The sequence below is a fragment of the Alteromonas sp. BL110 genome (assembly GCF_003443615.1).
GTDB lineage: Bacteria > Pseudomonadota > Gammaproteobacteria > Enterobacterales > Alteromonadaceae > Alteromonas.
Genome location: NZ_CP031967.1, coordinates 2,133,574 through 2,364,259, shown reverse-complemented (window position 1 = coordinate 2,364,259; position 230,686 = coordinate 2,133,574). Strand labels below are relative to the sequence as shown.

Sequence of the window (230,686 nt, the reverse complement as noted above, 5' to 3'; positions counted from 1 at the left end):
CTTTTCTTTTGCCATTTCTATTATCCCAGCAAAGTTACATTAAAAAATTTAGAAATTTTACATGAGCTGGGGAGAAATAAACTGGTGCTGATAGGCAGATTTGAACTGCCGACCTCACCCTTACCAAGGGTGCGCTCTACCAACTGAGCTATATCAGCACTGATTTGGAGCGGGCAGCGGGAATCGAACCCGCATCATCAGCTTGGAAGGCTGAGGTAATAGCCATTATACGATGCCCGCAATCCTAATTCTCTGGCCACCTCATAGAGAAAGTGGTGGAGGGGGCAGGATTCGAACCTGCGAAGGCTGAGCCGGCAGATTTACAGTCTGCTCCCGTTGACCGCTTGGGTACCCCTCCAGATTGATGGTGCCGACTGCCGGAATCGAACTGGCGACCTACTGATTACAAGTCAGTTGCTCTACCAACTGAGCTAAGTCGGCACTACATCAAGTGGGTGCGCATTCTAGAGTATTGTTTAACTCTGTGCAAGTGTCTTTTTGAAAATTTTTCAATTTTCTTTTTTGACCAATTTTTCAACTAATCAAAAACTTACGTCGATGTTCACTTTAGAAGTTCACTTCGAGCGTAGCGGGCAAGACCCTGCATCACCAAATGAGCGAGGCGCATGTTATCAGCAGATTTTAAGAATGCAAACACTTTTTTGTCTCCACCCCCTAAAATTATATCAAAATCGGTTTGTTTGCTTGATATGTAATCAATCGCGCTCAAATAAACACCATATAGGGCAGCATGACACCCTGTTGCCACACAATCTTCTGTATCGGTCCCTACCCCAAAGGTGGTCGGAATTTCATCATTCGCGTACACTTTTTTAGTAGAAGCTACCAATGCATTACGCATAACTTGAAAACCAGGCACGATCCAACCGCCTAAATGTTGACCATCTACGACAAAATCGACCGTTATTGCCGTACCCACATCCATAACAAAAAATGCTTTTTTTGATTTTTCTGCGCCGCAGACCATAGCAAGCCATCTATCGACGCCCATTTTTTGAACATTGTCGTAGCTATTTTTTATGCCGAAGGCTTCTTTCTCTGTATTTTTTTCTACAAAAATAATATTTCGCTCGTTACACATGGCTGATATTTCATCAACCAGCTCCTGATTTCTCACCGAAGCAATGTATAAATGGGAAATTTTTTCCTGAGAATCGATAAAAGAGAAAAGAGAAATGGCATCTTCACATGCATTAGGCTCTTCTTCTGCATGACAAAGCAGTGAATATTTTATTCGGGTGTTACCGATATCCACTAAGATGACGTGTTTTTCTTCAATGTTGTGCATATTTTAGGTTTCAATTGCAAAGCAATGCATAAAAAGAATAGGTGAAATGTTTTAAAAAAGCATGACGGCAATTTACGAGTACTTTCACTACAAAAGTTTTTGAAATAAACGCCGCTTAGCTGTGAAATAAAACGTTAATTGCCTCTAAGGCTAACTTCACCACCATGGAAACGGGTAATGCCATCTTGCGTTTCAACAAGAAGTGCGCCGCTGGCGTCTACTCCTCTATCAATTCCGGAGAAACGCTTCTCTCCCATCTGCAAAACAATGCGTTTATCTGCGTATAAGTCGAGCGCTTCCCAGTAAGCCGTAAACGGTCCGAAGCCTTGTTGGGTAAATTTGGGCAAATAAAACCACAGAGATTTAATTATTTCTGCTGCTAGTGCATTTCTATCAGGGATAGTGCCTAAATAAGAAGCGAGATCGCTATGAGGCTGACCAACATCATATTGATTATCGGGCACACAAACATTTAAACCTATGCCGATAACGCTATGCGCCGTTGCACCTATCTGCCCTTCTACCTCAATAAGCACACCCGCCAGCTTTTTACCTTGCAGATAAATATCATTTGGCCATTTTAATTCAGCATCTTCTACGCCGAACTCCTTAAGTGCATCGCAAACAGCTAGGCCTACTAATAAAGAAAGCCCCGCCATGCTCTGATAACCATCAGGAAAGGACCAGTACATAGAAAAAGTTAAGCTTCCGCCAACCGGTGCTAACCAAGAACGGCCGTGTCTGCCGCGTCCATCGGTTTGAATTTCAGCAAAAACAACGTCGCCATTTTCAAGATCTTCTCTTTTACTCGCAATACGCTTCTTCATTTCTGTATTGGTGGAAGGTAAAACCGATTCCACATCAATAACCGCTCGTTTTGTATTGCCTAAGTGGCGTTTAATGCTGTCGGCGCTTAACAATGGAAAACCTCGTTCTAATCGGTAGCCTTTACCTTTTACTTTAAATACATCTAAACCCCAGTCGGCAAGTTGGGAGATATGACCCGCAACCGCGGTACGTGAAAGTCCTACCTGCTGAGCAATGATTTCACCTGAGTGGAACTGACCATCAGACAACAAAGCGAGTATATGTTTTCTTATAGCTTTTGATGCTTGTCTCATAGCGAAATAAGTCCTTTGTTTCCTAATAAGCGTACTTCGGGTTCCAGCTGTATGCCAAATTTATCCTGTACGCTTGCTATGATATTTTTCGCCATGGTAATCACATCGCTTCCGGTGGCACCACCTAAGTTAGTAAGTACCAATGGCTGGGTTGGGTGGCAACGTACTTTGTTCAACGTTTTGCCTTTAAAACCTGCCTGATCTATTAGCCAGGCAGCGGGAATTTTTACTTTTTCTTGTTCGTTTGCCGCATGCGATGAATCAGCATTTTGGCTTACAACAAAATGCGGTACCCGCTCATATTCTTGCGCTATTGATTGGTACACCGTTTTTAAAACAACGGGATTTTTAAAAAAGCTGCCTGCATTACCTAGCTCGCTAGGATCGGGCAATTTGCTTTTCCTAATTTCAATAACTTTACTATACACCTTTTCTGGTGTTGGATTGGTAAGTGCTGCTAGTTCGCCATAGCTAGTCTCAAGCTCGTATTGCTTAGGCAACTTAAAGTTAACGTGGGAGATAAGTACTTTGTTGGCTAACGCATGTTTAAACACACTATCTCTATAACCGAACTGACAGTCTTCATTGCTTAGCAATACCTGTTCGCCGGTTTCAAGAAAGACGCACTCCACCTTATCGATTAACGAATTCACCTCTACACCATAGGCACCGATATTCTGAATAGGACAGGCCCCCACTGAACCTGGGATTAACGCTAGGTTCTCAAACCCATACCACTTCTCTTTCATACAAAGAGTAACGAATTCATGCCAGTTTTCACCTGCTCCTACACGCAAATAGTGGTGGCTTTCGGTATCAAAATGGCTAATCCCTTTTATTTCGTTTACCAATATCGCACCGTCAAAGTCGGCGGTAAAAATCGAGTTGCTTCCACCACCTAATATATAAATGGCTTTGCTGGTTTCATTCTTATATGCGCTGAAGATAGACAGGAATGAAGAAACGTCAGTAAACGACTGGATAGAATCACACGACGCTGAAAGGCCAAATGTGCTGTAAGGTTGTAGAGAGGTCATAGAATTTTACGAACTGCGAACAATCCGCTAATGGTAGGGTAACGAAGCGGCAAATAAAAGCGCAAACATGCAAATAACTCAGCTGCTATGCTGTAAGTTTTTTACTCCTAAAGATCTTGGTATTGCTTACCATGTTAAAAATAGTATTCAAAGTAGTGGTTTTTTAGAAATAGTACTTAGTAGAACCCTAGTTCTGTTTTTCTCATAGGCATTTTATCAATAGTGCTATAAATTAGGTCGCTATCAAACGCGCTATATTTAGCCTTAACTGCACCATCAAGTCCTATTAGCGTAACTTTATCCTGTGGGACATTACCTAGTGTTGTATTACATTGAGGGTGACCAAAAACTATAGTAGGTTGCCTATCAACTATGCCTATAATCACAAGCTTCCTCTCAGATAGAGCCCCCCTATCATATTGAGCAAACGTGTTTAAGTCTTTAAGCTCTTTGCTACTGTTAGCGTTATAGATTAACACCCTCTTTTTCCACTTAAGCTCGCCCAAGGTAATTTCACACTGAGACTGCGCACTATTAGCCAATGAAAAGCTAGAGAAGGACGCCATAAACAACACAAAGATAGAAAAGTAGATAGTATTCATATTAAAAATATGGGGTCAGAGTACTTTATCGAGTGAACATTATAGTCATTAACAGAGAATATAAAGGCTTTAACGGACAATTTACCGCGCTCCCTAATACTGAGCTGTACATCGGCCCGGTGCTTTTAAACATGGTTTATTACTGCCCTTTATTCAGGTACTAGCTCACTCAGGTGCAGTACCATCCATCCGTTAATATATATGTTTCGAGGCCGTCTAGCATCGTAAATCGCACCAGTGACAACCAACTCATTTACTTTTGCTTTGCTAAGTATAAGGTTATCAACGCGATAATAATTACGCAGCAATAATGCTTTATCAAACTTCGCGTGCTGACTCGGTGAGACGGGTGTTGTGTGAGCGATGTTTCCTACTTTAAACGTAAAAGTGTCATTATCGACATTTAGAACTTTCAGCGTAACATAGCGAAACCGGGCATCTGAAGTGGGATCAATAGCCCTATAGTCTATATAGAAAAAGTCGTTTTTCTGGGGGTTAGCTAAGACCCTTTCCTTTTCACTTTTTTCTATAAATGCATTACCAACGAAGAAGAGTACTATTAGAAAAAGGCAAGTTCGGTGTGCTGCTTAATCACAGCAGTGACAGGTTCAAGTCGAAAATTACCAAGCAAATAAGCAGGGTTATTATTAAACGGTAACGTTGACATAAAAACATCCTAGCTGTTTTGTGTTTTTATACCATACCGATTATTTTCCAACCTGTCGCTTGTTCTACAGAACTATTTCAAAAACTACAGCATACATTTTTCGAATAATTTTCGAATAATGGGGTCAGTGTACGTTTTTCTGAATTGGCTACACTAGGGCATAAGGGAGTAACTATGTTCTGATGTTTAAAGTAATAAAATACTCTGACCCCATTTTGCTATTTGCTGGCGGAGGAATGGGATTAATGTACTCTGACCCCATTACTTTTTCTCTGGTGCACAAAGCAAAAAACCCGCCGTTAGGCGGGTTCTTCTTAATGGGACCTGGCAGTGTCCTACTCTCACATGGGGAAACCCCACACTACCATCGGCGCTAATACGTTTCACTTCTGAGTTCGGAATGGAATCAGGTGGTACCGTATCGCTATGGCTGCCAGGAAAAACTGGTAACAATCTAGAAAACTGGATATTAATTCAATCAGTGAGTAACTACTTTTCACTCTACTTGCTTTAGCTTGTCTACAACACTCAAAAGCCTAAAGCTTTTTGGGCGTTGTATGGTTAAGCCTCTCGGGCAATTAGTACAGGTTAGCTTAACGCCTTACAACGCTTCCACACCCTGCCTATCAACGTCATCGTCTATAACAACCCTTCCAGAACTTAAAGTTCAGGGATGACTCATCTTTGGGCCGGCTTCCCGCTTAGATGCTTTCAGCGGTTATCCGTTCCGAACATAGCTACCGGGCAATGCCATTGGCATGACAACCCGAACACCAGCGGTTCGTCCACTCCGGTCCTCTCGTACTAGGAGCAGCTCCCATCAATCATCCAACGCCCACACCAGATAGGGACCGAACTGTCTCACGACGTTCTAAACCCAGCTCGCGTACCACTTTAAATGGCGAACAGCCATACCCTTGGGACCGACTTCAGCCCCAGGATGTGATGAGCCGACATCGAGGTGCCAAACACCGCCGTCGATATGAACTCTTGGGCGGTATCAGCCTGTTATCCCCGGAGTACCTTTTATCCGTTGAGCGATGGCCCTTCCATACAGAACCACCGGATCACTATGACCTACTTTCGTACCTGCTCGACGTGTCTGTCTCGCAGTTAAGCTAGCTTATGCCATTGCACTAACCTCACGATGTCCGACCGTGATTAGCTAACCTTCGTGCTCCTCCGTTACTATTTGGGAGGAGACCGCCCCAGTCAAACTACCCACCAGACACTGTCCACAATCCCGATAAGGGACCAATGTTAGAACATCAAACATACAAGGGTGGTATTTCAAGGACGGCTCCACACAATCTAGCGACTGTGCTTCAAAGCCTCCCACCTATCCTACACATGTAGGTTCAATGTTCAGTGCCAAGCTGTAGTAAAGGTTCACGGGGTCTTTCCGTCTAGGTGCGGGTACACAGCATCTTCACTGCGATTTCAATTTCACTGAGTCTCGGGTGGAGACAGCGTGGCCATGGTTACACCATTCGTGCAGGTCGGAACTTACCCGACAAGGAATTTCGCTACCTTAGGACCGTTATAGTTACGGCCGCCGTTTACCGGGGCTTCGATCAAGAGCTTCGTCCGAGGACTAACCCCATCAATTAACCTTCCGGCACCGGGCAGGTGTCACACCCTATACGTCCTCTTACGAGTTTGCAGAGTGCTGTGTTTTTAATAAACAGTCCCAGCCACCTGGTCACTGCGGCCTCCATTTGCTTACCACGCGAAGTGTTCACAAACAGAGGCGTACCTTCTCCCGAAGTTACGGTACAATTTTGCCGAGTTCCTTCACCCGAGTTCTCTCAAGCGCCTTAGTATTCTCTACCTGACCACCTGTGTCGGTTTGGGGTACGGTTCATATAATCATAAGTTTAGAAGCTTTTCCTGGAAGCAGGGCATCAACAACTTCACTCCCTTGGGAGCTCGTCTCGCGTCTCAGCTTTAAGAATCCGGATTTACCTAAATTCTCGGCCTACTCGCTTTCACTTGGACAACCAACGCCAAGCTTGCCTAGCCTTCTCCGTCCCTCCATCACTGATTATATAAGTACGGAAATATTAATCCGTTTCCCATCGACTACGCATTTCTGCCTCGCCTTAGGGGCCGACTTACCCTGCCCTGATTAGCATGGGACAGGAAACCTTGGTCTTCCGGCGTGGGAGTTTTTCACTCCCATTATCGTTACTCATGTCAGCATTCGCACTTGTGATATGTCCAGCAAGCTTTACAACTCACCTTCATCCACTTACACAACGCTCCCCTACCCAGCATAGTAAACTATGCTGCCGCAGCTTCGGTATATTGCTTAGCCCCGTTACATCTTCCGCGCAGGCCGACTCGACTAGTGAGCTATTACGCTTTCTTTAAAGGGTGGCTGCTTCTAAGCCAACCTCCTAGCTGTCTATGCCTTCCCACATCGTTTCCCACTTAGCAATATTTTGGGACCTTAGCTGGCGGTCTGGGTTGTTTCCCTCTCCACGACGGACGTTAGCACCCGCCGTGTGTCTCCCGGATAGTTCTCATTGGTATTCGGAGTTTGCAAAGGGTTGGTAAGTCGGGATGACCCCCTAGCCTTAACAGTGCTCTACCCCCAATGGAATTCGTCCGAGGCTCTACCTAAATAGATTTCGGGGAGAACCAGCTATCTCCCGGTTTGATTGGCCTTTCACCCCCAGCCACAAGTCATCCCCTGACTTTTCAACGTCAGTGGGTTCGGTCCTCCAGTTGATGTTACTCAACCTTCAACCTGCTCATGGCTAGATCACCGGGTTTCGGGTCTATACCTAGCAACTAAACGCGCAGTTAACACTCGCTTTCGCTACGGCTCCGCTATTCGCTTAACCTTGCTACTAAATATAAGTCGCTGACCCATTATACAAAAGGTACGCAGTCACCCCGAAGGGCTCCCACTGCTTGTACGTATACGGTTTCAGGTTCTATTTCACTCCCCTCACAGGGGTTCTTTTCGCCTTTCCCTCACGGTACTGGTTCACTATCGGTCAGTTAGGAGTATTTAGCCTTGGAGGATGGTCCCCCCATATTCAGTCAAGATAACACGTGTCCCGACCTACTCGATTTCACTGTAAAGATTGCGTCGTGTACAGGGCTATCACCTTGTATCGCTCCTCTTCCCAAAGGATTCCACTACACTCAATACAGCTTAAGGGCTGTTCCCCGTTCGCTCGCCGCTACTAGGGGAATCTCAATTGATTTCTTTTCCTAAGGGTACTTAGATGTTTCAGTTCCCCTCGTTCGCCTCGTTACACTATGTATTCATGTAACGATACCTGTAAACAGGTGGGTTTCCCCATTCGGACATCTGTGGCTCAAATGCATTTTGTCGGCTCACCACAGCTTTTCGCAGACTTACACGTCCTTCATCGCCTCTAACTGCCAAGGCATCCACCGTATACGCTTCGTCACTTAACCATACAACCCCAAACAGCCTTTTGACTTCTGTCTAAGTTATGTTGCATGAATGACAAGCTAATCGGAAGAATTGCCTTGCTATCTTTTTGCTAATCGGCTTGCCGATTGGCACGCTTTTCAGCGCTTTTAGATAACAAGCAATTCAGTCAAGTAGAGTAAAAAGTACGTCTTTCGACTTCTCAGTTACTCAATTTTGATTGATTACTATTAATATCAGCTTTCCAAATTGTTAAAGAGCATAGTGCTTAATTCAAAACACTTAGGTTTGATCTTAAATCAAAGCTAAGGGCTTTTATTTAAGTCATCTTTAAATATAAACAAGACTATCTGTGTAGGCACTGCATCAAGTGCGTCTTACGACGTAATGGTAAGGAGGTGATCCAACCCCAGGTTCCCCTAGGGTTACCTTGTTACGACTTCACCCCAGTCATGAAACACAAAGTGGTAATCGTCCTCCCGAAGGTTAGACTAACTACTTCTTTTGCATCCCACTCCCATGGTGTGACGGGCGGTGTGTACAAGGCCCGGGAACGTATTCACCGCAGTATTCTGACCTGCGATTACTAGCGATTCCGACTTCATGGAGTCGAGTTGCAGACTCCAATCCGGACTACGACATTCTTTAAGGGGTCCGCTCCACATCACTGTCTCGCTTCCCTCTGTAAATGCCATTGTAGCACGTGTGTAGCCCTACACGTAAGGGCCATGATGACTTGACGTCGTCCCCACCTTCCTCCGGTTTGTCACCGGCAGTCTCCTTAGAGTGCCCAACTTAATGCTGGCAACTAAGGACAAGGGTTGCGCTCGTTGCGGGACTTAACCCAACATCTCACGACACGAGCTGACGACAGCCATGCAGCACCTGTGTCTGAGTTCCCGAAGGCACGAAACTATCTCTAGTAACTTCTCAGCATGTCAAGTGTAGGTAAGGTTCTTCGCGTTGCATCGAATTAAACCACATGCTCCACCGCTTGTGCGGGCCCCCGTCAATTCATTTGAGTTTTAACCTTGCGGCCGTACTCCCCAGGCGGTCTACTTATCGCGTTAGCTTCGCTACTCACGGCTTAAAGCCACAAACAGCTAGTAGACAGCGTTTACGGTGTGGACTACCAGGGTATCTAATCCTGTTCGCTACCCACACTTTCGCACATGAGCGTCAGTCTTTGGCCAGGGAGTCGCCTTCGCCACTGATGTTCCTCCAGATATCTACGCATTTCACCGCTACACCTGGAATTCCACTCCCCTCTCCAAGACTCTAGTCTGCCAGTTCTAAATGACCATCCCAGGTTGAGCCCGGGGCTTTCACATCTAGCTTAACAAACCGCCTGCGTGCGCTTTACGCCCAGTAATTCCGATTAACGCTCGCACCCTCCGTATTACCGCGGCTGCTGGCACGGAGTTAGCCGGTGCTTCTTCTGTTGTTAACGTCACGGCTAGCAGGTATTAACTACTAACTTTTCCTCACAACTGAAAGTGCTTTACAACCCGAAGGCCTTCTTCACACACGCGGCATGGCTGCATCAGGGTTTCCCCCATTGTGCAATATTCCCCACTGCTGCCTCCCGTAGGAGTCTGGACCGTGTCTCAGTTCCAGTGTGGCTGATCTTCCTCTCAGAACAGCTAGAGATCGTTGCCTTGGTAAGCCTTTACCTTACCAACTAGCTAATCTCACTTGGGCCTCTCTTTGCGCCGAAGCCTAAGCCCCGTTTGGTCCGTAGACATTATGCGGTATTAGCAGTCGTTTCCAACTGTTATCCCCCTCGCAAAGGCAAGTTCCCAAGCATTACTCACCCGTCCGCCACTCGTCAGCGAAGTGCAAGCACTTCCTGTTACCGTTCGACTTGCATGTGTTAGGCCTGCCGCCAGCGTTCAATCTGAGCCATGATCAAACTCTTCAATTAAATATATCGAAATATGAATCGTCGTTATGTTGACACTCTTAACGAGTGCCCACACAGATTGTCTTGTCTAAATTGTTAAAGAACGTTGCGACTTCTTCGCAATTCACTAGAAGCCATTGCTTCTTAGTGACTCACCCTGTTCGAGTGAGGTGCGCATTATACGCTGGAAGTTTTCGTTGTCAACACTTTTTGAAAATTTATTTTCTGAAGCGTTTCTTCTAAACTCCCGTCTTTACTGGCCTATGTAGGTAGTAGAGACTTACTTCAGGAGGCTTGCTGTTTTGCTTTTCCCCCGAAGCGGATGCGCATTTTAGGGAAATGAGCGCTCACGTCAACACTTATTTTAAAAAAGATGAAAAAACTGAACTAACCGTCTATTTTTCATTCAAATGTGATAATTAGTAGACAATATGGACTAATTACTAATAGGATGGGGTTTCAGATCCTATAAAGTAGTCGTTCTTAAAGTAGTAGTAGATACTGCCGTTATTATATTAGTGCTTGATATTAACTAATGATATTGAAGCCAGCGTAAAGGAATACGTATAAGAATGTATATAAGCGTTAGCAATGCACGCTTTGCATTCTCTATAAAGGTATTAACACTGGCGGTGTCTTAAATTGACTACGCAATAATTATAAAGGTGGGTTTATGTTACGAACTCTTACATTGCTATCAGCGGCAATACTAGCTTCTCAAGTTAGTTATGTGGCAATGGCGCAAGACGCTTCTTTCAACGAAGCAATTCAGCCATCCACTTCAGCGAGTGTAGAAAAATCCGTTGAAGAGTCGAATCGCTTTCAAACAGCCTTTCTAAAACGTCAAGTTGATCAAACCATGTCTGTAGGACGGGCTATTAGTTCTATCGCCGGTCACTATCCACAGGAAGTAGTGTCTATCGTAGACATTGCATTAGATACCTACCCAGACAAATATCGTGAAATTATCTTCGCAGCCATATCAGCACAGCCTTCTTCTACGGAAGAAATTGTACACTTAGCTATTGAGAAAGAAGTTAGTAGCTGCCCTAATATTGTACAGCTAGCTATAAAAGCGGAACCTACCTATGTAGACTTCGTAGTACAAGCAGCGGCCGTATCTACGCCCGACGAATTAGATGAAATTGTACGTGTGGCCGTATTAACACAGCCAGATGCAGCGGATAGTATTGTTCAGACACTATCGCAAGAACATCCAAACAAAATTGTCGATATCATGACAAGCGCGTTAAACGCTGTACCTTTTGTTGGTGAATACGTTGTTGATGCGCTTTTGGCAGTATTCCCTAACGAAGCGGAAACTGTGGTTGAGACAGCAGTACGAGAATCGTCACAACAGCGAGAGCAAGTTATACGTATCTTAAATACTGCCCAGAATGCCGGTGTGACTGAGGATAAGTTAATAGAATACGCTATGTCGGCGGGGCTAAGTGAAGAAGACGTTAATAGTGCGCTAAACAACTAGTGCACTAGTTTATAAACAATGCTTAATTGAAAACGGCGTATTGAGTAAATCAATACGCCGTTTTCGTTTATGGATTTATCGGTAACTTCAATTGCCATTATATTAATAGTATATAACAGCGGGGAATACTAATAGCCCCAGTACATACACTGGGCCACTACATCGCAGTCGTGTTGAGTATCTCCGGTAAATGCTATTTTTCGAAGGAATGCAGCATAGCCGCTTCTTTATACAGCATAAGTTCGGATTTTAATAAATCGACCTTAGCTTTAATCTCTTTGATCTTCGCTTTAATCTCGTTTTGCGCTCGGGCATTTAGTACGAACATATCGCTGTCGCCTGCATCGAATCGCGTTTTCTCTACCTTTGATAGAGTTTTTGCTAACGCAGCATTTTCGCTTTGAAGAGACACGATATCCTTTGCTTGCGCCCAGTAAATTAACGCTTGCTCAAAGCGCTGTACAATAGCTTGCTGTGTTGATGTAAGCTTGTGCGCAAGCTCTCTTTGCTTAGATTGCAATTGTGCACGCTCTGCTTTTGCCTTTCTGTTACCCAATGGATAAGAAAACGATAACCCCACTTTAGTTTCTGTGCCTTCTAATGATTCAGAGCCTGCTCCCACGTCTCTGGCGAGAGAGGCAGTAAGGTCAAGCTTTGGGAGTAGCGCGTTGTCAGCCAGTGCAACTTTGTTTTCTACCACCTGCTGTTCTAACTTCATTACGTCTAATTCTGGGTGACTTCGCAGCGCATTGCGAAGCGTAACCAACTGACTATTACCAATCCAAAAGGGCCAGCTTAACTCGGTGGGTGGCTGATCACTGTTAATTGCCAACATGTCACCCGCTGGCGAGCGCCAGTAAAAAGATAGCATTTGCGCGTGCATATCTCGCTTTTGCTTAAGTTCGGCCAGGGTTAAACGCTGTTGAAGTAAGTTAGCTTTAAACTCGGTAAGCACGATATTAGCTAAATCGCCCTCCTCTACGCGAGTAACCAAAGCTCTTTCACGTTCAGACGCGGTATTAAGCAACTCGGTAACGGCTTGAATTTGTAACGCACTCTCGTACCATGCAATGTATTCACTTACGCCTTTATATACAAAGTCGTTGATAAGACTTGTCGCGAGTGCCTGCCATTGCGAGGTTGCCAGCCTCGCATTGCGCAATTCCGTTCTGCGTTTATCTATTTCTCGATTTTGCAAAAGCGACATGGCAACACCTACACTGGCCTCCCCGGCTGAAAGCGTATCGTAATACCCTTCATAGCTAGGAAAGTCACCGGCAGCAATTCGATACTCACCAAATACTGCCCCGTTAAAATCTTCAATTGGATTTGTGAAACGCTGAGTAAGGTTGGTCCCATCATAATAACCTGACACTCGGCTTTTGGTTTTCTGTTCAATAAAGGGGTCGAAGCTGCTTCTTGCAATCTCTAGTTCAGCGGCAGCTTGATAGTTTCCTTCGTTAATTGCCTGCACATACGGGTGATAGTTCACCATACTATCAACTAACGCATCGATGGTTGGCGCCTGTCGAGCATTTTGCGTTTGCTCATAATGAGTATTATGCGTCTGCGCTAATAGACCAGGTACGCTCCCACCTATATATGTAGCTAATGCGATTGCAGTAAAAAACAATCTGCGCATTACCATATTGATGCTCCTGAACCTTTTGCTCCTGTTGAAGATGACTGCTGTGTGGGTAGTGGCGGGAAGTTATTTAACTGTCGCCACATTTCATAGCCTAACCGCACTTCTTCTAGCAACACCCACGCTTTTACTCGGCTACCTAAACGGGCCGAACTTTCTGCTGGCCATGGAACATCTGACTCGTCGGGCCTGATCCAAACATTAAAGTCGCCCGTTGGATTTGCTACAGGCTCTACATATACCACTTCACCGCCAAAGGTTCCTATTGCACTACCCGGCCACCCGCTGAATTGGAAAACCGGCCAACCTTCGAACTGTAGTCGCGCTTTGGCGCCGGGCTTTACTAATGGTGCATCGAGACCTCTTACGGTTACTCGTACACTACGCTTGGCATCGGCAGGTATGAACTGACCTAAGATATCACCAGATTTTACAAAGGTAGACACACCACCGGACAGCAAGCGCACTACTGTACCGTCTACCGGCGCAAATTTGGTTTGGGTAGATTGACGAGATAGCGTCATACTTACTTCATTTATTTCAGATACCGATGCTGCGGCTTTTGCCCTTAACTCCTGCACTTTGATTTCGGCTTGCTCAACTTCTTTACGAGACACTAATCCCTGCTCCTGCAGTGATTTTTGACGTGCCAAGTTGTTTTCGGCATTTCTCACTGCCGTTTCGTTAGCTTGGTTTTTCAAGTTTGCAGCCGAAAGCTGCGACTGAAGCTTTTCAAGGCGCTGGGCATCAATATCAATTAGCGTAACAATAGGCTCGCCCGCTTTTACTTGCTGACCTTCTCTAACGTGCCATTTTTTAACCTGCCCATCGACAAGAGCGTTAATAGGCTGGGTTCTGTCTTTCGGGTCGAGCGAGTCCACCATACCTGTACCATAGGCGGTTTGGATCCAAGGTGTGAAGTACAGTATTAAACCAGCGGCAAGCACTAAGAAAATGATTACGCCAGTGATAACACGATGCAGCTTAGGCACTTTCAAAGAAGGCAATGACGTAATGTTGTTTAAAAAGCGACGTTCTGCGTTATTCACTTACTCACCCTCCTTATCGTTGTTCACATCATTCGTGCGGGTATTCACCGTTTGTGGATTAGTACCTAATGTATCTGTAGCGTTAGAGCTTTCTTGTACGCCGACAATCGGCGATTCACCATTGGTATACTTGTTTAACATGGCCGTCGCATTATCGTGTAAATGCAAAACACCTTCAAAACAATCTGGTAGTGGCATATTAGTAAAGTACATTACGGTAAAGTCGTATTTGCTTAAGCGCCTTAGCAATCTTGCTCTTAAGTCGACCGGTATGGCATCAAAATGCTGGTTCAATACAAGAAGCTTTGGTTTGCCAATAATGGCGGCAGCCAGCTTAAGTAATAAGAATTCTAGAGGCTGTAAAGGCGCGCCTAATACCGACACTTTGGTCTGCAAACCTTCCGGTAAGCTATCGATAACCTTCGTCATCTCAACTTCTTCAAGAGCTGCGCGAATATCGGCAATGCTTGCTTCGGGGTGCGCTAGTTTCAAATAGCGCTCTATAGACACCTCAATAATTAAGGAGCGATCTAAAATAGTTACCGCCTGCCTTAACTCATGAGTGTCATAATCGTATAGGCTAAATTCGCCTAATAAAATATCGCCTGACTTCACGCGGTCGTATTGCTTTACTAGCCCCAACAGTTGCTTTTGAACCCAGCTTTTATCAGTAGTAACAAAGTACTTAGTTCCAGGCTCGAACACCACGTTTAAATGGCAGGTATCGTTACCATGTTTAAGCTCTACATTGTTAAACACCAATTTAGACGATGCGGGTATGTGCTTTGACGCATTCAACTCTTCTTGCGGCATAGATAAAGCACCACCCAGCTTTTCCGCCGCACCGTATAGTTCGTAATAAAGCTTTAGGTACTGAGTAAAACGAGAAAGACCAAAGAATACGGCAGACATCACCAGTTCAGCGGCCACTAGCTGACCAATAGACAGTTCGCCTTGTACAACAAGAACACCACCAATACCAAGTAAAGACGCACTTGCTACAGCGTACATTAATAGAAACATTACCACCTGTGCAAAGGTGTAATTAAAGTGGCTTTTGTGCTTTTTAACGTAGTTGCTAATGTAACCTTCGGTACTGCGACCGGCATATTCCACGTGATCCGCCGATTTGAAAAACTCGTGTGCAATAGCGATATCGTGCAGCCACTTCGCCGAATCATACTTAGCGTGAGAAAGTTCGATGGCCGTTCGTTTGGCGCCCCGCCCCCAAATTTTCCACACGGCATACATGGTTAGTAGCAGTACAACGTTAAATGCAAAAAGCGCCGGATGGTAAAACGAGACAAGAGTGAAGCCCACCAGCATTTGTAGTACCAGAGCGAAGCCGTCGATCATTAGCGAAGGCATATTCTTTTGGAAAGTCATAATATCGAAATAACGCTGCGTAATGCTCACGTTCTGGCGACCTTCAAAAAAGCTGTGCGGGGCTAAAATGGTTTTAAGCCCTAAATCTGCGGTAAGCCGTGCATAAACCTTGCGCTCGTAAAACTCCATTACGCGCATACGAAGTGCACTGAATACGCCAGATATAAACAAGGTAAGAAACAAAATAACGGCAAGAATGATAACCGCACGTGTGGAGCCAATATTAGCAATACTGTTTATTAACGTTTGGACCGCTATAGGTACTGCAAGTGTCATCAAACTAATTGCTACACCATAAGCGATAGCAACCCAAAAAAAGCCAGCCTCTGGTTTCAATAACGAAAACAGTGTTTTTCGCGTTTTACGTAAGTTTATTGTTTTAGCCATAGTTATGCCTTCAATATACCGCTAGCTTAGAAAAATTATTTATGTGTTGTTTTAGATAGCATTTGCAACATCGCTTATAGTGTATTGCAATGATTAATTAGAATATAACTGTTATATTCTTAATAGTTCATCGAAAATAATTGCGTTTAAGAATAATGGGGTCAGAGTCACAACACTGACCCCATTACTCTACAAGTAAAGTATGCACCACCTAAACTACCATCACTTATATTATTTTTATCTGGTTGCCCGCGAAGGTAGCATTGCCAAAGCCGCTAAGTTACTCCACGTTACCCCGCAAACGGTAAGCGGGCAACTGAGCACGTTTGAAAGCCAGCTTGGTTATTCACTATTCGACAGAATAAACAAACGGCTGTACCTAAACGCACGGGGTAAAGTAAGTTATCAGTATGCCAGCGAAATATTTCACAAGGGTAACCAACTGGCTGAAATACTTAACAATAGCGACGAAGTAAATACGAAGGAATTCGTAATAGGTATTACAAATGGTATTCCCAAAGTGCTTTTTTATGATTTTGTGCACGACACCATGCGCCAGTTCTCGCAAGTAAAGTACGTAGTTAAAGAAGATAGCTTTGATGGTTTACTAAAGGAACTCGCCATAAACGCCATCGACTTTATTGTTGCAGACAGAGGCATAGCGCCCGGTACGCAAATAAGTGCTAACAGCTACTTCTTAGGAGAAAGCTCGTTAAGCTTTTTTGCTAAAACGCCCCTAAGTGAAGGGCTACAGTTCCCAGACTGTTTGAACCAAATGCCGTTGCTTATACAAGGTAACACGTCGGGCATACGCCAAGCACTTACAAGCTGGCTTGAAACCGAACAGCTTTACCCCAAAATAGTGGCCGAATTTGATGATACAGCGCTGCTGAAGTTATTCGGAAGCGAAGACTTTGGCGTGTTCTGTGCCCCTTCAGCTATATCAAAACACGTAGAAGAACAATATGGCGTGCACTGTATAGGTAACGCGAATACGCTTAATGAAAGATACTACGCTATTACCGGTAAAAGCCGTGCCGACTATACGATTAGTGAAGCAATAGTGGAATCGGCACGTGGAATTTTAGTGTGAGACCGAGTTTTGGGGTCAGAGTCGGGGCTCTGACCCCAATGCTTCATATAGTCGCGTTTTAAACTGTTCTGAGCCAAGCGCCTTACCTATTTGACTGTATGTTCGAATAAGCTCTATGTCTTTATTTGAAAGTTCGTCATGAAAAAGTGCGCTGTAAGACTTTTGGCGTACTTCAGGATCTGCGCCTAATGATGTGTATATTGGGTGCTCAGTGCATAATGAGGTGTGAACCCCACGTGCATTGCGATGATAGCTTGACCACTTATAATTAGCTGGGTGTTTTGCCAGGCCAGCTCTTACTGGGTTGAGCTCTATGTAGCGTGACACCGTCATTAGGTATTTCTCTGAATCCACTATACAGGAACGAAAACGCCCTTCCCATAATGTTCCGGTACGCTCATATTTTGCATTAAATCTCCTTACATACATTCGACCGATTGACTGCATCATTGCACTCACCCCCCTATTGTCTTCTTGAGGTGTGCAAAGTAAATGAACGTGATTTGTCATCAATACCCAGGCATGTATATGTATATTAAACTTCTTCGCGTAGACATTGAGCCATTTTACGTAAGCAATAAAGTCCGTTTCACTTAGAAAGCAATTAGAACGATTATTGCCGCGTTGAATAACATGTACAGGGAAACCTGCTGGGGAAATCCTTCTCCTTCTTGCCATACTATCGCTCCGATTAGTCGTTATTATTCATCGATGATAAGTGGACTTTTGCGTAGTACAATCCTGTACCTTGAAAATCAGGCTTAAAGTTCAGCAACGAAGTTTTTGGAATCAGTGAAGCACTTGGGGGTCAGAGTCATGACTCTGACCCCCATGCTTACTGCATGTTACGCTGCAACGCCATCATCTATATTTTGTGAATAAAACATTAGCGTAAGTATTTTTTCTAATATGTAGTGGAGCGCATCGTTTATAGGCATAAGCTTATCGCCTAACTCGTAATCCAGTTGCGCTAGCTTTTGTCTACCTTCAGCTATCATTGGTGGTTTGCTACTCGATATAGACATGGTAGACATGGGGTCAGAGTCGTGACTCTGACCCCATGCAGGCTGTATAGCAATTAGCGCGGCCGCATATTTTTCAGGTACGGCTTGTTTAATTGGCTTACATACCGAAAGCGTGGCTTCGCCTGATTTAGTTTTATAGCCTGCAGCGCCGAACATACGGCAAATCCCGGGACGGTATTCGTAAATTCCGCAATAACCTTCTGTACCGTCTAAACTCAAGCGTTGATATTGCTTGCATGCAAAACCGCTATAGCTTTGAAGCTCATCGAATACTTGTTCGGCTTGACCACTATCAAACAGATGCAGTGCATATGGCAGCATTTCTAAAGGCGACACTTCAATGTCGGGTTTATTGCAACATGCGCCGCATTTCTCAACACAGTTTAATGACTGACTTGATTGATATGCGCTGAATTCTTGAGAAAGAGATTGGTAAACATCCATCACTTGGCTGGAAAGCTCACGCAGCCTATTCATAACGACTCCGCTAATAAAAGCAAACTAAACGAAACGAAGTTCACGCTGCAGTATATGGTAGGTAGCATGAACTCACTTTACCGCTTGTAAGCTTTGATAACTTATAAGCAGTTAGCAGTGGGGTCAGAGTCACGACTCTGACCCCACAATTTAAAGCATGCTTCTTCCCCGCCGAGTGTGATTAAGCTTAAGGCTTAATGGCAGGGGTTGAATTGGCGCGGATTTTATTTCGAATTTTGGGGTTTGGGAAGTTTTTTGTGAGTGACCTTTGGTGATAAAACATAAGCATTACCGACACGACAGATATTCTGTTTATTTCAGTATCAAATTTTTATGCCACGAGCGCTAACTGCAAATGAGCTAAAGCCATCGTTGCAACTGCTGCTTTTTTAAACTACCATATTAGCTAAGTTTAGCTAAGCTCATTAGAGGGTTTTGTATGCAAGCCAATATGCACGAGGCAAAAAGTAAGTTATCCCAACTTGTAGAACGGGCTGAGGCGGGTGAAGAAGTTGTTATCGCCAAATCGGGAAAGCCAGCAGTGAAGCTAGTGCCCTTTAAAACAGAAAAGAAACGCATGTTTGGGCAATTCAAAGGCCAAGTTCATGCAACCGAAGACTTCGACTCGAAAGAGGTTAACGAAGATATAGCAAATATGTTCGGTTTGTAATGAAAAGAATCTTACTAGATACCCACGTTTTAATTTGGTGGATGAATGGAGATGAGCAATTAGGTGTTAATGCTCAGAAGCATATCTCTAATACTGAAAATGACATTTATATCAGTGCCGCTTCTGTTTGGGAGATGTCGATTAAACAGCAGCTGGGAAAACTTACGGTACCAGATGATATTGAGTCGCTTATCGAAGAATTAGGTTTTAGCGCTTTACCTATCAGTTTATTCCACGGCCAGCAAGCAGGAAGACTGCCAATGCTCCACCGCGATCCATTTGACCGAATGCTGATCGCACAAGCTCAAGCTGAAGGGTTGCAAATATTAACGAAGGACGAACACTTTCCCGCTTATGGGGTTAGATTGATTAACGCTTTAAAGTAATTCCTGAGATTGTTGTGCTGCACCGTTTTTATATTCTTTCCTAACTCAGTATACTGACAGCAAAGATATTATTTTAATAATCAAGGAACGCTAATGAAGCCAGTCATTCTTGCTGGCGGAACGGGAAGCCGCTTATGGCCAAAGTCTCGCGCCGCTCTACCTAAACAGTTTTTGTCACTTACTTCTGACAAAACTATGATTCAAGATACTGTGCTGAGACTCGACGGAATCGAATCATTACCACCATCTATAATTTGTAACGAAGAGCACCGTTTTCTAGTAGCCGAGCAAATGCGACAGATCAGTGTCGATAACAGCGATATACTGTTAGAGCCTGTAGGAAGAAATACAGCCCCCGCTATCGCACTTGCCGCATTTCAGGCTATGGAAGACGGTAATGACCCAGTTCTACTCGTCTTAGCTGCTGATCACTTGATTCAAGATAGCGCTACATTTCAGTCGAAGATAAAGGAAGCTCAGGCTTTAGCTGAACAAGGTAAGTTAGTTACATTTGGTATTGTCCCTACTCAGCCTCATACAGGCTACGGCTATATTAAAGCTGGCAACAAATTAAATATTGGCTTCGATGTAAGTGAATTTGTTGAAAAGCCAAATATGTCTACCGCTACAGAATACGTTCGCTCAGGCGAATATTTCTGGAATAGCGGTATGTTTATGTTTAAAGCTAGCGCTTTCTTAAAAGCACTTGAGACCCACGCCCCCGAGATATACGCAACCTGTAAAAAAGCCATTGAGAAAACAGAAAAAGATCTCGACTTTGTGCGTATAGATGAAGAAATCTTTTCTTCGTGCCCCAGTGACTCTATTGACTACGCTGTAATGGAAAAAACATCAGAAGCCGCCATGGTAACACTAGATGCGGGATGGTCCGATGTAGGTAGTTGGTCATCACTGTGGGAAACAGGTGTCAAAGATGCAAACGGCAATGTAACTACTGGCGATACGCTATTAGAAGGAACCAAAAACAGCTACGTAAATGCAGAACATAGTTTGGTTGCTGTTATTGGCTTAGAAGATGTTGTGGTCGTTGAAACGAAAGATGCTGTTATGGTGGCAAATAAGAAAGATGCCGAACATATCAAAACAGTGGTAAACAAACTGAAAGCCGAAAAGCGCCCTGAATTTGAGTTTCATCGTGAAGTGTTTAGACCTTGGGGTAGTTACGATTCAATCGACAATGGCGGGCGATTTAAAGTTAAACGCATAACCGTGAAGCCAGGTGAAAAGTTATCAGTTCAAATGCATCATCATAGAGCGGAACACTGGGTGGTGGTGTCAGGTACAGCTAATGTAACAATAGGTGATGAAACGCAAATGCTAACAGAAAACGAGTCTGTTTATATCCCTATTGGGGCTGTTCATGCATTAGAAAACCCAGGAAAGATTCCACTAGAGCTAATCGAGGTTCAATCAGGTGCTTATTTAGGCGAGGACGACATTGTTCGTTTCTCTGATAGGTATGGGCGGTCAGATAAATGATCGTAGCCACATATTAGCTTGCTGAAACTAAAAGGCCAGGTTTGTAACCTGGCCTTTTTGGAATCGTGGGGTCAGAGTAATGACTCTGACCCCAAAACTTGATTTAGTCAGCGTTGAATAAGTCGCGGCTGTATACCTTATCTAGTACGTCTTCGATATCGCCTGTTACACGGTTGGCTACGATTACGTCAGAAATTTTCTTAAACTCTTCTAGGTCGTTTACTACTCGTGAGTTAAAGAAATCTTCTTCTTTAAGTACTGGTTCGTAAACTACAACTTCAATACCTTTCGCCTTAATACGCTTCATGATGCCTTGAATCGCACTTGCGCGGAAATTATCAGAACCTGTCTTCATAATAAGACGGTAGATGCCAACAATTTTGGGGCCACGGCTAACAATTGAATCGGCAATAAAATCTTTACGAGTACGGTTTGCATCTACAATGGCCTGAATCATGTTATTAGGCACTTCACTGTAGTTAGCTAGTAGCTGCTTGGTATCTTTTGGTAAGCAGTAACCGCCGTAACCAAAACTCGGGTTGTTGTAGTGATTACCAATGCGCGGGTCTAAGCCAACCCCTTCAATGATTTGCTTAGTGTCAAGACCATTACGCTCAGCATAGCTGTCTAGCTCGTTGAAGTAAGCAACGCGCATTGCCAAATAGGTATTAGCAAATAGCTTGATAGCTTCAGCTTCTGTACTGTCTGTGAACAATACATCAATCTCTTCTTTAATGGCGCCTTGCTGAAGTAACTTAGCGAACACTTCTGCACGCTCGCTACGCTCGCCCACGATGATACGGCTAGGATGAAGGTTATCGTAAAGTGCTTTACCTTCACGCAAAAACTCTGGCGAAAAGATGAGATTCTCAGTACCGAAACGGGCTTTTGCGTCTTTCGTGAAGCCTACTGGCACGGTCGATTTAACAACCATCACAGCATCAGGATTAATTTCCATTACCGTTTTGATAACCGCTTCTACACTACCTGTATTAAAGTAGTTAGTTTGCGGGTCGTAATCTGTTGGTGTCGCAATAACAACATAATCTGCATCTTTATAAGCAACTTGTGCGTCAAGCGTAGCTTCAAGATTAAGCTCTTTCGTCGCTAAATATTCAGAGATCTCTTTGTCTTCAATTGGAGACTTTTTATTGTTAAGCATCTCGACTTTTTCTGGTACTAGGTCGACCGCTTTCACTTCATTGTGTTGTGCAAGTAGCACTGCATTTGAAAGCCCTACATAGCCTGTGCCTGCTACAGCTATTTTAAGCTTCTGCATAGTACTATCCATTTAAATTCTCTCCAGTTTTGTACAAATAATTTACGAAAGCTTCATTACTATCATTGCATAGTAATTTTAAACAATGATGAATACTACGGCTAACTCGCCTAATTTTTTAAATAGTGTATCAAAGCTCTGTTTGATGCACTATGCATCAATTATGCCTTGTGCATCACTTTTTCAATTCTACTGCGCTTCTTATCGAAAAGTTCTCGCGTTTTAGCGTTAGATTTGGACTATAAGCGGGATCATTAGCTATGAAGTCGCTCCACGTAGTTTGAAGGTAATTTAATTCGCGATTAAAACGCGCCGCTTTTTCAGGTGATATATCTAAGCCTCTACTCACCGATTCATGATGGAAAAGCTCTGCTTCTGCGCAGTAAACATTATTGACGCCTAAGCCTTTAACCTTCAAACAAAAATCTACATCGTTAAAGGCAACAGAAAGGTCCTTTTCATTTAAACCGTTTACGGCGTCAAAATGCGCGCGTTTAACCAATAAACACGCTGCGGTTACGGCACTATAGTTGTTTGTAGCAACAATTCTCTTTAAGTAACCAGTATGAAAACGCGGAAAGTTCTTATGAGCATGGCCAGCGCCACCACCGTAGCCTAAAACAACACCCGCGTGTTGTATCCGTGTATCAGAATAAAGCAGCTTTGCACCAACACAGCCAACATCTTCGCGCTCTGCATGCCCCACCATATAAGTAAGCCAATCAGGCGATATAACTTCAATATCGTTATTAATTAGCCCAAGAATGGAGCCTTTCGCATGTTCAACCCCAAAGTTATTAATTGCTGAATAGTTAAATGGCGCTGGGTAACTAAGGACTCTTACTTTTTCCAATGTATCTAAGTAGGTAAAATATTTGATACTTTCCTGTTCATCAGAGCCGTTGTCTATAAGCAGTATTTCGTAATTTTGATAGGTGGTTTTCTCTAGGATTGACTCGATACATGCTTTAACCAAGGCTTTCCCATTTTTGGTGGGAATGATCAGGCTTACCAAGGGATTACTATTGGGCCAACATAACCGGTTGACGCTATATTGCTCGTCTATTTCCACTTTCGCTTTTGCGTGCTTTTCTATCACTGTTTTAACACGCTCCAGCGTATCTGACTCACCGTCTTTATTTGGCAATAGGTGCACTAAGGGCAGCGGCAGATGATCAATAGCCAAATTTTTGTTAGTAAGGGAAAGCTCTGTAACTATCTCTGCAATTGTTGTTTGGTTAGTAATGTGTAGCGACTTTAAAAGCACTGTTTTGATCATTACCCCAGTATTAATATAAGCGGTAGAAAATTGAAGCTCAGGGTTACAATCGGGTAGAAACCTTGGTGATGATTTGGCCCCATTATTATCCAGCTCATCAGTATCACAATAAACTAAGTCGCTTTCTTTCAAAGCTTCACATAAATGGCTTATAGCAGTTTTTTCTAACAAATCACCACCGTTTAGCAATAGCGTGGGTAACTGGTTATTGAGTTGTGAAATTTGCTTGTCTAAAACATCTAGATCCGATTCCCCTATTATTAAGCAAGTTTCAGCACCAAGGGACTTAACTTTTTCTTGAGTGAAACTCAGATTGTCGGTGCCAAATACTATAGCTTGCCATCCATCAATCTTGGCTGCTGGCTTTGAAAAAGCAGACTCATTTGCTTCAAGCCAATGATTGTACAACGCCTGCGTTTGTTTAGGCGTTGGAGCATCGAAAAATAGCCCAGACTTTCTTACCGACCTTACATACAAACCAGTTAAACGTTCGTTTTGTTTAAGCTTGTCTTTTAAATTTTTAGGAATAAGTTGAAGGGCGGCTCGCACTGACCGCATAGCAATTTTTTTCATGTAGACTATTTAGGGCCTTAAAAATAAAGAAAGCCGCTTTGTTTAAAGCGGCTTGGTAGTTTAACACTTGTAAATTTGTATGGGTATCAGCTTCCAGTACCTAAACGCTCGCCTTGATAGCTACCGTCAAGAACGGCCTTCCACCAGCCTTCGTTCGCTAAATACCACTCAACGGTTTTGCGAATACCGCTTTCAAACGTTTCTTCTGGCTTCCATCCAAGCTCACGCTCAATTTTGCTAGCATCAATAGCGTAGCGCATATCGTGCCCTGGACGGTCTTGAACGTAGGTAATTTGATCAGCGTATTTGCTATCTTTTGGCTTAACTTCATCCAGAATTGAACAGATAGTTTGCACTACTTCAATGTTCTGCTTTTCGTTGTGACCACCAATGTTATAGGTTTCACCAATTTCACCGTTTAGTGCAACCACAACCAATGCACGAGCATGGTCTTCAACATACAACCAATCACGAATTTGATTACCTTTACCATATACAGGTAACGGCTTTCCAGCTAGCGCATTTAGAATTACTAACGGAATAAGCTTTTCTGGGAAGTGATACGGACCGTAATTGTTCGAGCAATTAGTTACAAGCGTTGGCAGCTTGTAAGTGCGAAGCCACGAACGCACTAGCTGATCTGAACTTGCTTTACTTGCTGAGTATGGCGAGCTTGGTGCATACGGGGTAGTTTCCGTAAAGAGCGGAAGCTCTGTGCCTGGCTCTACTTCATCTGGGTGCGGAAGGTCTCCGTATACTTCGTCAGTAGAAATATGATGAAACTTAAACCCAGCTTTTTTATCGCCTTCCAGTGCTGACCAATACGCTCTTGCTTGTTCAAGCAAGGTATACGTACCAACTACATTGGTTTGAATAAACTCGCCAGGCCCGTCAATTGAACGGTCTACATGAGACTCTGCCGCAAGATGCATAATGATATCTGGCTGGTGCGTGTTTAACACGCGCTTTACTTCTTCAGCATCACAGATATCAACTTGTTCAAAGTTGTAGCGGTCGCTATCTGAAACAGGTGTTAGTGATTCTAAATTTCCCGCGTAAGTTAGCTTATCTAAGTTAACCACAGTGTGGTCTGTATCGTTTATAAGATGGCGAACTACTGCTGAGCCAATAAAGCCCGCGCCACCTGTTACTAAAATCGTTTTACTCATTTTCTTTTTACCAAAAGTATAATCTTGTTCTTGTCGCTTACGCTTTCAATTCGTCTAACATGCTGGCTAATTGCTTGCGCCAGTGAGTAGGCTTACACGCCGCAAACGCTTCGCGTGCGGTTTGCTTGTCTAATACACTGTAATGCGGACGTTTTGCAGGTGTTGGGTATTGGCTTGACGGTATAGGTAATACTGGAATCGATTTATCTAGCAAACCTTTCTCAACACCTAGTTCTTGAATAGCCAGCGCAAAGTCGTACCAACTAGCTACACCTTCATCAGTCCAGTGATACACGCCACTGGTTTTATTCAAAGCGGCAGAAACACAAGCTTCAGCCAAACCCTTAGCCCACGTGGGTGTGCCTATTTGGTCATCTATTACGCCTAACTGAGGTTTATCTGCCATCAAACGCAGCATGGTTTTCACAAAGTTATTACCATGCGAAGAGTAAACCCAAGCAGTGCGAATTAGACAGCTAGCATCAGGTAGTATTTCAAGCAGTGCTTTTTCGCCTTCTGCTTTCGACTTGCCGTAAGCACCTTGCGGCTCGATAGGGTCGTCCGTGAGATAAGGCGAACCTTTGTGACCGTTAAATACATAGTCGGTAGACACATGAACCATAAAAGCGCCGTTTGCTTTACAGAATTTTGCTAAATTCTGTACAGCTAACGCATTAATGGCATTACACGCTTCGGTATCTTCTTCCGCTTTATCAACAGCTGTATAGGCAGACGCGTTTATTAAAACATCGGCTGATAAAGGCGATAAGTTTTCTTCAATATTAGAGGCATTCGTAATATCAATATCGTCGCGCCCTAAAAACGTAACCTTATGCTCGCTATTTTCTAGCTCACGAGAAAGCTCAAACGCTAGCTGCCCAGACTTACCTATAATTACAATATTCATTAATCGCTAGTACTCTATAAAAAGTCAGTGAAAAACCGATAACAATTAAAACGTAGGTGCGTCTACAAATGCCAAGCCCGCCTCATCTTTACCTGATAGAGAAGGCTTCTCACCATTTACTAATGGCCAGTCGATATTTAATGTAGGGTCGTCGTACTTAACTGATATTTCAGATTCCGGGTGGTAATAGTCGGTACACTTGTACACGAACTCTGCTGATTCGCTGGTTACGTAGAATCCGTGCGCAAAGCCTGCAGGTACCCATAACTGACGTTTATTTTCGGCAGAAAGTATTACTCCAACCCACTTACCGTATGTAGGTGAGTCTTTACGCATATCTACGGCTACATCGTATACTTCACCGCTGACTACACGTACTAATTTGCCTTGGGTTTGCTCCATTTGATAATGGAGGCCACGAAGAATACCTTGGCTAGATTTAGAATGGTTATCCTGAACAAAATCTACATCTGCACATTCTTTCTTAAACCAGTCGGTGCGAAAGGTTTCTAGAAAAAAACCTCGCTCGTCACCAAATACTTTAGGCTCGATGATTTTTACAGCAGGGATGTCTGTTTTAATTACTTGCATTTACTTTCCGTACAAACTGGCAATTTGAAATAAGAAGAAAGGTGGCAATGCCACCTTTTAGAATTTGATATGAAGCTAGATCTTAACTCTATCATTGATCACTTTAAGCAGGTAATCGCCATACCCGCTTTTCTTAAGCGGTGCCGCCAACTTTTCAAGTTGCTCAGCGTTGATATAGCCCATTCTGTAAGCCACCTCTTCAGGGCAACATACTTTCAAGCCTTGGCGTTTTTCAATAGCTGCTACAAAGTTTGCCGCTTCGAGCAAAGAGTCAAGTGTACCTGTATCCAACCATGCTGAACCGCGCCCCATTAGCTCTACTTTCAAACTTCCATCTTGAAGGTATAAGTTGTTCAAGTCAGTAATTTCGAGTTCACCACGCGGCGATGGCTTAACTTCTTTAGCAAAATCCACTACGCGATTGTCGTAGTAATACAGACCTGTTACCGCATAGTTTGATTTGGGAACAGCAGGCTTTTCTTCTATAGAAAGTGCATTCCAGTTATCGTCAAAATCTACTACACCATAGCGTTCAGGGTCATTGACGTGATAACCAAACACCGTTGCACCGTGCTCTTGTTTAAACGCATTCTGCAGCGATAATTTTAAATCGTGGCCATAATAAATGTTGTCACCAAGAACCAATGAACAGCTATCATTTCCAATGAACTCTTTACCTATAAGAAAAGCTTGTGCCAAACCATCTGGCGAAGGCTGAACCGCGTACTGAATATTCATTCCTAATGCCGAGCCATCACCGATAAGGTCGATAAATCGCTGCTGTTCTTCAGGTGTGGTGATAATAAGTACATCACGAATACCCGACATCATTAACGTTGTTAATGGATAAAAAATCATCGGCTTGTCGTAAACAGGCATTAACTGCTTACTTACTACCTTAGTTAACGGATGTAAGCGTGTGCCAGATCCGCCCGCCAAAATAATTCCTTTTCTCAAAATAATACCTTTAGCCCATTCAAATTAAGTTTTTATAGATATCTAAATATTGGGATGCCATATGATGAGAGGATAAAGTCAATCCCTCTCCACTTTGCCATTTCAAGACGTTTAACACTTTATCTTCCCACTCAATATTAAATGAAGTATCAGATAATTTATTAGCTAAATCAATTGGCTTATTGCTTCGTAATATCCACCCAAAATTTCCTCTTCTGACTCTTTCTTCAATAGCACCCATTCCAAACGTAAATAAAGGAACGCCGCATGAAAGCAATTCGGTTACTGTATGACACCAGGTTTCCGGCCATATGGAAAAAACACCACCGAAAGATGGTTCGATTTTTGTGATGATATCCTTTAATTGCTCACGTTCATACTCACCATGAAGAATCAACTTTGAAGAAAGCTGCACTTCATTGGATACTTTTCCAACAATATGAATTTCCAATATATCTGAAGCTTCCTCTGCGAGCTCATTTATATATGCCAACCCCTTAGCAACATTTATATTTCCGGGGCAGACTAGCCTGAACTTCTTATTTTTGCTTGGATATTTGGCTAGTTGAGTAAACTCAACAAAGTCTCGCCCATGCGGAATAACATGAAAATTATCAGGGGAAATCGTCGGATACACATTAGAAATTACTTCTTTTGTCGATTCGCTTGTAGTAACGAAGTTTGAGATATAGCATAAGTACTTTCTAAATCTGCGCTGCCATATATACACTTCGAAATCATTCAAGTTAGAAAGCTGCTTTGCAGGCCATAGCTCTGGAAGGCAAGGTTTGCTCGCATCACTGCACGCACCACCACAATACTGCTTGTCACCATCTAAAAGCTTTACCGTAGGGCATACCGTATAAAAGTCGTGAAAGCTGAATACTATAGGTATTCCATAGTTATGTGAATATTCAATGAGACCGAAGCTATGCCAACCAATATGGCGAATGTGCACCAAACTAATATTTAACAAACCAATCCAGTTTGAAACCACAGCGTCATACTCTGCGCTTACATGAATAGAAGGGTGAATTTTTTCATGTAACTCATGTAGTTGGATCAACTTTAAGTTGCTCTCTTGCAGCACAAACAATTTCACAGTTTTAGAGTTAGAGACGAGCAAGTAACATTCATACTCCTCGGAAACTTGTTTCATTAAATCCAAATTCGTTTGGGGAGTCCCCCCTGTTTCCGTCGAAATAACGTAAAGTATTTTAGGCAATGGCTGAGACGTTGGTGCATTTATTTGAGTAACGAAGCTTAAATATGATATGAAAGATTTATATGCATTGGAATTAAAGGTTCGGTTTAGCAACTTACTATACTCGGGATGAAGTGAATCTACTTTTGCTCTCCCAATAGATATTAAATTAGCCTTCTGCTCTTTAAAGCTTGCATTTTGTTTGTGGTAAACAAAACTTCTAGCTGCAAACGTGTTTTTCCACCCTTTTTTAACCGCTCTCATACAGAAGTCATTTTCTTCACCATATCCTTTTGGAAATGATTGGCTGTCGAAAACCCCTATGTCCTCTATGAGTTCACCTTTGACATACATACAGAACCCATGTCCCGTTGGCAGAGGTGGACTAACCAAAGGAGCCTTCTCTCTCAAGGCGCCGGCAACATCGTTAATTTCGCTTAAAGAGGGCGTAGAAGAAAATGTATGTACACTAAAGGGACCTGCTGCATTGGATACAGCCGTAACAGTTCCAATCTCACTGCTACTCATCGCTACGAGTTTTAATTCTCTGAGCCACCAACGACTTACGATAGTATCAGAGTTTAATATAAGAATATCGCTATCAGGACGAAGTTTACGCGCGTAGTTGATACCTTTGTTTATTGTTCCACTGAAGCCAAGGTTTTGAGTATTTTCTAAAAAGTTGAATTCATCACTTGCATATTCGCTGGCCAGCGGTTCAAAGCCACCTTCTGGACTCGCATCGTTAATAACAATAACACTAGTGTGAGGTGTCTCAGCGCGTAAAATAGAATCTAAGCATTTACGTGTTTCTGAAAAGGCATTATAAACTGGAATAATTATCGATACATGAGCTTCGAGGTACCGTTTATTTATTGAACGTACGACGTCAACTTTCGGGAAGTCTAGTTGTTCATATATCGAAAAGTGAGAATTCTCGGTAAATGACACGTTCTCATATGAGGGAGGGAAAGCGCTAAGGTTTTCTCTCAATAAGCTTGATAATTCTGGACTAGAATCTTTTATCTGCTCAGTGACTTTCTTCGCATTAAAGCCTCGGTTTGGAAGCCTTCCCTCTAAAACCCCGAATCGTATAAAATGCAAATTTGGGCATAGATTAGCTTCTGCTACATCTGGATTTTCATTAAGGTACCATTTGCTGTCTAGTAACTTTTCTCGCTTGAGAGCACTCAAGAGTTTTGGTTCGGTAACTAACCTTCTATACGTGCTAGCAAGTCTTCTTTTATATGCTCTCAATACCATCATTAACCTTAACTTCATTATTTTGCCATGATGCCATAAAAGTACTCACTTTTCAGTAATCGTCATTTACTTTTAACTTATACTTCCAAGAAGTGAAAATAACTTAGGTTAAAAGTAAAGGAACTCAATGATGAAATGAAAACAATAGAAAAGCTAGTTGCGATTTTTAGTACGCTCAGTTTGTTAGATAAGCAGAAGGTGTTACTATTATTGTGAACGAATTAGTAAAAAAGCTTATACATAGCCACTCGATGCATAATGCAATACGGAAACGGCCACACGTAATTTCGCCAACTCGATTTTTGCAAGTTAAAAAAATAAGTATGATTGAGGAAAGGTATCCTTTCAAACATTAAGAGCGGTTAAGAAGCGTTCTTGGTAAGGACCTTTTGGCACTCTTTGGAAACTTTGCGTAAGACTTGCCCCCCACTGGTTCTACTCATGCTTTTAAACGACATACCCTCCCTCTTAATGATATTATTAACACTTAAATAGTTACTGAAAGATTGAACTCAGGTCTATAAGATAAAATTAGATTTTCTATAAGGTATCTATAGCATTTTTTATCAACCTTTATGAATTCGTAACAAACTACTTATAAGAAAACACTTTATGTCACAATACTCCTTATCTATTGAGCCCCTTTCACATAAACTTTCAGATCGTTTTCTGTGGTGCCTTGATCGTCCTATCGATAACTTAAGATTTGACTATAAAGATTTAGATAAATGTTGTTTAGAGTTTAGCGGTTGGTTAGTTAACCATAAAAATGTCAGCGGTGAACTAGTAGTCTTGCACGGTGACCGAGTAGATAAGCTGACAAGAAATGAGTCTAGGATTGATGTAGAAAATAAAATAGTTCAAAAAAATGAAAAGCTAGAGAAGCGACAACATTATGGTTTTAAGCATGCCATAAAGCTTATTTCTGATAAATTTACAATAGCATTAATTTCAGAAAGTATTCTTACGCCTCTTTACAACGGGCATATTAAAGGTGCTTTTGAAGTAATTAAAGGCGAAGACAATTGGCTTTTCTTAGACAACGATACAAATAAAAGCGTCGATCAATTTCAAGGAAAAGTGAAGCTTTCGAGACACATTAAGAAAGCATGGCTTGAGTATATGGAAAACTTTCAATCTATATCAAAAACTCATAACTTGACATCAGTTTTTTTAGTAGCACCTTCAAAAGAGTACGTGCTACGAGATAAGTACCCAATTAAAAACCTCAAAAATACGCCATTAGAACAAATTGAAAAAATAGCGCCCCCTGGATTCAATTTATTATCTCTGACAGACACTTTAAAACAGTCACCCCAAAATACGTTCAGAGTCTGCGATACACATTGGAATTCACACGGAGCAATGCTAGCTAGTATTGACCTTTGCGTAAGTTTAGGTATCAGCCGTAAAGAATTGCGAGAGATATTTTCAAAAGACACATACAAGGAGAAAGAAGTTGGAGGAGATTTAGGAAACAAGTTATTTCCACCACAGACGTATTTAGAACAGATTCTAACTAGCTTCAATTATAGAAATAATATCGTGTATGATAATGGCCTACCAAACTTTGGAAGGACAATGTTCATTTACAATAGCAACGCATTGATGAATGAGACACTGTTGCTCTTCGGTTCCTCATCGTCTTACTCAATGTTCAATTATCTTAATCGAGTCTTTCGCAAAGTAATATTTTTTCATACCGCCGGTAGTATAGACCTAAGCATTCTAGCAAAACTTGAGCCTAAATATCTGGTAGCTCAATCCAACGCTCGATTTTTAGTTAAAGCTCCATCAACATCGGTGTCTATCAAAGATATTGTTGCTGAAAAACTTGCAAATGGGATTCTTCCTGCCTCTACTAATAACTCTATTAACACGAATAGCATTGAAGATATCTTGCAGGTTGTTGAACAAGTTTTAATATACTGATGTTCTCCTCTTTCCCTTTAATGAGACAGTGCTGAACTAAAGTTTTCTAGTTCTACTCGGTAAGTTGCTGGCGGTAGACTTCCGCGATTCTCATAGATCAATTCGCCCCACTTTGACGTGTGGGGCAAGGCATGAACACAAAAAAATGGCACGTATATTTCAGTTGCCGAACGCTTTCGGTCTTAGAACGTAAATTTCTATTTCTTCGAATTGCTTACTATATTAAAGGAAGGTCTCACTAATTTTACTCAACGTTTACAAGCTCTTCAGAACGTTTATTATCAAGCTCTTTTGCTTGTTTTGTATTTTTTCTATATTCGCTTTTTCGGGCTGCCACTCCTTCGCTACTAAATCGCGAAAATTCGTACTTTCATCTATTGTATGCCTAGTTGCAAATTGAGTATTCCCTATCGATTGGTAGTAATCAGTATATTTAAAGTCGCCACCAGTAATTTTTTCAGTAACCTTAATCGAGCAAACAGGGATACCATATGCGTGACAAAATATTACTCCGTGCAGACTACTCGACACGACATATTTATATCTCGACAACTGCTCTAAGAACTCATGAGGGGCTTTATAATTATCAATGAGGTTGTTCTTTGCACTTGGAAACATCTCAAAAAAAGCTTTCCTATCAACGCTATGTATAATAAAGCCTACTTCTTCTGTTTGAGTATTATAAGGAAGTTTAAAAATTTTGGATATTAGTAATCCGGGATCAGAAATAACATCGGCGTCTTCTGGTAACAAGTTACTCGTCTTTGGGCCACGTACACCCAAGAAACGCAGGTTCTTATTATAAGGAATTTTATCTTCCTTTATTAATCCGCACCCCAACACGTTTATAGAACAGCCATCGCCTTGTTCTTTAACTTTTTTATGGCAAAGATGAATAATACTTCCTACAAAAGCATAGGTATCTTCAGGGATTTTTTCGTGAACACCAATACGATTTATGTTTACGGAGTATTGGGCACAATAGTGCTCTAACAAAAGATAACCAAACATGTCGCCAAGATTTCCGTGCTTCGCTGTCGGATCTTTTATACTAGCTAAAATATTTAATTGCTTCATTTTGAATTTTTCAATGTAAAAGTAAAACTCTGTATGCATAAAAAAATGGTGCAAGAGTTACTTTTTAGGCCTTCCAATATAAAAAGAAAATTAATTTCGAACAAAATGTTTATCGTTCCAAAAACTCTTCCCTAGCGACATTATCCCTTCTGAAATCACGATTAAATTTGTAATAATCGAGGAAGAACCTTTATATAACGTTTTATTAAAATCGCTAAATTCAGAAGTATCAAAAATTTTCTTAACTTGTTCTATATGTTTGTATTGAATACCCCAGCTTACCCGCTCACTATTGTAAGAGAAGGGCAACCTATTTAAGGACATGTGTATTCCATGCAAAGGCCTCTTAACGCCCAAAGCTTCATTTACATCCGATTCGATCAAAATACCTTTACGCTTTGCGATAGCATAAAGTATAGCCTCATCGTTTGATATTGTTGACACCAAATCGTTAACTTCAGGAAGTGGGTAGTATTCATCATTCTTTACAAAGTGAAGGCCAGTTAACCGTTGAGTGTTTTTTCTTATAATATTAGAATAAGGATGTCCTGCCTCGAAAACAGGTTTGTGAACGTCATATATATCCTCTAAAATCATGATATCAACGTCCCCAATGTAGGTATATTCAGCTTTAGTTTTAGGCTCCATAATAAACCTATAGCTATTTACCATTTTTGGTTTTGTCAGACATTCAGAAGTTTCTCTAAGAACGATTTCTACACCTAGGTTAAGCGATAACCATTCTATAGAATACTGATGTTTTTCTTTAAACTTAGAAATATCTTCTACAATGTATTCAAACTTTGCATTTTCGTTACTTTTTTTGGCAAAGTAAGTGTAGGGGATCAAAAAATTCTCATGAAACCCAACAGCGCAAGTAAAAAAAAGGATTTGCTTCTTTTGCATTTTAAACCTTAAAAATTTATCAAATAATTCAATCTTTAGATTGATGGTAACTTACTCGCAAAGCGAAAACATTTTTCACTTTTTTTAGCTTGTTCAGGCATCGCCCTTTTTCACTTTATATTCTTTTCGAAAGGATTCTATTCTATCCTTAGGAAAAAATTGTGTAAGTTGGTTATTAAACCTTTCTCTGAATCTTTCATCATCTTCTGGATTAGAACCTCCAGCGTCTTTACGGTAGTCCACCTCTATTAATGTACTGTTTGGCTCATAAACAAAGCGGCCATCTAACTTTGCCAACACAGTTATTTCATTGTCCGCTTTGTGCGCTTTATAGTAAGGGTTCAAAATAGCATTTTCATAAAACTTTTTAATCCAAGACTTACGGACCATTCCAAAAGAAGCAATACGACCAAACCACTTCCCATCATTAAACGCTAATAAGCCAGCTTCTTCATTTTCGATACTTTCTAAAGCGATTTTAAGCCAATCTCTTCCGGGGAAAGCATCTTGGGCTACAAAAACAATAAAGCGGGAATCACACTTAGCAGCGACAGAATTTAATGTAGACATAAATCCGCCCCTTATATCATCCATTGCGATGATAACCGAACACCCTGTACCTGCGCGTGAAGATAATATTTGTGCTGTTTTGTGTCCTAATTCTTCATCAATACATGGCATAACTATGGATATTGAAGGAGAAACACGAAGTTCTGTAGTATCTAGTTCGCTCATATTCAAGCTAACAATTTCTTCAAATAAAAAGTCTACGCAATCTTTGGAGACGTCTTGTGGAATAACGCTAGAGGAAAAATAAAGGATTCTTTTGGTTTTGAAATCAAACAAATCACCTAGGCTTGTAAACAAGGTAGCATTCGATAGGCTAAATTTTTCCGTCTTGCTGCATACAATTACGCTTAGTTCATTAGCCGAAATTTTAGGAAGGTAGCTAGAATATACTTCGTTAATTCCATTTTCTATAAAGTAAATTTGCTGGCAGCTCAATTGCTCACCGTAAACTGATAGGCATTTATTATACTTAGTTAATTGTGTTCGAATTTTTGTCGAAACTTTTAAACGCGCATCAATTTTTGGAGAGCTTACTTGAACTAGTGTCCAGGAGTTTTCGCTACTTTCTTCTTTATAGATAAGATCCAAGATAACGTTTTCTATCTCTGGGTCCCTTAAATCCCCCGCTATCACAGTATCGAATTTTGCAATTTCCTCGGAAACATAGCTCGGCAACATTGGACGAGGAACGGGGAAGCAACGCTTTTCGTTATTAATGTCATAAAATAAATGTTCAACGCAGTTCTTCATTTGATGCCAATATTCATAACTTTGCAGATACTCTAATCGCGCACCATACGGGAAGCCGTCATACCCGAAGAAAGAGCTGTTCGTTAGCGAGGATAACTCCACCCTTCCAATAGAGGTGACACCATCCAGTTCACAGACCCTGTTTTTTCCAAAAGCTTTAATTAACCTTTTATAAAACTCACCGTCTGCGGCAAAACGAACTTCATCCCATCCCCCTAATACATTCAAAACTTCTTCTCTTTTAAACATAAGCGAAGATATATTAAGGTGTTTGTAAAACGGCTGACCTCTTCTTATAAAGTTGAATCTTTCATCACAACGTACCCAACTAGCACAATTGGCGACGATGTCGGAGTTACGCTCAAAATGCCGAACTTGATATTCAATCTTTTCGGGGTGACACCAATCATCGGAATCGCAGACCGTTACTAAGTCACCAGTAGCAAGATTCAAGGCAGCATTTCGAGCTACATACGGGCCTGAATTACTGTCGGTCTGTATAACCTTTATGCGGTTATCTAATCTCGCGAACTTTTTGAGTACAACATGAGTATCGTCCGGACTGCAGTCGTCTACGAGAATAATCTCGAGATTTAACCAAGTCTGCATCATGAGAGAATACAAGGTTGTAGATATGCTATGCGAACATTTGTAGCAGGGGATAATAATTGTGACTTTATATCCGCCTTTTCTAAAGTCACCCCGCTTAATAGGGCTTTCTGGGTATAGGTTGTCAAGGTAACTATTGCTCTCGCCTAAAACCCTAACTCTTTGAAGCCCGTACTTTTCAAATATTACATTAAAAAGTTTTATTTTATTCGGAAGAGTGAGTTCAAATGATATTGCTTGTGATAAAAGGTCTACATCCTTTTCCAACTCGTCATCATGAACTATTGGAATCTGGCCTTTCCCAAGTTCATTAAGCATGAATTTTTTATAGATATCAAAACCAGGACATTCCGCATGCAAGTCAGATGTGGATAAATAAAATTCAGCGTCCGCTCTATCTTTAGTTCCTTCCAAGTCAGCTAATAACATCCCTAGAAGCCAACTGGCCCAATTTCTCTCTTTCTTATTACTGTTTTTTGTAAGATCTTTTAATTCTTTAATGCCTTCCTGATAAAAACCTAAATTTCTGGCATTAAGAAATGCTCTTTTTGGCTTATAAGGTGCTTTTGAAAGTGAATAATCCTTATTACTTATATTGTATTGAAAGCTATTTTTCAGACTATTGCTTTTAATATTGAATTTGTAACATGACTCTGGCTTATAGCTTTTAAGCTTTTTGCTCAAATTTTGGCTATGAGGGAATAAAGCATAGTACTTATTATTAGAATCTCTTATGTCAACATCTTCTGGAAATAGAGCTGGGTTGATATTTGCTTTTTTTAGCGCATATACACAAGATAGCTGATCTCTTCTAGACCATTTACTTAACTCATTCCACCAAACTTCATTGAAATACTTAACCTGATTATCTTGATTATCTCTGAAAATAACATTAGTCTCATATAGCCCGTTGTTTCTCGCAAAGCCTTCTGATTCATACTTAGCAAGTTGACGACTCATTAAACCAAAATCATCTTTCAGTAACTCACGACACTTCATAATTTCGTCATAAGTACAGTTTCGGTCGGGGTGCTGTCTCATTAAAAGCTTAGTTTTTAGTTGAATCTCTTCCTCAATAAGCTGCCTAAAGTAACCACTTTTCAGTTGGATATTGCCATCAATCCAAATAGTGTATTTGTATTCACTTAATACTTTATGGGGATTTAACTTATGATACCGTGCCGTTCTAACCGTATCATAATCAATAGTAGCCGGCCGCCTAACATCGAAAGGATATACGCCCTCGACCTCAGCGTCGGTAAACAATACGTAATCCCAGTCAAACACAAGTTCATCAGGTAAGATTAAATTGTCATATCCACCAGTAATTGCCATATAAACAGCCACTGAAGCTCTACGTTTTTTCTTGTATTCAAGATAGGCCTTAATTATTGCCTTTTTGTCATCATCACTCTTACGTGAGAGGTGTGTGGAGTTTACCGGTAGCTCTCCTCTGGCAACTAACTCTCTTTGAGCTAAATTAACATTAAATTCCAATATCTCTCTTAGAGCAGGGTTTTCTTCAATCGCCTGATTATAAAAATTTAAAGCCTCTTTATAATCTTTATTAACGAGTGCTTTGTTACCTTTTTCAAGAAAAGTCATTTAATATCCCGAATGTAATTGTAAATCTACGTTGTGCTGGAATAGCTTGCTTTAGGCTAAAAAATAATAATGAATAGCGTTATTCGGTTAATAGCGGCAAACCCAGGGAAGTCAAGGCTAATATTATTTTGTAGGTGTTATCTTTCGGCCTTCTTCAATGCCAAACTTCAGATAGTGTAATAACGGGTTTATGCCTTGCAATTGAACGTCCTTATTTTGCTCTAAATAAGAATCCCCATTAAACAATGGGCTAGGCTGTCTACCTTCTTTCCAACCAAACTTTAAGTAGTGATAAGCAGGGTCGACTTTACTCTCTCCAACATCTGGGTAAGCGTTCAAATACCAACTTTTATCAAATAAATTTGAAAATTTTATTATATAGATGTCTTCAGAAATCTTATTCCGCTTGGTAAGCAACTTTTCTAACCAAAAAAAAGGTTTGAACAGGTATCTCGCAATTGACCTGTTTATTTCTTCATTGTTATTTAATGATATAGCATGCTTTACTCGAAGTTTTTCTAAGTCTTTCTCTAGATTTAACGACGATTGAATTATACGAGCGTATCTATTTTGGAGTAATATCAACTGATCTATCGAACTTTCTAACTGAAATTCTACTAGCTTTTTTGCTCTCTCAGAATCTGCTAGCTTTTGCATCAGGAGCTCGTTTTCATTCTCTAATTGCTCTAACCTCATGGCAACAGCTTGTTTTTCTACATGTATTTTTGTGTTTTTCATTTAGTACTTTTTGTGTTGTGAGAGCGGATTTCTACTACTTCAATAAATTGGATGGGCGCCATTGAAAAGTCATTCGTTCACAAATGAAATGGTCTCCCTGGCAAAGCTATTGATTTCACAGTAATCTAAGAAGCCTTCGAATAGACTTTCGCCCGACATGCAAATTTAAAATCTGACAAGCGTGAATTTTAAACATTGACTCTTAAAATCAGTAACTCATACATTAATCTACCATTCAATTAACGTTAAATTATTCGCCACCATTAGGTGAGCACTTTTTGGTCATCTTCTTTTAAAACATAAGATTTGTAACGAACCTTCAATAGTACTCGTTTTACTACCCGATATAAGCTTTTGCACTAAGCATTTTAAGCAATCATGTTAGCAAAAATAAAACTGTAAACCAATGAAATGCTGCAGCTCTGAACTGGCGTTTTTTCACACCGCTTCTTGTGGCATACCATTTGTAAATAATTTTCTTAGCTTAGTTTGATTAGGTGTTTTATGAATGTAGTATCATCTATTAGGAACTAGAATGGGGAACTGTCCACTTTCCCGTTAATGAGCCAGTCGCCAGAACCAAGCCATTTCTCCTACCTGATTGAGATTTTCAAACAAGTTAGCATCAAGGAACTCTCTGCGGAATGAACCGTTAAAGCCCTCTACGAAGCCATTTTGCTGCGGTTTACCTGACTCAATATATACCAGTTCAATATTATTGGATTCACACCAATCCGTAAGCGTCGCCGAAATTAGCTCTGGGCTATTATTCATACGTATTTGAGTTAGTAATCCTCGCTCAGACTTAAGCTGTTCTAACACGCGTATGACACGGCCAGCGGGCAAAGACGTATCGACTTCAATAGCGAGGCACTCTCGCGTCCCTTCATCCAATACATTCAGTGTTCTGAACCTTTACCGCAATATAAAGTGTCATGCATAAAGTCCAACGCCCATTGGTGGTTTGCCTGCTCCAGCACTTCTAATGGCTGAGCTATTCGTTTGGGCAGTACCCGTTTAGTTCTGCGCCTCAGATTCAATCCCATTTGGCAGTAAACGCGATAGACGCTCTTGTGATCAAAGGGGAAGACTTTGAACCGCATTCAGCCAAAACACTTCCAGAAGCCTGCTCGTGGCGACTTCTCCAAGACCGCATTGACAACATCAATGACAGCAGCATCTACCTTGCGCCAGTCTCTCTCTGGACGAAAAAAGGTCGCACGGCCAATACCAACAAACAGACAGGCCTTTACGATACTTAGTCCCGCATCAACTAGGATGCTGACGCATTCTCGCTTCTCTGCTGTCAACAACCCTTTTCTGCGACAAGTTCCTTAATGGCATTATTTTTTCAAAGCGTACATAGGCAAACATCCTTTTGAGCTTAGCATTCTCTTCTTCAAGCTCTTTCAATCGTTTTACGTCAGACACTTCCATGCCGCCGTACATAGATTTCCAATTGTAGTAAGTTGCACTGCTGATACCTTGTTGACGGCATACCTCCTCAACCTTCATGCCAGCTTCAACTTCTTTTAACACCCCAATGATCTGAGATTCTGTGTAGCGTGACTTTTTCATAGTCGTCTCCTGCATTAATAATTACAGAAAACTCCAATTAAGCCTGTCTCAGTTTAGGGGAAGTAGACAATAGCTCCTCACATCGAGTGCTGTTGTTCATTTGTTTCTACTCAAATGCCAAAAATAAAGTATTTTTCATATTAATTAAATCTGGATTTTTTTTTATCCAAAGCTTCATAGTAACTCCAAAATTATTCCTTTTAGATTTTTCAATCTTGCTTTTCAAATATAGAAAACTTCTACGTTTTACCTATTTAGAAAATCTAAAGTTCTTTTAGAGGCGTCTGTTTGTTTTATTAATATATTAGAAAAAAGCTCAGTTTCATAAGTCCAGTTAAGATGTTTATATACACTTATTAAATGTCTCAACCTCTCTTCACTTTCAAGATTTAAGTTCACTCTCGCAAAATATAAAGCCAACATGTTTTTTTTCATTCGCATATAGATCCGTGAGCGAAAGAGAGATATAAAATCCTGATCGTCTATTATATCTCCATATTTCTCAAGAAAATGTAGTGCCTTTTGATTTTTACCTTTATCAAAAAGCGATTTCACAAGATTCATCATATAAACAGAACTTTCTATTCTTAACTCCTTTCTCTTTTTATTAACTTCGCTTAGAGATAAAGAGCTGTTGAAAATACTTTTTACTATATTCCCCAAGAAAGCAGCAGAAAAGTCGCCGACAACATGCCCAGCAAAAGGAATTTTTATTGGACAAACTACCGCCTTCGCATTACTAACCATAAGCCTCTTGACGTGGCAAGTATCTGTACGATGGTGGTTGTCATAAACGATAAAATAATCATGCGCTGCATTTAACTTACAATTTTTAAAAATGGCTTTAGTGTGGTCATAATTATTAATCCACCTTTTATCAAAAGGGATGTCTTCCTGGCTTATTCCAAATTGGGGGGATAAGGCTATGACCTTTAAAGGCCAAGTTACCATACTACTTAATAGAATAGCGCCATACCCTCCCATACTACCGCCATAAAGAAAAACCTCTGAACTCTTAAAGTCATCCAGTATTTTCACAATTTCATACATTTCTTGTGTTTGATACCAATGGTTGTTGGCTGTCCTGACTGCCAAAACACTAAAACCATTTTTCAATCCAAAATTTACTGCGAAAGTGTTGTCGAAAGATTCATTACGATTCCTTCCAACAAAAGACACTAATATTTTTTTAGTACTTCCTTCATGGAAAGTAACTTTTATGTCATTGCCCTCAAAAAGAGTAAGATCATTCATTTATTTGTCGATCCGTAATAGGATGTATACCAGTCTACAAATTTACTTACTCCTTCATCCACCGATGTAGTTGGCGTCCACTCAATAAAACTTTCTAACTTCGAAATATCAGCATAAGTGCGCGTCACATCACCGTTCTGCATATCAAGATATTTGTATTTCCCTTTGATGTTAAATTTAGTCTCCAGCGTTTTAATAAACATCAAAAGATCAACAGGCTTCCCATTTCCAATATTGTAAACTTGGTGCCTGTTGCTCTCTGAAGTTACTTTACTAATTCGGAAAACAGCTTTTACTATATCGTCTATATAGGTAAAGTCCCTCTGCATCTTTCCATTATTAAAAATTTTTATTGGATTATTATTAACAAGTGAGTTTGAAAACAACATAGGTGCCATATCCGGTCTTCCCCATGGGCCATATACGGTAAAGAAGCGAAGACCCGTACATTTTAATCCATATAAGTTTGAGTAACTGGCCACCATCGCCTCATTTGCTTTCTTCGTTGCTGCGTAGAAAGAGACGGGGTTGTCTACTCTATCATCTTCACTAAATGGAACTTTATCACTCATTCCATACACAGAGCTCGAAGACGCATAGATAAGATGTTTTATTTTGTGATGCCTACATCCCTCTAGTATTGTCAACATACCCATTAAATTGCTATCAGCATAAGCGTATGGGTTATCAATTGAATAACGCACGCCAGCCTGTGCAGCTAAATGAATAACTTTTTCAAATTTATGTTCTTGAAATAACCTTTCTACTGCCTGCCTATCTGCAATATCTATTTTAAAAAATGCGAATTGGGCGAAATTTCTCAAATTACTTAAGCGCGCTAACTTAAGTTCTACTGAGTAATAGTCATTTAGGTTATCGACTCCAACGACAATCTCGCCCTCTTCTAATAATCGCTTACAAACGTGGTAGCCAATAAATCCGGCAGCTCCAGTCACTAGGTACATCATCGCTCCTTACAACGAACTTAGTAATTTCTTAAACTCTCGAGAAATATATTGAGGTGTCGAACGGTACTTAACAGACCGCATGATATCCATTGCAAAACGATGCTCGCTCGAACCAAAACTAGCGTGGTAATGCTCAATAGTTGCTAGCACGTCATCTAGCTCGTCAGTTTCACAAAGATAAGGATAGTCACTAGTTAGATAAAATCGCGCGTCGCCCTCTGACTTAGGGATTATGATTGCTGAATTACAATGGGCTGCCGTAAAGCCTTTTAGAAATGGTTTGAAACCATCAATCTCTCTACGATTTCTAACCGCATAGTGACAGTTGTAATTTGCAAGTTCTGATATCCATTCCTTAGTTCTGGTCTTTGTATTCGTTAATACAAAGCCTACCTTGTCAGGTATATCATCCCGCCACTTAGCATTAACTAATTCACCAAAGTACCCTATGGAAGACTTATCTGTCTTGTAAGGCAAGTTCGGGATCTCAGGATCAGTATGATGCGTTATCATGTGCGATAGCTTGGACGGGAAGTACTTCTTGTAATATAGGAGTTGCTGAATTGATGACGCAATTAATACATCACATATCGCAACTAATTGTTCACGAGGAGGATCGTCTACAAAATCGAAAGCGATTATATTACCATTTTCTTTTAGAAGTGATATTTCATCTTTAGTTGCTTTTTTTAAAAAACCTTTGGTGATTACTACTAAGGCATTTTTAATAGAAGATAAGTACTCTTCATTCACATAATTTACGGATAGGGAGTCAACTTCTTTCGCAATGATTTCCGATAGCTGATAACCTCTCATATAAGTCGAGGCTACCTGCTTTTGGTTTTCACGGTAAACAAAGTAAACTTTTTTCGAAGCCAGAACCGAGGGGGATTCCCCGTTCTTTTCGTCGCAAAACTTTGTATTAAGCGGATTACCTTTATGTGGCAATTTCACAAAAAAATCATTTAGTCTTGTAGTACCGAACTCTTCTCTAAATACACTAGGACGAACACCTAATTGCTCCATTAGGCTTGTGAGACCAGGCTGGTCTCTATTTCCCCTATCCTTGATAAACTCCCACCATTCTTCCATCAATTCTGAGACAGAAGAATCTCGATGATCTCTCCAAAGAAAGCAGGCCTCAATCATGCCTGAGTTTCTTTTTACCCCTTCCTTTTGAAAATGAAGAAACTGCTCTAGCATTTTATTTGGTTCGTGCCTAAAACTCGAAATTATAGCTGCCAGTTCATCATAAATATCAGATCGCTCAGGATGTACCCAAGCAGCAAAGGGGTAAGTAATACAAGTAGAAAGTAACTTCGTTATATCCGCCAATATGAAGATATTAGAATCAAGATATAGTGAGCAATCATAATCTCGTAGAAATTCGTGCGGTAGTATTTTGTATTTACGGTTTTCTAAGATAGGGTTGCTTTCAGTTAGCTCAACGACACGAAATTCCCAGCCTGGAGTAGCCCGAATTCGATCAGTGAAGCAGATAAATTCCACATGGTCTGATCCTTCTAGAATTGGCGGAAGGTCATCATAATCACCAAAGAGCGCTGTATAGACACATACTTTTTCCGAAACTCTTTTCAAATAGCTGTCTTTCGCAATTTTTGGAAAAACTTGCGAGTTATTATTATCTCTCAAGTTAAGTTTTCTCAACGACGAAAAGTTATTTTCTTGCGATTTAGAAAAATATTCCTGCCAATAATGAATAGAAAGCGCTGTATTGCCAGTATTCATGCAGCAAATTGCTGAGGTCTGCAAATATATACGAATATTGACAAATCCTAAATGTGACGCAAGTCGGCATAGTAAAAAAGCTTCTACATAATTTCTTCTTTGTAGGAAAAACTCTAAGTTGGATGCCAAATCTTTCTCGGTAAGTTTCGCCTCTTGTGCCTGAACGACGCATGCAAAAACTAAAAATAAGTATTTTTTTTGTTTCCGTAAAGCCCCTAACTTACTTTTTTTTAGTTCAAACTCATCAATACCCAATATTGTTAAAAGTTCACAAAGAAGTTGGCTATTGAATTGTAAAGTATTTAGTTTATAAACTAAGTGTTGTGAAACGTCTTTAAGCCCGCCCTCGTCTGCTCTTTTTAAAATTATAGCTATATTAGAAAGCCGCTGTTCGTCACTCATCTTCTATTAATTTCCGTATGATTATTCTTTATGTATTCGTCACCAGTAATTAACCCTTTGCTGCCAGTTACCACTCTTTTGCCAACCAAACTGATCGGCGTAAGAGCTTTCCTTATTACTACAATCGAGTTATAAAAACTAATTGACTCTATATCTCTGTACTCTGAATTTTCCTTACCGATTCTACGCTCTTTTTCTGCTAAATTATCTGGCAAATGACCCCAAAATTCATAATTTGGATAGTCAACAAATTCTTTTAAACGATTTATAATAGACTTTGAATCAAACAGCCCTCCACCGAATTCTGCCCAGTAGCTACAATGTAAATCCTCTAAAATATAAACCCCACCAGGCTTTACATATCTGTAGTAGTTACGCAGGTTTTTAATGCAGTCGCTAGAGTCATGAGAACCGTCATCGATAATGATATCGAACTTAGGGCATAGTTTTGTTATTTCCTTACAAACTTCCGATGTTCCTGCATCTCCTACTATAACGCTTATATTATTTTTGTCGTAAGAAAGTTCTTTACATTGTGGATTTACATCGCACCCTATTAGTCTTTCCGCCTTTGGAAAATACTTATGCCAAATCTCTAAAGAGCCACCATTTTGAACACCTATTTCTAAGAGCGATATTGAAGACTCGGCATAGGGAGACAGGACTTCGTCATATACTTTAAGGTACGAAGACCATTTGTCAGAAATTTTTCCAGTGTGGTGTTCATAAAGCTCTTTTAAAGAAGCTTTACCTTTCGAGTTTGATAAAACTTTCCATAATTCAATTACAGGCTTATGATAGTTTTCCGGTAGAGTGGGCTGCACCACTTGTTCGAAATCGCCAATTGTTGGCTTATCAGGCTCTTTTGATACAAGGTCCAGAAGCCTTATAGAAAAGCTACTATTAGTAAAAAACATTGATTTACTAAACGAGTCCAGCCTACTTTTGAAATCAAAATAAGACTCTGAACTACACATGATAGCAATCACTGCGTTATCTGAAGGTTCAAGCGTCATAGATATCTTCACTCTTTAGAAAGATTTATTAACATGCGGTGGTTTTCTAACGCCAACTTCTCTAAATTATTTTCAAGTAATGATAACTTCGAATCTTTGTCATCGATTAGACGTTGTAATTCTGCGTTTTTATCGGACAAAAGGGATCCTTGTAACTTACTTTCTTTTAACAACTTGAGGTGCGTAATTTCACTTTCCCCTAACTCCGTGTTTTTTTCCTCTAAAACTTTAATTTTTGATTCAAATTCTTGAATGAGTTTACGGCCGCACGAGTAAAATTTGCAAATACTAACCTTACCAACACTCATTTTTTTACCACGTAAAAAACGTTGCTTTTTGAGTAGTTCACCCGCGCTAGTTTCGTTCATACATTTATTGAGCCTATGATCGCTGGCGTAGTAGAAGGTCTCAGAGTTCAACAGGGGCAACTGTTCAATAACCTCTTCCCAAATTTCGGCGGGGATGAACTGATTGGCCAGCATAATATCGCAAATGCTTTCTTTTTCTAGACCAATGTTTTGCACGTACTCAGGAAAAGCGATTGTCTTAGAACCGATAGAGTTCGTCGCTAAAATTTCGTTACCTAAAAATTCAACTTTTTCCGAATAGGCAATATTTTCTAATGCTTCGCATTCAAAGAGAGAAGTATCATTGTCTTCTACCAAAACTGAACATTCTACTTTTACCTTCTCACGACATTGTGGGCTCAATGACGCAATATCATAAAAGGGCTGACCAACCAAATAGACAGTATCATAAAAAAATACTGTATTTTCAAAGAGTGTAAGGTCAATTATAGGCCCAATCCAAATCAGATTATTTTTTTTCAAAATCTACTCGCTCAAGTAATTTTGGAGAAGCAACTCTTCCTTCTGTCTGTCCATATTTGATAAAATGTAAAAGTGGATTAATTCCACTTTCCCTAACATCAGGATAACGTTCTAAATACCAAACTGTATCAAAATGAGGGCTGGGCATTCTAGCCTCTGTTGCACCGAACAATAAGTAATGTTCAGCTGGATTTATCCCAGATTCTTGAACATCTGGATAAGTTCGAAGATACCACTCTATATCGAAGTACTCACTTGTCGCAATTTGGCTCGTATCTTGTTGCCTAGCTTCAATTGCACTTTTGCGGCGAAAGTTTTTTATATTTGATAATGCGCCTTTTGCGCGACCAAAGAATGAGCTGCTCGCTTTTAGTTCACCTTCTAATAGAAACTTTTCATAACTCAGAATGTTATAATTCAATTTAAGCTTACTAAAACGATTGTTAAGTTTTGTGCTATCTCTTGATACCACAATAAGCTTAGAAAGCGTCTCTTTCTTTTCTGCTTGTAATTGTTCAATATGTTTGTTCTTATTTTCAAGGGACGTCGCGAAGGTAAGCTGATTTGACGACAATTGTTCGAAAAGGGATTTGTTCTCTTCTTCAAGTTTAGTGACGTTTTTAGCGTGTCTATCAATGAACATTTTATGCTCTGACTCTTTTTCATCTATCATGGCTATAAGCGCTTTGTGATCACGAGTCTGTTTTTCTACAGCTTTTTCTAGATTTAAATTTCTTTCTTGTTCTAGTTTCAACGCTTTCGCTACAGCATTCCTTTTCTCTTGTTCTGTTTTTAGTGCTCGATTTATAATATCAGCTTGCTGCTTGAGAGAGTTTATTTCGGTCCGCTGCGTACTTTGCATATCAACGCTTTTAGCTAAGTTTCTTTTAGTGTCATTAAAAGCTTCACGGATATTCTGTAACTCAAATAATGTGTTCTCGTAGTTTTTAAGTGCGAAACCATAATCATGTCGAATTGCATTCTTTTCAAGCTCAACACTTTCATGACTTTTCATTTTAAGCCTAAGTTCGTCTATAGATGCTGCATAACTATTGGTTAAAGCGTTAAGCTTTTCTATATCTGATTGATAAAGCTCGGCATTAGTGCTGGCTTCGGCTAACTGCTTTGCAAGTTCTTGGTTCTTATCGACAAGCTTTTTCTCATTCTCTTTTTTATTTTGATATGATATTTTGTGTGCTCTTAGATCACTATTTAACTTCTCGACATCTGATTTATAACGTTCTGCGAGATCACTCGAATTTGATAAGCGCTTTTCAAGCTCCGAATTCCTTCCAGAATATTCTTCTTTAGCATCGCGCAGTTTTTCAATTTCAGTTTTTTGCTCGTTTATCACGCTTTCAAGTTGTTTGACTCTAGACTCGTAATTATCTATCAGAAGTTTAGATTCTTCTAAATGCTTTTCTAACTCTACTTGAGTAGAGCTTAATGATTGATTTTCAACCTTAAGTTCTTCTACTTCCAGTGTTCTCTCTCTCGAAGTATTGTTGACTCTAGTCAGTTCAGACTCGGAAAGCTTCGATTGAATCTCTTTTTCTTCTAAAGACTTTGTCAGCTCGTTTATTTGGCTTTTTAAGCCTTCAAGCTCATTCATACAAGATTCTTGTTGAGATTTATAAGTATCGACCTTATGTCCGTCTTCTAGTATGTTAATTAATTTATTTATATTGACCTGTGATTTAAAATGTTCAGGAAAGCCTACGTTGTAACTAGACACGCACACTAGCTTTAATTGGCTAACTAAACGTGAATACTCACGGTTGTCGGATAGTAAAAGTGTCAACGCGATTATATTGGCATCCTGCGCGCTTAGCGGTTCACTTGAGCTTGTTACGACCTCCCAGTCATTTCCATTTTTAAATAGCTCAGCACTACTACTTCCTAAAAAAATGACCTTCATATCCTCACTATCGCCAAGGTAAAAGGTAACAGTACGAGCCACTTGCATCCATTTATCTCTAGTAGCCTCAAGACTTAAAGGGTTTAGCTTTGAAAATAAATAGATATCAGGAAAAATTAAAACTGAATCATACCCATAGTCTAGTAAACTTTGCTCAATAGTTTCTTCGTATGTTTCGAGTTCATATTCACTCAGGTTTTGTTTTAATTTTAACCCTTTTGGGTAAACAATTTTTTTCATTCCTAATAATTACCTATTGAACAGCTAGAGCTTAGAATAAAAGCTATACATTTAATGAAAATAGACGATTTTTGGCTGACTCTAAAAATTTTTAAAAGTCTTTTGTATGTTTTATGACCACCCCGACCTTTACTTGATCAGTTAGGCACGTAAAGGGATATGAGAGGTATACCTTATTATATTAACCTTTATCAGAGGAATATTACAGACGGGCATTTAAGAGAAATAAATCGCCCCTCTTCATGTTTACCAAATAGACTAAATCGAACTATTTAGTCAATTGGCTCAACAACCCCAAAACCTGTTCATCGCTAGACTTAGCCTGGGCCCGGACAGAAATACTCGCTTGTTCTACTATTTGCGCTTGAGTAAGCAATGCGGTTTCAGACGCAAAGTCTGCGTCAGTTATTTGTGAGTGGGCGCGGCTTATATTTTCAAAACCTATCGTATTGTTTCGAATGGCTGATGCCATTTGATTCATCTTAGCGCCGTAAAATGCACGGCTTTCACTTACAGATTTCAATACACTATCTATTTGTTCAAGTGCGCTTTCTGCATTACTTTCATTCTGTATTGACGTGCCATCTACCCCAAGGTCAGCTAACGTAGCGGGTGTTTTACCAAGTTCAATGAAATCAGTGCCAACACCAAGTTTGTTTGTTGCGGTGATGTCTAGGGGGCCTAATGTGAAGGTTGGTCCACCTTCGTTACCAAGCGACGTCCACGACGCGGTTACATTGAAAGCACCAGAACCAATAACTGAGATTATTAACGGCTGAGCATTGCTTGCAATAGTCAAAGTCTCGTTCAAGTTTCCGCTAGCGTTCTGGTCTCCAGTAAAAGAGATACTATTTCCATCAATAGTTGCTGAACCGCTTGTGAGTAAATTGCTGTCATCATAGCTTGCCGATGGTTCATACCCATTAGTTGGTAAGAAGAATGTGCTTTCAATAGACGCGCTGTCTGAAATGCCGTTACCATTCCATGTACTTGAAGACAGTGGCGTTCCTACTAGATGTTTACCGTTTACAGTAAATACTTGGATATCATCATTGGCGCCGTTGTCATTTACGTTTATTTGGATATTTGTAGAGCCTGCGGGAATATAAGCTATAGAGCGCAATCCACTTGTCATATTTTGAGTTACGCCGTTAGTAAAGGTGCTACTAAGAGAGGGGACATTTGCAGAAAGCAGATCGCTGTCATCAACTAATGGCAACCGGTTGAACGCTTCGGTGTTGTACGCTATACCATTAAGTGCGTTTTTTAGTTGTTGGAATTCTTTATCCAAAGCAGCACGATCGCTTACCTTATTAATACCATTTTGTGACTGTATTGCCAATTGCCGCATTCTTTGCAGTATGGCGGCAGACTCTTGCAGTCCGCCTTCTGCAATTTGTGCATAGCTGATACCATCATTTAGATTTCGATTAAGCTGCGTATAGCTATTTTCTTCAGATGCAAGTCTGTTAGATATCTGAAGACCAGCGCTATCGTCAGCAGCTCTGTTTATCCTTAACCCAGAACTCAAGCGCTCTAGGCGTGTTGATAGCGCGGTATTTTGTAAAGTCGAAAGACCTAAAGACTGGTAATTTCCCGTAACCGATAGCACGTTATATCCTTTACGCTTCTTGCCTTATTGAATGCAAATGTACAGTGAACTTTGAATAGTTCCTCGCAATAAATTAACGTTAACAATATACATGCCAATTAACTCCATTTACGTTCTCCGTAGCCAACTGTAGAACGATAGTGGGTTCAGAGTCGCAACTCTGAGCCCAATATTCATCGGGCACAAAAAAAGGGGCCTGAGTTTTCACTCAGGCCCCTTTTTCTAATCGAGTATTAATTACTCTTCAGTTGCTTCTACTGCTTCTTCTTCAGCTTCTACAACTGGACGGTCAACTAGCTCAACATATGCCATTGGGGCATTGTCGCCAGCACGGAAACCGCATTTAAGAATGCGAGTGTAACCGCCTGGGCGAGCTTCGTAACGAGGACCAAGCTCGTTGAATAGTTTACCTACAACCTCTTTGTCACCAGTGCGGGCAAAAGCTAGACGGCGGTTTGCAACGCTGTCTTCTTTAGCCATAGTGATTAGAGGCTCGATTACGCGACGTAATTCTTTCGCTTTTGGTAACGTAGTTTTGATCACTTCGTGCTTGACCAAAGAACCGGCCATGTTTTTGAACATAGCTTGACGATGGCTGCTGTTGCGATTCAACTGACGACCACTCTTACGATGGCGCATAGTTTTATCCTTCTCTACAAATCAGTTTGATAAAAACCTGATTAATCTTTTTCAGCGATGCTCTCTGGCGGCCAGTTTTCTAGGCGCATGCCTAGAGAAAGACCACGAGATGCTAGAACATCTTTGATTTCAGTTAGCGATTTCTTACCAAGGTTTGGCGTTTTAAGTAGCTCAACCTCAGTGCGCTGTACCAGGTCACCAATGTACTGGATAGCTTCTGCTTTCAAACAGTTTGCAGAACGTACTGTTAGCTCTAGGTCATCTACTGGGCGAAGCAGAATCGGATCGAATTCTGGCTTCTCTTCTTTCGCTTCTGGCTCAGATACATCACGTAGGTCTACGAATGCATCTAGCTGTTCAGCTAGGATAGTAGCAGAACGGCGGATCGCTTCTTCAGGATCTAAAGTGCCGTTCGTCTCCATGTCGATGATTAGTTTGTCTAGGTCTGTGCGTTGTTCAACACGTGCAGACTCTACACTGTAAGCAATACGTTCAACTGGGCTGTATGAAGCGTCTACTAACAAACGACCAATTGGACGATCATCTTCTTCAGAGGAGCGACGGGTAGAAGCTGGTACATAACCACGGCCCATTTCTACTTTGATGCGCATGCTGATTTCAGCTTCGCCAGTCAAAGTACAAATAACATGCTCAGGGTTTGCAATTTCTACGTCGCCATCATGCTGAATATCACCAGCAACAACAGGGCCAGCGCCAGATTTCACTAGAGTTAGGGTTGCCTCAGTTTTACCTTCAAGGCGAACCGCTAAACCTTTAAGATTTAGCAAGATCTCAATTACGTCTTCCTGAACACCTTCTTTGGTGCTGTACTCGTGAAGAACGCCGTCAATTTCTACCTCGGTAACTGCACATCCTGGCATAGATGACAGTAAAATACGACGTAGGGCGTTACCTAGAGTGTGGCCAAAGCCGCGCTCTAGTGGTTCCAAAGTTACTTTGGCACGAGTAGGAGAAACGTTTTCGATCTCAACTAATCTCGGTTTTAGGAATTCAGTCACAGAACCCACAATGCTTCCTCTTTAGTTAGCTTTACTTAGAGTAAAGTTCGACGATCAACTGTTCGTTAATTTCCGCAGACAGGTCAGTTCTTTCAGGAACGCGCTTGAAAGTGCCTTCCATTTTGCTGCTGTCTACTTCAATCCAGGTTGGCTTCTCACGTTGGTCAGCCAGTTCCAAAGCAGCAACGATACGCGCTTGCTTTTTAGCCTTTTCACGAACAGAAACCACGTCTTCGGCAGAAACGTTAAACGATGGGATGTTCACAACTTGACCATTTACCATGATCGCCTTGTGGCTAACTAGCTGACGTGCTTCAGCACGAGTGCTAGCGAAACCCATACGGTAAACTACGTTATCAAGACGCTGTTCTAAAAGCTGTAGCAAGTTTTCACCTGTGTTGCCTTTTAGACGTGCAGCTTCTTTATAGTAGTTGCGGAATTGTTTTTCCAGAACGCCGTACATACGACGAACTTTTTGTTTTTCACGCAGCTGAACACCGTAGTCAGACAGACGGCCACGACGGGCACCGTGCTGACCAGGCGCTGTATCGATTTTACATTTAGAATCGATTGCGCGAACGCCGCTTTTTAGGAACAGGTCAGTTCCTTCGCGACGGCTAAGTTTGAGTTTAGGACCCAAATATCTTGCCATGATCTTTCTCCAACTGTCCGTCGATTAAACGCGACGTTTTTTCGGTGGACGACAACCGTTGTGAGGAATAGGGGTCACATCGGTAATGTTTGTGATCTTATAACCTGTAGCGTTAAGAGCACGGATCGCAGACTCACGGCCTGGACCTGGACCTTTAACGAATACTTCAAGGTTCTTAAGACCGTATTCTTGTGCAGCAACACCTGCACGCTCAGCAGCTACCTGTGCAGCAAATGGGGTAGATTTACGTGAACCACGGAAACCTGAACCACCAGATGTCGCCCATGCTAGTGCATTGCCTGAACGGTCTGTAATAGTCACAATTGTGTTGTTGAAAGACGCATGGATATGAGCCATTCCGTCTGCAACCTGACGTTTAGCGCGCTTACGCGTGCTACGAGCTGGTGCTTTAGCCATAACTTACTCCCCGTTTACTTCTTAATTGGCTTACGAGGACCTTTACGGGTACGCGCATTAGTTTTAGTGCGCTGACCACGTAGAGGCAAGCTACGACGGTGGCGAATACCACGGAAGCAACCCAGGTCCATCAAACGTTTGATGCTCATAGAGACTTCACGGCGTAGATCACCTTCAACGGTGAATTTAGCCACTTCGTCACGAAGCTTATCAATAGTAGCTTCGTCTAGCTCTTTGATTTTTGTATTTTCTGCAACACCAGCACCCGCACAAATGCTTTTCGCACGTGTGGGACCAACGCCATAGATCGCTTGGATAGCGATTACAGCATGCTTGTGCTCAGGAATGTTAATGCCAGCGATACGGGCCATTAACAGCACTCCTCTTGTTTATTTGTCGACGACCTAAAAAGCCCGATAGGATACTTACCCGTCGACTAAATTGCAAATTAAGGTACAAAATACTTTTAAACAAAACTAGCAGAACCTGACAAGTATAATTCAGGTTCTGCTCACTTAGTCTTGCAAATATTCTGTTCCGCTTTGATTAGCCCTGACGCTGCTTATGCTTTGGGTCAGAACTGCAAATTACACGCACAACACCGTTGCGCTTGATAACTTTACAGTTACGGCAAATCTTTTTTACTGATGCACGAACTTTCATTACATCTTTCCCCTTTCTATCAATATTAAGGGGCTAACTTATCGGCCGTAGCCTTTAAGGTTAGCTTTCTTCAGCACAGACTCATATTGACTAGACATCAAATGCGTCTGAACTTGTGCCATAAAGTCCATGATAACCACTACAATAATCAGAAGCGACGTACCACCGAAGTAGAACGGAACATTCCAAGCGATTAGCATGAATTCAGGCACTAAACAAATAAAGGTTATGTACAGTGCGCCAGCCAGTGTAAGGCGAGTCATTACCTTGTCAATGTATCGTGACGTTTGCTCACCCGGGCGGATGCCTGGGATGAACGCACCAGACTTCTTCAAGTTATCTGCTGTATCACGCGGGTTGAATACCAACGCCGTGTAGAAGAAGCAGAAGAAGATAATCGCAGCTGCGTATAACATCACGTACAGCGGTTGACCAGGAGATAGCATAAGCGCTACATCTTGCAACCACGCTGTTGATTCATTCTGTCCGAACCATCCTGCGATGGTACCCGGGAACAGAATAATGCTAGAAGCAAAGATTGGTGGAATTACACCAGCAATGTTGACTTTTAGCGGTAAATGGGTGCTTTGCGCAGCAAAAACCTGACGGCCTTGCTGACGTTTTGCATAGTTTACCACAATTCTGCGCTGTCCGCGCTCTACAAATACAACTAGGTATGTAAGAGCGATAACAATTGCGCCAATCAACAGTAGGAACAACAAGTTAATGTCGCCCTGCCTTGCTTGTTCCGCAGTCTGACCTATCGCTGTTGGCAGACCGGCAACAATACCAGCAAAAATCAATATAGAGATACCGTTACCAATACCTCGTTCGGTAATTTGCTCACCTAACCACATTAGGAACATAGTTCCTGTGACTAGACTCACCACTGCCGTAAAGTAGAATCCGAAGCCAGGGTTTATCACCAATCCATTAATCAGGTTAGGCAAACCAGTCGAGATTCCAATAGATTGGAAGATAGCCAATACAAGCGTTAGATAACGCGTGTACTGACTAATTTTACGACGGCCTGCTTCGCCTTCTTTTTTAAGCTCCACCATCGGCGGATGAACCACCGAGAGCAACTGCATGATAATGGATGCAGTAATGTATGGCATAATGCCCAAAGCCAGAACGGATGCACGCTCAAGCGCACCACCAGAGAACATGTTAAACATTTCTACAATGGTGCCTTTTTGTTGCTCGAACAAGTCAGCAAGTACCGCTGGATCGATGCCAGGGATAGGAACGTAAGAACCTAGTCTGAATACAACAATCGCACCAAGTACGAACAACAATCTTGCCTTAAGCTCACTCAAGCCGCTTTTAGCGCCTGAATCCAATCCTGGTTTAGCCATCTAGCTTATTCCTCTACTTTACCGCCAGCAGCTTCAATCGCTTCTTTAGCGCCTTTAGTAACCTTCAACCCGCTTACTGTAACAGCGCGTGACACTTCACCGCTCTTAACTACTTTAACGAACTGGATTTCTTTCTTAACAAGTCCAGCTGCTTTTAAAGTCTCAAGAGACGCAGTATCACCATCAACCTTCGCGATTTCAGCAAGAGTTACCTGATCAGTAACAAAGCTCTTGCGTGAAGTGAAACCGAACTTAGGAAGACGACGCTGTAATGGCATCTGACCACCTTCGAATCCTGGCTTAACACGGCCACCTGAACGGCTTTTTTGACCTTTGTGACCTACGCCACCTGTTTTACCAAGACCTGAGCCGATACCACGACCAGAACGCTTACCAGTAGGCTTTGAACCTTCGGCTGGAGAAATTGTATTTAAACGCATGTCTTACTCCTCCACTATCTCAACCATGTAATGTACACGGTTGATCATGCCACGAACGGCTGGGGTATCTTCCAGTTCACGAACATGGTTGATTTTACGAAGGCCTAAACCTTTAAGCGTAGCTTTGTGCTTTGGCAAGCGGCCAATTGCACTTTTAGTTTGCTTTACTTTAATCGTTGCCATGTCTGATTACCCCAAAATTTCTTCTACAGACAATCCACGCTTCGCAGCAACTTTCGCCGGGCTATTCATTTCTGTTAGCGCGTTGATTGTTGCACGTACAACGTTGATTGGGTTTGTAGAGCCGTAACATTTTGAAAGTACGTTTTGTACACCAGCTACTTCAAGTACTGCACGCATCGCACCACCGGCAATAATACCGGTACCTTCAGATGCTGGCTGCATGTAAACTTTAGAGCCAGAGTGACGACCTTTAATCGGGTGCTGTAACGTGTGACCGTTAAGGTCTACGTCAACCATGTTGCGACGAGCCTTTTCCATTGCTTTTTGGATTGCAGCAGGTACTTCACGTGCCTTACCGTAACCAAAACCAACGCGACCGTTACCGTCACCCACTACTGTCAATGCAGTGAAACTAAAGATACGACCACCTTTAACCACTTTAGAAACGCGGTTTACAGCGATCAATTTCTCTAGAAATTCACCATTTTGAACGTCTTGTTTAGCCATTATAAACTCCTAGAACTGAAGACCAGCTTCGCGAGCTGCATCAGCTAATGCTTTAACGCGACCGTGGTATTGGAAACCACTACGATCGAAAGCCACTGTTTTAATGCCTTTCTCAAGCGCGCGCTCTGCGATTGCTTTACCGACTACCGTCGCTGCTTCAGCGTTACCTGTAGACTTAAGATCTTTTGCAAGATCTTTCTCAACAGTTGAAGCCGCTGCCAACACTTCAGAACCGCATGGAGCGATTAACTGAGCGTAGATGTGGCGAGGTGTACGGTTAACTACCAAGCGATGCGCGGCCAGTTCACGAATTTTTGCTCGTGCGCGAGTAGCGCGACGAATGCGAGCTGTTTTCTTATCCATCGTATCACCCACCTACTTTTTCTTAGCTTCTTTACGACGTACGTGTTCGTCAGCGTAACGTACACCTTTACCTTTGTAAGGCTCTGGTGGACGGTAACCACGAATGTTCGCCGCAACCTGACCAACCACCTGCTTATCGGCGCCTTTAACGACGATTTCAGTTTGGCTAGGAGTTTCAACCGTAATGCCTTCAGGCATTTCGTATACTACAGGGTGAGAGAAACCTAGTGTAAGGTTTAGCTTGGCACCTTGTGCTTGTGCACGGTAACCAACACCTAACAGAGTAAGTTTTTTCTCGAAACCTTGTGAAACACCTTGAACCATTGCGTTCAGGATAGAGCGAGCAGTACCTGCTTGTGCCCAGCTGTCAGCGAAACCTTCACGTGGAAGTGCTTTAAGTTGGTTCTCTTCCTGTGCAACTTCTACAGCGTCATTGAAAACGCGGGTCAAAGTGCCTTTACTACCTTTAACAGTAACTTCTTGACCAGAGATAGAAACTTCTACACCTGATACAACGTCTACTGGGGCTTTTGCTATACGTGACATTTCAACTCCTCCGTTATGCTACATAACCGATGATCTCACCGCCCATGCCAGCGTTACGCGCTGCACGGTCAGTCATCACACCTTTAGAAGTCGACACGATAGCTACGCCTAAACCACCCATAACCTTTGGAAGCTCATCTTTTTTCTTATAGATGCGCAGACCAGGACGGCTTACACGTTCGATAGTGTCAATTACTTGCTTGCCTTCGAAGTACTTAAGCGTAACTTCTAAAACAGGCTTAACGTCACCAGAAGCAGCGAAGTCAGTGATATAACCTTCAGCTTTTAATACTTCGCAAATTGCAACGCGAAGTTTAGAAGAAGGCATAGTCACAGAAACTTTCTGTGCCATCTGGCCGTTACGGATGCGGGTAAACATATCCGCGATAGGATCTTGCATGCTCATTATCAGCTACTCCTTACCAGCTGGCTTTCTTAAGGCCAGGGACTTCACCGCGCATCGCTGCTTCGCGAAGCTTAATACGGCTAAGACCGAATTTGCGTAGGTAACCATGTGGACGACCAGTTACACGGCAACGGTTACGTTGACGTGAAGAACTAGAGTCACGTGGCAGTTGTTGTAGCTTCAGAACAGCGTCCCAACGCTCTTCTTCAGAAACGTTAACATCGCTGATAATCGCTTTAAGTGCGGCGCGCTTCTCAGCATACTTAGCTACTAGCTTAGTACGCTTAGCTTCGCGTGCCTTCATTGATTCTTTTGCCATAACCCTACACCCCTACTTTTTGAATGGGAAGTTAAACGCGTCCAGCAGAGCACGTGCTTCGTCATTAGTATTCGCACTGGTAGTGATAGTAATATCCATACCGCGAACTTTATCCACTTTATCGAAATCGATTTCAGGGAAAATGATTTGTTCACGCACGCCCATGCTGTAGTTACCACGTCCGTCGAATGATTTAGGATTCAAACCACGGAAATCGCGAACACGTGGAATAGCGATTGAAATCAAACGCTCTAGGAATTCCCACATACGCTCGCCGCGTAGGGTTACTTTACAGCCAATCGGATAACCTTCACGGATTTTAAAACCCGCTACTGATTTTCTAGCAACTGTAACAACAGGCTTCTGACCGGCGATAGCCGTCATGTCAGCTTGAGCATTCTCAAGTACCTTTTTGTCAGCAACTGCTTCACCTAAACCCATGTTTAGAGTGATTTTTTCAATCCGAGGGACTTGCATGACGCTTTTGTATCCGAACTGCTTAGCAAGTTCAGCTACTACTGTTTCTTTATAGAAATCATGCAGTTTCGCCATCGTACTCTCCAATATAATTAAACAAGTTCGCCGTTAGACTTGAAGAAACGTACTTTCTTCTCATCTTCGAAACGGAAACCAACGCGATCTGCTTTGCCCGTTGCCGGGTTAACAATCGCAACATTAGAAACGTGAATAGAAGCTTCTTTCTCAACGATGCCACCAGCTACGCCCAATTGTGGGTTTGGCTTAGTATGCTTCTTAACGAGATTAACGCCTTCTACAATTACACGGTTATCAGCAATAAGCACTTTAAGGACTTTGCCTTGTTTGCCTTTGTCTTTACCCGCTAATACGACTACTTCATCATCACGACGAATTTTATTAGCCATTATCGTGACTCCTTATAGTACCTCTGGGGCCAATGAGATGATTTTCATGAAGTTTTCACTTCTCAACTCACGGGTAACCGGGCCAAAGATACGCGTACCAATTGGTTGCTTGTTAGCATTAAGCATAACAGCCGCGTTACCGTCAAAACGAATGGTAGAACCATCTGCACGACGAACGCCTTTTCTAGTACGCACCACCACTGCATTCAGTACGTCACCTTTTTTAACTTTACCGCGAGGAATTGCTTCCTTAACAGTAACTTTGATGATGTCACCGATACCTGCATAACGGCGATGCGAGCCACCAAGAACCTTAATACACTGAACCCTGCGAGCGCCGCTGTTGTCTGCAACGTCCAGGTTAGTTTGCATTTGGATCATGTTAGTGCTCCGCTCTTAAATTAAGACTCTCCCGAGTCGTTAGTGCTGCTAAAAACAACTGGATATCGTTGCTTTTATGTACATACCCCCATAAAAAGGGCGCGAAATAATAACAGAAAACTTTGGGAAGTGATAGCGGTAAATTGAATTATTTTTAAACTATGTGAGCAATAAAAAAGCCCCGACTAAAAGCCGGGGCTGATAACCACGTCTTAGGTTATCAAGCAGGATCTTTTAGCGCTGAAACAGCATTTACAAACTGCTTACTCAAGTGCCGAAAAACGCATTCTTTTAAGCGACTTACACCAACTGGCTTTGATATGAAGTCGTTCATGCCAGATTTCAAGCATTTTTCTTTTTCTTTTGTTGATACATTAGCCGTTAAAGCGATTATAGGTATGTCGGCGCACTGTTGGTTTAATAACCTAATTTGTTCGCTTGCCTCTAACCCGTCCATCACAGGCATATGACAGTCCATAAATATGAGTGCATAAGGAGACTTTTCAGCCATTGAGCGCTTAACTTTCTCTAAGGCTTCCTCTCCGTTTACTGCTAAATCACTAACAATACCTATCTCTTTTAACTGCTCTTTGATAACAAGCTGGTTTATTTCGTTGTCTTCAACAATAAGCGCCTTAAACGCGCGCAGCTCTTCTTTGCTTGGTTGGTAGGCATCGTTCTGAGCAACAGTTTTTTCTGCGACAGCACCTGCCTTTGCATCATCTAATGTAAGCGTAACGGTAAAGCGAGCACCAATGCCCAGCTCACTACTCACTTCAATTTTTCCGTTATAGTGTTCGACTATTTGTTTAACAATTGCTAAACCCAGCCCTGTTCCACCAGACATACGCTGTGTTGAACTGTCTGCTTGCATAAACGGAATAAAAATTATTTTCTGCTGTTGAGCACTGATACCAATTCCAGTGTCAGTAACAATTAACCTAACTCGGTAGCGCCCTTTACCGTAACGCACGCATCTTGTCTCAACGGTCACTTCACCTTCTTTAGTAAACTTAAATGCGTTATTGACCAGATTGATAAGAACTTGCCCTAACCGCAACTTATCTGCAATGAAAGTTTGCCCTTTAAGCGCTGCAGTATTTACGTTGAACGTTAACCCTTTTTCTTGGGCAAGCCTTGTGAACATGGGTATCTGTTCTTCAATTGTCTCTTCAAAGTTGGTAGGCGCGTTTTCAAAGACCATTTCCCCTGCGTCTATTTTTGAAAAATCTAAAATGTCGTTCACAATGTTAAGCAGGGAGTCTGCACTTTGCACAGCAAGGGAAGCTAATTCCATTTGTCTCGAATTTAGTGGCGACGCCATTAGCGCTTCTAACATTCCCTGAACACCATGAATAGGGGTGCGTATTTCTTGGCTCATGTTTGCCAAAAACTCACCTCTAGCTTTCAGCGCATTTTGCGCTAAATCGCTTTTATGCTGAAGTACGGCCTTGTCTATATGCATTTGCGTGATATCGACAGTAGCACCTACTACTTTAACGCATTTGCCGTTGTCCATTATGGGATGGGCTCTGCTTTCAATCCAGCGGGTTTCACCTACATCGGTTCGAATCTCAACTTCGTAAAGGAAATCCTCCCCTGTTTGTTTCATTTGCTCAAACTGTTCTGCGTACCTCTTACGATGAACCTCATCTGGGATAAACTTCAGTATATCTTCGGCCTGCATCGCACGCTCACTATGAACATGAAACATCCGCTTCAGTGCGCCCGACCAGATGACTGAGCCACTTTCTATATCTAATTCCCATGTTCCGACCCCAGCCAAATTTGTGACTTGTTTTAACAGTGAATTACGCTCTTCAAACATAGTCTTCTGCGCATTCAAATTATTCATAGACTGCTGCCGTTCAAGCTCATTGCCAATCCAAGTGGCCAGCAGTAGTAAATAATCTGTTTCTAGTTCATTAAACGGTTCATCTCTTGAAGACAGCGACGAAAAGTTCACTGTACCGTAGAACTCACCAAATACGTGAATAGGAGAAGCGAAATAACTCTTTAGCGTGTATTTATCGAAACAGGGGTGTGAAGCGCCAGGTTGTAAATCGATATTATGGTAAGCAACAACAGAACCGGCACTAGCAGTATCGGCACAATACGTATCGCAAAGGGAAAATTCTGCGCCTTTTGGTATGTCTTCGCCAGAGGTGACTACACTTAGCACACGGTACCGCTCACCTTGAATATTACTTACAATTCCTGTTTCAAGACGAAGAGCCTCTGTGCCGATACGCAGCAAATTCTCTAACTTTTTATCTAACGACATAGCCTTATCATTAGATATTTCTTGTAGGTCCCGAATAATACTCATGAGGATTTAAGCCCTCCCAGACTGCAAATAAAAAAGGCCAATGTAGTGACATTGACCTTTTAAATTTATGGGATATTTCAGGAGATGAAAGTTTTCCTTATTATCAATTAGTATAATAAATAGACTAACTAATTAATAAAGCACGTTAATTTCATATCCTGTTGCGGTGTCCGCAGGCTCTACAGTAATGATGTAGTTTTCCTCTTCAGTAAAACCGTACAAAGACGTTCTATCTAGAAGCACTTGCTCCTCGTTATCGTCTTCGTAAACCGCGATCACTTCGTAATAGTCTGACGGCAGTACTTCGCTGGTGCTTTCTGCAAACTCCAGGTTCTGCACATCATACTCTGCGGTATCAATGGTCTCGTCGTTTCTTACTAAGTAAAAGTCCACATCATCGAAATCACTCACTAAGTTGATAAAGTTAACGGTCTTATCATAAGCCTGTGGTAAACCGCTCTCTACAAACGTTGCTGCACCTAATTGGTTGTCGGTGTTGTAGATAAGAATAGCCTTACTTTCACCCTGATTAAGCGTGATTAGCTTGTTGCTAAGTGATGTTACCGTGCCTGAAGGGTCAGTGACAGTTACGCGGTAGTCGCCATAGCGAATATCACTAAATTCAGATAATTCGCCCGCTGCCAGCGTAAAGCTCACGTCTTCTTCATCTGTGTTGCCGCCAAAGGTTACGTTTAGCTCGGCATCTAGATTAGTTGAGTTGTAGATTCGATACTGTGAATCTGCTTCAACGTCGGTTAATGCTGTTACTGTTGAAGAGTTTAATACTGTATCCACCACAAGCCCTCCTTGAATAGCGCCGCTTACATCACGAAGGGTCATTAAATACTCAGTTTCGTATACAAAATCTAGTGTTTGCGATTCAAATACAACTTCATCGCTACCTGGCTCGGTAAGGTAAATTGTGTACTCATCTTCATCGAAGTATTCGCTGTCGTCATCTGCATCCCAATATTCAAACTCAATCATGTCACCAGTAGTAACAGTGCCTAAGAAATTAGCCGCTTCAAACGGGTCGCCTGATTCACTCATGTAAAAATCATACGATGAGTCATCTACGGCCACAGAAAGCGCAAACAAACGGAAGTGGTCTTCTAGTGTTTCGCGCTCATACGAATACGTAGTGAAGGTCGGATTGCTAAAATCACCGCTCATCACAACGATGGTTTTATAGCCATTTTTTAAGTCCACGGTAATTTCGTCGATGTAAACTTCTTGGTCATCAGAGTCGGTACGGATGAACTCAATTTCGTATTCGCCGTCATCCATGGAATACATAGAGGTAGCATCACCAAATTGAGCTGAACCAAAGCTATCACCATCAACCTCTCGCATTTCAACATTCGCGCCATTAGGTGATGCGTTATAAAACTGTATGTAAGCATAAGTGTAGTCTGAGCTACTGCCGTCTGAGCCACCACATGCGGTAAGCCCTAGTAGCGCCACAAGCCCTATTGCCGCTGCACGGAACCAGGTTCCATTAAGCAAAGAGTGAGAGGTCAATTGCATAAATTGAATGTCCTTTGAAGTTGTTCTTTATTGGTTTAAGACTGCGTTAACGCAAGCAGGCACATGAAATAAGTGCTGATATTGGCACGCACAATACAACGATATGGCTAACTGAGAAGGCCTTAGTTCAAGGCTTTACGCTATCTTTGCAAAGCTGACTTTTCTTTATGAAACGCGACCGTTCACGGCAGCTAATTTTGTTAGTAGAAGTTCGCTCGACGAAGCGTTTATTGAAGGAGGCTTGTAGAAAATGCAGAAAAAAGCCTGCAGGTGCAGGCTTTGAAAGTGTCTTCGGGAGACGGTGTTACTTATTCATAAGAGTATGACAGCGTCACACCGCTGTATGACGAGTACGCGCGAATGCCTATGTGCCATGTACCTGATGCTGGCGCATCAAAAGTACATACTTCACTGTTGCCATTTTGGTAAGGGCGGCAATCGTAACTATTGGTTTCTGGCTGTGAGCCGAACTTCACATAAAGGTCAGCGTCGCCTGAGCCACCAGAGGTACGAATCGTCATTTGCGATACGCCTTCTGGAATAGTCCATGTATAGCGATCCCAGCTATTGCGAGTACCTGAAAGGCCGGTAAGCTGACCTGATACTGGCTCTACACCTGGCTCAGAGCCGCCACCGCCGCCAGTGCCGCTACCATCACAGCCATTGGTATTCAGGTAGTTATATGCATCTGCAAGCTGCATCAAGCCATAGCCATAGAGGTTATCTCGACCAGCACTGCCTTTATCTTCAGCCGTTGCATTAAGCGCATTACGAATTTGGTTGTTTGAACACTGCGGGAAGTAGCTCCACACCAATGCTGCACCGCCTGCTACGTGTGGCGTAGCCATAGATGTACCGCTTAAAGACGCGTACGTATTCGTTGGGTAAGTAGATTGTACGGCGCTACCTGGTGCAGCAATTTCAACTTGATCGTTGTACTGGCTGTAACTTGCACGGTTTTCATTGGAATCTACCGCTGCAACCGACATTACTGCATCGTAAGAAGCAGGATAAGACTTAGCGCTGTTACCATCGTTACCCGCAGCAGCCACTAGCAGCATGCCGGCATCAGTGAAGCTCTGCATAGCATTTCGTTCGGTAGTAGATGAACTGCCGCCACCTAAGCTCATATTAACCACGTTTGAGCCCGCGTCTTGACACTGAGTAATCGCATCAATTAGGTCAGACGCGTAAGTCCATTGCCCATTGTCGTTAAAGATTTTAACGATATGCATATCCACACCTGGGTATACACCTACCACACCTTCATTATTATCGTATGCCGCAATAGTGCCCGCTACGTGGGTACCGTGTCCGTTACCGTCGTTATACCAGTTACCAACAGCACTGTTGTTTGCTTGACCCGTAACGCCATCGTTGGTTCCAGGCAGATCTGGGTGACCTAGGTTATAACCCGTATCGATGATACATACTTTGCGAGCCGTAGTATCTGACTGTCCAAACTGATTTGCTTGTACCATGGTGTAACCGTAAGGCGTAGTTTGCGCCATTGGCTTACGGCGAACATCCACTTCAATACTTTCTACATTAGGGTTATTGCGAAGCTTGTTTAGCGCAGACTTACTCATAGTAGCTGCCACCATTTTGTGCTTCTTAAGCTCTTTCTTAATCGAACCACCGGCTTTTCTAACTTCAGATTTAGCTGAGGCAATGCTGAAAGGCTTCTTGGTTTTCAGTTTAGTCTTAACCTTTGATTTAGCTTTGCTACTGCTAAGCGTATCGCTTGAACTGGCCAGCTCTACAGTTTCACTTATCATTTCGTCTTTAAACTTAATGATATAGCGCTCTTGATCTACTGTGACTAGGCGGTCAACAGTTAGTCTATTGCCTAGTGCTTGTTTTAGGGTTTGCGGTTTTTCTTTAACTTTCACCAGACCTTCACCTGCTGCCATTGCAGGGTTAGCCATTAAGCCAAATGATACAGCTAGTGCAGCAGCTGTTAGACATGTGTGTTTCTTATTTAATTTTGAGTTCAAAATTTATTTCCTGTTTTATCTGTCTTATTAACTTCAGCACTGTTTTGATGCGTGCTTTTGAAGCTATTTGTTATTAAATGACATACAGGTATAACCATTACCTCATACGAAAAGCTCATCCGTGACAACCGACGCAACAGCGTTGCAACGACCTACCCGTTTGTCAGGTTAATAGCTAAACCGGCGATAGGCTGGTTAGCTACAGAGCTCATATTAGGCGGCTAATCAAACAGTTGAGTATGTTGCCTTAACCCTGGTGAGTATTTTTTATACCTTTTAAAATACTTAAAAAAGCATCACACTTTATGAAAAGCGCGCCAATTGTGTTCTACGAGCAAATTCATGTTAGGAATAAAATTTTATAATTAACATTTATTTTACAAGTGCAATTGTAACAAAATATTAAAACACCTATTATTTTCACTTAAAAATAAAAAAGCGTGTGACCCTTTCGGATCACACGCTTTTTTTAAAGAAATTATTATATTGCTGCAGACAGCCTGTTAATACAGGCTACCGGTTGTTACATACCGCGCTGTCTTACGATTTCGTATAAACACACGCCTGTTGCTACCGACACGTTTAAGCTCGTTACACTACCAGCCATGGGTAGCTTCACCAGTTCGTCGCAGGTTTCTTTTGTAAGTCTACGCATTCCTTTACCTTCTGCTCCCATGACTAATGCAGTAGGCCCTTTCAGGTCTACGTCATAAAGGGTTTTATCGGTTTCACCGGCGGTACCTACAATCCAAAGTCCTTTGTCTTGAAGATGCTTCAAAGTTCTAGCAAGGTTTGTAATTTGAATTAGCGGCATCACCTCGGCCGCGCCACAAGCGACTTTTCTCACTGTGCCGTTCAAACTTGCCGACTTATCTTTAGGTACAACTACAGCATGTACCCCTGCCCCATCAGCCGTACGTAAGCACGCACCTAGGTTATGAGGGTCAGTAATACCATCTAAAACCAGAATTAGTGGTTGCGACTCTCGCTCTAGTATTTTATCAAGGTCAGCTTCATCCATTACGCGAGCAGGTTTCGCTTTTGCGACTACACCTTGGTGCTGCTCGCCGTTCACTTTATCGTCGAGCGCTTTGCGCTGACTGAACTGAACTGAGATTCCAAAACGGCGCGCCTGGTTAACAATGTTGGTTAAGCGCTCATCGTTACGCCCTTTTAAAACCCACACTTCCATTACACGCTCGGGCTCTTTTTCAAGTACCGACTGCATGGCATGTAAACCGTATAACCATTCTTGCTGCGCCATTTAACGCTTACCTCTTTTATTCAATGACAGTGTTTTGCCGCTGCTACCGCCTTTTGCGCTGCTGCGACTTGACGATTTTCCACCGCTTCGACTAGACGCGCTTGAGCCGCCTTTACCTTTGTTCCCTTTCTTATCAGAACGGGAGTCTTTACCTGAGCGGGGCTTGTTATCAAAACGAGTAGGTTTGTCTGAAGACTTTTTAGCTGTCTTCACTTTTACCTTCTTGCCTTTTGTGGAGCGCAGCATAGACTTATCGAGTAATAAATCAATCTTTCTTTCATCAAGGTTTACTGCCGCAACGCTTACCTCTACTGTGTCGCCTAGTCTGAACTGACGATGGCCCGACTCACCCACCAACGCTTGTTTCACATCATCGTAATGGTAATAGTCATCATCTAGCGATGTTATGTGCACTAAGCCGTCAATATGGTATTCGGTAAGACGCACAAATAACCCAAAGTTTGTAACCGAGCTCACCACACCTTCGAAGGTATCGCCGACGTGATCAAGCATGAACTCGCATTTTAGCCAGTCGGCCACATCGCGGGTAGCGTCATCAGCGCGGCGCTCTGTCATTGAACACTGCTCACCAAGCTGCTCAATTTCTTCAACAGTGTAGTTTTTAGCACCGCTTACCGCTTTTTTACCCTGCTGTTTAGCAATAATGCCTTTTAGCGCCCGGTGTACCACTAAGTCTGGGTAGCGACGGATAGGTGATGTAAAGTGTGCGTAAGCTTCTAACGCCAAACCAAAGTGACCTACGTTTTCGCCATCGTAAACCGCTTGCTTCATCGAGCGCAGCAGCATAGTTTGAATAAGTTCTTCGTCTACTCGACCACGGGTTTTAAGCACCACATCGGTAAAGGCGGCTGGTTCTGCATCTTCTACAATGGCATGAGGGATACCAATTTCACTTAAGTAGCTGGTGAAAGCAGTAAGTCTGTCGGCATCTGGCTTATCGTGCACTCGGTATAACGCTGGCGCTTCGTGCTTTTCTAACATTAAAGCAGCACTCACGTTTGCCATGATCATGCATTCTTCAATAAGCTTGTGCGCATCGTTACGCACTAAAGGCACGATATTTTCAATTTTGCGTTGGGCGTTAAATACGAACTTCACTTCTTGGGTTTCAAACTCAATGGCGCCACGTTTAGCTCGAGCTTTTTTAAGCGCGCGATAAAGGTCGTGCAAATTGCGAAGGTGGGGTACATGAGGCTCGTAACGCTGATGAAGCTCTTTGTCGCCTTGAAGAATATTCCACACTTTGGTGTAGGTTAACCGGGCGTGCGAATTCATTACCGCTTCGTAAAACTGAAATTCTTCCAGTTTACCTTGCGCGCTGATGGTCATTTCACACACCATGCAAAGGCGGTCTACTTCAGGATTGAGTGAACACAATCCGTTAGACAGCACCTCAGGTAGCATTGGAATAACTTGGTCAGGGAAATACACCGAGTTACCGCGCTGCTGCGCTTCATCATCAAGGGCCGAGCCTGTTCTTACATAATGACTTACATCGGCTATGGCTACCCATAGTTGCCAGCCGCCATCATCTAACGGCTCGCAGTATACTGCATCGTCAAAGTCGCGGGCATCTTCGCCATCTATGGTAACAAGGGGAAGCTGGCGTAAATCAATACGACCCTCTTTGGCTTCATCTGGCACCTGATCGGTTAGCTTTTCAACCTGTTTAGTCACGCCTTTCGGCCACTGGTGTGGAATATCGAAAGTGCGAAGCGCCATTTCTATTTCCATACCTGGTGCCATATGCTCACCAAGTACTTCAACAATTTTACCCACCGGGTTCATCTTACGACGCGGACGTTGAGTAAGCTCTACCACTACCACCTGCCCCATGCGGGCACCGTTGGTACTTTCTGGCGGAATGACAATTTCATGCTGCAAACGGCTGTCATCAGGCACAACCATGCCAAAGCCCTGCTCAACAAAATAACGACCAACAATAGGCTCGCTGCGCGGCTCAATGACTTGCGTTACAAACGCTTCTTTTCTACCGCGACGGTCGGTACCGCTAATACGCGCTTCAACCACATCGTCGTGAAGGAACAGGTTCATTTGCCCTGCGCTAATAAATAAGTCACCGCTTTTGTCTTCAGGACGCAAGAAACCGTAACCATCTCGGTGGCCAATAATTCGGCCTTTAATGAGCTCATCACGGTTTTGAAGTATGTACTTTTTCTGCTTAGTGAATTGCACCTGCCCTTCGCGCTCCATGGCACGTAGTCGGCGCTGAATACCAATTCGCGCTTCTTCATCGAAAGCGTTCACCAAATTACAGATATCAAGAAACGACAAAGGCTTGTCGTGTTCTTTTAATAAACTCATTAAATATTCGCGGCTGGCTACCGGATTTTCGTACTTTTCTTTCTCGCGCTGATAATGCGGATCATCACTCATGTATTTTTAAATTACCTTTAATTACTCTGTTCAAAACGTCTTCGCTTGTGGCTTAGTTCTTCAAAGCACTATGGAAAACATTGAAATATATTTTTTAGACACATAAACCATTTTTGGTTCATGTGGTTATTTGCTGCACAGTATAACAGTATTTGCAGTAAAACATTGACTGTTATTATGGATTCTCAGCCTGACATCTCTATGTCACAAACACTCAGTATAAAAATGGGTTTGCGTTTTTGTTGCATGAGCGTTCAACAAAACAATGACATCACCAGTTACCTTACAAACTTATAAAGAGCAGGCATATGGATAGAAGAACGTTTATAAAGCTGTCGTCATTCGCAGGTGCGAGCGTGGCAGTGTCTACAGGGCTAGCGGGCTGCACAGTGAGCAATTCAGCAAATAGCCAACCGCAAACTAAGGCTACCTTTACTCATGGCGTGGCCAGTGGCGACCCGTTAAAAGACGCCGTTATTATTTGGACACGCGCCGTGCCAACAACAGATTCAGGCTCAGGTTTAGCCAAAGCCGATATTTTATGGGAAATGGCGAGCGATGCAGACTTTACTGACATAGTAAGCAGCGGGATAGTTGAAGCGAAAGCAACCCATGACTTTACCGTAAAGGTAGACGTAACAGGCCTTACCCCAGCAAGCCGTTATTTTTACCGGTTTAAAAGCGCTAATAATACAAGCCCTGTGGGCGAAACCCGTACACTGCCTGAAACTGATGTGTCTAACGTTACGTTCGGCATATTTTCTTGCTCCAACTACCCTGCTGGCTTTTTCACGCCCTATATGGAGGCAGCAAAAAACCACAACATCGATTATGTTTTGCACCTTGGTGACTACATTTACGAATACGATGGCAAGGGTTATGCGACTGAGCATGCAAAAGAGATTGGCCGAACTTATGCCCCCGATAACGATACCGAGCTTTATACGCTAACCGACTATCGCAACCGCTATGCGCTATATCGCACGGATGAAGGCTTGTTAGCATTACACCAAAACAAGCCATTTATTGTTGTGTGGGATGACCATGAAATTACTAACGACACCTATAAAGACGGTGCGGAAAATCATCAACTAGATGAAGGCGATTTTTATGAACGCCGTGCTGCCGCCGTTCAAGCTTATTATGAGTGGCTACCCATTCGCCCGCCGTTTGGCACTGAGCGTTTAGAAATTTATCGCCAGTTCACTTTTGGTAAGCTTCTTGATTTATACATGCTCGACACACGGGTTCTTGCCCGCGATAAGCAGCTTGACTACGGCGACTATCGCGATGCTGAAACTAAAGCGTTTGATCAAGCCCGCTTTATGAAAGACATTGGCAACCCGAATCGCGGTCTACTTGGTGAAACCCAACGCAACTGGCTACATTCTTCAATGCAGCAAAGCCAAGCTAAATGGCAGGTGTTAGGCCAGCAGCTATTAATTGGCCGCATGCTTTTCCCTGTATCTATTTTTAACGGTGTTGAACGTAAAGAAATACCTACTCATGTACATAGACTCGCCAATATCAAACGCAAACAAAAGCAAGGCGCCGCACTCAGTGAGCAAGAGCTTGCGCTTATAAATACGGTAATGCCTTATAACTTAGACGCATGGGACGGCTACCCCGTTGAACGGGAGCAGGTTCTGATGCAGTTGAAATCCATCGGCAAGCCAGTTATTGCCCTTGCAGGTGATACACATAACGCATGGCACAATAAGTTAACCCTTAAAGATGGTACAGAAGTGGGCGTTGAGCTTGCTACACCAGGTGTGACATCGCCCGGTATGGAACATTACTTAAGTATGGATGATGAAATGGCAGAAACCCTTGCCGATGACCTTCCGCTTCTTATTGAAGACTTGCAGTACTGTAATCTTCACCAGCGCGGCTTTATGACATTGACCGTTAGCGAAGACAGCGCAACAGCCACTTGGCACTATGTGGATGCGATTTTAACCAAGTCAGGAAAAGTAGTTAATACGCATAGCTATGAGATTACAGCGTAGCAAATGGTATTTACTTAGATTAAGGCGCTTAACCCAGTTAAGCGCCTTAATTTTTAGCTACTTTTAAAACTCATAATAAACACGCACACCGGCAATACGCGGCATACCGCGAACATAGGTAGGAATACCCAAGCCACCACCTGTATTGCCCGCATCAATCAAGAACTCCTTATCAAACAGGTTGTTCACGTAAAACTCGTAGGCAAACTTGCTGTTGTCTTGAAGCAGTTTCACCGATACATCGGTCAGTGAGTAAGTATCTTGAGAAAGGCCAGGGTAATTGCTGCTTTCAAAGAACACTTCTGACTGGAAGCTGGTTAGCCAGTTAACATCAATGTCGAAGTTATTCATGTTGAATACTTTGTTGATGTTGATGGCACCGCTGACTTCTGGCGCTAAGCGAAACTTATTGCCGCCGTACTGGAACTCAGAGCCATCGGCTGTGTTATCTGCGAACTCTGCGTCTAAGAAACCAAGGCTTGCTGTTAGCGTCAGCGTTTCGCTGTAGTTATAGGTAGCCATACCCTCAATACCCGACATTGTCGAATCACCCACCGTTACCGTAATCGACTGTAAGGTTTCTGCATCGGTAAAGCTTTGCTGATAATCGCTGTATTCATAGGTAAAAATGGCACCTGAGAACAGGAAATTGGCGCTTTGGTATTTAACCCCAAGGTCATAGCTGTCTACTATTTCAGGCTTAGTTACATTCACACCACCTGCATTAGCATCAACAACTGGCGAACGGCGGCCTTTGGCGTAGTTTGCATATAAATTCCAGTTGTTGTTCACATCATAACTTACTGCAAAACGCGGCAAGGTATCGTCAAAGTCACGCTCGGCATCGAAAGTAAAAGCACCGTCTGCTGTGGTAAAGGTGTTACGGGTATAACGGGTTTCATCAATGTAGCGTATACCTGCCGTTACATTAATATCGTCGGTCACATAATACGATACCTCAGCAACATAAGAGGCTATGTCTAGATCAGCTTCAAAGATGAATGGCCCTTGTATCAAAATGGGCGGCAGCGCAGGGTTAGAAATAGGTGAGCCATCTGCATTAAATAGCTGCGACACCAATATAGCACGCAGCGCTTCTATTTCCTCTAGCGACGCGTCAGTAGCAATGTTTTGATTAAGCGGAATATTAGAACTAGCCTCTAGCTGTGCTTTTACTGCGTCGTAAGTACCGCGTACAAGTGGGTCTACCATCACATAGTAAGGCAAAATCGATTCGTCTTGAGTAATGGAGGCACCAACAAAAGCTGCCAGCTTATCTCCTGAGTCATACACCAAACGCATTGATGCGCCTTGAAGTGTGGCGTCGTTATCGAAATAAGCATCTTGAATTCTAAGCGCTGAACCGTCTGCATCAAAGCCTTCGCTCACTTCTACATCTTTATAGTAGGCATCGGCGTGTAGGCTAAGCATTTGGTTAAAATCGTAGTTTAGGGTTAAGTCGTAGGCTTGAAGCGTGCGCTCGATACCTAACTCACTGCCCAAGCTGAACTCAGCATCGGTAAAAGGGCTAGTATCTCCGCCGTTTGGTGCGATAGAGCCAGATTTGAAAGCGATGCCCGGCTGATCGTTGTACTCCATTGCTGCACGAGCAATAACTTCAAGCCTTTCATAGCTTGCAAGCCAGGTGGCACGAAGTGCTTGCACCGATACACCTTGCAGATCTTCGCCACTGCACGGCACTTCTTCCCCTAAATGGTTATACATGTTTGCATTACCATAATAAGAATCAGCACTGCAGGCATTGTTTTCTACAATGCCATCCATTTCTCGGTAAAGCCCGGCAATACGAAAACTGTGATTATCATTAATAGGCTGGTTATACATAAACTCAACCTCTCGGCCTTGCTCTGAGTTATAACCAACCTGAACTTTGCCTTCTTGTTCGAAGGTGGGAAGATTAGAATGAATACTTACCGCGCCGTTAGCAGCTGCTACGCCAAACAAGGTCGGCTGCGGGCCTTTTAACACCTCAACGCGAGCAATATCGTAAAGCGCAACACTGGCTACGGTTTTCTTGCTGATATCAAAGCCATCTTGATATACCGAGATGCGAGGCGTTGCCGACACTGACGATACATCGTCAGTCACGCCGCGAATATTAAAAGACGGTAGGCTTACGGCCTGTTCCTGAATTTGAACGTTCGACAATATGCGAGAAAGTTCGTCAAGCTCCATAATGTTAGTGCGCTCTAAGAACTCACTGCCGATTACATCCATAGTAACAGGCACATCCATTAGGGACTGCTCACGCATTTGGGCGGTTACCGTAATTTCTTCTATATAGTCAGTTTCGTTTGCAGTATCAGGCGCTACTTCTTGGGCAATTGCAGCGCTGGATAAAGCAAACGCAATTGTTGTAGCAAGCAAAGAGCGTGAATAAACGGATCTAGGGTACAGAGGACGCATCAAATCATTCCTTTCGTGTGCTTATTGGGTGTTTTGTGTTTTGTGTTTTGTGTTTTGTGTTTTGTGTTTTGTGTTTTGTGTTTTGTGTTTTTTATAAGCATTTCGCCGATAGATTGGCGACATTGCTTACCTTTTAGAATTATCGAAGCACAAGAATGTAGAGCGCCTTTGAGACGGTTCGATGAAGTATCCGTGACAAATGAAAGGCACTTTTGTGACAGATATATTCTATTCGAAAAATCTAAGCTGTGATAAATGGCTATTGCAAAAACGCCCCTTTGAATCAAAGAGCAAACTAAGTACACTCATTCCACGTAGGACAAAAATAACGTTTAACTAAAAAGCAAAATGGAGACTGCAATGAAAAAATTAATGATGGCTACGGCTATTGGCGCTGCCACCCTATTAAGTGCTTGTAGTGCAGAGCATGGTACTACTCAGTGTACTACTGCACCTGAAGCTGAATGGCAAAACCAAGATGCGTTTCAGGCTCAGCTGTTAGCGCAAGGTTACAAAATTAACGAATTTAAAGTAACCGATGGCAATTGTTACGAAATCTACGGTTTTGATAAAGAAGAAAACAAAGTAGAAATTTACTTTAATCCTGTTGATGGCAGCATTGTTAAGAAAGAAATGCATTAAGTGTGCTTTTGCAAGCAATGCATAAATGCTTTTAGGTCTAGTGAAAACGCTGCAAATTAATGCAGCTTTTTTTTATTAAGTAGTTAGCAGCTCGCTATATTAGATTTAATCAGCTTAACCAATTCTTACCTGACCGTCACATTAACCCATTACGTCGACCTGCTTTTCATTAACAAGAGCGCATATTGATTTCTCATCATGTAATTCCCAAGCAGAATTTGAGGCACTCGCATCACTGCCTTTCGGTTGGGAACTTCTAAACTCCAATACGTAAACTAAAGGCACACCGTGCAGAACAGCAGGGAATATCCTGCTCATAAAAAGGTGTTATAGAAAACATTCTTAGCATTCTCAAAGCATAAAAAGCATTTTTGTGACAAGCGAAAGCGAGATGGCTTAAGGAGAAAGTTTACGTGTAAGAGCATTTGACCTAAAGAAATATATTGTTTGAATCATTCATGAAAAGAAACAATATTAAAAAATAAGATTTCAACCTATATAAGCCTGTCACAACTTCTGAAACAGCTGTGTTAAAAGGAGTTAAGCGATTAGATAACTGAGTTAATTTAACTTTTGAAAAAATTATCTCCTGATAACAAATCAACATAAATCATTGACTTTTAAAATCTTATTTCAAGTTGCGAACTTTTTTGACACATCGCAAGAAACAAGAAATAGTTTTTGCGCATACTTTTCATGGCGGCATTGTTTTTAGCCCCCAGCATTAGGATAGCCTTTTGTGCGGTGTGGCGAAATGATGGTAGAGAAGAATGCAATCCAAATGCAAAAATTTTGAATAAGGAATAATTATGAACAGAAATGAAAAACCAAGAGAGCTACAACTAAATGAACTCCATGAGGTAGCGGGCGCCGATATTGCTGGAAATGCCGGTACTGGTGGCGCAATAGGAACTGCTGCTGGTGTAGCATATGGCAGTGCTACCGGTGCAGGTTCAGCTGCTACAGTAGCCTATGGAGCGGGAGCGGGCGTAATTGGCGCGGCCATTGGCGCGAGTTTTGGTATTGGATGGGCGATAGGTTCAGGCATTAATAGTGCTTACAGCGGAGCGAGCAGCTACTTTGGTGGAAGTGGCTCTCTAGGTGGCGATCTCTATACGTTTTTCAATGATGTGTAAGCATCAGAGATAAAAGGTGAAAACAATGGCCTGCTTTTTCTATAGCAGGCTGTTTACTATAAGGTTAATTTTTAGGGAAGAGAGGATTACATATGACCTATACGCATTTTTTCAAATTACTTGCATTCCTTGTTTTATCTATTTCAATTTTTGCTTATTTGCAATCTTACATCGAGGAAGGTGCCCTCATCTCATATCTAGGGTTGACAGTGATATTCTTCGCCTTATCAACGCGTCCGATAGCGCTTGATAAGAACTTTTTTGGGCAATTCAGGAGCGACAGATTTACCTACTATTGCTCTTGTGGATTATTAATGTTGTTTTTTGGTCAGATGTTTTAAAAGCGCCGTTATTGGAGAGTAATTAGCGTTGCTGTGCAGATTAATCGCCATACAAGGAAGTTGTGCATAATTAAATGAAGAACATTACGCTACAAGCTGTTAGCTCAGATTCAAGTCTGTAATGAAAAATAAACACTAATCATCCAAAATTTTAAGTGTCGGTAGGATTTCCGACTAGCGCTTGTTTCGACTAAGAGATTTTGCGTAACATTCCTTATGATTTTTTCATAGTGAGTATGCCACTTCATGAATAGCGCTAAATTTTCATATTCGCACGATAGCATTTATATTTGGGATAGGGTTGTTCGACTGTGTCACTGGGGCATTGTTACCGCGTTTACAGTTAATTACTTTATTGCAGAGCCTGGCCGCCTCGTCCATGAAATCATGGGTTACGCGGCAATGGGGCTTCTGACTCTTCGTATCGCTTGGGGAATAAGACGCAGAAATAGTAAGAGTGAAAATAGCGATACAGATTTTCACGCAAGCTTTTCCACCATTTCGCTAAGTAAACACACCTTCAAAACACATATAAGCCATTTGAAGCGAAAGCAACTGCCTGCTAATCACGGCCACAATCCTTTTGGTTGGCTTATGTTCATGGTGGTTATTGCCCTTTTGTTTGGATTAGGCATTACCGGTTTTATGATGGAAGAAATAGATGCCCTTTTTGGCAACAGTTTGCTGGAGTGGACGCACAGTATAATGGCGGATGTGCTATATGGGTGTGTGATAGTGCACATCGCAGCGGTGTTTATTGTGCAATATGTGGGTAATATTCAACTGGTTCGCCCCATGCTTACAGGCTGGCGAAAGCGTTAGGTGGTTGCAGGACCTCTAGGGCCACCTTCCCTTGCTATGTGGTAACCGCTTATTGCTGCTTCAGCTATCCAGCGGGCGCTTAGCCTCGCGCACTGCTTTTGGGTGCATTAGCTTTTCTAAGCGAGCCAAGTAAGACGAGATTTGCTGATGCTGTTTTTTATCGTTAGTCACCGAGTTATAAAGCCAGTGGTATGCGTCTTCATAATCGTAAGGACTGCCATAACCGTCCAAAAACAACTCAACCAAGTGAATTTGCGCTTTTAGGTTTTTAAGCGCGGCGGCTTCACGTAAATACACTACGGCGCGAGATTTATCCTGCTGCACAAGCGTGCCCTTTGCATAGTAACGCCCCAATTGCTCGAGTGCCGCAGGTAAACCTTGATTCGCAGCATCTTCCATATAACCAATACCACGAGCAGGTTCAGCATCTACGCATACCCCCCACGCAAGCATATCGCCCCATAAAAATTGATAGGCTGGAATTTTTAACACATCAGCGCGAGCTTCAATGTCTTGAACAAGCTGACATCTGTCTTCTACCACTTTATCTAAGTGAGTATTAGCGTTAATCATGTCGATGAGCGCATCTTGGCTGTATAGCTGAACCGCACGAAGCTCTTCTATCGTCTCCCCCTCAAGCGCATGAGCAGAAAACCCTGTTACGGAAGCACAGATTAATAAAGCGGTAGATATAATTCGTTTCATAGCTAAGCAATAAATGTTGATAACACAAACTTAGTTTAGTTATCGACCTAGTATAGATTAACTTAACTAAGACGTACTTTTCTTTACGCAAATTATCGTAAACGACCAAAGTCTTTTTCACTTTGGCCTATCGAATAAAAAGTACAGCGAGAGACGCCTGGGCTAATGACTACTTTTTCGCGGGCACATGGCGGATTGGATATGACGGGCGTGGTCGGCTAAATCGATACCTAAATCAGTTAAGTAACCGCCGTCAGGTTGTGTAATTAAACCTTTCGAGTACAGCCTAGACGCTGCGTTCACCATGCTTTGACTGGCATCGTGATGGATTTTCAACCCCTGAAGCAGACTGTCTGCAGGAAACTTCAGTAGCAAATTTAACTCGTCTAGCATGTCCTGATCGAATGAACTCATGTAACCACCTTAGGCAAAAAAGGGTTATTAAGGTTTTAATACGCGCATGGCTGCAGCGTGTTATCGCAAAGCACTAATATAAAGGGGCTATAGTAAGAAACCGCACGCCGTGCGCTATTGGCCCCTAATTGTTAAATTTTATAACCTATTGCTATATCACACCTAAATGGGGCCACTGTAAAGATTAATTTGTCTGTAGAACGTTTAATGTTGGTTTCACACCGCTTACTGATCGGACTTTGCCCTAAAATGGTATATTCTTGCCATAAATAACGTGTGTGGATACGCCAAACAGATGAAGTACAAAGATTTACGCGACTTTATTCGCCAGCTTGAAGCAAAAGGCGAGTTAGTACGCATCAGCCAGCCCATTGATACCGACCTTGAAATGACAGAAATTGCCGATAGGACTTTGCGTGCTGGCGGCCCTGCTCTGTTGTTTGAAAACCCTAAAAACCACGATATGCCGGTACTGGCCAATTTATTTGGTACGCCAGAGCGCGTAGCGATGGGCATGGGGCAAGACTCTGTTGAAGCACTACGTGAAGTGGGAAAACTGCTGGCTTACTTAAAAGAACCAGAGCCGCCAAAAGGGCTTAAAGATCTTTGGGAAAAGTTACCTGTATTTAAGCAGGTCCTGAACATGCCCGCTAAAGTGTTGAGAAAAGCACCTTGTCAGGAAGTTGTGCTTACCGGTGACGATGTAGACTTATCAAAAATTCCTGTGCAGCGCTGCTGGCCGGGTGACGCTGCGCCTTTGGTAACCTGGGGATTAAGCGTTACGAAAGGGCCGCATAAGAAGCGCCAGAATTTGGGTATTTATCGTCAGCAGGTTATTGGCAAAAACAAACTCATTATGCGCTGGCTATCACACCGTGGCGGCGCCCTTGATTTTCGCGAGTGGTGTCAAACGCATCCGGGTGAACCCTACCCTGTGTCTGTGGCCCTTGGCGCAGATCCAGCCACTATACTAGGCGCTGTTACTCCTGTTCCAGATACCCTTTCAGAATATGCTTTTGCAGGCCTACTACGCGGTGATAAAACCGAAGTGGTTAAGTCTATCAGTAACGATTTGCAAGTTCCTGCCAGCGCCGAGATTGTGCTTGAAGGCTATATTGCTCAGGATGAAACTGCGCCCGAAGGCCCTTATGGCGATCACACCGGGTATTACAATGAAGTCGACGACTTCCCTGTATTTACCGTTACCCATATAACCCATCGCAAAGACCCTATTTATCATTCTACCTATACGGGCCGTCCACCCGATGAGCCAGCCATTTTGGGTGTCGCTTTAAACGAAGTGTTTGTGCCGATTTTGCAAAAGCAGTTCCCTGAAATTGTCGACTTCTATTTGCCACCGGAAGGCTGTTCTTATCGTATGGCGGTAGTTACCATGAAGAAACAGTACCCGGGTCACGCTAAACGAGTGATGATGGGCGTGTGGTCTTTCTTACGACAGTTCATGTACACGAAATTTGTGATAGTGTGCGATGACGACGTTAACGCGCGCGACTGGAACGATGTTATCTGGGCTATCACTACCCGTATGGACCCAGCCCGCGATACGGTTATGATAGAGAATACACCTATCGATTACTTGGACTTTGCGTCACCGGTTTCAGGGCTAGGTTCGAAAATGGGTATGGACGCGACAAACAAGATGCAGGGCGAAACCGACCGTGAATGGGGCGTGCCTATTGTGATGGACGAAGACGTTAAAAAACGCATTGATGATATTTGGGACAGTCTTGGTATTATGTAGCGGCTCGATGTAGCGCTATTAACGAGTATTAAAGCGTGCGCTTCTTTGAAAGCGTATGTAAAGGCGACACGCTAAGCAAGAAGGTTTAAAGAGAATACATGTCAGAGATTAAGTGTAAGGTTGCAAGCATCACGCCTTTAACCGAAGTGGTACAAAAAGTTGAATTAACGCCAGAAAGCCCTGTTGAGTTTAAGGCCGGTCAGTACGCTATGGTGGTAATGGGCGAAAAAGATATGCGCCCATTTTCTATTGCCAATGCCGCGTTTGATAATAGCCGCATTGAATTACACATTGGTGCCGAGCCTGGCAACAGCTACGCCGGTGAAGTGCTTGAGCGCATGCGTGCAGATGGTGAAATTACCGTAAATGTAGGTAATGGCAATGCCTTTTTGCAAAGCAATGGCCTGCCTATGGTGCTTATTGCTGGTGGTACAGGCTTTTCGTATACCTACTCAATTTTGCAAGAGCATCTTAATAGCGGTGACAAAACACCACTTACCCTTTATTGGGGCGGAAAGCATGCGGCTGATTTGTATTTAGCCGATGAGCTAACAGCGCTTGCTGAAGCAAATGAGCACTTCACTTTTGTGCCGGTTGTTGAGTTTGCATGTGACGAGTGGAAAGGCAGAACGGGCTGGGTGCATCACGCAGTAATGGCTGATCACGCTGACTTTGCGAACGTTCAGGTTTATGTGGCAGGTCGCTTTGAAATGGCTAAAGTTGTGCGCGACGATTTTACTCAGCGCGGCTTAAAAGTTGAGAACTTGTTTGGCGACGCGTTCGCGTTTATTTAAGCCAATTACATAAGGGCTTGTTAGAACCTATCGCCATCGAATCGTCGTTGGCGTTTTATTATGGATATTGAGGATCAGTCATACCGTCAATCTCCTGAGCCGCCTTGTCAAAGGTAAACACGTTTGTAAGGTTTAGCTTATATAGCTGCGCGTGACGTTTGGCTTTATTAATAATGAGAACATCTGGGAAATCTGCTTGCTTGGTTTTTCCGCCTGCTTTTATAGGCTTAGCATTGGTAAAATCTTTCAGTGCGGCCCACACAGCCTGATTATCCTCAAACACAATATTTGGCTCGGCAAATAGTGCATGAATAACCTGAATAATTTTCTCTTTATTTAAGCTGTAGCGCTTACCTTTTAGCGTCCAGATGGTTTCAATTAATACCACATCTGTAATCAATACTGTTTCAGAAGACAAAATCAATTTGTTTGCTTGCTTAGCTTGCATTTCCTCGTCTTGAAGTAGTTAGCGGAGCAAGATATTCGTATCTATAGCTATCATTTTTCTAACGCGCTATGGAGCGACGCCTCATCACTGAAGCTGTGATTAACAGTGATATTTTTCAAAATTCCTTTTGCCGCGCCAGTTTGTTTTTTCACAATAGAAATAACACCTTGACGATCAACAAAGCTTTCAACATCATCGCCCGCATGGATATTTGCAATGCTACACAACTCTGCGGGTAGCGTTATCTGCCGTTTCATACTAACTTTAGCCATGGTTATTTAATCTCCACACCTCTCAACTGTTCATTTATCATACTACCATCTTTACTTTTTTCAGAAAGTAAAGAATAGATAGTTTTAAGCTTGCGACAGTTGGCTAGTTTAAACCGTTTACTCCAATTGTAGCCAAGCCACGTATTGGTTATGGTGAAAAGATAAATACTGGAGAGAACAATGATAAAAAACCTATCCGCACTCGCTAACATCAGCGCCAAAATAAGAACAAATAGTTTGCTGGCCTCAGCCATTTTGTTAAGTAGCACTGCATCTTTCGCTGCTTTCGCGCAAAGCGAACAGCAGCAAGTACTTTACGATATTGCCAAAAATGTCTCCGCCGAAAACATTGAAAAAGACATTACTAAACTGGTCAATTTTGGTACTCGCCATACCCTTTCTGAAACCGAGTCTGATACCCGTGGTATAGGTGCTGCGCGTCGTTGGATTAAATCTGAATTTGATAAAATTTCAGCCGAGTGCGGTGGCTGCTTAGAAGTGTACTATCAGTCCGAAGTTATTAGTGGTGAGAAACGTATTCCAGATCCAGTAGAAGTGGTTAGCGTTATCGCTATTCAGCGCGGTACTACCGACCCTGACCGCTATGTAATCATGTCAGGCGATATTGATTCACGGGTGTCTGATGTAATGGATTTTACCTCTGATTCACCGGGTGCCAACGACAACGCCTCTGGTGTTGCAGGTACTCTTGAAGCAGCACGAGTATTATCAAAGTATAAATTTAACGGCAGTATCGTGTATGCCGCGTTATCTGGCGAAGAGCAAGGACTTTTCGGCGGACGTATTATGGCAAACCAAGCCAAAAAAGACGGCTGGAGAATTAAAGCCGTGCTCAATAACGACATGATAGGCAATATTGAAGGCGTAAACGGCGTGATCAACAACACCACCGCTCGCTTATTTGCCGAAGGAACACGCGTAACCGAAACGGAAAAAGAAGCGCGCATGCGCCGTTTCACCGGCGGTGAAGTAGATTCACCAAGCCGAAACCTTGCTCGCTATATTGATAAAATCGCGGATAAGTACATTGAGAATTTAGACACTATGGTGATTTATCGCCTAGACCGCTTTGGCCGCGGTGGTCACCATCGCCCGTTTAACGACTTGGGCTATCCGGGTATTCGTATTATGGAAACTAACGAAAACTACACCCGTCAGCACCAAGACCTTCGCGTAGAAGATGGCATTGCCTATGGCGATACCTTAGATGGTGTTAACTTTGACTACGCAGCTAAGCTTACCGGTCTAAACGCTGTTTCTCTTGCAGCAATGGCGTGGGCACCTAACCCACCTGCAAATGTACAAATTGCCGGTGCGGTTCAGCCTTCAACCTTTCTAAAGTGGGATGCATTAGATGCAAAACAAAACCCACAGCTTAAAGGTTACAAAGTTTATTGGCGTCATACCGATGCACCGCAGTGGGAATACAGTAAATATGTGGGCAATGTGACCGAAGCCATGCTTGAAAACGTGGTTATCGACAACTACTTTTTTGGTGTTGCCAGCGTGAATGAAGACGGCGTTGAAAGCGTGGTAGTATATCCAGGCCCAGCGGGAAGCTTCGGCGAATAACGCTTTTAGCCTCTGCTAACAGTCGTGACAGTAAGCCGCTACTAAAACAGGCTTATTGTCACGAGGTACATTGATATAAACTAGCCTTACACATATTACACATACTGCACAAAATACTGATGCGACTTACATTTTGTTAATTTAAGCCAATGCGTGTTTATTGGAATTAAGTGACTAACTACATTACAGTGTAGTAAATGCATGACGGCAGTTCGGAGTTCACTTTTGGTAAGATTCAGCGCGTTTTCGCTCTCTTTTTTCACTCGACGCCTTTCCTTTTTAGGTATAAGCCTAGCCCTTTGTTTAGTTAACACTTCGCCATTACATGCCGCCCCCACGACCTTGGGTGCCGCTACCTTTGAAACTTATATCAGCGATGATGGCGAGCCTGCTCGTATTAATGCTCTGCTTGAAAAGGTGTTTGCAAAGGCGGGGTTAGATATTCAACTTCAGGTTATGCGGCGAGCCTTTTTAGGCAGTTCTGTACTGACGGGGAAACTAGACGGTGAATTCGCCTATGTAAACTTAGGCGAGGACAGTAGCAACTATATACTCTCCGATATCTACTTGCCTGTGTACCTTTACGCTTTGAGTAAAGAGGCTGACGTTGAAGACGTTAAATTGTTTCCTCATTTGAAAGGCAATCGCGTTGCCATTGAAAACCGCTTTGCTAACACCCCCTCGTTCAGACTACTTAAAGATATAAAGTGGTCGCGTAACCCCACTACGTTTGATGCCTTTCGCCAACTTGCCGATGATAGAGCGCCTTACTTAATTACCACTCAGCTTCTCGCGCGAGAGCTAAACATATTGCTAGCTAACGATAACGAAGAAACCCTGCACTTTTCAGCAAAGCCTTTAGCAAAAACAGGTTTTCAAATAGCGATAAGTAAGAATGTCGCGAGTGCGCAAAGCATTATTGCGAAATTTAACCAAGCCGTATCGACGTTGCAAAATAACGGTGAACTTAATCAGCCTCTCGCTTTGGCTTGGCTAACCAAGGATGTAGATGGCGATGGTGTTGGCGACTTTATCGGGCACAGCAGTATTACTACAACCACTGACTTGCTAGACACTGCTTATTCCCTTGACGCTAAGCCTACCTCTGACAGCAGCATGTTTTATGTTGACGGTGAGCGTTATGCATCGTTAGAAGATGCTCGTGCGGCTCTTCCTATTAAAGAAAGCACATCGCCCCGCCCGTCGCTTTTAGATAAAACTATCTATAAACAGCTGCTTCGCCGCTGGTAAGGTAAATTTTTAAGCCTAGTACAAACTTTACAACACTGTTTGGCCAAGGCAGACCTAAAGTTCTGTCTTGTGGATGGGTATTGATGTGTACCTGTTATTCCGCGCACTGCAGTTATACAGGCGCGGTTTTCAAATATTAGAGAGACGTTTCTGGTAAATACATTTCCAAAATTGTCAGTAGCTCTTCTCCATCAACCGGCTTAGATACATAGTTGTTAAAGCCTGCCTTAAGCGCTTTTACTCTGTCTGACGTGTAAGCATAAGCCGTTAGCGCTACCGCATTTAAATTAGCAACTTCTGGGTTTTCGCTTGAACGTATTTTCGTAATTAACCCTAACCCGTCCATTTCCGGCATACCGATATCCGACAGCAGTAGATCGAAGGCTTCTGGCATATCGTTTAGCTCTTTCCAAGCGAGCAAACCGTTTTTAACTACGTTAACGCGCGCTCCGTTAGATTCCAAAAATAGCTTTATAAAATCTCGCGCGTCCCGCTCGTCTTCTGCCACTAATATTCGTAGACCGCTTAGACGCAAAGACTCAGTTAAATCACTGATTTCACTATTTTTGGTTTCGATTATTTCATCATGCAAGCTAAGTGGCGCGATAGGCAGGGTAACGTAGAACGTAGTGCCCGTATTAGGGCCCATCGCTTTCTGCATGAATTTCACCACCATGCATTTCCACCAAGCTTTTAACAATAGATAAACCTAACCCAAGACCAATTTTATTGTGAGAATCTTTACCTTGATAGAAGCGCTCGAACACGTGTGATATTTGCTCGCGAGTCATTCCTTTTCCGTTGTCTTTCACGCGAAACAGGTAGTTTGAATGCTCTCTTTTACCACGCACATGCACAGTACCGCCTTTTGACGTGAATTTAAGTGCATTGCTTAATAAGTTATTTATGACCTGCTTTATACGTAAATTATCGCCTAATATCTGAGTATGTTCGTCTTCGCAATTAATTGAGAGTTGAATATTCTTACTAGCAAAGCCTGCTTCAAATGATTTAGCTACTTCGGAAATAGAAGAGGCAATATTTAGCGAATGGGTACTCAATTTCATGGTACCTGAAATAATTCGAGACAAATCTAAGATGTCGTTTATCAAGGCGGCTTGAGTAGACGCGGCGCGTTTAATTACCCCAAGCGCGTCTTTCATTCTATCTACGTTCCCCACATCCATAAGGGCTAAATCTGTCCAACCTACGATAGAGTTAAGTGGAGAGCGAAGCTCATGCGAAATACTTGCAAGAAACTGGTCTTTGGCTTTGTCTAATTCTTCTAGCTTACTGATTTGTTGATCTGAAGAGGCTTTAAGACTTAGGGCATAAGGGATAAACAAATGATCAAAACCTTCAATAATTAGCTTATCATCTTCGCTCCACTCTACCGATTCATCAGCCACGCTCTGTAGGTACAAATCAAAAGAGTTACGGGGGGTTAGTGACTTACCTACATCCTTTTTAGCCGCGTCTCGGCCTGCCCAGCGAATTGTTCTGTCTTTTTGCTCTCTAAACCAAACCGTATAGTATCCAAGCTTCGCAGATACGCAGGATATATACATACCACGAATACCATTGAGGTCGCATTGTAGCGATGCTTTATCAGCCAGCTTATTAATAGCAATTGATTCTTCAGAATTTGTAATGACGAACTTATCGAGCAATCGCGTTAATGTTTGTTCAGAGGGCGTCCTACCTACAAGGTACTTATCTACAGGAGTAATAACCGCCATACCGCAAGCGTTGGCGACATTCAAAAGACCTTTTTCTTTTTGGGTTATCGCCTCTAGCGGGTTAGAAAAGCCAGTAAGCTGATGAATAATAGTGTTTAGCTTGCGCTGGCGAATTTGAAACTGTTCTTTCTTTTCATGCAGGGCTTTAGTGTGGAGCTGCCATGCATAAAGATGACCGAGAGATTCGCATACTAGACGCTTTTTCTGGTCGATATATTTAGGTTCATTATTGTGACAAGTAATTAATCCCCAAAGCTTGCCTTCAAACACAAGTGATACTGAAAATGATGAGCGTACACCCATATTTTTTAAGTAAGTAATATGCATTGGCGACACTGAGCGAACCATAGACATGGATAAATCCAGAGGTGGTCGTTCTGATTCCTGCACAGTAGGCTTTAAGGCAATAGGGTTTTGCTCAACGTCAAATACACAACGTACGCGATTTTTTAAATACAGCGCTCGGGCTTGACTAGGAATATCAGATGCAGGAAATTTTAAGCCTTTAAATGAACGTGACGCAGGCAATTTTGCTTCGCCAATGACTTCCCCACTATAGGTTTTATCGAACTGATAAACCATTACAGAATCAAAACCTATATAGCGCTTAAACACGTTCGCAATGGCATCTGCAACATCATAAATAGAGTCGCACCCATCTACATCGGGAAGTAATGTGCGAATATCAACGTCCATAGGTACCCATTGCTGGGCTGCTTCATAGCTAAGCTGCGGGGTGGGCTCTAGTTCAATAACAAGTAAGCCGTTTGAATCGAATGCTACACCGCTGCCTTCTTTTTCCCAATTGTCTAAACAAAGCGCGTTCTCAGCAAATTTCCATTGATATGCACGGCGTGTGTTTCCACCTTTTACGCTTTGATAGATACTTTGAAAGGTGGGAGCATCATCAGATGGCGTATCGATGAGCTCAGTAATAAGTGTCTCACCCGCTTTGATACTTACTTTAAATAGCTCATTAATGTTTTCACTAACTACCTGAATTTTTTTAGTTTCAGGGTCAACCGCTATAACATAGCCAAAGCTTTGAACGCTTTCGATTAAGTGAATGGCTTCATCTTCACAGTTTTGCAGTGAAGGCTGTGAGTACTGATCTGGTTGCATTAATTGGCGCCGAAAAAAATTGGAAAGCGAGCTTTCATAATTAAATTAGTATTTGGTGCCACGATAACAACTTATCGTGAAGAAAGCATGCTATATCCAAAAGCCTCTTGCATAAAAAAGGAGGCTTAACGCCTCCCTCTATAGATTTTTGCTCGTACTTTACTCGTTGTAAATTCTACATTTTCTAGAAGAGATAACTAACACCAATTGATACGAGGTCGGTCGTATTATCTTCTAAGTCATAACGTTCATATTCAATCGTGGCAACCCAGTCATTGTTAACACGCCAGTTTGCGCCAATACCGTAAAACAAATCCGTGCCTTCATCGTCAAGGTCCTGAAGTAGTGCTTCATCCTCAAATACGTCTAACGAATCATAGTCTCCTTGCCAAAAATATAGGCCTAAATGGGCGTGTAAGAACCAATCCTCATGGCGTAGGAACTGATAAGCCGCACTTAAGGTATAGCCTTCTACCGACGTCGGGCGAATGCGCGATGTCTGGCTAAAAAAGCGAGAAGGCTCATTGGTAGTGGTTGAAAATGCTGCCGATACATCTCCTAAATCCGTATATCCCACTTGGATAAAGCTATTTTCGGTAATATTGGTACCTAATACCGCTTTCCACGCACTTCGCGTGTCATCAATATCTATATCAAAGACTTCAAAGCCTAGCTCTGCGGCTTCTCGCTGCACATCACTTTCCTTGAAATCTCCTGATGCGCTCCCCCAACTTCCGCTGATGAAAAACTGTTTAGCAGTGCATTTTTCATCTTCTTGGGAAAATTTTAAGGCATCTTCTTCAGACAAGCAGTGAGTTTTGCTAGCTAAAAAAGGAAAAACATCCTGCTCATCATTAGCTTGCTGAGCCATGGCTGGAAATGAAAATATAGCCCCCATTGCAACAGCGCTAACAATTCCAAGCCTAAAAGTTCTATTCATCTTAGCTACGCTCACGCTTTTACTCCCTTTCTTTGCGCCGCTAATGTGCGGCGCAATGTCATAACAAATACCAGCAACATCAGCAGGGCAGCGTTCATGCTACCGCCGCCTCCGCCAGCGTTTTCAATTCTTACGGTTACGGGTTGAACTGTAATAGTCAGTCTCCCCTCGCTCGTTCCGCCTTGGGTGTCTTCAATAATATAGGTGACCACAGCATTACCCGTAAACGCGTTAGGCGGCGTAAAGGTCAGCGTATCGTCAGGATTAACAGACACACTACCCACTGATGCCTGAGCACTTACAACACGAATACTATCGCCATCTTCATCGAAGTCATTGGCCAGCACATCAACAGTTACAGATTGGTCAACGTCTATCGACACATTATCGTCTAAAGCTTGTGGAGGATTGTTACCAATAATGGTTACCGTAATGACGCCCAAGTCTGAACCTCCATTTCCATCACTGATGCCGTAACTAACCGTTACCTCGCCGATGAATCCTGATGGCGGCGTGTACTCAATGCTATCGCCAACAATCTCGGCTGTACCAAAAGTGGTTGTAGCAGAGGTAATTCGCAAATCATCGCCATCTGGGTCTGAATCGTTGCTTAAGGCTTCGATAGTTGCAGACTCATCAACAATAATTGTCACTGCATCATCACTTGCCACAGGTTGGCTATTGCCATTAAATAGAACGCCTACACCACCTGGGTCGACAATTGTACCGTTAACTAAGTCGTCATCATCATCTACACCACCATCAAGAATTTCTAACTGCACACACCAGTGCCCTTCGGTTAGACCTTCTGTCCAGTAGTCACCGCCTGGAGGTGGGCAATAACCCGGCTCACCTTCAACAGACCATAAACGATTGTTAGCGTTTTCCGTAAAGGTTACCCAGCCATTTTCAGGCGTAAACTTACGGTACACCGCATTTGCAGGTATCGGCTTAAGCTGCGGCATAACAATATTAAGTGTTTGGCCCGCTACAGGTAGACCATAGGCAATGAAGTCAAAAATACCACCTATGTTTGTCGCTTCTGGATCAGTGACAATATCATCGTCGCCTTCAATGTCGTCATCAATGATTTTCGCGCCGCCGAGTTCACTACTTACAGAGAAATTACCTAGGCGCAAGCAAACGCCTGGGTCGCCTTCCACCATGTAGCCATCAACAAACGCTACTTCCTGTGGAAGCACATTACACTCTGGCGTTGGATCTAAGTAATCCAAAATGCCGTCTCTGTCGCTATCGGCAAGGCCATCCACAACATCTGGCACACCGTCACCATCGCTATCAAGTTCAGCAGGCGTAGGTAGCGAATCCACAACTTGAACGTATAAAGTGTCCGAATCTGTGAAAGCCGTGTCATCTGCATCTGTGACCGTCGCACGAATTCGATAAACACCCACGTCTAAACCACTTGGATCAAAGGTAAAGGTATCACTAACATTATCACTATCAACGATATCTGCATCTAGTGAGGTCCACTCAAACTCATATTCATTCGTTGGGTCTGGGTGGTCAACAGTAGAGGTGACTAGCACGTCAGAGCCGGTAGGAATAACGAGAATTCTCGACTCGCCATCCTGTTCGGTAAATAGGTCAACATCAGGGTTCACGTTATCTTCGCGGATAGTTATTTCGTGAATGTACTTATTACCTATGTTGAGCACATCTGAAAGTTCGATAACAATGGTTTCAGTCCCTTCAATATCAGCATCAGGGAATACATTGAAGCTCACCGTTATGTCACTACCAGACTCCATAACAATAGTGCCGTCAACGAGGTCATGGTCACTGCTATCTGCCGTACCACTTACTGTATAAGGAATTTCTAGCGGATAGACTGGTGACGTACCGTTAAGGTGAATGCCAAATTCTACTTCATGACCTTCCAGTACAACCTGATCTTTAGTGATAGAAACCAGAGGACGTACTCGCACAGCTTGGCTCGCTACAGAGGTTAAGCCGTCTTCGTCAGTCGCCTGCCAGTACGCCGTATTATTACCAGGCTCGTAGAAGATAAGGCCATCAACTAGTGATACTGGTAACGGATTGCCAAACTTATCAACTGCTGACGCTACGCCTAAGTCGATTTTGGTAAATAGCGCATTGGCATCTACAAACACGTCTTCTGGTACTTCAATAACAGGACGGTCGGCCAAGTCATCAGGCATAACATCTACAATTACTGTCGCACGGGCAACCTCGCTTTGTGGGTCAGTGATGGTGTAATTAATCACTATTTCGCCGACAAAGCCTTCAAGCGGCGTGTAGGTAAGTGAATCATCAGCCCATGAAATATTACCTAACTCAACGCTTGCACCTATGATAGTTAATGTATCGCCGTCAGCATCGGAGTCGTTGGCTAATACATCGATTGCCGTTGGGTTGTAGTTACCCAAGGTTATCGCGTCATCACGGGCAACCGGCGCGTCGTTCACTGGGGTCACGTTGATGGTAACGGTACCTACATTAGAGGTTTCTTCGCCATCGTTTGCGGTATAGGTAAAGCTAGTTGTACCGCTGAAATCTGCCTCTGGTGCGTACAGCACATCAGGCAAGCGACCAACAAGTTCACCGTCTGGAGATGTTACCAACTGATACGTTAGCGCGTCGCCGTCTGCGTCACTACCCTGCAATTGAATTGGCAATGTTGCGTCTTCTTCCATTGTGAACGTTAAGTCCATTACCATTGGCGCATCGTTAGTGTCGACAACGGTTACCGTGTAGGTCGCACACGCTTGCGCGCTCGATGGGTCAACCACGCATACCGTAACGGTGGCAGTGCCATGGAAACCATCTGCAGGCGTAAATGTCACCACACCATTAACGATTTCTACGGTGCCATTAGTCGCATCGGCACTGGCAATAGTGAGCGTATCGCCGTCGATATCGTTCGCATTTGACAACACGTTGATACTAAGTGGCGTGTCTTGATTGGTAGATACTTCTTTACCTTCAAGGGTCGGTGCGTCATTTACATTTTCAACCGTTACGGTTATTTGAGCAGTCGCTTCACCGCCATTCCCATCTGAAATGGTGTAGGTGATGATCGCCGTTCCAACAAAGTTAGGTAGCGGCGTGTAAACAATGTTTCCATCACTACCAATAGTTACCGTGCCCGAGTTAACCGTTGCATCTGTGATGATTAACGTATCGCCGTCAATGTCAGTGTCGTTGGCAAGTGCATTAATAATGACACTGCTGTCTTCACTTACATTAGCTTGATCGTTGTTTGCTACTGGTGCGTCGTTAATAGCAACAATGACTACGGTAACCGTCGCGGTATCAGTACCACCGAAGCCATCACTGATCGTGTAGGTAAAGGTTACCTCACCATTTACATTGGCAACAGGTGTATAGGTAACAGTAGTGCCGTCATTAACTGCTACACTGCCGCTCTCAGCACTTGCCATTGTTACCGTTAGTACATCGCCGTCAATGTCGCTATCGTTTGCCAGTACGGTTACCGTAACGCTGCCATCTTCGGTAACACTTGCCGTGTCATCAACGGCAACAGGGGCATCATTTACCGCAGTGATAGTTAAGGTTACCTGCGCTGTATCAGTTCCACCGTGTCCATCTGAAATAGTGTATTCAATCGTGACCACGCCGTTAAAGTCAGCAGGTGCTTGATAGCTTAGTTCACCGCTTGGCAGCAAAATCACATTGCCTGTAGATGCTGTAACTTCGGTAATAGATAACGTATCGCCATCTTCATCGGTATCGTTAGACAGCACGTCTAGCGTGACCGCCTCGTCCTCTTGAGATGTAAAGCTATCATCATTGGCAACAGGGATATTATTCTCAGCAACGGTTAACACCAAGGTTCCCGTTACCGTGCCGCCCATACCGTCTGACACGGTATAGGTAACAGTTACTGTGCCTACGAAACCTTCAGGTGGCGTATATGACACTAATCCATCGACAATATTCGCCGTACCAAAATCAGCCGATACTGAGGTAAGCGTAAGTGTATCGCCATCTGCATCTGTATCATTGGCCAGCACATCGACCTCTACCGCTTCGTTAAGCTTAATAGCCAGCTGGTCGTCTTGAACGTCAGGAAGTGTATTGCCATTGGCAAATGTACTTACTCCACCAACAAAGCTAACCGCGCCGTTGACTGTAGTGTCAGCATCGTAACTTCCGCCATCCGTTAGCGTTAGTTTCACACACCAGCTTCCAGCGACAAGACCTTCTTGCCATTCGCTACTATTAACGGTAGGACAGAAACCTGGCGCGCCTGGCGCTGAGTAAATCACTGCGTCGCCATCTGCAATAACATCGAACCAACCTAGCTCAGCAGTCCAACTACGCATAAATGCGTCTTCTGGCACGGCATTGCGCTGCGGAATAACCACATCGAACTGTGCCTGATTAGGCTGACTACTTACAACGTCGAAGTTAAACAACCCACCAACATTGCTAGCTTCCGTGTCTGTCGGAATGCGACTTGTTACTACGCTGTCATCAGCAAGTAGCAATACGCCCGCATTTGAAGTGCCACGGGTGTACTCACCGGCGCTTATACATGCACCAGCGTTTGATTCAACAAGATATTGCGCGCTTTCACCCGCAATTTCTGGCGCTAGGGAACAAAGTGCAATGCTATCTAAGTAGTTAGGCACACCGTCCAAGTCGGCATCACCTGTGCCTTCAATATTATCTGGCAGGCCATCACCGTCAGTGTCTGCATCAGTAAGCTCAGGTAAAGTTTCTACCACCTCAATATAAATTGTGCGTGAACTTACAAGCGCTGGGTTTTCACTGTCTGCCACAAGTAACGTCACCGCATAGACACCTGGTGCTACTGACGCAGGGTCGAAGGTAAATACGCCGTCATCACTTGCTACATCAGTAAGTTCAGGTGCCGAATTACTCCAGTCGTAGATAAAATCGGCGGCAGGATTTGTATGGCTAATAGCCGCTAATACGTCGACTAAACCATCATTTTGACCAACAGTTAGTGTTGCAGTACTACCTTGCTCAGCTGACAGCGCTACAGCTGGAGCCACAGGTGCTTCTGCAATTGCGGTAGTCTGCGACGCTTTTTCTCCGACATTTACGTTTTCATTTAGCGTTACGATTACCGTTTCGCCGTCATCGATAATCGTGTCAGGGATAATATTGAATTTAACGGTTGCCTGCGTGCCACTTTCAATAGTGACAATACCTGAGATTAGGTCGTGATCACTTGCATCTGCACTGCCTGAAACCGTGTAGCCCACCGTTACTGGGTAACTAGGCGCATTACCGCTTAGCAGTACATCAAAGCTTGCTGCACCACCCTCGGTTACAACCACATCATCACTTAACGACACTTGAGGATTAACGCGAATAGTCTGACTAACCGTTGTCGTATTGCCTTCGTCATCAGTTGCTTGCCAGTATATGGTATGTAGCCCTGGTGAAAAGCGGGTTTGACCGTTCAATAGGTTTACTGGTAATGCGTTACCACCTGCGTCTACAGCTGTTGCATTACCTAATACAACCTCCGTTAGATAGCCTGTTGCGTCAAGCTCGATATCCGCCGGCGCTTCAACCACTGGGAAGGTTTGAGCAGTTTGTTCAGAGGCTGTAACAGTGACTATCACACTCGCTTGCGATATCGCACCATTTGCATCGGTAATAGTATACGTAATTTGAACGTCGCCTTGTGTTCCAAGCGCAGGCGTATAGACAAGCACCCCATTTTCAACTTCGACACTGCCACTATCTGTTGTGGCGCCGAGTATTGATAACGTGTCGCCGTCAACGTCAACGTCGTTGCTTAGTACATCAATTTCTACAGCTGTGTCGTCTAATGTAGAAGCCGTATCTGCAATAGCTACTGGCGCATCGTTTACTGCCACCACATTTACTGTGATATTGGCGGTATTCGAATCTTCTTGGCCGTCGTTGGCTTTATAGCTGAATAGTACCGTACCGTTGTAATTTTCAGGGGTAACGTACAGCAAAGAAGGGGCAGAACCTAACACTTCACCTGTTGGCGACGTCACCAACTCAAACGTTAAAACGTCTTCGTCTGCGTCGGTGCCAGCAAGTGTTATCGGTAGACTGTCATCTTCGTAAATAGTGAATACAAGATCTTCAACTACCGGGCCTATGTTTGTATACACCACTGTAACGGTAATACGCGCACAAGCCTCTTCGCCCTCAGCATCTTGAATACAAACATCGATGGTTACTTCACCGGAATAATCTTCAGACGGCGTATAAACCAGTTTGCCGTCAACAATTTCAACCGTGCCGTCTGAAGATGTGGCGCTTACGATAGTATGCGTATCATCTGTATCTACATCTTCAACATTGGCGATAACATCGATAGTTAACGCTTCATTTTGGTTCGTTGCAGCAGTGAAATCAGCAAGTGTAGGTGCATCGTTAACAGCGGTAACCGTTACAACAAGCGTACCTGTTGCTGTTGCTCCATTGCCATCAGAAACCGTGTAGGTAATGGTTGCTGTACCATTGAAGTTCTCATCTGGTGTGTAGCTTACTTGACCGCCTTGAATAACCACTGAACCTTCATCAACGGTTACGTCTGAAATAGTCAGTACGTCTTCGTCAATGTCAGAGTCATTCGCTAGCACGTCGGTAACAACAGAGCCATCTTCCTCGACGGTGGCCGTATCATCCGCCGCTACCGGTGTATCATTAACCGGGTTAACAGTAACAGTGATCGTGGCTGTATCTGTGGCACCATTGCCATCGCTTACCGTATATGACACTGTCGCTTCGCCATTAAAATCAGCATTAGGCGAGAAAGTAACTTGGCTATCTGCCGTGATCACTGCGCTACCCTGCGCTGACGAGGCCACCGAGACTGAAAGCACGTCTTCATCTATATCAGAGTCATTGGCGAGAACAGCTACTGTTACTGAAGCGTCCTCATCAACAACAGCGGTGTCATCCAAAGCGATAGGAGCATCGTTCACCCCTTCTACCGTAAAGCTAATGCTGGCAGTAGCGGTTCCACCATTTCCGTCTGAAATAGTGTAGGTGGCCGTTGCCGCCCCATCAAAATCAGCAGGTGGTGTATAGGTCACGCTATTATTAGCATTAACTGTAATAGTCCCTTCAGATGCGCTAGCAGACGTTACGCTCAATTCATCGTTATCAACATCTGTATCATTGTCTAATACAGACAGCGTAGTGCTTGAATCTTCGGTAACTCTTCCGGCGTCATCATTGGCTACCGGTGCGTCGTTAACAGGCGCCACCGTAACAGTGACTGTCGACGAGGCGCTACCACCAGCACCATCAGATACACTGTAAGTAATCGTGGCTGTACCGTTGAAGTCGGCACTTGGCGTAAAGCTAAGCGTATTATCGCCAGTAATGGTTGCAGTGCCCTGACTGCTGCTTGCAGCCGACAACTGCAAGGTGTCGCCGTCAATATCACTGTCGTTCGAAAGCGCATTGATAATTACCGTTTCGTCTTCCTGTACACTCGCCGTATCTGGAGCAGCTACCGGATTGTCATTTACCGGGTTTACCGTAATTGACACTGTTGCTGAATCAGCGCCGCTGTTTCCATCAGAAACAGTATACGTTACTGTTACAGCACCGTTATAGTCGGCATCTGGCGTATACAAAAGATTACCATCGCTATTAATGGTCGCCGAACCGGTACTTGCATTAACCGCAGTTAACTCAAGGGTATCGTTGTCTACATCTGTATCGTTAGCAATAACGTTAACCACAACGCTGCTGTCTTCATCAACGTTAGCTGTATCATTATTCGCAACGGGGGCATCGTTTACGTTTACTACCGTTACCGCCACCGTCGAGCTCGCACTGCCGCCCGCACCATCTTCAATGGTGTAAGTAATAGTGGCGCTGCCGTTGAAGTCAGCGTCTGGCGTGTAGTTAACCTGATTGCCCACAACCTGCACGCTACCGGCTGTAACAGAGGCGCTCGCCACACTTAAGGAGTCGCCGTCAACATCGGTATCATTAGCAAGTACATTAATGCTAACCGACTCGTCTTCATTAACTGTCGACGTGTCAGCGTTAGCCACTGGATTATCGTTAACCGCAGCAATAGCGACAGACACCGACGCATTATCACTGCCGCCGTTACCGTCTGTTACCGTATAGGCTACTGTGGCACTGCCGTTGTAATCTGCCGCAGGCGTAAACACCACATTGCCATCGCCATTAACTACTGCACTACCATTGGTTGCCGATACACTTGATACGCTTAATGCATCGTTATCAATGTCGGTGTCGTTAGCCAATACATTAATAACTACCGCTGTGTCTTCGTTCGTGCTGGCCGTGTCGTCGCTTGCCACTGGTGCATCGTTGACGTTAGTAACATTAATCGTCACCGTACCTGATGCCGTACCACCTGCACCGTCACTAATGGTATAAGTTACGGTTGTTGCGCCATTAAAGTCGGCCGTAGGGGTAAAGGTAATATTATTTCCGCTAAAGGTTACTGAACCATTTGGCGATGTTGCATTAGTGATCGACAACGCATCGCCATCTACGTCAGTATCGTTAGTCAAAACATCAATAATTACGCTGCTGTCTTCGTTCACTGCCCCCGAATCAGGACTAGCTACTGGCGCGTCATTTACCGCATTAACCGTTACCGATACAGAAGCTGAATCGGTTCCGCCATTTCCATCAGAAACCGTGTAATTAAGTGTAACAGGGCCATTGAAATCAGCCGGCGGCGTATAAAGAACATCGCCATTTGAATTTACTGACGCCGCCCCTGCGCTTGCCGACACCGCAGTAACACTTAGGGCATCGCCATCTACATCACTGTCATTGGCTAACACATCAATAATTACATCATTATCTTCGTTAGTATTTGCACTGTCGTTTGCTGCTACCGGAGCATCGTTATCTGCTTGCACGTCTACCGTTAGGTTCGCGCTATCACTGTTCCCATTTCCATCAGAAATGGTATAGGTCACAAGTGCAGGGCCGTTAAAGTCCTGTGCTGGCGTGAAGGTGATATTACTTCCTGCAAACGAAACCGCACCGTTGCTAGAATTAGCCGCCGTGATAGACAATGTATCGCCATCCACATCGGAATCATTTGCCAATACATTTACTACCACTTGTGTGTCTTCAGTGGTAGTGGCTGAGTCGGCCTGCGCTACAGGTGCATCTTGAACATTGTTAACCGTAAATGTTGCCGTGGCAGTGTCGCTACCACCTGCGCTATCGGTAAGGGTGTATTGCACGGTTTCGGTGCCGAAGAAATCAGCCGCTGGCGTATAAATCAAGTTCGCGCCATCTGTGGTTACCGTGCCGCCATTGCTTGGCGTAGCTACAGAGGTAATGCTAATGCTTTGGCCATTGTCAGCGTCGCTATCATTGCTGCGAGCCGCTAACGTATTGCTGGTTGTATCTTCATCTACAGTGAAGCTATCGTCATTCGCAGCGGGTACACGGTTGAGCAAGGTTACCGTCACGTCGTTAGCATTTAATGACTGAGGCTGAGCTGCCCCATCAACGTAGCTAAGCGCAGAAGAAATGGTTAAATCTTGGGTAGCCGCACTAGGCACTAGTGCGCTGGTGTCTAGCTCAACGCTAAACACATAGGTTTCAGTGTCACCATCATTATCGCTATTTACAATACTGCCTAAATCAAGCGTTAGCGTATTGTTAGACACACTAATATTGCCGTTCACATTAACTGCTGTGCCGCTAGCAGTGCTGTTAATACTTGCTGGGTTGACGCCTGAAGAAAGGCCAGTATTAAAGGTACGAGCAAGTTCCCCCGCCCCTGCGAGCAATGAAACATTAGCAGGTAACGTAACGCTTAAGCTTAAATCGTCTGTTGTCCCCTTAGGTACAGTAACAGTTTGTGTAAGGGTTAGTGTTTCGCCCTGCACAAAATTGTTACCAGATGTGCCACCATCACTGGTATCGGTAAGGGCAAAGGTTGGCGCAGATACGGTTTGCGCTTGTGAAGTAACCGGAATAAGCAGCGCATTCTCACCATCAGTAGCGTTACTGTCGTTGTCACTTAACTGGTTGGCACCGAGGTTATCACCACTAAAAAGAGCTTGCGTTGAGAATACGGTGTTGTCAGCCGCATTAGCATCTAGCGTTAGCACCACAGACGCGGTTACCGTTTCACTTGGCGCAATTCCCCCCACGTTTACGTCAAACGGTGTTTCGCTTACTACAACGCCTTGGCTGGTAACGGCGGTATTAGCCACCACACTTAAACCTGTATTTATCGGTTGAGTAAAGGATACGTTTTCTGCAGTCGCTGAACCTTGATTGGTTGCCACGGTGTAAACGCGTACGCTGTCACCAGGGTCAACAACCCCGTCGCCATCTATATCGTCAACAAGTTCAAAGTACTGAATAATTTCTAGTTCTGGCGTACCTGCGCCCGTTGATGCACTGAAGGTAAGTGGCTGGAAGCCATCACTATCTGCACGGTTATTGTCGGCATAGACAGTATCAGTTTCATCGCTGGTTGCTTCACCTTGTAGCGAGAAGCTCTCGTTTGCGGCATTGCCGTTGAAATCAACCAGCGGTGAGTCGATGGTAACTTCAAGAGAAACCGTTTCGCTGGCGCCAGCTGCTAGCGTGATAAAATCTGCGCTTAATGAACTACCAATTACACTAACCGTATGCCCACCGCTTACGGTCGCCGAATTAGCAACGTAAGTAAGACCTGTGGGAATAGCGTCGCTTAGGGCAATGTTTGATAGCGCTTGGCTACCTGTATTTTCAAGTAAATACGTAATGGTTAGCGTATCGTTAGGGCTAATGACATCATTGGTGTCAGCATCGGTTGATAAACTTACTAGCTGAGTAATATCTAAATCTGCTGTGTTTGCAGGTGTGCCCACTCTGAAAGTGTTTGCCTGGTCGCCGTTTACATCGTTACCATCGGCATCAGTTGGCTCTGCTACTGTGTCAGATGAATCTACGCTACCTTGTAGCGAGACTAACGTGTTGTTAGCCACATTGGCATCAACAAGCAACTCGAATGTAATGGTTTCAGATTCACCAAAAGCCATATCGCCAACATTTACCGTAATGTCAGCACTATCATCAAGGGTGCCTTTCGTGGTTGTCGCGGATCCTGCTACATAGTTTGTATTCGCAGGAATCCCATGAGTAAATACAACGTCAGTGGCTGTGGCACTATCGCTTTCATTAGTTAGCGTTGAAGTGACTAATACGGTATCACCAGCATCAATGAAACCATTACCATTAACATCATCAGATAGCACAACTGATTGCGTTGCGCCGATGAATGCGGCGATATCACCTGTTACGTTAATTGAATCGGCAAAGCTGTAGTCTCGCTCGTCAGCAGTGTCGCCGCTCATTGAGCTATAAGCACCATTGGTCAACCCAATAGATAGCGCGTTACCCACATCAGCATCACTATCGACGGTGAACTGAAGGGTTACTTGTTTGCTGCCTTCGACCAACGTAATACCGCCCATATCTACAACAAGTAGCGTAGGCGACGCGTCATCAATCGTACCTTGCCCCATGAAGCTATTTGCTACATAAGTTAGACCATCAGGCACCGAAACGTTAAACGAAGTTTCAAACGCGTCAGCAAAACTAGAGGTGTGGCCTAGGTCGATAGTTAAGGTAAAGGTGTCCTCCAACGATACAGAGGTTTTATCGAGCGTCATTGTTGAGTCTAGATTTGGCTCAACGATATCGATCTCGAGAGTAGATGGACCTGCGCTTTCGCCGCCGCCTGATGCATTCACGCTGTTTGTAAGTGTTGTACCTTGCGCGTTGCCTACTTCGTTTTCTACAACACCGGTAAAGGTAACCGTTATGTAATCATTGGTGCTATCGCCATCAGCGGTATTACTCACAGTGCCAAAATCAACCGTGACATCGTTGCCTGAAACACTAGCCGTTGCCGCGCCGTCATAACTGATTTGGGCCGGGCTGTTAATGCTAATACTGTCAAAGCGAATGTCCGCTGGCAGCGTATTTACAACAGAAACCCCGCTAATTGTGCCTTCCACTAAATCGATACGCGCATCAATAGAAACCGACTCACCCACTGCGAAATCATTATCGCTATGTGTAGCATTAAGTGCAGATTGAATAGCCAGTGTGTTATCTACCGTTACATTACTACTAGCTGTTTCACGATAGTTATTTAGCGCAGTGTCATCATCGTCGTCTGTACCATCTGCGCCACTACGTCCGCTGCCGTCTAGCTGACTGTTATAGGTCGCTTCAACTGCATTAGTTAGCGTCTCACCAGCGCTTGCTTCGTTGGCCATTACGACGCTGTATTCGACGGTAACGCTCGCAAGAGCTGGTAGGTCGAATGCTGCAACCGACAAAGTATCGCCAGTGTTGGTCGTAGTTATCTCACTCACATCACTCACGGTCAGTGCTGTGTTTGTGCCGGTTAGTACTGCATCGTCACTCGGGTTGGTTAGCGTTATCGCAGAGAAGGTAACACCAGAGCCGCTGCCGTCAGGCCCACCCAATAACTCAGCAGGCATTACATCTTCAAAGGTCACTGCATACGCAGTTGCTGTATTCCCCGTGTTGGTTACCACGGTACGGTACGTTACCGTATCGCCACTATCACTTGCTGTTGCACCTGCAATGATGGTTTGCGTAATAGATAAATTGGGTTCGATAACATCCACGTCAACATTCGCAGAAGGTGCTGGCGAGCTCACGTCTTGGTAGCTAAGTGAACCAGTACTGGTCAGCGTTGTTCCAGCTTGGTTACTTAAGATATTGGCGACTTCAACAGGCACAGCAATGGTAACTTGTTGAGACGTTGAAGCGCTGTTGGTGATAGTACCAAAATCCAATACTAGTGGGTCGGTTCCCTCAGCCGGTGTGGTATTAGGTGTATTTGTGCTGGTGAAATCTGACACTGGCGTTGTAATAGTGATGGCGTCGCCGGTATACGTTAAGCCAGAAGGAAGATCTAACGTATAAACAAAGTTGTCTGTCGTGCCGGTTGGAATAGAGAAACTTGCGGTTAAATCAACCACAGTTCCGATAGCAGCATTGGCTGCAGTAGTCGTTAACGTAAGCGTGGGCGCATTGGCGGTCACTGTTGCCATAGCGGAATCAGCGATATCGTTAACGTTTTGGCCTGAGTCGTTATTAGCGCCGCTACCAGTACGCTCACCGGTATCTGAACCAGCTGCGCCTGGCGTCGCATTTCCAGTACCTGATGCGCCTGGCAAAGACGTTGCCGAAGTTGAGACGGTATTGGTTACGGTTTCTTCAAAAGCAATATCAAAATTGACCTGAGCAGTGTAAACAACGGTGACGCTTTCGCCCGCTTCCAGGTAATCGATATCGCTAACCGCGCAGCTATCAGACTCAACCGTTAGCTCGTTGCCAGTGATGCTTGCACAGGCAGATACATCAATGCCCGCATTTCTTGAATGCGTTGCACTATCCAAGCTAACCGAATTGAATCGTGCTGGCACGTTGTCGTTGATGTACCAGTCATACGCATGGGATACGTCAGTTTCCGACGTATTGGTTAATGTGACGGTAAAGGTTACTTCGCTTCCACCATCTATAGTTGATGGCGAAGCTGTTTTTGTAGCAGTTAGGTTTGGCTCGGCAATACGAATATTCTGCGTCGTGTTGTTGCTCTGGTTAGCACTGCTTTCATTTAAATAGTTTACTTCACCTGTTACCGTTTTATTGTTTGTACGGTTATTGTTACTGGTGTTTAAGGTAAGCACATCAAGTGTAACGGTGATACTTTCATCACCTGCATCGTCGTCATTATTTGTAACATCACCCAAATCGAAGATAACAGACTGACCACTGACAACCGGGGTAATAGTTGTATCTGACGCAGTAATTGACACGCCGTTTGCAGTCGTAAAGCCCGTATCAAATGTTCCGCGAATTTTTGCGGTGCCTGTTTGATAAGACATCCCAGCAGGCAAAATAACTTCAATAATGTCCTGGTTAGCGGTCTCTTTTGTTTGTCCTTCGGGCACGACAGTAGTGAACGAATAGGTTAACACCTCACCGATAGCGGCTTCTCGCGTGCCGGTGTCACTGGTAAAGGCTTCAGATGAAGCAATTAGCGTTATGTTATCAGCGGAAATGGCTTTGGTTGCCGTGGTATCTGCACTTTCTGACTGTGAATCACGCTCAACGGTTTGATCGCCTGTTTGGCTATCACCTGTAGCTACGGCGGATATCTCAAACGAGGAACCAGTCTGTGCATCTGCTTTTAATTCAACAGTATAAGTAAACTGCACGCTATCACCAGCAGCAAGCTCTGCACCGGAATAGGTTACACTAGACGTATTTTCAAGTGCATAAGTAAACCCAGTTGCAGTTGTTACTGCGGTTACATTTGTGAAAATATCAGTATCAACATTGCTGACCACTTCAACATCGTAAGCGGTAGCTGTACCTGTATTTTCAACATCAATAGTTACGGTTACCGTATCGCCTGCTTCTACGCCAGAGCTTGGCGCCACACTAGTTGTTGTACTTAATACATGTTCAGCAAACTGGTTAGTTGATGAAGCCGATGCATTGTTGGTGGTATTGTTGGTTCCTGCATTTACCTGCAGCTGCTTGCTTTGCGTTGACGTTGTAGCGGCATTTTGTGTTGCATCTTGCACTAGGGCTTCAAGCGTAATTGAAAATGTATTATCGCTTAGATCGTTATCATTATTCGTAGTTGTACTGCCGTTAAACACAGCTTTAACAGTTTGCCCGCTTTCTACCGTTCCCGACGATGTCACAGTGGGGCTGGCACTTACGGTACCGTCAAACCCTGTTGAATTTACCGTTAACGTATTGCTGTATTCAAAACCAGCAGGAAGCGTCATATCTACCGTTAAGTCCTTCGTGGTGCCCTCTGGCAACGTCACGTCTACCCGATATTGTACGGTGTCACCAACCACAACATTACCTGTAGGACTTACTATGGTTGACGCAATAGCAATATCAGAAACGGTAACAGAAGCGTCATCTGTTTGTGGGTCAAAGGTTTCAGTTTGCTCTGAAGCCGATGCCCAGTTTATTGTCGCTTCAGACGTAATGACGTCATTAGGCTCTGCAGTTTGGGCAATATCTTGAGTGAAGGTAAGTACATACACATCACCTGCGGATAGGTTTTCTACACTGTAGGTGCCCGCAGATAAGGAGCCGTCACCTAACGTTGTGCTATTCCCATTAAGCGTTGCAGAAACAAGACTTTGCGAAGCTACGCCAGAAATTAAAGGCACACTGGCGGTAGTTTTAAATGATGTAGCACCACCTTCGTTTGTTATCGTTAATGTGTATTGAACGGTATCACCGGCATCTACGTTTCCTGCAGAAGTGGCAAGTGAAACAGTTAATTCTGGCGCACGAACTATTATCTCTGCAGATTTAAGATCGGCACTAACAGCGTCTGGTGTATTGGTTGATGTTCCTTGGAACAAGTTAGCTAACCTTAGACCGTCGGCGTAAGGCTCGTCGGTAACCTCAACGGTAAAATCAACTTCTAGTACTTCAGCTTGGGTTGTCGAAATACTGCCCCAGTCTAACGTTACGCTGTTTTCAGCAGATGATACCGTGATTGTAGGTGTGAGCGTTGTTACCGTATTTTCAGTGGTATAAGAAAAGCTGGTGTTGCTCGCAATATTTGGATTTGTATCGACAGTCGTTTCTGGGATTAAGAAAACGGGCAAAGGAAGAAAATCTACAAATACAATGTCGTTAGTATCACCAGAAGGAATATCCATGCGCAAACGATAGATAACGCTTTCACCCGGTGCGTACTCAAGAACTTCTGTAGTCGTGTTATTGTCAGAATTTACGAGGAATTTAGTTGTTGTTATTCCTTCGATAGATACTGAATCACTAGAGCCTTCTGAGCAGCTCGCAGCACCACTCTCTACGTTGTACTGCGCGCTTTGCGAAAATGACAGTGAATCGTTAGCGACGACTGGGGCACCGCTATCAACCCCAGTATAACCACCAACGTAATTTTGCTGTATATCTACGGTATAAGACACCGTTAACACGCTTCCACCTGAAAGCGTGCTTGTTACGTCGGTTACGTTGTAGGTTATCGTTTCATTTTGACTGGCATCAGTACTTGAAGCAGGTCTTGTTATATTAAACGTGTTTCCACCATAGCTGACGGTGATATTGGATGAAAAATCCACGCCATCGGCTATGGTGTCGTTAAGAATTAAAGAATCTACCGATATATAGTCAGAGATTTGAATAGAGTTAGTAACGGTAAGCGTATTGCCAGGGCTTGATTGATTAGCGCTAACGCCTTGCTGTATTGCTACATGTTTTGCCGCAACCGTATCACTGCTAGAAACTTGGGTAAGACCATTACCGTTATAGTCAGCATTAAAAACTAACGGATGCTCGATACTTGAAACACTACACTGCTGCGCATCTAGTACATTAATAAAATGCATGGGGTAGCTAACGCGCACATCATTTTCGCTACTTGTACCCGTAGCTGAAGTACAAGACACATCTAAAGTACCACCAGGGTTTGACGTAGAAGGCTCACTACCTATAGCACACCCTGTTCCACCACTAATTGTAGCTTGAGCACTGTATTGAACAGCGCTGTTTAAATTATCGGTAAACTGTAAGTCATCAATTGTTGGACCGTTTGCTACATCAACCGTATGGGTGACGGTTGCCGAAAAACTTGGACCCGCAGCAAGCTCGTTTTCCGCAGCCGAGCTTTGCGTTGTTATTTGGTAAAGTGCCGCCTCAACCGACGCGCTTTGCGTTGTGCCTACTATTGGACCATTGTCACCTGTTGCCGTGTCGCCAAACTCATATACGGGAGTAACTTCAATAACAAACGCTTCCGCAGGCGTTGCATTGCTGTCGATAGTGAAACACACATTAGTTGTCAAATCAGGGCCGTTGGCTACAACCGAGCCCACCGGAATATCTACCGTTGAAAAGCTGAACCCTTCCGTTCCGCTAACGGTTTGAGCGATGATAGGATCTTCAAGCTCATTGTTGTTCGCTACAGTGTCGAAAGTGCCTACATTAACCGTATCACTGTTACTTCCAATAAATGTTGCCCCGTTGAATGTTAAGTCGGCATCATGAATAACGCGCAGATAAGGGCCATACCCGGTAGTTCCTGTGTTGTTAAAAGGAACGTCATAACAAAATGACTCCCCAATAAACGCACTTTGTGGCGCTGAGTTGGAAATGACGGGGGTTGCTGCTTGTGCACTTTGTAATGCGCCTAAGAGCAATGAAGTACCGATGATGGCTTTGGACAATGTGCGGATCATGTCTTTCCTTTAGCGCGTATATTAATTCGAGAGGTAGCTCTCTTCCATGGTCTATGTTGAGAAAGCTCTTTAACAAAAACACTCGACAAGACTGTGAACGTTAGTTCAAGAATGTCGCTTTCGCCAACAAATCAAACAATAAAATTAAATAACTTAAAGCTAATATTTATTACTTATTAATAAGTTAGCGTATGAATTCGTGGACATTACAACGATAGATTTAGTAAGAAAACTAGACATAAGGATAAGGAAAAACTCTAGGGGTAACTCCCTATTTAAATTTGGAATCGCCCGTCTCATGTCGCCCTGAAGAGCTTTTTTAATAATTATTTTGGTTAAATTAGGCATTTGTATAAACATTAAATTTTCGTTTTATACGGCTCATAACATGAATAAAACTTGTATTTATTGACCTCACACAATAAACTTTCAGTAATTTCTGAAACTTCTGGAAAATAAAAATGAAAATGACGCCTTTAATTACATCTGCGGTCATGCACTTTGGCGAAATGGGAAGTCGCTGGGGTTTTAATCGGACAGTAGGGCAAATTCTTGCACTTATTGTTTTGAACGAAGAGCCTATTTCGGCACAAGAGATTGCCGATGCGCTCAATATCTCCAGAGGCAACACGAGTATGGGCTTAAAAGAGCTTCAGTCATGGCGCTTAGTTAGACAACACCATGTTCCTGGTGAGAGAAAAGAGTTCTTTATTCCTGCCGGTGATATTTGGACGCTGGCAAATCGGGTATTTGAAGAGCGCAGAAAGCGTGAGATAGACCCAACCATGAGCCTACTTCGGGATTTACTTCTCGATGCACCCGCTAATGAAAAGGAGGCAAATGCTCAACATAAACTGAACGAAATTCACGATTTACTCGAATCAATTACGGCATGGTCTGAAGAGCTTCAGAATCTTGGGCCTGAAAAGTTAAACACGTTAATGAAGTTAGGTTCTGGCGTGGGCCGTATGCTTGAGCTTAAGGACAAGCTACTTCCGGGAAAAAACAGCGTTAACTAAGGGGGCTCTCTGTGGATGCATTCTTGCTGTCTCGTTTACAATTTGCGTTAAATATTAGTTTCCATATTTTGTTTCCAACCATCACTATGGCGATGGGCTGGTTTCTATTCTATTTTAAACTGCGCTCTAACATCTCAGGTCACCCAGTGTGGATGCGCATGTATCGTTTTTGGGTACGTGTTTTTGCCCTCAGCTTTGCCTTAGGTGTGGTAAGCGGCGTTACCATGTCATTTCAATTTGGTACCAACTGGCCAGGGTTTATGGAGAAAGTCGGAAACGTAGCTGGCCCGCTTTTAGGCTACGAAGTACTTACTGCTTTCTTCTTGGAAGCTACATTCTTAGGCATCATGTTATTCGGCATACGCCGTGTTCCTAACTGGCTGCACACAGCATCTACCCTTATTGTTGCCCTTGGCACCACAACCTCTGCATTTTGGATATTAGCGCTTAATAGCTGGATGCAAACCCCACAAGGCTTTGAAGTGGTAGACGGCGTGGTGTATGCCACAAACTGGAAAGAGATTATTTTTAACCCGTCTTTCCCCTATCGCTTTGTACACATGATGTTAGCGTCTGGTCTAACAGCCAGTTTCCTCATTGCTGGGCTTTCGGCGTACCGCATGTTGAAAGGTGACGATAAACTCGCCCCAAAATTAGCGCTTAAAACAGCCACCTATACGGCGGCAGTGCTTATCCCTTTGCAGATTTTTGCTGGAGACATGCACGGTTTAAATACCCTTGAGCATCAACCTCAAAAAGTGGCGGCGATGGAAGGGCTATGGGAAACCACTGAAGGTGCACCTTTATTGCTTTTTGCAATTCCAGACGAAGAAAGCAAAGAGAACCACTTTGAAATTCCTATTCCTTATGGGGCGAGTTTAATTCTTACACACGAGCTTAAGGGCGAAATAAAAGGACTCAATGAGTTTGAAGGAGAGCATCCGCCCGTTGCTCCTGTGTTCTTCGGCTTCAGAGTCATGGTGGGTATGGGTATGCTAATGCTGGCCGTTTCGTGGCTTGGCAGTCTTTACCTTATTCGCAAGAAAGAATTTCCTGTGTGGCTGAAACGCACCTTTGCAGGTATGGCATTTAGTGGCTGGATAGCAACGTTAGCAGGCTGGTACGTTACAGAAATAGGTCGGCAGCCTTATTTGGTAAGTGGTGTATTACGAACCGTGGATGCGGTTACGCAGTTGCCTCCGGCTAATATTGCTCTGTCGTTCACGCTTTACCTTGTAATTTACACTGTCCTTCTAATCGCATACATGGGAACACTGATGTTGATGTGCAGACGAGCAGTTGAAATTGAAGAAATAACAACGGAAGAGCGGGAAGTGGCGAAGGCAAAGATGCAACCTTCTGAACCTGACCCAAGCACGGTATAGGGAGAGCAAATTATGTTTGAAAATATATCAGCAGAAATGCTTGGAAATATTTATGTGGGTTTACTCGGTTTATCTGTATTGTTGTACGCCATTTTAGATGGTTATGATTTAGGCGTAGGTGTACTTATTCCGCCAAGAACAGAGGCTTTCCGCGACGACATGATAGCCTCTATCGGCCCATACTGGGATGCAAATGAGACTTGGCTTGTGCTCGCTATAGGTTTGCTGCTCATTGCTTTTCCTGAAGCTCATAGTGAGTTTTTGCAGACCCTGTACTTGCCTGCAACTTTTATGTTGTTGGGGCTTATTCTGCGCGGCGTAGCGTTCGACTTTCGCGCCAAAGTTGTGCAGGTGAAAAAGCGTAAGTGGGATTTGGTATTCAAATACGGTTCGCTTTTAACCACACTTGCTCAGGGTTACATGTTGGGCATATACGTTACGGGGCTTCGAACTGATATTTGGGCGCAAGGCTTTGCACTACTTGCGGCATTTGGTGTTACGGCAGCCTATGCATTTATTGGCTCGTGCTGGTTAATACTTAAAGGCGAAGGTGAGCTTCAACAAAAAGCGTATTACTGGGCACGCCGAGGTTTGATTGTGCTGGCTGTGGGGATTACTGCAGTAAGTATCGCAAACCTAACCTTACACGACGATGTGCGAGATTTATGGCTATCAGCACCTTGGGGCTATGTGCTATTCGCAATACCCGTAGCTTGTTTCGCCCTTTTAGCATTGTGTGGTGTGTTGCTCAAGAAACTGCCTAGCGCGCAAGGTAAAGGCGAATGGCTCCCGTTCTTTATTGCCTTACTTATATTTTTACTTTGCTTTACCGCATTTGGCATTAGCTACTACCCGTTTATTATACCTGGGCAAATGACGGTGATGGATGCGCTCAGCGACGCTAACTCTCTGCGTTTCTTGCTAGTTGGCGTAGTTATTGTTGTTCCTATTATTTTGGCCTATACGGCCATGGTATATAAGATTTTCTCCGGCAAATCGGAAAAGCTGTCTTACTACTAACACACATTGATGGGATCGCAGTAGATCCCAATTACTCAAAACAATAGTGAACATCATTGAAAGTCAGTGGTGTTCACTTTCTATTCAGCGCTATACTTAACCCTATACGTTGCGAGTTTTTGCTGTCTCCGACTCCCTTCCTGTCATGCGGCATTTGCGGCGACTATTATTAGTTGCTCATTGGCTCAATCTGAAAATCTGCGATCAAAATATGATCCGTTCAAGCAACCAATGTATACCAATGAATAGAGGATGATCAGCGCCCGCTAGTCTATCCTTACCATGTGAACGAAATTTCTACGATAACTCAGGCAATATTTTGTTGACATCAAACTGTAATATTACTATATTTTATTTGGGGCAATTTTTTACAGAAGGAGCCAATACTATGGAAAATGTATTCCATTCGTTCTCACGGTTCTTCAAACGCGCGCACCCCTATACAGTCGCCCACTATATCGGCCGTAAAAATGCGCAGCGTATCTTAGGATGTAAAATTAAAAAGAAATCCAAGATATTTGCCGACCAGCACGTTGAAGAACAAAATCATTAATTTATATGGGGCCCGTCAAACCGGCCCCATTTTTTTTTGCATTTTAAACGTGGTTTAACGGCACTGAGGTTGTGTACTTAATCTGCTCCATTGCAAAGCTTGACGTGACGTCTGAAAACTCTATACCGTTAACCAATCGCTTATAAAAATGATCAAAGCAATCCATATCGGTAACAAGTACTTTTAGCAGGTAGTCGTATTCGCCGGACATGCGATAACATTCAACGACTTCATCAAAAGACGCCGCGTGTTTAGCGAAGCTTGCTAGCCACTTTCCATCATGCCTTCCTGCTTTTACCTGAACGAAAACCGTCATTGCAAGGCCTAACTGTTTTGCTTGCAATAACGCCACTCGCTTGGAGATTACACCCTTTCCTTCTAGCTTTTGAATACGTCGCCAGCAGGGCGTTACTGTTAGCCCGACTTGCTCGGCAATTTCTGCCACAGGCGTATCAGCATTATTCTGAAGAATGGCCAAAATGGCTTTGTCGATTGTGTCTATACTGCTTGTATTTTCACTACGCATAGTGAGGTGTTGCCTTTTTTCAAAATTTTTAGTTTTTTAAGGAATTTCGTCAGGCACTTTACTTTTTAGGGTGCTAATTAAAGCCTTTTTTAAATGCTACTAACTAAACTCACCATCTAAAGCCACCAGGGCTGATTAAAGTCGACATTTTCCGGTGCTATTTCGAATTGAAAGGGAGGCGCAAATACATCCCAAAATGCATCGCGCAAGTCCTCATCTATTATGTTGAGTTTACTTTCGTCGCGATAGCGAGATAACAGTGTATTATAAGCGTCAATCGGCATTTGCGGGTTAGACTGACGAAAAATAACGCGCCCTCCAAACTCTTCATACATCGCTTTTTCTGTGTAAAATTGCATAACCTGCTTGGCCGCTATTTCTTTAATGGGTTTCGTTGCAGATTCACCTGAAACCTGACTTTCAAACTTCTCAATAAACTTACTCACCAGTGTTTGATTAACAGTAATACCTTTTTGCTTTGCATAGTCCTCTAATACAAGCTCATAAATTTTGTTAGACGCATTAACACGGACAACATATTCAAGCATTTCGGTATAATTGTCTTTCGACTGCTGCTTCAAGTTCTTGCGCTCTTTTTCGCTAGGCATTACGTCGTTCATGCGGATTTCGGTATTTAGCACAGTCGCTAAAACCGCGTTTTCAGCGACTCGCTCATTTGCCTGAGCAGCATAAATAGAGTTTGAACAAATAAGAAATAGTACAGCAGCCAGTGAGGATCGAATAATTGATATCATGCGCATAAAGCACTCCCTGAAGTAACCTAAATGGTCGTTGTGATGAGTAAAGCATTAAACGCCATGACTACGCAATACCGCTGTGGATTGATATCAGTAATATACGGCAAGCATGAAATATAATGGGGTTAGCTAGTAGTTTTTATTGTGAAGACAATAGATGGTTAGGGTAGCTACGTTTTAAACTAGTTTGAAAAGGGCCATTCGTTAAACGTGATATTAACTGAAAGCTTATTTACGCGAGTAGTGTGAGCGTGAGGAATGTAAACGATAGAAAGAAAAACGGCGGTCAAATGACCGCCGTTTTTGAATTCTTAGATAGCTTGCACGTTAGCAGCTTGAAGACCTTTTTGACCTTCTTCAACTTCAAATTCTACTCGCTGACCTTCTGGAAGCGTTTTGTAACCGTCAGAGATGATCGCACGGAAATGAACGAAAACGTCCTTGCCGCCGTTATCCTGAGTTAGGAAACCGTAACCTTTATCAGCGTTGAACCACTTAACTGTGCCTGTAACTTTAGACATGTCGTATAGACCTCAAATATCGTATTAAATTGCGCATAAGCGCGTGTAACAAAGTTCTTTAGAGTCTTCAAATTGGCGGAGTATTGGGTCTTACTTACGAATGGACAAACAACTTACAACAAATTACCGGGTAACTCGAGTGGTTTTACATATAGCAAATAATACAAAATCGCGTCTATTTAAAGACTTTGGCTTAAAGCCGTAACCACTATAACACTCTTCGGGACGATTACTATACAAATTAATCAATTAACTACGGATTTCATAAATATTTCACCGCAGCGTAACAAAAATCACAGCCCTTTCCGCCACGCTAAATACCAACAAAGTGCACCAATTACGCCTGTAACTGCAGGGAAATACCATGATAAATCGTAAATTGGCAATATAGCTGACATCAGTACAAAGGTTGCACCTACTAGGCTCAAATGAGTGGTCTGAGTTGTTTTCTTTTGTTCTTGTATCAGTGCCAAATGTGCTCTTTGCTGTTGCAAAGGCAAGCGCTTCATTTGCTGCAAACTATCGTAAAGCAGGTCCGGCATTTCGGGAAGTTTTTCAGACCAGAAAGGTAGGTTGTCTTTCACTTTCCCCATCATGGCCGTAAAGCCAATTTGCTCTTTCATCCAGTTTTCAAGGAACGGCTTGGCGGTTTTCCATAAATCGAGCTGGGGGTAGAGCTGACGCCCCAGTCCTTCAATATAAAGCAGTGTTTTTTGCAGCAGTACAAGCTGAGGCTGTACTACCATATTGAAACGACGAGCCGTATTGAATAGCTGCAGCAGTACGTTACCAAATGATATTTCTGCCAAGGGCTTTTGAAAAATAGGTTCGCATACTGTGCGAATGGCCATCTCGAATTCATCGATATTGGTGTCTTGCGGCACCCAACCTGAGTCGGCGTGAAGCTGCGCCACCTTGCGATAATCGCGGTTAAAAAATGCAATAAAGTTTTCGGCCAAATAACGTTTATCTTCGCGGTTAAGCGTGCCTACGATGCCAAAATCGATAGCGATATATTTTGGATTCTGAGGATGTTCCGTAGATACAAAAATGTTGCCTGGGTGCATATCAGCATGGAAAAAGCTGTCGCGAAATACTTGGGTAAAAAACACTTCAACCCCGCGTTCTGCTAACTTTTTCATATTAGTATTTTGTGTCAGCAAAGCATCGATATTAGAAATAGGTAAGCCGTAAATACGCTCCATAACCAATACATTACTGCGACAGTAGTCGCTGTAAATCTTAGGTACATATAAGGCGTCTGAGCCCTCAAAATTACGACCTAGCTGGATACCGTTTGCCGACTCACGCAGTAAATCGAGCTCATCGACAATAGTTTTACGGTATTCCACGACAACTTCTACCGGCCGTAAGCGCTTGCCGTCTGGCAACCAACGCTGTAGAACATTCGCTAAGCTAAACAGTAGCTCCATATCTGCCACTATGGTATCGCGAATATCTGGCCTTAATACCTTTACTACAACGTCTTCGTTATTGTGCTTTAACTTTGCTGCATGAACTTGCGCAATAGAAGCCGACGCAAGTGGTGCGGTTTCAAACTCGCTAAATAACTCTTTTAAATCAGACAGCCCTAGTGCCTGCTTAATGATATTTTGTGCAGCGTCTGACGAGAATGGAGGTACTTTATCTTGTAAGCGGGCAAGCTCATTAGCAATGGCAGGGGGAAGCAAATCGCGGCGTGTAGACAGCATTTGACCAAACTTGATAAAGACCGGCCCAAGGTTTTGCAATGCAAGAGTAATGCGCTCGCCAGGTGATTTCCCTTTATGCTTATTGCGCACCCAAAAAATGGCATGGCGCATAATTCGCGCGTACCAGGGTAACCACTTTGCTGGAATAAGTTCATCTAAGCCGTGTTCCAACAATACCTTGTTAATTCGGTATAACCTAACAATACGCATTTATGAGCCTGCTTCTCTCAATATTACTTAAGTTTTTCTTCTAAACGACGCAATCTTGCTTCGGCACTCTCTGCCCTATCGCGAAGCACATTCACTTCATCACTGAAGTGCATTACCGCAAGCTTATGTGCTGCTAGCTGTTTTTCTTCTACCACGGCATTGCCGAAGACCTTCGCCAAAGACGCTAGCGCCGTCATCGATTTTTCATGCACTGTTTTTACCGTTTTCACGGTTTGGTGGGCAATAACGTCATTGGTCTTTTGCGCGAGCAACTCTTCAACGTCGATATCGAGCTGCTGAAATAAGGCGCTGACTTGCTGAGCGACGTTGAGCTCCCCTTCTAAAAAGAGTGCTTTTTGTTGAATGAGGCGAGTCAATTGGCTGGTTTCTTTTAACTCTGGCAAGGTCTGTAGCGACGTTTTAATACAGCAGTCTTTTGCTCCAAGCGACGCCACAGCATCTTCAAACGAGCCCTGTTCGCTTAGCACGTCGACACGATCAGAAAAAGACAAGGTGATACCGTAAGGCAGCGGCGAAACAAACGCCGTAAGCCTGGCGCCATTGAGGGCTTTTAGCTTTTTTTCGCTGCCTTCATCTAAAGACAGCAGTTTGTTTAGAGCCGATTCAACCGTAGCGGTAACAAGCGCTGAAGTAGGCATTAAAACTTGTAGCCTCTGTGCAGAGCCACAATACCGCCGGTTAGGTTTTGGTAATCACATTGTTCAAAGCCCGCCTGTTCAAACATCCCTTTTAAGGTTTCTTGATCTGGGTGCATACGGATGCTTTCTGCAAGATATTGGTAGCTTTCTGCATCGTTTGCCACCAGCTGCCCCATTTTGGGCAAGATGTGGAACGAATACATGTCGTAAAGTTTGCTGAGCTGCTCTGACGTAGGCTTAGAAAATTCTAATACCAGTAAACGGCCGCCTGGTTTTAACACGCGGAAAATAGAATTTAGCGCGTTTTGCTTTTCCGTCACGTTTCGAAGACCAAATGCCATGGTCACAACATCGAAATGGTTGTCAGGAAACGGCAGTGCTTCCGCGTCAGCTTGCACATAATCAATATTGCTAACCAAACCGCGGTCACGCAATTTATCACGACCTACCTTTAACATAGACAAATTAATATCAGCTAAGGTTACGCGCCCTGTGGGACCTACCAAACGAGAAAACTTAGCCGTTAAATCGCCAGTGCCTCCCGCAATATCCAGTACTTTATTGCCCGCGCGAACACCGCTGCAATCAATGGTAAATCGCTTCCATAAACGATGTACTCCCATTGACATAAAGTCGTTCATTACGTCGTACTTCGCAGCAACAGAGTCAAAAACATTAGCAACTAAAGAAGCTTTTTGCCCTTTGTCTACCTGCTTAAAACCGAAGTGCGTCGTATGCTCGTTAGCATTGTCGATTGCAGAGTCTGCTTGCGTAGCGGGAGTTTGATTGTCGCTCATGACAGTCCTGTAATTTGAATATTTTTATTAATGCCGAAGTGTATAGGATTGTGTGCTGAAGCAAAAGCTTTATGCCCGTCTGCCTTATAATGCAAACCTACCTGTTCGCTTGCTTTTTAAGTGAGCTTGCTAGGTGCATGCCTGCCTTTGAGATACGCTAGCATGCCCTATACAATCCTAACTCGTACTAAGCCGTAAGATTATTCGTGCCCCAGCTAAAAGCTACAATAGCACTAATTTCTTGTAGCGAACGACCGCTTTCTTTATGCCATTGAGCAAATGCGACATTGGCTGCCGACAACGACTTTTTCGATGTTAACCCGCCATCTATAATCTCATTTTTGCGAAGGTAATCTTCAACGTCACGAGAAAACAAAAAAGTATCAACACCCAGAGCGCGAAGCATGTACGGACCTGTATTGCCACCTAATCGCGCGCCGCGCTTTTTTAAAAAGGCCCAAAGCTCGGTGATATTGTCTTTATCAAAGCTAGCTGCAAATTTGCCAAAGCTACCGTATTCCATAGCGACATCTTTGATCATCATGGCATTGTCGCGCACTGTCATCACTTTTTTATAGTTACGAACGATGCGCTTGTCTGACGCTTTCTGCTCTAGCATTTCATCTGGCATCAACAACACTTTATCAATATTGAAACCAAAAAATACATCTTCAAAAGCTGGCCACTTTTGTTCTATGACTCGCCAAACAAAGCCAGATTTAAAAACTTGCTTAGTCATTGCCGCTAGAAAACGATCATCACTAATGGCTTCAATTTGCGCTTTAGAAAGCGGTGCTTGAAGCATTGCCTCAAGCCCCCTTTCACCGCCTTTTCGCTCGCACGCTCGGCGGTATATAGATAAAAAAGGCTCTGCCTTAGACTCAACCATATCCGCTTAGCCTTTAATGCCGCTATGTCGAAGCAAGGCGTCTACTTTTGGCTCGCGCCCTCTAAAGGCAACAAATAAATCCATAGGAGGCTTACTGCCGCCCATTTCTAGAATGTTTTCTAAAAAGGCTTTGCCTGTGTCGCGATTGAAAATGCCATCTTCTTCAAACTTGCTGTACGCGTCAGCTGAGAGTACTTCTGCCCATTTGTAGCTGTAATAGCCCGCCGCATATCCACCTGCAAATATGTGTCCGAAACCATTTTGGAAGCGATTAAACGATGGCGGTATGACTACGGCAACTTCTTCGCGCACTTTGTCTAATATGCCCTGCACGTCTACTTCGCTGCCTTTCTCACTGTGCAGTAAGAAATCGAACAGGCTGAATTCAAGTTGACGAACCATCTGCATAGCAGACTGATAATCACGGGCGGCAAGCATGCGATCAAGCAAATCAGCCGGAAGCGGCTCACCGGTCTCATAGTGACCAGAAATAAAGTTAAGGGCGTCTTCTTCCCAACACCAGTTTTCTAAAAACTGGCTTGGCAATTCAACAGCATCCCACGGCACGCCGTTAATACCCGAGACACCAGCAACGCGCATTTTAGTGAGCATGTGGTGAATGCCATGACCGAACTCGTGGAACAAGGTCACCACTTCATCATGGGTAAACAGTGCAGGCTTATCGCCAACAGGGGCATTGAAGTTACATGTCAAATACGCCACTGGCAGCTGTAATTCACCATCCATCTTTTCACGACGTACACGGCATTCATCCATCCATGCTCCGCCCCGTTTTTTAGCGCGTGCGTACAAGTCTAGGTAAAAGCTACCACGTAACGCGTCGGCATCGTCGGTTATAGTGAAATAACGCACATCTTTATGCCAAGTGTCGATGCCAGGCTGCTCAATAATTTTCAAACCGTATAGGCGATGTACTACTTCAAAAAGACCTGAGAGCACTTTGTCTTCAGGGAAATAAGGGCGCAGCATTTCATCAGAAATGGTGTACTTTTCTTGCTTTAATTTTTCGCTGTAGTATGGCAAATCCCACGCTGCTAGTTCAGAAACACCGTGTTTGTCTTTCGCATACGCTATTACTTCTTCAAGCTCCTTTTCAGCCTGAGGTTTAGACTTAGCCGCCAAATCACGTAAGAAGCCTATAACCTGCTCGGTAGAATTTGCCATTTTAGTTGCCAGTGAACGCTCCGCATAGCTTGAAAAGCCCAATAGTTCAGCAAGCTCAGTGCGCAGTGTTAAGGTCTCTTTGATAATATCGGTATTATCCCACTTACCGGCATTTGGCCCTTGGTCAGACGCTTTGGTTGAATAAGCACGATACATTTCTTCGCGAAGTTCACGATTATCGGCGTAAAGCATAACCGGCAAATAAGATGGAATATCTAGGGTGAACAACCACCCTTGCAAGTCTTTTTGATGCGCTGCTTGCGCTGCCGCTTCAAGGGCTGACTCTGGCATACCCGCAAGCTCAGATTCATCGGTGATGTGTTTAGTCCAGCCCATAGTGGCATCCATCACGTTGTTTGAGAAAGTCGACGACAACTCACTAAGTTTCGCCTGAATTTCTGCAAAACGTTTTTTCTGCTGTGCAGGCAAGGCAACACCTGAAAGCGTAAAGTCGCGTACCGCGTTCTCGATTACTTTCTGTTGCTCTTCACTTAAGGTTTCAAACTCGTCCGACGCTTTAAGTGATGCATACGCATTGTAAAGACCTTCGTGCTGGCCTACCCAAGTACCGTATTCAGATAAAAGGGGCAAACACGCATCATGCGCCTCGCGCAATTCATCGCTGCTTACTACGCTGTTCATATGAGACACAGGTGAAAACATTTTACTTAAGCGGTCGTCTACCTCTTCAAGGCGTAATACTAAATTCTTGTAAGAGTAATCATTCGACGCTACCACTTCCTCTATCTCACTTTTACAAGCGTCGATTGCTTTTTCGATAGCAGGCTTAATAGAGTCAGGCTCAATAGCTGAAAAAATTGGTAGGCCGTCTACCATCTCAATTGCAGGGGTTGTCATAATCTTTTTCACTCTTAACACATTGATAAAATAATGATGGGGTTTCGTTGACTAAAAGCAAGCTATTGTTTGAGCCGCTGTTGACCTATCTTGAAGTTACTTCTAGTTTTAGAGTAAGGATCACGAAGATGTGTCGGGAGTCGTTGGGCCAAAAGTAGATCTCTCATAAACATTAGCAAGGTAGTTTGCAGGTCTGATTTTGCAAAAATACTGTCACAAATGTCACATTTCATCCTTTTGTCTACTTTGTCTCCTTGTAGTACAGCGTCTATAATTCTGATTAATAAATCTACAAGGCTTAGATATGAAAACCTTAACCTCTGGCGATATAGCTTCATATTGCGATGTGAATCTTCGCACTGTAATTCGATGGATTGAAAGCGGGAAGCTAAAGGGCTTTAAGCTTCCGGGGCGTGGTAACAATCGTATTCTGGTCGAAGACTTTATTGAGTTCCTTGAACGTCACGACATGCCAATCCCTGACGCGCTCAAAGGCATTGCTTCGCCATCTGTTCTCATTGTAGACGACGAAATGCCCGTAGCGAAATCAATACAGCGCGTAGCTAGACGTGCAGGGTTTGATTCATATATCGCGACCGGCGGGTTCCAAGCCGGTATCATGTTAAGCCAGTATGAACCTAAAGTAATGACCCTCGACCTGAGTATGCCAGGCATGGATGGCTACAGTGTCATTGAATTCACTCGAGAGCAGAGCAAGCACAAAGACTTAAAAATTATCGTTATCTCTGCCTTAGACGATATTAGTCTTGAACGTGCACTGGAGATCGGCGCTGATGCAACGCTTCAAAAACCTTTTTCAAACCATGATTTAACGAATGTCCTAGAACAATTCATGTCGATGTAAGTCAATTGGAAGGGAAATATTATGTCGTGGTTAGCAAAGTTCATTTTGGTAGTGCTATGTCTTACTATATTTCCGCTCTCATCTAACGCGAAAACGCTGACTTTCGCTGTCGTTCCGCAGCAGTCAGCCAAAACCTTGGCTGAAAGGTGGCAACCGCTTATTGATTATGTAAGTAATTTCACTGGGCTTACCATCGAGTTTAAGACAGCTAAAGATATACCCACATTCGAAGCGAACTTGACTTCTGGGCTTTACGACATCGCCTACATGAACCCCTATCACTTTGTAGTTTTTAACGAATCTGCAGGCTATCGCTCTCTTGCTCGACAAGGTGACAAAAAGATTCGCGGATTAATCGTGGTACATAAGGACAGTACTATTCAGTCGATTGCAGATTTAAATGGTGCCGAAATTGCCTTCCCAGCGCCCGCAGCATTTGCGGCCACTATCATTACCAGCGCCCACCTGCGCAATAATAATGTTGCATTTATTCCACGTTACGTAAATTCGCACGATTCCGTGTACTTGTCGGTTCAGCGTGATTTTTTCAAAGCAGGTGGAGGCATTCTTCGTACGCTAAATATTTCACCTGATGCAGTGAAAAGTGATTTACGCGTGCTTTGGGAAAGCAAAGGTTACACGCCTCACGCAATAGCCACTCACTCCGAAATGGCGCCAGCAGATAGACAAGCTATTCTTAATGCATTGATTGCATTATCTAATGACAGTAGTAAGTCTTCAATTCTTCGAAAAATTGGGTTGAGTGAATTTGTTGAATCTAACGACAGTGATTGGAATGACGTTAGAGAGCTGGGTATTGCATCGCTTTCTAGACCACATCTATGAGAAACGAGCAGATGAAGCTGTCGTTACGATTTAAAACAATAACTGGCATTGCTAGCATCGCAGCGCTCTTGCTGCTGGTGCTAATTGTCACCGTGTTCCAATTATTAAATGATCTTGTTGATAGCAACATTAAAAAGTCTGCTGACACCACGGTTGCGCTTTTCGTTTCTACAACAAAAAATGCTTTTTTAAGTTATGACTTAGCATCACTAGATGCCGATGTGTCTGAAATTCTTACTAATCCGAATATTTCCTACGTCAGGGTAAAAGATAAACTTGGCAATGTGTTTGTAGAAAAAGGTGATGAGACTGCACTCAACCGACCTTTTGAAGCAGATTTATCAGTGTCAGAAGCAGATGATGGAGTATACGATACCCGCGCTCCAATTATGGTGAATAGAACGTTATACGGCTATGTTGAAATCGGTTTAAACATAGCCTCCGTAACAGCGTCGGTCTCAAGGGTGAGAAACTGGACTGTAACGCTTGCTTTAATGGAGTTCGTGCTAGTTGGCTTGTGTTCATATCTACTTGGTTCGTTTTTAATGTCTCAGCTTCAGCAGCTTTTGCAGGGTGCTAAACACCTTGGCGAGGCAGTTAAGTACAATAATTACAGAGAAGTGTTTGTTCCCGTTAGAGGCAAAGATGAGTTAAGCGAGCTCGCTGAAGCTTTTAATCAACTCGTAGAGCGGCTAAAAGAAGAACACGAACAACGTCAGCATGCACAGGATGAGCTTAAAGAGTTAAACACGCTTCTTGAAGAAAAAGTGCAAGACAGAACGTCTTTACTCAATCAAAAAAATTACCAACTAGAAGAAACAAACAAAGACTTAAAAGAAGCCCAAGTCCAACTGCTTCAAGCTGAAAAAATGGCATCAGTAGGCCAGCTAGCCGCCGGCGTTGCCCATGAAATTAATAACCCCGTAGGTTTTGTGAGCAGTAATATTTCGACGCTCAGTGAATACGTTGCTACTTATCAAATGATCTTCTCTCAAATTCAAGTTGTTATAGACGAGAAAGATGAAAATAAACGTGCAGCATCACTTGTTGAACTAGAGAAGATGTTGGGTAATCAAGATATGGCTTTCATTAATGAAGATATTTCTGATTTGCTGAGTGACTCTCGCGAAGGCTTGCAGCGTGTGGCCGAGATAGTTAAAGGCCTTAAATTGTTTTCTCGGGTTGATAGCGACCAAATGCAAAAACACAATATTAATGATTGTGTGCGCACCACCTTGGCTATGGTTAACAATCAACTGAAATATATCTGTACGGTAGAAACCCATTTAGGAAGGATCCCAGATGTAGAAATGAACGTTGGTAAAATCTCTCAAGTTATTACTAATTTGCTCATTAACGCTGGCCAAGCTATAGAAGCCACTAGCCAAAACGGAAAGATCATTATTACAACTTGCACTGTTGGCGAGTTTGTAGAATTGCGGGTAGAGGATTCAGGCTGTGGAATTCCGCCTAGTCACCTTGATAAACTATTTAACCCTTTCTTCACGACCAAGCCAGAAGGGCAAGGGACGGGGCTAGGTCTTTCAATTTCATTTGGTATCGCGCAAGAACACGGTGGGACATTATCTGCCACCAGCACTGAAGGAGACGGTAGTACCTTTACACTGGCTCTTCCTATCAACCCCGTATCCAAAGACTCACAAAGTAACGGTGACGCTGATAATGCATAGAGTAATAGTGTTAAAACATGCCATTGCATGTGATAGTTGTTACGTCGCATATAAGGATAATTTTTTATGACAGAGCCTACTGAACAAGCTACAACCTATACCGTGCTGTTTGTGGACGACGAGCCTAATATTCTTCGTGCAATTAAACGTGCGCTCTTCACCATGGATATAACACTACTGCTTGCAGATAGCGGCGCCAAAGCACTCGAGTTGATGAGTAACAACGAAGTACACGTTGTAATATCAGATATGAAGATGCCTCAAATGTCCGGAGCTGAGCTTCTTGAACAGGTCGCTATTAATTATCCCGACACATTTAGAGTAGTACTTACCGGTTATGCGGATATTGAATCTACGATCAAAGCAGTTAATCAGGGCAAGATTCATCGCTACCTTCAAAAGCCATGGGACAACCAAGAGCTAATATCAGTAGTTGAGGAAGGGTTAGAGCGTGTTAAGTTGAAAGCGGAAAATACACGTCTTCAAAAACTTACACGCCTTCAGAATAGAAAGCTCAGAGATATAAATGCATCGCTAGAACAAGTGGTTCAAAAGCGTACTCGCCAAATTAAAGCTGCGCTGAACAAAATTGAAAAGCACAATATTGCCATGGAGCAGGTGCTGTTCAACGTGATTAGCATTAACCCAAATATTAACGGGAAATTTGCCATTGAGGTAAGTGAGTTGTCCTCTAAACTTGCGCGTATTGCTCGATTAGAGAAAGACGAAATAAAACAAGTTCGCTACGCGGGTCTCATATGTGAGCTTGGGCTGTTAGGCCTTGAAACCGAAGATTTTAATGCGCCATTCTCAAAGCTTAAATACCAACAACAGCAAAATTACTTATCGCAAACCAAACAAGCGGCATTGATACTTGCCCCAGCACATGAGCTTCATCAAGTTTCAGATATCATCGAGTTTCAGTTCGAACACTATAACGGCTCTGGTTTATACAACAAAGTGGCGAAAGAAATTCCCGCTGGCGCGCGTATTTTAGCAATAGCCCGAGATTACTGGCGCTTAGTTACAGGCAGAATGAGCGGCGTTGAAATGAGCCCTCGAGATGCCAAACTTGAAATGAAAAAGCACCGAAACACCCGTTATGACGGCGAGTTTTTAGACCTTTTACTCGAGGCAGAGGATGTGACTACATCTAAGCTACTTTCTACATCATTGAAAGCCTCGCAACTTAAGGCGGGTATGGTGCTTGCTCAAAATTTATATAACGACAGCCATATCCTTATACTTCCTGAAGGTCACGTATTTAGTGACGCTACCATTCAAAAACTTGTGCATTTTGAAGAGGAGCGTGGAAAAGCGTTTAGTATTCAAATAGAACCGGAAGAGCTTTCTGCTACTATAAGTGAGTAAGTTCTGAAGGCACTGAGCTAAAATAGAGCTAGCGCAACATAGTTATGGCGGGTTGCGCCTCGCCCTTTTATTTAGACTACATTGTCCCCATTGACTAACTAATTGAAACACGATTAAGCAAGTCCCGGTCTTTTGATTAATCTTACAAACAGAACCGTTTAAAAATGATTTGCTGTGCGAACGTGTTTAAGCATTTATGCTTGTGTGCACGATCGTAAACCCGATAAAGAAGGCTTTTTGAATGACACATTTTGATTATATTTGTATTGGTGGTGGCAGTGGCGGTATTGCATCTGCGAACCGTGCAGCGAAGCACGGAAAGAAAGCCGCTATTATTGAAGCAAAAGATATTGGCGGTACCTGTGTAAACGTTGGATGCGTACCGAAAAAAGCCATGTGGTACGGCGCTCAGGTTGCCGAGGCCATACATCGTTACGCGCCTGAATACGGGTTCGATTTGTCAGTCAACCATTTTAGCTGGGACAGTCTTATTGCCAGCCGCCAGGCATATATTGAGCGTATTCATGCCTCGTACGACCGCGTTCTTACTGCAAACGACGTTACCTTAATTCGCGGTTTTGCGAAGTTCATTGATAACAACACGGTAGAAGTAAACGGCGAAAAGTACACGGCTGATCATATTACGATTGCTGTAGGCGGCCGCCCAATCATCCCAGATATTGAAGGTGCGCAGTACGGTATTGATTCTGATGGTTTCTTTGCACTTAAAGAGCAACCTAAGCGTGCTGTTGTAGTTGGTGCTGGATACATAGGCGTTGAGTTAGCTGGTGTACTTCATGCGCTAGGTACAGAGTCACATTTGGTGGTTCGTAAACACGCCCCGCTCAGAAACTTTGATCCGCTGATTCACGAAACCTTGGTGGATATGATCCACGCTGAAGGCTGCAAACTGCACGACCATGCCAGTGTAGAGAAGGTAGAAAAGGCTGACGATGGCGAATTATCAGTACATTTAACCAATGGTGAAGTGCTAAAGGCTGACTGCTTAATTTGGGCGATTGGACGCAAGCCGTCTACCGACAAAATTGATATTGAAAATACCGATGTTGAGTTAAGTGATGACGGTACAGTTAAAGTAGATAAGTACCAAAACACCACAGCGAAAAACGTGTACGCAGTAGGTGATATTACCGGCGAGGCAGAGCTTACTCCAGTAGCAGTAAAAGCGGGCCGCCTGCTAAGCGAACGCTTGTTTAACGGCCAAAAAGACGCTCACATGGATTACTCGATGATTCCAACTGTGGTCTTTAGTCACCCACCTATTGGCACAATCGGCTTAACTGAGCCAGAAGCTATAGAAGAATATGGCGAGGACAATATTAAAGTATACACTTCTAGCTTTGCGTCTATGTACACGGCGGTAACCCGCCACCGTCAAATGACCAAGATGAAGCTTGTATGCGCGGGTAAAGACGAAAAAGTGGTAGGCCTTCATGGTATTGGTCACGGTATGGATGAAATTCTGCAAGGCTTCGCTGTTGCCATAAAAATGGGCGCGACCAAAGCTGACTTTGATGCCTGTGTAGCCATTCACCCTACCAGCGCGGAAGAGTTTGTTACTATGACCTAGGAATACACGCTTAAATAAGTGCTTCCTAACGAAAACCGACATTTGCTTGCAAGCAAATGTCGGTTTTTTATGCCCCTAGCTTACTTTTTCTAGCTCGACGGGTACACCGTTCAACACTGCATTGCCAGACAATTCATCCACCTGTAAATCGTCAGTAAGTATGTTGGTGTTTACACCCGGATGCTGACTTGCCACAGACAACTTTATACCTTTCTTGTTATGTCCCCATCCATGTGGGATAGACACCACACCTGGCATAATCGCATCTGTGATTTCAGCCTCTATTCTTAGCTGGCCCACTCGCGATTTCACGCATACTTCATCGCCATCTGCAATGCCGTATCTTGCCCCGTCATCAGGGTGAAGCTGGAGCGTACAGCGGTTGTTGCCTTTCACCATACGGGGGCTGTTATGCAGCCACGAATTATTGGTTTTAATATGTCTGCGCCCTATCAAAACGAGGGGCTGATTTTGTGCTGTAACATAGCTCGCTTTTCCAAAGAAATGCGTGTTTACCCTGTCCAAATCAGCCATGAAGTAATCAAAATCTAAGTGAATCTTTTTATCTTCATGGAACAATGCATGAGGCAGAGACGGTTGTAGCGGCCCTAAATCTATGCCGTGTGGATGTGCTTTAAGTATTTCAATCGACAGCCCACCTTTCGGAACAGCAGTTGAACTTTCACTTAAATTTGCAGCAGCACCTTCATTTTTGCTTGCCGCTCGACCATAAAGGCCTGCTTGCAACAAATCATCGACTACACCTTTAGGCTGCTTGTCCCAAAGCGAAGCATAGTGATCCGTGCTTTTTCCATTTAGCGCATCGAGTCTTTCAGCCAAAGACAAGTATATTTGCCAATCGGTAAGCTGATCTTCATCAACGTCCACCGCTGCTTCGGAATATTTAGCAAAATTTCGCACGGCGAAGTTATGAAAAACAATGTCGTAGTGGTCGCGTTCCAGCGCGGTTACTGGAGGAAGAATTACATCAGCATGGCGAGAGGTTTCGGTAACGTAAAAATCCACCGCAACCATAAAATCGAGTTCTTCAAATGCCTTATCAAGCTGCTCTGCATTTGGCGTAGTAACCACGGGATTACCTGCACCAATTACCATGGCTTTAATTTGCCCGTCTCCGGGGGTTAAAATTTCTTCGGCTAAGCACGCAACCGGGTACTCGCCAGCAAATGACGGAAGCCCTCTTACGCGAGAGGTAAATCCGCCCATGCTGCCTCTACCAGAAACTGGCAGTACGTCAGCCGCTGGCTGGGTGAACATCATGCCACCGCGCTTATCCAGATTCCCGGTGAGCATATTAAAAAGCATAATAAGGTATTGGGTTAACGTGCCGAATGCTTGTACGCTTGCCCCCATCCTGCCATAGCAAACGGCTGATTCTGCTTTGCAGAAGTTCTCTACAAGCTGAGTTATTTGTGAAGCCGAAATACCGGTAAGCTCGCTCACTTTTTGCGGTGAGTAATCGTGAACGTACTTTTCAACCTCTTTTATATCTTCGGCATAAGGTAAAATTTCATCCACTTTGTGCAGTTGCTTTTCAAACAATACATGCAACATAGCCAGCAGTAAGAGCGCATCACTGCCAGGACGAATAAAGTGATGTTCACAGCTGATATCAGCGGTTTCGCTGCGTTTGGGGTCGATAACAACGACTTTCCCTCCGCGCTTTTGAATGCCTTTCAAACGCTTTTTCACGTTTGGCACAGTCATAATGCTGCCATTGGACGCCAGCGGGTTCCCGCCGATGATCATAAAGTGCTGCGTGTGATCGATGTCAGGAATGGGGATTTGGGAAATATGACCAAACAGCCGTCGGCTAACAATATGATGAGGCAGCTGGTCAACGGATGTAGCGGAATAGCGATTGTGCGACTTAAGAGCCCGATAGAAATAAGGCCCAAACAATATAGACCCCATATTGTGCGCATTAGGATTACCTAAATACACACCAACCGCGTTGTTACCGTGTGCCTGCTGGATGTGGTGCAACTTGCTTGCGACCAGGTCAAAGGCTTCATCCCATCCGATCTCTTCCCAGGCGCTGTCTTCGCCGTCAATTCGTACCCTTTTTACAGGGCGCTTCAAGCGGTCAGGGTCGTCGTACAAGTCTTTTAACGCACTGGCTTTCGGGCAAATATGGCCTTGGCTAAAGGGATTATCTTTATCCCCTTTTATTGACAGTATCTGACGGCCTTTCGTCGCCACCTCAATACCACACATTGCTTCACAAAGCGTACAAGTAGAATAATGCAATTGTTGTTCAGCGTTGCTCACGGTAATTCCTACACAATTCACTGTTAATGACTTGTTACGAAATTAGCGATTATTGCTGTAATAGACAAGCATCACTGAAAGTGATGGAAAGGAAAAAGCTTGTGAAGCATCTAGAATTGCAAGTACTGTTGAGCAACTCAATGAATTCCAAATCATATTGAAAATATCATCCAGCAAAAATGCATCACATATGGAACATTTAACCACGATATGTTTTATGTATAGAGCAATAGATATACTTCCCACAACAAGTTAACCGCAAATTCCACGGGAATTTACCACTCTTAAAACAAAAAAAGATATCCTCTTCCGGAACAACAAAATGTCAAATGCACAATAAGTCCCATATTAAACGAATAGGAAAAAACGAAAAAACACGTAAATTTATCTCGTCTTTCGACAATCACTTTTGTCATGAAAAAGGTCTGAAAAATGTAGGAGATATTTGCGGTAACGATCATCAATTTTTTCCCCTAATTCATAACAAAAAGAGATAAAAAATCCGCCCCGGCTAAAACTTCTACCGAAATAGGATGTTCTCAAAACCAATTTCTGAGGACCACTTCACCAGTAAACTTTGACCATTGCTAAGTGTAAATCCCAGCAATCCTTTACCGCCGTTCTAAACGAGGTTGCCACCCTAAAATAATTAAATGCGAAATAAGCGCAAAAAGTAACGATTTTCGAAAATAGTTTAATGAAGGTTAAACGCTAAAATTAGACTTACAATCGCATTAGCTAAATGAATCTTTCCTACTTTACAGTAAGATTAACCTTAGTTTTACAATTCAAGAGTGCGTCATTTCAGGCTAACTCATGTACTCTGATGTAGACAGAAAATAAATAACAAGCACTTGGAAACACAATTATGATAAAGACAATGAAAAGTTTACTGGCCATCACGCTAGTAAGTGCTTTGGGCTTAGGTGTAGTACCTACCACATTCGCCCAGAACGACAGTGAAGAAAAAACAGAATCTGACGTTGAAAAGTGGGACGTGAATAACCCACCTTACGCCCTTAATGAAGTTACAATTAAAACCAGTGAAACGACGTGGTCTAGCTTAGATATTGCTCCAAACGGCGAGTTCATGGTTTTTGACATGCTGGGCGACTTGTACAAAGTTAGTATGAGTGGCGGCGATGCGACACCGCTTACGCAAGACTTCGCATGGAACATTCACCCTGCTATTTCTCCCGATGGAAAACAGGTTGCGTTTATCTCGGATAAAGACGGGTTAAGCAACGTGTGGGTTATGGACATTGACGGCAGTAATCTTCGACAAGTTACGAAAGAGAAAAACAATCTTATCCACTCTCCTAAATGGAGCCCAGACGGCGAATACCTAGTGGTAACCAAAGGCATTATGTCTAGCCGTAGTATTCCGGCAGGCGAGATTTGGATGTACCACAAATCAGGTGGCGACGGCTTGCAGATTAAAGCCCGAAACAGCGGTAAACGTGACCAGCAAAACATTGCCGACCCCGTGTTTTCGCATGACGGGAAGTACATTTACTTTACCGAAAATACTGTTCCGGGTGCCCGCTTTGAATATAACCGCGACCCGTTAGAAGGCATTTTCGCTATCACCCGCTACGACCGCGAAACCGGCGAAGAGAGCCGCTATATTAGCGGTACGGGCGGAGCCGTAGTTCCTACACCTTCACCTGACGGTAAATACATCGCTTTTGTTCGTCGCGTTAAAGATAGAACCGCGCTTTTCATTAAAGACATCAAGACAGGTGTAGAAACCCCGCTGACGTTGGAACTAGAGCGAGATATGCAAGAAGGCTTTGGCTCGGAAGGTTACTTTGCCTACTTCGACTGGATGCCAGACAGCAGCGAAATCGTTTATTGGACAGGCGGTAAATTCCACACCATCGACGTGAAAGATAAAACCACCAGCACGATGGACGTGACCGTTGAGGGCACGGTGAAATATGCAGATGCGTTACGTTTTGACGTAGATGTCGCCCCTGATGAATTCGACGTTCGTATGATCCGCTGGTCTCAAATGTCGCCTAACGGTAAAACCGTACTTTTCCAAGCATTAGGCAAACTTTATGTGCGCGACGTTAAATCTGGCAAGATTAAGCGTCTAACGAAACAAAACGACCATGATGAGTACTATCCGCGTTTTTCTAACGATGGAAAGTCGATTGTTTATACCACTTGGAATGACCAAGACTTAGGCACCGTTCGCGTAGTTTCTGCCCGAGGCGGTAAAGGAAAAGTCATTACCCAGCAGCCGGGCCACTACATTGAGCCGTCGTTCTCTGCCGATGGCGAAAAAGTGGTGTTCCGCAAATTTACAGGCGGCTATCTGCTAGACCCGAAATACTCTGTTGAGCCAGGAATTTACGTAGCAGACCTTGAAGAAGACACCGTAGAAAAAGTCACTGAAGGCGGGTACAACGCGCATTTTGCGGGTAACGATGACCGAGTGTATTTCACCGAATCAGCGGGCGGCGAAGCTTACTACGAAACCCAGCTTTCAAGCGTTAACCTTAAGGGTAACGACAAGCGAACCCATCTGTACGGCGCAGATAAAGTAAGTGAGTACAAACTTTCACACGATAAGAAATGGGTTGCGTTTGTTTATCAGTTTAAAACATACGTGGCCCCATTTGTTGAAAATGGTAAGCGTATTACCATAGGTCCGAACATGACCTCACTGCCGGTAACGCAGCTTTCAAGCCGCGCAGGTGAATACCTCACATGGTCGCCTGACAACAAAACCCTAAGCTGGTTTAACGGCCCTACGCTATTTAGCCGTTCACTTGATGAAGCCTTTGCCTTTGTTGATGGCGCAGCGGAAACCTTGCCTGAACCAGTAGCGGAAGGTATAGACTTGTCGTTTACCACTAAAGCTGACAAACCATCTGGTTACAAAGCCTTGGTTGGCGGTAAAGTGGTCACCATGCGCTATGCCGAGAATACCCAAGAGGTGATTGAAGATGGCGTTGTGCTGATTAAAGACAACCGCATTGAAGCCGTAGGTAAACGTGGCGATGTGTCCATTCCTGATGATGCCATGCAAATAGACACCACGGGTAAAACCATTATCCCAGGGCTGGTTGATGCGCACGCGCACGGCTCGCAGGGCCGCAATGAGATTATTCCTCAGCAAAACTGGAGTCAGTACTCGAATGTGTCTTTCGGCGTAACGACCATTCATGACCCTTCAAACGACACGACAGAAATTTTTGCTGCGGCAGAATTACAGCGTAAGGGCGACATTGTTGCGCCGCGTATCTACTCCACCGGCACGATTTTATACGGTGCAGAAGGACTAGGTTACAAAGCGATTATCAATAATTATGAAGATGCCTATTTCCATGTAGAGCGCTTGAAAGAAGCCGGTGCTATTTCAGTGAAAAGCTACAATCAGCCCCGTCGCGATCAGCGTCAGCAAGTGCTGTGGGCGGCAAAGAACCAAGAGATGATGGTGGTGCCTGAAGGGGGCGGTAAGCTTCAGCAGAATCTGACTATGTTGGTAGACGGTCACACCGGTCTTGAGCACAGCATTCCTGTAGAGAAAGGCTATAGCGACGTCACTCAGCTATGGAAAGCTACAGAATTTGGCTACACGCCGACCTTTGTTGTGTCGTACGGCGGCATGATGGGTGAAGAGTACTGGTACGACAAAACAGAAGTATGGAAGAATCCGCGCCTTCTTCGTTATACCCCGTCAACAATTCTAGATAGACGCGCCATTCGAAGACCTACTGCACCGGAAAACCAGTACAACCACCAAAACGTAGCCAGCTATGCCAAAGAGCTTCGAGATAATGGGGTCAGTGTACATATCGGCGCTCACGGACAGCGTGAAGGCTTGGCTGCGCACTGGGAACTGTGGATCATGGAACAAGGTGGCTTCACGCCTTGGGAAGCGCTTCGCGGCGGTACTATTGATGGCGCGAAACACCTAGGCATGGGCAAGGATCTTGGCAGTATCGAAAAAGGCAAACTTGCTGACCTAGTGGTGATTGATGGCGACGTACTCAGCGACATTAGAAAGAGTGAATTCGTAGAATATACCGTACTTAATGGTCGAGTTTACGAGGCGGCCACCATGAACGAAGTAGGCAGTAAGAAAAAACGCAAACCCTTCTTCTTTGAACAAGATAATGCCACCTTTATGCCGCAACAAACGGCAGATGAAGTGGAAGCGAAAGCGCATCACTATCATTGGGAACATTAATAAATGAACCGCTAAACAAAAGGGGCTTCACATTATGTGAAGCCCCTTTTTACTTTTCGTCAGTTAATTTAGTTTTACTATCGGTTTCGCCCATACTGTTCGTGTGACGAGACCCAGTCTGACGAACTAATGGCTGACGCTAGCGATATCTCACCAGCCAACACCACAGACGCCACAATTTCTGCAAATTTATACACCCGGTCGCGCCCGTAGCAGTCGAGCAATTCTAAGCATTCTCGCTGTGTACCAATACCGGTACCGCCGCCATAAGTAGCCACAATAAGCGATGGTATAGTGATAGATACGTACAGGTCACCGTCATCAGTTAGCTCTGAATACATCATTGCCGCCGACGACTCAGATACGTTTGCGACATCTTGCCCTGTGGCGATAAACATGGCCGTAATTCCGTTTGGCGAATGCAAGCCCGTGTTGTTCACACCAGATAAGAATGACCCTACGCCAGCCACGCGGCCGTGGTAATCAATTTGTTTAGGGTCGACGCGCATTACCTCTAACAAATGCTCTCGCTTAATGGTGGCTTCTGCCGTAACCCGTTTGCCCCGGGTACGCATAATGTTTATTTGAGAGGCTTTTTTGTCGGTAGCAAAGTTAGATTCAAGGTAAAAGTTCTCTATTCCCTCGTAATGGTCGAGTATCCACCCGCAAGCCGCAAAGGTTGCGCGCCCAACCATGTTTTGACCAGCAGCATCGCCGGTTTTAAAGTTAAACCGTAAAAACGCAAATTTGTTAGACAGAAAGTGGTCGATATAGGTTAGCTTGGCCACGCTTGAGGTCGCTTCAGCTTCTTCTTTAATCTTTTCAAAGTTTGTTTTTATCCATTTTACAAAGTCCCTCGCACCACGGGCATTTTCAAAGATAAAAACTGGGGCTCTCTGCATGGCATCATCAACTACCGTAGCCGTTACGCCACCACTCATGTTAAGTAGCTTCATACCGCGGTTGTACGATGCCACTAGCGTACCTTCGGTAGTCGCTAACGGCACTACAAAGTCACCTTGTGCGTGCTCGCCATTGATAGTCAACGGCCCAGCAATACCAATAGGAACCTGCGCCACGCCAATGAAATGCTCGATGTTGCCTTTAAGCGCTTGCGGGTCAATTGAGTACTTACCTACGTGGTTAATTTTCTTGCCCGTAGCGCTTTCAAAATATTCTTGGCGTGTTTTTATAATGCTTTCGCCATAGTCGTCCATGTCGTCTCGGGGGATAAAAACACTGCGTTGGCCAGGCGCTGTAATATTATCTTCTACCTCAAATTTAAGCTTCCCAAATGGTGATGCCGAAAAGCAAATGCCCAATTTTCGCTTTTCAGGGCAAGGCGCCTCATCAATGTCTAGGTGCACGGTAATAGTTTGACGCAAGCCAAACGGCTCGCCCTCCGACTTATTTAACGCATCGACAGGAATGCAGGAGTCAGGCGTAAGTTGGAGTGAAATTTTGTCTTCTGGAATTTTTTCTCCATCAAGAGAAATCCACTTTACTTCCTTGATGGTCGCGTCTTTTAATCTGTTTTTCAGAGAGAAAGATAAGCCTTTATCTGTCTTCGTAAGGCTGGCACGTGTGTAAAGTTGCTTTAAAAGTATACTGGGTACAAACATGTGGCGTCCTTCTACGTATTCTTACCGTGTTATTTTCATATTTCTTTGTTTTTTATAGCACATTCTTTATACACTTCTATGACTTCTTTATATTTCTTCGCCTTTTTCTTGCGCAATATCAACTTTCAATTTTAGGCCAAGCGCTTTCAAAAATGCGCCAAGCCCAACGAGGGTGCGTGCTACCGAAAAGTAGACCTTAAGCCCCCTTCATCAAGTTCTCACTCCGCCTAAAGTAAACACCGTCACCGCAGTTATGTTGACCACAAGGTATCTGGTAGTAACAAAATGGAGGCGTCACGGATTACGATGCCAAGGATTAATCGCCGATATGGAAGCGGCAGCCAGATACTCTTTATGTGCGAAGTAGCACCTAGAAAAGGGGTGCTTTAACAGACTCCAAGCGCATGTAGCGGAGTATATAGGGATGAAAATGAGAACAGGGTTGTTTAGAAAAGAAGTTATTGATGAGCAATCAAACACAGTTGAGGGCAGTTTTTTAATGACGCCTAAACCTGCCTATTTAGCACTAGCTGGGCTGCTTGTCGTGTGGGTTGTGGCGGTTGCTGTTTACCTGAACATGGAAAGTTACGCACGAAAAGCTTCGGTAAGTGGATGGCTAGAACCCAGTCATGGAGTCTTCAAGCTTTATTCAGACGCAAGGCGAGGAAAGATACTCGACGTTATAGCCAGTGAAGGTCAATTAGTGGAAAAAGGCGCACCGCTATTAAAAATCAGCTATAGCAGTAAAGACGCGTTAGGCCATAGAGTCAGTACCCAATTACTTGCCGAACTAGAATCGAAACAAAACCGAACTCGCCAAAGTATTGAACGACTGCGCACTCTGCACCTAGCTCAGCAACAGCGATTGGAAGAGCAGCTTTCCCAGGCAAAGCATAACTCAACGGCGTTGCATGACATTATTACTTTAACCCAATCACAGTGGCTTCTGGCATCCACGCAATGGGAAAAAGCACAAACCCTAATGGATGAAGGGCATATTAGCCGTACCGACTTTGAAACCTATACGCTCCAACGTTTGAATGCAGAGCAGAAACTTGCTTTAGCTAAAAAGGATTGGAGTAACGAGCAAGCCAACATAGCAGCAATAAGTCATGAACTTGCTACATTGCCTGAGAAACACGCCAACGAGCTAGCAAACATAAAGAACACTTATAGCGATCTCACTCAACAAATTGTGACGCACAAAAGCAATGCAGAAGAGATAATTTATGCGCCTCGCAGCGGCGTAATATCAGGCCTTCATGTTAGAACGGGGTATACCGTTGACAGCTCTCGCCCCCTACTCACACTGCTCCCTCAAAATGCTGACATTCAAGCGCGAATTGCGGTACCCGTGCGCTCTGCAGGATTTTTGCGAGAAGGACAAGCTCTACATATACGATATGACGCGTTCCCCTATCAAAAGTTTGGTGTGCAGTTTGGCGAGATAGTAAATATTTCTCCATCGCTTGTCTTACCGGGAGAACTTACCGATGTACCTATTTCAATTAGCGAGCCAGCCTATTTGGTTACTGCCACCCTAAATACAAACGAAGTATTGGCTTACGGCAACAGTATTTCATTGAAAGCGGGCATGACCTTTTCCGCGGATGTTCAATTAAGCCAACGTACGCTTATGGAATGGTTAATGGAACCGCTTTATAGCATTAAAGGGAAGCTTTAATCATGATGAGTTTATCCACCCCTCTTTCGTCACATCTTTTTCATACAAGAAGCAGGGTACCGGTTATTTTGCAAAGCGAAGCGGCAGAGTGCGGACTAGCTTGTATGGCAATGATTGCACAGTACTACTCTGATAAACGGGATCTTAATACTTTGCGTCAAAGCATATCCGTTTCATTGCGAGGTACAACCTTAAAAGACGTAATGCGAATTGCCAGTGAACTGGGGTTTCAACCCCGAGCAGTTAAGATAGAAATGGAGCATCTTGTGCAGCTATCTTGCCCAGCCATATTGCACTGGGATATGAATCACTTTGTTGTTTTGACGAAAGTGAAAGGGAAACATATTTTTATCCATGACCCAGCGCTAGGAAAGAGAAAGCTTAATCTTGCAGAAGCCTCGAAGTACATCACGGGTATCGCGCTTGAGGTCTCACCAAGCGACACATTCAGCCCTAAAAAGTCTGCACCCCGACTTGGGCTTACACAGTTTTTCTCCCGCGCCATCGGCTTCAAACGCAACTTACTAACGCTTTTCGCATTATCAATAGTGCTGCAGCTATTTGCCCTTGCCGCACCTTACTACATGCAAACGGTGGTGGATGATGTATTAATCTACAACAACGATGCCTTGCTCAAAGCGCTCGCTATTGGCTTTGCCCTATTACTGGTTATAGAAACCTTTACAAGCGGTATAAGAAAGTTCGTTATCTTGTCCGTTTCATCTCGCCTTCAACTGCAGATGTCTGCCTCTGTATTTAAACATCTTTTAGCCCTTCCCTTAGACTATTTTGATAAGCGCCATATTGGTGATGTGGTGTCGCGCTTTGGTTCAGTGGCGAGTATTCGGGAGTTTTTAACTACTGGGGTCGTTACCGCGATGCTTGATGGAGTAATGGCAATCGTCACCTTGGCAGTGATGAGCTTATATTCCTTCAAGCTAACAATGGTTGTTGTAGTGATTATGCTCGTCTATTTAGCCATACGCCTTGGACTCCTGCCATTTATTAAAAGGTTGACCACGGAGCGCATTGCCCTGGCCGCCTCTGAACAAAGTCACTTTATGGAAAGCGTAAGAGCCATTTTACCTATTCGCGTATATGGGCAAGAGATACAGCGCCACAGCCTTTGGCAAAACAAGCTAGTTGCAACGCTCAATAAAGACATCACTTTAGGGAAATTTAACATAGGTAGCGCACTGGCAAACCAATTGCTGTTCGGTGTTGAAAATCTAGTAGTGGTTTACATTGGCGCCAACCTTGTCATGCAAGGCTCCCTTTCAATAGGCATGTTGCTGGCTTTTATGGCATATAAGACGAGGTTTGTAGGTGCGCTCGACGGGATAGTTAATAAGCTTATTGAGCTTAATATGTTAGGCGTTCACTTTAACCGCTTAAGCGACATTTTACTTACACCCGTAGAGCAAAAAATCAAAACTCACCCGCTATATAGCGCAGAGCGTTCGCTCCCCGTGCAAAATACACATGCGTCTAATCGCTCGGCTTCCAATTCAGACTCGTCTAGCACTCCCCTATTTAACCTGCCTGATGCTGTCTTGCCCGAAAATAGCGCGCTCGACGATAGCACTTTGCCAGATGCTACCGCGCTTAGGGTGAGGTCACTTAGCTACCGCTATGGGGAGAATGGTGAGTGGGTATTTAACAACCTGACACTTTCAGTAAATACTGGCGAAATCGTAGCCATTATCGGTAGCAGTGGCAGTGGAAAGAGCACGTTACTTAAATGCTTAATGGGCCTATACCGGCCTTCACAAGGCTGCATTGAGCATCCTAATACGACCAGTCCAGTCATCGCTTCTGTGCTTCAAGAGGACGCTTGCTTAAGTGGCACTATTGGCCAAAACATCTGTTGTTTTGAAGAAGTTCCCAACCTCAAGAAGATGGTTTATGTAGCACAACTTGCCTGTATTCATAGGGACATTATGCACATGCCTATGCAATATCATTCGCTGGTAGGCGACATGGGTAGCAGTTTAAGCGGTGGGCAAAAGCAACGCCTGCTATTAGCAAGAGCGCTATATCAAGAGCCTGACATTCTCTTCTTAGACGAAGCGAGTAGCCATCTAGATATGGCCAATGAAGCTCAGATAAATCACCACCTCAAATCTTTAAATATGACCCGGATTATTGTGGCGCATCGCCCCCAATCTATCGCCATGGCAGACAAGGTTTATCGTCTGGAAGACGGCACATTACACCCATGCTCTCCCTCTGAAGTAACAGGAAGCGCAACATCTGCTAAACACGGAGAAACACTATGAAAAACCATGAAGTAAGAGAACCCGCAGTATTGATGACAGCTGCTGAGCGCATGCAAATAGATGCAAATGGCATAACCGCTCGTGACACCGTTATTCCTATGGACTGTTTGTCGAAACGCGAGCTACAGGTAGTGCACAAAATAATGGAAGGCCGCTCTAACAAAGTGATCGCCTCTGAGCTATTTATTAGCGAGCGAACCGTTAAGTTTCACTGCGCCAACATTTATAAAAAACTCAATATCACTAGCCGTTCAGCACTTATTGCCTGCTGCTTTCGAACCCTTTACCGAGAAGTGGTTTCGCTTTAGGCGCATCCACTTTTTCACTCAACACGCCATTACAAGGAGCGTACTTTATGAAACACCATCAACTAAATCACAACCCACCAACAATCACTCAGCCCGTTGCTTTAGCTGAAGCTCAGCTGTTTGAGGTATCCGGCGGTCTACGTGTTCGTTTAAGCGACACCGTACCGGTAGTCGGCCCTACCCCCAAAGAGCCGGTTTATATAACCATGGCCATTGGTGAAGGCGGCGGCAAGCTACCGGATATTCTGTCTTAGCTTTCACTTACAAACGGCTTAAGCCAACACACGGATTGAGCATAGCTTTGTGATGTCCGTGTGTTGCTTTACAACGAATAGATTCTTTCAACTTTTAACCTGCTAGCAAGGAACGTAAATGCACGTAGCTTTATTAGGAAATGAGCAAGACCCGCAAATCCAACATATTGCGAAAGCCCTATGTCAAACGGCTACGCCTTTTTACTTTGCCAATACGCAACATTTCGGTTCAGCTTGGGCCATTAGCTATGACCCTGATTTTGATGACGGGCTAATCCATTTCAGCTCTCCCTCTTTGTGCGACCAACCTAGAGTCACTTTTTCAAACACTAAAGCTGCTTATTGGCATGAGTATTTGCCCGGTTTACCGCTAAAAGCCCCAAGCGAGAATACTAGTAACGATAGCTACGCAGATCCTCAAGCACTGCGTAATAAACGTGATGACACAGCGTCTCGTCTGTTAGAAAGCACAGGATGGGTAGAGCAAGAGCGAGCAAGTACTTTACTTTGTTGGTTTAGCTACACCAACATAAAATGGGTGAACTCTATAGACGCTGTTCGAAGCCACCAGTGTAAGCCTTATCAATCACGCGTTGCTGGCAAACTAGGTGCACATATCCCCTACACCTTTATAGGCAATGCGCCCGAGGTTGCTTCGCAGTTTTGTAGCAATATGCGAGACGTTATATATAAGCCCGTACGCGGCGGTCGAACCGCACAGTTTGTGAATAAACAGCCGAATATGCGCCCACTACTAAATACGCTTTTAAGTGAACGCCCTGTTACCTTTCAAAAGTATATTGCAGGCGAAAATGTACGTAGCTATGTACTTGGCGATGATGTGCTAAGCGTACAAATTGACTCAAGCGAACTAGATTATAGAAACGATGACAATGCCAGTGTGTCTGTGACTATTATCCCAAACGAGGTCCAGCGTCTGGCTATTAAAATATGCAAAGCATTAGGTATGCACTGGTGTGCGATAGACTGGCGCAAAAGTGCGAAAGGAAAGTACTTTTTTCTAGAGGCAAACCCGAGCCCTTACTTTTTGAAAGTAGAGAACGATACCGGCCTGAATATAACAGACAAATTGGTGGCACTGCTTTTAAAACATTAGAGTTAGATTAATTCTAAGTGCCCAACGCTTTCGGGTTAGGTCAGGCTTCAAAATTAAAAGAGCTTATACGGGATTGGACTATGAAGTTCCTCTATACATTAGTAGCCGAAATACTCTACGTCCTCAGGCAAATTTCCGCCAAGGGAATACATTAGGCGATAACAATAAACACTGGTTTCGAGCAAAGTTTTTTCAACAGTATCGACTTTTTTTCCGCTACCATCTTGAATCAAAGGTTATTGTATATGCATGGGTGAATGACGAGACAAACAAGCGAGCATATGGAAGTAAAACGGATGCTTATAAAGTTTTTGAAAAGGTGGTGAAATCTGGTCATCCACCAAAAGAAAGGGAGGATCTTTTAAAAGCAGCTAAAAATGAATTACTCCCACTTTAAACCGCTTGCTTATTTTCTTTTAGCTAATACTCTCACTATTACTTTAAGTTTAGGCACATTCAGACATTGCCAACCACAATACCTATCAGTATAGAATTTCTGTTTCACAAAATGACGTCTTGATGTGCTTAAACAGTAATAAAGCCTCCTCTTTAATTGGGTAATGACCCAACTACAGGAAGAGGCCTCTACTTAGCGATTAATTACAAGATAAAGCGCGATAGATCCTCGTTATCTACCAAGGTTTCTAGATGGCTGTTAACGTAATCTGCATCAATCACGAACGACTCACCGCTTTTCTCTGAAGCATCAAATGAGATATCTTCCATTAGGCGTTCAAGTACCGTGTGCAAACGACGTGCACCAATGTTTTCAGTACGCTCGTTCACCTGCCATGCCGCTTCTGCAATGCGCTGAATGCCCGAATCATCGAAGCTGATATCAACCCCTTCCGTTTTCATTAACGCAACATACTGCTGAGTTAATGACGCGTTTGGCTCGGTAAGGATACGCTTAAAGTCACCTACTTTCAGCGCAGCAAGCTCAACTCGAATTGGCAGTCGACCCTGAAGTTCTGGGATAAGATCCGACGGCTTGCTCATTTGGAATGCACCTGAAGCAATAAACAAGATATGGTCGGTTTTAACCATGCCGTGTTTCGTCGATACTGTAGAGCCTTCTACAAGTGGAAGCAGGTCACGCTGTACGCCTTCACGAGAAACATCGCCTGACGTATTGCCTTCACGCTTACAAATTTTGTCAATTTCGTCTACAAATACAATACCGTGCTGTTCTACTGACTCAATAGCTTTTTCTTTCAAATCTTCTTGATTTACAAGGCGTGCTGCCTCTTCTTCAATAAGTAGTTTGAACGCTTCTTTAATTTTCAGCTTCTTCTTTTTCTTTTGCGAGCCCGACAAGTTTTGGAACATACCTTGAAGCTGATTAGTCATTTCTTCCATGCCAGGAGGCGCCATAATTTCTACGCCCATCTGCGGAAGTGCCACATCAATTTCAATTTCTTTGTCGTCTAGGTCGCCTTGACGAAGCTTTTTGCGAAATGCTTGGCGTGTGCCGCGATCTTCAACATCTTCTTTGTTGCCCCAGGCGTCTTCTGGCGGAGGAAGCAAAACGTCTAAAATGCGCTCTTCCGCTGCTTCTTCAGCGCGGAATTTCACTTTCTTCATTTCGTTTTCTTTCGTCATCTTTACCGCAATATCAGCAAGATCACGAATGATGGTTTCAACTTCTTTACCCACATAGCCCACTTCGGTGAACTTTGTCGCTTCAACTTTAATGAAAGGTGCGTTAGCAAGTTTAGCTAAACGGCGAGCTATTTCAGTTTTACCCACACCCGTTGGGCCAATCATCAAAATATTTTTTGGCGTAACTTCTTGGCGCAACTCAGGCTCAAGCTGCATTCGACGCCAGCGGTTTCTAAGTGCAATAGATACAGCGCGCTTGGCATCTTGTTGACCAATAATATGTCGGTCTAACTCGTGAACAATTTCTCTTGGTGTCATCTCAGACATGAATAAACCCTTTTCTAACAATACTTGTTGTACTTGCTACGCAAACGAGCGACAACAAGCCAATAACAGCTTTCGCTATTACTTAGTAATCTAGTACATCAACCGTTTGGCTATGGTTAGTGAATACGCAAATATCACCGGCTATGGTCAGCGATTTTTCAGCAATTTCCTTAGCGCTTAACTCGGTATTATCTAAAAGTGCGGTAGCTGCCGCTTGTGCATAGTTACCACCAGAACCAATAGCGATAAGATCTTGTTCTGGCTGCACTACGTCACCGTTACCGGTAATGATAAATGACGCTGTTTCATCAGCTACAGCAAGTAGGGCTTCGAGTTTGCGTAGCGCCCTATCGGTACGCCAGTCTTTGGCAAGTTCAACCGCCGCCTTGGTTAAATGACCTTGGTGCGCTTCAAGCTTGGCTTCAAACCGCTCAAATAGGGTAAATGCGTCAGCCGTGCCACCTGCAAAGCCTGCTAGGATTTTGTCGTGGTACAAACGGCGCACCTTGCGCGCATTCCCTTTCATTACGGTGTTGCCCAGTGATACTTGTCCGTCACCGGCCATTACCACTTGATTCCCACGTCGTACAGATACAATCGTTGTCACGTTAATTCCCCGTTTAGCTGGGCGCTGCTGCGTTTTATATGTACCTTTTTCGCGGAACTAAGGCAGCAGCGTAATAATTCAATAACAAATAAGTGGGGGAAGGCTTTTTAATTTCAAGGGTAAGACAAAAGAATGTGCGCTCAGAACTGCCTACTATATGGGCTTAGCGCATTCGGTGCTTATTGAATATGCCATTTATCGAGTGCATACTCTCGCCGATACATACTATGGCCGATTGAAATAATGTTTAGGTGATAGAGCACCGATAAAGTAGCAACACTGAAGTCGCTGCATAATGGAATTAAAGGAGTAAAAATGAAGTATCAAGGAAGAATACAGCAGTGGGATGATACTAAAGGTTTTGGCTTTGTAGAGCCTAATGGGGGAGGCACGCGCGCGTTTGCTCATATCAAAGCGTTTAAACAGCGCTCTAGGCGACCCATTAATGGCGACATTATTGTTTATGAAGTTGAACAGGATAGAAAAGGCAATCACCGCGCCTACAACATCAGCTTACTTAAAGATCACAAAGCAAAACGTTCACGCACCAATAAGCCAGCCTCGCAAAGAAAGCGTAATATTATCGTATTGAGTATTTTCTTAGGTGCACTTGCGCTACTCACATTATCTGGTCGGTTACCCTCTATAGTACCTATCGTTTATGGAGCGGTAAGTTTGCTTACCTTTCTGCTTTACGGCATAGACAAATCGGCCGCGAAAAAAGACAAATGGCGAGTTTCAGAGGCTAAACTGCACCTATTAAGCTTGTTCGGGGGCTGGCCTGGCGCATTGCTAGCTCAGCAGATGTTTAAGCACAAGCGCAGTAAACCGGCATTTATGAGGGCTTATTGGGTGACGGTTGTAGTTAACCTTATTTTGCTTGGACTTATTGTATTTAAAGTGGTGCATGTGGGCGCTTTGTACGCTTTTTCCATTCCTCAAGCCATTCGTTTTTAACTACAGTTGGCCTGCACATGACTAGAGCATCTCGCTAAGTAAAGCTATTTAGCAAGTGGAACGCACTCCTCGTTCCACTCCGCCCTTCTTAAAGTAAGTTGTACCAACAAAAGTTACAAATTCCAGTACCAAATTTGGCATGTGGCAATGTTCACTTTACGCAGACTGTGCTTGGCTTTTTCCGCGTCGCGCTTAGACTCATAAGGGCCAAGAATTACGCGGAACCAATCGCCGTTGCTGCCAGTGCTATGCCTGATAAGTGCCTCTAATCCCTGGAATGCAATTTTGGCTTTCATCTCTTCTGCCTGAGCGCGGGTTCTGAATGAAGCGCACTGCATCAAATAACGCTTGTCAGACTTTTCCTGCTCTCTTACTTCAACTTCTACTTCGTAACCTGGCAGGGTCTTAATGTACTCCCATTCTTCTTCAGGTAGTTCCGGTAAAGACTCTTCTGTGGGAGCCACAGGTCGTGACGCTTGGGTGTCTACTTCATCTTCTACATTGTCTTTTATCGACCACAAAAATACACCGAAGCCAATCACCAAAGCAAAAATGCCAATAAGGCGTACGATAGGAAGTTTTCCAGAAACCGGGCCATTAGATTGCGCATTTGTAGCCGGTTTTCTACCTTTACCAGCGGGCTTCTTTTTTTGAGTAGAGCGTCCACGAGAGACATAATCGCGTTGAGCCATAGTCGGCAATATTCCTACTTGTTATCGTTGTTTGTATGCGTAAGAAACGTCATATACCAAATCACTATGAAGAGGCAGCTTTCCTGCACCTTCAATCCTGTGGAAATTTTAACGTATTGCTACCCAACAAGCTAACTGAAATCGGTAGGGTCAATATCTATTGACCACCTTACCTTCATTGCCTGTGGTAAGGCCTGTAAAAATGGCAGCGCCAAACGTAGCGCAGTGTGAAGCGGCGCACGCTTTTCATGGCTGCATACCAGCATAAACCGAAACCTACCTTGCCGCTTTTCAATTAAACAAGGAAACGGACCGTTTATATCAATGGCGTGCTGTTGATTAAACACCTGCTTACTTTCCTGTAGAAAGCGATAAGCCAAACTGCTATCGGTAGCCTCTGCGCGAATAACAAACTGGCTAATAAAGGGGGGCAGCCCCGCCGCCTTACGCTCCATTAATGCGTGCCGTGCGAAATGCCCATAGCCATTGTGCACTAAATCTTGTAGCAAAGGGTGATGAGGATTATGGGTTTGAAGCCACATTTCACCAGGTTTGCTGGCGCGCCCCGCTCTTCCAGCAAGCTGAGTAACAAGCTGAGCGAGCTTTTCTGGCGCTCTAAAATCGGCACTAAAAAGCGCACCATCACAATCTAGTACCGCAACTAAGGTTACATGAGGGAAGTGATGACCCTTTGATAATATCTGGGTTCCTACCAGCAACTGGTACTCTTGGCGATTAATAGCATCAAGGGTTTGGTGAAGCTTGTCTTTCCCCCGCACGGTATCGCTGTCTATTCGTATTTGCTTGATGCCTGGGAATAAACTTGCAAGCCCTTGCTCCACTTGCTCGGTCCCCGTACCCGCCGTCACTAATTCATTGTGATGGCAAGCTTCGCAGTTCGATGGCATTGAGCGCATGCCACCGCAGTGATGACACTGTAAGCGGTTCTGCGCTTTATGCACGGTATAAGGTCGGTCACAGCGCTTACACATGACGGTTTCACCACAGCGATGGCAAAGCAGCGCTGGCGCGTAACCTCTTCGATTCACAAATACCAATACCTGATTTCCTGCGCTAATATGCTGGCGCATTATCGTTAGCAAGCCTTGTGAAATGCCGTAATGAATAGGTTGGTCGCGGGCGTCCAATACATGCTGATGCGTGCTTTTTGCACCTCCCGCTCGCTTGGTTAACTGCAAATGGGCATAGCGGCCATTTAGTGCGTTGTTAAGTGTTTCAAACGCGGGCGTGGCGCTGCCTAGTAACAGCGGAATATTGTGCTGCTTGGCACGCATTGCTGCCAGGTCACGAGCGTGATAGCGAAGCCCATCTTGCTGCTTAAAAGACTCGTCGTGTTCTTCATCTACAATCAACATGCCGGGGTTATGCAGCGGCGTGAAAATAGCCGAGCGGGTGCCAATGATAATACCGAGTTCACCGGCTTTTGCACGTTGCCAAACATGTAAACGTTCTTTATCAGAGATCTGAGAATGCAAAACGCCCACAGCAATGCCAAAGCGCTTCTCAAAACGAGACACGGTTTGCGGTGTAAGTCCAATTTCTGGCACAAGTATCAGCACTTGTTTTCCGTCGCGCAGTAAGGGTTCAATGGCTTGAAGGTACACTTCCGTTTTACCGCTACCGGTAACCCCTTCAAGCAAACTTACCGCGAAGTTACCTTGCTGACGATTAAGTGCGGCAATGGCAACCGATTGCTCTGTGTCGGGAATTGGCTTTTCAGAAAGCGATAACGAGGCAAGCCAACTACCTGGCTTAAACTCAGGTGCTATTTCTTCGATATGTACCAAAGACTTTTCAACAAGCGCTTTAACTGCAGGTGCACCATATTGTTTACGCGCCTGCGAGGCTAGCAAAGCACCACCAGCCAGGGCAGTGAAGCAGGCTTGTTGTTTAGGCGCCCGTGATAACGTATCTGCAACTGTCTGCTTGCCTTCTTCGGTAAGCATTAACATGTCTTGTGGTGTGGGAGTGGCCAACTCGCCTTTGCGTAATAAAACAGGCAGCATGGCGTGCAGCACTTCACCCGGCGCATGATGATAATACTGCCACAGCCATTGCGCCATTTTCAGCAACACATTATCTATAATAGGGCTATCGTCAAGTACTGACTCAATGGCTTTTAGCTTGTCAGAATTTTCAATCTCGCTTTCGGATTTGTGTAAGGTTTCAACGACTACGCCCACCAGTTTGCGTGGGCCAAAAGGCACAACCACTCTAACGCCCGCACTGAGTGTCTTATCGTGGGTATATGTGAAAAGTTGGCGCAGTGGCACTGGCACGGCGACTTGAATATAGGCCATTGCGAACGTTCTACCTTATTTGATGACTTTTACAGCGCGCAAATTGCTTGCTGAGTTTTTTACACTATAACTATTTGTATAGAGGCTACTTGCTTAGCCAAACGTTAGAGCAATTTGTGCTGCTAGCATCTAGCTACATCTTTTACTATTGGCGCATATGGACCTAGCCTTGAAAGACAAATATTTAAACATACTTTACTGTTAAGCATGAAAGGAATGTTTTCGGTTTAGCTTTCTTGCGTCGCTCGTGTAAAGCCCCTTATTTAGCCCTACTTGCCTAACATTTGGGCAAAAACCGCTTGATAAAGCCAATTTCATCCTATATTATGCGCCGCTCTTTTGCGATAGGCTGTTCTTTGAACGACTTATCATTTGAATTAAGTAACGTATGGTGTGCGACTTCGGGTTGTATAGCGATACGGCCTTATTATGTGAGGTAACCCAATGAAACAAGATATCCACCCTAAGTACGAAGAAATTAAAGCAACATGCTCATGTGGCAACGTGCTTAACATCCGCTCTACGCTTGGTAAAGACATCAACCTAGACGTATGTTCATCATGCCATCCTTTCTACACTGGTAAGCAACGTAACGTTGATACTGGTGGTCGTGTTGACCGCTTCAAGAAGCGCTTCGGTGCATTGGGCAAAAAGTAAGCCTGATATCAAGTTCGAAAAAAGCGCCTATATGGCGCTTTTTTATTGCCTGAAGGTTACTATTCATGTCAGAAACTACTGTTGAACAGCTTCCACTTATGCAAGCACCTCTAATTTAGAGCTAATTGACTATATCGCTTACAATTAAGATCAAAACACTCATTATACTTAATGAAGTTTTTCGAGTTTTGACAAGTGTTTATCCCAGTCCCCCCTACTTTGCTTTTTACACGCTTCTTCACTATCGAAATAGATACCAGCAGAAATAGATTTTATAGATTCAAGGGCTATATTCACCTTACTTATAAAGTCCATATCCCATCCATTAGACAATGCTTGCTGTTTCTTCTGCTCCGTATTAAACACCGCAATTACTTTCGGGGCTTTCCAATGCCCTAAATGAGTTAGCCATACGAACCCACTATCGTCAGACTTTACATTTTCACACACGTCAGTTAGCACTGCGATTAGTTTTCTTTCTGTCATATCCTGCGTCTTCAAAGCTAATTAGAAAGGGCTTTCTTAGTATTTTATCAGAAATATAAAACCTAAAATTAACGAGGACTTTTTTATTTATATTTTCTAAAGTCGTTTTAGTACGTCTATCTATGCTGCTTTTAAGATACACCCCCTAAATACATTTAACCGTAAAAATAAATTCTATGAATGGCAATTATAGGCTTATTTTACTGGTCTAATTAGTAAGCCTAACCTACATTGATAATTGAGAATTCTGATCAGATATGTACACAGTGATTGGCTGTGTTAGAGTTGCGATCGGCACCTTGATAGTGAGCATTAATTTTATGAATAATGCTTTACTGATAAGGCTTGTGGCGCTTTTGGGTATAAAACTTGGTCTAAATATTAGACATAGTACCAATAGCCGTGTGTGAGGAAAGTCAGGATGGGTTAACGCCATGTCTGCAGTTTCCAACATGCCACACCAATGCTAACAACTATTTATAATTACTTTTGTCATTACGTGGTTGTAACGCGCTTACGTTTATCTACCTATAACTATAACGATAATAAAATAGCTACAGAGCGTGAACGAAAACACCGATGAACCCTACATCTAAGGATACCTTTTTACATGTCAGATTTTAGACAACGCGCACTCGACTATCACGCCAAACCCACACCTGGAAAAATCCGCGTAGAGCTATCTAAACCAGCAGATAGCGTCGACGATCTTGCTCTTGCCTATAGCCCAGGCGTTGCCGAGCCAGTCAGAGAAATCGCCGAAGATGCAGATAATGCCTATAAGTATACGGGTAAAGGCAACCTTATCGCTGTTATTAGTAACGGAACCGCGATCTTAGGGCTGGGGAACCTCGGCCCATTAGCTTCAAAACCTGTCATGGAAGGTAAAGCGCTGTTGTTTAAACGCTTCGCTGGTCTAGACGCCATTGATATTGAAGTAAAGCATCGTACGACTGAGGAATTTATTAATACCGTGGCGAATATTGCTGACACATTTGGCGGTATAAACCTAGAAGATATCAAAGCGCCTGAGTGCTTTGAAATTGAACAAGAGCTCATTAAGCGCTGTAAAATTCCGGTTTTCCATGATGATCAGCACGGTACCGCTATTGTAACCGCTGCAGGTATGCTCAACGCTCTAGAGATTCAGGGAAAGAATATAGAGAGCGCTAAAATCGTGTGTATGGGTGCCGGTGCAGCAGCGGTTGCCTGTATGGAGCTACTTATTAAGTGCGGCGCCCAGCGTGAGCGTATTTATATGTTAGACAGAAAAGGCGTTATCCATACTCGACGCGAAGACTTAACCGAGCACAAAAAGCTATTTGCTAACAATACTGACAAGCGTACGCTTGAAGACGTAATGGAAGGCGCAGATATCTTTGTAGGTGTATCAGGCCCTGATGTTTTACCGCCTGAAGCGCTTTCGTTAATGGCAGAAAACCCAATTGTATTTGCATGCTCTAACCCAGACCCTGAAATAAAGCCTGAACTTGCTCACGAAGTACGTCAAGACCTTATCATGGCGACCGGACGCTCTGACTACCCTAATCAAGTAAACAATGTGCTGTGCTTTCCGTTTATTTTCCGCGGCGCCCTAGATGTTCGCGCAACGGCTATTAACGATGAAATGAAAGTGGCGGCGGTTGAAGCCCTTCGTGCTATCACGAAGGAGCCTGTTCCAGAAGAAGTATTAACTGCAAGTAAAAGTGACAGCCTAACGTTTGGGAAGGACTATATTATTCCTAAACCTATGGACCCACGTTTGTGCGAACGTATCGCTACGGCCGTGTCAAAAGCTGCCATTGAATCGGGTGTTGCTCGCGTGCCTGAAGCTCCAGAAGAGTAAAATTTTGGCGCATAAGGCTATATTGGTCTAGTTCAAGACTATATTGGTCTAGTTCAAGACTGCACTTGTTCAGTTAAATACTATAGTGGTTGGGTTAACGCTCAACCATTACTTGTAAAAGGTACGCTCAAAGAACACCAGTAAATAAAAAACGGCGCAGTATTGTAAGCTTAACTTACATTACTGCGCCGTTTCTCTTTAATGCTAAATATCAGTCGTCTTCAGACACATCATTTTCGAAGCTTGGATCTATACCCATTTCTTCCATAATCCGTCTAGCTTCAGCCGGCACGCGATTGGGGTTGTCTTTACGCAGGTCATCGTCGTTAGGCAAAGGTTGCCCGGTGAACGCGTGTAAAAACGCTTCACACAACAGTTCCGAATTAGTGGCGTGGCGCAAATTATTGATTTGGCGGCGGGTACGCTCATCAGTAAGTGCTTTAAGCACATTAATAGGTATAGAGACAGTGACTTTCTTTACCTGCTCGCTCTTTTTCCCATGCTCTGCGTAGGGGTGAATATATTTACCGTTCCATTCTGCCATTGTACTAACTCGGTCTACTCTTTTTATATTATGAAGAGAAATTCTAAACAAGTTCACGAAAAGGTCAATTGAGCAGTGTAAACCTCTTGACGTCTAGACATATATTCTTTAATTTAGACGTCTAAACGTCTATAATATTACATTTTTGAGAGTATAAACCATGGTTTCTTACGCACAAGGTATCGATGCATTAAACCAGTCCCTGTCGGAGCTGCGGGATATTGATGTATCTTTTGAATTTTTTCCGCCTAAAACGGAAGCCATGGAACAGACTTTGTGGAAGTCGGTTGAACGCCTAGCGCCACTTAAACCAAGCTACATGTCGGTTACTTACGGTGCTAATAGCGGTGAGCGTGACAGAACTCACGATGTGGTAAAACGCATTCAGCAGCAGACTGATGTAGCTGCAGTTCCTCACTTGACCTGTGTTGATGCTAGTCGCGATGAGCTAAAACAAATTGCAAAAGACTACTGGGACTCAGGCATTCGCCGTATAGTTGCCCTTCGTGGCGACTTACCTAAAGGGGTAGACAAAACAGAAATGTATGCCTCTGACTTAGTTGCCTTACTAAAAGACGTTGCCGATTTTGATATTTCGGTTGCTGCCTACCCTGAAAAGCACCCTGAAGCGCCAAATGCGCAGTTCGACTTGCTAAATCTTAAACGCAAAGCTGAAGCTGGCGCTACCGAAGCGATTACCCAGTTCTTCTTTGACACGAGTGTTTACCTGCGATTTAGAGACCGTGCAGCCGCGGCGGGTGTGGACTTAGACATAGTTCCAGGCATTTTACCTGTGACTAACTACCAAACGTTAGTAAGGTTTGCCGGCTTTACGGACGTTCACGTACCGGGCTGGCTACATAAAATGTTCGACGGTCTTGATGCCGACGATCAAGCCACTCGTAACTTGATAGGCGCTAATATTGCTATGGACCAAGTGAAAGTTCTGGCAAAAGAAGGGGTTAAACACTTCCACTTCTATACCCTAAATCGCAGCGAGTTAAGCTATGCTATCTGCCATATGTTAGGTTTGCGTTCCGGCAATTGATTTTGTATCGCGGTAACACCGCTATACGAGTAGATGACTAAAGGCGCACTCCACTATGCGCCTTTGTTGTATAAAGAATACATTAACCTTTTGCCACTGACGCCTACGCCAGTTACCATTTGCTGTAATATGAATTGAACTATCGATACCCTAGGGTCTCTCACCAAAAGACCGCGCTGTTTATCTGCCAGAGGGTATTGCCAGGAGAAGTCGAGTGGATTTAGCCAAGGTTAAAACCTTATATAACAATGTTACCCCTCAACTAAGAGAGCTCTTCAGCATCTTTATAAAGCGCTGTAGAGAAGATAATATTACTATCTCTGCTGGGCACTTGGCTTATGTAACTTTGTTATCTTTAGTACCCTTTATTATGGTGACCTTCACCATAATGTCGGCCTTTCCTGCCTTCGCTTCAGTAAGAAGCAAACTTGAGCATTTTGTATTCAGTAACTTTGTTCCCACCGCTAGCGACGTGGTTCACAAGTACATGACTGATTTTGTTGGCAACGCCTCGCAAATGAGTGCGATTGGCATTTTGTCACTGCTGGTCGTAGCGCTAATGCTCATATCAAATGTGGATAAAACCTTAAATAGAATTTGGCGTACGCAAAGTGACAGACCCATTGTGTATACCTTTGCTATCTATTGGATGGTAATCACTTTAGGGCCTATGCTAATTGGTTCTAGCGTGGTAGTGAGTTCATATTTAACCGGCCCTCGCAGCTTTTACTGAAGAGTACACACCTGGGTTGGGAACCTTCTTACTTAGCCTTGTGCCAAGCGGCGCTGCCATGCTCGCATTCACTATTTTGTACATGGTAGTGCCAAATAGAAGAGTGTTTGCCCGCCATGCATTCATAGGCGCTATTGTTGCCACCATAGCTTTTGAAATTACTAAATCGGGCTTTGCCTTGTATGTAACGAACTTTCCTTCATATGAGTTAATTTATGGCGCCCTAGCGGTGGTACCCATCCTGTTTTTATGGGTGTATTTGTCGTGGATAATTGTGCTGTTCGGGGCAGAATTCACGTGCAGTTTAGGCGAAGCTTTTGAAAACCGTAAAGCAGAGAACGAGCCGCGCAAAGTTCCAAAGGAGTAGCCGACCTAAAACGGACGTAATGATGATTAGCCTTACGCCTCGGCTCTATAAAAAATGCATGAAACGAAAGAAGGGAGCTACAAGCTCCCTTCTTTATAATTAATGCCTAACTAATGGCTAGTTTTTCATCGAAGATATGAAAGCATCAGACTCAGCGATAGCTGAATTCATTTGTCTGATAAGCTGAGCAACATTGTTTTCAATAGTAGAAAGTTCGCCCTGCAGTGCGCCAATGGCGCTAGCATTTAAGTTATGCTTCAGGTACAACACGTTATCTTGAAGTGCGCTTAATACTGGCGGCATTTTGCTTTCAGCTTTGCGCATTGCTGACATTAATGAAGAATAGCGACGCTTGGTTTCGCGAAGCTTAGCCGTGCTATCCCGTTTTAACGACGCGTTCTCATATTTCTCAAGCTCATCTGCCCACTCATCAAATAAAGCTTCAGCAACGCTTTCCACTTTATCAATGCGTGAACTCACTTCTTCTGAAGCGGCAACGCTGTCTTCATACTGACCGTTCAAGCGGTTGTAAACGTCTTCTAGCTCTCCGCCGTCAAACGCAACTGCAGCACTGAATGCTTCTAACGCAGAGTTAAACTGCTCTTGTGCGTCTTCCTGTGATTCTTTTGCGTTTTCTACGCGGTCAACTAAGATATCACGCTTTTCAACGCCCACCTTTTCCCATGCTGCGTAATATGCAGACTGACACCCACTAAGGGCAAGCATAGCAACAAATGCTGATGCGATTAACTTCATGCGGTTACTCCACCTCTAAAACGTGCTGCGCTTATAATACAAATCAAATGCAAAAGGGCGCCTAAAGGCCAAAAGACAATGGCTAGTACCACAGTTGCAGCTAAGGCATAACATACGCCCACTGTAACGAAAAAGAACAATGCACCTAAAATTCTTCCTTGTACCAAGTGACCTAACCCAGGAATAAAGAAGTTACAAATTGCGGCAATTACGTTACCGCCCGATCCTTGACCTGCCATATCAACATCCTCGCATTTATGACTATAATATGATTAGCTAGCACGTAATGACACTTGTTCTATAGTATTCACTTAGCGTTAATTGCTTAATTTAAAAGCAAAAACGGCGTTGAAGCAGTCAGCACGCAAACGTTTGAATAACAATAAACTAAACTAAAACAGGCACTCACACAACGCGCAGAAACAAAATGAAACGACTTTACCCCGATGTTACCTACTATGAAAACGGATTTATCGAAGTGGGAAGTGGGCATTCGCTTTACTTCGAGCAAAGTGGTAATCCAAACGGCATCCCCGTGCTTTTTATTCACGGCGGCCCTGGCGCAGGCTTACCTCCTAACTACAAATGCTTTTTTGATAGCAACAAGTATCGCATTATAGGTTATGAGCAACGTGGCTGCGGCCGCTCTACCCCCGTCGCCGATACAATAAACAACGACACCTGGTCTAACGTTGAAGATATAGAAGCACTACGAAATCACCTTTCTATTCCTAAATTTCTATTATTCGGCGGTTCCTGGGGCTCAACGCTTGCCTTACTTTATGCGCTTAAATACACCCCACGAGTAACAGGTCTCATTCTTCGCGGCGTATTTTTAGCCAGGCAAGAAGACAGAGATTGGTTTTTATCCCCAAATGGATGCGCTGCGCAGTTATTTCCTGAGTACTACCGCAAATTTACTAAGGATGTCCCGGCACCGGTTACCTCCAGCGCAGTCTGTGATTTTTATAGCGCAATGGTACGCTCTAGCAACGATGTACTGCGCCACGCAGCCTTAAAGCGCTGGTATCAATGGGAAGAGCGTTTATCTCGCATTACCTTACCTCCCGGCGTAGGCGACTCCACTGATAATTACCCCATGCAATTGGTCACTTGCCTAGCAACTTTGGAGTGTCACTTCCTTTCTAACAAGTGCTTTTTAGATGAAAACTATATTCTTGAAAACGTTGATAAAATAAGTCATATTCCGGGCACAATTATTCATGGTCGTTACGATATGATTTGCAAAACGGAAGCTGCTGAAGCACTTCACAAAGCATGGTCCCAAAGCCAGTTGCAAATCATCCCAGATGCGGGGCACAGCACATCCGAACCCAGTATAGGTTACGCCCTTTGCCGCGCTACTCGCGACATGTCACGCTTTATTCAGGAGTCATCTAAGTGATAGGACTTATTCAACGTGTATCAGAAGCTAATGTAACCGTAGACGGCAAGGTTATTGGTGAGATTGGCAAAGGCATGTTGGTGCTGTTAGGCGTTGAAAAAGAAGACGGTGAAGCGCAAATAGAGAAGCTTGCGAATAAGCTCTGCCGATATCGCATGTTTAGCGATGAAAATGGGAAAATGAATTTAAATATTGAGCAAATCGATGGCGAAATACTGGTGGTATCCCAGTTCACGCTCGTTGCTGACACTCAAAAAGGAAATCGCCCAGGCTTCTCTCGCGGTGCATCTCCAGAACATGGCCAAGCTATCTATGATCAATTTGTGCAGGCCCTAGAAAATAAAGGTATGAAAGTCGCTACCGGAAAGTTCGGTGCTGATATGCAGGTTGGCCTTATTAATGACGGGCCTGTCACTTTCCAGTTTAATGTATAATACCCGTTAGCATAGATAATCACCCACTCAGCGAACGCAAAAAGCCCGTCGTTCGCTGTTTTGTGGGCAACTGCTAGGTCTTCAGGTTATAGGTGGCTGTCTACTTCTTCGGCATTCCAAGTTTGCTTACATAATTAAACTTGTACCTCATGGGTTCTTACGTTTAAATACCCCTTCATTCATTTAAGAAGGTCGGTTTATTGTGTACAAGGTAGTTACGCCTAAAAGCGACGCCGAATTTGAAGCCTATTTTCATTTTCGATGGGAGCACTTACGCCAACCATGGAATTTCCCTCCAGGCTCTGAAAAAGACGAATATGAACAGGTCGCCGAGCACCGTATTATTACCAACCGTAAGAACGAAATCGTAGCCTGTGGCCGTGTTCATTTGAACACAGCTGAAGAAGCTCAAATTCGCCATATAGCTGTGCATCAGGATCATCAACGCAAAGGCTTAGGTCAGATGATCATGGCAGCGCTGGAAAACGTAGCCAAAGACTTGGGTGCTGAGCGCGCAGTAACTAATAGCCGCGAAATATCTATCGACTTTTTTAGTGCGTGCGGTTTCAAGATTGAGCGTGAAGCCCCTAACGAATTGGGTATGCTCAAACGTCAGCAAATGGTTAAGAAGTTCACTGAAAACAATTCCTTAGTGCTGCACCCTAAATGGTGTAAATCGTTGCAGGAAACGTGGTCAGAAACCATACCTATTACCGAGCACATGGGTATAAAACTATACCAGTATACCGGGCGTACACTGGAAACCCGGGCTTCGCTAAATAAAAATATAAATATTCACGGCACTATGTTCGCAGGCAGTATTTTTTCTTTAGCTACGCTGACCGGTTGGGGCATGATTTACTTGCAGCTTAAAGAGCGTGGATTAGACGGCGATATTGTATTGGGCGATGGTGATATCCATTACCACAAGCCTATCACTATGAAGCCAAGAGCCATCTGTAATATAGAAACCTTATCGGGTAAGTTTAAGCCACTAGAAAGCGACAACAAAGCGCGGTTTGAGTTAAACGTAGCTATTTTGGACGGTGATACGCCAGTAGCGGAATTTGAGGGTGTATTCTACGTTCTTCCCCCTTCTAAAAACGAAGAAGAGTAGCGTTACGGGCTCACACGTTGTCACTTACGGTATAAATCAACGCATAAAAAAAGCGCCATAAAGGCGCTTTTATTTCAAAATTAAGCTATCTGTAAGCTATGTACTGCGTATGCTAAGCGACCATAGCTGCTTGTAGCTTTTTCATCGCGTTCTTTTCAATTTGACGAACACGCTCTGCAGACACCTGATATTTATCAGCTAAGTCTTGCAGTGTAATCTTGTTATCTGCTAACCAACGAGTTTCAATGATGTCTTGGCTACGCTCGTCTAGCGTTTTAATCGCTGAATACAAACGCTTGCTCGCCGCTGTATCCCAGTCGTTATTAATTACGTCTGTTTCAACATCTGAAGACTTATCTTCCAAATACTGAACTGGCGCAAAGTTGCCTGTTTCATCTTCGTCTGCAGATAAATCAAACGCTTGGTCTTGAGAACTCATGCGCGCTTCCATTTGAAGCACTTCTTTCGTACTCACACCCAGTTCGTCCGCAACAGTTTGCACTTCAGCATGGGTAAACCAACCGAGACGTTTTTTCGCCTTGCGTAGGTTAAAGAAAAGTTTACGCTGCGCTTTGGTAGTCGCAACTTTCACTATTCTCCAGTTTTTAAGTACAAACTCATGAATTTCTGCTTTGATCCAATGTACCGCGAAAGAAACCAAACGAACGCCCACTGTAGGGTCGAAACGCTTAACGGCTTTCATCAGACCAATATTACCTTCTTGAATTAAGTCGGCTTGTGGTAAGCCATAACCTGAGTAAGATTTTGCAATGTGCACTACAAAACGAAGGTGTGACATTACTAGCTTACGAGCGGCCTGTAAGTCTTCGTCTTCGCGAAGGCGCACTGCCAACTCGCGCTCTTCCTCAGCGCTAAGCATATCAATGCTGCTTACAGCTTGAATGTAGCCTTCGATGCTACCGCTGTGTGGCACTGACAGGGCCATAGATTGCAAATTGTTGCTCATTGTTCACCTCATTTATTGCCGCTTCATATTAGCAAAGTAACTGAAGCTGCGCGAGACCTAATTAAGATATGAAGTCTAACCGATATGTAGGTATAGTGACTATTTCTACAATATCAAGACCTAAAATAATAAAAAAAGTTCAACTTGAAGAAAGAACTATCCGTTTAGTTCTGTCTCAGTCAAAACCCCTAGCCATTCCTTATGAGCGCCAGCTCTTCTAACTTCATACTCCACTAACGCCACATCCGTTCAATGACTGACCTGCGTTAAGTGGTAGTTGGGTAGGTCATCTAACCACAACGCTATTATACTTTAATTACATAGCAAGAATTAAAAACTAATCTCACTGATATGAATTCTAACGTTTATACGCCACATACATCAGCGCGAACGTAAATATTAGCAATAAGCACTTCTAGCGTTCTTTTTAACTCTTACTGTAGAACCATACACTTATCATACGAGTATTTTAAACCTTGCTTTTCTCTTCGGAAATTGAAAATATTAGATGGTATTAATCGATTTTGCACTACGACCGCTACATGGCATTTTCCAGACTACAACAATAAAAAACTGGAAGGGAAATACTTAAGGAAGGAGTAAGGCAAGTAAAGCAAAGAGGAACTCGATGTTTGCTTACGTCGCTAGACAGCCCATATTTGATGTAAACCGAGAAGTTTACGCTTACGAACTGCTTTTTCGCGTGGGCGAGGAGAATTGTTTTCCCGACATCCCTCCCGACGAGGCCACGTCGAAAATACTCACCTCTACCCACTTAAGCTTGGGTATTGAAGAAATTACCGGAGACAAAAAAGCGTTCATCAATTTTCATCGAGATACGCTAATGTTTCGCTTTCCCACTTCGTTAGATGCTGACAAAGTTGTGATTGAAATCGTCGAAACGGTAGAGGTAGATGACGCATTGGTCGCGGCTTGTAAACATATCCGCGGATTAGGTTACCCTATTGCCCTAGATGACTACGACATGAAGGGCAAATGGGAAGCCTTTATCCCTTTCACCAGTGTTGTGAAAATTGATATCACCGAACTCCCTCACGATAAAATTCCAGCCTTAGTAACGCGCTTTAAATCAAACGACATTAAACTAGTAGCCGAAAAGATTGAAACCTATGAAGAATTTCATAAATTCAAAGATATGGGGTTTGATTACTTTCAAGGCTATTTTCTTGCTAAGCCGGAAATTGTTAAGCATAGAAAGTTGGGGCCAAGCAGCTTAACTATGATGGAACTGCTTACCTTAAGTAGTCAACCTAAGCTCAATTTCGATGATGTGAATAAAATTATTGAAAGAGATCCATCGCTCACCTACCTGCTGCTGCGCTTTATCAATAACCCAATGGTTAATAAGCGCCATAAGATAACGTCACTCAAACATGCGCTAACCTTTATGGGTGAAGTGGAAGTGAAGAAGTTTATATCTTTACTTGCTCTTGCCAACTTAAGCGACGGCCAACCTAGCGAATTGATGCAGATGGCACTGGTTCGTGCAAAGTTTTGTGAGTTAGTGTTTACCCAACTTAAGACGTCTGACAACCCGCTGAAAGGCTTCCTCACCGGGCTGCTGTCTTTGCTTGATGCCATGATGGAGCAACGTATTGATGATCTGGTAAGCAAGGTTCCCATCAGCGATGATGTTAAAGACGCGCTTTGCGGCACACCCGGCATGCTGCGTAACTGTTTGACGCTTGTTCAGTTTTTTGAACGCGCTAAATGGGCTGGCGTTAAACAGTTTGCAGCTAAGTACGAGATAAAACAAAGCCTATTACACAGCTACTACAATGAAGCTATTAAGTGGGCAAAACACATTCATAGCTCGGCATTGAAAGATGATTAACTAGCACAATAAAAGAATACGTTTTCAAAATAATCATTGATTTGTTGTTAGACTATGCCTACATATCATAGACTAGGGTGTAGGCTTATTATTTCCTAAGCCCATCTGATATCGATAAAAAAGTCGTCAAACCATGTTGCCTCAGGATTAGTTTATGTTCGCGTTCATAGCCCGTCAGCCTATTTTAGACAAAAGCAAAAATGTATTTGCCTATGAACTGTTGTTTCGGGATGGTAAATCTGGCGCATACCCAGAACACAACGATCAGAAAGCTAAGTATATTTCTGAACACTTTCATCCACTAGGACTTGACGATATAAGCGGTGAGAAAACATCCTTTATCACTTTCTCATCCGATACCATTATTTCGCGCTTTCCAACATCGCTTAATCCTGAATCGGTTGTTGTTGAACTGGCAGACCCTACCGATAACACCAACGGGCTGTATGAAGCATGTCAACACATCAAACAGCTTGGCTTTAAGCTTGCAATTGACGACCCTATGATGGTAGGTGCAACCCATGATGTCTTCCCTCTTATCGACATAGTAAAAGTAGATGTCACTAAGACTCGCTTTGAAACCATCGAAAAGCACATCCCCCGCTATCATGATGCTAACGTGAAACTTGTGGCTGAGCAGGTCGATACTCAAGATAACTTCTCTACTTGTGTTGACTTAGGTTTCGATTTCTTCCAAGGCTATTTCTTCTCACAGCCTGAAGCGCGCATTCTTAAGCAGCTCCCAGCCTCTAAAATGAATATTGTAGATTTAATGGGAGAGAGCTCGAGCACTACCTTTGATGTTGAGCGCATTAGCCAAATTATTGAACGTGACGCAACACTTAGTTTCTTGCTGCTTAAGTTCATCAATAACCCAACTATTAATAAGCGTTTCAAAATTACGTCGTTGAAGCATGCTCTGAATTACATGGGTGAAGTTGAGATTAAGAAATTTATCGCGTTATTAAGTTTAACTAATTTAGGCGATGAAAAGCCCCTTGAAATCATACATATGTCACTTGTACGCGCCAAATTTTTTGATTTACTGGCCGAGCGCAGGGGCATTAAAAATAACCCGCCTATATCTTTCTTAGTTGGGCTTTTTTCGTTACTTGAAGGTTTACTCGACCAGTCTATGACTGACATTGTGAAACAACTGCCGCTGTCTGACGAAGTGAATGATGCCTTACTGGGTAAAAACCTAGAAATGAACAACTATATGACGTTAGTTCGCGCTTTCGAAAGTGCACTTTGGATGAACGTGATCAAGCAAGCAAAGTTGCTGAACATTGATCAAAAACAACTTCACATGCTGTACAACCAAGCAATCACATGGGGCAACGGTGTGCGAAGTGCTATTTCCGCACACTACCCGCGCGCGATTGCTTAGCAGTTAAGCATGGGTGACTAAGCGTTCACGCTAGACTGACTTTCAAAGACCAGTAAGCGTAATAGCTAGAGATTTCATTGCACCACGTTTATTTGGGTTCAATCTCTTTTACGTGACGTTGCACTGAGATTAAGGACCCAAGCAAGCCTAATAGTACTGAAAGCCCTAACATGGTTAGCAATGCTGAACCAGTCAACCCAGTAATATTAAAATCTTTCTGATACATGGCAGCAAATGTGGTTATGCTGCTATCCATCCACCACAAAATAATAATTACAGCAAACCACGCCATTAATCCGCCCAATAGGCCATACCAAAAACCTGTGTATAAAAAAGGACGGTGAATAAACGCATCGGTAGCTCCCACCAGCTTCATTACTACAATTTCATCGTATTTGTTGAGTATATTCAGTCGGATAGTGTTACCTATAATAAGCACTACAGCAATAAACAAGAGCAGGCCAATTAAGGTAACTAAGTCTCTTGCAATATCAATAACCGCGTACAAACGTTCTAACCACTCGATATCAAGCTTGCCAATGTCTACCTCGCGCTGCTGACGAAGCTTGTCCAAAAGCGCTTTAGCAGCAGTAGGTGATGCGTGTTTTTCACCAGGCGTAACCAGTACGACATCCGGTAGCGGGTTTTTCTCCAAGTATGCGATAGCATCGCCCAACCCAGATAGGTGCTGAAACTCTTTAAGCGCGTCATCGGCAGGAATGTAAACTACACTGCCTATTTCCGACCATGTATTCAGTCTTGCGACCAGCTGTTGTGAGCTTGCCGCATTGATACTAGGCTTTAGAAAAAGGGATATTTCTGATGCTTGATCCCAGCCTGCGGTAATTTTCTCTGTGTTTTTTACCATGATATAAAGCGTACTTGGCAACGTTATACTTAAACCCAGTACGCCAATTGTCATTAACGAGGCTAAGGGCTGTCGCCAAAGCTCACCAAGGCTAGACAAGGCTTGTCGCACATGGCTAACAAAGAACATGATAACAGTTTGCACCATGCCTACTTTTGATGAGGATGCGCCTTGTGTTCGACCTTTAAATAAAATGCTCACGACCACTCTCCTTCGCCGGTGCTTGAACCCGTGCCACCCATATCATCGGTTAGACCATCAGTAATCATTTGCCCGTTTTTAAGCGTAAGCGTGCGATAGCGCATACGAGCGATTAGCCCTAAGTCGTGAGTCGCAATCAGCACCGATACTCCCGCTTGATTGAAATCTTCGAACAAGCGGATAATTTCCATTGAAAGTTTAGGGTCTAGGTTACCGGTAGGCTCGTCGGCTAACAGTAAGGGAGGTTTATTTACCACTGCTCGCGCAATACCCACACGTTGTTGCTCACCTCCAGATAACGTAATGGGTAAGCAACGGGCTTTGTCTCTAAGCCCCACCATCTCAAGCGCGGCGTCTACACGCTTGCGAATTTCTTTATGCGTATACCCTTCAATCACTAACGGCAAGGCGACGTTGTCAAAAACTGATTTATCCATTAACAGCTGATGACTTTGAAAGATCATACCGATATCGCGGCGAATGTAGGCAATATCTCGACGGGTAATGGTGTTAAGGTCGTGGCCATTAATAAGAACGCGCCCTACTGTTGGGCGCTCCATTAGGCTGATAAGTTTAAGTAGTGTACTTTTCCCTGCACCCGAGTGCCCTGTTAAAAAGGCCATTTCACCTGGGGCAATATGAAAATTAACCTTACTAAGCGCGCGCTGCCCGCCTGGATAGGTTTTGCTTACCTGCTCAAACTTTATCATTATTTTTCCCTACCGCTTTGCTGGTTTTAGCTTCCAGGTGTGTCCATTTCGCTAAACAACGCGTCAATAAATTCTTGGCCGTCGAACTGGCGTAAATCATCGATACTTTCGCCAACACCTATATACCTTATAGGAATTTTAAACTTATCGGCAATAGAGAATATAACTCCGCCTTTTGCTGTACCGTCTAATTTGGTAAGGGTGATACCAGTTAAGCCCACAGCTTCGTTAAACAACTTAGCTTGGCTAATAGCGTTTTGCCCAGTACCAGCGTCTAATGTAAGCATCACTTCGTGAGGCGCGTTGGGGTTGATCTTCTTCATAACGCGAACCACTTTCTTTAGCTCTTCCATCAAGTTGTTCTTGTTCTGCAAACGTCCTGCGGTGTCAGCAATAAGAATATCGGTGCCGCGCGATTTAGCCGCTTCTAGCGCATCGTAGAGTACCGATGCACTGTCAGCTCCAGTATGTTGTGCGATAACGGGGATGTCGTTGCGCTCGCCCCATACTTGAAGCTGTTCCACGGCAGCAGCTCTAAACGTATCACCGGCAGCAAGCATCACTTTCTTGCCTTCTTGCTGGAACTGCTTAGCCAGCTTACCAATAGTGGTGGTTTTACCTACACCATTTACACCAACCATCAAGATAACGAACGGACCTTCACTGGAATCATGTGCTTTCATGACTTCAGAAAGAGGCTGGTTAACTTCAGACAGCATACCCGACATTTGTTGCTTCATGATATCCAGTAAAGCTTCCGCATCTTTAAGATCTTTACGAGACGCACTATCAGTCAAATGGTCAATAATTTTTTGTGTGGTATCCATACCCACGTCGGCCACTAAAAGCTGTGTTTCAAGGTCTTCGTACAGCTCGTCATCAATGGTTTTACCTTTAAATAGGCTAACTATACCGCTGCCTAAATTCTCTTTTGTGCGAGATAGGCTGGCTTTTAAGCGTGCAAATAGGGACTTTTTCTCTTTCGGCTTTTCTTCGGCTTGCGCTTTAGCCTGTGCTTCAGCTTCGGCCTTTGCACGAGCCTCTTCTTCCGCTTGGGCTTTAGCCTGTGCTTCGGCTTCGGCCTTTAAACGAGCCTCTTCTTCCGCCTGCGCTTTAGCCTGTGCTTCAGCTTCGGCCTTTGCACGAGCTTCTTCTTCCGCTTGGGCTTTAGCCCGTGCTTCGGCTTCCGCCTTTGCGCGAGCCTCTTCTTCGGCTTGCGCTTTAGCCTGTGCTTCAGCTTCGGCCTTTGCGCGAGCCTCTTCTTCGGCTTGCGCTTTAGCCTGTGCTTCAGCTTCGGCCTTTGCACGAGCTTCTTCTTCCGCTTGGGCTTTAGCCCGTGCTTCAGCTTCCGCCTTTGCGCGAGCTTCTTCTTCCGCCTGCGCTTTAGCCTGTGCTTCGGCTTCCGCCTTTGCGCGAGCCTCTTCTTCCGCTTGGGCTTTAGCCCGTGCTTCAGCTTCCGCCTTTGCGCGAGCTTCTTCTTCGGCTTGCGCTTTAGCCTGTGCTTCAGATTCGGCCTTTGCACGAGCTTCTTCTTCCGCTTGGGCTTTAGCCTGTGCTTCGGCTTCCGCCTTTGCGCGAGCCTCTTCTTCGGCTTGCGCTTTAGCCTGTGCTTCAGCTTCGGCCTTTGCACGAGCTTCTTCTTCCGCTTGGGCTTTAGCCCGTGCTTCAGCTTCTGCCTTTGCGCGAGCTTCTTCTTCCGCTTGGGCTTTTTGTTTCTCTGCTTTCTTGTTCTTACTGAACCAGCCAAAAAGTTTCGACATTGTTAGGACAAATCCTTATAAATTCTTAGCAATTTCGGCTACACTTGCCGCCTAATGTATGAACGCATGATACCATTGTCGGCCACTATGAAGCGAGTTTCTCGCCCTACTCGGGCTCCATCTTCTGCAAAAAAACCTTATTCACCAAAAAATGGTAGAACCCAACGTGCAAATAGCACAGGGCAAATACGTATTATTGGTGGCCAGTGGCGCGGTAGAAAACTACCTGTATTGAACGCCGAAGGGTTAAGGCCTACTACCGACAGAAATAAAGAGACCTTATTTAACTGGTTAATGCCTTATATTAATAACGCACGCTGCCTAGATGTATTTGCGGGCTCTGGTGGTTTGGGATTAGAAGCATTATCGCGCTATGCGGCACATTGCGATTTTATTGAACTAGATAATCAGGCTGCTTCACAGCTAAAGAGCAACCTTTCTTTGCTCAAAGCAAATGAAGTCGCGTCAGCTAACATTTACCAAGGTGATGCGTTACAAAACCTGAAAGAGCTAAACTCTTCAGAAACTAGCCGGGCACCTTACGATGTGGTATTTGTCGATCCGCCGTTCGGCAAAGGTTTAGTAACACCTGCGCTAACGTCGCTTGCAGAAAATAACTTAGTGCAAAACGGTAGCGTAGTTTACTTGGAGCATGAGAGTACGCTCACAACACCTACGTTACCTACCCACTGGCAAGTGATTAAAGAAAAACACACCAGCGCACTGCGCTACATGTTAATAGAAGTGAGCTAACTAAAACGTACGTACGCTTAGCGTAGCGCAAAGCCGTGAACCTACCTGAAGTGCACGGCCTAGCTACTTTAAAGTTCAAGGCCTATGTTTGAGATGCCCGCTTCCAGTGCGAGGGCTTTCATTTCGTCTGCTGCCTTTGCAGGATACTTAGCTTGCTCAACGTAATCGAGCAGTTCGTTTTGTACCTCTACTTCAAATTCCATAAGTGGGTGACCTTTTACGGTCTCATCATCAGCTTCTTCGCTTTCTAATAAATAAGCTTCAACGCTACCTTGAGATAGTTTACTAATAACCACAGCACCTTGTGGGTCATCACCAGCAATTAGGTTGAGCAGACCAGCTAGCCCAATGGCTGCATCTATAGCTGGGTAGACGCCATAGTTATCGTGTTCGCTAGTGTCCGGGGTAGCAACTTCCACCTTCTCAAGCTGCACAGCGATATTAAATTTACTTTTAGGAGACTTTAGCGTTTCCCAGACCAAGTTTAAGCAGTTGCGTAAGGCATTCGCATCACCGCTTTCTGTAAGCTCACAGAAAAGCGTGTAGTTAGGTAGCATACGCTCAAGTAACGCAGCGCCGAATGCAACGGCTTTCCAGCCTTCTAAGGCGCGGACACGCCCAAAGGTATTAAGTTTTTGCTTTGCCATTTAAAGGGCTCCAGTGGCATGCATGAAATATTTAGTAACGCCATCTAATAACATCTGGATAGCGATCATAACGAGGATCATACCCATTAATCGCTCCATCGCAACTAGCCCGCGCTCTCCTAAAATTTTATGAAACACGTTTGAAAATAATAAGATCACTGCGCTAATCGACCACGAAGCGGCAAGCGCTAGTGACCAATCCACCATTCTATCTGGTGCTTGATTAGCAAGAAGTATTAACGCCGCTAACGTTGAAGGGCCAGCGATCATAGGAATAGCAAGAGGCACCAAGAAAGGCTCTTCACCCACTGCCAATCCGCTTGGATTACCAGACGACGGAAATATCATCTTAAGCGCGATAAGAAATAAAATGATGCCACCGGCAATACTCACAGTTTCTTGCTCAACATTCAAAAAATTGAGTACGGACTGACCGCTGAATAGAAATAAGAACAAAATACCAAGAGCAAACAAAAGCTCTCGAATAAGAATAAATTGACGTCGTTTGGGCTCAATCGATTTAAGCACTGACATAAAAACCGGCAGATTACCGAGAGGATCCATGATCAGAAAAAGCATAACGGCAGCGGACCAAGTATCCATTTTTTATTGTCTCCGATTAGTGCGTGAGCCTAATTTAAGCGTGAACGGTAAAGTATAACCCAAGATTCATGCAGATAGGTGGTTTTGGCGCGCAATGGTAAACCAAGCAGTGTGAGTTAAAAACACCTTTTAACTCACACTGCAGTTGCTCGTTATGTCCATCTAAATCAGATTTTAGGTAAAAAGCTCGCGCCCATCACCAGTAAACATTAAAAGAATCGTTAAAAAAGACTCGAAAAATAGCAAAAATGCGCTTAACTAAAACAATAGGAAGCAGTATGAAGCAGGCATAGCAACTATAACGTTATCTAGCCTTTGGTTTATGCAATGTGTAAACAAAACTGCTTACCATAGCTGGATGTTTAGTATTTTATTCGCCTTTTAGGTAATGTCTTGTACAAAGCGCTTCTGATGTAATGACGAGGTCACACAGCCTTGTCCAAAGTAGAGGCCTTGTTAAAACCTAACAATAACAATCACAATAGGAAAATTTTGTAATGAGTTTGATGACGGTAAAAGAAGTGGCGGCATTTCTTGGTGTTCAAGAAGTACGCGTAGAGCGTCTAGAGCGCGAAAGCCTTTTAGTATCAAAAGACAAAGATACCGACGGTAACCCACTTTTTGATAGCGGTGACGTTGAACGTTATAAGAAACTGGCTGAACGCTTAGGCGGGATCTAATTAACGAAAAGGGGCAACACTTTGTGAAGCCCCCTCTGTTGTTTATTTATGCACTGAAATCTTTCAGCATTCTGGCAATTGAGCGAATGCCTTTTGCTGTTGCACCTACTGGCATTTCAGAGGTTGCTCCACCGTGATAAGCAGCAGCCAAATCTAAATGCACCCAGCCTTCTGGTTTAACAAAGCGCGATAAGAAGCCCGCTGCGTTTGACGCACCGCCACCGCCGCCACCTTTCATCGGGCGACTGTTCGCCGTGTCAGCAAACGCTGACGGGCAACGGTTTGCGTGAAAATCTTCAAGGGGTAATGGCCAAAAGCGTTCATTCTCAGCTTTTGCTGCTTTAAGCATTTGATCGCGCGCATTATCATCTAGCGAGAATACGCCGTGATAATCAGAGCCTAATGCAACCATTGCAGCACCCGTTAACGTTGCGGCATCGATAATAAGCGGTGCGCCAGTTTCCGTTGCCGCCATCAGACCATCAGCCAGTACCAAACGCCCTTCTGCATCGGTGTTAACAACTTCAACGGTTACCCCATTTTTGTAGGTAAGTACATCGCCAAGCTTATAAGCATGACCACTTATAAGGTTCTCCGCACAGCACAATATTAACTGGATACGCTTTTCGCTGCCTTGGGAAATAGATAACCCTAACGCACCGGTTACCGTTGCCGCGCCACCCATGTCGCACTTCATATCTAACATACCTTCGCTAGATTTAATGCTGTAACCGCCGCTGTCGAAAGTAATACCTTTCCCTACTAGCACAGCATCGACAGGGGCATCTGCATTGCCTGTGGGGTTATAATCAAGTACCAGCATTGCAGGCGGGCGCTCACTACCGCGACCTACGTTATAAATTCCTATCCAGCCTTGCTCTTTAAGGTCTTCACCTACTGTCATTGAGTAGGTGACTTTGTCTCCACCTAACGACTTGAGCCACTGCGCAGCGCGTGTCGCTAAGGTTTCAGGGCTAAGATCTTCCGGCGTTTCGTTTACCAGCTGTCGGGTAAATAATAAAGCCGCGTACTCTTGCTCTAGCGCAGCTTTGTCAGCCGTATCCGCCCATTGAATAGACGCTGGCTTGAGCGCGCGAGTAAAGCTAAGTGCAAACGCCCACTGTTGTTCTTTGTGCCAATCCCCCTTAAGCGCAACGGCAGGCAATCCAAGGCCATCTAATTTTCTCGCCGCTTGCTGAATTAAACGCTCGTTAAGCTTGTCATCAGGCAAGTGTATAACTGCGCCTGATTCAGTGAAAGAAAGCTTAGCGCTTTCGCCCCATACAGCTTCAGCGCTATTGGTTGAGAGGCTTACGGTAAATTCTGCCATTGCGTTTTATTCCTTATACATCGTTATATTTTCGATAAGCACTTTTTGCGCTTGCTCAAATCTTTGTTACTCTCTTTTGCCTGTATACCGCGTATATGTGGTTCGTTACCCCATAAACCCTATGCCTTAGCACACGAATAACTAATGGGTACCTCGACGCGGTGAACCTTATTTTTTAAAAAGGCGATACATGAAGTTTTCACCTTCCTTATTACGCGGCACCTTGATTAAAAGGTACAAGCGTTTTCTTGCCGACGTTGAGCTAGACGACGGTTCAATCGTTACTGCTCATTGTCCCAATACAGGTGCAATGACCGGCTGCGCTGAACCGGGATACACGGTTTATTTAAGTGAGTCGACAAACCCTAAGCGAAAGCTCAAATATACATGGGAACTTGCCCAAACGTTCGATGGTCACTTCATCGGCATTAACACTCACAATGCTAATAAGTTGGTGGCAGAAGCACTAGATAACAAGGTGCTAAGCGAATTTTCCGGTATTAGCGGTTGGAAAGCAGAAGTAACACCGCCTACTGCCAATAGCCGATTCGACTTCGCGTTGACCAGAGAAAATGCGCAGCGTCAAGAACTTACAGAATATATGGAAGTAAAATCGGTAACCCTAGCGGAATATAATAAAGGTTACTTTCCCGATGCGGTAACTCAGCGAGGAGCAAAACACTGCTTGGAACTAGCTCGCTTAGCGCAAAGCGGTATAAAGACCAGCTTGTTATTCTGCGTGCAACATACCGCTATTAAAAGTGTTCAAGTTGCAGAGCATATTGATCCAACCTATGCACAAAGCGTACAGATTGCCGCTAATGAAGGCGTAACTATGCTTGCCGCAGGCTGTATAATTGATGAACAAAAAATCCTATTAAATCAATTACTCCCTGTGATTTTATAAAAAATAGGTTGATTTTTTTCATTTCGCCTTCATATTTGCGCCTTGTTTTAGTGGGAGAACGCACTAATGCGTTTGCTGGTAGCCAGTCGTATAAATGATTAAACATCTGGCAAATGTTAGAAACAACACACCAGCATAATAATTACATAGACACGATCGATTGCCTGAAGCTGTCGAGTCTGATATAGATATCGGTCCAATCAGGACAAGATGGATGTCGTAGTGTAGGAGATGTGGCAGATGCCAACAGGAAAAGAAACAAAATCCCTAGGACTATTAGCGCTGGCAGGTTTGCAGCCGTACGAGCCAAAAGCTGACGAAGAGTACATGGGCGAGCCCCAATTGGAGCACTTTCGTCTATTGCTTAAAGCGTGGCGTAATCAACTTCGTGAAGAGGTTGACCGTACGGTAACGCACATGAAGGATGAAGCAGCAAACTTCCCTGATCCTGTAGACCGTGCAGCTCAAGAAGAAGAGTTCAGCCTTGAATTACGTACACGAGACCGTGAGCGTAAGCTAATAAAGAAAATTGAAAAAACGCTTAAGCGCATTGAAGAAGACGATTTCGGCTTCTGCGATTCATGTGGTATCGAAATTGGTATTCGTCGCCTAGAAGCGCGTCCTACAGCTGATTTATGTATCGACTGTAAGACCATGGCTGAAATCAAAGAAAAGCAACTTCAAGGTTAAGTTACTAACCCCGAGTATGTTGATATAGAAAGCCTCATCCCAAAAAGATGGGGCTTTTTGTTAAACCTTAATTATGCATAACCACTATGTAGGGCGTTTTGCTCCCTCCCCCTCTGGCCAACTACATTTCGGTTCACTCGTTACTGCTGTTGCCAGCTACCTAGATGCAAAAAGCCATAATGGCAAATGGTTGCTTCGCATGGAAGACATTGACGAACCGCGCTGTATAGCAGGCGTTGACAAAGCTATTCTTACCACTTTAGAAACCCATGGGCTCCATTGGGACGGTGATGTTATCTATCAAAGTGAGCAACACCCACGTTATCAAGCGGTTCTTGATGATTTACTTTCTCAAGAGCGAGCCTATCTTTGCACGTGTACACGTAAGCAGATTAAAGCTATGGGCGGCATTTATAACGGCAACTGTCGCGATAAATTAGTGTGCACAGCTACACAGGACTGCGCACTGCGCCTAAAAGTAGATGCGCCGCTTGAAGCCTTTGAAGATGTACTCATGGGTAAAGTACTCCCCTCTATTTCAAACGCCAAATCAAACGCCGAAGATGTTGTACTAAAACGGCGTGACGGTTTGTTTTCATATAACCTTGTGGTCATTTTGGACGATGTATTTCAGCAAGTTAACTGTGTAATGAGAGGGTGCGACCTTATTGATGTAACGCCACTGCAACGCGCGGTGTATAAAACACTTGGTTACACCGCCCCCCAATACGGACATGTGCCGGTAGCGTCTGTGGCGCCAGGCAGAAAGCTGAGTAAACAAAACCGAGCAGCCCCCGTTAACAACGAAACCGCGCTAGCGAATATTGTGCGTGTTATGCACTTTTTAGGCTTTTCCTTTCCAAATGCTTCAGAATTTGATGATATTGATTCAGTGCTCAAGACGGCAATTTTGATGTGGGATAGGAAAAAAGTAGTGAAAACACCCGAAATTATTGTTCCACAGCATGAATCCACTTATTATAGCGGACCTTTATAGTCTGCGGAGATACCATCATCATTCATCGTGTTTTTAAATCTGTTAAGCGCGCTTTTTCAAAAGAGAGTTCGTCCTCTAACGCTTTGAAGCCAAGGACTATGACCCGTGGAGAACACGGCATATCTCGTGAAGATGTAAGTGCAAATGCATTGAAAGTAATGTATCGCCTTAATGGAGCTGGCTTCGAATCCTATTTGGTAGGAGGCTGTGTACGCGACATTTTGATGGGTCACGAACCTAAAGACTTCGACGTGGTAACTAACGCTACGCCTGAGCAAATAAAGGGGCTTTTTAGAAATTGCCGTCTTATCGGCAGGCGTTTTCGCTTAGCTCACATTGTATTTGGTCGAGAAATTATTGAAGTTGCTACATTCCGAGGACATCACCAAGAGTCTGACGAAGATGAAAACCTGCCAAAGGGCAAAGCTGTCGCAAAGCGTGACGCACACGGACAGCTAGTACGCGATAACGTATTTGGTACCATCGAAGAAGATGCTGAGCGCCGTGACTTTACTTTTAACGCCATGTATTACAGTGTGGCTGACTTTACAGTAAAAGACTTTGCAAATGGCCTAGCCGCGATAGAAAAGCGTGAAGTTGAGCTAATTGGTGATCCGGAAACACGTTACCGTGAAGATCCGGTGCGTATGCTGCGCGCGGTACGTTTTGCCGTTAAACTTGGCATGAGTATCGAAGATAAAACCGCATTACCGATTAAATCTCTGGCGAACCTTTTGCAGAACATACCAGCAGCGCGTTTGTTTGAAGAAACCCTTAAACTGTTTTTATCGGGTAAAGGGGAAGAAACATTCCTAATGCTGCACGAGTACGGCCTAATTGAGCCCTTATTCCCTCAACTTGCGCCGTTTTTGAAAGATGAAAACAGCCGTGAGATGCAGTTTGTCCGTCGTGTACTAGCGAACACAGATGAACGGATTAATAGTAATCAGCGTGTTACACCCGCATTTTTATACGCCGCATTATTGTGGTACCCAGTAGAGGAACAATCTCAGCGTTTGCAAAGTGAATCAGGCTTAAATGCTTTTGATGCATTCAATATTGCATCAGGCGAGGTTATTGCCCGTCAAACTCAGCGTATAATGATTCCGAAGCGTTTCTCTACCGTCATACGGGACATATGGATTTTACAGCAGCGCCTACCCAAGCGCTTTGGTCGTCGTGCGTTTCAATTGCTTACCCATCCGAAATTCAGAGCTGGTTATGACTTTTTGCTAGTACGTGGCCAAACAGAAGGCGGCGACCTACTTGAACTCGCCCAGTGGTGGACGCACTTCCAGCACGCTGACAATGGTAAACAAAAAGGCATGCTTAACGCGCTTCGCAAAAGTGAGGGTGGCGCAAAAGGTGCTCCGCGCAAACGCAAGCGTAAACCAGCAGCGAAACGAGGTCCAGATGCATAAAGAGCATGTTTACATTGGCGTAGGCAGTAACCTTGGCAATAGCCAAGAAAAAGCGCAGCGTGCGTTTGATGCCATTAACCAATTAGAAGATACTCGCGTACTTAAAACCTCTTCGCTTTATTCCAGCAAGCCGATGGGGCCGCAAGACCAACCCGACTATATCAACGCGGTGTGCTTAATAGAAACGTCACTTAAGCCTCACGGATTGTTAAAACAACTTCAGCGCATCGAGCTAGAAGAAGGTCGAGAGCGTAAAGGAGAACGCTGGGGTCCGCGCACGCTGGATTTAGATATATTGCTATACGGCAGCGAAACTATCGATACTGCAGACCTGATCATTCCTCACTACGGTATGGCGGGGCGTGAGTTTGTTATGGTACCGCTGTTTGAAATTGCACCCAATATGGTAATGCACGACGGAAAGCCTATTTCAGCGTGGGTTGCTAACTGCTCGCTAGACGGACTTAGTCGCCTGCGCACTTCCAATTAGCCGCAAAATCCGTATAGTTCGCCACACGATATCAACAAATATCAATCTGAGACATGTCATGAAGAAAGTAACAGTATCTGGCTTGCTTAAGAAAAAGCAGGCTGGGGAAAAGATCACCTCTTTAACGGCTTACGACGCCAGCTTCGCCAAAATGTTCGATGAACAAGGCGTAGACGCCCTTCTAATCGGCGACTCTTTAGGCATGGTTCTTCAGGGTGAAGACGACACCCTTCCAGTAACTATCGACGACATTGCCTACCACACCAAAAGTGTGCGTCGTGGTACCGAGCGCGCCTTCGTTTTAGCTGATATGCCGTTTATGTCTTACGCGACACCAGAGCAAACCTACGCTAATGCGGCAAAGTTAATGGCTGCTGGTGCAAGCATGGTAAAGATGGAAGGTGGAAGCTGGTTATGTGACACCATTAAAGGCTTAAACCTTCGCGGTGTACCCGTGTGCGGACATTTAGGCTTAACGCCGCAGTCAGTTCACGTATTCGGTGGATTCAAAGTACAAGGTCGTGAAGCAAGCCAAGCAGAAAAGCTGCTTAGCGAAGCAAAAGCATTAGAAGAAGCCGGTATTCAGCTACTAGTGCTCGAATGCGTACCTTCATCACTAGGAAAAGCAGTAAGCGAAGCCTTAACCATACCGGTAATAGGCATAGGTGCAGGTAAAGATACCGACGGCCAAATTCTAGTGATGCACGATATGTTTGGTATAAGCGCTAACTACATGCCTAAGTTCTCTAAGAACTATCTTATAGAAACCGGAGATATGCGCAAAGCAGTATCAAAATACATTGAAGATGTGCAAAGCGGTGCGTTTCCTTCTGCCGAACACAGCTTTGAATAACGGGGTACAATATGAAGGTGCTTGATAGTATTTCAGCATTACGCGACGCCGTAAATACGTGGCGTCGAAATGGTGAAACCGTAGGTTTTGTCCCCACGATGGGTAACCTGCACGACGGTCATCTTAAACTAGTTAAAAAAGCAAAAACACATAACGACAAAGTGGTGGTAAGCATTTTTGTAAACCCCATGCAATTTGGTGCAAATGAAGATTTAGACGCCTATCCACGTACTATTGAAGAAGACAAAACAAAGCTTATTTCTGTAGATGCAGATGCCGTATTTTTACCAAGCGTCGCAGAGATGTATCCTGCAGGGCTTGACGCTCAAACCTTCGTTGAAGTGCCTGGTATATCAGACTCTCACTGTGGCGCGAGTCGTCCGGGACATTTTCGCGGTGTAGCCACCGTTGTTACCAAGCTGTTTAACATGGTACAGCCAGATGACGCTTTCTTTGGCGAGAAAGACTTTCAACAGCTACAAGTGATCCGTGCTTTAGCGCGCGATTTATCAATGGCAGTAAAGGTTCATGGCGTACCTACCGAGCGCGAAGCGTCAGGACTGGCGATGAGCTCCAGAAATGGCTACCTTACAGACGCGGAAAAAGCCACAGCAAGCGCTATTTTTGAAGAGATGCAGCGTATTAAAACGAGCATTGAAGGTGGCAATACTAACTTTGTTGAGCTTGAAAGCACCATGGTTACCAACCTTGAAGCGAAAGGCTTTAAGAAAGACTACTGCCAGGTGGTTAACGCTGCTACGTTTGAAGCGGCCAGCGATAGCGACAAGGAACTAGTGCTGCTAGTTGCTATGTTTATGGGTAAGACCCGTTTAATCGACAACATGCAAATAACGCGACGCTAAGCGAAAGCCACTTATATACGAAAAAACGCCCGACGCATTGCTCTTAAACAGAGCCTGCACCGGGCGTTTTTATTTGTTCGTTTTAAAACGTTGGCTTTTTCGTTAGCGTAGAAACTACTCGAATTTAAAAAGCTAACACCTAAGAGGCTAGCATTTTAAATGCTTGACCTAAGAAGCTAGAGTTTCTGTTTCGCCAACAAATTCCATAAGGTCCTTCCACGCCTGAGTTTCTTTCGCGATTAAATGCTGCTCAGCCAAAATAGCGGCCAAATCATTATGGCTCGTTAACGGGTTAGCTAATACCACGCGAAATACGGTAATACACTGAGACGGGTAATCTGGCGCTTCTAAACGGGTACGGGAAACAAATGACTTACCCGCTTCACGTTGCTGCTTTTGCACCGCAACAACAAGCGCATCAACTTTTTCATTAATTGCGTTGCGCACTTTTGCGTTAGCGTGCTTTAACTTTTCCTGGACTTCTTCAGGGCACACTCGGTAGGTTAATAGCGATAACGTCGGCGTAGTAGTTAACTCAAAGTCACTCGCCTTATCTATCATTTGTGAAAAGTCTTTGGCTTTATCGATGCTGCGATCAATAAGAAGTTCGTAACCTTTGCGACCAAATATATGCAGTGCCGAGTACACCATCATCGCCATACCGTTACGAGAACCTTCGAGCGTGGTTGCCCCTAAATCTTTAGAGCCTGCACGGAGTATATACTGAGCATGATGTCTAACCGCGTTGGCGTTTTGTGGGTCTTTAAAAAGAGTCATACCTGCACCCATGGGCACGTACATCTGCTTATGGGCATCAATGGTAACTGAATCTGCTCGCTCAATGCCCTTTAATCGGTCTCGATAACGCGCAGAAAATAGCGTAGCGCCGCCCCACGCTGCGTCTACGTGGAACCAACAACCAAGCTCTTTTGCTACATCAGCAAGCTCGTCCAGCGGGTCTACGTGACCGGTTTCAGTTGTACCACCCACGCCGACAATAGCGAGAAGCTTATTCCCTTCCTCTTGGTAACGTTTACCAATGCGAAGGGCTTTGGCTGGATCTAGGGTTTGCTTCGGAGCCGCTACCGTCAACAACTGCTCACGACCTAAACCTAAAACATCTACTGCTTTTGACAGCGAGTAATGACCGCGTTTGCTGCACATCACGCCTAAGTTGTTAATGTCATAATGGCGATAGGCAGCGGCAAGACCGGCTTTAGCTACGCCTGAAAAAGCTTTTTGCGGGCCGAGCAATTTATTGCGAGCCACCCACAAAGCAGTAATATTGGCGATAGTGCCACCAGAACAGAATGCACCTAATGAATGCGCAGCACTGTGTAAGTGCTTATCATAAAAAGTTTGTGGCTGGTCGTATACAAGGTTGTGCATCATACCTAGCACTTGACGTTCTAGCGGCGTGAAAGCTTTTGAGGTCTCTATTTTAACCAGGTTCTGGTTAAGCCCTACCATTAACTTAGAAAGCGGCAGATGAAAATAAGGCAGCGCAGATGTCATGTGGCCAATAAAAGTAGGCGAGTAAGTATTTACAGAGTGCGCCACGAGCTTATCAAGTAAGCTCTCAGCATGAGTAGACACAAACTCCGGTGACTCAGGCACCTTAGAGTCTGAAAAATCTTTTTCAATCTCTTCTAACGACGTCTTTTTTGTCACTACATGTTGCGACAAGAAATCTAAGATATTGTCAGATAAATGCTGCTCGATTTGAGCCAGCTTTGAGTCTTTGTGTTCAGGTTTGGTAAAGACCCTAAACAGGTGCTCTAAACTAACTTGCGCTTCACCCACTCAACACACCTCATACTTTAAACAATCACACATTTCGCTTACATTTATTGGGCGAAATAAACAGGCGGTTTTGTAGGATACCGGCCTGACACTTACTTTTCCTTTTAGCCATTTAGCATGCTTCTTAAACAGCAGCTATTTAACCCTATACCTTGTTGCTATATAAAAACTAGATATCGGCTAGGCCAATGCGCGTTGACGCGGTCCATTCGTTGCCAAACCTGAAACTTATCACAATACTTTCAGGGTGTGGCACTTTACATCAGATTGCAAGGCTCGCCAAGAGGCAGAAACCGCCAATTCACTGTCATATGTGAAACATTCAGACTAGTTAGTCAATTTTCATGGACATGGGCCACACACTATACCTTTAGCTGCCTACTGATGTGACCTGCAAGACAAACCATACTTCTTTCAAATTAGTACCGCAAAATTTTGCACTCTCAACTATATTTAATTTATGAATAGTGCGGATGCGTAACCTGCTATATCTGTTGAGTGCAGGTTCCAACAACGTATCGGCCGCTATTAGACACATCATTGCAAGGAGGTCGGTTTATGCCCATACGCGAAATATCCGAGGATTTCTCCATAGAAGATATCGTTCCCTACTTTCAACCCATCGTTGATTTAAATAGCCAAGGGGTATGGCGGTACGAATGCTTGGCGCGCCTAATTACGCGAGGGGATAAAACCTTTCTGCCCAGCGAATTTCTTTATCTTATTGAACGGGAGCAGCATGTAAATTCACTTGCAGCGAGTATGTTCGTGCAATGTGCGAGTTACTTTCACGATGTGAATATTCCTTGGAATATTAATATAAGTGCCAAAGATTTATATAATCAGGAGCTCACCAACACACTTATAACCCACTTAGCGAGTTACCCTGCTCCAGAGCGAGTGAGCATTGAAGTCAGTGCATCCACCGCATTGTCTAACCCCAAAAGCTTAACCGCGTTTATAGAAAAAAGTATGCACGCCGGGCTTGGCGTGTTCATTGACAATGTAGGCTCTTGCCCGGGAAATATAAGGGCGCTCATGAACCTGCCAGTTCGAGGTATAAAGTTAGCGGGGGGGCTAATCAAACATTATGACGAGCAAGAGGCGGTAAGAGAATATGTGGACTATTTATTATCGCTGTGTGAACGACATAGCGTAAGTACCATAGCCGAGCATGTTGAAGATGAGGCACACTTAGAACGCGTAAAGCGCCTGCCCATTCGCTATGCGCAAGGTTATGTATTCAGTCCGCCTTTGGCGAACGTGCGTTCAGCCGCTGCGCGACATTAGCAAGCTAACTGCACCAAACTAACAAGCAAAACAGGGCGAGTTTTTCATCTCGCCCCGCTTTAATCAGCTCACAGTAATTCTGGCTTAGATAGCAGACTTAGCTTTCTTCACTGCGACAATTTAGCTTCCAACAGGACTGCCCACTACCCCGGTACTTTCGTTCAAACGGCGTCATGTGGTTATCGCCTGTGACTTCAGACAAGTCTGACACCATACCGTAATGTTTAGCCGCTTGCGCAAACTCCATCAGATAGATGAGCCAGTTGCTTCGCACCTCTATGTTAGGGGTGATTGACATTAAATCCACCATGGCCGCACTGCCGTGCCAGCGTTTTTGAACCTGGGTCTTTTTGGGGTACGGGTTGGGATACAGTAAGAAATGCTGCGTAACGTTCCAGTTAGACTGTTTTACCAAGCGCCAAAAGTCATTCACATCAGCGCGGATCACCCGATAGTTATCCTGCTGTGTGCTGTAATGCTCATGCTTGTCCACCCGCATGGCTGATTTATCAATGCCGATAACGCGGGCATTAGGGTTCGCTCTTGCAATATTCGCCGTACTTTCGCCAACACCACAGCAAGAATCTAGAATAACCTCGCCATTAAAGCCGTTCCCGGCATCAAGCCAGGCACTTACTTCATCAAAGGCGGCTTGTGTATGTTCGCTAATCGGTCGCTTGTTTTCACTCGCTTGGTACTTTTTCACTAAGTCGTCTAACTTATCGTGAATACCCACCTGCGATGTGGTGATTTCTCTAGAATTACCGCTCGCCATTAGCTACGAATACCTTTACCGGTTTTAAGTAAGTAGTACGCCACGCTAAATAGCAACGCGTTGAAGCCCAATAACAAAGTAAGCGACAGTGTCACGTTCACATCAGATACACCTAAGAAGCCATAGCGAAACCCATTGACCATGTATACAACAGGGTTCGCTTTGCTCACCCATTGCCAGAATTCAGGTAATAGCGTAAGAGAATAGAATACACCGCCTAAATAAGTTAAAGGTGTTAAAACAAACGTTGGAACCACGCTGATATCATCGAAGGTTTTAGCAAACACTGCATTAATCAAGCCCGCGGTAGCAAACAAGGTAGAAGTAAGTAGTAACGTCAGCGCTATAATGCCTAAATTATGTATTTGCACATCAACAAAAAATAGCGACACCAAGGTAACGATTATGCCAATGAGAATAGCGCGAGCCACGCCCCCGCCCACATAGCCAAGAATAATAACTGAGGTAGGTACAGGTGACACCAATAGCTCTTCAATATTGCGCTGGAACTTTGCGCTAAAAAATGAAGACGACACATTGGCGTAGGAGTTTGTGATCACCGACATCATAATGAGGCCAGGTACAATAAACTCCATGTAGGTAAAGCCCCCCATTTCACCAATACGGTTACCGATAAGGCTGCCAAATATAACGAAATACAGGCTCATCGTAATAGCCGGAGGCACCAGGGTTTGTATCCATATGCGCAAAAAGCGCGTGCACTCTTTTATCCAAATCGTGGTTAACGCCACATAGTTTTGCTTAAACCAACCCACGTTTTCTTCTGTGTTCATTTGTGTACTTTCAGTTTTCATGTTCTTCACCTTTACCTGCAGTGGGTTTAGCTAGCTTGCTTCGCTGATTCAACTAAACGCACAAACAATTCCTCAAGGCGATTTGATTTATTGCGCATACTCATTACTTGAATGCCCTTTTCGCTTAGCTGGGAGAAAACGGGGTTTAACCCTTCCGTTTTCTCAACATCAACTTCAAGGGTGTGGTCGTCAAGCAAACGGTGTTCAAAACCATTCAATAAAGTGTCGGTAGACAATACATTTTCTGAAGCTTTAATATCTAATACAAAGGTTTCCACATTAAGTTTAGACAATAGTGCCTTCATGCTGGTGTTCTCCACAATGGTACCCTTATTAATAATGGCGATATTGCGGCACAGCATTTCTGCTTCTTCAAGGTAATGGGTGGTGAGGATAATGGTAATCCCCTGACGGTTTATTTCTTCTAAAAAGCCCCACATAGAGCGGCGAATTTCAATATCTACGCCAGCGGTTGGCTCATCTAAAATAAGTAGCTTTGGTTCATGCATTAACGCACGAGCAATCATTAAGCGGCGTTTCATCCCCCCCGACAACTCACGAGCGCGGGCATTGCGTTTTTCCCATAGATCTAGCTGAGCAAGGTATTTTTTAGCGCGCTCTTTCGCAACACTGCGAGGCACGCCATAGTAACCCGCTTGGTTAAGTACTATTTGCAGTACGGTCTCAAACTGGTTGAAGTTGAACTCTTGTGGTACCAGACCAATGCAAGCTTTGGCTTGTTCTTTTTGCGTAGTGAGATCATAACCAAACACCGAAACACTGCCGTTAGTTTGGTTAACAAGCGAACTGATAATACCAATAGTGGTAGATTTTCCCGCCCCATTAGGGCCGAGTAGTGCAAAGAAGTCTCCTTCTTGTACTGTAAGGTCTACGCCTTTAAGTGCCTGAACGCCACCTTTGTAGGTTTTGGTTAACCCTTTAATGTCCAACGCTTTCATGATTTGCCCGTAGTGAGAGTGTGACTACTGAGACATACTGACCTTTGATATAAGCCAAAGGTCAGTACGCCCTAACCAACTTTAGTGAGATGTAGTTATCTGTCGCTAACAATGTATAGCCAACGAAGTGTAACCTAGTTCATGCTATTAAATGAATACACTCGCGTTTAGTGGTTGCTTTAAACAGTTAGAAAATGAGAGCGAAAACCACTTTTTCAACCTTTTGAAAAAAGCGCCGCGTACCGTTGGGGTAGCACGCAGCGCAAAGGGTAGCTTTATACCAGTCTGCATAGAAGTTCAGCCTTACCGCTTCCACGGTACTGTTTCCCCCCTTAAGAATAAAAGCGGCGTCAACAGCACAGTCTGTTTTAACTACATAGCACCGGTTAAAGCAAACTACGTAAAGAAGCCTGTTGTGAAGCCATGCGCACTGTGTTCGGCAGACGATGTTTATTTAACACTCTATAAATGGCAGAAAAAGCGCCTAATCGTGGAAATATGATGATGGTTTGTTACCAGTCCGCACAGAAATACAATAAGACGCTAAGCCAGATAGAAGCTCGCGTTGTATAATGTCCCACTGATAAAAATTTCGCTCGACGCTTCTCAAATATGGCGCAAATGAGGCAAGTTTGAGGATTTTATGTCGAACTTAGGCAATAGCTTTTGTTCATAGGTATAGTGTGCGCTCTATTAGAATTATAATTGTGGGTTAATGTATGCCAAAGACAATTGCATTAGTGGAAGATGACGCGGCCATTCGCGAAAACTACATTATGGCGCTTAAGGCGCAGGGATATAGCGTAAATGCCTATGAAGACAGACCATCTGCGGCCGAAGCGTTCAACCACACCCTACCCGACTTAGCCATTATTGATATTGGTCTGAAAGATGAAATAGAAGGTGGCTTTATGCTGTGCCAGCAACTTCGAGGCCTATCGCAAACCCTGCCCATTATCTTTTTTACTGCACGAGATAACGATGTAGACACTATCAGCGGTCTTCGTATGGGCGCTGATGATTACCTAACTAAAGATATCAGCATGGCGCACCTGCTAGCCCGAATTGCCGCACTGTTTAGACGTACAGATTTGCTCGCTGCCCCCACAGAGCAAAAAGATGAGCTAAAAGTAGGTGACTTAAAAGTAGATGTATCGAGAATGACGGTAAGCTGGCAAAACCAACCTGTTTTATTGACGGTAACAGAGTTTTGGATGCTGCACGCACTCATCAAGCGACCAGGTCACGTGAAAAGCCGTCAACAGCTTATGGATGAGTCGAGAATGGTAGTGGACGACACCACCATTACCTCCCACATAAAACGTATGCGAAAGAAGTTTGTGCAAATTGACCCAAACTTTGACCATATCGATACAGTGTATGGCATGGGATACCGCTGGCAGCTGTAAAGCGCTTGCGTCTAAAGCTGTGTTTCACCCGTTACAAAAATAAGGGCAACCGACTACAAACATGGGTTTTCGTTTTTCTATTCGTCTTCAGCTTATGGTGCTGTCGCTGTTCTTATTCACCATTCCTTACTTGGGTTATAACTATGTGTGGGAACTTGAGCAGTACCTGCGAAACGGTCAAGAGCAAACCATGATAGGTACGGCGCGAGCCGTTGCCACAGCACTACACGAACGACCAGCTTTATTTGACAGTCAATCAGCTTACCTTCAAGACGTCCGACCCGGAACAGACCTTTACGCGCCACCTATCCCATCCCCCATTCAACTTGATGGAGAACTCAACGATTGGCAGCAAGTCAGTGAGCTAATGACTAAGTATGGTAGTGAGGAAGTTATTGAGTATTACAATGGCTATGCCGGCGAACCCACCAGCTTGTGGTTTAAGCATATGGTGGGGCGCTACGGTCAATTCTTATATGCCATGTTTGAAGTCAGCGATGACGTTTTGCTGTGGCGGCAACCCAATAGCTTAAGTGTCGAGACGGGCGACCATTTACTTATCGGTATGGAAACCCCACAAGGCGAATTGGCAAGATACGTTGTTGCGCCTTATGAAAGTGGCTGGGTAAATGCGTACAAATTAGCTAGCAACACGTCTACAACACGGGCAGTAGAGAATGCCCTTTCAATTCAAGGTCGCTGGCAGGAAACCGCCACTGGCTACAATGTTGAATTGCGCTTTCCACTGTCTATGACCACAGGTGGCTTAGCATTTTCACTTGTCGATGTAGATGATGAGAACAGCAGGTTGAAGCAATACGCGCTGGGCACGGCAAATACAAAAAAACTCGCTGAGCTGGGAACTGTCATAACACCTTCGCCTGAAATTGAGCGTATTTTGGCAGGCTTGAAATATGCCGATTCAAGGGTGTGGGTTGTGGACAAGCACAAACGTGTACTCGCTCGCGCTGGTGATATTCAATCGGCTACTGGCATTAAGGTCGATGAAAAAGCTCCCCCTTCTAACGCGGTTTGGCATTGGATAGAAAGTGAGTGGTTACTGCCGCTCTATTACCAAATTCTTACGCGTCCGCCCGCTGACTTTATCGATGAATTAGACGATGCCTATGCACTTGTGGGGCAGGATTTAGGCACGGCGTTAAATGGTCAACCAGACTCACTGTGGCGTTTGTCTCCCGATAACAAAGCTATTGTACTTTCTGCTGCCTACCCGATTTTTATTGAAGGCAATGTAATGGGTGCGGTTATCGTTGAACAAACCACTAATGGCATAAGAACATTGCGAAACCGGGCGCTAGAGCAACTTTTTCACGTAATTTTAGCAGTGATGACCATAGGTACACTGGGATTGCTTCTGTTCGCTACGCGAATTTCGAACCGTATTCGTTCCCTTCGCGATAACACCGAAGCTGTCATTGATGACAATGGTAAAATTATTGGCACTTTACCTGTATCCAATCAACGTGATGAAATCGGCGATTTATCCCGTTCATTTGCCGACGTTCTTTCACGCTTACAGCAATACAACTCTTATCTAGAGAACATGGCCTCTCGTTTGTCTCATGAGCTAAGAACACCTATTGCTGTGGTCAAATCATCCTTGGATATGCTTTCTCACGTTAATGATGCTAACCAACAAGCGGTGTTTGTAGAAAGGGCTCAGTCGGGCGTAAACCGGCTAAGCACAATATTAAACAGTATGAGCGAGGCTACGCGATTAGAGCAAGCGATTGAGCAGGAAGACTTAGAAATCTTTAATATTATCAAGGTGATTGACGGATGTGTTCAGGGCTATCAGCACGCTTATGCGCAAAGAAAATGGACCTTTATTTCCACTGACAATAGTTTGCTCGTTAAAGGATCTCCTGAACTTATTGCTCAGCTTTTCGATAAAATCGTGTCAAACGCTGTGGACTTCAGCAAAGACAATGATGAAATTATCGTCAAACTGGAAAAGAACGACAAATCTGTGCGGTTGTCGGTGAGTAACCCTGGGCCTTTACTTCCTAAGGGAATGAAGAGTCAGCTTACCCAATCTATGGTGTCGGTAAGAAAAGAAAATGACGTGCAAAACGCGACTAACTCACCCCACTTGGGACTTGGGCTTTATATCGCGAACATGATAGCGACTTTTCATAAAGGTCAGCTCATATTAAATGACAGAGAAGATGGCAGTGGCGTTATCGTTACCGTTAGTTTGCCTCTTTAGTTTTCATCTAAAGCAATAAGAAACACCTATTATCAGAAAATCTGCATGCATAATCGGTTGAAAGCAATCTATCAGATGTAACTGTCGGAAATATAATAAAAACTTAAATTAAGCATTACTTAAAACTCCCTTAAATATATTAAATGAGAATGTTTATCATTAATATTTACAATAATTTACTAATCTCATAAACTTCGTCATCCTTACACACACTCAAGGGAAACAGGATGAAAAACACTAAACTAACTATGGGCGCGCAAACTATTGCCGCCGCTTTGGCATTTGGTAGTGGTGCTGTAATGGCGCAGGAAGAAGTAGAAACATGCAGCGACGCCACGTCAGCTGAATGTAAAGCGGCATCTGACGAAGCCATAGAGTTGATTAAGATTCACGGCGTACAGCAATCTATCTACCGTTACAACAAATCTGGCGACCCTCGTCGCTTGGCTGACCTAGTTGATACACCACAAACCATTAGCGTTCTTACTCAAGACCAAATCCAGGAGAGCGGTAGAACAGACCTAAAGGATATACTGCAAGCACAGGCAGGCGTGACCTTAGGTACAGGTGAGAATGGTAATGCTTTTGGTGACCGCTATATTATTCGTGGTCATGAAGCGCGTAGCGACGTATTTGTTGATGGTCTACGCGATCCAGGTATGACAACCCGTGAAAGCTTCGCAACAGAACGTGTTGAAATTACTAAAGGCCCTAGCTCTACCTTTGCCGGGCGTGGTTCTTCAGGTGGTGCGGTAAACTCTATCACCAAAAAAGCGTCGACCGCTTATAACTTCGGTCGTGTTGATGCCGCGGTTGGTTCCGATGAGCACACGCGTTTAACCGTCGATTTAAACAAAACGCTTACTGAAACCAGCGCGGTACGTTTAAACGGACTTTACTCATCAGAAGATAAACCTGGACGTGAAGGTATCGAGCGCGACCGTGAAGGTGTGCAGCTTTCTTATGTCAACCAGCCTACCGACCGCTTGTCATTCACTGGCGACTTGTATTACCTCAATGCAGAAGACATTCCTGACTTAGGTAGCTATTACGATCGTGATGCAGGCTACCCGCTTGAAGATATTCCGGTTTATGCACAAGACGAAGACTTCCAAAACTCGGAAGTGACCACATTCACCTTGCGTACTGAGTATGACATTAGCGATAACGTGCGTTTTTATAACGCAACTCGTGTAGGTAAAACGGAAAACGAATACATTACAACGGGTATGAGTGGCACTAACCGTGACGCGACTGACCCTACCGCACCGGGTGCCTACACACTATCGTTAAGTAACCACCAAGGTTGGCAGGAAGTTGATTACGTAACTACACAGTTCAACCTTTTCTGGGATACGGCTTTCGCAGGCGTTGATCACCGCTTCGTATTCGGTTTTGAATATACAGATGAGTCGGTAGACAACGGCGTGTTCAATATGGATTACACCAATCCTTCAAACTGTTTAACCAGTGGCCGCCGCGGTGTATCTGAAAGCTATTGCTTGCTAGATGGTGAAGGTAACATGGTTGATAATATCAACTCGCTAATGGGTAAAGCTTATACCCGTGGTGATGCTGATGCCCTATTCGACATGGAAACCTACTCACTATACGTCATGGACACCTTTGAGCTTACCGATAACTTTAATGTTTTCGCGGGACTTCGCATAGATAGCTATGACTATAGTAACCAAACTTCTAGCGAGCTTTACGAGTTCTCGGATGAACTGTACAACGGGCATTTAGGGCTAGTTTACGATGTCACTGAAAACGGCAACATCTACGCTTCGTATAGCACAGCAACTAACATCAACGGTGGTGAATCAGATCTTGGTGCAAACTGTGGCTACGGTGGTTTGTGTGGTACACCAGAGCAAGCAGCACAAGCAGACCCTGAGCAAGTTGAAAATATTGAGCTAGGTACTAAGTGGTCACTATTTGACGAAAAACTTGTGGCAAATGCTGCGCTATTCCGCATCACTAAGAGCGACGTACACGAAAGCGTAGGTGACGCTTATTCAACGCTAGGTACATTGAACACCGGTGAAAACCGCGTAGAAGGTATTGAGTTTGGCTTAAGTGGTGATATCACAGATAAGCTTAGTATTCAGGCATCTGCTGCATTTATGGATTCTGAGATTCTTGAATCTTACAGCGAAGATAACATCGGCCTTGCGCTAAGTAACTTCGCAGACGAAAGCTTCTACATTCAGATGCGCTATCAGCCTAATGAGAAGTTTGCCTTTGGTGGAGACTACAGCTACCAGTCAGAAATGTATGGCGGCCAGCCAGATACTGCAGCGGGCTATAGCGCTGAAACCGGCGAGTACTCTATCGTAGTTCCTGATTATCAAGTGGTTAACTTATTCGCTAACTACTATCACTCAGAGTCACTGACTTTCCGTGTTAACATTGGAAACTTGTTTGACGAAGAATACTGGACGGCAGCCTACCGTTCAGGCGCCTTCATGTATATCGGTGATGGTCGCAACATTACAGGTACCGTTAGCTACGAATTTTAATGCTAGCATGACCTAGGCAGGCAACTGCCTAGGTCTTTTTATATCAAAAACATTCTAAAAAGCGTTGAAAACATGATTATTATTGATGACTTATTGACGAAAAGCGATGTTGCTCAGTTTCGTCAGCAGCTTACTGATGTTCCTTTTGTTGATGGCAAAAATACGGCAATGGGTATGGCTGCAGGCGTCAAAAATAACGGCCAGGCAGATGCACAAGACAAACGTGTTCAAGAGCTTGCCAACCAATTGCTGAGTAAATTAGGTAGCCATCCCAAAGTTATCTCCGCCGCCCTTCCTCAACGTATTTTCCCGCCGTGCTTTAACCGCTATAGCGAGTCACAAACCTATGGTTATCACGTAGACGCCGCCATTATGCGTATACCAAATACGCCCGATGTTTTACGCAGCGATATGTCGATGACTATCTTTCTTACCGATAAAGACGAGTACGAAGGCGGCGAACTTGTTATTCAAACAGGATTTGGCGAGCAGAAAGTTAAATGCGATGCGGGAAGCGCCATACTCTATCCATCTTCAAGCCTACACAAGGTAACGCCTGTTACTAAAGGCGAGCGTATTGCCGCTATCACCTGGTTGCAAAGTATGGTGAGCGACCAGCAAATGCGAGAAACGCTTTTTCAGCTTGACCAAAGTATTCAATCGCTACTTAACGCCGGTACTGCAGAGCGAGAGCAGCTTGATGGACTCCATCATGTGTATCATAACTTGGTAAGAAAGTTCTCTCAGCTTTAGCCACTGCCTTACAGAAACGCTTTCTCGTTTGTAAAAATACTACCTCGAAAAGTTCACCGTAGCTGAAATAAAGTCACAGTCGACAAGGTCTTATACTAAAGGTATAGCGCAGTTGTATATTACTGGGTTTATTCTATGGTTAAGTCAGCTGGCGCTTTCTTTTAATGCTTTCCGTCCCAGTACGTGGACAAGGTACGTGGATGAGGTACTTGGATGAAATACAAAACACTTTTCGTTGCCCTTCTTTTTATGGCTTGTTCAAGTACGGTCTTAGGACAAGATGATCAAACCGCAACGTTTTCTATAACGCTTAATGATAGCGATGGCGAGCCAGTCGACAACGGCGTGTTTCTATTTGAGCCTCAATTTGAGGTGGGTGAGCATCAGATGCCACACCAAGAAGCAGCCGTAATGAATCAAATAGATAAACAATTTGTACCTCACGTCCTTGTTGTTAAAGCTGGCACCGAAGTGACTTTCCCTAATGCGGACAATTTGTTTCACCACGTCTATTCATTTTCACCTACGAAACAATTCGAACTAAAGCTTTATAAAGAGTTTACGGCAGAGCCTTTACGCTTTGAAAATGCAGGTATTGTGGATATTGGCTGTAATATTCATGATTGGATGCTGGGATATATTGTTGTCGCCGACTCTCCTTATTTTGGAAAAACTGGTAATGAGGGGCAGTCTTCAATTTCGCTTCCTCATGGTGAATACACCGTCCGTTTTTGGCACCCCCAGGTGGAAGGTGAAAAAGCGTTACCAACACAATCCATCACTGTGAATGGCGATACTCAAGTAACATGGGCACTTAATACAAACATAATCAGGGATGACGGGTTCGATTCTGGTTTCGGCGACTATTGATGCGGTTTGTCACTCATCCATTGGCCCTATTTTCGTTAGTTTTTTCTATAGCAAGCTATGCAGAAACAGATTTTTTGTTGCGTGGAACATGGGCTCTGAAAGAAAACACGCAAAGCTTTCAGAACTTTGGTCAAAACCACCAGCGATTTGATGGTGATGGTTTACACCTCTCTCAAGCCATTATTTCAACGCAGCAGCGTTTGTCTGATGATTGGACATTATCTGGTGTTTTAAACACTTACAGCGACGGCGAAGAACGGCTTAACTTTTCTCAGCTATACCTAAAATATCGGCCCCTTAGCGCCTCATCTATAAAGCCAGAAGTAAAGATGGGTGCCTTTTACCCTGCTATTTCAGCCGAAAACACCGACTTTGGCTGGCTATCTCCTCACTTTCTGACTAACTCAGCCATAAACAGTTGGATTGGTGAAGAACTCAGAACCGGTGGCATTGAACTAAGCGTTAGACAAAATGGCCGACAAGTGCGAAGCAACTGGTCTTGGAAAGTATTAGCCAGCTTTTTTAAAGGAAACGATAGCACTGGAACGCTGCTCTCTTGGCGTGGCTTTGCACTTCACGACAGACAGTCGCTTTACAACGATAGAGTGAATTTTTTGCCTATACCAGGTGTTATCGATGAAGATAAACTAAATGCCCCTGCATGGACCGAACCTTTTAGAGAAATAGACAATCGCTTTGGCTATTATTTCGGAGCGCATGTGGCGTACAAACGGAGCGCTGAAATGCGCTATTATTATTACGACAACAATGCGGATGAAAATATTGTCGACCCAGACAGCATCTACGCATGGCATACACGCTTTCATTCGTTAACACTGCGCTATTTGCCCCGCCCCGAGTTAACACTGTTTTCTCAATTTCTGTATGGCGACACCCTTATGGGTGAAAGTATTGTCGATAATGACTTTGCGAGTGCTTATGTTGCCGCTTCCTTAGATTTGACTGCTCTGGGACTGGAGGGCTTAAACGCGGCAGCACGCATAGACTGGTATCGAGTGAGTGATAATGACAACACTATGTACGACCCAAATGGCAGTAGAGGGTACGCCTATACTTTTAGCGTAAAGTACGACGTGACCTCTCATTTTTCCGTAACAACAGAATGGCAGCTAAATTCAGGTCATCAAGAAAATTTGCGCTTCTTTCAGCCTAATAAAGAATATACTGAACACCTATTTCAAGTGGCGTTAACAGCAAAGCTCTAAGCTTAAGGCTTTCAAAGCTCAGCCTGCCGAAGCCAGACCTTTGGCAACTTCGACTAAATCAAATGTTGTCTCACTGTCCCCTTTCACCATCACCTGGCATTGCCCCCAGCTTTGTGGAATATGCCAAACATGAGCCTCGGCCACGGTGAACTTTTCTCTATGAGAATCGCAGCGTACTTCAACAGTATCAAGTTCACCCTGTATATTATTAAAAGCAAACTGGTTTCTCACCAGCGTGTGGAACCAACGTCCGTTGTCTCCCATGCTTACGGGTACCTGAAGGTTTTTCTCAGACGCAATAGATGTTTTAATCTGATTTACTATTGCGGCAACTTCCTCAATACGCGGTTGTTGCTCTTCCATTTCTTGAAGCCTGCTGTACGATTTTAGAGCTTCGGCGTAATATCCACGCTGCGCATCAAGAAGTATTTTCCTCTGAAGTACGTAAGCCACATAATCGTCATCAAAAACGGCATTGTTAAAACGCTTTTGTCCATTACTGGAAAGTAATCGCGTTAGGCTTTTCGCTTCTCTTTCAATGTCGCTTTGTTCTCTTGCAATCTGTGACTCCAAGTTGAGCAACCACGCATTCTCGTAGCGATTTAAAGTGTCCCAACTCAATAGCTCTTTAAGCGCTTCGTCTGCCGCTTCAATATTACCTGCTTTGAATATTTCATCTACGTTTTTATACGCTTTAATAAATTTGCGAGTGGCGCCAGTTTTTCCGTCAATAGCAAAATCCAATTGAACCGCTTGATGGCATTGTTGAGTAGGTTCGCCATCTTTTAATGCAGGGTTATACTGCCACTTTTTAACTGCTGATAGTGCGCTGCGCTTGAAAGACGGGCTTCCGAAGAAATCTTCGACGACAGGGTCTTTCACGCGACCTTCTTCATCGATAACGTAGCTTAATCTAACCCATCCTTCACGGCCTTTTCTCACGGCTGTAGTCGGGTATCTTGGATTCACTCGCTCAAGAGGAGTAGCAGGTGTGAATGCGGTTATTCGCTCAACTTCATTGGCTTTCGCCTCAGCTAGGGCTTTCTCTTCAGCTTCATCGCAGGGAATGCTTAATTCTTGCGCCGCTGCCTCAATAGTATAGCCAGAAGTAAGTAACACGGATAAAGCTAATGCCAGCGTCTTTTGCTTAGCTCTTTGACCGTGTAATTCTTGGTGTATTTTTCGAGCCTTATTCCATTTCTCTGTTTTCGATGTTGTATTAATCATCACGATCATCCTTAATAACGGTTCAGGCCTTCGTTGCAATATAGGCTATTTTTTCCTCGGGGAGTTTTCAAGTGAGGCATCAGGCACATTTTTGATCATCATCTGCTCTTTACGCTTGGTCATCATTTTAGCAAGCCTACGCATGCTTACCGTGGTGTCTTTTTCATCTACGATATCAACACCTAACAAGCGTTCTAGCAAGTCTTCTAGCGTAAGTACTCCTTCTAAACCACCGTACTCGTCGACTACCAACAGCATATGTACGTGCTTATTGATGAAGTGCTCGAAGGTGACTGACAGCGGCATAGTGTTTAACACGGTAACCATGTCTTTGGCATATTCTGAAAGTGGCTTGTCGGTGTTTCCTCTCGCCTGCGCGACCAACAAGTCAGAGCGCATGACGTAGCCAGTGATGTTCTCAGAGTCACTATCTTCGAACACGGGGATTCGTGAAAACTCAATATTGGCGTGCTTATGGAAAAACGCTTCCACCGTCATCGACTCTGATACTTTAAACAGCGCTGTTCGGTGGGTAATAGCATCTTTAACTCTAAGCTCGTGCAAGCTTAATAAGCTCTGCAAAAACGCCGCTTCATGATTGGCTAACTGCCCTTCCTGTCCTGACAATTCAGCCATAGCGTGCAGTTCACTGCGGCTTAACCCGCGAAGCGGGCTGTCTTCTTTAAAGCCCTTAGTCATGAGTTCAGACATTTTAACGAAAGGCAAAAGCACGATTGAAAGGTATTTGAGAAAGTATGCCGTTACTGGCGCAAGCGTTCGCCAATAGGTAGCGCCAAGTGTCTTTGGAATAATTTCTGAAAAGATAAGAATAAGCAGAGTAAGGACTGCTGAGATAACACCTAAATAGGCGTCCCCGAATACGGCCGCTGCTTGTGCACCAGCGCCGGCAGCACCCATAGTATGTGCAATAGTGTTAAGCGTTAAAATAGCAGATAGCGGAGTATTAATATTATCGGTTTGTTTACGAAGCAATGCACCGCTGGCTTTGCCGTCTTTCTCCAATACCGAGATATACGCTGACGAAACACTCAGAATTACAGCCTCTGCGATTGAGCACAAAAAAGAAAAGCCCAGTGCAATGAAGACGTACACAATAAGTAAAAGCATGTAATAATTCCAAGCGTCCCTGTAGGTTTAAACGCGTTTTAATTTAAAGAAGTTGAGCGACTATTATGGATAATAGAGCGGGATATACAAGCGCTCTGTAAATATCATTTGAGCGCTTGAATGAGGAAAGGCAGCTGCAGCGTTACTGTTAACCGCAGCATGCCGAGTGCTGCTCTTGATTATGACGATATTGCCGAAGCTTTTTCACCCCCAGCCTCAACATTAATCCTGCCAGCAAAATTGCACATAAGCCATAGATTATCTGAACACCTGCGCCGTGCCCATGTACGTGGCTTGTTGTTTTTATCATTGAAGATAGAGATAGCGAGGACACTAAGTAGTTTAGTGCGTAACCAAAACCGATACTTGCAGAGATAACGCTGAACAAATATAGCGCAAGAGTTCGAGCCCCCATTTCTTGTTTTATCATGCCCATGGTTGATACGTTAGTGGCAGGCCCTGCCATTAAAAATACTAGCACGGCACCAGGTGATAGCCCTGCAGCCAAAAAGCCAACCGCAAGCGGTGTAGACGCGGTAGCACATATGTACATAGGAATGCCTATCAGTGCCATAACAAGCATGGCGACTACACCATCTCCCCATTGGGTAAGAAAGTCGGTAGGCACCCAGGTTTTAATGGCGGCGGCGAGCGCTAATCCAATCAGTAGCCACACCACAATATCTTCGAGCAGCTTCCCGCTTGCATAAGACAATACCTTAGCTGCCTGAGATGGCTCGCGCGATACATTGTGATCATACTGTTGCGTAGAGTGAGCATGCTGATGCGAAGACTCGCTGTCGCAGCATTGGGCATCGGCTGCGGGTTTCTTTACAACCTCTGGCTCTGTCTTGCTGCTGCAACACGATGAGGTGGCTGAAGCAGGTACAGGTTCACTCTGCTCAGTTAGTTCGTTGCGCTCTGCAAAAAAACGTACCATTAAACCTGCGTAAATTGCACTTACCACCGCCGCAACAGGCCTTACAATAGCGTACAACGGACCCAACAATGCGTAGGAAACTGACACACTATCTACACCTGTTTCCGGTGTAGAAACTAAAAAGGAAATTGTTGATGACTTAGAAGCACCGCTTCGACGTAAACCAAGCGCGGCAGGAATAACACCGCATGAACAAAGTGGCAAAGGCGCACCGATAATAGCGGCTTTGCTAATAGAGCCAAATGATGCGCTGCCCATATGCTTTTCAAGAAAAGAAACAGGCACTAGCTCATGCATCACTCCTGCAACTAGTAATCCCAATAGCAGCCATGGCGCTGATTCCATGAATAGCGCTAGAAAATTTTGCCCTAGTAAAATGATATCTGACACATAGCCTCTCTTGTAACCTTGCCTTAAGCTTCGATGCTCGTTGACATGCTCTGCTTGCAGACAAAGTCACGTTGTCTTAAACACTATAGATAGTAACAGATATAAGGTGTGACAGAAAATCAACAAAACTGATTGGGTCGATTGTGGAAGCATAAAAATGGCCAGTACAAATGTACTGGCCGAATGTTGACTATCTCGTGAGTGTGCTTTTTAAACTCAGAGGTCAACCATGAAAAACCGTATCGGTGCTCAATTAGCTATTCAGCTGCTTATCCTTGTGGGGCCTTGTGTTTCGACTCCTTTTTAAGCTTAGACACTACAGAGAAGGCTTCGAGCATTACGAGCACTGAAACCACCAGCACTACTGCGTCTAAGAACACTAACAAATAGTTTCCTTCTACGTAGTACTCTTTGAGCTTTATCAGACCAGCGAAGAAAGCCATGATCAATACAAATACCATGGGTATTAACGTATACCTTGCAGGACGGCCCAGCTTGATCAACATAACTGATATAACTAACAGAGTAAGGCTAGCAAGGATTTGGTTAGTCGAACCAAATAGCGGCCAAATAATCATACCGCCACTACCTGATGCACCGCCTGCACCGAATGCAAGTAACAAACAGCAGCCGACCGCCACAAGTGTCGCTATTACGCCGTTTTTCAATGCACCAATAGAATAAATGTCGCCCCATTCTTGTATGATGTAGCGCTGTAGACGTACACCTGAATCCATAGTGGTGCCCGCAAACAGGACAACCATAACGGCTAGAATAGTTGAAGAGAAATCTACTGGTAGCCCCCAGCCCTGCTGAATAAGATTCGCACCACCTGTGATAAATGCGCCAACGCTGCCAGCGCCTAGGTGGCTGTATACTTCGTGCCATTCTTCAGGAGAAGCAGCAAACGCAACGCCACTTACCGCGACAATGGTAATAAGCGCAAGTGAACCTTCACCAATTGCACCTAAATAACCAACAAAGCGCGCGTCAGTTTCTTTATCAAGCTGCTTAGAACTGGTCCCTGATGACACTATGCCGTGGAAGCCAGAAACCGCACCACACGCAATGGTGACGAACAGCAACGGGATGAGGCTTGGTGAATCTACCGCGGTTTGCGTGTTAAATGCCGGGGCAGTGATATCCGGCATAGCAAAAAATACGGCGCCGTAAAGTAAGAATAAGCCAACAAGCAACTGCATGCCGTTAATGAAGTCACGAGGCTGTAACAACATCCAAACCGGTAGTAGTGATGCAATAGCTGCATAAACAAAAAGAATGATTATCCAGTTCGCTTTATCGGCTAGGCCAAACATGGTTTCTGGCAAGCTCAGTGGAATATAGCTACCCGCATATACCGATGCATAGAGAACAATAATACCAACAATACACAAAGGAATAAGGCTGAAGTTACGCTTCAACAGTTGACCAATAATAAGTGCAACGGCAATTGCCATCCATGCGGGAAAAACTGCATTAGGTTGGGAAACAAAGGAATTAGCGATAACTACGCCGAAAACGGCATTAACCATTAAGAGAACGAGGAAGATCACTATCATGAAGAGGGAGCGTGATCGTTTACCAATAACGCTCTCGGATAGCGCCCCCATGGATTTTCCTTTATGTCGTGCGCTGGCCCACAAAGCTCCCATGTCGTGTACTCCGGCAAACAAAATCGTGCCAAATACCACCCAAAGTACAGCGGGAACCCAGCCCCAGTAAACGGCAATTGCTGGCCCTACTATCGGCGCAGCACCTGCCACTGAGGTAAAATGGTGACCCCATAACACTACTTTATTGGTAGGAACAAAGTCGACACCATCTTGCATGGTATGCGCTGGGGTTACAAAACTATCATCCAACTTGAATATGCGGTTCGCAATAAACTTCGAATATACGAACCAACCGAGCAACATTCCAATGATGCCCAGTATTACTATGGCAATAGACTGCATTTTATTATCCTAATATTGTTTTTATATGCTCTTGTAAGCCTTGGTGAGTAACAAAGCTTAAAAAACCGAGCCTGTCTCTTAACATTAAACCATTTGTCACCATGGTTTAGCGCCATTGTAAGACTAAAGTCTAATTTAGACGTAGTTTTTTCCGACTCTTCATACCACTTAGCGTGTATTGATTATTAGCGTGTAATGATTATAGGAGGCTCTATGGAAAAGAAATAAATAATGTCGTTAACCTTAAATTTTCTATCAAACAAGAAAACAGCACTTCAAATAAGATGCATTCTCGTTTATAAATATGCCTCTTTTTTTTAGTAGGCAAAACAATGGCATCACCTAAATTCCACATGGCTTTTCGCAAATATCACCGCTGGCTTGGTTTTTTTCTCGCGGGCATTATGGGCGTATATGCTTTAAGCGGCATCCTTCTTATATTTCGCCCTACCGATATATTAAAGTATGAACAAACCCATACTAAGCAGCTTGAAGCTAATTTAACAAAAGAAGAGCTGCTGCCTTTACTCAAAATGAGAGGGAGTAAAGTGACAAGCGAAAACGCAGATGCGATTGTGCTTAATGTAGGAAACTACGATAAAGCTACCGGTGAAGCGACTATCACAAAAAAAGACTACCCAATCGTTTTGTCTAAAATGGTTAAGCTTCACAAAGCGACGAATAACAGTCCTCTATTTTGGCTCAATATAAGCTTTGGCGTAGGCTTGCTATTTTTTGTTATTTCCGCGTTTTTGATGTTTATTCCTAAACTGCCTATGTACAAGAACGGGCTAAAAATAGCCGGTATCGGAGCTATCGTTACCGTGTTAACCGTAATGTTTGGTTCGTAGTTATAGCTTGGCAATATACGTTTACTCAAGCCTATGTTTTGGTGATGTTAGTACGCATACTGAACGGTATGCGTGCTGGTCTAATTAAATGATTGAGAGAAAAAAGGATTTCATCGACCTATAGGTCGTCTCCGATTCTGGCGTTTTATAGAAAATCAAATATTCGGCGTGAGATAGCCCTTCAAAAATTTCTATCTGCGCAACGCCTCCGCTGTCGCGTATTGCACGACTCACTCTTACCGTATCGCTTAAAAACATATCCCGTGTTCCTGTCACCAGTAAAGTTGGTGGGAATGCGCCAAATGCACCGTATAGAGGCGATACAGCAGGGTCTGTTAGTGCTCTTTTGCCGGCATATAATTTAGCGGCAGCTTCTAACTGTCCATCATAGGTAACCAACACACTGTCTATACTTTCGTTCGTATAAAGGCTGTCGCTGGTTTTGGTAAGGTCGGCCCAAGGCGTGCCTGCATACACCGCTTTTGGAAGGGGACTTTTACTGCTGATAAGAGACTGGACTAGTGAAAGCACCAAACCACCTCCTGCCGATGTCCCACCCACAAATACATTTCCTTCCCCAGCTTGGTCGAGTAAAGCATTGTAAACTGCAATTACGTCGTTCAGTGCAGCTGGAAATGGAAACGTTGGTGGCATCCTATAGTCAACGCTATATACCACAATGCCTAGCCTTTCAGCGACAAGCAGCCCTTCTTCGATACTAGGCAGCCCCCCAAAAAGGACAAACGCCCCGCCATGAATATCTAGATAAACCTTACCTTTAAATTCCGATGTAATCGCCTTAGGTGTCAACTTGCGCACTACTACACCATTTAAATTTATAAGCTCAACCTCTACATTAAGCTCTTTCTTCATCTTCTTGATTTTTTTCTTTTGCTCGCCATTTCTAGCGTGAACATAGTTTCTCCACGCGTCATTAGTAAGAGGCGTATTCGCTATTACTTCTTCTTTGGTGAAGTGAGGGAACGCTGAGATGTTTTTTATCAGTGCCTCACTGGCTGCTTGCGGTAATGGGGGCTTTGTATCATGCATAGGGCTTGTAGTAGCTAATGTAGTAGGAGTAAACAAGAATGTAAGTACGGACATCAGTAGGTATATAAACTTCATAATGAATAAACGCCTAACGTCGATGAGTAGTTTTCTTTAAGAGTTAATGTACATCAATAGCGACTTCAATTGTTAGCATTCGCCTGCATTTAGCGCCTAGATGCGCCTTTTTGTGGTTACCTTGAAAAAACATCACTAGGGACAGGTTATATCTAGATTGCACTCTGCTATTCTAGCTTATAATTTAGTCGCTACCGTTCGAATTATTAAGACTTTTTTCAAAAGCGAAGGGATACTGATTCGCACGCTTTAAACAATAATAAGTACATAACCTTAGGGATGAAGATGAAAAACTTTTCTATACAAAAACTCCTGTTCTCGCTTGGACTCGCTGTATCTACTGTAACAACTGCTATTGCCGACACTGATAGCCAAACGTCCGTTTGGAAAGTAACTAATGGTGAAGACGCCGTATATCTAGGTGGCACCATCCATATTTTACCCATTTCTGAATTTCCACTGCCGAGTGAATTTACCGACGTTTATGAGCAAGCCGACACATTAGTTTTTGAAGTCAAAATGCCAGATCCAACAGATATCGAAGGTCAGCAAAAAATGATGGCAGGACTCGCGTATGCAGAAGGCAAGTCGCTTAAGGATGATGTTTCAGAAGAAACCTATCAGGCTCTTAATGCTTATTTAACTAACTTTGGGGCTACTGCAGATCAGTTAGCTCGATTTAAGCCAGGTATGGTCGCATCAATGCTAGTTGCTATGGAAGCACAACGCTCTCAGATGGCAGGACAAGGTGTAGATGCCTATTTTATGCAGTTAGCTGCACGTGATGGTAAAACAAGCGAATACTTAGAATCATTAGATTTTCAAATCAACATGCTTGCGAACATGGGAGCGGGTGAAGAAGATCGTCTAATCTCTGAAACGTTGGAAACCTTACCAGAACTAAAAGAAATGCTACAAAGCACTATAAAAGCATGGAGAAATGGTGACACTGAACAAATTGATGAGTTGGTGGTAGATACGTTCAAACGTGAGTCACCGACTTCTTATGATGATGTGTTTACCAAGCGTAACCAAAACTGGCTACCTCAAATCGAAGCTATGTTCGGCGACGAAGACCAAGAGTTTGTTTTAGTTGGTGCAGGACATTTAGTGGGTGATGACAGCGTAATTGCCCTGTTAGAAGCTAAGGGTTACAAAATAGAACAAATGTAATTCGCCCTTGGCTTAGAGCTATCAGAATTAAAGCTAGGTAATTGCCTAGCTTTTTTATATCTACCTTTCCTTAAAATTAGATTTAGGCTTATGTCTAAATTGAAACATTTATTCAATGGTATACACTTCAACTTGGATGCAAACGGTTTTAGGGCTTTCAAGTACGGTAAGGTATGCAGTTCAGGAATAAGGGTTTCACTCTAATAGAGCTAATTATAGTAATTGTTGTGCTGGGCATACTTGCTGTCACTGCTGCCCCGAAGCTTTTAAACATTCAAAAAGATGCGCAAGTTGGCGCGCTCCAGGGTTTAAAATCAGCCTTAGTCGCTTCTTCAGATATTGTCTATGCTAAATCACTTCTTGAAGGGGCTGAAGGCAGCGCTGATACCACCCTAACGTCAGGTATTCGTGTACGCTATGGCTACCCTTACGCAACACAGACGAATTTGAAACTTGTAGCAGACTTCACCGAAGACGATTGGAAGTTAACTGGCTCGGCCCCTGAAGTTATCTTTACCCTAGAAAGACAAACTAGCGGCTTTAGCAATGATGAAATTGGTGAAGACCAAATATGTAAGCTTACCTATCGTCATCCCAATCGAGGTGAGAAGCCGACTATAACTGTGAATAACTGTAATGCATAACGCAACCTTCCCGCAGCAATAGCAGTACGCCCCCCACTTTATTTCTAGCTTAACTGTTTTGTGACTACGCAGAACGGGAGTGAGTGTTGTGCCTTCTGAAACCCTACACCGCATGGATGCGGTGTCGAAGCTCTTACTTGAAAGCTGGGATGGATTTACGGCGTGTTACTCCTCTCCTCCTCAAGCTTTTTGCTATGCCAAGCAAGGAGGGAGTGAAGCCCCATCAAAAACTCTCAGCAGCAGGGACGCTGCTGCGAAGCCGCCATGGATGGCTTTACGGCGTGTTACTCCTCTCCTCTTCAAAGCTCTTGTTATGCCGATTAACGAGGGAGTGAGTGTATGCCCTCTGAAACCCTACACCGCATGGATGCGGTGTCGGAGCCCCCATGGATGGGTTCACTGCGTGTTTCAGAGGGCTTACACTCACGTACTTTCTAAAAGGCATAAAAAAAGCGCACCTAAGTGCGCTTTTTTTGGCTTGTGTTGCTAAGTCTAGATTAGTCTAGGATCTTAGATACAACACCAGCACCTACTGTGCGACCACCTTCACGGATTGCGAAACGAAGACCTTCTTCCATCGCAATCGGAGCAATTAGCTCAACTTTAAATTTAAGGTTGTCACCAGGCATTACCATTTCTACGCCTTCCGGAAGCTCTACAGCACCAGTTACGTCAGTTGTACGGAAGTAGAACTGTGGACGGTAGCCTTTGAAGAATGGAGTATGACGGCCACCTTCATCTTTAGACAGTACGTATACTTCCGCTTCGAAGTTAACGTGTGGAGTGATTGAACCAGGCTTAGCTAGTACTTGACCACGTTCAACTTCGTCACGCTTAGTACCACGTAGAAGAACACCAACGTTCTCACCCGCGCGGCCTTCGTCAAGAAGCTTACGGAACATCTCAACACCAGTACAAGTAGTCTTAGTAGTGTCTTTGATACCTACGATTTCTACTTCTTCACCAACTTTAACGATACCTTGCTCAACACGACCAGTTACAACTGTACCACGGCCTGAGATTGAGAATACGTCTTCGATTGGAAGGATGAACGGCTTGTCGATTGCACGCTCTGGCTCTGGGATGTATGAATCAAGCGCTTCACCAAGCTCGATGATTTTCTTTTCCCACTCTGCGTCGCCTTCAAGCGCTTTAAGAGCTGAACCTTGGATAACTGGTAGGTCATCACCTGGGAATTCGTATTCGTTAAGAAGTTCACGAACTTCCATTTCTACTAGCTCTAGAAGCTCTTCATCATCAACCATGTCACACTTGTTCATGAATACGATGATGTAAGGAATACCAACCTGACGACCAAGTAGGATGTGCTCACGAGTCTGAGGCATAGGGCCGTCAGTCGCAGCTACTACTAGGATACCACCGTCCATCTGAGCAGCACCAGTGATCATGTTTTTAACGTAATCAGCGTGTCCTGGGCAGTCTACGTGTGCGTAGTGACGAGTAGGAGTGTCATATTCTACGTGTGAAGTAGAAATGGTGATACCACGAGCTTTCTCTTCAGGCGCGTTATCGATTTGATCGAAAGCCTGAGCAGAACCGCCGTAAGTTTTAGAAAGAACTGTAGTGATAGCTGCAGTTAGGGTAGTTTTACCGTGGTCAACGTGGCCGATTGTACCCACGTTTACGTGGGGTTTCGTACGTTCAAACTTTTCTTTTGCCATTTTTCTCGTTTCCTAAGTTAAAAGTCCGACCCACCAATAGACCGGACCGAACCTTCATTTAGATTAAATTCTAGATTCAATAATAGCCTGCGCCACATTGTTAGGCGCCTCAGAATAATTGAAGAACTCCATTGAGTATGAAGCACGACCTTGTGTTTGTGAACGCAAATCAGTTGCGTAGCCAAACATTTCTGAAAGTGGCACTTTTGCACGTATTATTTTAACACCTGCTACGCCATCTTCCATACCTTCGATCATGCCGCGGCGACGATTAATGTCACCAACTACATCACCCATCCAGTCTTCTGGAGTAGTCACTTCAACTTTCATTGTGGGTTCAAGCAACACCGGATTTGCTTCTGCGGCGCCTTTTTTGAAACCCATAGAGCCGGCGATCTTAAACGCCATTTCAGAAGAGTCAACATCGTGGTAAGAACCATCAAACAAAGTAACCTTTACATCTAGTACCGGAAACCCTGCAAGAACACCACTTCGCATCTGCTCCTGAATTCCTTTATCGACCGCTGGAATGAACTCTTTTGGTACAACACCACCGACGATTTCGTTCACAAATTCGTAGCCTGAACCTTCTTCCTGAGGCTCAATGCGCAACCATACATGACCAAATTGGCCACGGCCACCTGACTGACGAACGAACTTCCCTTCCACTTCAACAGATTTACGAAGGGTTTCGCGATAAGCAACCTGAGGGTTACCTACGTTACATTCAACTTTGAATTCTCGCTTCATGCGGTCGACAATGATATCAAGGTGAAGTTCACCCATACCTGAGATAATCGTCTGACCCGTCTCGTCGTCAGTTTTAACTTTAAAAGACGGATCTTCTGCCGCAAGTTTGCCTAAAGCAATACCCATTTTTTCTTGGTCAGCCTGTGATTTAGGCTCTACCGCTATTGAAATAACAGGGTCAGGGAACTCCATACGCTCTAACGTAATAACGTTGTTAGGGTCGCAAAGTGTATCCCCCGTAGTGACATCTTTAAGGCCGATAGCGGCGGCAATGTCACCTGCGCGTACTTCTTTAAGCTCTTCGCGGTCTTTTGCGTGCATTTGCACAATACGCCCGAAGCGCTCACGTTTACCTTTGACCGGGTTATATACCGTATCGCCCGTGTTAACTACACCTGAGTAACAGCGGAAGAAGGTTAACGTACCAACAAATGGGTCGGTTGCTATTTTAAATGCTAGCGCTGAGAAAGGCTCATCGTCGCTTGAATGACGCTCTGCTTCAGTCTCGTCTTTATCGTCAAGCACACCCGTGATGGCTTTAACTTCAGTTGGAGACGGAAGGTAATGAATTACAGAGTCTAGTACTGCCTGAACACCTTTGTTTTTGAAGGCACTGCCACACGTGGCAAGAACAATTTCGTTATTCAGTGTACGCGTACGAAGGCCTAAACGGATTTCATCTTCAGTCAGCTCTTCGCCTTCTAAATACTTATCCATCAGCTCATCAGACGCTTCTGCAGCCGCTTCGATCATTTCGGTGCGGTACTGCTCAGCGGTATCAAGATATTCAGCCGGAATGTCTTCATAGGTAAATGTCATACCCATGTCGTCTTCATTCCAGTTGATGGCTTTCATCTTCACAAGGTCGATGACGCCATGGAAATTCTCTTCAGCGCCCATGTTGATTTGAATCGGAACACAGTTTGCGCCTAAACGCTTGCGGATTTGCCCCACAACACGCTCAAAATCAGCGCCAGCCCGGTCCATTTTATTAACGAACACTAGGCGTGGCACTTCATATTTGTCAGCCTGTCGCCAGACTGTCTCTGATTGAGGCTCTACCCCAGAAGACCCACAGAACACAACTACTGCACCGTCTAGTACACGCAATGAACGCTCTACTTCAATAGTAAAGTCTACGTGTCCAGGAGTGTCGATGATGTTAATTCTGTGCTGATCGAACTGTTGCTCCATACCAGACCAGAAACAAGTCGTGGCAGCAGACGTGATAGTAATACCACGCTCCTGCTCTTGCTCCATCCAGTCCATGGTAGCAGCACCATCGTGCACTTCACCGATTTTGTGAGACAGCCCTGTATAAAACAGGACTCGCTCTGTGGTCGTGGTTTTACCCGCGTCCACGTGAGCCACAATACCAATATTGCGATAACGCTCAATCGAGGTCTTACGAGGCATAAATCTCTCTCAGTTAAATAACGTTGATTACCAACGGTAGTGAGCAAACGCTTTGTTTGCTTCGGCCATACGGTGAACGTCTTCACGTTTCTTAACCGCTGAACCTTTATTATCTGCTGCGTCTAGCATTTCAGCCGCTAGGCGTTGTGCCATAGACTTTTCGCCACGTTTACGTGCAGCTTCTACCATCCAACGCATACCTAGCGCGTTACGACGAACTGGACGTACTTCAACTGGAACCTGATAAGTTGAACCACCAACACGACGAGACTTAACCTCTACTGTTGGGCGGATGTTATCAAGCGCTTCCTCGAAGATATCTAGGTGTGCTTTGCCGGTTTTTTCAGCAACAATATCAAGCGCACCGTAAACGATTCTTTCAGCGACTGACTTTTTGCCGTCGAGCATTACGACATTCATGAATTTCGCAAGCAGTTGTGAACCAAATTTTGGCTCTGGTAGGATTTTACGTTGACCTACGACTCTTCTTCTTGGCATTTTCTATTCTCCGTATGAATTCAGGGAAAACCCAAAACTCTTAAACTTCAGTTTGGCCTTACTAACGGAGAACCGTTAAGACTTAGGCTTCTTCGCGCCGTACTTAGAACGGGCTTGTCTACGATCGTTTACACCTGCGCAGTCAAGAGTACCGCGAACTGTGTGATAACGAACACCTGGTAGATCTTTAACACGACCACCACGGATAAGTACTACACTGTGCTCTTGTAGGTTGTGACCTTCACCACCGATGTATGAAGAAACTTCAAAACCGTTAGTTAGACGTACACGACATACTTTACGTAGTGCAGAGTTTGGTTTCTTAGGCGTAGTAGTATATACACGAGTACATACACCACGTCTTTGTGGACAAGCTTGTAGAGCAGCTACGTTGCTTTTTTCAACGGGCTTTCTACGCGGCTTGCGCACTAACTGGTTAACTGTTGCCATTAACTAGCTCCTGATTAAAAACTACGAAAACCCAATCACTGCGACTGGGTCCATATTAATGCGATTAATCTATTAATCGCGCTTGATTGTGAACATTGTGCTCGTCAATATTCACTGAGCGCTGATACGAAAAACCGCGACCGTTTATCGAGCCATTTGATGGCTATCCAAAATCGGGTCGCGGAATATTAAAGATCATCGCCCTGACTGTCAAGGTGTACAAAGCTTAAGCAGTTAATTTATCTGCAATCTGTACAACTTCACTGCCAAATTGTTAGGAGTACGTTAACGCACTCCTATGATCTTGCCTTATTCGGCAGTATCTTCGTCTGCACCAGCATTTAGCGCTTCGGTTAGTGCCTGTTCTGCTTCTGCAGCAGATACTGACATTTCTTCGATTTGCTCTTTGCGTTTTTGTGCACGGCGTTCGTGGTAAGCGAAACCGGTACCCGCTGGAATTAGACGTCCAACGATTACGTTTTCTTTCAGACCGCGTAGGTCATCTTCTTTACCCTGAACCGCAGCTTCAGTTAGAACACGTGTTGTTTCCTGGAACGATGCCGCTGAGATAAATGACTCAGTAGATAGTGACGCTTTAGTGATACCAAGCAGCTGTGTTTCGTACTGTGCTGGGATCTTGCCGTGTTTTTCAATTTCACGGTTAGCCACTTTAACGTTCGATACTTCAACCTGTTCGCCTTCAAGGAACTGCGTATCGCCTGGGTGAGTGATAATACACTTACGTAGCATCTGACGAATAACTACTTCGATGTGCTTATCGTTAATTTTAACACCCTGTAGACGGTATACTTCCTGAACTTCGTTCACGATGTAGTTTGCTACTGCTGAGATACCACGTAGACGCAGGATATCGTGTGGAGATTCTGGACCATCGGCGATAACTTCGCCTTTTTCCACTTTCTCACCTTCGAACACGTTAAGCTGACGCCATTTAGGAATCATCTCTTCGTATGCGTCACCTTCAGCAGGTGTGATTACAAGACGCTTCTTACCTTTGGTCTCTTTACCAAAGCCGATAGTACCTGAGATTTCTGCAAGAATTGCAGGCTCTTTAGGTTTACGTGCTTCAAATAGGTCCGCAACGCGCGGTAGACCACCCGTGATATCACGAGTCTTCGAGCTCTCCTGAGGAATACGTGCTAGCACGTCACCTTCGTTAGCCACTTTGCCTTCTTTCGCTTCAATGGTTGTGAAGCTTGGAAGACGAATTTCTTGAAGACCGAACTCGTCGCTTTCAAGAATTAGCTTAGGCTCTTTAGAGTTAACTTTCGCAAGGTCTTTAACAACGATACGGGTTAGACCAGTAAGCTCGTCTTGCTGCATTTCGGTGTTAGAGTCATCAATGTCAGCGAAGCTAATCTTAGCTGCACGTTCAGTGATGATTGGGTGACTATGCGGATCCCAGTTAGCAACAACGTCGCCAGCTGCAATTGATGCACCGTCATCCACGCTAAGTACAGCACCGTAAGGTACTTTATAGCGCTCTTTCTCACGGCCTTGCTCGTCGATAACAGTAAGTTCTGTTGAACGAGAGACGATAACCACTTTACCTTCAGAGTTACGTACGAACTTCGCGTTGTGTAGCTTAAGGCTACCCGCAGTTTTAACTTGTACGCTGTTCTCAGCAGATGCTCTTGATGCTGCACCACCGATGTGGAATGTACGCATGGTAAGCTGTGTACCTGGTTCACCGATTGATTGTGCTGCAATAACACCAACCGATTCACCGCTACCCACCATATGACCACGTGCAAGGTCACGACCGTAACACTTAGCACAAACACCGAAGTCGTTGTCACAAGTGATTACCGAGCGAACCATGATTTGGTCAACTGAGTTAGCTTCAAGCATGTCTACTAACGCTTCGTCTAGAAGAACATTACGTTCAACTAGTACTTCGTCAGTACCTGGCTTAAGTACATCTTCTGCTACCACACGACCTAGTACACGCTCGCGTAGCGGCTCAACAACGTCACCACCTTCGATTAGTGGTGTCATTTGAACACCTTCGAATGTGCCACAGTCGTCGTTAGTGATTACCAAGTCTTGTGCAACGTCTACTAGACGACGGGTTAGGTAACCAGAGTTAGCTGTCTTAAGTGCGGTATCCGCTAGACCTTTACGAGCACCGTGAGTTGAGATGAAGTACTGTAGTACGTTCAGACCTTCACGGAAGTTCGCCGTAATTGGGGTTTCGATGATTGAGCCATCTGGCTTAGCCATCAGACCACGCATACCAGCAAGCTGACGAATCTGAGCGGCACTACCACGAGCACCCGAGTCGGCCATCATGTAAACAGAGTTAAATGATGATTGCTCTTCTTCTTCGCCATCGCGGTTAATTACGATGTCAGTCTTAAGGTTATCCATCATGGCCTTAGCAACTTTTTCGTTGGCATTTGACCAGATATCGATAACTTTGTTGTAACGCTCACCCGCGGTAACAAGACCGTTTTGGAACTGTTCCTGAATTTCGATAACTTCTGCTTCCGCCGCGTCGATAATTTCTTTCTTAGCAGCAGGGATAACCATATCGTCGATACCAACAGACGCACCCGCAATCATCGCGTAGTGGAAACCGGTATACATGATTTGGTCAGCAGCAATTACTGTGTCTTTCAGACCTAGCGTACGGTAACAAGCATTCAATAGTTTTGAAATTTGCTTCTTGCCCATCGCCTGGTTGATGATTTCAAACGGCAGACCCTTTGGAAGGATCAATGAGAAAATCGCACGACCAACAGTAGTGTCAGTTAGGGTTACTTTCTCAGTTTTGTTGCCATCTTCATCGATGTCATATTCAGTAATACGTACTTTAACGCGCGAGTGAAGCTCAGCATTACCTGTACGGTATGCTTTTTCTGCTTCATTCGGGCTGGTGAATACCATGCCTTCGCCCAAGCCGTTTACTTTGTCACGCGTTAGGTAATAAAGACCCAATACAACGTCCTGTGAAGGTACGATGATTGGCTCACCGTTCGCTGGTGACAGGATGTTGTTCGTTGACATCATAAGTGCACGTGCTTCTAGCTGTGCTTCGATTGTCAACGGTACGTGTACCGCCATTTGGTCACCATCGAAGTCGGCGTTGTACGCCGCACACACTAGTGGGTGAAGCTGAATCGCTTTACCTTCGATTAGTGTAGGTTCGAATGCTTGGATACCCAAACGGTGAAGTGTAGGTGCACGGTTAAGTAGTACCGGGTGTTCGCGGATAACGTCGTCTAGTACGTCCCAAACCTCTGGTGCTTCGCGCTCTACAAGCTTCTTAGCTGCTTTGATTGTTGTCGCAAGACCACGACCTTCAAGCTTACCGTAGATAAACGGCTTAAATAGCTCAAGTGCCATCTTCTTAGGAAGACCACACTGGTGAAGACGTAGTGTAGGACCAACGGTAATTACAGAACGGCCTGAGTAGTCAACACGCTTACCAAGAAGGTTTTGACGGAAACGACCTTGCTTACCTTTAATCATATCTGCAAGCGACTTAAGTGGACGCTTGTTAGAACCAGTAATCGCACGACCACGACGTCCGTTATCTAGAAGTGCATCAACAGACTCTTGAAGCATACGCTTTTCGTTGCGTACGATAATGTCTGGAGCAGCAAGGTCTAGAAGACGCTTAAGACGGTTATTACGGTTAATTACACGACGGTAAAGATCGTTAAGGTCAGACGTAGCAAAACGGCCGCCATCTAGTGGTACTAGAGGACGTAAATCTGGTGGAAGTACCGGAAGTACCGTCATGATCATCCACTCTGGCTTGTTACCAGACTGTTGGAATGACTCAAGCAACTTAAGGCGCTTCGTAATTTTCTTACGCTTAGTTTCAGAGTTGATTGAAGGCAGTTCTTCACGCATAGCCGCAACATCTGCGTCAACATCTAGAACTGTAAGAAGATCGAATACTGCTTCAGCACCCATCTTCGCTTCAAACTCGTCACCGTGCTCTTCAAGTGCATCCAAGTACTCTTCTTCGTTAAGAAGTTGGCTGCGCTCAAGGGTCGTCATACCCGGCTCTGTAACCACGTATGATTCAAAGTAAAGTACACGTTCAATATCACGAAGTGTCATATCAAGCATTAGGCCGATACGAGACGGAAGTGATTTAAGGAACCAGATATGTGCTACTGGACTAGCTAGCTCAATGTGGCCCATACGCTCACGACGTACTTTAGTCAGTGTAACTTCAACGCCACACTTCTCACAGATAACACCACGGTGCTTAAGGCGCTTATACTTACCGCAAAGACATTCGTAGTCTTTAACCGGACCGAAGATACGCGCACAGAACAGACCGTCACGCTCAGGCTTGAACGTACGGTAGTTAATTGTTTCAGGCTTTTTAACTTCACCGAATGACCATGAACGAATCATGTCAGGTGAAGACAGACCGATTCGAATATTATCGAATTCTTCGGTCTTGTTTTGTTGCTTTAGAAACTTTAATAAGTCTTTCACATTACTCTCCCAGCGGAGTCAGTCTCTAGAACCCGGCGCAAGCGCCGGGCCATCTCATAACATTACGCGGCGATTGCCGTATTACTTTTCTTCAAGCTCGATGTTGATACCCAACGAGCGAATTTCTTTAAGTAGTACGTTGAATGATTCTGGCATGCCAGGTTCCATTCTGTGGTCGCCATCGACGATGTTCTTGTACATCTTGGTACGGCCGTTAACGTCATCTGACTTAACAGTAAGCATTTCCTGAAGGGTATATGCTGCACCGTATGCTTCAAGTGCCCACACTTCCATCTCACCGAAGCGCTGACCACCAAACTGTGCTTTACCACCAAGAGGCTGCTGTGTAACAAGGCTGTAAGAACCCGTAGAACGCGCGTGCATCTTGTCGTCTACTAAGTGGTTCAGTTTCAGCATGTACATGTAACCAACCGTAACTGGACGCTCAAACTCGCGACCGGTACGACCGTCGAACAATGAAATCTGACCGCTTTCTGGAATATCAGCAAGCTTCAGCATTTCTTTGATTTCTGATTCACGAGCACCGTCGAATACAGGTGTTGCAATTGGAACACCCTTACGAAGGTTTTCTGCTAAGCGACGTACTTCGTGGTCTGTGAAGTTATCGATGTCAACTTCTTGGTGATTTTCACCAAGTTCGTACACCTTCTTCAAGAATTCACGCAGTTCAGCCAGCTCACGCTGCTCTTTAATCATGCGATCAATCTTCACACCAAGACCGTGTGCAGCCATACCCAAGTGAGTTTCTAGGATCTGACCGATGTTCATACGAGACGGTACACCTAGTGGGTTAAGAACGATATCTACCGGCGTACCGTTAGCATCGTATGGCATGTCTTCTACAGGCTGGATAGTCGAGATAACACCTTTGTTACCGTGACGTCCGGCCATCTTGTCACCCGGTTGGATGTGGCGCTTAACCGCAAGGTAAACCTTAACAATCTTAAGTACGCCAGGCGCTAGGTCATCACCTTGTGTGATCTTACGACGCTTAGTTTCAAACTTCTTATCGAAGTCCGCTTTAATTTCAGCGTGTTGATCAGCGATTTGGTCTAGCTCTAGCTGTGCATCTTCGCTGTTGAGTGCAATTTCAAACCACTTTTCACGCGGTAGGCTGTCAAGCTTAGCTTGGTCAACACCAGCACGTAGAAGTGCAGTCTGTGCACGGGCAAAGATACCGTCTGCAAGAATTTCGAACTCATCAGTAAGGTCTTTCTTAACCTGACGTAGCTGCATGTCTTCAATTTCTAGCGCACGCTTGTCTTTCTCTACACCGTCACGGGTAAATACTTGAACGTCAATTACGGTACCGTGAACAGAGTTAGGTACACGTAGAGACGTATCTTTAACGTCAGACGCTTTTTCACCGAAGATTGCACGTAGTAGTTTCTCTTCTGGCGTAAGCTGAGTTTCACCTTTAGGCGTTACTTTACCTACAAGGATATCACCGCCTTTCACTTCCGCACCGATGTAAACAACACCTGATTCATCAAGCTTGCTTAGTGCAGATTCACCCACGTTCGGGATATCAGAAGAAATCTCTTCAGGCCCAAGCTTAGTATCACGAGCGATACAGCTAAGCTCTTGAATATGGATTGTAGTGAAACGGTCTTCCTGTGCTACACGCTCAGAAATGAGGATTGAATCCTCGAAGTTGTAACCATTCCACGGCATGAACGCGATACGCATGTTCTGACCAAGTGCAAGATCACCTAGGTCTGTTGAAGGACCGTCAGCTAGCACGTCACCAGTAACAATCGGGTCGCCAACACTACAAGTAGGCTTCTGATTGATACAAGTGTTCTGGTTAGAACGTGTGTATTTAGTCAGGTTGTAGATATCGATACCCGCTTCACCTGGAAGCATTTCATCTTCGTCTACTTTAATTACGATACGGCTGGCATCAACATAGTCAACCACACCACCGCGCTTAGCAACTACAGTAACACCTGAGTCAACCGCGATAGTTCTTTCCATACCGGTACCAACTAGCGGCTTATCAGCGCGCAATGTAGGTACTGCCTGACGTTGCATGTTCGCACCCATAAGTGCACGGTTTGCATCATCGTGCTCTAGGAATGGAATAATGCTCGCAGCAATTGAAACGATTTGCTGTGGTGAAACGTCCATGTATTTGATGTCTTCAGTTGGCATCAAAGTTGTTTCACCGCGGTGACGACATGGAATTAGGTCGTCTACCAACTCGCCATTCTCAGTCAGCGCAATGTTAGCCTGAGCGATTGCGAATTGACCTTCTTCAATTGCAGATAAGTAATCGATTTCGTCTGTTACCACACCGTCAACAATGCGACGGAAAGGTGTTTCAAGGAAACCGAAGTCATTGGTGCGCGCAAAGCTCGCCAATGAGTTGATAAGACCGATGTTCGGGCCTTCCGGCGTTTCGATTGGACATAGACGACCATAGTGAGTCGGGTGTACGTCTCGAACCTCGAAGCCTGCACGTTCACGTGTAAGACCACCCGGGCCTAATGCAGAAATACGACGCTTGTGCGTTACTTCTGATAGCGGGTTGTTTTGGTCCATGAACTGAGAAAGCTGAGATGAACCGAAGAACTCTTTTACCGCAGCCGAGATAGGCTTAGCGTTAATTAGGTCCTGTGGCATTACGTTGTCTAGATCGCCTAAGCTTAGACGCTCTTTAACTGCACGTTCTACACGTACAAGACCAACGCGGAATTGGTTCTCTGCCATTTCACCGACAGAACGGATACGACGGTTACCTAGGTGATCGATATCATCTACTTCGTCTTTACCGTCACGAATCATTATTAGCTGCTTCATTACAGAAATAATGTCTTCTTTATCTAGCGTGCCTGAACCAATAAGCTCTTCACGGCCTAGACGGCGGTTGAACTTCATGCGGCCAACAGAAGATAGATCGTAACGTTCGTCAGAGAAGAACAAGTTATCGAACAAGGTTTCTGCTGCGTCTTTTGTTGGTGGTTCACCAGGGCGCATCATACGGTAAATTTCAACTAGTGCTTCTAAGCGGTTAGTTGAAGAGTCGATACGAAGTGTATCTGAAATATATGAACCGTGGTCAAGTTCGTTGATGTAAAGCGTTTCGAACTCTTTGATACCCGCTTGGCTTAGCGCCGCTAGGTTCTCAAGGGTAAGTTCTTCGTTCGCGCTTACAATAACTTCGCCAGTGTCTTCGTTTACGTAAGTAGCTGCGTATACGCGGCCAATTAGGTAATCAGCTGGAACTTCTAGCTCAGTAAGACCTGCTTTCTCTAGTGCACGAGTATGACGTGCTGAGATACGACGACCAGTTTCAACAACAACGTTGCCTTCACCGTCAATGATGTCAAATGCAGCAGTTTCACCACGAAGGCGATCTGGAACCACTTCCATCATCAACTTGTCTTTGTTGATACGTACGCCAACTTTGTCGAAGAAAGTATCAAGGATTTCTTCAGACGTCATTTCAAGTGCGCGCAAGATAATAGTTGCAGGCAATTTACGACGACGGTCAATACGTACAAACAGGTTATCTTTCGGGTCAAACTCGAAGTCTAACCACGAACCACGGTAAGGAATTACACGTGCGTTATAAAGCACTTTACCTGACGAGTGGGTTTTACCTTTGTCGTGATCAAAGAATACACCAGGTGAACGGTGTAGCTGTGACACGATAACACGCTCAGTACCATTGATAACGAACGTACCGTTCTCAGTCATCAATGGGATCTCGCCCATGTACACTTCTTGTTCTTTAATATCTTTTACGGTACCTGGGGCAGCGTCTTTATCGAACAACACTAACCGTAGTTTTACTCTTAACGGAGCAGAGAAAGTTACGCCACGAATTTGACATTCTTTAACGTCGAAAACTGGCTCTCCCAGGCGGTAGCTTACATATTGAAGCTCTGAACTACCTGAGTAGCTTTTAATTGGAAAAACGGAACGAAATGCTGCTTCCAAACCGTATTGAGCTTCCGGATCGGTCTCAATAAACTTTTTGAAAGAATCAAGCTGAATTGAAAGAAGGTATGGAATTTCCAGTACCTGTGGGCGTTTGCCAAAATCCTTACGGATACGTTTCTTTTCGCTATAAGAGTAAACCATGGGTTCCTCAGCCTGCTGATTTATGACCCAACCTGCTGCAAAATGCTTTAAAACGCGTGCTATGGGCTAAAAGCTGCGTTTCAAATGGCGCACTAAGCAACAAACTTCCACAACCCTTTTTCGGGCAGATACACCAGCATACAACAAAATTTAACCAATTATTAGTTAACTTGTTGGATTTTTATGCTTTTTATGGGTATTTCCGAATGGCGCTTTAAGTAGTGTAACCAAGGGTTAGTTTCTACACACTATACAGCGCAAAAAGGCTGGTGGTTCAAAAAACCACCAGCCTTGCCGTCTCAGGCAATAATCTGACTAGGTCAGATTACTTGATTTCTACTTCTGCACCAGCTTCTTCAAGCTCTTTCTTAAGTGCTTCAGCTTCATCTTTGCTTACGCCTTCTTTGATAGCTTTAGGAGCAGACTCAACTACTTCTTTAGCTTCTTTAAGACCTAGGCCAGTCGCGCCGCGAACTGCTTTGATAACTGCAACTTTGTTGCCACCGAATGAAGTCATTACAACGTCGAATTCAGTCTTTTCTTCTGCAGCAGCAGCGTCGCCGCCAGCAGCTGGACCAGCAACAGCAACAGCAGCTGCAGCAGATACGTTGAATTTCTCTTCAGCCGCTTCAATTAGTTCTACCAGTTCCATTACCGGCATTTCAGCGATTGCGTTTAAGATATCTTCTTTAGTTAGAGCCATGTTCTCTAAACTCCTGGGTATAAAATGTTAAAAAAATCAATATGCCAAAAACGCCAATTACTTGGTGTCTTTGACCGCCGCCAATACGCGCACAAACTTGCCAGGAACTTCGTTGATTGTTTGAACGAATTTCCCAACTGGTGCTTTGAAGGTTGCAAGTAGTTTCGCAAGCGCTTCGTCGCGGGTAGGTAGTGCTGCAACTGCGTCCAATTTCTCTGGACCAAGAAGACCGCTACCAATAGATAGTGCTGTAACTTTAAGCTTATCGTTAGTCTTACCGAAGTCTTTGAAAAGACGTGCCGCACCGCCTGGTGCGTCGATAGAGAAACCATAGATAAGCGGGCCAGTTAGGGCGCTGTCTAAGTCTGCAAATTGACTGTCTGCTAGAGCACGCTTTGCAAGAGTGTTACGTACAACCTTTAGGTATACGCCTTGCTCACGAGCTTTAACACGTAGTTCAGTCAGTTCTGCAACTTCCATCCCACGGTATTCAGCAACGGCTACGGATAGAGCGCGAGACGCAACTTCAGAAACTTCTGCTACGATCTCTTTTTTTGCTGCTAAACCTAGTGCCACTGAGTTCACCTCTTTGTATCTGATTTTGTGTGTAGTTACCTACTCACGCCATCAGGGTTCACAGATTGATACCAACCCTCATGGTTGATACCGCTCTACGGTGTTTGTTACCCCAGAGAGTCTGAGTCAAACCACCGTCTGCGCAGGTTGTTGTATTAAGCAGTGTGTTGACTGTGAAAGTTCTCTTACCTCTTTCACCACACCGCACCTGCGGTCTTGGACGGGAGCTGCTTATTAGCACTGCTAATTGTCACAGCTCCAACCCATAACCTTTAAGAGATTTCGATGAGCCTATGCCCAACGAAATTAAAGACCTACAGAAGCCTTATCAAGAGCAACACCAGCACCCATTGTAGTGCTTAGGCTGATCTTCTTGATGTATGTACCTTTAGCAGAAGAAGGCTTAGCTTTCTTCAGTGCTTCAAGTAGCGCTTCAAGGTTTTCTTGAATTTGGTTCGCTTCGAACGCAATCTTACCGATGCTAGCGTGGATGATACCGTTCTTATCGTTACGGTAGCGTACCTGACCAGCTTTAGCGTTCTTAACTGCAGTTGCAACGTCAGGCGTTACAGTGCCAGTTTTAGGGTTAGGCATAAGGCCACGTGGACCTAAGATTTGACCTAGTTGACCAACAACACGCATCGCGTCTGGGCTAGCAACTACTACGTCAAAGTTCATTTCGCCTTTCTTAACTTGCTCAGCTAAGTCGTCCATACCAACGATATCTGCACCAGCTTCTTTCGCTGCTTCAGCATTTGCACCTTGAGTGAATACTGCAACGCGAACGTCTTTACCAGTACCATTAGGTAGTACAGTTGCACCACGAACGTTCTGGTCAGATTTCTTCGCATCGATACCAAGGTTTACAGATACGTCAACGCTTTCTGCGAACTTAGCAGTTGCTAGTTCTTTAAGAAGCGCTACTGCTTCGTTGATTTCGTACTCTTTAGTAGAGTCAACTTTGTCGCGTACTAGGCGAGCGCGTTTAGTTAATTTAGCCATTCGATTAGTCCTCTACGTTCAAGCCCATTGAGCGAGCAGAACCCGCGATAGTGCGTACCGCTGCATCTAGATCAGCTGCAGTAAGGTCTGGCTCTTTAGTTTTAGCAATCTCTTCCAACTGAGCGCGAGTAACTTTACCCACTTTTTCAGTGTTAGGACGGCCAGAACCACTCTTGATGCCCGCTGCTTTCTTAAGCAGGTAAGACGCAGGAGGAGTCTTAGTTTCGAATGTGAAAGAGCGATCTTCGTATACAGTAATTTCTACTGGTACTGGAGCGCCTTTCTCAAGACTTTCAGTTTTCGCGTTGAAAGCCTTACAGAATTCCATGATGTTTACACCGTGCTGACCTAGTGCAGGACCAACCGGTGGACTTGGGTTAGCAGCGCCAGCTGCAACCTGAAGCTTGATAATACCGCTTACTTTTTTAGCCATTTTACATGCTCTCTTGTTTGGGTCTAACGCCTCGCAAATACAGAGATTATTTGCTCAATCGGCTTCCCGTTTCCGTTTAAAAGGGCGCGCATTATATAAGGTGATTAATTACTATGCAAGGGCTATTTAGAATAAAAAACCATCGAAAGGTCAGTATTTTTACGACTACGTCGTTTAACCAGTTATCACCTACAAAAAAGCCCCTTTCAAAGGGGCTTTTTTAAAGTGTGTTTAGCAGAAAAGGCTTAGCCTTTTTCTACCTGACCAAATTCTAGGTCTACCGGTGTAGAACGACCGAAGATAAGTACCGATACTTTTACGCGGCTCTTTTCGTAGTCGACTTCTTCTACCACACCGTTGAAGTCTGCAAACGGGCCGTCGGTAACACGAATAACTTCGCCTGGCTCGAACAAAGTTTTTGGTCTTGGCTTATCAACGTTTTCTTCAAGACGATTTAAGATAGCATCAGCTTCTTTTTGCGTGATAGGCATAGGGCGGTCAGATGTACCACCGATGAAACCAAGTACACGAGGTACGCTTTTCACTAAGTGCCAAGACTCTTCCGTCATTGCCATTTCTACCAATACATAACCAGGGTAGAACTTGCGCTCAGACTTACGCTTTTGACCCGCACGCATTTCTACTACTTCTTCTGTTGGTACTAGTACCTGACCGAAGTAGTCTTCCATGTTGTGCATTTTGATGTATTCAAGCAGGGTCTTCTTAACGCGAGCCTCATATTGCGAATAGGCCTGAACTACGTACCATCTTTTCTTTACTGCTTCTTCTTCAGACATACGTTTATGCTCCTATTCCAGTAATAAAGCCAACTACACGAACGATAATGCCGTCTAGTCCCCATAAAATTAGTGCCATAATTAACGTCGCTGCAAGCACAATAAGGGTAGTCTGGTTCGCCTCTTGACGAGTAGGCCACACAACCTTGCGAACTTCTGTGCGAGACTCTTTAGCAAAGCTCAAGAAGGTGCTACCTTTTTCGGTAGTTGCCGCGATAAAACCAGCTATACCAACTACTACAACAATAGCGATAGCACGGTATAGTACCGAGATCTCACCGTACATTGTATTAGCGGTTACTAAACCGGCAAGTAATGCAAAAACCACTACCCATTTAAACATGTCCAATGCACTGGACTGATTTTCCGTCTTTTCGCTCATGTTACGATCCTAGCACTACAGCGTCGTTGTTTTACGCACTCATTCAATGCGCAATTTAAAGATTCTTAGTTTAAGTAAATTTGGCAGGGGTGGAGGGACTCGAACCCCCAACCATCGGTTTTGGAGACCGCTGTTCTACCAATTCGAACTACACCCCTGTGGTGTCTAAAAGACAAAATTTACTTACACTGCCCTTGTGAGTTGTGCGTCTTTTCTAAGGAAAGTGCGGTATCGCAAGGGAGGGACGCGTATTATACTTAACCACTTTCAAGATACAAGCGGTTTATCCATCCCTTCTGCGATTGAACACTATTTATCAAATTTCCTATTCAACACCAATAAATCCGCCGGTTTGGTGTGCCCAGAGCTTCGCATAAATGCCATTTTGAGCGATAAGCTCAGCGTGTGTGCCCTGCTCAACAATGTTACCTTTATCCAAAACAAGTAACCTGTCCATTTGTGCAATGGTCGATAAGCGATGCGCAATAGCCAGCACGGTCTTACCTTCCATGACCTTGTCCAAACAAGCCTGAATGGCCGCTTCAACTTCTGAATCCAGTGCTGATGTTGCTTCGTCTAGCACCAGTACAGGTGCGTCTTTTAGTAGTACACGCGCAATAGCAATACGCTGACGCTGCCCTCCTGAAAGCTTCACACCGCGCTCACCTACATGGGCGTCGTAACCTGTCCTACCGTGACTATCGGTGAGTGTAAGAATAAATTCGTGCGCTTCGGCTTGCCTAGCCGCCCTTACCATATCCTCTTCGGTCGCATCCGTACGCCCGTATAAAATATTGTCGCGTACAGAACGGTGCATCAACGAGGTATCCTGCGTAACCATACTGATTTTTGCTCGTAGGGTTTCCTGGCCCACTTGGGTAATATCCTGCCCATCAATAACAATACGGCCACTTTGGGTGTCGTAAAAACGCATTAATAAGTTTACTAAGGTCGATTTACCTGCACCAGAGCGCCCCACTAACCCTACTTTCTCACCTGGCTTAATGTCTAAATCTAAGTTCTTAAACACATCAATAGGTTTGTCATCAGCACCCGCATAAGAAAAGTTCACGTTGTCGAAGTTAATTCCGCCGCCATTTACTTTGAGTGCGTTAGCCTTAGGTTTATCTTTTACTGCAATTGGCTGCGCTAAGGTATTCATGCCATCTTGCACTGTACCTAAGTTCTCAAACAAACCTGAAACTTCCCACATTACCCAGTGCGACATACCGTTTAAACGCAAACACAAACTAATAGCAATGGCAATATCACCGGGGCTCGCAATGTTTTCCATCCACAAATACACAGACAATGCGCCAATGGTAAAGATAAGAATGGCATTAGCCATTTCCACACAAAATTCCAATACGGTAACCAAACGCATTTGTGGGTAAACCGTTTTAAGAAAACCATCCATGCTTTCTTTTGCATAATCAGCTTCTCGGCGGCTATGCGAAAACAGTTTTACTGTGGTGATATTGGTGTAACTATCCACAATACGGCCAGTCATTAATGAGCGCGCGTCGGCTTGCTTTTGCGATACTTCTTTTAGTTTAGGTACCAGCACTTTTAAGATACCAATGTACACAAAGAACCACACGATAAGCGGCATAGCTAAGCGCCAGTCAGTGCTGAATATAAGCACAACCATAGAGATAAAATAAACGCTGATATACACCAGCAAATCGAGAACCTTGGTCACGGTTTCTCTTACCGATAGTGCAGTTTGCATCACCTTAGTAGCCACACGGCCGGCAAATTCGTCGTGGAAAAAGGTTAAACTTTGCCCAAGCAAGTAGCGGTGTGCCTGCCATCTAATTCGCATGGGGTAATTACCCATCAAGGACTGACGAGAAAACAGTGAGCGCAACAAAATAAACAAAGGAATGAAAACAAGAACCGTTAAACCCATGCCAATAAGCGTGACTTTTTGGTCTTCTAAAAAGGTTTCGCGGCTTTGTTCAGAAAACCAGTCTACCAACTGGCCTAGAAATCCAAAAAGCGCCACTTCTAACATGGCAACAATAGCACTTAGCACCGAAACAGTAAGGATTACGCCCCACATGCCTTTGGTGTAGTACTTACAAAAGGCAACGATACCTGTTGGCGGTTGGGTAGGCGGTGTGTCGGGGAAAGGCTTGGTCAGCTTTTCAAAAAATGAAAACATGTAGAACTCGTTAATTATTCGGTGACAGAGCACGTTTACGTATGCCCAAAATGCTTAGGTCACAATTCTACACGATAACTGAAAGTGTGTTGAACTTTGCGGTGCTTTTTTACCGCAAAGCTCATTTAATATTGGTTAATATTTTGCACCTATTTTTGCTTAGTGAGGGGCTTAATGAAGGGCTTAGTGAAGAGATTATCAAAAACCAGTCAAAGCATAGCTAACTTTCTGCAAGCCTTTACTCTGCAAAGCCTAATTTAGCGAGTATGCTTTCTACTTTTTCAGCGTGTTCAGCCTGCCACTGTTCTAACGACATAGAACCGTCTTTTTGTGCGCGCTTTTGGGCGATGTCAAAAGCTGCTAGCGCCTCATCTTTTGGGATAACTGCAATGCCCTCCTCGTCCGCCACAATTATGTCGCGTGCGTTAACCACAACACCACCGCAGGTTACCGGCTCATTTAACGGCGATATACACTTTTTGGCACCCGGCTTGGGTATAACGCCTCTCGCGAATACCGGAAATTTGTTTTCACGAGTTTCGGCAAGGTCACGTATGACACCATCGACAACGAAGCCTTTAATGCCACGAGACTGGGCTATCGCGCAAACGTTACCGCCCGCGACCGCGAACTCATCGTCAGCTTCGACCACAATGATATCACCGGGGCTCGCGCGATAGATGGCAGCATGCAGCATAAGGTGGTCACCCGGTTCACATTTTACAGTAAATGCTGGGCCTGCAATGCGGGGCATGCCTTCCCACAATGGCCTTATCCCATAGTGCATGAACTGCTCTCTGGCCAGGGCATCGGCGTACTCGCAAGGTGATACGCTATCAAAAGGAGTATTATGTAAGTCCATTGCCGTTCCTTGAATGTTGTGATGAGGTCAATACAGAACACTATAGCGAACTTAGTCTTCCAAGTTGTTACAAGCTGTGTATTTTCACTATAAACACTTTTTCTATCACTACCATCATGCTAAAACGTTAGAAAAACCACGCGTGTTACGCCCCAATATTCTTATGGATGCAAAGGTCATTCTTATGGATCTAAAGGCCCTTACAACGCGCAAAAAACTATAAACGGCAAGCCTAAACACTGCCCAGTCAGAATGAAAAGGAAAACTCTAAATGTTACGTAGCGTTTTAAGCTTAAGCGTGGCACTGGCCTTAACAGCCTGTAGCCCACAAAACTCATCGACAGAACAACAAAACCAAAGCGCTGCTACTGAAGAAGCTCAGCAACAGCTTTCTTCAGGCGTCATTAAAGAGAATATGGACCTGTCTGTAGACCCTGGTGATGACTTCTTCCGCTACGTTAACGGTAATTGGTTTGATAATTTTGAAATACCAGCAGATAAGTCAAGCTACGGTTCTTTCGTTATTCTTCGTGATGAAGCGCAAGACCATGTTATGGATATTATTAAATCCTCTGCCGAAGGTGACTTTAAAGCGGGAAGCGACGAACAGAAAGTGGGTGATTTTTACCGTGCCTATATGGATATGGAAACCCGCAACAAGCTTGGTGTAACACCAATAAAACCTGAACTATCCAAGATTGAGGCTATTGAAGACTATACCGATCTTGCTGAGTATTTTGCCTATGCTGCTCGCTATGGCTACGGTACACCATTTAGCCTAACACAATACCCTGATCTTAAGTCGCCAAAAGAATATCTGATGTACACATGGCAAGCCGGTCTTGGGCTGCCTGAGCGCGAGTACTATTTTAAAGACGACGAAACGTCACAAACCATTCGTGACGCTTACGTTAAGCATATTCAAACTATGTTTGAACTCGCGGGTTTCGAAGCACCAAAAGAAAGTGCCGATATGCTTTTCAAGCTTGAGACTAAAATTGCTCAATTGCACATGAAGAAAGAGCAGGCCCGTAACTTTGCCGCAAACTATAACAAGCTTTCGATTGAAGAACTTAAAGCATTGATGCCTAAGTTTAACTGGGATGCCTATCTTGCTGAAGCTGACATCAGTGAAATTCCTTCACTAGGCATTTTGCAAAAAGACTATATGCAAAACATTGATGGCGTTATAGCCGAAACCTCGCTAGAAGACTGGAAGACGTTTCTTAAATGGGGCGTTTTAAATGCTTCAGCCAGTCAATTAAATGCCGAGCTTGATGAGGCAAACTTCAATTTCTACAGCAAAGTGCTTCGCGGCGTAGAAGAGCAGCAGCCACAGTGGCGTCGAGCAGTGAGTCTTTCGAACGCTCACGTTGGCGAGCTTATCGGTAAAGTTTATGTAAAACAGCATTTTCCGCCAGAAGCGAAAGATCGCATGATGGAAATGGTTAATAACCTGCTGTTAGCTTACAAAGAAAGTATTGAAAACCTAGACTGGATGACGGACGAAACTCGTGCGCAAGCGCTAGACAAACTGTCTAAGTTTACCGTGAAAATTGGTTATCCAGATCAGTGGCGAGATTATTCAGCACTAACGGTTAACGCCAGCGACTTATTCGGTAACCTTAAGCGCTCTTCTGACGTGCTATATGAAGAGATGCTGAAGAAACAAGGCGGCCCAGTGTGGACCCACGAGTGGGGCATGACCCCACAAACCGTTAATGCTTACTACAATCCACCGCTTAACGAAATTGTGTTCCCTGCAGCTATCCTTCAGCCCCCATTTTTTGATATGAATGCAGAAGACGCGGTGAACTACGGTGGTATTGGCGCAGTAATCGGACACGAAATAGGTCACGGATTCGATGATTCAGGCTCAACCTTTGACGGTGATGGTGTACTAAGAAACTGGTGGACCGATGAAGATCGCAACGAGTTTGAAGCACGTACTGCAAACTTGATTGAACAGTATAACCAGTTTGAGGTTCTGCCTGATTTACACGTAAACGGCGAATATACCCTAGGTGAAAACATTGGTGACCTGGGCGGTATTAGTATTGCGCTTAAAGCTTACCACTTGTCTCTTGATGGTAAAGAAGCCCCTGAACTAGATGGCTTTACTGGCGACCAGCGTGTATTTATCGGTTATGGTCAGGTTTGGGCGAGTAAATACCGTGAGGAAGCACTGCGCAGCCAGGTGCAGACCGATACGCACTCTCCTACTAAGTTCCGTACCAACGGCGCTGTGCGCAACGTACCAGAATTCTACGAAGCGTTTAACGTAACCGAAGACGATGCATTGTACCTGCCGCCAGAAGAACGCGTGAAAATTTGGTAATCCACTTACCTTAAGTAGCACACGTGAGCTACGATAATTAAAGCCCCATGTTTGATGTGTCAAACATGGGGCTTTTTTTTGCGTCGTGAATACGGATTAAGCAATAATTGTTTTTTAAGAAAAGAGAATAGGCAGAAAGAGAATGATCAGGTCTAGTCAGATAGCGAAGTTAAAACGTCTATCGCCAAGTCGACCTTTTCAGCTGTTACGAAAATATGGTCGTGATAATAAGCCGCCACCACGTTAGCACTTATTCCAGCTTTGCCTAACGCAGTAGACATAGCAGCGGTCATGCCTACTGCTTCCAAACTAGAATGTACTTCGCAGGTTATACAGCAATAATATCCTTCATATGGCAAGTTAGCTTTCTCGGCAGCGGCTACCGGAAGAATAAGCGTGGTGCCCTCGCGCTCCTGAAACATGCCCTTAGCCGCTGAAATCAACGAGCTGGTTAATCTGTCAGCAGGCAAAGTAGTGAAAACGTAATTTTCACTACTTGCCACTGGGTTTAAATTTTTCAGTAACACGCTCAAATCGGTTTCAGCAACCACAATAACCTTCCTTTCTATAAGTTAAATACTTACTTATTAAAGCGCTCGTTAAAGTTTTCGGGCTCTAATACGCTTACCTTTAATCTTACCTTCTCTAAACTGGGTCATGGCTTTTTTCACGCTTCGGGTTTTCACAGCGACAAAACTCATGCTGTTTTGCACTTTAATTTTACCTAAGTCATCGCCTGGAATGCCTGCATCTTTGGTAAGCGCGCCGACCAAGTCACCTGGGCGAAGCTTTTCCTTTTTACCTGCACTTAATGAAATACAGGTAAAATCAGGCTGGGTAATTTTATTTTTATGAAAACGCAAGCTTTGTGCGCCCTTAAGCGGTATATCACTTTCTTGCAATACTTCTATCTTTCGTAAGAAATGTTCTTCTTCATCGCTTACTAGCGTTATCGCCATGCCTTTAGCGCCCGCACGTGCCGTACGCCCTATGCGGTGAATGTGGGTTTCAGGCTCTTCACTTACTGTGTAGTTAATCACACATGCAACATCATCGATGTCTAATCCACGTGCAGCAACGTCGGTAGCCACAAGCACTTGTAGCGCGTCGCTTGCAAACTGCATAAGCACTGAGGTTCTTTGATGCTGTTCCATATCACCTTGAAGCCCTTTAGCACTGAAACCATCTTCTATTAACTCTTCAACAACTTCATTGACCTGTGTTTTACGGTTACAGAATACAATCGCATTTTTAGGCTGATATTCGGTTAATACGGCTTTTAGCGCCTGCGTTCTGGTATGTGGCAACACGTTATAGCCTAACTGAGTAATTGCCGGCTTACTCTCTTGAGTTTCTACCTTACAGGTTACCGGGTTATGCAAGTACTGCTTCGCTACACGCTCGATTTGTTCGGTGAAAGTTGCTGAAAACAGTAGAGTTTGCACTTGTGTTGGCGTCTGTCCGAAGATAATGCGTAAATCATCTTCAAAGCCCATATCTAACATACGGTCGGCTTCATCAAGCACACGGAGCTGTACATGACGTAAATCAATACGGCGCTTTTCCACATGGTCCATCACGCGACCAGGCGTACCTACAATAATGTGAGGACTGTGTTTTAACGACTGAATTTGCGGCCCCATGGGCTGCCCGCCACATAAGGTGGTTACTTTAATATTTCCGATATTTTTAGCCGCAGTACGACACTGCTGCGCGACTTGATCTGCAAGCTCGCGGGTTGGGCAAAGCATAATAGCTTGCGTAGTAAAATCGTTAACTTCAATGTGCTGTAAGGCAGGGATCACGAAACATAAAGTTTTACCGCTACCTGTTTGCGCCTGACCAATCACATCTTTTCCCTGCAAAGCTTCAGGAAGCGACTGCGCCTGTATAGGAGAAAGTTGGTGAATGCCTTGAGAGTCTAGTGCTTTAACGATGGCAGGGTTTATATCTAAATGCTTAACTGTTTCAACGGTCATTAATTTGGGTTCCAAAAGTTAACTACACCATGTTCTATATGATGAGCTACGCCATATTCTTGGTTCATCATGTCACCCTTCGAAGAAAGTGAGATGATGGAAAAGTGTCAGTAAAATCGTTTGAATAGGTGTAGAAGAGCGTTTGTGCCCTTATGGAAACGTTCCACAGGGCACGCGTACAAACCATATAGAACAAGCTTACGCTTGAAATGCCTTTTCTAATTTCCACTGTAGCGTTTGCCCCGCAAAAAATGGAACCATATCGGTGCCATCAGCTAGGGTTACTTGTTCTGGCACCGTCCACGACTCTTTTACTAACGTCATTGTAGTTGTATTTCGCGGTAAACCATAAAAGTCTGCACCGTAATGGCTAGCAAAGCCTTCAAGCTTATCTATTGCACCTAATTGCTCGAACACTTCTGCATAAAGTTCAATAGCAGACCATGCGCTATAACAACCTGCGCACCCGCAAGCATTCTCTTTTTTATGCTTAGCATGAGGTGCAGAATCAGTGCCTAAAAAGAACTTCTTGTTGCCACTTGCCACCATATCGCGCAACGCTTTTTGATGGGTATTGCGCTTAAGTACTGGCAGGCAATAGTTATGAGGACGTACGCCGCCAACCAGTAAATCATTGCGATTAAGCAATAAGTGCTGAGGCGTGATAGTTGCGCCCACAAATTCGCTCGCGCCCGCTACGAAACTTGCAGCATCTGCTGTGGTAATGTGTTCAAACACCACTTTCAGCTTAGGGAAGGCTTCAACAATAGGCCCTAAATGAGTATCAATAAATACCTTTTCACGATCAAAAATGTCTATGTGATGCTCGGTCACTTCACCGTGAATTAACAATAGCAAACCTTGCTCTTGCATGGCTTGGAATACTGGGTATAAGGCTTGAATACCCTTTACTGCTGCATCTGAGTTCGTGGTGGCTCCAGCAGGGTACAGTTTACATGCGGTTACGCCTGCTTGCTTTGCGTCGACGATATCTTGCGGGGTAGTTTGGTTAGTAAGAAATAGAGTCATTAATGGCTCAAAATTACTGCCTTCAGGTCGTGCTGCTTCAATTCGCCCTTTATACGCCATTGCCATTTCAGCATTAACTACTGGTGGTACTAGGTTCGGCATAACGATAGCGCGCTGAAAACAACGCGCAGTTGCAGGCACTGTTTCAGCTAGCATTTCGTTATCTCGAAAATGAAGATGCCAATCGTCTGGCGTAGTAATGGTGAGCGTTTGCATGCCTTGTCTCTCTTAGTACTTATTCAAACAGAGGGGAAGTTGCGCGCAATAATAGCACAAATCCAAATTTGCGCGCAGAACAACTCACTCGATAGTACCTATGAATTCCCTTGGCCGTGCTCTACCCAAATAAGCTTGCTAACGTCGTAACCAGCCGCTGTCGCTTTTTCCAATAAGCGCGAGCGTACTTCGTCTGAAATTTTAGGCGTTCGCGCTAAAATCCAAAGGTAATCTTTATCAGGCCCGGTGATCAACGCATATTGATAGCCTTCCTTGTCTAGTTCCATAATGACATAGCTTGCGTAGAACGGGCCGAAGAAGGATACCTTTAGATGCCCTGTAGTTTCATTCTCAACGAAATATGCTTTACCTTCGGCTTGATCCCACTTACCTTCTTCTTTTGAATAACCGCGATTTATAACTTTCACGCCACCATCTTCGCGCATACTATACGTTGCTGTGACTTCGCTTAGCCCTTCTTCAAAACTGTGGTCAAAGCGCGCTATTTCATACCACTCCCCTAAATACCTAGGAAGCTCGAAGCCTTTGACGGGCTCTACCTTTTCCGGCACTCCGGTGCAGCCAGCTAAGCCAATAAGTAGCGAACTTGCCATTGCCGCTAAAAACCATTTTTTCAACATAAAACTCTTTTCCTGTGATAATTTTGTAGTAATGAATACTCATCACTTCACTAAAACGCCTACTCCAACTATTGTGGTGTTCATTGCTACTTCTTGCTATTGACCATTTCCACGCCAAAAATAACCTGAAGCGCTAACTGTCGTTAGTTGAAATATACTCGCCTAATCAAGCTGTTATTATTAACAAAGTCGTACTAGAGTACCGCTTTGTTGATAAAAAGAATGAGCTCCAGAGCTTTATCGAGTGCATAAGTATTTTTGTTCACTCACACTTTCTACAGGGAGAAAGCTACATGAATGCACACTTTCCACATGCCAGCCGCCTAATTTATGGATGCATGGGCTTAGGTGGAGGTTGGAATAACGCCCCCGTCACAAAAGCCGATGTTACCCAAGCGAGATCAATAATTGACGCTGTATTAGAATTAAACATTAACGTTTTTGACCATGCTGATATTTACACATTTGGTAAAGCAGAAACTGCCTTTGGTGAAGCCCTCAAGCAAGCGCCAAAACTTAAAGACAAAATGCTTATTCAATCTAAATGTGCAATACGTTTTGAAGATGAGTTAGGACCAAAGCGTTATGATTTCTCGGCAAATCATTTACATACTTCCGTCGAAGGCATTCTCTCTCGTTTAGGTATCGAGCAACTTGATATACTGCTTTTGCACCGCCCCGACCCACTTATGGAGCTAGAAGAAGTAGCTGGCACCTTATTGCTGCTACAGCAACAGGGTAAGATTAAACACGTGGGTGTGTCTAACATGCACGGGCATCAAATAAACTACCTTCAATCAGCTCTCTCAACCCCTATTGTTGCTAACCAACTTGAAATGAGCCTTGGTTTTAGAGATTGGCTAGAAGACGGCATAACTAGTAACAGTGCGGCGAATCGCAATATGGGTTATGCGCCCGGAACGCTTGAATACTGTATGATGAATAACGTTCAGCTTCAGGCGTGGGGAAGCTTAGCTCAAGGAAAATATACAGGGGCAAAAACCGAGACGAGTGCAGACGCCGCTACCGCAGATTTAGTAGCGCAGCTTGCGAGCGAATACCAAACGACGCCTGAAGCGATTGTTCTAGCATGGCTAATGCGGCACCCTGCCAACATTGCCCCGGTTTTAGGCAGCACCAATATAGAACGAATCAAATCAAGCCAAAAAGCGATGGACGTTCATTTGTCTCGCGAACACTGGTATAAGTTATTTGAAGTCGCTCGCGGTCAAGAGATGCCGTAAGCATAGAAAAGGAAATAGTATGCTAAAGGGCTTTCACCATGTCGCTATTATTTGTAGTGACTACCCACGTTCAAAAGCGTTTTATACGGATGTGTTAGGTTTTTCCATCATTGACGAAAATTATCGGGAAGCTAGGGATTCATATAAATGCGACCTTGGTTTACCTGATGGAAGTCAAATTGAGTTATTTTCATTCCCAGGGGCGCCGCAAAGACCGTCACGTCCGGAAGCACAAGGGCTTAGACACTTGGCGTTTAAAGTAGCCAATCTCGATGAAATGATTGATCACTTAACCAACAAACGTGTGGAATGTGAGCCCGTAAGAACTGACGAATATACGGGCAAGCGCTTTACGTTTTTTCAAGACCCTGATGGTTTACCCCTAGAACTTTACGAACTATAAAAAATGCCGAATGGCTGAATGGCTATTCGGCACTTTTCTAACAATAAGCTTGTAAAATGGGCCAGGCCCTAGTCAAGCATTCTGACTTCCCGCTGCGGGAATGGAATATCAATATTGTGCTGTTGAAGCGCATTAAAAACGGCTTGGTTAAGCGCATATCGCACTTCGAAATGCCTTGTTGCAGGTGCCCAAATCCGAACTCCAAAATTAATACTGCTGTCACCAAAACTATCAACACCGATGGCAGGTGTTTTTTCTGTGCTAACACCTTCAACAGAAGCAACTGCATGTCGAATCACTTCAATGACATTGTCTACATTACTAGAGTAAGCTACCCCAATCTCGAGTTCGATAAGCATGTTTTCGGCAGAATTGTGCAAGATTTCCCCTACAATTAACTTATTGGGAATTTGTATATGCACATTATCTTCATCAATAAGAATGGTATAAGGCAGCATGACCTGATCAACAACACCGGCAACGTCTCTAACGCGAATAGTATCCCCTACTACAAACGGACGGGTAATAATTATAGTAAAACCTGCGGCATAATTTGCCAGCATACCTTGAATAGCAAGACCGGCTCCTAAGCCCACTGCACCAAGTGCCGCTATTAACGGCGTAACGCTGATCCCCACGTTGCCAAGCGCGATGATGATAACTATTCCAAGCGCCACCAATTTACATATTCCACCGGTAAATCGGCTTAGCGTGACGTCAATTTTTTTGTTTACCATGAGGTTTTCAACCACATGGCCTATCTTATTGGCCGCCCACCAACCAAATAGGAAAATGATTAGGGCACCTACGATTTGAAAGCTGTAGGTCACGGCAAACTCAACGAACGTGTCGTAAAGTGCTTGGGCTTGTTTTAATTCATCCATGCGACGTTAATACAGAGTGATAAATGGGGGAATGAGGTGAAGCTTAAACAACTAGAGTATGAAAAACCAGTGCCGAACATGAGTCCAGCACCTTTAGATTGATTGATACAGCGAGCGGTTAGCCTCGCGGCTTAGTTAGCGTACTCACTCGCTTCAATTTCAGCTAAACGGTTTTTCGTCGGGTTTTTGATGACGTTGTATACTAAACCGATGAATAGTAGAGCGGCAAACCCAGTAGCTACCATAAAGCCGTATTTTGCATCGCCTCCGTTGGCATCACTCACTAGACCCATTATAAAGGGGCCAGCTGCTGCGCCAGCAGCGGTAAAGAATAAAATAACTCCTGCCACGCTGCCGTGCTGATGTTTAGGGAAACAGCTTATCCCCTTCGAGTTAAACGTAGGGTAAATAACCGACATAAAAATACCTGTTAGTGGGAACAAGTAAAGCGCGAGCTGCTTTCCACCCCATAGCCCTAAGCCAAAGCACAATACAATAGCGCCAGTGAACACCGTAAGCACCAACGCCCAGTTAAAGCGAGACATCATCCAAATTCCAACAAAGCGCCCGGCAGCACGAAGAATAAAGAATGCGGTTACCGAATAAATAGCTAGAGTCTGAGAGAAACCCTCGCTGTAACAGTCATAGGTCGCTTTAAGCGTAGTGGCATCGCACACTAAGTAACTCGGCATCCAAACATAAATGGCGCTTTCTGCAGCAACATACAAAAAAGCCCCTATAGAGAAACCTAAGGCATACGGGTTTTTGACCAACCTTAAACTTTGCGCAATAGAAACTTTATTTTCACCTGAAGAGGTGTCGCGGGAATACGTTGGATACTTAACGAACAGCGCGCCAATAATAAGAAGGGTACATACACCACCCGCAATGACGTAAAGCCACTGCCACGCTACCCCTTGGTGAATCAGATACGCCACAATCAAAGGACCGATTATTGCACCTACCCCAAAAAACGCCTCTGCACCGTTCATCGTTGCGGTGTGTTGTTTTGTGGACGTTGAAATATCACCGATAAGTGCAAGCGCGCCCGTTTTGAAAATACCAACGGCTACCCCTGACAAGCTCATCAAACTAACGATCAACATAAAGTCATTGGCTATAAGGAAGCTGTAACAAGCTACCCCAAATAATGCTAAACCAATGATGATGGTTGGCTTACGACCTAACTTGTCGGCTAGAAACCCCAAAAATAAGCCAGATAGTGCGATACCCAGCATGGGCAAAGAATGCATTAAACTCGCTTGCGCATTAGTAACGGAAAACGCCACTTTCACTTCTTTGATTATCTCGCCTACTGAATCTGATGTCATCGCAAACATCATAAACATAAGGTAGGTTAACCACCGGATAATTCTACTACTACGTTCTTGGTTAGGCATAGTCGGTCTCACAACAGCGGCATGACGAAAATCTATATCCGTATGCACTTAAAAAAACATGTCAGCTTTGACAGACAAAAGGTGTCTGAAGCACTCGCTTATTTCACATTTTTTGTAATTAAAAACAGCGATGTAATAAACTTGATAACGAATTTAACATCTTATTTGGAAAAATTAACTTAATCGTTTAAGATGAAAGTTAACAGAATTTAAATAGCCTGTAAACCTGTCAATTAGGATAGGTTCGCTGGCCCCCAACCGCTTTATACTATGGAGTTTTCTATGAGCTATGCTGCCGATAGTAGTATATGTTTAGAGCGCATCTTGGCATCCACCGATTTATCAGGCCTTACAAAGAAAGATGCAACAACGTTTACCCAGCGATTAAAGGCACATTTCCCTCGCCTCTTTAAACACTATACCTGCGTCTATGGGCATCAGTACGACTGCTATTTCCATTTACAAAAACTCATCGAAATATTAAGAGATGGATTAAAAAGTCGAAAGCCTGCGCTTAAAAAGCTTGATTATGAAAGGCTACAGTCTCCCTTGTGGTATCGCGATCAACAACAAGTAGGCATGGCCTGTTATGTAGATTTAATGGGGCCAACGCTAAGTGACTTACACGATAAAATTCCTTATTTTAAAGCGCTAGGTGTAACCTATGTGCATTTAATGCCGCTATACGACACGCCAAAAGGAGATAGTGATGGCGGTTATGCCGTATCGGACTATCGCAAAGTAAATCCCTCTTTAGGTACTGTGAAAGATTTGGAAAAGCTTTCGTTGGCCCTGCGAAAGGAAGGAATTAACCTTGTGCTGGACTTTGTTTTTAATCACACGTCTGACGAACATGCGTGGGCAAAAGCTGCACTTAAAGGCGACAAGCGATATCAAAACTATTACTACTTGTTTGATGACAGGACTATTCCCGACCAATATGAACAAACGCTGAGAGAAATTTTTCCTCAAGTAAGAAGGGGAAGCTTTACCTACAATGAACAGATTGAAAAGTGGATTTGGACGACCTTCAACAGTTTTCAATGGGATTTAAACTACAGCAACCCTGAAGTATTCAACGCCATAACCTCTGAAATGCTATTTCTAGCTAACATTGGTAGTGCAGCGTTACGTTTAGACGCACTAGCGTTTATTTGGAAAGAAGTGGGGACTGACTGCGAGAATCAAGAGAAAGCACACATACTCATTCAAGCGTTTAATTGTTGTTTACAAATTGTTGCGCCAGCAGTGGTATTTAAGTCAGAAGCTATCGTTCACCCCGATGAAGTGCTTAAGTATGTCGATAAAGATGAATGCCAGCTTTCTTATAACCCCTTGTTAATGGCGCTACTTTGGAACTCTCTGGCAACACGCAAGACACGCCTACTCACACGCTCGATGAAAAAGAGCTTTGCTATTTCAGACGAGTGTACATGGGTGAACTACGTGCGTTGTCACGACGACATTGGCTGGACCTTTGACGATGCTGTCGCTAATGAATTAGGTATAAATCCATTCGATCATCGCTATTTCCTGAATCAGTTCTACACTGGCCGCTTTGAAGGAAGCTTTGCCAACGGTGTGCCGTTTGCAGAAAACCCAAGTAACGGCGATTGCCGTGTATGCGGTTCATTAGCATCTTTATGTGGGCTAGAAGGCGCTCTTCAAATTAATGACACCAAAGCCATTGAAGATGCGGTAAAGCGTATGCTGTTGCTTTATGGGATAACGTTCAGCATTGGTGGTATCCCATTACTTTACTCCAGCGATGAAATTGGGAAACTCAATGACTACAGCTACCGATTTGACGAAAGCAAAAAGCATGACGATAGATGGGTTAATCGCATTGCAGTTAATGACGAAGATACCGCTCTGGCACTAGGCCAAACACCACCGTCTAGCCCAGCCGAAGTCGCCAGCCTTCGCGTATTCGAAGGCTTGCAAAAAATGATCGAAATTAGAAAAAAGTATTCAGTTTTTGGCCAAGCTCCAACCCATATATTAGATGCTGCCAATCAACATTGTTTTATGTTTTTGCGAGAAAATGTCAAAGGTGAAAAGCTACTCGTCATATGTAATTTTAGTGAACACGAGCAAGAGCTTCAGCGTTCCCTCTTGGCGACAGTCAACTGCACATCGAGCGTAGACCTGCTTTCAGGTGAAGAGGTGACAATGGAAGCTGAACCTTTGATATTAGCTCCCTTTCAGCAGCTATGGCTTTTAGCACGCTAACACATCCTTTCATACGTGGTAACCCACACGTTGTGTTCCCCCGCGACTAGTGGCTTACCGCCAGTAAAATTAATTAGCTTTATTGCCAACGACTTACTAGATCCCCCCCAAATTACACAGGCAGTAAAAGAATTACAGACTATACTTTAGTCGCGGGTATCGGTAATCCAAAATTTTCGTGAAATAATCCCGCAAAGCGGCGACTCAGCCTGTTTTCAGGCTAATTATCGCGAAACTGGCGCTTTACCGATGTGTGTGGTTTGTATCTTGCAAACTCCTAGCTTTTTAATAGGTCGTTTCTTTTAGAGCTTATGCCCCAAAAGTCATACAAATTATTTTTTCACACACTGGATTTCGACTTACGTCATATGGATATGTAAAACATGGTAACGGATAAAACAATGCAAAGTGTTAAAGCATTGGAATACATGTGCCCCTATTGCGGCGCAATTAATGATTTTCAGCTGAATGCTTCTCGCGACATGTATCTTGAACAACATGAGTCTTGTGGTTGCTGTAACAAAATACTCAGTCTTATTCCCGCCGATGGAATTGGTGGTCGTATCAATCTTATTGTGGACGCTTTAGATAGCGAGCACCTTTTCAAGTAAGAAATCGACATTAGGTATCTACGAAAAAGCCGCTTCAGAAAGCGGCTTTTTTATTTGTGCGCAAAAGATTTCGCAGCTTACTAACGAAAAAACTCTCGTTTCAATTCATTATCTGTTAAAAAGCGACCGCCCAATGCTGACGTTTTTGTGTAGGAGTTAGTATCTCTAATTCCTCTCGCCTTTACGCAATAGTGCGTAGCATTAATACTCACAGCAACATCTTCTGTATTCGTTAATGTTTGCAGCGCGACTAACACCTGCTGTGTTAAACGTTCTTGTACCTGAGGACGTTGAGCAAAGAAGCTTACAAGGCGGTTTATTTTTGAAAGACCAATCACCGTATCTTTAGGTATGTATGACACCGTCGCTGTACCATCAATGGTCACAAAATGATGTTCACAGGTGCTCGTTAAGCTGATGTCAGATACCTGAACAGGCTGGTCTATCTGCATTTTGTTTTCGATAGCAGTAATCTTGGGGAACTTGTGGTAATCCAAGCCGCCGAAAATCTCATTAACGTACATTTTGGCAATACGGGTGGGCGTGTCGCACAAGCTGTCATCAGTAAGATCAAGGCCAAGCGTATCCATTACGTCACGCATAGCGCTTTCAATTCGTTTGCGCTTTTGTTCATCAGAAAGTCCATTAGCCACCATAGGCGTTTCTAACCCCTTGGCTTCTAATGCTTCACGTACACGTTGTGCCGGCTCTGATATAGAGGGGTCTAGTGCATCACGCACAATTACCGCTTCTTTTGCTAACATTGTTTTATCCGTTGTTACTGCTTTTTTTGAACTAATACGCCTTTGAAATCGTAAAAGTTCGGTTATACGACAACATGACTTTTATTTAATGTTGTTGTTACCTCACGTGCGTTTAGCACGGAATAATAAAACTGTTACCTCTTAGAAAAGAAGGACACTAACTTGAACTCACCTGTACTGATAACAGGCGCTAGCCAACGTTTGGGCTTGGCGATGGCCGAAAGCTTACTCGAACAAGATCATCGCGTTGTTGTGACTTACCGAACCCATCGCTCGAGTATTTCAAAGCTTGAGGAAAAAGGCGCAACAGTTTTACAAGCGGATTTTAGCACTGAGGCGGCTATTGATCGAGCAATTGATGAGATTAAGGCAATCAGTAAAACCTATCGAGGGATCATTCACAACGCATCAGATTGGGCACAAGAGAAAGATAGTAGTAACAAGCAAGACTTAATGGAACGCATGATGATGATTCATGCGGTTGCCCCCTATCGCATTAATTTAGCATTAGAAGAAGCACTGTGCGGTTGTGAAGTGCAAGCTGACATTATTCATATGACTGATTATGTGCAAGATACTGGCAGTGAAAAGCACATGGCTTATGCGGCAAGCAAAGCTGCGTTGCAAAACCTCACCCTATCCTTTGCCAAAAAGCTAGCGCCACAAGTGAAAGTGAATAGCATTGCACCTGCTTTACTCATGTTCAACGAAGGCGACGACGATGCTTACAAGCAAAAAGCGTTAAAGAAGTCTTTACTTGAAATGGTTCCTGGCGCAAAAGAAGCCGTAAAGGCCATGAATTACTTATTCGATAGCGATTACGTCACAGGCCAAACATTGCACCTTAATGGCGGGCGACATTTAAAATAAAAAAGTAAATTGTTTTCACTTAGTTGATTTTACGAATCGTAATTTGTAGTGTTGTCAAAAACGCTCACATAAGAGACTTGTGATAAATAATAAACCATCAAGGGAATGAAGTAATGAAAGCTGTACTCGTACTATTGCTTGTCGTATTTTCCACTCCACTCATAGCCAACACAACCACAGTTGAACCACTAGAACCTGATGAAGGCTACGCAATTATTGCACTATATTCTAAGGGCTATACAGAGAGCGTAGTACTTAAAGGTAGTGGCTTAACGAACAAATATACATTTGGCCCTCTTAATCACTCACAGCACATTGATGTGATTAAACTACCTGCAGGTGCCTACACGTGGGACAGAGTGTTCGAACGCACCGGTTCGTTGTCAAAAGGAAACTTACTTGAAAGCTACATGGACCTAGAAAGCTTAGACCTTACCTTTACTGTTCAGCCAGGCAAACTCAACTATACCGGCCTACTTATGATAGAGAGGTTGGGAAGCCAAGCAACAATAAAAGTACTCAATCGCACCTCTATCATTCTCAAAATCCTCGAACAAGATTTTTCTCAATTCGCTGATAAATACGACATCGCTAACGGCTTATACCCCGACGATCATTATATCGATTTCTACTTAAAACATTCTGAAAAAAGCGGGGACTAGAATAATGACGATTAATAAACTGCTGCTTACTCTTTCACTGTTTTTTTTCACCCTTGGCTCACCGCATACTCATGCTGAAACGCCAAAAGCCTCTGAATTCCAGACCGAGTCTTTTTTCAAAGACGCAAAATATAAACTGTTTTCAGTAAACCCTTCCGGTACGGCCATTGCCTATATCGAACCTAAAAGTGATTCATACAATTTAATCATTCACGATCTAGTGCGTGGCACCAAAGATGACCCTATCACGTTTGAGCGTCAACAAATGCATGTTCAGCATTCAAACAGAATAATGTCGTGGGAACGTCACTTCAATTACATTGCCGAATTAGTATGGCTCTCCGATAATTTTATTTCATTGAAACAATACTCCAACGGTCGATTCCATCGTTATGTGATTGTTGAGTTTGCTGACCGTACTAAAACACCAAATCCGCCGTTTCGTTTATCATATATTTCACAACCTGGTCATTGGGTAGACACGCTTCCAAATAAGCCATCTAACGCTATTTTTGCTCGTTATGAAGATGATGATGAATACGACTACTATGTTGACCTTTTTAACTTAGATTTGTCGAAGAAAATCAAAGAAAGTAACTTTCGGCGCAAATTCAAATTGAATAAGTCAGGACCAGACTTACAAGACTGGATATTTGATGCAAAAGGATGGCGATTAGGGGGGAGTAGAACCTTTAATGGTATAACCGAAATTTTCGCAAGAACCGGATCAAAGCCTCGTAAATATCGCTATAAGGAAATGTGGAAAAGCGATAAGAATGACGCGGTTAAAGTAG

The 230,686-nt window shown here is 44.0% G+C and carries 179 protein-coding genes, 5 tRNA genes, 3 rRNA genes and 3 pseudogenes (2 of these 190 running past the window's edge); 67 read left to right on the top strand and 123 right to left on the bottom strand.

What is annotated here, in order from left to right; genetic code table 11:
- From tuf (D1814_RS10300) to D1814_RS10240, 12 genes are all read right to left on the bottom strand, one after another.
- Nucleotides 1–15, bottom strand: the 5' portion of a protein-coding gene (gene tuf / locus D1814_RS10300) for an elongation factor Tu (protein WP_014980400.1). It extends 1,170 nt beyond the left edge of the window; only the first 15 of its 1,185 coding nucleotides appear in the window; its start codon is at nucleotides 13–15; the stop codon falls past the left edge of the window.
- 67 nt (nucleotides 16–82) lie between these two features.
- Nucleotides 83–158, bottom strand: a tRNA-Thr gene (locus D1814_RS10295).
- 7 nt (nucleotides 159–165) lie between these two features.
- Nucleotides 166–240: transfer RNA gene (locus tag D1814_RS10290), tRNA-Gly, on the bottom strand.
- Between the two features lie 33 nt (nucleotides 241–273).
- A tRNA-Tyr gene (locus D1814_RS10285) sits at nucleotides 274–358 on the bottom strand.
- A gap of 7 nt (nucleotides 359–365) precedes the next feature.
- A tRNA-Thr gene (locus D1814_RS10280) sits at nucleotides 366–441 on the bottom strand.
- A gap of 121 nt (nucleotides 442–562) precedes the next feature.
- Nucleotides 563–1,309 (bottom strand): type III pantothenate kinase, encoded by a 747-nt coding sequence (locus tag D1814_RS10275; protein ID WP_118491946.1) that lies wholly within the window; start codon nucleotides 1,307–1,309, stop codon nucleotides 563–565.
- A 134-nt stretch (nucleotides 1,310–1,443) separates the two neighbouring features.
- Nucleotides 1,444–2,430 carry a bifunctional biotin--[acetyl-CoA-carboxylase] ligase/biotin operon repressor BirA gene (gene birA, locus D1814_RS10270; RefSeq protein WP_118491944.1) on the bottom strand — a complete coding sequence of 329 codons (987 nt, stop codon included), beginning with the start codon at nucleotides 2,428–2,430 and terminating at the stop codon, nucleotides 1,444–1,446.
- Nucleotides 2,427–3,467, bottom strand: a complete 1,041-nt coding sequence (gene murB, locus D1814_RS10265; RefSeq protein ID WP_118491942.1) for a UDP-N-acetylmuramate dehydrogenase — start codon at nucleotides 3,465–3,467, stop codon at nucleotides 2,427–2,429. The genes birA and murB overlap by 4 nt, the downstream gene beginning before the upstream one ends.
- Before the next feature lie 176 nt (nucleotides 3,468–3,643).
- Nucleotides 3,644–4,069, bottom strand: a complete 426-nt coding sequence (locus D1814_RS10260) for a DUF4174 domain-containing protein (protein WP_118491940.1) — start codon at nucleotides 4,067–4,069, stop codon at nucleotides 3,644–3,646.
- 989 nt (nucleotides 4,070–5,058) lie between these two features.
- A 5S ribosomal RNA gene (gene rrf / locus D1814_RS10250) occupies nucleotides 5,059–5,174 on the bottom strand.
- A gap of 119 nt (nucleotides 5,175–5,293) precedes the next feature.
- Nucleotides 5,294–8,171, bottom strand: a 23S ribosomal RNA gene (locus tag D1814_RS10245).
- Nucleotides 8,172–8,539: 368 nt separating this feature from the next.
- Nucleotides 8,540–10,072: ribosomal RNA gene (locus tag D1814_RS10240) — 16S ribosomal RNA — on the bottom strand.
- The 16S, 23S and 5S rRNA genes sit together here, the layout of an rRNA operon.
- A gap of 652 nt (nucleotides 10,073–10,724) precedes the next feature.
- On the opposite strand from D1814_RS10240, the gene D1814_RS10235 reads away from it, so the two are divergent.
- Nucleotides 10,725–11,537, top strand: a complete 813-nt coding sequence (locus D1814_RS10235) for a hypothetical protein (protein ID WP_118491938.1) — start codon at nucleotides 10,725–10,727, stop codon at nucleotides 11,535–11,537.
- Nucleotides 11,538–11,730: 193 nt separating this feature from the next.
- On the opposite strand, the gene D1814_RS10230 is transcribed toward D1814_RS10235, so the two are convergent.
- From D1814_RS10230 to D1814_RS10220, 3 genes are read right to left on the bottom strand one after another with little or no spacing between them, the layout of a single operon-like run.
- Nucleotides 11,731–13,185, bottom strand: coding sequence for a TolC family protein (locus tag D1814_RS10230; protein WP_118491935.1), 1,455 nt, complete (start codon nucleotides 13,183–13,185; stop codon nucleotides 11,731–11,733).
- Nucleotides 13,179–14,231, bottom strand: coding sequence for an HlyD family secretion protein (locus tag D1814_RS10225; RefSeq protein WP_118491931.1), 1,053 nt, complete (start codon nucleotides 14,229–14,231; stop codon nucleotides 13,179–13,181). Before D1814_RS10225 ends, D1814_RS10230 begins: the two co-directional genes overlap by 7 nt.
- Nucleotides 14,232–16,004, bottom strand: coding sequence for an ABC transporter transmembrane domain-containing protein (locus D1814_RS10220; protein ID WP_118491929.1), 1,773 nt, complete (start codon nucleotides 16,002–16,004; stop codon nucleotides 14,232–14,234).
- A 202-nt stretch (nucleotides 16,005–16,206) separates the two neighbouring features.
- On the opposite strand from D1814_RS10220, the gene D1814_RS10215 reads away from it, so the two are divergent.
- Nucleotides 16,207–17,097, top strand: coding sequence for a LysR family transcriptional regulator (locus D1814_RS10215; RefSeq protein WP_118491927.1), 891 nt, complete (start codon nucleotides 16,207–16,209; stop codon nucleotides 17,095–17,097).
- Between the two features lie 15 nt (nucleotides 17,098–17,112).
- Here D1814_RS10215 and D1814_RS10210 read toward each other — a convergent pair whose 3' ends face one another.
- Both D1814_RS10210 and D1814_RS10205 read right to left on the bottom strand, forming a co-directional pair.
- Entirely contained in the window at nucleotides 17,113–17,775 is a 663-nt protein-coding gene (locus D1814_RS10210; protein WP_118491925.1) for a transposase, read from the bottom strand.
- 167 nt (nucleotides 17,776–17,942) lie between these two features.
- Nucleotides 17,943–18,599 (bottom strand): YkgJ family cysteine cluster protein, encoded by a 657-nt coding sequence (locus D1814_RS10205; RefSeq protein ID WP_118491923.1) that lies wholly within the window; start codon nucleotides 18,597–18,599, stop codon nucleotides 17,943–17,945.
- A gap of 439 nt (nucleotides 18,600–19,038) precedes the next feature.
- Here D1814_RS10205 and D1814_RS10200 point away from each other — a divergent pair, with 439 nt between their 5' ends.
- The 3 genes from D1814_RS10200 (at nucleotide 19,039) to D1814_RS10190 (ending at nucleotide 21,155) form a co-directional block, all read left to right on the top strand.
- Nucleotides 19,039–19,269 carry a type II toxin-antitoxin system Phd/YefM family antitoxin gene (locus tag D1814_RS10200; RefSeq protein WP_118491921.1) on the top strand — a complete coding sequence of 77 codons (231 nt, stop codon included), beginning with the start codon at nucleotides 19,039–19,041 and terminating at the stop codon, nucleotides 19,267–19,269.
- A complete protein-coding gene (locus D1814_RS10195) occupies nucleotides 19,269–19,655 on the top strand; it encodes a type II toxin-antitoxin system VapC family toxin (RefSeq protein WP_118491919.1) in 387 nt (128 codons plus the stop codon). Before D1814_RS10200 ends, D1814_RS10195 begins: the two co-directional genes overlap by 1 nt.
- A 93-nt stretch (nucleotides 19,656–19,748) precedes the next feature.
- Nucleotides 19,749–21,155 (top strand): mannose-1-phosphate guanylyltransferase/mannose-6-phosphate isomerase, encoded by a 1,407-nt coding sequence (locus D1814_RS10190; RefSeq protein ID WP_118491917.1) that lies wholly within the window; start codon nucleotides 19,749–19,751, stop codon nucleotides 21,153–21,155.
- Nucleotides 21,156–21,258: 103 nt separating this feature from the next.
- On the opposite strand, the gene D1814_RS10185 is transcribed toward D1814_RS10190, so the two are convergent.
- The 7 genes from D1814_RS10185 to D1814_RS10155 form a co-directional block, all read right to left on the bottom strand.
- Complete coding sequence (locus tag D1814_RS10185) at nucleotides 21,259–22,446, bottom strand: nucleotide sugar dehydrogenase (RefSeq protein WP_118491915.1); 1,188 nt, start codon at nucleotides 22,444–22,446, stop codon at nucleotides 21,259–21,261.
- Nucleotides 22,447–22,609: 163 nt separating this feature from the next.
- On the bottom strand, nucleotides 22,610–24,286 hold the full coding sequence (locus D1814_RS10180) for a glycosyltransferase family 2 protein (protein WP_118491913.1): 1,677 nt from the start codon (nucleotides 24,284–24,286) through the stop codon (nucleotides 22,610–22,612).
- Between the two features lie 86 nt (nucleotides 24,287–24,372).
- Nucleotides 24,373–25,455: a dTDP-glucose 4,6-dehydratase gene (gene rfbB, locus D1814_RS10175; RefSeq protein WP_118491911.1), complete on the bottom strand. Its 1,083-nt coding sequence runs from the start codon at nucleotides 25,453–25,455 to the stop codon at nucleotides 24,373–24,375.
- 37 nt (nucleotides 25,456–25,492) lie between these two features.
- Nucleotides 25,493–26,362: a dTDP-4-dehydrorhamnose reductase gene (rfbD, locus tag D1814_RS10170; RefSeq protein WP_118491908.1), complete on the bottom strand. Its 870-nt coding sequence runs from the start codon at nucleotides 26,360–26,362 to the stop codon at nucleotides 25,493–25,495.
- Between the two features lie 45 nt (nucleotides 26,363–26,407).
- Nucleotides 26,408–26,953 (bottom strand): dTDP-4-dehydrorhamnose 3,5-epimerase, encoded by a 546-nt coding sequence (gene rfbC, locus D1814_RS10165; protein ID WP_118491906.1) that lies wholly within the window; start codon nucleotides 26,951–26,953, stop codon nucleotides 26,408–26,410.
- A gap of 75 nt (nucleotides 26,954–27,028) precedes the next feature.
- Nucleotides 27,029–27,910, bottom strand: coding sequence for a glucose-1-phosphate thymidylyltransferase RfbA (gene rfbA, locus D1814_RS10160; RefSeq protein WP_118491904.1), 882 nt, complete (start codon nucleotides 27,908–27,910; stop codon nucleotides 27,029–27,031).
- A 19-nt stretch (nucleotides 27,911–27,929) separates the two neighbouring features.
- Nucleotides 27,930–30,395 (bottom strand): glycosyltransferase, encoded by a 2,466-nt coding sequence (locus D1814_RS10155; protein ID WP_118491902.1) that lies wholly within the window; start codon nucleotides 30,393–30,395, stop codon nucleotides 27,930–27,932.
- Nucleotides 30,396–30,989: 594 nt separating this feature from the next.
- Here D1814_RS10155 and D1814_RS10150 point away from each other — a divergent pair.
- Nucleotides 30,990–32,309 (top strand): alginate O-acetyltransferase AlgX-related protein, encoded by a 1,320-nt coding sequence (locus tag D1814_RS10150; protein ID WP_118491900.1) that lies wholly within the window; start codon nucleotides 30,990–30,992, stop codon nucleotides 32,307–32,309.
- 255 nt (nucleotides 32,310–32,564) lie between these two features.
- Here the strand turns inward: D1814_RS10150 and D1814_RS10145 are convergent, their stop codons facing one another.
- The 34 genes and pseudogenes from D1814_RS10145 to rnr all read right to left on the bottom strand — a co-directional run bounded on the left by D1814_RS10145 (nucleotide 32,565) and on the right by rnr (nucleotide 68,443).
- On the bottom strand, nucleotides 32,565–33,386 hold the full coding sequence (locus tag D1814_RS10145) for a polysaccharide pyruvyl transferase family protein (RefSeq protein ID WP_162889829.1): 822 nt from the start codon (nucleotides 33,384–33,386) through the stop codon (nucleotides 32,565–32,567).
- A 90-nt stretch (nucleotides 33,387–33,476) separates the two neighbouring features.
- Nucleotides 33,477–34,292 (bottom strand): hypothetical protein, encoded by an 816-nt coding sequence (locus D1814_RS10140; RefSeq protein WP_118491896.1) that lies wholly within the window; start codon nucleotides 34,290–34,292, stop codon nucleotides 33,477–33,479.
- 93 nt (nucleotides 34,293–34,385) lie between these two features.
- Nucleotides 34,386–37,826 (bottom strand): glycosyltransferase, encoded by a 3,441-nt coding sequence (locus D1814_RS10135; protein WP_118491894.1) that lies wholly within the window; start codon nucleotides 37,824–37,826, stop codon nucleotides 34,386–34,388.
- A gap of 123 nt (nucleotides 37,827–37,949) precedes the next feature.
- Nucleotides 37,950–38,564 carry a hypothetical protein gene (locus D1814_RS10130; protein ID WP_118491892.1) on the bottom strand — a complete coding sequence of 205 codons (615 nt, stop codon included), beginning with the start codon at nucleotides 38,562–38,564 and terminating at the stop codon, nucleotides 37,950–37,952.
- Nucleotides 38,565–39,122: 558 nt separating this feature from the next.
- A pseudogene (locus D1814_RS10125) lies at nucleotides 39,123–40,142 on the bottom strand (IS3 family transposase).
- A 246-nt stretch (nucleotides 40,143–40,388) separates the two neighbouring features.
- Nucleotides 40,389–41,396, bottom strand: coding sequence for a hypothetical protein (locus tag D1814_RS10120; protein WP_118491890.1), 1,008 nt, complete (start codon nucleotides 41,394–41,396; stop codon nucleotides 40,389–40,391).
- Nucleotides 41,393–42,364 (bottom strand): SDR family NAD(P)-dependent oxidoreductase, encoded by a 972-nt coding sequence (locus tag D1814_RS10115; protein WP_118491888.1) that lies wholly within the window; start codon nucleotides 42,362–42,364, stop codon nucleotides 41,393–41,395. Before D1814_RS10115 ends, D1814_RS10120 begins: the two co-directional genes overlap by 4 nt.
- A 6-nt stretch (nucleotides 42,365–42,370) precedes the next feature.
- Nucleotides 42,371–44,515 carry a DUF616 domain-containing protein gene (locus tag D1814_RS10110; protein WP_118491886.1) on the bottom strand — a complete coding sequence of 715 codons (2,145 nt, stop codon included), beginning with the start codon at nucleotides 44,513–44,515 and terminating at the stop codon, nucleotides 42,371–42,373.
- On the bottom strand, nucleotides 44,512–45,531 hold the full coding sequence (locus tag D1814_RS10105) for a class I SAM-dependent methyltransferase (protein ID WP_118491884.1): 1,020 nt from the start codon (nucleotides 45,529–45,531) through the stop codon (nucleotides 44,512–44,514). Before D1814_RS10105 ends, D1814_RS10110 begins: the two co-directional genes overlap by 4 nt.
- 8 nt (nucleotides 45,532–45,539) lie before the next feature.
- On the bottom strand, nucleotides 45,540–46,361 hold the full coding sequence (locus D1814_RS10100) for a hypothetical protein (protein WP_118491882.1): 822 nt from the start codon (nucleotides 46,359–46,361) through the stop codon (nucleotides 45,540–45,542).
- Nucleotides 46,348–48,519, bottom strand: coding sequence for a hypothetical protein (locus D1814_RS10095; RefSeq protein WP_118491880.1), 2,172 nt, complete (start codon nucleotides 48,517–48,519; stop codon nucleotides 46,348–46,350). Before D1814_RS10095 ends, D1814_RS10100 begins: the two co-directional genes overlap by 14 nt.
- 268 nt (nucleotides 48,520–48,787) lie before the next feature.
- Nucleotides 48,788–50,131 (bottom strand): flagellin N-terminal helical domain-containing protein, encoded by a 1,344-nt coding sequence (locus tag D1814_RS19700; RefSeq protein WP_118491878.1) that lies wholly within the window; start codon nucleotides 50,129–50,131, stop codon nucleotides 48,788–48,790.
- A gap of 237 nt (nucleotides 50,132–50,368) precedes the next feature.
- On the bottom strand, nucleotides 50,369–50,770 hold the full coding sequence (gene rplQ, locus D1814_RS10085; protein WP_012519212.1) for a 50S ribosomal protein L17: 402 nt from the start codon (nucleotides 50,768–50,770) through the stop codon (nucleotides 50,369–50,371).
- A gap of 41 nt (nucleotides 50,771–50,811) precedes the next feature.
- Entirely contained in the window at nucleotides 50,812–51,801 is a 990-nt protein-coding gene (locus D1814_RS10080; RefSeq protein ID WP_039217818.1) for a DNA-directed RNA polymerase subunit alpha, read from the bottom strand.
- Between the two features lie 19 nt (nucleotides 51,802–51,820).
- Nucleotides 51,821–52,441, bottom strand: coding sequence for a 30S ribosomal protein S4 (rpsD, locus tag D1814_RS10075; RefSeq protein WP_012519214.1), 621 nt, complete (start codon nucleotides 52,439–52,441; stop codon nucleotides 51,821–51,823).
- Nucleotides 52,442–52,465: 24 nt separating this feature from the next.
- Nucleotides 52,466–52,858, bottom strand: coding sequence for a 30S ribosomal protein S11 (rpsK, locus tag D1814_RS10070; RefSeq protein ID WP_012519215.1), 393 nt, complete (start codon nucleotides 52,856–52,858; stop codon nucleotides 52,466–52,468).
- Between the two features lie 14 nt (nucleotides 52,859–52,872).
- Nucleotides 52,873–53,229, bottom strand: a complete 357-nt coding sequence (rpsM, locus tag D1814_RS10065) for a 30S ribosomal protein S13 (protein WP_012519216.1) — start codon at nucleotides 53,227–53,229, stop codon at nucleotides 52,873–52,875.
- A 175-nt stretch (nucleotides 53,230–53,404) separates the two neighbouring features.
- The gene (gene rpmJ, locus D1814_RS10060; RefSeq protein ID WP_012519217.1) at nucleotides 53,405–53,521 is read right to left on the bottom strand and encodes a 50S ribosomal protein L36; all 117 of its coding nucleotides are present in this window, start codon (nucleotides 53,519–53,521) and stop codon (nucleotides 53,405–53,407) included.
- A 38-nt stretch (nucleotides 53,522–53,559) separates the two neighbouring features.
- Complete coding sequence (secY, locus tag D1814_RS10055) at nucleotides 53,560–54,879, bottom strand: preprotein translocase subunit SecY (protein WP_012519218.1); 1,320 nt, start codon at nucleotides 54,877–54,879, stop codon at nucleotides 53,560–53,562.
- 5 nt (nucleotides 54,880–54,884) lie between these two features.
- Nucleotides 54,885–55,319, bottom strand: a complete 435-nt coding sequence (gene rplO / locus D1814_RS10050) for a 50S ribosomal protein L15 (RefSeq protein WP_025257628.1) — start codon at nucleotides 55,317–55,319, stop codon at nucleotides 54,885–54,887.
- Nucleotides 55,320–55,322: 3 nt separating this feature from the next.
- On the bottom strand, nucleotides 55,323–55,502 hold the full coding sequence (rpmD, locus tag D1814_RS10045; RefSeq protein ID WP_012519220.1) for a 50S ribosomal protein L30: 180 nt from the start codon (nucleotides 55,500–55,502) through the stop codon (nucleotides 55,323–55,325).
- A 6-nt stretch (nucleotides 55,503–55,508) separates the two neighbouring features.
- Entirely contained in the window at nucleotides 55,509–56,009 is a 501-nt protein-coding gene (gene rpsE / locus D1814_RS10040; RefSeq protein ID WP_012519221.1) for a 30S ribosomal protein S5, read from the bottom strand.
- A 9-nt stretch (nucleotides 56,010–56,018) separates the two neighbouring features.
- On the bottom strand, nucleotides 56,019–56,372 hold the full coding sequence (gene rplR, locus D1814_RS10035; RefSeq protein WP_014950908.1) for a 50S ribosomal protein L18: 354 nt from the start codon (nucleotides 56,370–56,372) through the stop codon (nucleotides 56,019–56,021).
- Between the two features lie 12 nt (nucleotides 56,373–56,384).
- Nucleotides 56,385–56,918, bottom strand: coding sequence for a 50S ribosomal protein L6 (gene rplF, locus D1814_RS10030; protein WP_118491876.1), 534 nt, complete (start codon nucleotides 56,916–56,918; stop codon nucleotides 56,385–56,387).
- A 13-nt stretch (nucleotides 56,919–56,931) separates the two neighbouring features.
- Nucleotides 56,932–57,324, bottom strand: coding sequence for a 30S ribosomal protein S8 (gene rpsH / locus D1814_RS10025; protein WP_012519224.1), 393 nt, complete (start codon nucleotides 57,322–57,324; stop codon nucleotides 56,932–56,934).
- Between the two features lie 13 nt (nucleotides 57,325–57,337).
- A complete protein-coding gene (rpsN, locus tag D1814_RS10020; protein WP_012519225.1) occupies nucleotides 57,338–57,643 on the bottom strand; it encodes a 30S ribosomal protein S14 in 306 nt (101 codons plus the stop codon).
- A gap of 12 nt (nucleotides 57,644–57,655) precedes the next feature.
- On the bottom strand, nucleotides 57,656–58,195 hold the full coding sequence (gene rplE, locus D1814_RS10015; protein WP_012519226.1) for a 50S ribosomal protein L5: 540 nt from the start codon (nucleotides 58,193–58,195) through the stop codon (nucleotides 57,656–57,658).
- Nucleotides 58,196–58,212: 17 nt separating this feature from the next.
- Nucleotides 58,213–58,527: a 50S ribosomal protein L24 gene (gene rplX, locus D1814_RS10010; RefSeq protein WP_014950912.1), complete on the bottom strand. Its 315-nt coding sequence runs from the start codon at nucleotides 58,525–58,527 to the stop codon at nucleotides 58,213–58,215.
- Between the two features lie 12 nt (nucleotides 58,528–58,539).
- On the bottom strand, nucleotides 58,540–58,908 hold the full coding sequence (gene rplN / locus D1814_RS10005) for a 50S ribosomal protein L14 (protein WP_012519228.1): 369 nt from the start codon (nucleotides 58,906–58,908) through the stop codon (nucleotides 58,540–58,542).
- Nucleotides 58,909–59,128: 220 nt separating this feature from the next.
- The gene (locus D1814_RS10000; RefSeq protein WP_118491874.1) at nucleotides 59,129–61,237 is read right to left on the bottom strand and encodes a GAF domain-containing hybrid sensor histidine kinase/response regulator; all 2,109 of its coding nucleotides are present in this window, start codon (nucleotides 61,235–61,237) and stop codon (nucleotides 59,129–59,131) included.
- Nucleotides 61,238–61,369: 132 nt separating this feature from the next.
- Nucleotides 61,370–62,764, bottom strand: a complete 1,395-nt coding sequence (locus D1814_RS09995) for a DUF4397 domain-containing protein (protein ID WP_118491872.1) — start codon at nucleotides 62,762–62,764, stop codon at nucleotides 61,370–61,372.
- Nucleotides 62,765–63,072: 308 nt separating this feature from the next.
- Nucleotides 63,073–64,761 carry a S8 family serine peptidase gene (locus D1814_RS09990; protein WP_118491870.1) on the bottom strand — a complete coding sequence of 563 codons (1,689 nt, stop codon included), beginning with the start codon at nucleotides 64,759–64,761 and terminating at the stop codon, nucleotides 63,073–63,075.
- Between the two features lie 523 nt (nucleotides 64,762–65,284).
- Complete coding sequence (rlmB, locus tag D1814_RS09985; RefSeq protein WP_118491868.1) at nucleotides 65,285–66,025, bottom strand: 23S rRNA (guanosine(2251)-2'-O)-methyltransferase RlmB; 741 nt, start codon at nucleotides 66,023–66,025, stop codon at nucleotides 65,285–65,287.
- A complete protein-coding gene (rnr, locus tag D1814_RS09980) occupies nucleotides 66,026–68,443 on the bottom strand; it encodes a ribonuclease R (protein WP_118491865.1) in 2,418 nt (805 codons plus the stop codon). It abuts the gene before it with no gap.
- A gap of 308 nt (nucleotides 68,444–68,751) precedes the next feature.
- Between rnr and D1814_RS09975 the strand changes: the two genes are divergently transcribed.
- Nucleotides 68,752–70,452: an alkaline phosphatase D family protein gene (locus D1814_RS09975; RefSeq protein WP_118491863.1), complete on the top strand. Its 1,701-nt coding sequence runs from the start codon at nucleotides 68,752–68,754 to the stop codon at nucleotides 70,450–70,452.
- A 63-nt stretch (nucleotides 70,453–70,515) separates the two neighbouring features.
- On the opposite strand, the gene D1814_RS09970 is transcribed toward D1814_RS09975, so the two are convergent.
- Nucleotides 70,516–72,879, bottom strand: a complete 2,364-nt coding sequence (locus D1814_RS09970; protein WP_118491861.1) for a TonB-dependent receptor — start codon at nucleotides 72,877–72,879, stop codon at nucleotides 70,516–70,518.
- Between the two features lie 360 nt (nucleotides 72,880–73,239).
- Between D1814_RS09970 and D1814_RS09965 the strand changes: the two genes are divergently transcribed.
- The 3 genes from D1814_RS09965 (at nucleotide 73,240) to D1814_RS09955 (ending at nucleotide 75,820) form a co-directional block, all read left to right on the top strand.
- Entirely contained in the window at nucleotides 73,240–73,521 is a 282-nt protein-coding gene (locus D1814_RS09965) for a PepSY domain-containing protein (RefSeq protein ID WP_083648659.1), read from the top strand.
- An 809-nt stretch (nucleotides 73,522–74,330) separates the two neighbouring features.
- Nucleotides 74,331–74,657 carry a hypothetical protein gene (locus D1814_RS09960; RefSeq protein ID WP_118491859.1) on the top strand — a complete coding sequence of 109 codons (327 nt, stop codon included), beginning with the start codon at nucleotides 74,331–74,333 and terminating at the stop codon, nucleotides 74,655–74,657.
- Between the two features lie 587 nt (nucleotides 74,658–75,244).
- Nucleotides 75,245–75,820 carry a cytochrome b/b6 domain-containing protein gene (locus D1814_RS09955; RefSeq protein WP_118491857.1) on the top strand — a complete coding sequence of 192 codons (576 nt, stop codon included), beginning with the start codon at nucleotides 75,245–75,247 and terminating at the stop codon, nucleotides 75,818–75,820.
- 60 nt (nucleotides 75,821–75,880) lie between these two features.
- Here the strand turns inward: D1814_RS09955 and D1814_RS09950 are convergent, their stop codons facing one another.
- Both D1814_RS09950 and D1814_RS09945 read right to left on the bottom strand, forming a co-directional pair.
- A complete protein-coding gene (locus D1814_RS09950; RefSeq protein ID WP_118491855.1) occupies nucleotides 75,881–76,525 on the bottom strand; it encodes a tetratricopeptide repeat protein in 645 nt (214 codons plus the stop codon).
- Nucleotides 76,526–76,687: 162 nt separating this feature from the next.
- Entirely contained in the window at nucleotides 76,688–76,939 is a 252-nt protein-coding gene (locus D1814_RS09945) for a TIGR02647 family protein (RefSeq protein ID WP_118491853.1), read from the bottom strand.
- Between the two features lie 295 nt (nucleotides 76,940–77,234).
- On the opposite strand from D1814_RS09945, the gene ubiD reads away from it, so the two are divergent.
- Nucleotides 77,235–78,701, top strand: a complete 1,467-nt coding sequence (gene ubiD / locus D1814_RS09940; RefSeq protein WP_118491851.1) for a 4-hydroxy-3-polyprenylbenzoate decarboxylase — start codon at nucleotides 77,235–77,237, stop codon at nucleotides 78,699–78,701.
- Between the two features lie 98 nt (nucleotides 78,702–78,799).
- Complete coding sequence (fre, locus tag D1814_RS09935) at nucleotides 78,800–79,495, top strand: NAD(P)H-flavin reductase (protein WP_118491849.1); 696 nt, start codon at nucleotides 78,800–78,802, stop codon at nucleotides 79,493–79,495.
- A 58-nt stretch (nucleotides 79,496–79,553) separates the two neighbouring features.
- On the opposite strand, the gene D1814_RS09930 is transcribed toward fre, so the two are convergent.
- Both D1814_RS09930 and D1814_RS09925 read right to left on the bottom strand, forming a co-directional pair.
- Nucleotides 79,554–79,943 carry a PIN domain nuclease gene (locus tag D1814_RS09930; RefSeq protein WP_232368858.1) on the bottom strand — a complete coding sequence of 130 codons (390 nt, stop codon included), beginning with the start codon at nucleotides 79,941–79,943 and terminating at the stop codon, nucleotides 79,554–79,556.
- A gap of 50 nt (nucleotides 79,944–79,993) precedes the next feature.
- On the bottom strand, nucleotides 79,994–80,215 hold the full coding sequence (locus tag D1814_RS09925) for an AbrB/MazE/SpoVT family DNA-binding domain-containing protein (RefSeq protein ID WP_118491847.1): 222 nt from the start codon (nucleotides 80,213–80,215) through the stop codon (nucleotides 79,994–79,996).
- 180 nt (nucleotides 80,216–80,395) lie between these two features.
- Between D1814_RS09925 and D1814_RS09920 the strand changes: the two genes are divergently transcribed.
- Nucleotides 80,396–81,808, top strand: coding sequence for a M28 family metallopeptidase (locus tag D1814_RS09920; protein ID WP_118491845.1), 1,413 nt, complete (start codon nucleotides 80,396–80,398; stop codon nucleotides 81,806–81,808).
- A gap of 225 nt (nucleotides 81,809–82,033) precedes the next feature.
- Nucleotides 82,034–83,059 (top strand): substrate-binding periplasmic protein, encoded by a 1,026-nt coding sequence (locus D1814_RS09915; RefSeq protein ID WP_118491842.1) that lies wholly within the window; start codon nucleotides 82,034–82,036, stop codon nucleotides 83,057–83,059.
- A 136-nt stretch (nucleotides 83,060–83,195) separates the two neighbouring features.
- Here the strand turns inward: D1814_RS09915 and D1814_RS19580 are convergent, their stop codons facing one another.
- From D1814_RS19580 to D1814_RS09900, 4 genes are all read right to left on the bottom strand, one after another.
- Nucleotides 83,196–83,720, bottom strand: coding sequence for a response regulator (locus tag D1814_RS19580; RefSeq protein ID WP_232368857.1), 525 nt, complete (start codon nucleotides 83,718–83,720; stop codon nucleotides 83,196–83,198).
- The gene (locus D1814_RS09910) at nucleotides 83,698–85,920 is read right to left on the bottom strand and encodes an ATP-binding protein (protein ID WP_232368856.1); all 2,223 of its coding nucleotides are present in this window, start codon (nucleotides 85,918–85,920) and stop codon (nucleotides 83,698–83,700) included. The genes D1814_RS19580 and D1814_RS09910 overlap by 23 nt, the downstream gene beginning before the upstream one ends.
- Nucleotides 85,921–86,104: 184 nt before the next feature.
- Nucleotides 86,105–86,875 (bottom strand): outer membrane beta-barrel protein, encoded by a 771-nt coding sequence (locus tag D1814_RS09905; RefSeq protein ID WP_118491840.1) that lies wholly within the window; start codon nucleotides 86,873–86,875, stop codon nucleotides 86,105–86,107.
- Nucleotides 86,872–104,124 carry a tandem-95 repeat protein gene (locus D1814_RS09900; RefSeq protein ID WP_118491838.1) on the bottom strand — a complete coding sequence of 5,751 codons (17,253 nt, stop codon included), beginning with the start codon at nucleotides 104,122–104,124 and terminating at the stop codon, nucleotides 86,872–86,874. Before D1814_RS09900 ends, D1814_RS09905 begins: the two co-directional genes overlap by 4 nt.
- A 461-nt stretch (nucleotides 104,125–104,585) precedes the next feature.
- Here D1814_RS09900 and D1814_RS09890 point away from each other — a divergent pair, with 461 nt between their 5' ends.
- The 4 genes from D1814_RS09890 to D1814_RS19425 all read left to right on the top strand — a co-directional run bounded on the left by D1814_RS09890 (nucleotide 104,586) and on the right by D1814_RS19425 (nucleotide 108,101).
- Complete coding sequence (locus tag D1814_RS09890; RefSeq protein WP_118491834.1) at nucleotides 104,586–105,143, top strand: GbsR/MarR family transcriptional regulator; 558 nt, start codon at nucleotides 104,586–104,588, stop codon at nucleotides 105,141–105,143.
- Nucleotides 105,144–105,154: 11 nt separating this feature from the next.
- A complete protein-coding gene (locus D1814_RS09885; RefSeq protein WP_118491832.1) occupies nucleotides 105,155–106,528 on the top strand; it encodes a cytochrome ubiquinol oxidase subunit I in 1,374 nt (457 codons plus the stop codon).
- Between the two features lie 12 nt (nucleotides 106,529–106,540).
- Nucleotides 106,541–107,548 (top strand): cytochrome d ubiquinol oxidase subunit II, encoded by a 1,008-nt coding sequence (locus D1814_RS09880; protein ID WP_118491830.1) that lies wholly within the window; start codon nucleotides 106,541–106,543, stop codon nucleotides 107,546–107,548.
- A gap of 388 nt (nucleotides 107,549–107,936) precedes the next feature.
- A complete protein-coding gene (locus D1814_RS19425; protein WP_162889828.1) occupies nucleotides 107,937–108,101 on the top strand; it encodes a hypothetical protein in 165 nt (54 codons plus the stop codon).
- A gap of 43 nt (nucleotides 108,102–108,144) precedes the next feature.
- On the opposite strand, the gene D1814_RS09875 is transcribed toward D1814_RS19425, so the two are convergent.
- From D1814_RS09875 to prlC, 8 genes are all read right to left on the bottom strand, one after another.
- Nucleotides 108,145–108,627 carry an Lrp/AsnC family transcriptional regulator gene (locus D1814_RS09875; RefSeq protein ID WP_118491828.1) on the bottom strand — a complete coding sequence of 161 codons (483 nt, stop codon included), beginning with the start codon at nucleotides 108,625–108,627 and terminating at the stop codon, nucleotides 108,145–108,147.
- Nucleotides 108,628–108,743: 116 nt separating this feature from the next.
- Nucleotides 108,744–109,388: a hypothetical protein gene (locus D1814_RS09870; RefSeq protein WP_118491826.1), complete on the bottom strand. Its 645-nt coding sequence runs from the start codon at nucleotides 109,386–109,388 to the stop codon at nucleotides 108,744–108,746.
- A 308-nt stretch (nucleotides 109,389–109,696) separates the two neighbouring features.
- The gene (cspE, locus tag D1814_RS09865) at nucleotides 109,697–109,906 is read right to left on the bottom strand and encodes a transcription antiterminator/RNA stability regulator CspE (RefSeq protein ID WP_012519905.1); all 210 of its coding nucleotides are present in this window, start codon (nucleotides 109,904–109,906) and stop codon (nucleotides 109,697–109,699) included.
- A gap of 293 nt (nucleotides 109,907–110,199) precedes the next feature.
- Nucleotides 110,200–111,828 carry a ubiquinone biosynthesis regulatory protein kinase UbiB gene (ubiB, locus tag D1814_RS09860; protein ID WP_118491824.1) on the bottom strand — a complete coding sequence of 543 codons (1,629 nt, stop codon included), beginning with the start codon at nucleotides 111,826–111,828 and terminating at the stop codon, nucleotides 110,200–110,202.
- Nucleotides 111,829–111,851: 23 nt separating this feature from the next.
- Nucleotides 111,852–112,487 (bottom strand): ubiquinone biosynthesis accessory factor UbiJ, encoded by a 636-nt coding sequence (locus D1814_RS09855; RefSeq protein WP_118491822.1) that lies wholly within the window; start codon nucleotides 112,485–112,487, stop codon nucleotides 111,852–111,854.
- A complete protein-coding gene (gene ubiE, locus D1814_RS09850; RefSeq protein WP_118491819.1) occupies nucleotides 112,487–113,284 on the bottom strand; it encodes a bifunctional demethylmenaquinone methyltransferase/2-methoxy-6-polyprenyl-1,4-benzoquinol methylase UbiE in 798 nt (265 codons plus the stop codon). The genes D1814_RS09855 and ubiE overlap by 1 nt, the downstream gene beginning before the upstream one ends.
- Nucleotides 113,285–113,471: 187 nt before the next feature.
- The gene (locus D1814_RS09845; RefSeq protein WP_118491817.1) at nucleotides 113,472–114,173 is read right to left on the bottom strand and encodes a DNA-3-methyladenine glycosylase I; all 702 of its coding nucleotides are present in this window, start codon (nucleotides 114,171–114,173) and stop codon (nucleotides 113,472–113,474) included.
- Between the two features lie 6 nt (nucleotides 114,174–114,179).
- Entirely contained in the window at nucleotides 114,180–116,216 is a 2,037-nt protein-coding gene (gene prlC / locus D1814_RS09840; protein WP_118491815.1) for an oligopeptidase A, read from the bottom strand.
- Nucleotides 116,217–116,520: 304 nt separating this feature from the next.
- On the opposite strand from prlC, the gene D1814_RS09835 reads away from it, so the two are divergent.
- From D1814_RS09835 to gorA, 5 genes are all read left to right on the top strand, one after another.
- The gene (locus D1814_RS09835) at nucleotides 116,521–117,081 is read left to right on the top strand and encodes a response regulator (RefSeq protein WP_118491813.1); all 561 of its coding nucleotides are present in this window, start codon (nucleotides 116,521–116,523) and stop codon (nucleotides 117,079–117,081) included.
- A 21-nt stretch (nucleotides 117,082–117,102) separates the two neighbouring features.
- The gene (locus D1814_RS09830) at nucleotides 117,103–117,927 is read left to right on the top strand and encodes a phosphate/phosphite/phosphonate ABC transporter substrate-binding protein (protein ID WP_118491811.1); all 825 of its coding nucleotides are present in this window, start codon (nucleotides 117,103–117,105) and stop codon (nucleotides 117,925–117,927) included.
- Nucleotides 117,928–117,938: 11 nt separating this feature from the next.
- Nucleotides 117,939–119,618 (top strand): HAMP domain-containing sensor histidine kinase, encoded by a 1,680-nt coding sequence (locus D1814_RS09825; protein WP_118495362.1) that lies wholly within the window; start codon nucleotides 117,939–117,941, stop codon nucleotides 119,616–119,618.
- A gap of 66 nt (nucleotides 119,619–119,684) precedes the next feature.
- Nucleotides 119,685–120,989: a response regulator gene (locus tag D1814_RS09820; RefSeq protein ID WP_118491809.1), complete on the top strand. Its 1,305-nt coding sequence runs from the start codon at nucleotides 119,685–119,687 to the stop codon at nucleotides 120,987–120,989.
- 241 nt (nucleotides 120,990–121,230) lie between these two features.
- Nucleotides 121,231–122,580 (top strand): glutathione-disulfide reductase, encoded by a 1,350-nt coding sequence (gorA, locus tag D1814_RS09815; protein ID WP_118491807.1) that lies wholly within the window; start codon nucleotides 121,231–121,233, stop codon nucleotides 122,578–122,580.
- Nucleotides 122,581–122,655: 75 nt separating this feature from the next.
- Here the strand turns inward: gorA and D1814_RS09810 are convergent, their stop codons facing one another.
- Complete coding sequence (locus D1814_RS09810; protein ID WP_118491805.1) at nucleotides 122,656–124,872, bottom strand: molybdopterin oxidoreductase family protein; 2,217 nt, start codon at nucleotides 124,870–124,872, stop codon at nucleotides 122,656–122,658.
- An 868-nt stretch (nucleotides 124,873–125,740) separates the two neighbouring features.
- Here D1814_RS09810 and D1814_RS09805 point away from each other — a divergent pair.
- On the top strand, nucleotides 125,741–129,076 hold the full coding sequence (locus D1814_RS09805) for an amidohydrolase family protein (RefSeq protein ID WP_118491803.1): 3,336 nt from the start codon (nucleotides 125,741–125,743) through the stop codon (nucleotides 129,074–129,076).
- A gap of 77 nt (nucleotides 129,077–129,153) precedes the next feature.
- On the opposite strand, the gene D1814_RS09800 is transcribed toward D1814_RS09805, so the two are convergent.
- Nucleotides 129,154–130,698 carry a hydroxymethylglutaryl-CoA reductase gene (locus tag D1814_RS09800; protein ID WP_118491801.1) on the bottom strand — a complete coding sequence of 515 codons (1,545 nt, stop codon included), beginning with the start codon at nucleotides 130,696–130,698 and terminating at the stop codon, nucleotides 129,154–129,156.
- 424 nt (nucleotides 130,699–131,122) lie between these two features.
- Between D1814_RS09800 and D1814_RS09795 the strand changes: the two genes are divergently transcribed.
- From D1814_RS09795 to D1814_RS09770, 6 genes and pseudogenes are all read left to right on the top strand, one after another.
- On the top strand, nucleotides 131,123–132,382 hold the full coding sequence (locus tag D1814_RS09795; RefSeq protein ID WP_232368855.1) for an HlyD family secretion protein: 1,260 nt from the start codon (nucleotides 131,123–131,125) through the stop codon (nucleotides 132,380–132,382).
- A gap of 2 nt (nucleotides 132,383–132,384) precedes the next feature.
- Nucleotides 132,385–134,661: a peptidase domain-containing ABC transporter gene (locus D1814_RS09790; RefSeq protein WP_118491797.1), complete on the top strand. Its 2,277-nt coding sequence runs from the start codon at nucleotides 132,385–132,387 to the stop codon at nucleotides 134,659–134,661.
- Nucleotides 134,658–134,969 carry a helix-turn-helix domain-containing protein gene (locus tag D1814_RS09785; RefSeq protein WP_118491795.1) on the top strand — a complete coding sequence of 104 codons (312 nt, stop codon included), beginning with the start codon at nucleotides 134,658–134,660 and terminating at the stop codon, nucleotides 134,967–134,969. The genes D1814_RS09790 and D1814_RS09785 overlap by 4 nt, the downstream gene beginning before the upstream one ends.
- Before the next feature lie 47 nt (nucleotides 134,970–135,016).
- Nucleotides 135,017–135,223 carry a hypothetical protein gene (locus tag D1814_RS09780; protein ID WP_118491793.1) on the top strand — a complete coding sequence of 69 codons (207 nt, stop codon included), beginning with the start codon at nucleotides 135,017–135,019 and terminating at the stop codon, nucleotides 135,221–135,223.
- Nucleotides 135,224–135,341: 118 nt separating this feature from the next.
- A complete protein-coding gene (locus D1814_RS09775; RefSeq protein WP_118491791.1) occupies nucleotides 135,342–136,340 on the top strand; it encodes an ATP-grasp domain-containing protein in 999 nt (332 codons plus the stop codon).
- A 127-nt stretch (nucleotides 136,341–136,467) separates the two neighbouring features.
- Nucleotides 136,468–136,737, top strand: a pseudogene (locus tag D1814_RS09770) (type II toxin-antitoxin system YhaV family toxin); the annotation flags it as partial.
- 203 nt (nucleotides 136,738–136,940) lie between these two features.
- Here D1814_RS09770 and hslU read toward each other — a convergent pair.
- Together hslU and hslV are read right to left on the bottom strand one after the other, a co-directional pair.
- Nucleotides 136,941–138,269 (bottom strand): HslU--HslV peptidase ATPase subunit, encoded by a 1,329-nt coding sequence (hslU, locus tag D1814_RS09765; RefSeq protein WP_118491788.1) that lies wholly within the window; start codon nucleotides 138,267–138,269, stop codon nucleotides 136,941–136,943.
- An 82-nt stretch (nucleotides 138,270–138,351) separates the two neighbouring features.
- Nucleotides 138,352–138,876 (bottom strand): ATP-dependent protease subunit HslV, encoded by a 525-nt coding sequence (gene hslV, locus D1814_RS09760; RefSeq protein ID WP_025257580.1) that lies wholly within the window; start codon nucleotides 138,874–138,876, stop codon nucleotides 138,352–138,354.
- A 315-nt stretch (nucleotides 138,877–139,191) separates the two neighbouring features.
- Here hslV and D1814_RS09755 point away from each other — a divergent pair, with 315 nt between their 5' ends.
- Nucleotides 139,192–139,833: a DUF1294 domain-containing protein gene (locus tag D1814_RS09755; RefSeq protein WP_118491786.1), complete on the top strand. Its 642-nt coding sequence runs from the start codon at nucleotides 139,192–139,194 to the stop codon at nucleotides 139,831–139,833.
- Between the two features lie 113 nt (nucleotides 139,834–139,946).
- Here the strand turns inward: D1814_RS09755 and D1814_RS09750 are convergent, their stop codons facing one another.
- Both D1814_RS09750 and priA read right to left on the bottom strand, forming a co-directional pair.
- Nucleotides 139,947–140,525, bottom strand: a complete 579-nt coding sequence (locus D1814_RS09750; RefSeq protein WP_118491783.1) for an SPOR domain-containing protein — start codon at nucleotides 140,523–140,525, stop codon at nucleotides 139,947–139,949.
- Between the two features lie 131 nt (nucleotides 140,526–140,656).
- On the bottom strand, nucleotides 140,657–142,846 hold the full coding sequence (gene priA / locus D1814_RS09745) for a primosomal protein N' (protein WP_118491781.1): 2,190 nt from the start codon (nucleotides 142,844–142,846) through the stop codon (nucleotides 140,657–140,659).
- A 444-nt stretch (nucleotides 142,847–143,290) separates the two neighbouring features.
- Between priA and rpmE the strand changes: the two genes are divergently transcribed.
- Nucleotides 143,291–143,503, top strand: coding sequence for a 50S ribosomal protein L31 (gene rpmE, locus D1814_RS09740; RefSeq protein WP_118491779.1), 213 nt, complete (start codon nucleotides 143,291–143,293; stop codon nucleotides 143,501–143,503).
- A 168-nt stretch (nucleotides 143,504–143,671) separates the two neighbouring features.
- Here the strand turns inward: rpmE and D1814_RS09735 are convergent, their stop codons facing one another.
- Nucleotides 143,672–143,989, bottom strand: a complete 318-nt coding sequence (locus D1814_RS09735) for a hypothetical protein (RefSeq protein ID WP_118491777.1) — start codon at nucleotides 143,987–143,989, stop codon at nucleotides 143,672–143,674.
- A gap of 610 nt (nucleotides 143,990–144,599) precedes the next feature.
- Here D1814_RS09735 and D1814_RS09730 point away from each other — a divergent pair.
- Nucleotides 144,600–145,835 carry a malic enzyme-like NAD(P)-binding protein gene (locus D1814_RS09730; protein ID WP_118491775.1) on the top strand — a complete coding sequence of 412 codons (1,236 nt, stop codon included), beginning with the start codon at nucleotides 144,600–144,602 and terminating at the stop codon, nucleotides 145,833–145,835.
- A gap of 211 nt (nucleotides 145,836–146,046) precedes the next feature.
- On the opposite strand, the gene metJ is transcribed toward D1814_RS09730, so the two are convergent.
- Nucleotides 146,047–146,379, bottom strand: coding sequence for a met regulon transcriptional regulator MetJ (metJ, locus tag D1814_RS09725; protein WP_014950979.1), 333 nt, complete (start codon nucleotides 146,377–146,379; stop codon nucleotides 146,047–146,049).
- Between the two features lie 160 nt (nucleotides 146,380–146,539).
- Here metJ and metF point away from each other — a divergent pair, with 160 nt between their 5' ends.
- A complete protein-coding gene (gene metF, locus D1814_RS09720; RefSeq protein ID WP_118491773.1) occupies nucleotides 146,540–147,427 on the top strand; it encodes a methylenetetrahydrofolate reductase in 888 nt (295 codons plus the stop codon).
- 214 nt (nucleotides 147,428–147,641) lie between these two features.
- Nucleotides 147,642–148,527, top strand: a pseudogene (locus D1814_RS09715) (virulence factor BrkB family protein).
- Between the two features lie 117 nt (nucleotides 148,528–148,644).
- Here the strand turns inward: D1814_RS09715 and D1814_RS09710 are convergent.
- Nucleotides 148,645–149,283 (bottom strand): DUF2959 domain-containing protein, encoded by a 639-nt coding sequence (locus D1814_RS09710; RefSeq protein ID WP_118491771.1) that lies wholly within the window; start codon nucleotides 149,281–149,283, stop codon nucleotides 148,645–148,647.
- A complete protein-coding gene (locus D1814_RS09705; RefSeq protein ID WP_039217956.1) occupies nucleotides 149,280–149,522 on the bottom strand; it encodes a hypothetical protein in 243 nt (80 codons plus the stop codon). The genes D1814_RS09710 and D1814_RS09705 overlap by 4 nt, the downstream gene beginning before the upstream one ends.
- A 188-nt stretch (nucleotides 149,523–149,710) precedes the next feature.
- Between D1814_RS09705 and pip the strand changes: the two genes are divergently transcribed.
- The 3 genes from pip (at nucleotide 149,711) to D1814_RS09690 (ending at nucleotide 152,239) form a co-directional block, all read left to right on the top strand.
- Nucleotides 149,711–150,688, top strand: a complete 978-nt coding sequence (pip, locus tag D1814_RS09700; RefSeq protein ID WP_118491770.1) for a prolyl aminopeptidase — start codon at nucleotides 149,711–149,713, stop codon at nucleotides 150,686–150,688.
- On the top strand, nucleotides 150,685–151,122 hold the full coding sequence (gene dtd, locus D1814_RS09695; protein WP_118491768.1) for a D-aminoacyl-tRNA deacylase: 438 nt from the start codon (nucleotides 150,685–150,687) through the stop codon (nucleotides 151,120–151,122). The genes pip and dtd overlap by 4 nt, the downstream gene beginning before the upstream one ends.
- A gap of 202 nt (nucleotides 151,123–151,324) precedes the next feature.
- Nucleotides 151,325–152,239 (top strand): bifunctional GNAT family N-acetyltransferase/hotdog fold thioesterase, encoded by a 915-nt coding sequence (locus D1814_RS09690; RefSeq protein ID WP_118491766.1) that lies wholly within the window; start codon nucleotides 151,325–151,327, stop codon nucleotides 152,237–152,239.
- Nucleotides 152,240–152,351: 112 nt separating this feature from the next.
- Here D1814_RS09690 and rpoH read toward each other — a convergent pair whose 3' ends face one another.
- Nucleotides 152,352–153,206, bottom strand: a complete 855-nt coding sequence (gene rpoH / locus D1814_RS09685) for an RNA polymerase sigma factor RpoH (RefSeq protein ID WP_118491764.1) — start codon at nucleotides 153,204–153,206, stop codon at nucleotides 152,352–152,354.
- Between the two features lie 628 nt (nucleotides 153,207–153,834).
- Between rpoH and D1814_RS09680 the strand changes: the two genes are divergently transcribed.
- Together D1814_RS09680 and D1814_RS09675 are read left to right on the top strand one after the other, a co-directional pair.
- Entirely contained in the window at nucleotides 153,835–155,061 is a 1,227-nt protein-coding gene (locus D1814_RS09680) for an EAL and HDOD domain-containing protein (protein WP_118491762.1), read from the top strand.
- Nucleotides 155,062–155,215: 154 nt separating this feature from the next.
- The gene (locus D1814_RS09675; RefSeq protein ID WP_118491760.1) at nucleotides 155,216–156,451 is read left to right on the top strand and encodes an EAL and HDOD domain-containing protein; all 1,236 of its coding nucleotides are present in this window, start codon (nucleotides 155,216–155,218) and stop codon (nucleotides 156,449–156,451) included.
- Between the two features lie 88 nt (nucleotides 156,452–156,539).
- On the opposite strand, the gene ftsX is transcribed toward D1814_RS09675, so the two are convergent.
- The 3 genes from ftsX to ftsY are packed head-to-tail and all read right to left on the bottom strand — an operon-like array spanning nucleotide 156,540 to nucleotide 159,990.
- Nucleotides 156,540–157,520 (bottom strand): permease-like cell division protein FtsX, encoded by a 981-nt coding sequence (gene ftsX / locus D1814_RS09670; protein ID WP_118491758.1) that lies wholly within the window; start codon nucleotides 157,518–157,520, stop codon nucleotides 156,540–156,542.
- Nucleotides 157,517–158,230, bottom strand: coding sequence for a cell division ATP-binding protein FtsE (ftsE, locus tag D1814_RS09665; RefSeq protein WP_118491756.1), 714 nt, complete (start codon nucleotides 158,228–158,230; stop codon nucleotides 157,517–157,519). Before ftsE ends, ftsX begins: the two co-directional genes overlap by 4 nt.
- A gap of 26 nt (nucleotides 158,231–158,256) precedes the next feature.
- Nucleotides 158,257–159,990, bottom strand: coding sequence for a signal recognition particle-docking protein FtsY (gene ftsY / locus D1814_RS09660; RefSeq protein WP_118491754.1), 1,734 nt, complete (start codon nucleotides 159,988–159,990; stop codon nucleotides 158,257–158,259).
- A gap of 66 nt (nucleotides 159,991–160,056) precedes the next feature.
- Here ftsY and rsmD point away from each other — a divergent pair, with 66 nt between their 5' ends.
- Nucleotides 160,057–160,743, top strand: coding sequence for a 16S rRNA (guanine(966)-N(2))-methyltransferase RsmD (rsmD, locus tag D1814_RS09655; RefSeq protein ID WP_118495361.1), 687 nt, complete (start codon nucleotides 160,057–160,059; stop codon nucleotides 160,741–160,743).
- Nucleotides 160,744–160,811: 68 nt separating this feature from the next.
- Here rsmD and D1814_RS09650 read toward each other — a convergent pair whose 3' ends face one another.
- Both D1814_RS09650 and D1814_RS09645 read right to left on the bottom strand, forming a co-directional pair.
- Nucleotides 160,812–161,390, bottom strand: coding sequence for a YjaG family protein (locus D1814_RS09650; RefSeq protein ID WP_118491752.1), 579 nt, complete (start codon nucleotides 161,388–161,390; stop codon nucleotides 160,812–160,814).
- Complete coding sequence (locus D1814_RS09645; protein ID WP_118491750.1) at nucleotides 161,391–161,993, bottom strand: YhgN family NAAT transporter; 603 nt, start codon at nucleotides 161,991–161,993, stop codon at nucleotides 161,391–161,393. It lies immediately after the preceding gene.
- A gap of 497 nt (nucleotides 161,994–162,490) precedes the next feature.
- Between D1814_RS09645 and D1814_RS09640 the strand changes: the two genes are divergently transcribed.
- Nucleotides 162,491–162,673: a helix-turn-helix domain-containing protein gene (locus D1814_RS09640; RefSeq protein ID WP_118491748.1), complete on the top strand. Its 183-nt coding sequence runs from the start codon at nucleotides 162,491–162,493 to the stop codon at nucleotides 162,671–162,673.
- Between the two features lie 46 nt (nucleotides 162,674–162,719).
- On the opposite strand, the gene pepB is transcribed toward D1814_RS09640, so the two are convergent.
- Entirely contained in the window at nucleotides 162,720–164,003 is a 1,284-nt protein-coding gene (gene pepB / locus D1814_RS09635) for an aminopeptidase PepB (protein WP_118491746.1), read from the bottom strand.
- Nucleotides 164,004–164,193: 190 nt separating this feature from the next.
- On the opposite strand from pepB, the gene sfsA reads away from it, so the two are divergent.
- The 7 genes from sfsA to panC all read left to right on the top strand — a co-directional run bounded on the left by sfsA (nucleotide 164,194) and on the right by panC (nucleotide 170,224).
- Nucleotides 164,194–164,910, top strand: a complete 717-nt coding sequence (gene sfsA, locus D1814_RS09630; protein WP_118491744.1) for a DNA/RNA nuclease SfsA — start codon at nucleotides 164,194–164,196, stop codon at nucleotides 164,908–164,910.
- Nucleotides 164,911–165,150: 240 nt separating this feature from the next.
- Entirely contained in the window at nucleotides 165,151–165,600 is a 450-nt protein-coding gene (gene dksA, locus D1814_RS09625; RefSeq protein ID WP_012519849.1) for an RNA polymerase-binding protein DksA, read from the top strand.
- 73 nt (nucleotides 165,601–165,673) lie between these two features.
- On the top strand, nucleotides 165,674–166,597 hold the full coding sequence (gene gluQRS, locus D1814_RS09620) for a tRNA glutamyl-Q(34) synthetase GluQRS (protein WP_118491742.1): 924 nt from the start codon (nucleotides 165,674–165,676) through the stop codon (nucleotides 166,595–166,597).
- A gap of 98 nt (nucleotides 166,598–166,695) precedes the next feature.
- Nucleotides 166,696–168,018: a polynucleotide adenylyltransferase PcnB gene (gene pcnB / locus D1814_RS09615; RefSeq protein WP_118491740.1), complete on the top strand. Its 1,323-nt coding sequence runs from the start codon at nucleotides 166,696–166,698 to the stop codon at nucleotides 168,016–168,018.
- The gene (folK, locus tag D1814_RS09610) at nucleotides 168,011–168,508 is read left to right on the top strand and encodes a 2-amino-4-hydroxy-6-hydroxymethyldihydropteridine diphosphokinase (protein ID WP_118491738.1); all 498 of its coding nucleotides are present in this window, start codon (nucleotides 168,011–168,013) and stop codon (nucleotides 168,506–168,508) included. The genes pcnB and folK overlap by 8 nt, the downstream gene beginning before the upstream one ends.
- Nucleotides 168,509–168,566: 58 nt before the next feature.
- Entirely contained in the window at nucleotides 168,567–169,361 is a 795-nt protein-coding gene (gene panB / locus D1814_RS09605) for a 3-methyl-2-oxobutanoate hydroxymethyltransferase (RefSeq protein WP_118491736.1), read from the top strand.
- A gap of 11 nt (nucleotides 169,362–169,372) precedes the next feature.
- Entirely contained in the window at nucleotides 169,373–170,224 is an 852-nt protein-coding gene (gene panC, locus D1814_RS09600) for a pantoate--beta-alanine ligase (RefSeq protein ID WP_118491734.1), read from the top strand.
- A gap of 168 nt (nucleotides 170,225–170,392) precedes the next feature.
- Here panC and panP read toward each other — a convergent pair whose 3' ends face one another.
- Nucleotides 170,393–172,027 carry a pyridoxal-dependent aspartate 1-decarboxylase PanP gene (panP, locus tag D1814_RS09595; RefSeq protein WP_118491732.1) on the bottom strand — a complete coding sequence of 545 codons (1,635 nt, stop codon included), beginning with the start codon at nucleotides 172,025–172,027 and terminating at the stop codon, nucleotides 170,393–170,395.
- A gap of 558 nt (nucleotides 172,028–172,585) precedes the next feature.
- Between panP and D1814_RS09590 the strand changes: the two genes are divergently transcribed.
- Nucleotides 172,586–173,317, top strand: coding sequence for an EAL domain-containing protein (locus tag D1814_RS09590; RefSeq protein WP_118491730.1), 732 nt, complete (start codon nucleotides 172,586–172,588; stop codon nucleotides 173,315–173,317).
- A gap of 97 nt (nucleotides 173,318–173,414) precedes the next feature.
- Here the strand turns inward: D1814_RS09590 and trmB are convergent, their stop codons facing one another.
- Genes trmB through D1814_RS09575 form a run of 3 tightly spaced genes read right to left on the bottom strand, consistent with a single transcriptional unit; the run spans nucleotide 173,415 to nucleotide 175,866 of the window.
- A complete protein-coding gene (trmB, locus tag D1814_RS09585; RefSeq protein ID WP_118491728.1) occupies nucleotides 173,415–174,092 on the bottom strand; it encodes a tRNA (guanine(46)-N(7))-methyltransferase TrmB in 678 nt (225 codons plus the stop codon).
- On the bottom strand, nucleotides 174,092–174,907 hold the full coding sequence (locus D1814_RS09580) for an ABC transporter permease (protein WP_183037581.1): 816 nt from the start codon (nucleotides 174,905–174,907) through the stop codon (nucleotides 174,092–174,094). Before D1814_RS09580 ends, trmB begins: the two co-directional genes overlap by 1 nt.
- Before the next feature lie 26 nt (nucleotides 174,908–174,933).
- Entirely contained in the window at nucleotides 174,934–175,866 is a 933-nt protein-coding gene (locus tag D1814_RS09575; protein ID WP_118491726.1) for an ABC transporter ATP-binding protein, read from the bottom strand.
- Between the two features lie 719 nt (nucleotides 175,867–176,585).
- Here D1814_RS09575 and pdsR point away from each other — a divergent pair.
- From pdsR to D1814_RS09540, 6 genes are all read left to right on the top strand, one after another.
- Nucleotides 176,586–177,275, top strand: a complete 690-nt coding sequence (gene pdsR, locus D1814_RS09565; protein WP_118491722.1) for a proteobacterial dedicated sortase system response regulator — start codon at nucleotides 176,586–176,588, stop codon at nucleotides 177,273–177,275.
- 61 nt (nucleotides 177,276–177,336) lie between these two features.
- Nucleotides 177,337–179,505: a proteobacterial dedicated sortase system histidine kinase gene (gene pdsS, locus D1814_RS09560; RefSeq protein WP_118491720.1), complete on the top strand. Its 2,169-nt coding sequence runs from the start codon at nucleotides 177,337–177,339 to the stop codon at nucleotides 179,503–179,505.
- 227 nt (nucleotides 179,506–179,732) lie between these two features.
- Nucleotides 179,733–182,027 carry a TonB-dependent receptor gene (locus D1814_RS09555; RefSeq protein ID WP_118491718.1) on the top strand — a complete coding sequence of 765 codons (2,295 nt, stop codon included), beginning with the start codon at nucleotides 179,733–179,735 and terminating at the stop codon, nucleotides 182,025–182,027.
- A 72-nt stretch (nucleotides 182,028–182,099) separates the two neighbouring features.
- Nucleotides 182,100–182,780, top strand: a complete 681-nt coding sequence (locus tag D1814_RS09550) for a Fe2+-dependent dioxygenase (protein WP_118491716.1) — start codon at nucleotides 182,100–182,102, stop codon at nucleotides 182,778–182,780.
- 213 nt (nucleotides 182,781–182,993) lie between these two features.
- The gene (locus D1814_RS09545) at nucleotides 182,994–183,650 is read left to right on the top strand and encodes a methylamine utilization protein (protein WP_118491714.1); all 657 of its coding nucleotides are present in this window, start codon (nucleotides 182,994–182,996) and stop codon (nucleotides 183,648–183,650) included.
- Nucleotides 183,650–184,876: an outer membrane beta-barrel protein gene (locus D1814_RS09540; protein ID WP_118491712.1), complete on the top strand. Its 1,227-nt coding sequence runs from the start codon at nucleotides 183,650–183,652 to the stop codon at nucleotides 184,874–184,876. The genes D1814_RS09545 and D1814_RS09540 overlap by 1 nt, the downstream gene beginning before the upstream one ends.
- Before the next feature lie 18 nt (nucleotides 184,877–184,894).
- Here the strand turns inward: D1814_RS09540 and D1814_RS09535 are convergent, their stop codons facing one another.
- The 4 genes from D1814_RS09535 to D1814_RS09520 all read right to left on the bottom strand — a co-directional run bounded on the left by D1814_RS09535 (nucleotide 184,895) and on the right by D1814_RS09520 (nucleotide 190,516).
- Nucleotides 184,895–186,103 (bottom strand): TonB family protein, encoded by a 1,209-nt coding sequence (locus tag D1814_RS09535; RefSeq protein WP_118491710.1) that lies wholly within the window; start codon nucleotides 186,101–186,103, stop codon nucleotides 184,895–184,897.
- 45 nt (nucleotides 186,104–186,148) lie between these two features.
- Complete coding sequence (locus D1814_RS09530; RefSeq protein ID WP_118491708.1) at nucleotides 186,149–187,231, bottom strand: CNNM domain-containing protein; 1,083 nt, start codon at nucleotides 187,229–187,231, stop codon at nucleotides 186,149–186,151.
- A gap of 148 nt (nucleotides 187,232–187,379) precedes the next feature.
- Nucleotides 187,380–188,561: an SO_0444 family Cu/Zn efflux transporter gene (locus tag D1814_RS09525; protein ID WP_118491705.1), complete on the bottom strand. Its 1,182-nt coding sequence runs from the start codon at nucleotides 188,559–188,561 to the stop codon at nucleotides 187,380–187,382.
- Nucleotides 188,562–188,830: 269 nt separating this feature from the next.
- On the bottom strand, nucleotides 188,831–190,516 hold the full coding sequence (locus tag D1814_RS09520; RefSeq protein ID WP_118491703.1) for a carbon starvation CstA family protein: 1,686 nt from the start codon (nucleotides 190,514–190,516) through the stop codon (nucleotides 188,831–188,833).
- Between the two features lie 332 nt (nucleotides 190,517–190,848).
- On the opposite strand from D1814_RS09520, the gene D1814_RS09515 reads away from it, so the two are divergent.
- Nucleotides 190,849–191,367 (top strand): hypothetical protein, encoded by a 519-nt coding sequence (locus tag D1814_RS09515; RefSeq protein WP_118491701.1) that lies wholly within the window; start codon nucleotides 190,849–190,851, stop codon nucleotides 191,365–191,367.
- An 84-nt stretch (nucleotides 191,368–191,451) separates the two neighbouring features.
- Here D1814_RS09515 and D1814_RS09510 read toward each other — a convergent pair whose 3' ends face one another.
- Complete coding sequence (locus tag D1814_RS09510; RefSeq protein WP_118491699.1) at nucleotides 191,452–192,492, bottom strand: alpha/beta hydrolase; 1,041 nt, start codon at nucleotides 192,490–192,492, stop codon at nucleotides 191,452–191,454.
- A gap of 285 nt (nucleotides 192,493–192,777) precedes the next feature.
- Between D1814_RS09510 and D1814_RS09505 the strand changes: the two genes are divergently transcribed.
- Both D1814_RS09505 and D1814_RS19695 read left to right on the top strand, forming a co-directional pair.
- Entirely contained in the window at nucleotides 192,778–193,665 is an 888-nt protein-coding gene (locus D1814_RS09505) for a TraB/GumN family protein (protein WP_118491697.1), read from the top strand.
- A 173-nt stretch (nucleotides 193,666–193,838) separates the two neighbouring features.
- A complete protein-coding gene (locus D1814_RS19695) occupies nucleotides 193,839–194,309 on the top strand; it encodes a type II secretion system protein (RefSeq protein WP_118491695.1) in 471 nt (156 codons plus the stop codon).
- A gap of 497 nt (nucleotides 194,310–194,806) precedes the next feature.
- Here the strand turns inward: D1814_RS19695 and tuf (D1814_RS09495) are convergent, their stop codons facing one another.
- From tuf (D1814_RS09495) to D1814_RS09420, 15 genes are all read right to left on the bottom strand, one after another.
- Nucleotides 194,807–195,991 carry an elongation factor Tu gene (gene tuf / locus D1814_RS09495; protein WP_014980400.1) on the bottom strand — a complete coding sequence of 395 codons (1,185 nt, stop codon included), beginning with the start codon at nucleotides 195,989–195,991 and terminating at the stop codon, nucleotides 194,807–194,809.
- Nucleotides 195,992–196,054: 63 nt separating this feature from the next.
- Nucleotides 196,055–198,157, bottom strand: a complete 2,103-nt coding sequence (gene fusA / locus D1814_RS09490; RefSeq protein ID WP_118491693.1) for an elongation factor G — start codon at nucleotides 198,155–198,157, stop codon at nucleotides 196,055–196,057.
- A 27-nt stretch (nucleotides 198,158–198,184) separates the two neighbouring features.
- Nucleotides 198,185–198,655 (bottom strand): 30S ribosomal protein S7, encoded by a 471-nt coding sequence (gene rpsG / locus D1814_RS09485; RefSeq protein WP_014980519.1) that lies wholly within the window; start codon nucleotides 198,653–198,655, stop codon nucleotides 198,185–198,187.
- A 75-nt stretch (nucleotides 198,656–198,730) separates the two neighbouring features.
- Nucleotides 198,731–199,105, bottom strand: coding sequence for a 30S ribosomal protein S12 (rpsL, locus tag D1814_RS09480; protein WP_025257518.1), 375 nt, complete (start codon nucleotides 199,103–199,105; stop codon nucleotides 198,731–198,733).
- Nucleotides 199,106–199,414: 309 nt separating this feature from the next.
- Nucleotides 199,415–203,587, bottom strand: a complete 4,173-nt coding sequence (gene rpoC / locus D1814_RS09475; protein WP_118491691.1) for a DNA-directed RNA polymerase subunit beta' — start codon at nucleotides 203,585–203,587, stop codon at nucleotides 199,415–199,417.
- An 81-nt stretch (nucleotides 203,588–203,668) separates the two neighbouring features.
- Nucleotides 203,669–207,697 carry a DNA-directed RNA polymerase subunit beta gene (gene rpoB / locus D1814_RS09470; RefSeq protein ID WP_118491688.1) on the bottom strand — a complete coding sequence of 1,343 codons (4,029 nt, stop codon included), beginning with the start codon at nucleotides 207,695–207,697 and terminating at the stop codon, nucleotides 203,669–203,671.
- A 325-nt stretch (nucleotides 207,698–208,022) separates the two neighbouring features.
- Nucleotides 208,023–208,400 (bottom strand): 50S ribosomal protein L7/L12, encoded by a 378-nt coding sequence (gene rplL, locus D1814_RS09465; RefSeq protein WP_015068303.1) that lies wholly within the window; start codon nucleotides 208,398–208,400, stop codon nucleotides 208,023–208,025.
- A 57-nt stretch (nucleotides 208,401–208,457) separates the two neighbouring features.
- Nucleotides 208,458–208,976, bottom strand: a complete 519-nt coding sequence (rplJ, locus tag D1814_RS09460; protein WP_118491686.1) for a 50S ribosomal protein L10 — start codon at nucleotides 208,974–208,976, stop codon at nucleotides 208,458–208,460.
- 306 nt (nucleotides 208,977–209,282) lie between these two features.
- Nucleotides 209,283–209,978 (bottom strand): 50S ribosomal protein L1, encoded by a 696-nt coding sequence (rplA, locus tag D1814_RS09455; protein WP_020744434.1) that lies wholly within the window; start codon nucleotides 209,976–209,978, stop codon nucleotides 209,283–209,285.
- A gap of 4 nt (nucleotides 209,979–209,982) precedes the next feature.
- Nucleotides 209,983–210,411, bottom strand: a complete 429-nt coding sequence (rplK, locus tag D1814_RS09450) for a 50S ribosomal protein L11 (RefSeq protein WP_014951043.1) — start codon at nucleotides 210,409–210,411, stop codon at nucleotides 209,983–209,985.
- A gap of 245 nt (nucleotides 210,412–210,656) precedes the next feature.
- Complete coding sequence (gene nusG / locus D1814_RS09445) at nucleotides 210,657–211,208, bottom strand: transcription termination/antitermination protein NusG (RefSeq protein ID WP_025257510.1); 552 nt, start codon at nucleotides 211,206–211,208, stop codon at nucleotides 210,657–210,659.
- A 4-nt stretch (nucleotides 211,209–211,212) separates the two neighbouring features.
- Complete coding sequence (gene secE, locus D1814_RS09440) at nucleotides 211,213–211,590, bottom strand: preprotein translocase subunit SecE (protein ID WP_118491684.1); 378 nt, start codon at nucleotides 211,588–211,590, stop codon at nucleotides 211,213–211,215.
- Between the two features lie 81 nt (nucleotides 211,591–211,671).
- Nucleotides 211,672–211,748 (bottom strand) — tRNA-Trp (locus D1814_RS09435).
- Between the two features lie 167 nt (nucleotides 211,749–211,915).
- Nucleotides 211,916–213,757, bottom strand: a complete 1,842-nt coding sequence (locus D1814_RS09430) for an ABC transporter ATP-binding protein (RefSeq protein WP_118491682.1) — start codon at nucleotides 213,755–213,757, stop codon at nucleotides 211,916–211,918.
- Between the two features lie 238 nt (nucleotides 213,758–213,995).
- Entirely contained in the window at nucleotides 213,996–214,619 is a 624-nt protein-coding gene (locus tag D1814_RS09420) for an RraA family protein (protein ID WP_118491678.1), read from the bottom strand.
- Between the two features lie 271 nt (nucleotides 214,620–214,890).
- Between D1814_RS09420 and D1814_RS09415 the strand changes: the two genes are divergently transcribed.
- Nucleotides 214,891–216,957 (top strand): M13 family metallopeptidase, encoded by a 2,067-nt coding sequence (locus D1814_RS09415; protein WP_118491676.1) that lies wholly within the window; start codon nucleotides 214,891–214,893, stop codon nucleotides 216,955–216,957.
- Between the two features lie 152 nt (nucleotides 216,958–217,109).
- Here the strand turns inward: D1814_RS09415 and D1814_RS09410 are convergent, their stop codons facing one another.
- The 4 genes from D1814_RS09410 to D1814_RS09395 form a co-directional block, all read right to left on the bottom strand.
- Nucleotides 217,110–217,508, bottom strand: a complete 399-nt coding sequence (locus tag D1814_RS09410) for an ACT domain-containing protein (RefSeq protein ID WP_118491674.1) — start codon at nucleotides 217,506–217,508, stop codon at nucleotides 217,110–217,112.
- Between the two features lie 48 nt (nucleotides 217,509–217,556).
- Complete coding sequence (dbpA, locus tag D1814_RS09405; RefSeq protein ID WP_118491672.1) at nucleotides 217,557–218,936, bottom strand: ATP-dependent RNA helicase DbpA; 1,380 nt, start codon at nucleotides 218,934–218,936, stop codon at nucleotides 217,557–217,559.
- 198 nt (nucleotides 218,937–219,134) lie between these two features.
- Nucleotides 219,135–220,181 (bottom strand): dihydroorotase, encoded by a 1,047-nt coding sequence (gene pyrC / locus D1814_RS09400; protein ID WP_118491670.1) that lies wholly within the window; start codon nucleotides 220,179–220,181, stop codon nucleotides 219,135–219,137.
- 98 nt (nucleotides 220,182–220,279) lie between these two features.
- On the bottom strand, nucleotides 220,280–220,822 hold the full coding sequence (locus D1814_RS09395; RefSeq protein ID WP_118491668.1) for a lipocalin family protein: 543 nt from the start codon (nucleotides 220,820–220,822) through the stop codon (nucleotides 220,280–220,282).
- A gap of 293 nt (nucleotides 220,823–221,115) precedes the next feature.
- Here D1814_RS09395 and D1814_RS09390 point away from each other — a divergent pair, with 293 nt between their 5' ends.
- The gene (locus D1814_RS09390; protein ID WP_118491666.1) at nucleotides 221,116–222,066 is read left to right on the top strand and encodes an aldo/keto reductase; all 951 of its coding nucleotides are present in this window, start codon (nucleotides 221,116–221,118) and stop codon (nucleotides 222,064–222,066) included.
- 19 nt (nucleotides 222,067–222,085) lie between these two features.
- Nucleotides 222,086–222,469, top strand: coding sequence for an SMU1112c/YaeR family gloxylase I-like metalloprotein (gene gloA2 / locus D1814_RS09385; protein ID WP_118491664.1), 384 nt, complete (start codon nucleotides 222,086–222,088; stop codon nucleotides 222,467–222,469).
- A 68-nt stretch (nucleotides 222,470–222,537) separates the two neighbouring features.
- Here the strand turns inward: gloA2 and D1814_RS09380 are convergent, their stop codons facing one another.
- The gene (locus D1814_RS09380) at nucleotides 222,538–223,353 is read right to left on the bottom strand and encodes a mechanosensitive ion channel family protein (RefSeq protein WP_118491662.1); all 816 of its coding nucleotides are present in this window, start codon (nucleotides 223,351–223,353) and stop codon (nucleotides 222,538–222,540) included.
- A 131-nt stretch (nucleotides 223,354–223,484) separates the two neighbouring features.
- Complete coding sequence (locus tag D1814_RS09375; RefSeq protein WP_118495359.1) at nucleotides 223,485–224,702, bottom strand: MFS transporter; 1,218 nt, start codon at nucleotides 224,700–224,702, stop codon at nucleotides 223,485–223,487.
- A gap of 333 nt (nucleotides 224,703–225,035) precedes the next feature.
- Between D1814_RS09375 and D1814_RS09370 the strand changes: the two genes are divergently transcribed.
- Together D1814_RS09370 and D1814_RS09365 are read left to right on the top strand one after the other, a co-directional pair.
- Nucleotides 225,036–226,985 (top strand): alpha-amylase family protein, encoded by a 1,950-nt coding sequence (locus tag D1814_RS09370; RefSeq protein ID WP_118491660.1) that lies wholly within the window; start codon nucleotides 225,036–225,038, stop codon nucleotides 226,983–226,985.
- Between the two features lie 401 nt (nucleotides 226,986–227,386).
- A complete protein-coding gene (locus D1814_RS09365; protein WP_232369008.1) occupies nucleotides 227,387–227,596 on the top strand; it encodes a hypothetical protein in 210 nt (69 codons plus the stop codon).
- Between the two features lie 80 nt (nucleotides 227,597–227,676).
- On the opposite strand, the gene folE is transcribed toward D1814_RS09365, so the two are convergent.
- Nucleotides 227,677–228,360, bottom strand: coding sequence for a GTP cyclohydrolase I FolE (gene folE / locus D1814_RS09360; RefSeq protein ID WP_118491656.1), 684 nt, complete (start codon nucleotides 228,358–228,360; stop codon nucleotides 227,677–227,679).
- 162 nt (nucleotides 228,361–228,522) lie between these two features.
- On the opposite strand from folE, the gene folM reads away from it, so the two are divergent.
- The 3 genes from folM to D1814_RS09345 all read left to right on the top strand — a co-directional run.
- The gene (folM, locus tag D1814_RS09355; protein ID WP_118491654.1) at nucleotides 228,523–229,230 is read left to right on the top strand and encodes a dihydromonapterin reductase; all 708 of its coding nucleotides are present in this window, start codon (nucleotides 228,523–228,525) and stop codon (nucleotides 229,228–229,230) included.
- A gap of 113 nt (nucleotides 229,231–229,343) precedes the next feature.
- Nucleotides 229,344–229,892 (top strand): hypothetical protein, encoded by a 549-nt coding sequence (locus D1814_RS09350; RefSeq protein ID WP_118491652.1) that lies wholly within the window; start codon nucleotides 229,344–229,346, stop codon nucleotides 229,890–229,892.
- Between the two features lie 4 nt (nucleotides 229,893–229,896).
- A protein-coding gene (locus D1814_RS09345; protein WP_118491649.1) for an alpha/beta hydrolase family protein crosses the window boundary here: on the top strand, nucleotides 229,897–230,686 show its 5' end (the start). 1,229 nt of this gene lie beyond the right edge of the window; the window shows 790 of its 2,019 coding nt (coding positions 1–790); the start codon lies at nucleotides 229,897–229,899; the stop codon falls past the right edge of the window.

Bases quoted from the DNA above. Each gene is read 5' to 3' on its own strand.
- D1814_RS10275 (WP_118491946.1), bottom strand. From the start codon at position 1,309: ATGCACAACATTGAAGAAAAACACGTCATCTTAGTGGATATCGGTAAC.
- birA (WP_118491944.1), bottom strand. From the start codon at position 2,430: ATGAGACAAGCATCAAAAGCTATAAGAAAACATATACTCGCTTTGTTG.
- murB (WP_118491942.1), bottom strand. From the start codon at position 3,467: ATGACCTCTCTACAACCTTACAGCACATTTGGCCTTTCAGCGTCGTGT.
- D1814_RS10260 (WP_118491940.1), bottom strand. From the start codon at position 4,069: ATGAATACTATCTACTTTTCTATCTTTGTGTTGTTTATGGCGTCCTTC.
- D1814_RS10235 (WP_118491938.1), top strand. From the start codon at position 10,725: ATGTTACGAACTCTTACATTGCTATCAGCGGCAATACTAGCTTCTCAA.
- D1814_RS10230 (WP_118491935.1), bottom strand. From the start codon at position 13,185: ATGGTAATGCGCAGATTGTTTTTTACTGCAATCGCATTAGCTACATAT.
- D1814_RS10220 (WP_118491929.1), bottom strand. From the start codon at position 16,004: ATGGCTAAAACAATAAACTTACGTAAAACGCGAAAAACACTGTTTTCG.
- D1814_RS10215 (WP_118491927.1), top strand. From the start codon at position 16,207: ATGCACCACCTAAACTACCATCACTTATATTATTTTTATCTGGTTGCC.
- D1814_RS10210 (WP_118491925.1), bottom strand. From the start codon at position 17,775: ATGGCAAGAAGGAGAAGGATTTCCCCAGCAGGTTTCCCTGTACATGTT.
- D1814_RS10205 (WP_118491923.1), bottom strand. From the start codon at position 18,599: ATGAATAGGCTGCGTGAGCTTTCCAGCCAAGTGATGGATGTTTACCAA.
- D1814_RS10200 (WP_118491921.1), top strand. From the start codon at position 19,039: ATGCAAGCCAATATGCACGAGGCAAAAAGTAAGTTATCCCAACTTGTA.
- D1814_RS10195 (WP_118491919.1), top strand. From the start codon at position 19,269: ATGAAAAGAATCTTACTAGATACCCACGTTTTAATTTGGTGGATGAAT.
- D1814_RS10190 (WP_118491917.1), top strand. From the start codon at position 19,749: ATGAAGCCAGTCATTCTTGCTGGCGGAACGGGAAGCCGCTTATGGCCA.
- D1814_RS10185 (WP_118491915.1), bottom strand. From the start codon at position 22,446: ATGGATAGTACTATGCAGAAGCTTAAAATAGCTGTAGCAGGCACAGGC.
- D1814_RS10180 (WP_118491913.1), bottom strand. From the start codon at position 24,286: ATGAAAAAAATTGCTATGCGGTCAGTGCGAGCCGCCCTTCAACTTATT.
- rfbB (WP_118491911.1), bottom strand. From the start codon at position 25,455: ATGAGTAAAACGATTTTAGTAACAGGTGGCGCGGGCTTTATTGGCTCA.
- rfbD (WP_118491908.1), bottom strand. From the start codon at position 26,362: ATGAATATTGTAATTATAGGTAAGTCTGGGCAGCTAGCGTTTGAGCTT.
- rfbC (WP_118491906.1), bottom strand. From the start codon at position 26,953: ATGCAAGTAATTAAAACAGACATCCCTGCTGTAAAAATCATCGAGCCT.
- D1814_RS10155 (WP_118491902.1), bottom strand. From the start codon at position 30,395: ATGAAGTTAAGGTTAATGATGGTATTGAGAGCATATAAAAGAAGACTT.
- D1814_RS10150 (WP_118491900.1), top strand. From the start codon at position 30,990: ATGTCACAATACTCCTTATCTATTGAGCCCCTTTCACATAAACTTTCA.
- D1814_RS10145 (WP_162889829.1), bottom strand. From the start codon at position 33,386: ATGAAGCAATTAAATATTTTAGCTAGTATAAAAGATCCGACAGCGAAG.
- D1814_RS10140 (WP_118491896.1), bottom strand. From the start codon at position 34,292: ATGCAAAAGAAGCAAATCCTTTTTTTTACTTGCGCTGTTGGGTTTCAT.
- D1814_RS10135 (WP_118491894.1), bottom strand. From the start codon at position 37,826: ATGACTTTTCTTGAAAAAGGTAACAAAGCACTCGTTAATAAAGATTAT.
- D1814_RS10130 (WP_118491892.1), bottom strand. From the start codon at position 38,564: ATGAAAAACACAAAAATACATGTAGAAAAACAAGCTGTTGCCATGAGG.
- D1814_RS10120 (WP_118491890.1), bottom strand. From the start codon at position 41,396: ATGAATGATCTTACTCTTTTTGAGGGCAATGACATAAAAGTTACTTTC.
- D1814_RS10115 (WP_118491888.1), bottom strand. From the start codon at position 42,364: ATGATGTACCTAGTGACTGGAGCTGCCGGATTTATTGGCTACCACGTT.
- D1814_RS10110 (WP_118491886.1), bottom strand. From the start codon at position 44,515: ATGAGTGACGAACAGCGGCTTTCTAATATAGCTATAATTTTAAAAAGA.
- D1814_RS10105 (WP_118491884.1), bottom strand. From the start codon at position 45,531: ATGACGCTTGAACCTTCAGATAACGCAGTGATTGCTATCATGTGTAGT.
- D1814_RS10095 (WP_118491880.1), bottom strand. From the start codon at position 48,519: ATGAAAAAAATTGTTTACCCAAAAGGGTTAAAATTAAAACAAAACCTG.
- rplQ (WP_012519212.1), bottom strand. From the start codon at position 50,770: ATGCGCCATCGTAAGAGTGGTCGTCAGTTGAATCGCAACAGCAGCCAT.
- rpsD (WP_012519214.1), bottom strand. From the start codon at position 52,441: ATGGCAAGATATTTGGGTCCTAAACTCAAACTTAGCCGTCGCGAAGGA.
- rpsK (WP_012519215.1), bottom strand. From the start codon at position 52,858: ATGGCTAAAGCACCAGCTCGTAGCACGCGTAAGCGCGCTAAACGTCAG.
- rpsM (WP_012519216.1), bottom strand. From the start codon at position 53,229: ATGGCCCGTATCGCTGGCATTAACATTCCTGAGCACAAGCATGCTGTA.
- rpmJ (WP_012519217.1), bottom strand. From the start codon at position 53,521: ATGAAAGTTCGTGCATCAGTAAAAAAGATTTGCCGTAACTGTAAAGTT.
- secY (WP_012519218.1), bottom strand. From the start codon at position 54,879: ATGGCTAAACCAGGATTGGATTCAGGCGCTAAAAGCGGCTTGAGTGAG.
- rplO (WP_025257628.1), bottom strand. From the start codon at position 55,319: ATGCGTTTAAATACAATTTCTCCAGCCGAAGGTTCAAAGCCTACTGGT.
- rpmD (WP_012519220.1), bottom strand. From the start codon at position 55,502: ATGGCAACGATTAAAGTAAAGCAAACTAAAAGTGCAATTGGCCGCTTG.
- rpsE (WP_012519221.1), bottom strand. From the start codon at position 56,009: ATGGCTAAACAAGACGTTCAAAATGGTGAATTTCTAGAGAAATTGATC.
- rplR (WP_014950908.1), bottom strand. From the start codon at position 56,372: ATGGATAAGAAAACAGCTCGCATTCGTCGCGCTACTCGCGCACGAGCA.
- rplF (WP_118491876.1), bottom strand. From the start codon at position 56,918: ATGTCACGTATAGCAAAAGCCCCAGTAGACGTTGTATCAGGTGTAGAA.
- rpsH (WP_012519224.1), bottom strand. From the start codon at position 57,324: ATGAGCATGCAAGATCCTATCGCGGATATGTTTACCCGCATCCGTAAC.
- rpsN (WP_012519225.1), bottom strand. From the start codon at position 57,643: ATGGCAAAAGAATCAATGAAGGCACGCGAAGCTAAGCGTACTAAGCTA.
- rplE (WP_012519226.1), bottom strand. From the start codon at position 58,195: ATGGCGAAACTGCATGATTTCTATAAAGAAACAGTAGTAGCTGAACTT.
- rplX (WP_014950912.1), bottom strand. From the start codon at position 58,527: ATGGCTAATAAAATTCGTCGTGATGATGAAGTAGTCGTATTAGCGGGT.
- rplN (WP_012519228.1), bottom strand. From the start codon at position 58,908: ATGATCCAAATGCAAACTAACCTGGACGTTGCAGACAACAGCGGCGCT.
- D1814_RS10000 (WP_118491874.1), bottom strand. From the start codon at position 61,237: ATGAGTATTATTCGGGACCTACAAGAAATATCTAATGATAAGGCTATG.
- D1814_RS09995 (WP_118491872.1), bottom strand. From the start codon at position 62,764: ATGCAATTGACCTCTCACTCTTTGCTTAATGGAACCTGGTTCCGTGCA.
- rlmB (WP_118491868.1), bottom strand. From the start codon at position 66,025: ATGGCGCAGCAAGAATGGTTATACGGTTTACATGCCATGCAGTCGGTA.
- rnr (WP_118491865.1), bottom strand. From the start codon at position 68,443: ATGAGTGATGATCCGCATTATCAGCGCGAGAAAGAAAAGTACGAAAAT.
- D1814_RS09975 (WP_118491863.1), top strand. From the start codon at position 68,752: ATGGATAGAAGAACGTTTATAAAGCTGTCGTCATTCGCAGGTGCGAGC.
- D1814_RS09970 (WP_118491861.1), bottom strand. From the start codon at position 72,879: ATGCGTCCTCTGTACCCTAGATCCGTTTATTCACGCTCTTTGCTTGCT.
- D1814_RS09965 (WP_083648659.1), top strand. From the start codon at position 73,240: ATGAAAAAATTAATGATGGCTACGGCTATTGGCGCTGCCACCCTATTA.
- D1814_RS09960 (WP_118491859.1), top strand. From the start codon at position 74,331: ATGAACAGAAATGAAAAACCAAGAGAGCTACAACTAAATGAACTCCAT.
- D1814_RS09955 (WP_118491857.1), top strand. From the start codon at position 75,245: ATGAATAGCGCTAAATTTTCATATTCGCACGATAGCATTTATATTTGG.
- D1814_RS09950 (WP_118491855.1), bottom strand. From the start codon at position 76,525: ATGAAACGAATTATATCTACCGCTTTATTAATCTGTGCTTCCGTAACA.
- D1814_RS09945 (WP_118491853.1), bottom strand. From the start codon at position 76,939: ATGAGTTCATTCGATCAGGACATGCTAGACGAGTTAAATTTGCTACTG.
- ubiD (WP_118491851.1), top strand. From the start codon at position 77,235: ATGAAGTACAAAGATTTACGCGACTTTATTCGCCAGCTTGAAGCAAAA.
- fre (WP_118491849.1), top strand. From the start codon at position 78,800: ATGTCAGAGATTAAGTGTAAGGTTGCAAGCATCACGCCTTTAACCGAA.
- D1814_RS09930 (WP_232368858.1), bottom strand. From the start codon at position 79,943: ATGCAAGCTAAGCAAGCAAACAAATTGATTTTGTCTTCTGAAACAGTA.
- D1814_RS09925 (WP_118491847.1), bottom strand. From the start codon at position 80,215: ATGGCTAAAGTTAGTATGAAACGGCAGATAACGCTACCCGCAGAGTTG.
- D1814_RS09920 (WP_118491845.1), top strand. From the start codon at position 80,396: ATGATAAAAAACCTATCCGCACTCGCTAACATCAGCGCCAAAATAAGA.
- D1814_RS19580 (WP_232368857.1), bottom strand. From the start codon at position 83,720: ATGCAGAAAGCGATGGGCCCTAATACGGGCACTACGTTCTACGTTACC.
- D1814_RS09910 (WP_232368856.1), bottom strand. From the start codon at position 85,920: ATGCAACCAGATCAGTACTCACAGCCTTCACTGCAAAACTGTGAAGAT.
- D1814_RS09900 (WP_118491838.1), bottom strand. From the start codon at position 104,124: ATGATCCGCACATTGTCCAAAGCCATCATCGGTACTTCATTGCTCTTA.
- D1814_RS09890 (WP_118491834.1), top strand. From the start codon at position 104,586: ATGAAAATGACGCCTTTAATTACATCTGCGGTCATGCACTTTGGCGAA.
- D1814_RS09880 (WP_118491830.1), top strand. From the start codon at position 106,541: ATGTTTGAAAATATATCAGCAGAAATGCTTGGAAATATTTATGTGGGT.
- D1814_RS19425 (WP_162889828.1), top strand. From the start codon at position 107,937: ATGGAAAATGTATTCCATTCGTTCTCACGGTTCTTCAAACGCGCGCAC.
- D1814_RS09875 (WP_118491828.1), bottom strand. From the start codon at position 108,627: ATGCGTAGTGAAAATACAAGCAGTATAGACACAATCGACAAAGCCATT.
- D1814_RS09870 (WP_118491826.1), bottom strand. From the start codon at position 109,388: ATGCGCATGATATCAATTATTCGATCCTCACTGGCTGCTGTACTATTT.
- cspE (WP_012519905.1), bottom strand. From the start codon at position 109,906: ATGTCTAAAGTTACAGGCACAGTTAAGTGGTTCAACGCTGATAAAGGT.
- ubiB (WP_118491824.1), bottom strand. From the start codon at position 111,828: ATGCGTATTGTTAGGTTATACCGAATTAACAAGGTATTGTTGGAACAC.
- D1814_RS09855 (WP_118491822.1), bottom strand. From the start codon at position 112,487: ATGCCTACTTCAGCGCTTGTTACCGCTACGGTTGAATCGGCTCTAAAC.
- ubiE (WP_118491819.1), bottom strand. From the start codon at position 113,284: ATGAGCGACAATCAAACTCCCGCTACGCAAGCAGACTCTGCAATCGAC.
- D1814_RS09845 (WP_118491817.1), bottom strand. From the start codon at position 114,173: ATGGTTGAGTCTAAGGCAGAGCCTTTTTTATCTATATACCGCCGAGCG.
- prlC (WP_118491815.1), bottom strand. From the start codon at position 116,216: ATGACAACCCCTGCAATTGAGATGGTAGACGGCCTACCAATTTTTTCA.
- D1814_RS09835 (WP_118491813.1), top strand. From the start codon at position 116,521: ATGAAAACCTTAACCTCTGGCGATATAGCTTCATATTGCGATGTGAAT.
- D1814_RS09830 (WP_118491811.1), top strand. From the start codon at position 117,103: ATGTCGTGGTTAGCAAAGTTCATTTTGGTAGTGCTATGTCTTACTATA.
- D1814_RS09825 (WP_118495362.1), top strand. From the start codon at position 117,939: ATGAAGCTGTCGTTACGATTTAAAACAATAACTGGCATTGCTAGCATC.
- D1814_RS09820 (WP_118491809.1), top strand. From the start codon at position 119,685: ATGACAGAGCCTACTGAACAAGCTACAACCTATACCGTGCTGTTTGTG.
- gorA (WP_118491807.1), top strand. From the start codon at position 121,231: ATGACACATTTTGATTATATTTGTATTGGTGGTGGCAGTGGCGGTATT.
- D1814_RS09805 (WP_118491803.1), top strand. From the start codon at position 125,741: ATGATAAAGACAATGAAAAGTTTACTGGCCATCACGCTAGTAAGTGCT.
- D1814_RS09800 (WP_118491801.1), bottom strand. From the start codon at position 130,698: ATGTTTGTACCCAGTATACTTTTAAAGCAACTTTACACACGTGCCAGC.
- D1814_RS09795 (WP_232368855.1), top strand. From the start codon at position 131,123: ATGAAAATGAGAACAGGGTTGTTTAGAAAAGAAGTTATTGATGAGCAA.
- D1814_RS09790 (WP_118491797.1), top strand. From the start codon at position 132,385: ATGATGAGTTTATCCACCCCTCTTTCGTCACATCTTTTTCATACAAGA.
- D1814_RS09785 (WP_118491795.1), top strand. From the start codon at position 134,658: ATGAAAAACCATGAAGTAAGAGAACCCGCAGTATTGATGACAGCTGCT.
- D1814_RS09780 (WP_118491793.1), top strand. From the start codon at position 135,017: ATGAAACACCATCAACTAAATCACAACCCACCAACAATCACTCAGCCC.
- D1814_RS09775 (WP_118491791.1), top strand. From the start codon at position 135,342: ATGCACGTAGCTTTATTAGGAAATGAGCAAGACCCGCAAATCCAACAT.
- hslU (WP_118491788.1), bottom strand. From the start codon at position 138,269: ATGTCTGAGATGACACCAAGAGAAATTGTTCACGAGTTAGACCGACAT.
- D1814_RS09755 (WP_118491786.1), top strand. From the start codon at position 139,192: ATGAAGTATCAAGGAAGAATACAGCAGTGGGATGATACTAAAGGTTTT.
- D1814_RS09750 (WP_118491783.1), bottom strand. From the start codon at position 140,525: ATGGCTCAACGCGATTATGTCTCTCGTGGACGCTCTACTCAAAAAAAG.
- priA (WP_118491781.1), bottom strand. From the start codon at position 142,846: ATGGCCTATATTCAAGTCGCCGTGCCAGTGCCACTGCGCCAACTTTTC.
- rpmE (WP_118491779.1), top strand. From the start codon at position 143,291: ATGAAACAAGATATCCACCCTAAGTACGAAGAAATTAAAGCAACATGC.
- D1814_RS09735 (WP_118491777.1), bottom strand. From the start codon at position 143,989: ATGACAGAAAGAAAACTAATCGCAGTGCTAACTGACGTGTGTGAAAAT.
- D1814_RS09730 (WP_118491775.1), top strand. From the start codon at position 144,600: ATGTCAGATTTTAGACAACGCGCACTCGACTATCACGCCAAACCCACA.
- metJ (WP_014950979.1), bottom strand. From the start codon at position 146,379: ATGGCAGAATGGAACGGTAAATATATTCACCCCTACGCAGAGCATGGG.
- metF (WP_118491773.1), top strand. From the start codon at position 146,540: ATGGTTTCTTACGCACAAGGTATCGATGCATTAAACCAGTCCCTGTCG.
- D1814_RS09710 (WP_118491771.1), bottom strand. From the start codon at position 149,283: ATGAAGTTAATCGCATCAGCATTTGTTGCTATGCTTGCCCTTAGTGGG.
- D1814_RS09705 (WP_039217956.1), bottom strand. From the start codon at position 149,522: ATGGCAGGTCAAGGATCGGGCGGTAACGTAATTGCCGCAATTTGTAAC.
- pip (WP_118491770.1), top strand. From the start codon at position 149,711: ATGAAACGACTTTACCCCGATGTTACCTACTATGAAAACGGATTTATC.
- rpoH (WP_118491764.1), bottom strand. From the start codon at position 153,206: ATGAGCAACAATTTGCAATCTATGGCCCTGTCAGTGCCACACAGCGGT.
- D1814_RS09680 (WP_118491762.1), top strand. From the start codon at position 153,835: ATGTTTGCTTACGTCGCTAGACAGCCCATATTTGATGTAAACCGAGAA.
- D1814_RS09675 (WP_118491760.1), top strand. From the start codon at position 155,216: ATGTTCGCGTTCATAGCCCGTCAGCCTATTTTAGACAAAAGCAAAAAT.
- ftsE (WP_118491756.1), bottom strand. From the start codon at position 158,230: ATGATAAAGTTTGAGCAGGTAAGCAAAACCTATCCAGGCGGGCAGCGC.
- ftsY (WP_118491754.1), bottom strand. From the start codon at position 159,990: ATGTCGAAACTTTTTGGCTGGTTCAGTAAGAACAAGAAAGCAGAGAAA.
- rsmD (WP_118495361.1), top strand. From the start codon at position 160,057: ATGATACCATTGTCGGCCACTATGAAGCGAGTTTCTCGCCCTACTCGG.
- D1814_RS09650 (WP_118491752.1), bottom strand. From the start codon at position 161,390: ATGGCAAAGCAAAAACTTAATACCTTTGGGCGTGTCCGCGCCTTAGAA.
- D1814_RS09645 (WP_118491750.1), bottom strand. From the start codon at position 161,993: ATGGATACTTGGTCCGCTGCCGTTATGCTTTTTCTGATCATGGATCCT.
- D1814_RS09640 (WP_118491748.1), top strand. From the start codon at position 162,491: ATGAGTTTGATGACGGTAAAAGAAGTGGCGGCATTTCTTGGTGTTCAA.
- pepB (WP_118491746.1), bottom strand. From the start codon at position 164,003: ATGGCAGAATTTACCGTAAGCCTCTCAACCAATAGCGCTGAAGCTGTA.
- sfsA (WP_118491744.1), top strand. From the start codon at position 164,194: ATGAAGTTTTCACCTTCCTTATTACGCGGCACCTTGATTAAAAGGTAC.
- dksA (WP_012519849.1), top strand. From the start codon at position 165,151: ATGCCAACAGGAAAAGAAACAAAATCCCTAGGACTATTAGCGCTGGCA.
- gluQRS (WP_118491742.1), top strand. From the start codon at position 165,674: ATGCATAACCACTATGTAGGGCGTTTTGCTCCCTCCCCCTCTGGCCAA.
- pcnB (WP_118491740.1), top strand. From the start codon at position 166,696: ATGACCCGTGGAGAACACGGCATATCTCGTGAAGATGTAAGTGCAAAT.
- folK (WP_118491738.1), top strand. From the start codon at position 168,011: ATGCATAAAGAGCATGTTTACATTGGCGTAGGCAGTAACCTTGGCAAT.
- panB (WP_118491736.1), top strand. From the start codon at position 168,567: ATGAAGAAAGTAACAGTATCTGGCTTGCTTAAGAAAAAGCAGGCTGGG.
- panC (WP_118491734.1), top strand. From the start codon at position 169,373: ATGAAGGTGCTTGATAGTATTTCAGCATTACGCGACGCCGTAAATACG.
- D1814_RS09590 (WP_118491730.1), top strand. From the start codon at position 172,586: ATGCCCATACGCGAAATATCCGAGGATTTCTCCATAGAAGATATCGTT.
- trmB (WP_118491728.1), bottom strand. From the start codon at position 174,092: ATGGCGAGCGGTAATTCTAGAGAAATCACCACATCGCAGGTGGGTATT.
- D1814_RS09580 (WP_183037581.1), bottom strand. From the start codon at position 174,907: ATGAAAACTGAAAGTACACAAATGAACACAGAAGAAAACGTGGGTTGG.
- D1814_RS09575 (WP_118491726.1), bottom strand. From the start codon at position 175,866: ATGAAAGCGTTGGACATTAAAGGGTTAACCAAAACCTACAAAGGTGGC.
- pdsR (WP_118491722.1), top strand. From the start codon at position 176,586: ATGCCAAAGACAATTGCATTAGTGGAAGATGACGCGGCCATTCGCGAA.
- pdsS (WP_118491720.1), top strand. From the start codon at position 177,337: ATGGGTTTTCGTTTTTCTATTCGTCTTCAGCTTATGGTGCTGTCGCTG.
- D1814_RS09555 (WP_118491718.1), top strand. From the start codon at position 179,733: ATGAAAAACACTAAACTAACTATGGGCGCGCAAACTATTGCCGCCGCT.
- D1814_RS09550 (WP_118491716.1), top strand. From the start codon at position 182,100: ATGATTATTATTGATGACTTATTGACGAAAAGCGATGTTGCTCAGTTT.
- D1814_RS09545 (WP_118491714.1), top strand. From the start codon at position 182,994: ATGAAATACAAAACACTTTTCGTTGCCCTTCTTTTTATGGCTTGTTCA.
- D1814_RS09540 (WP_118491712.1), top strand. From the start codon at position 183,650: ATGCGGTTTGTCACTCATCCATTGGCCCTATTTTCGTTAGTTTTTTCT.
- D1814_RS09535 (WP_118491710.1), bottom strand. From the start codon at position 186,103: ATGATTAATACAACATCGAAAACAGAGAAATGGAATAAGGCTCGAAAA.
- D1814_RS09530 (WP_118491708.1), bottom strand. From the start codon at position 187,231: ATGCTTTTACTTATTGTGTACGTCTTCATTGCACTGGGCTTTTCTTTT.
- D1814_RS09520 (WP_118491703.1), bottom strand. From the start codon at position 190,516: ATGCAGTCTATTGCCATAGTAATACTGGGCATCATTGGAATGTTGCTC.
- D1814_RS09515 (WP_118491701.1), top strand. From the start codon at position 190,849: ATGGCATCACCTAAATTCCACATGGCTTTTCGCAAATATCACCGCTGG.
- D1814_RS09510 (WP_118491699.1), bottom strand. From the start codon at position 192,492: ATGAAGTTTATATACCTACTGATGTCCGTACTTACATTCTTGTTTACT.
- D1814_RS09505 (WP_118491697.1), top strand. From the start codon at position 192,778: ATGAAAAACTTTTCTATACAAAAACTCCTGTTCTCGCTTGGACTCGCT.
- D1814_RS19695 (WP_118491695.1), top strand. From the start codon at position 193,839: ATGCAGTTCAGGAATAAGGGTTTCACTCTAATAGAGCTAATTATAGTA.
- tuf (WP_014980400.1), bottom strand. From the start codon at position 195,991: ATGGCAAAAGAAAAGTTTGAACGTACGAAACCCCACGTAAACGTGGGT.
- fusA (WP_118491693.1), bottom strand. From the start codon at position 198,157: ATGCCTCGTAAGACCTCGATTGAGCGTTATCGCAATATTGGTATTGTG.
- rpsG (WP_014980519.1), bottom strand. From the start codon at position 198,655: ATGCCAAGAAGAAGAGTCGTAGGTCAACGTAAAATCCTACCAGAGCCA.
- rpsL (WP_025257518.1), bottom strand. From the start codon at position 199,105: ATGGCAACAGTTAACCAGTTAGTGCGCAAGCCGCGTAGAAAGCCCGTT.
- rpoB (WP_118491688.1), bottom strand. From the start codon at position 207,697: ATGGTTTACTCTTATAGCGAAAAGAAACGTATCCGTAAGGATTTTGGC.
- rplL (WP_015068303.1), bottom strand. From the start codon at position 208,400: ATGGCTCTAACTAAAGAAGATATCTTAAACGCAATCGCTGAAATGCCG.
- rplA (WP_020744434.1), bottom strand. From the start codon at position 209,978: ATGGCTAAATTAACTAAACGCGCTCGCCTAGTACGCGACAAAGTTGAC.
- rplK (WP_014951043.1), bottom strand. From the start codon at position 210,411: ATGGCTAAAAAAGTAAGCGGTATTATCAAGCTTCAGGTTGCAGCTGGC.
- nusG (WP_025257510.1), bottom strand. From the start codon at position 211,208: ATGTCTGAAGAAGAAGCAGTAAAGAAAAGATGGTACGTAGTTCAGGCC.
- secE (WP_118491684.1), bottom strand. From the start codon at position 211,590: ATGAGCGAAAAGACGGAAAATCAGTCCAGTGCATTGGACATGTTTAAA.
- D1814_RS09430 (WP_118491682.1), bottom strand. From the start codon at position 213,757: ATGTTTTCATTTTTTGAAAAGCTGACCAAGCCTTTCCCCGACACACCG.
- D1814_RS09420 (WP_118491678.1), bottom strand. From the start codon at position 214,619: ATGGACTTACATAATACTCCTTTTGATAGCGTATCACCTTGCGAGTAC.
- D1814_RS09415 (WP_118491676.1), top strand. From the start codon at position 214,891: ATGTTACGTAGCGTTTTAAGCTTAAGCGTGGCACTGGCCTTAACAGCC.
- dbpA (WP_118491672.1), bottom strand. From the start codon at position 218,936: ATGACCGTTGAAACAGTTAAGCATTTAGATATAAACCCTGCCATCGTT.
- pyrC (WP_118491670.1), bottom strand. From the start codon at position 220,181: ATGCAAACGCTCACCATTACTACGCCAGACGATTGGCATCTTCATTTT.
- D1814_RS09395 (WP_118491668.1), bottom strand. From the start codon at position 220,822: ATGTTGAAAAAATGGTTTTTAGCGGCAATGGCAAGTTCGCTACTTATT.
- D1814_RS09390 (WP_118491666.1), top strand. From the start codon at position 221,116: ATGAATGCACACTTTCCACATGCCAGCCGCCTAATTTATGGATGCATG.
- gloA2 (WP_118491664.1), top strand. From the start codon at position 222,086: ATGCTAAAGGGCTTTCACCATGTCGCTATTATTTGTAGTGACTACCCA.
- D1814_RS09380 (WP_118491662.1), bottom strand. From the start codon at position 223,353: ATGGATGAATTAAAACAAGCCCAAGCACTTTACGACACGTTCGTTGAG.
- D1814_RS09375 (WP_118495359.1), bottom strand. From the start codon at position 224,702: ATGTTTATGATGTTTGCGATGACATCAGATTCAGTAGGCGAGATAATC.
- D1814_RS09370 (WP_118491660.1), top strand. From the start codon at position 225,036: ATGAGCTATGCTGCCGATAGTAGTATATGTTTAGAGCGCATCTTGGCA.
- D1814_RS09365 (WP_232369008.1), top strand. From the start codon at position 227,387: ATGCAAAGTGTTAAAGCATTGGAATACATGTGCCCCTATTGCGGCGCA.
- folE (WP_118491656.1), bottom strand. From the start codon at position 228,360: ATGTTAGCAAAAGAAGCGGTAATTGTGCGTGATGCACTAGACCCCTCT.
- D1814_RS09350 (WP_118491652.1), top strand. From the start codon at position 229,344: ATGAAAGCTGTACTCGTACTATTGCTTGTCGTATTTTCCACTCCACTC.